Source organism: Marinobacter salexigens (assembly GCF_002806945.1).
In the GTDB taxonomy this organism is placed as follows: Bacteria; Pseudomonadota; Gammaproteobacteria; order Pseudomonadales; family Oleiphilaceae; genus Marinobacter; species Marinobacter salexigens.
On the sequence record NZ_NIHC01000004.1, the window covers coordinates 1 to 230,686 of the forward strand.

Here is a 230,686-nt window from a genome sequence, read left to right on the forward strand (position 1 = left end):
AAACGGGCAAAAAACGAACAAGTAGAGGGGCTGAGCGTGCCTAAATTGCCTTTGAATAGCTTTTTTCGAGCTAATAAAGTTATTCAGCGAGAAATCAGGCATTAATCAGACCCTCCCTAACACAACTCTACTTAATTCTTGGTTGTTATGAAAATCATCTACCTCCACCAATACTTCAATACACCCAAAATGTCCGGTGGTACCCGCTCCTACGAAATGGCCCGCCGCATGGTGGCCGCTGGGCATGAAGTCCACATGGTTACCAGCTACCGGGAGTCTGAGGCCCCTAAAAAGGGCTGGTTTCAAACCGACGAAGCCGGCATTCAGGTGTATTGGTATCCTGTGCCATATTCCAACCACATGGGCTTTTTTCAGCGCGTGAAAGCGTTTTTTGCCTTTGCTTTGGCTGCGAGGAAGAAAGCGGTAGAGCTCGATGGAGATCTTATCTTTGCCACGAGCACACCACTGACCATCGCATTACCGGCTGTGCCTGCCTCCCGTAAGAAAAAAATCCCGCTGATATTTGAAGTTCGGGACTTGTGGCCAGAGATGCCGGTCGCTGTAGGCGCGTTAAAGAACCCACTGCTTCGGTTCGTGGCCCATAAGCTGGAACATTGGGCCTACCATAATTCGCAGGCCGTTATTGCGCTGTCGCCTGGTATGAAAGAAGGTGTGGTGCGTACAGGGTTCCCTGCAGATCGAGTGGCCGTGATTCCCAACAGTAGTGATAATACCGAGTTTCAGTTTGATGCCGAGGCCGCTTCCCGTTTTCGTGCAGCGCGCGAATGGCTGGGTGACAAGCCATTGTTGGTTTATACTGGCACCTTTGGGCCAACGAACGGCGTAGGCTATATGGTACCCATTGCCCAAGAGTTGCTAGCCAGCAACTCAGATATTCGTATTCTGTTGGTGGGGGACGGCGCTGAAAAGGCAAAGATCAAAAAGCAAGCAAAACAGGCTGGCGTTTTTGGCGAGAACTTCTTCATCGAAGAGAAACTGCCAAAAAGGGAAATTCCCGCTTTGCTTAGCGCGGCAACTATGGCGTCAGCCCTTTTTATTGACCTGCCGGAAATGCGACCGAATTCAGCTAATAAGTTTTTCGATGCATTGGCCTCGGGTACGCCGATCATGCTCAACTATGGTGGCTGGATGCATGATTTGGTAATAGCCAACGGCTGCGGACTCTCTATGTGGCAGCAATCACCTGAGAACGTGGCTGCTGAGTTGGATGTAAAAATGCACGATTCGGATTGGCTGGAAGAAGCAGGTAGAGCCGCACGACAGTTGGCTGAAAAGAGTTTCGATCGTGATAAGTTGGCGGATCAATTGATGAATGTCCTCCAAGCAGTGAAGGATCGGCAGCCGGACAAGGCAGTGGAAATTGCTCCAGGTGATTATAGCTGAAACTGGGGGCGAAAGACTTCTGCCAATTAAGGAAGTCATACGTCATGGATTTCCTCGAATCCCCGACCATCAAATGGTACGCAACCCAAGGCTGCGCGGTCTGGATCAGCACCCCCGGTATGATAAAGTACCACCTAATGTGGGAAGCTGGTCCTGTAGCTTACCCACGTTTGCGAGCATTCTGGTTCGTTATGACTTGTGCAGGTTTGTGTCGTCACAAACCTGCGACACTTCCCCAACTGACATCGATCCACTTATTCGATTGAGCTCTGCATGCTAAAACGTATTTTCGACATATTTGCGGCCACTTTCGGCCTGCTACTTCTTTCCCCCGTTATCCTTATCGTTGCCTGGCAAGTCCGCAGAAAACTGGGTTCTCCCGTAATCTTCCAACAAACTCGTCCTGGCCTCCACGGCAAGCCCTTCGAGATGATCAAGTTCCGCACCATGCTAGATGCCTACGATGAAAACGGCAAGCCGCTGCCGGATTCCGAGCGCATTACGCCCTTTGGCCGGTTTCTACGTTCCACCAGTCTGGATGAGTTGCCAGGGCTGTGGAATGTGTTGAAGGGAGATATGAGTGTGGTGGGGCCTCGGCCTTTGTTGATGGAGTACATGGACTATTACACCGAGGAAGAGGCTCAGCGGCATACTGTTAGGCCTGGGGTTACGGGGTTGGCGCAGGTTAGCGGGCGCAACGCTACCACGTGGGACGACCGGCTCGCATACGATGTTCAGTACGTAAAAACGCAAACGCTATGGCTGGATATCAAGATTATTTTCAAAACCATTTACCAGGTGTTCAAACGTGAAGGCGTGGTAGTGGTGCCCTCTGAGTTGTATCAAAAGTTGAGTGACGAACGGCGGGCGCAGAAATGATTGCAAAGCCTAATTTACCTTCACCGTTTTACAGACTCGATACTTTATCCGACCGGTGGGGCATCGATCTATGGGTAAAACGAGATGATTTGATCCCCCAGTGGATGGGCGGCAATAAGGTTCGTAAGAACTTTGCTATTTTGAGTGCAGCCTGCAAGGGCGACACCGTTCCCGATGTCTTGATAACCAGCGGCGGAGCGGAATCCAACCACGCCCGCGTTGTTGCGATGATGGGCGCGCAACTTGGTTGCGAGGTTCATCTTGTTCTGCACGGGAGTGAGCCAGAAGATAAGACTGTGGGGAATTCATTTTTCTATCGCAGTGCCGGAGCTGTTGCGCATTACGTTAATAGCCAGGAGATTGGCCCGACCATTGAGCATTTGAAGCAGGGTTTTGCTGCTATTGGTAAATCGGTGTGTGTAATCCCCGGCGGCGGCCACGCACCGGAGGGTGTAGCGGCATACGCTGATGCCGTGGCAGAACTGCCCGATGCGCCGGATTACATTGTACATGCCTCCGGTACGGGAGGAACTCAGGCCGGTTTGCTGGCTGGGATAGAGCGCCAGGGCTGGAGCACGGCTGTGGTGGGTGTTTCCGTCGCCCGGATGAAGCAGCGCGGTATTGAAGAGATTATGAAATTGCTGCCTGCTGATTTCCCCGAAGATCGGGTTGATTTTCGGGATGAATACCGGTTTGGCGGGTATGAGCAATATAGTCCCGAGTTGATGAGCTTTGTGCAGTCTGTTATTCGGGCGGAGGGTATCCCTCTAGACCTGACTTATACGGGCAAGGCGATGTTTGGCTTGGCCCAGCTTGTGGAGACTGGTGAGATTGCGGCCGGGAGTCGGGTTGTTTTTTGGCATACGGGAGGTCTTTTGAGTTTGACCTCCATGAATTCACAGCGAATTGGGGTTTCTGATGGCAGGTTTTCAACTTAAGGGTAAACGAATGTCCCTACAACTGCTCGAACGGGATCACCTGAAAAAACGTGTGGAGTTTTTGAATGATCCTGAGGTTCAGAGAACTCTGAACTTTGATTACCCGACTTCTTTAGCCAAGACAGAAGCCTGGTTTTCGAAAAACGTGCTTGCTTCTAACCGTGTCGATTTCGCGTTTACCCGAAACGAAGATACTGCAGTGATCGGCTTTGGTGGCTTTATCAACATCAATGCAAAGGCTCGTAAAGCTGAACTTTATATTTTTGTGGGGGACAAGAACTGCTGGGGTAAAGGGTTTGGTAGGGACGGTTATAAGCTGCTGGTGAACTATGGTTTTGCCCAGCTTGGGTTTGAGCGAATTTACCTTTACCAGTTAGCCGAGAATGAGCGTGCAGTGAAGGCCACATCGGCGCTTGGCTGGACAACGGAAGGTTTTTTGCGAAAAGATATCTGGTCCCATGGCGAGTTGAAGGACCAGTATGTTTTATCAATTCTAAGGGAAGAGTGGGAAGGAAACGGGCTTTACGCTGCTCTCTGATTTTAAGGACTCATGATGTTAAACGTACTTCTCACCTGCGCCGGCAGGCGCCACTACCTTGCCACTTATTTCAAACAAGCCCTTGGCCAGTCTGGTCGCGTTGTGGGCACGGATATGGATTTATCTGCGCCTGCCTTGCAGGCCTGTGATGTTGCGCACCAGGTTCCTGAAGTGTTTGATCCGGGCTATCTTGACGCACTCAAGAAGGTGATTATGGAAGAAAACATTCATCTGGTTTTCTCCCTGAATGATCTGGAAATTGGGCTGCTGGCAGAAAGCCGTACCGCGCTAGAGCAGGAAACCGGAGCGATGTTTTATGTGCCGCCCGTGCCAACTCTGGAAGTGTGTGCGGACAAATGGCGTACCTTTGAGTTCGTCCGCGAAATTGGTGTAGCGGCACCCGAAACCTTTTTGACTGTGGCTGGTGCTCTTGATGCGTTGGAACTTGGCCGAGTTCAGTTTCCGCTGATTGTCAAACCGCGCTGGGGCAGTGCCTCTATCGGCCTGTACGTGGTCGAAACCCGGGGCGATCTGGAAACCGGTTTTGAAGCCTGCCGGAAGGCAGTGGCGAAAAGTGCACTGTCTTCTCTGGGGGCTGAGGAGTCGGTGATTATTCAGGAGGTCATTCAGGGGCCGGAATACGGCGTGGATATCCTTTATGGCCAGCAAGGGAGTTTCATTGGATTCACCGTCAAACGGAAGCTTGCCATGCGTGCAGGTGAAACTGATAAGGCGGTAACCGTGGCCCCTGAGCCATTCGAGGAGATGGTCTCTAAAATTGCAAAAGCTTTGCCGCACCGGGGAAATATGGACTGTGATTTCCTGGAGCGGGATGGCAAGTTCTACCTGCTGGAGTTCAACCCGAGATTCGGCGGAGGCTATCCTTTTACCCACCTGGCTGGTGCTAACCACGTACAGATGCTGCTCGATGATTTTCAGGGCAAGGCGCTGGGTGAGTATGGTTATGCTGTAGGCAAGGGGTTTGCCAAGTGCGATACGTTGGTTGAGGTTCCAGTAAGTCTCTAGCTTTTCCCCTAAGCCCCCCTTTACACATGTCCTATTCAGAAACATTTATTTAACTACATATTCAGGGTAAACATGCTGAACGGACCGTTTTCCCCATGGCCTTCTTTTTCTGAGGAAGAGGCCAATGCAGTACGTGATGTACTTCTCTCTAACAAGGTAAATTACTGGACAGGGCAGGAGTGCCGGGAATTTGAGAAGGAGTTTGCTGAGTTTGCAGAATCTAAATACGCCATTGCTCTCGCCAACGGTACCGTGGCGCTGGACTTGGCGTTGAAGGCGTTGGGTATTGGCGAAGGCGATGAGGTGGTGGTTACGCCGCGCACCTTTTTGGCCTCGGCGTCCAGCATTGTGACCGCCGGAGCGGTGCCGGTGTTTGCGGAGGTGGATGCGGGTTCCCAGAACATTACCCCGGAAACCGTGCGCAAGGTGATCACCCCTCGCACCCGGGCGATTTTATGCGTGCACCTGGCCGGCTGGCCCTGCGACATGGACGGCTTTATGGAGCTGGCGGACGAGTTCGGGCTGTACGTGATTGAAGACTGCGCCCAGGCCCACGGTACCCGGTATAAAGGGCGTTCGGTGGGGGCGATTGGTCATGTGGGGTGCTGGTCGTTCTGCCAAGACAAGATCATGACCACCGGCGGGGAGGGTGGCATGGTGACCACCAATGACAAAGCCCTGTGGTCGAAGATGTGGTCGTTTAAAGACCACGGCAAAAGCTGGGAGGCGGTCTACGAGCGCCAGCACGCCCCCGGCTTCCGCTGGTTGCATGAGAGCTTTGGGACCAACTGGCGGATGACCGAGATGCAGGCGGTGATTGGCCGCATACAACTCAAACGCATGCAGAGCTGGACAAATGCACGCCAGAAGAACGCCAGTGCAATCTGGCAAACTGCATCGAAGTTGCCCGGTTTGCGCGTTCCAGAAATTCCTGCGGATGTGGAGCATGGCGCATACAAGTGCTATGTGTTTGTTGAGCCTTCGCAGCTGAGAGAGGGCTGGGACAGGGACCGGATTCAGAATGAAATTGTTGAGGCGGGTGTGCCTTGTTTCTCGGGCTCTTGTTCCGAGGTCTATCTGGAAAAGGCGTTTGATAATACCGGCTGGCGGCCGGAGGAAAGGTTGCCTGTCGCCCGGGAGCTTGGGGAGACCAGCCTGATGTTTTTGGTACACCCTACGCTTACCGAACAGGAAATCCAGAAAACCTGTGACGTTTTAGCTGATGTGATGACACGGGCCGCTCAATAAACCGATCTCAGGAGTTTTGCATGAAAATCGCCATCGCCGGCACCGGTTATGTAGGCCTTTCGAACGCCATGCTGCTGGCCCAGCATAACGAGGTAGTAGCCCTGGACATTGATTCAGAGAAAGTAGACTTGCTGAACGATCGCCAGAGTCCGATTGTCGATGCAGAAATCTCCGACTTCCTGGCCAATAAAGACCTGAACTTCACCGCCACGCTGAACAAGGAGCAGGCGTTCCAGGGTGCAGATTACGTGGTGATTGCCACGCCCACCGATTACGATCCTAAGACCAACTATTTCAACACGAACACTGTGGAATCGGTTATTCAGGATGTGATGGCGATAAACCCTGGTGCAGTGATGATCATCAAATCCACTGTGCCGGTGGGCTATACTCGTGAGCTGTGCGAGCGTTTTGAGACAAACAATATTATTTTCTCGCCTGAGTTTTTGCGTGAAGGCAAGGCGCTGCACGACAACCTGTATCCGTCTCGCATTATTGTGGGTGAGCGCTCGGAGCGGGCGGAAGTATTTGCCGGGCTACTGAAGCAGGGCGCCGTGAAACAAGACGTGCCGGTGTTGTTTACGGACAGCACCGAAGCTGAGGCCATTAAGCTGTTCTCCAACACCTACCTAGCCATGCGCGTGGCCTACTTCAATGAACTGGACACCTACGCTGCCCGCCACGGGCTGAATACCCGACAGATCATCGACGGCGTAGGCCTGGATCCCCGTATTGGTGACCACTACAACAATCCCTCGTTCGGCTATGGTGGCTATTGTTTGCCCAAAGATACCAAACAATTGTTGGCCAACTACGAGGAGGTCCCCAACAACCTTATCAGAGCCGTAGTAGATGCCAACCGCACCCGCAAGGACTTTATTGCTGATGACATCCTGGCACGCAAACCGCAGGTGGTGGGCGTATACCGCCTGGTGATGAAATCCGGCTCCGACAACTTCCGTGCTTCGGCTATTCAGGGCATTATGAAGCGCATTAAGGCCAAGGGTATTGAGGTGATTGTTTACGAGCCGGAGTTGGCCGAGGATGAGTTCTTCCATTCCCGCGTTATTCGCGATTTGGATGCATTTAAGCAGGAAGCGGATGTGATAGTGGCCAACCGCCGGAGTGAGAGGTTGGCTGATGTAGAAGAGAAGGTTTATACCCGCGACTTGTTTGGTAGTGATTGAGGGGCAGGCAGGATTCGGTCGCGAGTGTCAGACCCCTTTGGTCTAAACTATTACTCCAAGGACGGAGGTGTTAATGCCGGTAGTATTCAGATACCGAGGTTTTAAGTTCTTTTTCTACTCCAACGAGGGAGATCCACCGGAGGCTGTTCATATTCATGTGCGTGCAGGTGGAGCAGAAGCCAAGTTCTGGCTGTCTCCTGAGGTATCGCTTGCAAGAAACGACGGTTTTGATGCCCGTACTATTCGGGTATTGTGGGAAGTGGTGCAGGCAAATCAGAATCTGTTAGAGGAAGCGTGGCATGACTATTTCGCCTGAGAAGGTCTGGTTTGATGAGGATAATCTTTGGGTGCTGTTGTCGGATGGTCGCACAGTGGGTGCGCCGTTGGTTTGGTTTCCCCGTTTATTCAATGCCAATAGTGCAAGCCGTGCAGATTATGAACTGAGCGTTCATGGTATCCACTGGGATGCCCTGGATGAAGATATTAGCGTACAAGGGATACTCGATGGGCTGGGTGATCAAACGCACCCAAAGCGTGAGCGTGTAGCTTAGTGTCTGAGTGATCGGCCTGGCGAGTTTGATAAAACTCATGATTATGGCAATGGCCCGCAGGTAGATGCCTACATCACAAAATATGAAAGGCCTGATGGTGAAGAGGGCGAGATGGACGAACTGTACGTAAAGTTCGCGCTGTTGAACGAATGCCTGGTTATCAGCGTGGCTTCTTTTCACCTGCCTCGGTTCGGTTAATGAGAGGTTTTAGCGATGAATGGTTGTAAATTGTGTGGTTCTGAGCGTGTTGGTGCATTAAGTGATGCGCAGCAGATTCGCTATAAATCCTTTCGATTAGAAGTTGATTTGGCATACTCGGTATGCAAAGCCTGCGGCCGCGAGTTTGTGGCGACAGAGCAGATTCGAAAAAATGATCAGGCGATTCTGGCTGCGAAGCGCCACGCCGATGGCCTTCTGTCGCCAAAGGAAATTCGTCGAGCCCGGGAAGTGCTTGGCCTAACCCAGCATAAAGCTGCAGAGTTGTTTGGTGGTGGCCGAAATGCTTTTTCAAAATATGAGCGTGGTGAGATTGCACAAAGTGGAGCCAGGCAGGTTAACCCGCGATAAGAATTTTGACTCCGGCATATCCTTGCAGCAAATTCGCCAGCAGAACAAGTTAGCTGTTACAGCGGATATTCTTGGTACAGAAGAAGATGTGGAAGAAAAGAGCGGCTTGCTGCGCGCGCTTGTGACCGTTGGGCTAAGGTTTGTGTCCGCTTCTGATGAGGGCGAGGAAGAAAGCGACGGTGCTGTCGCTGTCCATGCAGAAGTTGAAGCAACATTTTGTGCAGTTTATCGCTATAGTGAAAAGATGACGGATGACGAGATAGCGGAGTTTTTGCGCTTCAATGCAGTGCATAACGTTTGGCCATTCTGGCGTGAGCATGTTTTGCGGGTAAGTGCCGAAGCAAAACTACCCCGGCCTTCAATTCCACTAATGAAGCCAAAGGACTAGTGCCGGTGCGGGTTGGCTGCCTAGGCGATGCTGGCCCAGCACAATTGAAGTGGTGGCTCTGGATATTGATCCCGACAAGGTCAGCGCTACTGAGCAACCGCAAATACTTCAACGATCTGCCCACCTACGCTGCCCGCTACGGACCAATTGAGCCGTTAAGTTGCTTTTATCGGCTCAAATTTGAGGCTGCAGTGAGCTGATAGATCACTGAGAACGGCTCATCATTTCGAGAGTAGTGATCTTGGTCTATGCCGTAAACCTCTCCCGCCAGGGGCGAGGGCAATTAAAAGCCGCCGAATCTGATTGTTGAAAGCGAAGTGCAACAATGTATAAAATTTTTGACACAGTAAACGAAGCATCACTTTATACCGCGCAGCGCCTCCTCAACCAGGTTCAATCCAACCCATGTGCCAACCTGGGCTTGGCAACGGGCAGCACCATGGAGCCCGTTTATCACCGCCTGGTGGAGTGTTTGCAGAGCGATCCTGTCGACATCTCCCAGCTCACTACGTTTAATCTGGATGAATATATCGGTCTGGATGCAGAGCATGCTCAGAGCTATCGTTATTACATGCACCAATATGTATTTAGCAAGCTGAACATTCCAAAAGAGAAAGTGAATCTTCCGGATGGCATGGCTGCGGATGTAGAGGGGGCCTGCCAGGCTTATTCTGAAGCAATCCGGGCGGCAGGCGGATTGGATTTGCAGCTGTTGGGTATTGGCTCGAATGGCCATATTGGTTTCAATGAGCCTTATACGTGTTTTTCCAGCCGAACCCATGTGATTGAGCTTTCTGAGCAAACCCGGCTGGACAACGGTCGTTTTTTTGTCGATAAGAGGGAAGTGCCTACCCGTGCAATTACTATGGGTATTCGGGATATTCTGGAAGCCAAAGAGATTGTTCTGCTGGCGACCGGTATGAAAAAGGCAACAGTTATGGCGGAGTTATTCCACAGTGGTGTGGATGAGGCTTTGCCTGCCTCGGCGTTGAAGCAGCACCCTAATGTGACGATTGTGCTGGACCGGGAGGCGGCGGCCTTTTTGCCGGGTGAAATTGTGGATTGGGTTGCGGGGTGATGAGGGCCCCCCTCTCCCCCGGCCCCTCTCCCGCAAGGGGAGAGGGGAGTATTCTGTGCTCTCCCGCTAGGGAAGAGGGGGGTGTTCGGTCAGGGTGCTCTCTCGTGAGGGATTTTACGGTTTTGAGGGATCATAAATAGTATGTTTAAGCAGTTCCTGGGATTGCCCCGTTTACAAAAGCGCCTTGTCTCCGTTGCGGTTGATGCTTTAGCGCTTTCCTTTGCCCTGTGGGGATCCTTCGCCTTGCGCCTGGAAGAGAGCCTGTGGTTGCCCAACAAGGGGCAGTTACTGGTCTCCGCTCTTACGGTGGTGTTTACTCTGGGTGTTTTTGTCCGCCTCGGCCTCTACCGTGCCGTTGTCCGTTACATGAGTGACCGGGCGTTTCTCACCATTATCACCGGTGTGGGTATTTCGGCCCTTTTGTTGATCATCCTTGGTTACAGCCTGCAGGTTCAGGTGCCGCGCTCGGTTCCCATAATATACGCAGCTCTGGCTTTCATTTTCGTAGGCGGCAGCCGCATGAGTGTGCGTATGCTGGTGCATCACTCCACCAATCGGGGCAAGGATTGGGTGGCCATTGTGGGGGCGGGCGAAACCGGTGCCCAGTTGGCCAAGGCTTTGCAGGAGGGTACGGAGTACCACCCGGTGGTGTTTATCGGGTTGCTGCCTGCTAACCACAAGGCCTTGATAGCAGGTATACCGGTGTTTTCTCTGGATCATCTGGAGGATGCGGTTCGTATTCATGGGGTAAAGCGTTTGTTGCTGGCCTTGGATGCCGAGAAAAAGGTCGACCGGCGTAAGCTTCTGAAGCGGTTGGAATCCCTCAAACTCCCCGTTCAAACTGTTCCCTCCATGAGTGAATTGGTCGCCGGCCATGCCCGCATCAACGATATCCGTGATCTGGAACTTGAAGACTTGTTGGGGCGGGATCCTGTGCGCCCGGATAACGCCCAGGTAGCGGCAAGCCTGTACAACAAGGTGGTGATGGTAACGGGTGCCGGTGGCTCCATTGGCTCCGAACTGTGCCGGCAGATCATTCACCATCGGCCTCGGGTTTTGGTGTTGTTTGAGCAGTCCGAGTTTTCCCTGTATGCCATTGAGCGCGAGCTACAGGCGATTAACCGTATTGATGGGCTGGATGTTGAAATTCACCCCCTTCTGGGCAGTGTGGTTCACCGCCGCCGTTGTGAAACGGTGATGCGCAGTTTTGGCATTCAAACGGTATACCACGCCGCCGCCTACAAACATGTGCCTTTGGTTGAGCATAATGTGATTGAAGGTGTTCAGAACAATGTGTTCGGCACTTTGCATGCGGCAGAGGCAGCGATTACGGCGGGGGTTGAACGGTTTGTACTGATTTCCACCGACAAAGCGGTTCGCCCCACCAACGTAATGGGTGCCAGCAAGCGTATGGCAGAGCTGGTACTGCAAGGTTTGGCGCAGCGCCAGAGCAAAACGATTTTTTCCATGGTCCGGTTTGGTAATGTGTTGGGGTCTTCCGGCTCTGTGGTGCCTTTGTTCCGCGACCAGATACGCGACGGCGGGCCGATTACGGTGACCCATCAGGATATTATCCGCTACTTCATGACCATCCCGGAAGCCAGCCAGCTGGTGCTACAGGCCGGCAGCATGGGCCAGGGTGGTGAGGTGTTTGTGTTGGATATGGGCGAGCCGGTGAAGATTGCCGACCTCGCCCGAAAGATGATTCACCTGATGGGGCTCGTGGAGAAAACCCCGGACCAGCCTGAGGGTGATATTGAGGTGGTGTTTACTGGGCTGCGCCCCGGTGAAAAACTGTATGAGGAGTTGCTGATTGGCGACGACCCACAGGGTACTTCCCACCCCCGTATTATGATGGCCCGGGAGGTTTCTATGCCCTGGGAGGAGCTGGAAGTGGTGCTCAATAAACTGTCCCGTGCCAGCCAGGATTTTGATTGTCGCTTGATTGTCGACACCTTGAAAAAAGCGCCGACGGGCTTTGCGCCCAATGGTGATGTTGCGGATTTGGTTTGGTGCAATGGCAAGCAGGTTGGGCCGCTTGATGGGGAGAGCAGCACCGGAAAGGTTCACCGGTTGCCGGTTTGATTAGATTCACCCTCTCCGATACGTCGGACCGCCCCAGCCCCTCTCCCGTAAAGGGAGGGGGAGACACAACAAGGACTGTTGACCATGATTAACATAACCCACCACGGCGCCACCTCTGGCGTTACCGGTTCCTGCCACGAGCTTACCCTCAGTTCCGGGCAGGGCGCTTCCGCTGGCATTCTCATCGACTGCGGCCTGTTCCAGGGGCAGGAAAAAGGCGATGGTGCCAGCGCTTCCGATCTCTCCGTTGATTTCCCCATTGATCACATCCGCGCGTTAGTGGTTACCCATGTGCATATCGACCACGTGGGCCGCATTCCTTATTTATTGGCGGCGGGGTTTGAGGGGCCGATTATTTGTTCCGAGCCTTCCGCCATCATGCTGCCGGAAATCCTGGAGGATGCGTTAAAGATTGGTTTCACTCGGGATAGGCAGCTGATTGAGCGGGTGCTTGGGCTGATTCGTTCCCGGCTTGTGCCTGTGCCTTATGGGCAGTGGCATGAGGTGTTTGCAGAGCCCGACAGTTCACTTTCGGTACGATTGCAGCGGGCGGGGCATATTCTGGGTTCGGCCTATGTTGAGTGTGAGGCGGTTGCCGGCGAAGAGCAGGAGCGGATTGTGTTCAGTGGCGATTTGGGCGCACCCCATGCGCCTTTGCTGCAGGAGCCTGCCTCGCCGGAACGGGCGGATCGGCTGGTGATTGAGAGTACCTACGGTGATAAGGATCACGAAAGCCGGGAAACCCGGCGTTATCGCCTGAAGGTCATTCTGGAACGGGCGCTGGCCGATGGCGGTACGGTGTTGATTCCCGCGTTCAGTATTGGTCGCACTCAGGAATTGTTGTACGAAATCGAGGGGCTGATACACGAGTTTGGAACCGACTGTGTAACCGATGGCCTGGCCTGGAGTGATCTGGAAATTGTGGTGGATTCGCCCTTGGCGGCAGAATTTACGAGGATTTATCGCCAGCTAAAACCGTTTTGGAGTGGCGAGGCGGTGGAGTTGCTCCGGCAGGGCCGGCACCCGCTGTCGTTTGAGCAGTTAACGGTGATCAACTCCCACGAGAATCATCTTAACGCGGTGGATTATCTCGCGCGCTCCCTTCGGCCCTGTGTGGTGCTGGCGGGTTCTGGCATGTGTGCCGGGGGCAGGGTGGTTAATTATCTTAAGGCGATGCTTGGCGAAGCCCGAAACGATGTGTTGTTTGTGGGCTATCAGGCGGCGGGTACGCCGGGGCGGGATATTCTTGCGTATGGCCCCCGTGGCGGTTGGGTAGAGTTGGATGGTGAGCGGTTTGATATACGGGCGCGTGTGCACCAGGTGGGTGGTTATTCTGCCCATGCCGGGCAATCGGATTTAATTCGTTTTATTGAAGGCATTCCGGTTAAACCATATGAGGTTCGTATTGTGCATGGTGATGCTTCGGCAAAGCAGGCATTTAAACAGCGCCTTGAGAGCTTGGGTTATTCGGGAATTGTGATACCGGGCTAATAGTTAATTAAACCTATGTGGGGAATTGTTAAAGGCTTTTAAATAAATAATCTTTGCCATGTATAAATCTATGACTTATTATGCCGGAGTGTTTTGGCAAGCCCCTTGAGCGGGCGTTTAGTTTGGCTCAGCTTAAATTCTAGAGCCCACAGAAACTATAAGGTTTTATTTCCATGGCAAAGATTAACGATTATTATCAGAAGAAGCAGCTAATGGAACAGCTTGCAAACGAGATTAACCAGCTGGAACAGGATCAGTCCCTGAAGCGTGAACTGGCCTTTGAAAGCAGCATTCGTGAGCTTATGGAAGAGTACGACAAGACGCCGAAGCACGTGCTGCGGATTTTGGCCGCCATCGACCCTTCTATCGCTGCGGAAAAACCACAGAGCAGCACGGGCACCCGTGCCAAGCGCCCCATGAAAACCTACACCAACCCGCACACGGGTGAAGTGGTTAAAACCCGGGGTGGCAATCACAAGGTACTGAACGAGTGGCGTAAACAACACGGCAAAGAAGCCGTGCAGAGCTGGCAGCAAGACTGATAAGTTCAAGATATAAAAAAAGGGCCGAATGATATGTTCATTCGGCCCTTTTAGTTTGTGCTACTGCTAGCCCGAAACAGGCGGCTCAGGGTTTTCATAAACAACCACGCGATTTCTTCCGCCTTTTTTAGCCGCATAAAGAGCTTCATCTGCCTGCTGCATCCAGGCCATGTGATTTTCCGGGCTGCCGCTTAGTTGCGAGATGCCTACACTTATTGTGTATCTGATCGGTGCCATCGTGGTTTGAACAACACTTTGTTCTATGGCCTCCCTTATACGCTCACATATGATGCGCGCACCTTCGGCGTCGGTTTCCGGCAATATAATTCCGAACTCTTCGCCTCCATATCGGCCAATGCTGTCTGATGATCGCAAACAGTCTCTCGTTGTTTTTGCGGTATGTTTAATTACTTCATCGCCTGCCAAATGGCCATGAGAGTCGTTTACTTTTTTGAAAAAGTCGATATCAAACATGACCAGGCTGGTTATATGACCATAACGACGGAAGCGCTCGAACTCCGCATCCACCAGGTTCTCCCAGGTGCCGCGATTCAGCAGGCCGGTGAGCCGGTCGGTTTTGCTGAGTTTGGCGAGCTGCTCGTTTGCCCGTTCCAGAGCGCGCTTACCAGTGGCGATATCGGTTACGTCGTACACCATGATGCAGATCTTCTCCACCTGCCCGGTACTGCCTGAAAGCGGGCTGATGGTGAGGTTCTGGAACATGTATTCTTCGGTGCCGGTAATGGGGCGGGTGTTGCGGAACTGGAACAGGTAGGGCCGTTGCTCCCAGGAGGTGAAGGCGCGGGTGTTGAGCAGTGTTACGGCATCCACCTTGCGCCTGAGCCAGGCTTCGGGGATGTCGGGGAATAGCTCAAAAAGCACCTGGTTGCGGGTTTTACTGGCGGTAATGCCGCTGTGGTTTTCCATAAAGCCGTTCCAGGCCTGCACACGGAAGTCCAGGTCCAGCACCACCAGGCCAACTTCAACGGATTCCAGCATATCCACCAGCCAGTGAAAGGCTTGGGCTTCAAATTCGTTTATGGCCATGGTTTATTCCACCAGGTATTGGAGACGTTGTTCAAGGAAGGGCACAGAATCTTCCGTGAGCAGCACCAGCATGTCGCAATGGATATTCCTTTCCTCAAGGGTGTAGCTGATCTCAATGCACAGGAGTTGTTCCTGGCGAGCGTTCTGGTGCTCGAGCAAATCTGTGATCTGCCGGTGCTGGCCGAGCACGCTGGGATGGCTGAGGCCGAGTTCCAGATCCAGTTGATCGCCCATGCCTTTGAGAAATGCGCCGAACAGGATGCTCGACATGTCCATCAGCACCTCTACGTTTACGGATTCACCTTCAAGGCTGTCGTAGTGGAGCAGTTCTGCCATTTCCCGAAAGCTGGCATCTGCAAACAGCAGCAAAGCCTCGCCGGCAATGCCTGAGCCGGTGAAACCTTGGCACACGGCGGAATAGGTGTCGCTGTCGTGGGCGGCAGAAATGGCCATATGGAGTTCGGAGTTGGCAATCAGCGCAACTTTCGGGATGGGCTGTTTCACAAAAACTCGCAATAGCCGGGCAAGCAGGTCGGACGAGCGCCCCATGGCGATGTTGGCAACTTCCTGAAGATAGTCGTTCAGAGAGACCGAGATTTCCTGAGCTTGGGTGCCGTCATCCGGGTTAAGCGCGCCATCGCTCAAGGCGGCGCTTTCCAGTTCTCCAGGGCGGTAAAAGCCGTATTCGGTGAGCAGGCTGAGGACAACCCCCAGGTCTGTGGGCTTTTTGATGAAATCGATGGCACCGAGCTTGCGCACCCGCTCCCGGGCTTCTGGCTGTATGTCGCCCGAAACTACGATGGTCATGATGGGTAGATCTTCTGCCCGCACATGCTCCAGCACTTGGTAGCCGTCCATTTCTGGCATGTTGAGATCCAGAAACATCAGGTCGGCCTCGCCTGCGCGCAGCTTTGCCAGGGCTTCCACACCGTCGTTGGCAAACAGGATGGTCTCGGCAAGCCCTGCAGGGAGGGCGCGGGCCATCTGTTTTCTGGCTAGGGCGGAGTCATCGCAGATAAGAATGCGGGTGGTCATTGGTATGGCCAGGAGGTGTTGGATTTCAGGTTGGCAATTATAGCAGTACGCAATGATATGTACACGTAAACGACACCTGTGATCTATTTCAGGATTGATGAAATGTAATGAAGTGTTACTTCTGATTGTGACTGGCCGCACTCCATTGACCCAGTCGCCCAGATATAGTGTCATTTCAGCAACAAGAAGAAAGATGCTAAATGCAAGTATAGGCTGTCTGCGCGCATCGGTAAAATTAAAGCCTGTACGTGGTGCTTATGAATACAAGAGAAACTGATATGAACGTTCGTGCGTGCGGATACGCTGCCTACATAGTGCTTGGTCTCGCCATGTCGAGTTTAGCCCAAGCGGAACTCAAGCCTATGTCAGAAATGGCTATGGGGTATGTGACAGGGCAAGGATTTATGAAGGTGGAGAACCTTTCCGGTCCGAATCATGAGTTCACTCGCATGACTCTGAACATGGATGTGGAAACCCGTGTGAATATGGATGATGCGAAATTCGGAATGATTAATGGAGGCTCGGATTTTGATGCTTCTCATGTTGCTCTCGGCCATATCTCTCGTGATGCGGCAACCGTTCAGTACGACGGCAACACCTACGCATCAGGAGAGGCTGTGCCCTTTGAGGCGTATCAGCCCTACATCGAGTTGGCTGAAACTCCGGACAAAATGCAGCTGTCTGGATTTCGTTTGGGATTTGGACAGGCGCGTGGGTCAGCATCTTCGCTTACCAGAAGTTTCAGTGGCAACATCGGCATGAAACTGACCGATTCCACAGGTGTGGAGCACGATGCCACATTGTTCGATGCTGCCAGCCTTGCAACCGATTACCGGGCAACCCACATTGGTATTAATGATGGCACGGCAGACTGTGCAGCCGGCGTTAACTGCGCACCTTTGAGTCACTTGCAGTCGATTATTGTGGGGGCAGATAACGGGGGCACGACCACTGGTTTTACTAACGATTTCTTTATCGGCTTTCAGAACGAGGGTGTGGACTGGAAGAGCCCCACTGGCACCAATGTGATCCATGCGGGTAAAGGTGTGTTCATTAATCTGCCTACCAATATGAAGGTAGACATGAATGCCTTGATTACTAACGGTGTCGATCGCCTGCAAACCCATCAAACAGATATGGGCACCAGGCTGTTCTGATTACCGCGCCTACAGATGTTCTGGTGCACATGTACTTGAATACCAGCGCTGGGCTAGAATCGGGTGCATTGATCTCACTCTATTCTCTGTTGGAGCCTGGCTTTGATCCGCTCGTTTTATTGGCATGACTACGAAACCTTTGGTGTAGACCCGGTACACGACCGGCCCTCTCAGTTTGCCGGTGTGCGAACCGATGCGGATCTGAATATAATTGAAGACCCGCTGGTTATTTACTGCAAACCTACCGATGATTATTTACCCCATCCGCAAGCCTGCCTGATTACCGGCATTACGCCGCAAAAGGCCATGGAAGAAGGCTTTCCGGAAACCGAATTTATCGGCCAGATAAATGAAGCCTTCAGCCAGCCCGGCACCTGCGTGGTGGGCTACAACAGCCTGCGTTTTGATGACGAAGTTACTCGCCACACCCTTTATCGCAACCTGCGCGACCCCTATGCCCGGGAATGGCAGAACGGCAATTCCCGCTGGGACATTATTGATATGGTGCGGCTAACCTACGCACTACGCCCGGAAGGCATCAACTGGCCCCGCAAGGAAGACGGCAGCCCCAGCTTCAAACTTGAAGAACTCACCGTCGCCAACGGCATAACCCACGAAGCCGCCCACGATGCCATGTCGGATGTAGAAGCAACCTTGGCTGTCGCCAAACTGATTCGGGAAAAGCAGCCGAAGCTGTTTGATTACGTACTGAACAACAAAGACAAACACTCTGCCCGGGCCATGCTGGATACGGCAACCATGAAGCCGGTACTGCACATCTCCGCCAAATACCCGGCTACCCGCGGCTGCTGCGCCATGGTCGCGCCGGTTGCAGATCACCCCAGCAATAAAAACCTGGTGATTGTGTACGATCTGCGGGAAGACCCGAGCGAATTGATCAACGCCACGCCTGAGCAGATACGTGAGCGGGTGTTTACTTCGCAAGCGGAGCTGGGGGAGCAAAAACGCTTCCCGCTAAAAGGCGTGCAGCTGAACAAGTGCCCGGTATTGGCACCCGCGAACATGCTCACCACGCTTTCTCCCGAACGCCTGCAAGAACTCGAACTGGACGGCGACACCCTTCGTGCCAATCTAGCCCTACTGAGAAAAGCCCCGGGATTAGCACAGCGAATTGCAGAAGCCTTCGATCAGCCCCACCAAAGCGACCTGACAGATCCGGATGAACAGCTTTACGCAGGCGGGTTTATATCACCAGTGGATCGCAGTGAACTGAACCGAGTACTGCAAACGCCGCCGGAGTTGTTGGTAGAAGAAACTTTCAATTTTAAAGATGAGCGCCTGCAGGAAATGCTCTTCCGCTACCGTGCCCGGAATTACCCGGATTCACTGACCAGTGAAGAAGCAGAAAGATGGGAACAGTTCCGAACCCAGCGATTGATGGCGCCGAAGAAAGGGTGGTTGTCGCTGGAGGCATTTGGTTTGGAGTTGCAACGGCTGGCGAGCGATCCGGAACTGACGCCGCAGAAGCAGCAGATTTTGGAGGATTTGCATTTGTATGGGGAGTCTTTGATTCCTTATATCTAAACAAAAACGCCCCCTCTTCTGTAATAGACGAGGGGGCGTTTGTTACGCGGCTAAATCAACGCCGCCGCTGGAAGTACACACTCAAATTTTGCCCCATCACACTCTGCACCTCACTCCCCAGCGCCTCGGCCTGAATTTGAGTCTGAACAGGCTTGGTGGCCAAACTATGCCCATCTTCGTCCCGGGCTTTGATCAGCTTCCATTCCACTTCGTTACTCACCATCGCCATCAGGTCTTTCAGCTGAGCTTCATCCTGTGGTTGGAACCAGCGGTCGCGGCAGCCGCCAAGGCTGTAAAAGTCATTTTCCTGAGCAAGCTTCTTCCAAGTCGCATCTTGCCGGTTGGTGAGTACCATGCGGCGGAGCTGGCGTAGGGTAGAGCGGGTTGGTTGCAATCGGTGCTCGGCAATCAGTTTCCTCATCTGCTTGTCGCCGGTTGTTTGCTCGGCGATGGAAGTGTGCAGGTGCACAACGGCACCAGAACCGGCGGCGCTGTTTACGAGAGCAGCCAGAGAAAGTTCTGTCATGGCCGGGGAGGGCAGGCGGCCTACTTCAACCCAGTGCACTTGATGACCATCCGCTACAAATTGCTGGGCGATGGACCAGGGCCAGAACACGATGTTGCTGATCTCGGATTCAGCCGCCATGCGGGTGGCTTTGGCGATGTTGGCAAGAGACTCATCCACAGCGATCACTTCCACATCCGCCAGATAGCTGGCCAGTTCCATAGCCCGCTGACCGGATTGCGCACCGCACACCATGATGCGCAGGGTTTCTGGCAGTTTGTTTGTATCCAATCCCAACTCTGTCGCCATCAGTGATTTCAGGCTGCTTTCGGTGCGGTAAGCCAGTTTTGACCAAGCAGGCCAGGCTTGGGGCACATCGGTTTTATCCAGGCACAGCTCTGCCGCTTTCTCATCAAAGCACTGTTTGATGTCTTCTTCTTCCGCACGGTGGTAGTAGCTGGCGGCAAGAACCGGCTGAAGTGCCAGCGGCCAATCCACCAGATTCCACTGGCCCAATTGAACGGCAAAATCCTGATGAAACAAAGCACCGTACATGGCGCTGATCATTATTGAACCAGTCAAAGCTTCCTGGGATTCACCCATTACAATTTGGGCTTTGAGGCTGTCATTCACCGCAGCAACCAGCCGCTCTTCGTCATCCTCTGCGGCCAGTGCGTAGCCAGTGCGGTCGGCATACTGTGCTATGGCAAGGGTGAGCTGTTGCAGTTCATCGCGCAGCTCAACGGTTTGAGCAACTTCTGCCAGAATGGCGCGGCGCAGCATCACCACCAGTTCTTCCACGGCGGGGTCTGGCATGAGTGTTTTTTGCAGGGCCAGAATCAGCAGTTCGTCTGTGCTGGCGGCATCCAGGAAAATCTCGGCCTGTGGGTTATCCAGATCGTATTGCTGGCGAATGATCGCCCCCACAAAACGCCCGATCTCCTGATGAGGCAAACCCTCCTGCCGAAGCAGAGAAATCGCATCCAGCGCCAGATCACTATCTGCCTTGTGCACCTCAAGATGCTGAGCGCAAGAGAGCATGCCGCTATATACCGAATCCCACTCGGCGCCGGTTTCCAGCAGCTTGCGGTAATGCAGGTAGGCCACATCAAACTGCCCCTGCAACCGCTTGGCATGGGCCACACCACAGAAAGCGGCGGCGGATTGCCGGTCGAAGTCCAAAGCTTGCAGGAAGTGCTGTTCCGCCAGAGCAGGGCGCTCGGTTTTCAAGGCCCAGTAACCCAGGTTGGCGTATTGCTGCGCTTGGCCGGGCTGAACTTGCAGGCTGGCATTAAAGAGGTCGTGGGCGTTTTCAAGCTGCCCGTCGTCCATCTCCACACGCCCCAACAACCCAAGAGCAACGGCGCTGTTTGGCTCAAGCGCAATCACCTCTTCCAGATACACACGGCATTCCTGCCGTGCCTGCAGGCGCTGAATATGGCTTAACCCGCCGCTGTTGGACTCGCCATAAGCAAGATTAGCCTGCAGAAGCAGCCGCGCCGCCTGGGCCTGTTGGGAATGGGATTCCTGAATGTGATGTTTGGCTTGCATGGGATACCTCATCTACCTGCCGCTAAGTTCAAAAATTGCGGCAAAGGCCTGCAGTTTTTGGTTGTTTGCTGTGCTTTGGGAGAGGTGTTGCGAAAGGTGTGCCAGTTTTTTGTAAGTTCCATGGGTCTTGCCGCTCGACTAGCTCGATGTTTGGCTCAATATTTCGAGTGGGGACGTGGCAGCATCTCTGCTATTTTGTACATACAACTGTAAGTACAGGGGTGTGTAATGTGTTTCGAGTAGGATGATTGAAAAGGCCACCAGACGAGAGGTGAAAATGTATGAGCAAAACATCTAAAACAGATTGGAAACGGTTGGTCGAAATGGAAGACGAAGCGATCGACACCAGTGATATTGCAGAGCTGGGTGATGATTTCTTTAAAAAAGCCGAACTTCGGGTGCCAGCAAAACAACCAGTAACCTTGCGGATTGATGAAGACGTGCTGGTGTGGTTCAAGGCGCAGGGAAAGGGGTATCAGACCAGAATTAATAAATTACTGAGGCAGTATATGGAGAGCCAGGTTACAAGGCCGTGATGCTAGGAGCCTTTCATTGCCAACGCTCCCGAACATCCTCCAGCGAGTAGAGTTCTGGCTCGTCTTCAATATCGCGCATAGCTTGTTCAATGCTCATGGCGTTGAAGTCATGCTCTGTCCAGCTGGTTTGCGAGTCTTGATTTTTTTTAGCGTACCGCGCCTCCAGAAAAGCCACAAAATCATGCACTTCCTGTTGCTTTGAAGGAGGTAGTCGGCTGACTCTTTTAATAAGTTCGTCGAGTTGCATCGGCAAAAACCTCAGTTTTCCTTTAAGGTTTACGTTACCACAACCAATGTCTGGTGTTTAGCTGGTTTACTCACACGAAAAGTGCCGCAACACATGAGTATTCGGACCACCAAAGAAGGTTTTTCGAGCGAAGGCCAACTCTGTTACATTGCCCAGCAAATAACCCGCCATGCCACCCCAAAACACCGGAGCCTGAATGCCCGCGCCAATTACCAGCACATACCAAATCAAAATATCGCTCATCGGCGCCCGACCACCCATCTGGCGGCGCTTGCTGATTGATCCAGATACCAACTTTCAGGACCTGCACCGGATGATTCAAGTAGCCATGGGCTGGCAGGGGTATCACTTGCATTTGTTTCAGGTTGGCAACGGCCGTTTGATTGGCGACCCGGCCGAGGACTTCGACGGCATGATGGAATTTCTGGATGAAACCACCGTGCCTGTTTCCAGCGTTCTGAATAAAGAAGGGCAGAAACTGAAGTACGAATACGATTTCGGGGATAGCTGGGAGCACGAAGTAAAGCTTGAAAAGATCCTACCCAACGAACAAGCAGAGGCGCTGCCCAGATGTATACAAGCAGTACGCCAGTGCCCGCCGGAAGATGTTGGCGGCTTGCCTGGGTTCTATGAATTTCTCGACGCTATGGAAGATGCTGCCCACCCGGAACACATAGCCGTTCGGGAGTGGTGCGGCGGTGAACAATTTGACCCTGAGTTTGTAGACCTTGATGGGATTAATGAAATCCTTCTGGAACGAGATGCCTTATTTAATGAAGCCGAGCCGGATTTTCCACCGCAAGCCAGTGACTTCCTAGGCCTCAACCCGAACCAGGTGCATGAGTTACTGCAAAGCCCGCTGAATTGCCCCTCAGTCTTCAAGCCCATATTTGATGCCGAAGCCGTAAACCAAGAACTGGATACCGCCCCGGTAATGCGCATGGCCAAAGCACTGATCCACGATATGGCCGACAAGGGCATACGCCTGACAGGTAAAGGCAACCTCCCACTCAAGCATGTAAAGGCAATGATAGAAGCCGGTGGAGAAGACATTGTATTCCCCATGGCGGGCTTCAGCGCGGCGCGTTCGGAAGAGAATGTTTTGGGCGTGCACCTCACCCGTGTGCTGATGGAGGTTGCCGGTTTCACCAAGAAGGAGAAAGGCCGCCTGCTGCTCAAAAAGTCCGCCGCCAAGCGCATTGAGAAAAAGGGCTGGCTCACCTTTTATATGGACATGCTCTCTGCAGCGCTTTCACAGTTCAACTGGGCCTGGATGGACCACAGTGAAGGCATGGAGGATGTGCAATACATAGGCCCGTTTATCTTCTGGTTGCTCTCAAAAAAAGGCGGCCAGTGGTTGCCGGTGCAGGATTACCTCAGCGATATGCTAAGAGCCTTTCCCCGCTTACCTCTGGCGGCTTACCCGGTTAGCTATGCAAGCGAAGAGCAGCAGGCAAGATGGGCGATGGAATTCAGAATGATACCGCTTTGCCGGATGCTTGGGCTGATAGAGTTGAGCCCGGAATACACGATAATGCGGAAGGAAGATCAGCAGATGATGCGACGGACGGGGTTGTTTGAGGGGGTGTTTGTTAAAGCGTGGGGTCTGCTATGAGTAGCAATGTTATGAAGTACAAAGGGCAGCTAGGCTCTATCGAGCACGATCTGGATCAGGGCGTACTCTACGGGAAGCTTCTGTTTATTAATGATCTGGTGACGTATGAAGCGGAAAGCCTGAGAGGGCTGGAGGCAGAGTTCAGAGTCTCAGTGGATGAATACCTGGCAGATTGTGAACGCATGAGAGTTCCGCCCAATAAGCCTTTTAAGGGGTCGTTCAATATTCGAATCGGCCGGGAACTGCATCAGCAGTTAGCGATGAAAGCGGCGGAAGATGGGCTGGGTTTGAATGAAGCGGTTCATAGAGCTATTGAGACGTTTGTCGCGGCCAGGTAGTGCGAATTTAGTCTTCGCGAACTAACGTTAACCTGGCCTGCTTGAAGGATTTTGAGTTATCAATTATGATAACCTCTGCTAAGGAAGGGCAGTGATATGAAATGGACGATTCAATTTTACGCAGGCGTGGAGAGAGACATTCTTTCAATGCCACCGAAGATACAGGCGCGGATGATCAGACTCTTGGAAATGATTGAAATGCACGGTGCCAATCTTGGGGAGCCACATACCAAACCAATAGGCGCGGGGCTATTCGAAATACGAGCTAAAGCTAAGGAGGGTATAGGGCGAGGGATTTTCTGCTATATGGATAATCAAGCGGTAACTGTTTTGCACGCCTTTGTTAAGAAGGATCAGAAAATTCCGAAAAAGGAATTGAAGTTGGCGCTGGACAGGTTGCGGGAGGTTAAACAATCATGAGTTTGGAAGCACTAAAACGGAAAGCATTGCAGAACGAGACGATCCGTACTGAATATGAAAAGCTGGCGGACGAGTTTGACCTGATGAATCAATTAATCACCATGCGAACCAGTGCAGGCTTAACTCAGGAAGCTCTGGCGAAGCGAATCGGGACTGCAAAAGGTAATATTTCAAGGCTCGAGCGCGGAAAAGGTAACCCGAGTTGGGCGACACTGAAAAAATATGCCAATGCCTGCGGCTTCCAAGTGAAGCTGCAAGCGGTTTCCAGCTCCATGAACTCACCAAGCGCAGTGAACGAATAATTCCATACAGATAAAACGCAAAAAGCCCAACTCGGAGAACCGAATTGGGCTTTTTCGTGCTGGGTTACTAACCCTGCAACAACTGCAGCACCTGCTGCGGCCGTGCGTTGGCCTGAGCCAATACCGAGAGGCCAGCCTGCTGGAGCACCTGGGTGCGAGCCAGTTCGGCGGATTCTGCGGCGAAGTCGGCGTCGCGGATTCGGCTGTTTGAGGCCGAGAGGTTTTCTGAGGTTGTGGCCAGGTTGGCAATGGTGGACTCGAAGCGGTTCTGAATGGCGCCCAGCTCACTCCGGATCGAGTTAACCGAGTTTAGTGCGGTATCAACGCGAAGAATTGCGTCTCCTGCGCCGTAGACAGTATCGATGGCAACGTCGGCCAGACTGTCAGATACAGTGGCCCCTGTGCCGGTGCTGGTCAGTGCTGGAGGGGTGGCGCCAGTCGAAAGTGAAATGGCGCTCAATTCCTGATCAGATTTTATTTCAATTCCGTTCCCGTTTTTACTTGCAACCGCAACGGCGCCATCCAGTTGATTGTTGATGGTTTCGATAACATCGGTAATGCCGGATTCTTCACCGGTAAAGGTGATGGTGTTTAGGGTTCCACCTACTGTTACATTCAGAGAGTCGCCAGTATCAACTCCGTTCGTGCCAGAAAAATCAACACCAAGTGCTGAGGCTGTCGCAATGCTGCCTACATCAATGGCCCGGGAACCTTTGGTCAAGTTAACGCTTATTGTGTCGCCTGTGTTTGCGCCAACCTGAAAAGAGGTAATCCCAAACGTGCCATCAAGAACTTTGAGACCGTTAAAGGAGGTCTGGTTCGAAATTCGGTCAATTTCCTGAATGCGCTGCTGCACTTCTTTGTCCAAATCCTGCCGGTCAGACTCACTGTTGGTGCCGTTGGCGGATTGAACAGAAAGTTCTCGAATTCTTTGTAGGTTAGCCACAACTTGATCCAGCGCACCTTCGGCTGTTTGAGCGAGCGAGATGCCATCGTTCGCATTGCGCTGGGCCATGTTCAGGCCGGAAATTTGAGACTCAAACCGTGTTGAAATGGCTAGGCCAGCGGCATCGTCTTTGGCCGAGTTAATACGCAGGCCAGATGAAAGCCGCTCCAGCGCAGTATTCGCAGCACCTTGAGAGGCGTTCAAATTGCGCTGTGCGTTTAGTGACGCGATATTGGTGTTGATGATCTGAGGCATGTTGCTCTCCCTACCTGAAGCCGCCGGAAGCTCAGCACCTTCATGTAAAGGGGCTTTATACCGGCAAAGATTCGTTTGGTTGCTGTTATATCAATAGGTAAGCCGAATTCATGCCAACTTCCATTTAAGTGTTTAGGATCTTGAAAAATAAAAGATAATTTATTTGATGCCATTCGGCTGTGGAGTAAAGCCGTCAGTCGCTTGGCGCGGATAAGGGCATTGTTTTGCCGTTTTACATTCTATTACAAAGTTTTCTGAAATTTAGCTAAAGGAACCTAGGGAAGCGCCGTTAATCACTATAACAGGGCGGCGTACCCCACTTATTGAGAACGGACGCCAAGCCTCTTCCAGAGAAAACTTAAAGGTTTAGGAGAAGTATTATGGCTCTCGGTATCAACTCAAACATTGCGTCAATCAATGCACAAAATCAACTTGGCAAATCTCAGAGTTTGTCAAACCAGGCATTGGAGCGTTTGTCTTCTGGTTTGCGGATTAACTCGGCTAAAGACGATGCTGCGGGCATGGCGATTTCGACACGTTTTGATGCACAGGTGCGGGGATTAACTGTTGCCCAGCGCAATGCGAACGATGGTATTTCGCTTGCGCAAACAACAGAGGGTGCTCTCAATGAAGTTACAAACAACCTGCAGAGAATTCGGGAGTTGGCGGTTCAAGCCGCAAATGGCACGAACGGTGATGAAGACAAGGCTGCCCTCCAGCAAGAAGTTACCGATCGCATGGCCGAGATTGATCGATTGACCACCGATACAAAGTTTAACGGTATTCAGGTTCTTAATGGTGGAGTGCCTGCAGGTGGTGGTGCTGCTGCAGCGCTCGTTTTTCAGGTCGGCGCTGATAGCGGTCAAACAATATCCATAGACATGACTAGTCATGTGATGGATACGGCTACACTGACCGGTGGCGCGCTTGATATAACCGGTGATAACGCAGCCGTTGGTGCTGAGATCGTCAAAATTGATGAGGCACTGACAAAAGTTAATGATTTTCGAAGTGAGCTTGGTGCGGTACAAAATCGCTTTGAAAGCACAATCGCCAACCTTGGAACATCGATCGAGAATATGAGTGCTGCAAACAGTCGTATCTTGGACGCCGACTTCGCCGCCGAATCCGCAAAAATGGCCAAAGCTAACGTACTACAACAGGCAGGTATTTCGGTTCTGGCTCAGGCTAACGCCCGTCCAAACCAGGTTCTGTCTCTGCTGCAGTAATAGCGGGCAGTTAATACGCATTAATACCAGCCTTTCCAGTGAAGGGCTGGTTTTTGCGCTAACGCGGGGTGAATTATGAATGATGTTAATCTTTACAGCCCGGGTTTGAAGCTGGCGGCTGCAGGCGGCCAGCCAGTAGGTTTGCGGTCGGCTCAGACTGCGAAAGCCGATACCTCCATTGTGAATGTTCAGGCTTCTGAAAAGGCGCAGGTGGTTCGATCTGAAGCCCGCCCGGAAGAGCTTGAGGTAGCGGTGACGAAGCTCAATGATTACGTTCAAACGGTTCAACGCGACTTGCAGTTTGAAGTCGATATGGAGCGTGGACAAACCATTGTTCGAGTTGTCGATAATGAAACCCAGGAAGTTATTCGTCAGATGCCGGATGAGGTTGCTTTGAGATTGGCAGACAATTTGCAGCAAGATGAGCCACTGACGTTGCTCAACCTTGAGGTTTGAAGGTTGTTTTGCTTATCCTGAGTGCATGGGTACTGAGTTTGCAGCTGATTGGAAGCGCCGTCGCACTCGCAAGGGGCGGCGGTGTTTTAGGTTTTAGGCTATAATTTGTACAAATAAATGATAAAAGCGGCAAAGTTTTTCCGTATGCTGCCGATAACCAAGTACACGCAGATAGACATACCACATGTTTAGCCCCTATGGAGGCACACTATGGCATCAATTACTTCACTGGGCGCAGGTTCCGGGATATTCAGTTCTGACCTTGTCGATAAACTGGTTGAAGCCGAGCGCGTGCCAACAGAGAATCGGCTGGACAATAAAGAGCAGTCTGTACAGGCGAAGATTTCCGCTTTCGGAGCGCTGAAAAGTGCCTTGGAGGCAATGCAATCTCCCCTTGAGGGCCTGATGTCCGGGAAGGCTTTTGAAGCTTATGCCTCAAAAATATCGAATGAAGCCGTGGCAGGGGCGACCATTGCGGAGTCTGGAGTATCGCGTGGTTCTTATACTCTGAATGTCTCTCAGTTGGCCCAGCGTCAGTCTCTGGCGTCTACCAGCATGGTGGATAAGGATACCACCGCATACGGCTCTGGCACTTTAACGTTCAATGTGGGTGGCGTCAGCACAGACATAACCATTAATAGCAGCAATAACACGCTTGAAGGTATTGCCAGTGCGATCAATGAGGCAGGCGCAGGCGTTTCGGCAGGAGTAGTCGACACCGGTTCTGGCTACCGTTTGGTGATGACATCAGATGAGAGTGGTACTGATAATGCCATCACGGTAACAACCGCAGGTGATGCCGCGCTGTCGCAATTTGAATTTGATGGTGGTGGTTCCGGTATGAGCCAGACTGTGGCGGCACTTGATGCCAAGCTTGATGTGAACGGTATCGCTATCACGCGATCTTCCAACACGGTTGAGGGCGTAATAGAGGGTGTGACTTTTGATTTAAAATCTGCGGGCACCTCTATAGTCACGATTGCATCCGACCCAGACAAAGTAACTGAGAGCGTTCAGGAATTTGTAGATAAATACAATGCCCTGCAGGACGTTATCAAAAAAGCATCTGGTTATGATGCAGGTGCCGAGCGTGGTGGCGTGTTGACGGGTGACTCTACTATTCGCAGCCTTCAGAATGATTTACGCGCAATGCTTACCGACATCCCTGATGGTTTGCAGAACTCGCCTGTGCGTATGCTGGCTGATATTGGCATCTCCACAAATCCAGACACCGGAAAGCTGGACTTTAGCGCCGATAAGTTTAAAGAACAGTTGTTTGCAAATCCTGATGACGTAACGGCTTTATTTTCGGGTGACAACGGTATTGCCGCCAGAGCCCTGGAGTCGGTTGAGAGTTATGTGCAATCGAGTGGCCGTTTTGACAACCGCACCGAAGGGTTGAGCAAAACCCTCGAAGATATTCAGGATCAGCGCATTCGCCTGGCTGATAAAACGGAATCTTTGCGCGCACGATTGGTCAAGCAGTTTTCTGCGGCTGACTCGTTAATTGCTCAGCTCCAAAGCACCGGTAATTTTGTTAGCCAGCAACTTGAAGCACTTGCGCCACAAAACAATAAGTGATCATTCGAGCGGATTCGGCTGGCACTAAGAGGTTAAATATGAACGGTTTACAAGCTTACCAACGCGTTAATACCCAAACCAGCATTACCGATGCGGATCCACACCGCTTGATTCAGCTTTTATACAACGGTGCCTTGGAGCGCATAAACATGGCCAAAGCCCGCATGCAGGCGAAGGACTATGAAGGCAAGGGCAATCTGATTAGCAAAGCCATTGAAATTATCGGTGGTTTGAGGGGCTTTCTGGATTTTGAGAAAGGCGGCGAACTAGCTGCGCGCCTTGAAGGTTTGTACGACTACATGGAGCGTACCCTTCTGGAAGCCAGCGCCAAGAACGATATGACCAAGCTGGATGAAGTTGCTGATCTGCTGCGCTCTATCAAAGATGGTTGGGATGGTATTCGGGAAGAGGCTGTATCCAAGTCAGCTCAGGTTGGTTGACTTTACCTTCCCCCCTCTCCCCCGGCCCCTCTCCCGCAAGGGGAGAGGGGAGGTACTCCCCAGGTCGAAAGTAGGCGCACCATGCTTACAGGCAGTGCAGTAAAAGCCCCTCGCCCTTGGCGGGAGAGGGGTTGGGGAGAGGGGGAGTGTGCATCAGTCCCAGCGAATATCAATCTCCCGCTTGTTGGCCATGCAGTCCCTCAAATATAAATTTATCAGGGTCTGGTATGGCACTCCGGTTTTGTCGGCCATTTCCTTGAAATAATCCAGCACATCTTCCCCCAGCCTCATGGTTACGGGCTTTTTGAGTTTTGCGGCATAGGGGTTTGGCCGCGATTTCATTTTGGATAGATCGTATTCTGCTTTCATGAGAGGCCACCATGGTAATGAGAACGTTCTGTTGCGGTTGCCTTCCTTGCTGAAATTATCCTGATTACGTTGCCTCCTTTGCGTTCACAATGGCATACAAGTAAAAGTCTGCCGAGAGCGCTTGTGCCCAGCATAAGAAATCTGTCCTCGTGTTCTGAGTTTTCACCATCGAAGAACTGGATGGCGAACTCATCGAAGAAGACGGTTTGCGCCTCATTAAAGCTAACTCCATGCTTTACTTCATTCGACGCGGCTTTGGTGCGATTCCATTCGAATTTGATCATCCATACATTGTATGTACGCGGTGGTAACAGTCAATAGCCAACTCCCCCGCACTCCCGTACAATACGCCTCTTCTTTTCAATACATCCATTCTGTTCAGTCTGGAGCAAAAATATGTCTGATATTAAAAAGGTGGTTCTGGCCTATTCTGGCGGCCTGGATACCTCCGTTATTGTTCGGTGGTTGCAGGATACTTATAACTGTGAGGTGGTAACGTTTACCGCCGACATCGGCCAGGGTGAGGAAGTTGAGCCGGCGCGTGCGAAGGCGGAAGCCTTGGGCGTGAAGGAAATTTACATTGAGGACCTGCGCGAGGAGTTTGTGCGCGATTATGTGTTCCCGATGTTCCGTGCCAACACCGTTTATGAAGGTGAGTACCTGCTGGGTACGTCTATTGCGCGCCCTCTGATTGCCAAGCGTTTGATTGATATTGCTAACCAGACCGGTGCAGATGCTATTTCCCACGGCGCGACCGGTAAGGGCAACGACCAGGTTCGTTTTGAGCTGGGTGCCTATGCGCTGAAGCCGGGTGTTAAGGTTATCGCGCCCTGGCGTGAATGGGATCTGAATTCCCGTGAGAAGCTGCTGAAATACTGCGAAGAGCGCAACATTCAGGTAGACATGAAGCCGGGCAAATCGCCTTACTCCATGGATGCCAACCTGCTGCACATTTCCTATGAAGGCATGAATCTGGAAGATCCTTGGTCAGAAGCTGAGGACGATATGTGGCGCTGGAGTGTGTCTCCGGAAGCTGCGCCAGATAAGCCGACTTACATTGAACTCACGTACCGCAAGGGCGATATTGTTGCCGTTGATGGCGTTGAGATGAAAGCTCACGAAGTGCTGGAGAACCTGAACAAGGTTGCTGGCGCTAACGGTATTGGCCGTTTGGATATTGTTGAGAACCGTTACGTGGGCATGAAGTCCCGCGGTTGCTACGAAACACCGGGCGGTACGATTATGCTGCGTGCGCACCGTGCGATTGAGTCCATCACTCTGGACCGCGAAGTAGCGCACCTTAAAGACAGCCTGATGCCCCGTTACGCGACTGTTATCTATAACGGCTACTGGTGGTCCCCGGAGCGTGAAGCTCTGCAGGCGCTGATCGACCAGACTCAGGAATACGTGAACGGCGTTGTTCGTCTGAAGCTGTACAAGGGCAACGTGGATGTAGTTGGCCGTAAATCTGAAGACTCATTGTTCGATGAGAAAATTGCCACCTTTGAAGAAGACGAAGGCGCATATGACCAGAAAGACGCAGAAGGCTTCATCAAGCTGAATGCGCTGCGCCTGCGGATTGCTGCGGGTAAAGGTCGTAAGCTTTAAAAGCTGACACTGTGCCTGACCAAGGCCGGTGCAGCCTCCCAGAAAACGCCCGTAAATACATCCGTGTAGGGCTCGGTCGCGCCATCCCTGGCGCTCCACGTTTCTGGGAGGCTGTACCGGCCTTGGTCGTTCTAGGTTAGTTGCTGGCCTCTGCTTGCCGAAACTCCCCAGGCGTCATCCCCGCCACCACCTTGAATTTCCGATGAAACGAGGTCGTCTCGCTATACCCCAGCCTCAATGCGATATCCGGAATGCTCAAATCGCTGTTCAGCAAATAATCTTCCGCCATCTTCTGGCGAACTTCATCCAGTAACTTCTGATAAGAAACCCCCTCCTGGCTCAGCTTTCGCTGCAGGGTTCTGCTCGTTATCCCTAAGTTTTCCGCCACCATGTCCTGCCGGGTAATGCCGTGCATCAGTTGCTGCTGAATGCTGTGCTTTACCTGCGATGTCAGGTCGGTATCTGTATCCAGTGAGGCCAACTGGGTGAGGGCATGGGCTTCCAGGGTCTTGCGGAGCATGGGGTCGGGTTGTCGCAGGCGGGTTTCCAGCAGTTCTTTTTTTAGGGTTATGGAATCCTCATCGGCGCCAAACTGCACTGGGCACTTCCAGCGCTCCAGGTAGGCTTGTTCGAGTTCAGCGCCGGGGGATTGTCGCATCAGGCGAACGCCGGTGGGGGAGGCGTTCGCATCGTCTGCCAGCCAGCGGGCATAGTTAATCCAGGAGGCAAACACGTTGTCGATAACCTGCGGCCGCACAATCGGGTGGTTGTAGTTGCAGTTCCAGATGAGTTTGATGGAACGCTGCTCCATGGCAAGAGCAGTGGTGCCCATGTCGCCCACCAGTTTTTCAAAGGGCGCAATGCGAGCCACGGCTTCCCCAAGGGTTACACAGCTCATGGTGATGTAGCCCAGCACGCTGTAGGAACCAGGCTGCACGAAGTCGCCGGTTTCCAGCCCAAGTATGGGATTGTTGGTGAGTTCGCAGAGTAAAAGGATGAACTGCTGAAACTGGTCGCCGTTTATCCGGCCTTCGTCAGAATCCAGAATGGCGGGTTCAAGGCCTGCTTTATTAAATAGTGCGGTGGTGTCTGCACCTATGGATTCGGCGGCGCGCACATACTGGCGCAGGGCAGCAACGGAGGCAGTTCCAAGGTTTGTCATGATTACAGCACGGTTGTTTTTAGGTGTTATCGGGGAAGTATAACGAAACTTGCGCTGAACAAGTTAAACGAATGATTGCGAGGGAGCAAAAAACAAAAAGGCCAGCTAAAGAGCTGGCCTAAAGAGAGAGAACAAACGAAAGTGCCTGAAAAATTCGTTAATTCGGTGGATTCCCATTTGGCGGCGGAGGTACAACACGGCTCCTCCGCCATGGGGGATACTGCTTAAATCCACAATCTTAGAATAGGGCTTTCGCTTTGCTATGTCTGTGCGTGATGTGTGTCACAGTGTTACGGATTGTTGGTCAGTTCAGGCGCTGGCGCCCATCTCGGGAACAGTTTCGGTAAACCGGCGGGTTTCGTAGGCATCCACCAGGCCGTGTACCGACGCCCGCTCCATGTCCTGAATAGAGGGTGTGCCGTTCTGTGCGTCGGCTTTGCAAAGCACCATGCCGGCCTCTACAGAGATGTACCCGGCGGTTGTTTTCAGGGCTTTGTGGTTGATGCCATCGAAAACCCGGCGGAAGGCGGTTGTGGTGCAGTGATCGCTGTTCGGGAAGTAGGCAATCACGGCGAATTGGTTGTCGCCTACGCGGCAGAGAACGTCGATAGGGCGAATCAGGGTGCTGAGCCTTCGGGCAATGCCTACGGAGAGTTCTGTCATCACCGTTGGCGGGTGTTTGCGTTTAAGTTCCTGCCAGTTGCGAATACCGCACAGCACATAGGCCGAGGCGCCTCCGCGGGATTCTGCATGCCGCAGCATTTTAGAGAGCCGGTCGCGGCCGTAACGGTTGTTGCAAAGCCCGGTTTCCATGTCGATGATGCTGCTGGATTCCAGTTCCCGGTTGTTCTCGATAAGCAGTGCGTTCGCCCGCAGCAGGGTGTTCTGGCGATCGGCCATGCGGTCTGCCGCATAAATTCTGGGGATCAGCTGCTTGCTCATGTCAGACTTGTAAATGAAGTCGTCCACGCCGCGGTCAAAGGCAAATGCCAGGGCTTCTACACTCTCCCGGGCGGTCAGGAGAATTACATAAGTGTAGTGATTGGTTTGCTCATCCAGCTGGCGCACCCGATCGGTGAGCTGCAACCCGTCCATTTCCGGCATTAGCCAATCGGCAATCAACACGCTCACCGCGCGCTGTTCCATCAGTTTGAGGGCGGCGGGGGCGTTGTTGGCGATGCGTACGTCGCGATATCCGGCATTTCGCAGGGTTCGGCCAACTACCATACTGCTGAACTTCGCGTCGTCTACTACGAGGATGGGGAGATCCAGGTTTGGCATTGTTACCTACTTAATTTGCAGTCCATTGTCAGATGCGGGGATTTCCGGGGCTTGGTATGCTTGCCCCCTGATTTAAAGCAAAGAGTATACTCGCTACAGCTCCTGGAGAATAACGACCATGCCTTCTTTTGACATAGTTTCCGAAATTGATATGCACGAAGTGACCAATGCGGTGGATAAAGCCAAGAAAGATCTGGGTAACCGCTGGGATTTCAAAAATGTTGATGCCGATCTTGAGATGGACGAAAAAGGTGTAACCGTCAGCGCGGAGCAGGAATTCCAGCTTGAACAGCTGATCGAGATTCTGCGCATGGCGTTTGCCAGCCGAAAAATTGATGCCCGCGCGCTTTCCGAGAGTGGAGAGAGCAAATCCGGCAAGCTGATCAAGCAGCATTTTGTGCTGAAGCAGGGCATTGAGACGGATATGGCGAAAAAGATCGTGAAGATGATCAAGGATGCCAAGCTGAAAGTGCAGGCCAGCATTCAGGGCGATAAGGTTAGAGTGACCGGCAAGAAGCGGGACGATCTGCAAGCCGCAATGGCCTTGTTGCGTGAGGCTGAACTGGACGTGCCTTTGCAGTTTAATAATTTCCGCGACTGATTCGGAGGCTTCACCATTTCAACCGGCACCCGCCTGGATTTGATCCGGGATACGCTACACACCTACACGCGCTGGCAGGTGATTGCTCTTCTGTTTCTCGGCTTTTCCGCCGGGATGCCGTTTTTGCTGGTGTTTTCCACGCTGAATGCCCGCTTGGCGGATGTGGGTGTAGAAACTGCCACCATCGGTTTTTTCAGCTGGCTGGGCATAACCTATTCCATCAAGGTGTTCTGGGCGCCGGTAGTGGATCGTTTGAAGTTACCGGTGTTGGACAGGCTGCTGGGCAAGCGCCGAAGCTGGATATTGTTCGCGCAGGTAGGTATTGCGACTGGTCTGTACCTGATGGCTCATGTGGATGCCATCGCCGTTCCCGAAACCATGGCTTTGTGTGGGCTGCTGGTGGCTTTTTCCTCGGCAACCCAGGATGTGGCCATTGATGCCTATCGCATAGAGATTGCTGAAGAGCGGTTGCAGGCTGCGTTGGCCGCTACTTATATCTTTGGATATCGGCTGGCGTTGCTGGTTGCCGGTGCTGGGGCTCTGTATCTGGCGGAGTTCTGGTCCTGGCAGGTATCTTACGAGGTTATGGCAGCGCTGGTGGGCGTGGGTGCCATTACCGTGCTGGTTATTCGGGAGCCAGCGGTGAACCATTTTTCTGCTGCGCAGGACATTGCCCACAAGATCGAGCAGGAAGCTGCCAAGCGCACTCATCTTGGGCCTCGGGTTGCTCGTTTTGCGGGTTGGTTTTATGCCGCCGTGGCCGGCCCGTTTCTGGATTTCTTTCGCCGTTATAAAGAGCTGTCCATAGCGATTTTGTTGATGGTGGCGGTGTACCGTATTTCTGATATTGCCATGGGCGTGATGGCCAACCCCTTCTACCTGAATTTTATGGGCTTTAGCAAAACCCAGGTGGCAGACGTTACCAAGATTTTCGGGTTTTTCATGACTATTGCGGGCTCACTGGCTGGCGGGGTTCTGGTTGTGCGTTATGGCACCAGAAAGATTCTGCTGGCGGGCGCCATTCTGACGGCCAGCACTAATCTATTGTTTGTGTTTTTGGCGCAGTATCCACCCAATTTGGCCACCCTGGCGGTGGTGGTCAGTGCCGATAATCTCAGTGGCGGTATTGCCAATGTGGCGCTGATTGCCTGGCTTTCCAGTATGACCAGTGCATCGTTCACTGCCACTCAATATGCGCTGTTTAGCTCCCTGATGACACTGCCCGGAAAGTTCCTGGGCGGCTTCTCGGGGATGGTGGTTGCAAGTTTTGGTTATGCGGAGTTCTTCCTCGTAGCCGGTTTGATGGGTATACCTGCCATTCTGCTGGCTATGTTCCTGATTCGACAGGGCGAACGGCTGGATGCGTTGGCGCCGGATCACTCGGGGACTGCCGAGCCGGATGCCCCTCAACCAGCAGGTGGGTAGGCGCTATGGAGCAGCAAGAGGAACCGGGTAAAGATCAGAAAATCTGGCAGGTGGTTATGGCCATCCCGGCGGGCAAAGTTGCCAGCTACGGGCAAGTAGCTCAGATGGCCGGCCTTGGGCGGCAAGCGCGGTATATCGGGCGAGCATTGGGCAAACTGCCGAAAGGCCATTCAGTGCCCTGGTACCGGGTTATCCGCAGTAATGGGCAAATCGCTTTTCCCAAAGATTCCGAGATTTACCGGGAGCAGGTTAGTCGGCTGGAAGCCGAAGGCGTTGAGGTGGTTAATGGCAGGGTGGCTATGCGCCGGTTTGGGTGGCAATAAGGGATTGCAGGTGCCCAAGTATCCTTCGCTGTTCATGGTCAGTGGCTTGGGCAAGTCGCGTAGCCAAGTAAGGCAGTAATTTACTCAGGGCTCTCCGGCACTCATCATAAAGCGCAGAGGCTCTGGAGGCCGTCAGCTCGCAGGCCTGTACTCCAAAGCGTTCCAGCTTTTCCCTGCGCATCCATTTTTTACTGCCAGCAAGTGTTAGTGCCGGGATGTCCTGGCTAATATACACAGTGGTGCAGACGATATCGTAGGCCGGGGCAAGCCTGATGGACGCGGCATTCTCGTAGATCAAGCCAAAGTTTTTCAGGTGGGCATCGCCATTCTGTAGTGCGTTACTGATTACAATCATTTTGAAGAATTGCTCCAGCGACGCTCTTTTGTTCGCGGGGCTTACAAAAATTTTTATGGTTTTTGCGATTTGTTCATAGCTACCCGTGTACTTGTCGTCCCTCTGTTTTGCCTGAAGGACGCACATGTCCTCAAAGCCTAATGCACTGCCATCTTCGTTGAGATCAAACCGCTTCATAATAAAGAGTGATTCGTCATCAGAGAGGTGAAACTCCGGCACCGGAATGCCTGCGTATTTGCAGGCCAGCATGCAGCAATACTCATTCAGGGCAAGGGCCGGGTAGTCTTGCCCCCAGGCCTTTATAATGAAGTCGTCCAGGCGCAACGTGGCTTTGTTCTCAAGCTGGGCCAGCACTTTGGGTTGCACGCCACTGAGCGCTGAGCGTAACGCAAAACGTGAAACCAGCTCTTCGAACAGCCCTGGATTTTTTGAATGCAAGAGCGTATCGAGATGAAGCGGGTTGTTTTCAGATTGATCCTGGCGGTTGTACTCGATACGCCCACGGATTGATGGCGCGAGTAGCTTCAGAAGGCCCAGGTCGTCAGTATCGGTGATTTTTGCAAACTGCTTTTTGATGGTGGAGAGCAGGTAACCTTCGGGCAGATGCATTTCAAAGATTGGGTGGAGGTAACGATGGCTGTACTCCCTTCGGCGCACAGGCATCGTTAGAGACACGAAGTGCTCTGGGGGAGAGTTATCATCATAGCTGAAGACAATATCCGCGGTTTCCTTGAACAGCTTCCCCGTTTGGTGTCCGTCTACACAGACATTCAGCTCACTGTTCATCCCTAAGTTCCTCAAATGTAGGGAAAGGCGATTTATCCCGAATGTTGAGTTCCTTGCCCAGGTAATCCAGAATTTTCATTACTTTTCGTATGCCAATGTCGCCCGAGCGACCATTTTCCAGCGCATTGATGGTGGCCCGGGACATGCCGAGGTGTTCAGCCATTGTTTGCTGAGACACCCCATGTTGCTGGCGCAAAGTTGAGATAGTCTGCCCTAAGGTCTGGTAATCCATATTGCTGCCGTTTGTCTAATATACTTTACAATTTATCGCTTTTCTCTGTTTTGTAAAGTATTTTAGTCATTTTTACAACCGCATAGCACCATCTACTTCAATCATGCGGCCAGACAAGTAGTCATTTTCAAAGATAAACGCCACAGCTGAAGCAATCTCTTCGGGCTTACCCATGCGCTTCAATGGAATGCCGGCGGTCATTTTCTCCAGTGCTTCCGGCTTCATGGAGGCGGTCATTTCAGTTTCGATGAAGCCCGGTGCAATACCCATGCAGCGGATTCCGTGGCGGGCCAGTTCTTTTGCCCAGACTGGCACCAGAGCAGACACGCCGGCTTTTGCCGCAGAATAGTTGCTTTGGCCCATGTTGCCAGCGCGGGAAATGGAGGCGATGTTGATGATGACGCCGTTGCTGCGCGTTTGAATCATCCGGGTGGCGGCTTCTCGGCCACACAGGAAAACGCCCGTGAGGTTAACGTCGATAACGGCCTGCCACTGGGACAGTTCCATGCGTTTGGTGACCTCGCCGTCTTTGGCTTTTACCAACAGGCCGTCTCTCAAAATACCAGCGTTGTTAACAAGGCCGTTCAGTTGGCCAAAGTCTTCTGCAATGGCTGCAAATGTTGTTTCTACCTCGTCTTCGTTTGCTACGTTGCACAGGTAAGTTTTTGCTTCAGCCCCAGCCGCCTTGCAGGCCGCTGCCGCCTCTTCAAGTTTGTCTTGTGTAAGGTCTATCAGCGCCAATTTGGCGCCTTTAGCAGCCAGGTATTCTGCCATGGCGAGGCCAAGGCCTTGGCCGCTGCCGGTAATTGCTATCACGGAATCTTGAAGTTTCATGTTTTGCCCTAAATATAGATAACAGATGTAATCGAAAGGGCTGTGAGTATACCAGACCTTTGAATGCCCAAACCCGCTATACGAGAGCCTGATGCCCATATTTTTGTTTATTTTTATTATCATGCCGATTGCCGAAATGGCGGTGCTTATTCAGGTTGGCAGCGTAATTGGTGTGTTTAATACCATCGGTTTCGTGGTGTTGACTGCCGTGGCAGGCGCCTGGTTACTTCGTCAGCAGGGTCTGGCAACTTTACTGAAGGCTAACCAGCGCCTGAACAGCGGTGAGTTGCCGGCAAAAGAGGTTGCCGAGGGATTAATACTGGCAGTTGGCGGTGTGCTTTTACTCACTCCCGGGTTTATTACCGATACCGTCGGGTTTTTGTGCCTTTTACCGTTTAGCCGGCGTTGGCTGGCGGCTCAGGCTCTGAAGCGTATGGTGGTCTCCGGCAAAAGCGGGGGCTTCTACTTCCGGGCAGGCGGTGGTCAGAATCCGTTCGGGCAGGATCCTTTTGGTGATCGTGAAAACCCCTTTGGTCGCCAACGGCCGTTTGATCGCGACGGTAATGGCGACATTATCGAGGGGGAATACCAGGATGAAACGGAAACCCACCACGACCGCCTGGATAAAAAGTAAAAAATTTACTGGGCGGGTGTTGAAAATCCCGGAGCCGTCCCCAGATAGGTCTCACAAGTTCGCCGCGGGCTGATATCTGCCGAAAAACAGCAGGTTAGAGGCCGGGCAATTTTGTCGGATTGCGTTTGCAGTCCGGCCATAAACAGCAAATGTCATTGCCACATTAATCTGACTAATTGGAGAAACCGAGCAATGAAGATTCGTCCGCTACACGATCGTGTTGTTGTACGCCGTAAGGAAGAAGAAGAGAAAACTGCGGGTGGCATCGTGCTGCCGGGTAACGCTAAAGAGAAGCCGTCTCAGGGCGAAGTTATCGCTGTTGGTAACGGTCGCATTCTGGAGAATGGTGAGACTCGTGCGCTGGCAGTCAAAGCGGGAGATACCGTGGTTTTTGGCCAGTATGCCGGCAACACCGTAAAAATCGACGGTGAAGAGCTGCTCATCATGAGCGAAAGCGATATTTACGGCGTGCTTGAGTGATCGCTGAAGCAATTCGCACGAACAGTCACTAACTCGATTGATTCAACGAATTCGGTTTAACGAACAGGAATAGAAGACATGTCAGCAAAAGAAGTTAAATTCGGTGATAGCGCCCGTAAGCGCATGGTTGCAGGTGTCAACATTCTGGCCGACGCGGTTAGGGTAACTCTGGGTCCCAAGGGCCGTAACGTGGTTCTGGAGAAGTCGTTCGGCGCTCCGGTTATCACCAAAGACGGTGTATCGGTTGCCAAAGAAATCGAACTGAAAGACAAGTTCGAGAACATGGGCGCCCAGATGGTGAAGGAAGTTGCTTCCCAGGCGAATGAAACCGCGGGTGACGGTACCACTACTGCAACCGTACTGGCTCAGTCCATTGTTAATGAAGGCGTTAAGTCTGTAACTGCCGGCATGAACCCGATGGATCTGAAGCGCGGCATCGACAAGGCGACCACGGAAGCGGTTAAAGCGATTCGTGAAATGGCCAAGCCCTGCGACGACGGCCGTAGCATTGCACAGGTAGGTACTATCTCTGCCAACGGCGACGAAACCATTGGCAAGCTGATTGCCGATGCCATGGAAAAAGTCGGTAAAGAAGGCGTAATCACGGTTGAAGAAGGCCGTGGCCTGGACGACGAGCTGGACGTGGTAGAGGGCATGCAGTTCGATCGCGGCTTCCTGTCCCCGTACTTCATCAACAACCAGGACAACATGTCTGTTGAGCTTGATGATCCGTTCCTCCTGCTGGTCGACAAGAAGATCTCCAACATCCGTGAGCTGCTGCCGGTGCTTGAAGCCGTTGCAAAAGCAGGCAAGCCACTGATGATTATTGCTGAAGACATCGAAGGCGAAGCGCTGGCAACTCTGGTTGTGAACAACATGCGCGGTATTGTGAAGGTTGCTGCTGTTAAAGCGCCTGGCTTTGGTGATCGTCGTAAGGAAATGCTGCAGGATATCGCTATTCTGAGCGGCGGCACTGTGATCTCCGAAGAAGTGGGTCTGAGCCTTGAGAACACAACTCTGGACGACCTGGGTACCGCCAAGCGCGTAAACGTCACCAAAGAAAACACCACCATTATTGATGGTGCTGGTGCACAGGCTGATATCGAAGCCCGCGTTGAGCAGGTTCGTAAGCAGATTGAAGACAGCTCTTCAGACTACGACAAAGAGAAGCTCCAGGAGCGTGTGGCCAAGCTGGCTGGCGGCGTTGCCGTTATCAAGGTAGGCGCTGGTTCTGAAGTAGAAATGAAAGAGAAGAAGGCACGTGTTGAAGATGCGCTGCACTCTACTCGCGCTGCCGTTGAAGAAGGCATTGTGCCTGGTGGCGGTGTAACCCTGATCCGCGCTATTGCTGCGCTGGACAAGGTTGATGCCATCAACGAAGAGCAGAAAGCGGGTGTTAACATCCTGCGCCGCGCTATGGAAGCGCCTCTGCGCCAGATCGTATCCAACGCAGGCGGTGAGTCTTCTGTAGTGGTTGCCAAGGTTCGCGATGGCGAAGGTTCCTTTGGCTACAACGCTGCTATTGAAGAGTACGGCGACATGCTGGAAATGGGTATTCTGGATCCAGCCAAGGTGACTCGTTCTGCGCTGCAGGCTGCAGCCTCTATCGCATCTTTGATCATCACCACTGAGGCGATGGTTGCAGACGAGCCAGCAGAAGAAGGCGCTGGCGGCGGAATGCCAGACATGGGCGGAATGGGCGGAATGGGAGGTATGGGCGGCATGATGTAATGCCGGTCATAGCTTGCTGATTCCGACCGCGCTCGAAATTCAGGGGCGCGGCCAGATCTGCACACAAAAACCCCGCGTTGGTTCACACTGACGCGGGGTTTTTGTTTTTTTGTCATGAACTTGACCAGTCCGTTTGTTAGACTCGGCAGCCGGTCAACTGTCTGTGTGCAACCGAATGAGTGACGCTGAACCCAAGCCTTTTCTTCGCCCCGGCAAGCTTTTCCTGCTTGTGCTGCTCGGGCTGCTTGTCTATATCGGTACGCTGGTCGTTTTTGTTCCTGCCGGTTGGGTTTGGCACAAGGCTTCTCCTTATGTTTCTTTGCCGTCGCAGGTGCAAGTGCAGCAGGTAGCTGGCCGAGTCTGGAAGGGCGCCGCAGGTATTGTTGTTGCTGGCTTCCCTTTACGAGTGAGCTGGCAGCTGGATTGGCCTTCTGTTACAGAGCTGAAGCAGCCTGTGCAGATTACTGTAGAGACTTCGCAATCGCAGGTTTCGGGTAATGTAACCATAGGCTGGCCCGCAAATGCACAGCTGAATGCTCGTGGCAACATTGCTGTAGCTGAGTTTGAGGATCTGATTCGGCGCAGCGGTGGCGCAATGATCGAAGGTGATGTGAGTATTGATCGCCTGACACTGGAGTGGGCCGATGACCGCATTGTTCGTGCGGATGGTCTCGGAAGGTGGGCCGGGGGGAGCGTAAGCTGGCCTATGGGCAATCAGACGGGTCAGGCCCGGTTCCCGCCCATGCAGGCTAATATGGACACCACCAATGGCGGTGTGGTCTTGGTGGTCTCTGAGCAGGCGGGCAAGGGCCCGGCAGCGGATGCCAGTATTCTCTGGAATGGCATGATGGAGCTACGGGTGTACAAGCGCATGATAGATCTTGCCGGCCAGCCCTGGCCAGATACCGCCAGTCCTGATGATATTGTGTTTCGGGTAAGGCAGCCGCTGTTGCCGGGAGTTCGCTGATGGCTGTTATGCCTGCACCGGAAACCCAGCACCGGATAGCTAAAGTAGTCGCTAATTTTCTGCTTGTGTGGCTGGTTGTTTATTTGGGGATGACCATAGCGAAGGTTACCTGGCTATATGCATGGCAGGACAAGCCCGTTGTGATATCACCTGCGGGCGGTCATGCAGGCGGGCAGTCTATTGGGCCTTCAGGGGGCTTTTCCATGGCCGGCTATGAGTTTTTTGGTCGACCAGAAACGCCGGGGGAGGTCGCCGAAGCGGTTAGACGTGCGGCGCCGGAAACCGGATTAAGGCTCAGGCTTGAGGGTGTTCTTGTAGGACAGCGCCCGGAAGGCTCAGGTGCTATAGTGGCCGGGAGCAACGGAGAAACGGCATGGTACCGTGTTGGTGATCTGCTGCCGGGTAATGCCGAGCTGGCAGAGGTGGAGCCGGGGCGCATACTGATCCGCCGTGGTGGCCGCTATGAGTCACTGACATTTGAGGAAGATGATGTTTCTGCAATGGTTGCAGAAGTAGCGCAAGTGCCTGCAGAATCATCACCGGAAGCGTTTCTTGAAAGTGCAAAACAGCAGTTGGACAGCGCAGGTGCAGCAGCCCTCAACCCTTACGGACTTAGTCCGGCTGATGATTCCGGTTCGTCAGGCTATGTCTATGACGGCTCCAATGCCATGCTGAATGCCGTCAATCTCAAAGCGGGCGATGTGATTACTGCCATTAACGGGCAGCGCCTGGGTAATGTGGAGCAGGATCGGTCGCTGCTGGAAAGCTGGCGGGGCCAGGCCAGCCTTGATATAGAAGTGGAACGTAACGGGTCAATTCTCACCATCAGTTATGCCATACCTGAGCAGTGGCGCTGACCGGGTTCATCGATACAGGAAGAAATCGCCAGATGTATAACCACAAGACCAACTTTTTGCGGGCCTTGGCTCTGCTTGTTCTTCTCCCGCTGATGTCGGTGGCGCACGGCCAGGATGAAACATGGAGGCTGAATCTCAAAGACGCAGACATACGCGCTTTTGTCACTCAGGTTGCAGACATTACCGGTTACAGTTTTGTGGTGGACCCCCGGGTAAAGGGCAAGGTCACTGTTCTTTCCAGTGCACCGATGAACAAGGATCAAATCTACGACTTGTTTCTTGCGGTGCTCAACGTGCATGGTTTTACGGCCATTCCCGGTGAGGAAGTCATCAAGGTTGTGCAGCAGGTGGACGCGAAGCAGTCCGCTGAAGTGCTGGGGCGTTTTCCGAGTGTTCCCTCAGAGCAACTCATCACCCGTGTTATCCAGATTAACAACGCCAGTGCCCTTGAGCTTGTGCCCATTCTCCGGCCGCTGGTGGCAAAGTATGGCCATCTGGCCGGTGTGGCTGCAGCCAATGCGCTGATTATCAGTGACCATGCCTCCAACATTCAACGCATGGAGCAGATTGTTCGGGAGCTGGACAGCCCCTCGAAGTACGAGGTGGAGGTGATCAAGCTTCAGGAAGCCTGGGTGGGCGATATGGTGGCTCTGTTGCAAGAGCTGGCGCCGGATGAGCTGGGCCGCGGCAATGATAATACCGCAAGAAAGTACAGTGTGACTGCCGATGAGCGCAGTAATCGCCTGATCCTCAGGGGAGATGAATCTTTCCGTGGCAAAATGCGCGGCCTGATCCGCCAGTTGGACCAGCCCTCTGCCAGTGGCGGAGCAACCAAGGTTATTCGCCTCAAGCACGCAGACGCAAAAACCCTTACGGAGTTACTGAAAGGCGTGATGGGTGAGCTCAGCAAAGAAGGGGCAGGTGGGGCCTCCAGTGGTGGTGCCAGCAGTAAGCCCCAGAGTAATTTTGCGGTGTTTGCAGATGAGGGGCTCAATGCACTGGTGGTTCGTGGAGAGCCGTCCCTGATGCAGGAGGCGGAAGAAATTGTTGCTGCGCTGGATGTGCGCCGTGCCCAGGTGCTGATTGAAGCTGCGATTGTGGAGATCAGCGATGAGCTGGGACAGGATCTTGGCGTTCAGATTGCGGTGGGTGATGAATCCCGGGGCTCGACTCCGGTAATGGGAACAAACTTTGGTAACGTGGGACGAAGCCTGGGCGATGTGCTCAACGCAATACTGACGGAGTCCGTCATTTCGCCGGCGGTAGGGGGTGTTACCGTGGGTGCCGGCCAGAGAAATGAAAATGGTGTGAGTTGGGGCGTTCTTTTGCAGGCACTCTCTACCTCTGCAGCGGCCAACCTGCTTTCGACACCGAGCATCATCACCCTGGATAACCAGGAATCGGAAATTATTGTAGGCCAGAATGTTCCCTTCCGGACTGGTCAGTCCACTGTCGCGGGCGACGGCACCACCAACCCCTTTACCACCATTGAGCGCCGCGATATCGGCCTGACCCTCAAGGTGACGCCAACCATCAGTGCCGATGGCCTTGTGAGACTGGTGGTTGAGCAAACCACGGAAAGCGTTGCTGACAGCATTGATAATGCATCGGATATTGTTACAAATAAACGTGAAATCAAGACAACGGTACTGGCAGATGATGGCGAAACCATCGTGCTGGGCGGCCTTACCCGTGATGATTACATGGTCAGCAGGAGCAAGGTTCCCTTGCTGGGCGATATTCCCTATCTGGGCCGCTTGTTTTCATCTGAAAATGAACGCCACGTAAAGCGCAACCTGCTGGTGTTTTTACGCCCGAAGATCATGCTGGGTAAGACCGAGGCGGTTGCTGTTACATCCGATAAGTTTAATAAACTTTGGAAGGTCAATCTGGATATTCGTAAAAAACTGGATCTGCCGGTAGTGACATCAGATCCGGGTGTGAATGTTCTGTTCAATCCTGAGGGTGAGTGATCCGGCTGGCTAAGTACTACGCCGGCCAGCTCACTTCAAACCACCATAGGCGGCATCGGGCAATCCATTTGATCTGCCACTAGCCGCATGAGTTCGTATTCTCTCGCTTCAATCACCCCATCGTAGGTAATGCAGTGCCCGCAGGCGTCGATGACTGCGGGCTTCAGCAGTGGCGAAAGGCCGTTGAGGGCTTTCAGAGCTTCCTGAAGCTCCCGCATGGACACCTTGGGAAGCAATGGGTGCTTTGTGCCGTTGCTGGCAAAGCCGGCCATGGCCTCATGGTACAGGGCTTCCGCATCTGTCTGAGTGTTACCGGTTCCGGCCCGGGCCAAAAGGCTCAGCAATTTTTGCAGTGCGGGCATCACCGTTTTGTAACTGCGGTGGCGCACGGGTATTGCACGGGCAGAATCAACCCCGAGATGCCGGGAAAGAAAGCTGGTCAGTGCCAGCTCAAACAAAGTAACGCGGTTGTCGGCATTCACCAGCACTCTTACACAGCGAATCAGTTCAGCGCGCTCCTCTGGGTCCAGTTTTCTGAGGGCGGGCATAGCCAGTTCCAGAGCCGGGAAGCGGATCGCTTCACCAATCTTCTGAAGTGATGGCAGCAGTTTTGCCAGCAGGTCGTTTTGCGGGCCAAATAAGGCGTGATCGGGAAGTAATCCAAGCCTTGCGGTTTGTTCTTTCGGGTTCAGATCGCTGATAAGCAGCGCATAGCAAAGCTGAATGGCTCCTGCCCGGGTGTAAAGCAAGCCGCGAAAGGTGGCAGGCAGTTGTTGCAGCAGCTTGATAGCGAAGTCTTCCCCTTCAGGGCTGATGGTTCCAACGCGCTCAGACAGCTTTTGCATGTTCACCGGGGCCGCGGCCGACGTGGCCACTGCAGAGCCAGACAGGGATGTTCTTCTGCCAGAGGGACTCCCGTAAAGGTCGTTTGCTGTAGTTTTTATGCCCGATGCACCTGCCGGGGAGTACCCTGAGGTTGCCGAGCGCAAATCAGCGCCGGGCTCAGTATCGCGGAGGCGGCTTTTCAGTCGGGCCATCAGCCCGGGCTGGATGGCGTTAATGCGTTGTTCAATTGGGGGGTGGGAAGCGAGAAGTGAGGCGAACTTCATGCGCGTGGCTTCCCCGAAACACATGTGGTTCATATCACTGGCATGGCCGGTGGTGTCCAGATAGCTGCCCCTGAGCCCAATCTTGAACAGGGCGCCGCCAATTCCGTCCGGGTTGCGGGTAAACTGCACCGAAGAGGCATCGGCAAGATTTTCTCGCTGGCGCGAAACGGCCGCCTGAATGAGGCGCCCAAAAAATACCCCCACGTAGCCGATTACGAACAGTGCCACGCCAATAATACCCATGGCCGCCTGAGCACGCCCATCCCGATTTCGTCCTGTCGTTCGACCGTTGCCGTAAAATGAGGCACGAAGAAGGAAGCCGCCGATTTGCCCAATCATCAGGATGCCTGAAAGCAAAGCGATAAGGCGAACGTTCAGGCGCATGTCACCATTAAAGATATGGCTGAATTCGTGCCCCACAACGCCTTGAAGCTCATCTCTGGTCAGTTGAGTGATTGACCCATGGGTAACCACCATCATGGCAGAGCCGGGCGTGTAGCCCGCCACAAAGGCATTGATGCTTGTCTCGTTGTCCATAATGTAGAGTTCTGGCACGGGTACGCCGCTGGCAATGGCCATTTCCTCCACGATATTGCGCAGTATTCGCTCGTCGCTGTCGCGGGTATCAGGATCAATAGGGCGAGCGCCAACCATTTTGGCTACACGGCTTCCTCCGCCGGCAAGATCCACCCAGCGTATAAGGGAGCCCATGCAGATGAGAAAAATGACAGCCGAAGCGGTAATCAACCCGTGGCTGGAAACCAGCCAGTAATGAAAGGGCTGGCCAGAGGTTTCGCTGCGGGTTACGAAATAACCCACAAGGCAGACCGCCAGGGTGATCAGTACGACCGCTGCGAGGAATAAAAAGACCAGCAGGCTGGTGTTGCGCCGGGCACTGGCCTGGCGCTGGAAAAAACCGCGGTGAGCCATATTTCAGGGCCTCAAAAGGCCACTTTTGGCACCTGGCGGGCCTCTGGCGACTCAAGCTCGAGTTGGGACGTTTCCTTGAAGGCAAACATGCCGGCAATCACGTTGTTTGGGAACTGCTCGCGGAAGATGTTGTAGCTCATTACACCATCGTTATAGGCCTGGCGGGCAAAAGATACGCGGTTTTCGGTGCTGGAAAGCTCTTCCATCAACTGCTGGATGGTTTCGTTGGCTTTCAGGTCCGGATAGTTTTCTGCCACGGCATAAAAGTTGGCGAGGGCTTTGGTGAGTAGGTTTTCAGCGCCGCCAAGACGCTGGATTTTTGTGCCGTCTCCCGGGTCTTTGGCGGCGTCTTTCTGGGCGCTGACGGCGTTGTTTCTGGCTTCCATAACCTGTGTGAGCGTTGATTTCTCGTGGCTCAGGTAGGCTTTGGCGGCTTCGACCAGGTTGGGAATCAGATCGTGCCTGCGCTGGAGTTGCACATCAATCTGCGCAAAGCCATTTTTGAACTGGTTGCGCAAGGACACCAGACGGTTGTAGATAGAAACCAGATAGAATGCCACAACGGCAATAACAATCAGGCCAATGATAGTGGTACCCATAGCAACTCCTGTGAGGTGGTAGTTCAGGCGTTATTTTCGACTGTTTGCTGGTGAAAACCCTGAACAAATGTCTCAAAATCTGCGGTACGCAGTGGTTTGCTGAAGAAGTACCCCTGTGCCAGTTTGCAACCGCGTTGGGTGAGGTAATACTCCTGCTCAGCCGTTTCCACGCCTTCGGCAACAACCGTCAGATTGAGGCTTTTGCCAAGGTCAATGATGGTATTGGTAATTCGGGTGTCTTCTTCGTTAACAAGCAGGTCGCGAATAAACTGCTTGTCAATTTTCAGGTGCTGTACCGGCATTTTCTTCAGGTAGGTAAGGGACGAGTAACCTGTGCCAAAGTCATCCACTGCAATGCTGATGCCTGCCTGGTTCAGGGTGTGCAACTTTGCCACTGCGTCCGATAAGTTTGTCATAAAGCTGGTTTCAGTTACCTCGAGTTCCAGGCGGCCAGCTGGAATATCATGGCGCTGCAGCGTGTCCAGAATATCATCCACAATGCGATCCTGATGCAGCTGCACTGCCGACAGGTTAACGGCAATGCGTAAAGGCAGCCCTTTATCTGCCCACCGTTTGGCCTGCAGGCAGGCTTGTTCAAGAACCCACTGGCCAATCTCAACAATGCTACCGTTGCTTTCTGCCACGGGAATAAAGTAGTCCGGCGGCACCAGACCGCGCACCGGATGCTCCCAGCGGAGGAGCGCTTCAGCGCCGATAACCCTTTTGGTTTCGAGGTTTACCTGGGGTTGGTAAACAAGGTGTAGCTGATTCAAAGCCAGGGCATCGAGCAGATCCTTTTCCAGGTGTTTGCGATCGCGAATCTCCTGATCGATGCTGGCTACGTAAAACTGGAAGTGATCCCGGCCTTTTTGTTTGGCCAGCATCATGGTCTGCTCTGCGCTCTGCAGTAATCTGTCTGGCTGGATGGCATCGGAAGGGTAAAGTGCTATGCCCAGGGTTGCTGTGAGAGCAACGCTCAGGTTTTCCACTACCATGGTTTCATTTACCCCGGCGAGAATAGCTTCGGCGGTATCGGCGGCCTGGAAGCCGTCCTTCAGCCCTTTCTCAACAATAACAAACTGGTCGCCGCCAAGGCGTGCGACTGTGAAGCGTGATCCATTGAGCGTGTTGACGAGCCTGTCTGCGATGGTTTGGAGGGTAAAGTCCCCTGCGCGAAAGCCGCATTGATCGTTGATAGACTTGAAGTCATCGATGCCGCAAACGATGACAGCCAACATCCGGTTGTTGCGTTTTGATTCGTCTATATCGGTCTGTAGGCGCTCCATGAAACTGTCACGGCTCAGGAGGCCGGTAAGCTGGTCATAGCGAGCAAGCCGGTTGACTCTGTCTTCGGCTTCGCGGTGGCGCTTCTGGCTTTCACCAATGGCGACAAGCAGGGTGTTGGTAGCGCTTACCCAGAGGCCGAGTTCATCATTTTCATGGCCTGCCGGTGTTGCAACCAGGCGGTCGTCCGGGAGCTCAGGATTAACTTGTTTTACGGAGCGCACAATGCGCAACAGTGGGCGAGTGAGCAGCATGTAGAAGACAAAGTACAGCACCATGCCAAGAATGACGGCCGTGGCCACTACTGACGTTAGGGTAACCATGGCGCGGCTTAGCCACATGTGGGCTGCTGGAACTGTGTCGTAGTGGACAACGAAATATCCGTAAACGGTGCTGGAATCGCCATTGCGGGTCAGTTCTGTACGGAACCGGCGCTCTTTGCCAAAAATAAAATTAATCAATGGGCTGAAAGCGCTCTCAACCATAGGGCGCGTGCTGCTACTCAAGGGCTCTTTATTGGTGTGAAGGATCTGGGCCAGGTGTACGTCGTCCCGGGCAAACAGGCCATCAATCACCTGGTCTGCCAGGCTGGCATCTATGCTGAAAACTGCCTGAGTGGCCGCATCTTTGACCATGGCAATGGTTTGCTTGGCCTGATTGTCGAGGTTCTCAGACACGCGCCGTGCATCCAGCGCCACCTGAATGGCACTGACAATCACACCACTGACTAACGCGACGGCAAGGATCCACCGAAGAATTCGGTAACCCAGGCGATTTTCTACCTTAAACGATTTCTGCATTCAGGTCCGTCTTTAGCCTGGTTTACAGGCGCCCGTATACTTGTTAGCCGCTGCATGTCGGCGGCTTGGAAGATATTGCCCCGACGTTACAGATTATGAATCAGGTTAAATTACTCTGTAAGAATTATCGGCAATTATTTCTGATACTTCAGAATATAAGCGTTTCAATTTGTAAGTTAGGAGCAATCTTTATGCAAAAACGCCCGCAGAAAGCGGGCGTTTTATGATTCAGCCGCTGCCGACTGAATCCGGAAATCTGGCTGTGTTGATTACGCCAGGTTTTCGTTAACGAAATCCCAGTTAACCAGTTTCCAGAATGCTTCCAGATAGTTCGGGCGCGAGTTACGATAATCAATGTAGTACGCATGCTCCCAAACATCCACAGTCAGCACAGGTTTGTCTGCGCCAGTCAGTGGTGTTTCTGCATTGCTGGTGTTGGCAATAGCAACGCTGCCGTCAGCCTTCTTGACCAGCCACGTCCAGCCAGAACCGAAGTTTTTGGCGGCGTTGTCGTTAAATTCTTTCTTGAAGTTTTCGAACGAGCCAAACGCTTTCTCGATAGCTTCTTTAGCTGCGCCGGTTGGTTCGCCGCCGCCATTCGGGCTCAGGCAGTGCCAGTAGAAGGTGTGGTTCCACACCTGGGCTGCGTTGTTGAACAGACCGCCACTGGCGCTTTTGATGATCTCTTCGAGTGATTTGTTGGCGTTGTCAGTACCTTCAACCAGTCCGTTAAGGTTGGTTACATAGGTGTTGTGGTGCTTGCCGTAATGGTACTCGAGGGTTTCAGCAGAGATGTGTGGTTCCAGTGCGTTCTTTTCGTAAGGTAGTGCGGGAAGTTCAAATGCCATGAGATCGTTCTCCCTGGTTCTCTCTGTTTATAGTGAATGTCACGGCTCTAATATAGGGTCGATTTGAGCGATATCAACCCCTAAGGCTATTTCAGTCTTTATCGCTGTTGCTTAACGAGCTGCTGAATTCCGGGCTGCCGGGCAAAAACTGCACGCAATTTCTTACCCGCCAAACCAGTTCTGCGTAGCTGTCTGCCAGAACGTTTACGTGGCCAAGCTTTCGGCCTGGCCGTTCGCCTTTATTATAGAGGTGCACATGAGCGTAAGGGAGTTCAAGCAGGCGTTCAATGTTTCCGTGCTCTCCGATGATGTTAATCATGCAGCTAAGGCCGCGGGGCTCAACGCTGCCCAGGGGATGCCCGCCAACGGCGCGGATATGGTTCTCGAACTGGCTGGTCATTGCGCCCTCAATGCTCCAGTGCCCGGAGTTATGAACTCGGGGGGCCATCTCATTGGCCACCAGCCCGTTGGCTGTTTCAAACAACTCTAGCGTGAGTACGCCTACGTACTTCAGTTCGTTCAACAGTGCTTTTATATACAGCTCGGCATCTTCCTGAATGTGTTTTTCCAGTTTCGGCGCAGGGGCAATGGCGTAGCGCAAAATCCCTTCGTGATGAGTGTTTTCTGAAATAGGATAAAAGGCCAGTTGACCATCCTCGCCACGTACCGCAATGATGGAAACTTCGCGGCTGAACTCTACGAACTTTTCGACCATCAGCCGCGGATGCCCAATGCTTTCCCAGGCGGCTTCTGCGTCTTCAGGCGTTTTCAGCACGGCCTGGCCTTTGCCGTCGTAGCCTTCGGTATTGGATTTGGCGACTACCGGGCAGCCCAGGCTTTCCGCAGCGGCTTTCAGGGAGGCGGCACTGTCGGCAACTTTCCATTGTGGTGTGGGGATGCCCAGCTCGCCGAACAGTGTTTTCTCTGCTTCACGGTTTTGGCATACCTGCAGGGCGCGGGGGCAGGGGTGCACCGGCTTTTCTTTTGCCAGCTTTTCGGCAACTTCTACGGGCAGGTGTTCAAATTCGTAGGTTACGCGATCGACCCGAGACAGGAAGTCGTCGAGGTGTTTGCCTTCGCGATCAACGATGACTTCACCCAGGCCGGCACTGGGGTTGCCGGACATGTCATAGAAAACAAAGGTTTTGGCCAGCGGATATCCGGCGAGGGCAAGCATTCTTCCCAGTTGGCCGGCACCTAGTACACCAATTCTCATTTGTATTCTCCTGCCGTTGTCGGGCATTGATCAAAGTTTGGGTGGTTGGCGCGGCAGGGGCGAGGCTTTACAAAACACGCTGTGAATGCGTCCGTGTACGCTTGGCTCCGCCATCCATGGCTCCGCACAGTTTTGTAAAGCCTCGCCCCTGCCGCGCAGTCAGAAATGGCCCGTGGATTCACTGCTCTTGTGGGTCAGGGTTGTCCAGGATTGTTTGGGTCTGTGTTGTTCGGAATTCGTCTACGGCTTTTCGCACGCTTTCATCGAAGGTGCCAATAATTTGTGCGGCCAGTAAACCGGCATTGGTGGCACCAGCGTTGCCGATGGCCAGTGTGCCTACGGCGATGCCGCCGGGCATTTGTACGATGGAGAGCAGCGAATCAAGGCCGCTAAGTGCTTTGGACTGTACGGGGACGCCCAGTACCGGCAAGGATGTTTGCGATGCCACCATGCCGGGCAGGTGGGCTGCTCCGCCGGCGCCTGCAATGATGACTTTCAGGCCGCGGTCGGAGGCGCTTTTGGCGTAGTCGAAAAGCAGATCCGGGGTGCGGTGGGCTGAGACGACTTTGGTTTCGTAGGCCACGCCGAGTTTTTCGAGCATGTTGGCGGCGTGTTCCATGGTGGGCCAGTCGGATTTGGAGCCCATGATAAGTCCTACAAGCGGCTGCATACGCAACTGTCCTGTGATAATTGGAAAGCCGGACATTGTATGTTTTGGCTATCTGCCATGCAAGAAGGGTCTTTGGGTGCATGGCACGGCAGGGGCTTCTTTTCCAGGAACCGCTACAAGCACCCCTGCGGGGTCCGGCCAGCAATCACAGATTGCTGTCGTTCGGCTGCGCATGAAGCTCTGCTTCATAAACGCTTGCTTCACCCATGTGCGCTTGTCTCCGGCCATCCATAGCCTACGACATTCCTGGAAAAGAAGCCCCTGCCGTACCCCGATCCCTGGCGTGGGAACCCAAAATCCATATCTTTTGGCTTCTTCATTTCAACCCTCTCGCAGGTGCATGTATTATCAGGGCTAGTTAAATGAATCGCCCATACCCAGGAGTTGTAATGGAACCCATCCGTCCAGATGACGATGAGCTCAGAGCCGAGCGGCCTATTGGTGCGCCGGAAAAGAAGACACCAGTTCAGAAGAAGCCGAAATCATCCGCCGAGGGTGACGGTGGGAAGTCCAGGCCGCCGAAACCGGGAAAAGGCAACGGTAGTGGCAATGGTGGCGGTACTGGTCGGTCGGGGTTGGCTGTTTTGTGGTTGCTGGTGATTGCGGTGGCTGTTGCTTCGGTGGCGGGGTGGTATTCCCAAAATCAGCGCCTTCAGATTCTGGAAGGGCAGTTGGAGGAGGCAGATTACTGGGCGCGGCAGAGTAAGTTGGCGTTGGCGCGTTTTGAAGGGGATCTTTCTGAGACGGGTGAGACTCTGCAGGAGCGTGGTGCTTCGTTGACTGGGCAGTTGGAGGCTCAGAAGAAGCAGCTGGATGTTGCAGATAGCGAGATTCGAAAGCTTTGGGTGGTCGCTAACGAGCGGAACAAGAATCGTCTGGAAGATCATCAGAAGCGGATTGCTGCTGCAGAAACAGGGCTCACGGAGAGTAAAAAAGCATTAACGGATATGGGGGCCACGGTTGAAAAGGTTCGAGCGTCGCTCAGTGTCGATGTGGCGGCATTGTCCAAACAAACGGAGACCTCTGTTGCTGCTCTTGAGACAGCCAACCGGCAGGCGACGGAGCAGTTGACTGTTTTGAGTAAGCAGCTGGCGGATGTTGATCAGGTGGTTGAGCGCCAAGTACGGCGCTTTGAGCAGGAGCAGAAGCTTGGGATCAGTGGTATAGAAGGGCGTTTGTCAGTTCTGGAAAAGAAGCTGGCGGGTCTTTCAGATAATGATACGGAACGTGCACTCAGGAGTGAGTTGGCCTCAATCAAGAGGGATGTGCAGGTAATTGATTCGTCCCGTGCCCAGCTTACTTCAAGGCTTGTGCGGTTGTCGGATGAGGTTAACCAGCTGCGTAATCAGGTTCAGGGGCAGTAATCGGTTTTTAGTTTGAGGGGAGGGCGTCACACCATATGAGGGCGCCCGGGTTTGTTACAGTTTGTTATCCATCTCTTGCGGTAGCTCTCATTTATCCCGCTTGGCAGTTGTTATGATCAGGCAACTCACCAAAGGATGAAGAGATAACAAAAAATGAAAGCCCCTGTGTCTTTTTCTGAGCCTGCTACCTTGCGTTCGCTTTGCTTCCGTGTGCTGTTGGTTGTATCGGTGTTGTCTGCATCGGGCTGCACGATTTATCAATCCATTGGCAAAAGTACCGGATCGTTTCTGCACCCGGTGTCTGGTCATGATTTTGTGCACATTGATAATGACCTTTGGGATCGCAAGCACGCGGTATTGTATTTTTACCGTACTCACTCGGAATGGGCAGCCGATGAAATTGAAGCGCCCAGTGTTTATGTTGATGACTCCCATTATTTCAATATCCGGAATGATAGCTTTACCTGGTTGGTGGTTAGCCCCGGTGAGCGCCATATTGCCATGCGCAGGCCGCTACTGGGGCTTGAAGGGCTGAATTCGTTCAGCCTTAGCCTGATTGCGGACGCCACGCTTACCGTTGAGCCAGGTGGTATTTACTATCTGCGGTACAACGAGCTGTCTGAGCCCGCGCAGGCTCACCCCGAGCTCGATCCTGAGCACCCACTGGCCCAAGGCGATCTGCAACTGGTGACCCGGGAATACGCTATGCAGGGGCAGGAGATAGTTTCGACCCATTTCCTGAACAGTGATTTTCTGGCGCCCAATCATGCGGCGGTTTCGATTGTTGAATCCAATGAGGATGCGGACTACAAGCGGCGTATTGCGCTGTTGGAAGAAGAGCGTGAATTGGAAATGGAACGACTCGCCCGTGAGGGTCGGTATGAGCCGGCACCCTGGTACTGGCCTTTTGGTGGTGACCCAGAAGTTCCTTTGGAGGCAGACCAAAAAATCCAGCAGTTGGAGCAGGACTACGCCCAACTGGAGCTGGAGCGTGAGCGCCGTGAAGCTGAAAATTCCGATGGGTGGTGGTTTTTCTAGGGTTTAAGGAAAAAGATTTGACACCGCCGAACAAATGCTTAAAATGCGCCTCTCACTTGGTCGAGCAATGAAGTCTGTTTGCGGACAACATCAGCGATTTCAAGTGAGTGCCTTTGAAAGGTGTCATAGTGGGTGGTTAGCTCAGCTGGGAGAGCATCGCCCTTACAAGGCGAGGGTCACTGGTTCGATCCCAGTACCACCCACCACTTTCTTTCAAGGCAAGCATCGAACCCTTGAGTTTGGTGCAGGATTCAGGCTTAATGCCGAATCTATGCGGAGCGGTAGTTCAGTTGGTTAGAATACCGGCCTGTCACGCCGGGGGTCGCGGGTTCGAGTCCCGTCCGCTCCGCCACTCTTTCTGGGTGGTTAGCTCAGCTGGGAGAGCATCGCCCTTACAAGGCGAGGGTCACTGGTTCGATCCCAGTACCACCCACCAGATACTAAAAAGGGCAAGTCCGATGGACTTGCCCTTTTTTTTACTTCCCGATCAGCGATTGACCGCATACGCGCACAACGTTGCCGTTAACACCGCCGGAGGCCGGGCTGCAGTACCATGCAATGGCTTCTGCTACGTCTATTGGCTGACCGCCCTGAGAAAGACTGTTCATGCGCCTACCTGCTTCACGCAGGGTTATTGGCATGGCTGCTGTCATCTGGGTCTCGATAAAACCAGGTGCGACAGCATTAACGGTGATGCCGTTCTTCACTTGTTTCGCCATAGCTTCCACATAACCGATCACGCCGGATTTCGCCGCAGAGTAGTTGGTTTGCCCGAAGTTGCCCGCAATGCCGCTGATAGAAGAGATACAAACAATGCGCCCGCCTTCCCGCAGGAGCTCGCGGTTCATCAGTTCGTCGTTAATATGCTCTTCTGCAGTCAGGTTAACCGCGATGGTCATGTCCCAGAAGTGCTCGGGCATGTTACCCAGTGTTTTGTCCCGGGTGATACCTGCGTTGTGAATCACCAGGTCGATACCGCCAAAGTGTTTTTCGGCAAAGTCCGCGATTTTTTTCGGTGCATCGGCAGCAGTAATGTCACAGGCCAGGGCTTTGCCTTTAATTGCACCGGTTACCTTTTCCAGATCCTCCATGGCAGGCTCAATATCCAGCCCGATTACCGTAGCGCCATCCCGCGACAAGGTTTCTGCAATGGAAGCCCCTATGCCACGTGATGCACCGGTTACCAAAGCCACCTTGCCGGCAAGAGGGGCAACCGGGTTGGTTGTTGGTGCCTTGGCAGCCTTGCCAATACGAACCACTTGGCCAGAAACATAAGCAGATCGAGCAGACAGGAAGAAGCGTAAGCTGGATTCCAATTGTTTTTCTGCATTGGGAGCCATCCAGAGCAGGTTTGCCGTGGCGCCTTTTTTGCCTACCTCTTTACCTACGCTTCGGGTGAACCCTTCCAAAGCCTGTTGCGCGGCTGCCTGAGGTGCTTTTCGACAGGTTGCGGGATTTTGCCCGACGATTACCACCCTGGCGTTTGTACCGAGTTTTTTAATGGTGGGGTGGAAAAAGTCATACAGGGCGCGAAGGTCATCCGGGCCTTTCAGGCCAGTGGCGTCGAAGACCAGAGCTGAGAGTTTTGCATCCGATGCTGATGCCAAATCCAGCGCCTGTGCTTTGTTTCCCGCCTTGGATGAGTCCTCCAGCGATGCTTTGCCGCTGGCATGGTGAAGCGTTGCGGCACTGGCACTCAGAACACCGCCAATGGTTGCTATGGCCTTGCCGCCGTTGCCAGCGCCAACCAATACGTCCCCTTCAATGAAAGGCTGGTCTGCACGTTTGAGGCGCTTCAGTGGAATCGGAGAAGGTAGCCCAAGGGTTTGTGCTGCGGTTTTGCCTACGGGTGTGTTCACGAGCTTTAGATAGATGTCAGACATTGCTTCGTCCTTGCGTTGCTATGATATGTGGAGCATGTTGGTTTACAGAGTAATGAATCTTCCAGCCATGTGATTGACTCAATGCTTGCAGGGCTTTGTCATGCATGCCAATGAGACGGAGGCGGTTAGCGTTAAACTGGCGTTCCTATACTGCCTTATCTTGAGTGTAGGGGCATGAAGAAGGGGCTTCCCAAAACACGCTGTGAATACATCCGTGTACGCTCGGCTCCGCCATCTATGGCTCCGCACGGTTTTGGGAAGCCCCTTCTTCATGCCCTCATATTCTGGAACTAATTTAACGAAAGGATAGCATCATGGCACAAGCCCAGAAGACCAATCAGAAGAAACCCTCAGCTGCAAAAGCCGCAGTAAAGGGCGCCAGTGGCGTTCGTCGCGTTGCAGTTCTCGGCGGCAACCGGGTTCCTTTTGCGCGCTCCAATACGGCTTACAGCAAGATCAGCAACCAGGAACTGCTGACCTCTACCTTGCGTGGTCTGGTAGATCGTTTTGATCTTCAGGGCAAGCGCTTGGGTGAAGTGGTTGCAGGTGCCGTGATGAAGCATTCCCGAGACTTTAACCTGACCCGGGAGGCCGCACTGAGTTGCGGGCTTGCACCGGAAACGCCGGCTTATGATATTCAGCAGGCCTGTGGCACAGGCTTGGAGTCGGCGATTCTTGTGGCCAACAAAATCGCTTTGGGTCAGATTGAGTGTGGTATTGCTGGCGGTACGGATACCACCTCGGATGCGCCTATTGGTGTGGGTGAGGGCCTGCGTGAAATTCTGCTGGACCTGAACCGCGCCAAGACCACCGGTGATCGGCTGAAGGTGCTGAGTCGCTTTCGTCCTGGCCACTTAAAACCGGAAACACCTCAGAATGGCGAGCCTCGTACCGGCATGTCTATGGGTGACCATGCCCAGGTAACGGCCCATGAGTGGGCCATTCCGCGGGATGAACAAGACTTGCTGGCCTGGGAAAGCCATCAGAAGTTGAAGAAGGCTTATGAAGAAGGTTTTTTTGACGATTTGATGACACCACTGGCGGGGCTTGAAAGAGACAATATTCTGCGCCCGGACACCACGTTGGAAAAACTGGCCACGCTTAAGCCCGCGTTTGACCGCGAAAATGGCACCATGACGGCGGCCAATAGCACGGCGCTGACCGACGGTGCAGCTTGTGTGCTTCTGGCCAGCGAAGAATGGGCAAAAGCCAACAATTACGAAGTAAAGGCCTGGCTGACCTTCTCGGAAGTCGCTGCCGTAGATTTCGTGGATAACAGGGAGGGCTTGCTGATGGCGCCAGCCTATGCCGTGCCCCGGCTTCTCGATAAGGCAGGCATCACGCTGCAGGATTTCGACTTCTACGAAATCCACGAAGCCTTTGCCGCTCAGGTGCTTTCAACGCTTAAAGCGTGGGAAGATCCTGCGTTTTGTAAAAACAAGTTAGGCCTCGACAAGCCTTTGGGTAGCATCGACCGCGCTAAGCTGAACGTGAAGGGCAGCAGCCTTGCGACTGGACACCCATTTGCTGCAACGGGTGGCCGTATTGTGGCAACACTGGCTAAATTACTGGAAGAAAAAGGCAGTGGCCGGGGCTTGATCTCAATCTGTGCTGCGGGTGGTCAGGGTGTAACGGCTATTCTCGAGCGATAAATAGCTGAAAAGACAGAATAGTCTTTGACAGGCTCGGTTTAGCGGCGTAGTATGCGCGCCACGGTGATCGAGAGACCACCCACCAGTTTGATGCGGGATGGAGCAGTCTGGTAGCTCGTCGGGCTCATAACCCGAAGGTCGTAGGTTCGAATCCTGCTCCCGCTACCATATTAAAAGGCAAATCAGTAACTTACTGGTTTGTCTTTTTTCGTTTTAATGGTTCGAATTTTCCACCTCATGAATTGATTTCTTCAAGATTCAGCTTATTGGCTGTAATCCGTTCCGCCCCTGTGGCAGTAATCCGCACCGTTTCGCTAAAGCCGATGCCAAACTCTCCCGGTTTACGCAGGCAGATAGGCAAATGAAACACCATGTTTTCTTCCAGAATGGATTCGTTGTCGGCGGCTATGAACATGGAGCCTGCCACCCAGGATGGTGGGAGTGCCGCGCCCACCGGATAACCAAAAACGCCGGAGAAAAAAGCGCGATCGGCGATAGTTGCCAAGGCAGCTTCACCAGCGCGGGCTGCTGAGGCGAAGCTTGAGCCGGCTCGGGCAGCCACCATTACGGCCTCGAGGACTGCAAGGCACACGCTGTGAAACTCGTGGATTTCTGGCGAGGCCTTGCCTGCTACAGCGGTGCGCATCAGGGGCGCGGTGTAGCGCTGCCGAACCGCACCAAACTCAGTGAATACCGCATCGCCACGCACTACCTTGTAACCTGCATGATTGGTGTGAATGATGCCGCTGCGGGCGCCGGTCGTCACGATCGGTTGCATACTCATGAATTCACTGCCAGCACCCAGCATGTAACTGGCACCGGCTTGGGCGATTTCATGGTCGGTTACGCCCGCCTGAATAACGGCAGCGGCGGCATCAAGGCCGGCACAGGTAATGGCAGCGCTTTCTGAAAGATAAGCCATTTCAGCGGGGGATTTGATCAAGCGAACACGATCAACCAGTTGGCCGAAGTCATGAAAGCTGGCTGCGTTCAATTTACTTTTGAGTGTGGAAAGCAGGCCCGGGCGAAGGGAGCCGGCCCACGGGTTGAAACCGATTCGTGGGTTGTGACTACCTGCCGTGCTGCGCACTTGTGCGGCCAACTCGCTGGCTACCGCTTCAGGAGCTTGCCACGGATAGCCGATAACCTTGTCCACGCGGCTCAGATACACGGCGGGGCCGATTTCGATAGCGGGAACAAAAAGCACTGTTCGGCTTGCCGACACCAGCAGTACGCACTGAACCGATACCTCGAAGGTGTTGTATCCCGTCAGGTAGCACAGTTCACCGGCATCGGTCAGAAGCAGCAGGTCTAGCTCGGCATTCGCCATTTCCTGACGCACCAAGGCAAGCCGTGCTTCGTATTCATCTGGCTCGAAAGCCAGTACCGGATCCGGAAACCGGCACTTCAACTTGTCGCGGTAGCTTAGGTAGTCCATAGGCGGTCAGCTTTTTATGGTTGTTAGCTGACCATAGTACCAGCATGCGATATGGGCAATATCCTCTCATGGAGAAGATGCTCCACCCGGCAGAGCGCGGGTGGCAGATAGTAAGGCGTTGATGGGCCGGGCCGCGAAGCTGAATAGCGTTTTGGTGTTTTTTGTCAGAGTTGGTATCTTAGACCATGAGCGCAAACCGGCTATCTTGCAGCAACCATTGAAACAAGCCGGGTCGCGCACAAGGAGCACTATGAGTGATGCTGAGGTCAAAGAGTGGGAACGCCTTGCTTTTGTAGCAGGGCGGGATGGCGTGCCTGCTGCTTTGGCGTTTGCGCACCAAGGCTTCCGACAATATACCGCCGCTATTCGCGAGGCGGAATCGGGCGGAAACCAGTATGGGGCAGCCTACGCAGACAGTTTGAACGCTTCGCTTGCCGTTTATCAGTCTTATATTTCAGATAATGAATAAGGCGCAAACCAGGCGGCAGCGTAACCCCTGAATAGCGCGACTTTTTTGCTTCTGAATCCGGCTCCAGGTTGAGTGAGCAGGTCATGGGCTCTATGGAAGCTGCTCTCGCCAGCGTTTGACTTTGACCTGGCCTTTAATCGCTTCAATTATTTCAACGATCAGCTTAATGAGCGCTTCGTTTCTTTCCTCAACGCTACCTGCCAGTTCAGGCCCTCGTATAAAGGCATTTACTATGTCCCCGATAAACGCATGGTTTGCAGATGATGCCAGGTCTTCCAGTATTTGCTGAATAACGTTGGCAACGATATCGCCCACAGCATCTTCGAGGGTTTCCTGAATGGTTGAGCCCACAATGGGTAAGTATTTCAGCCGGGACAGTTCCATATTTTGCTTCAGTGCATGGTCCACTCTGTCTTCAAGGTAACTTCTAAGTGCAGCCCGATTAGGCACGTAGCCTTCCTTTGCAGCTTGAGCAACCCGTTGGGATATCCACCCGGAAAGCATGTCTCGCCGCGGGTATAGAATGTCGTTCTGGACTTTGTCGAATAGCGGGGAGCCCAGTGTTATTTCATGCTGCACGCCACTCAGTACTTTGGCCACGATGCGGTCGGAAAGCTCTTCCATGAAGGCTTCATAGTAGAAGTTTACGAAGCGATAAATCCCGGTATCGGTAATGTCGATTATTTTGTGTTGGTGCAGGCGGTGCAAAATGGAAATGACCCGCAAAATCCTCAGGAACCGCAAGCTCCCTACAGGAATACAGCCAACCAGATCATACCAGTGGATAAAGGGGTAAAAGTACCAGCGGTCGTATTCACTGGCCTTGATTGCATAGGCCCAGCGCACAAAAAACTCGCTGAGGAAGACCGCAACGAACATGGCATCGTACAAAATGAAATTTTCATGCATCGGGTGGTAGATCGCCTGAAGCCCCGGAAGGTGCTCTTTCAATGCATTCTGGATGGCGATGAAGCTGTAGACAGAATCCCAGACGATGAATGCGAGGTTGACGATGATCAGGCCCAACATGAATAAATCGATAATCAACCAGATAAGCTGGTGGCTGGCCTTCAGGTTCTCGCGATTAACTTTCAGCATTCGCTGGTGTCCGCTCTCTGTGGTGTAATAACGTTGGCACGTATTTCGACAGGTTAGCGTATTTAAACCGGGCCGACGACTTGTCTGGGCGCGGATTAACTTGACCACCCGCGGCGAAACTCTCACGCTTGAGCGATAATCACTTCTGTTGCAACCAACACTGAAAAAGCCGGATGCTATCACTTGATCAATTTTTGAAATCGGGACGGATTCGGCTGCTGGGGCTGCTGCTTGTGTTGTGGCCATCTTTGGGTCTGGCCCAGCAGGTTGAGGTTCGCGTTAAAGGCGACTATCCGGACCTCAAGGAAAACGCCGAAGCCTTTATTGGTGAAGTAGAAGGTCGCAGTGCTGGCAACCTCCGCCACTATGCATCAACGGCTGTCAGCCAGGCGAGCAAGGGTCTGCGAGCGCTGGGTTATTACAGCCCAACTGTGGAATGGCAAGTGGAAGAAGGCGACTCAGAAGAAACGGCGCGCCTGATTGTGGAAATAACCCCCGGTGATCCGGTGCGCATCAAATCCCGCAGGGTTGAAATCCTCGGGGCTGCTGCGACAGATCCAAGTTTTACTGACAACCTGCCTGCGCACCCTGCGGAAGGCGATATCCTGGACCATGGTGAATACACCAGCCTTCGAAATACCCTGCAAACCCGTGCCCGGCGTAGGGGCTACTTTGATGGCAGGCTGGTTACCCGCACTCTGGAGGTGGATCCGGAAGCCCGGGAAGCCAATATTACATTGGTGTTTGAAAGTGGAGAGAGGTATCGGCTGGGAGCGGTTACGTTTGAAGAAGGGCACTGGTTTGAAACCCGCCTGCTGCATCAGTTCGTGACCTTTGAGCCCGGCATTCCCTACCACTCGGATGAAATTGCAAAGCTAAACAGCGACCTGCTGGGTAGTGGTTATTTCTCGGGTGTGGATATTGATGCAGCGCCCTCGAGCGCTGAGGACGGCGTTATCCCGGTGCGTATAAACCTTACCCGGCGTGATAGCCGTTCCATCGCCACCGGCCTTGGGTTTTCCACGGATGTGGGCCCACGCTTCCGGGGCACCTGGCGGGAGCACTGGATCAATCCCATGGGCCACACGCGAGGGGCAGAGACAGAACTGTCCGGGCCCAGGCAAAACGTGAGTGGCTGGTACGAACTGCCGCTGGACCCACCGATGACAGATCTGATCCGTTTTACCACTGGCTACCAGCGTGAAGATATCGAGAATATTGAATCAGAGCTCCTGACATTTGGACAGCAGTGGCAGCATCAACTCGATAATGAGTGGCTGCAGGTGTTGTCTCTGCGCTGGGAAGGCGAGCGCTATAATATTGGCAATGATGAAAAAGGAACCAGTTCCTTGTTGCTTCCGGGCATAGGTTATTCCAAATTGCACGCCAACTCGCCACTGGACCCATCCAGAGGTTACCGTTTGCAGATTAACGTTACGGGCACCCACCAGGCAATGCTTTCCACCGTGGATATCTTGCATGTGAACGCCATTGCCAAGGGCTTGTTTACGCTGGCAGGCAAGCACCGCTTTTTATCACGACTGCAGATTGGGGGTGTGGGCACTAACCGGTTTGAAGATGTGCCGCCTTCTTTGCGTTTCTTTGCGGGCGGTGACCAGAGTGTGCGGGGCTACGCATACCAGAGTCTCTCCCCGGAAAACGAGAACGGTGTTCCGGTTGGGGGGCGTTACACGTTAGTGGGCAGCGCGGAATATCAGTATCAGTTCGCAGACAAGTGGCGTGCGGCATTGTTTGTCGATCATGGTAACGCGATCAATGATCTGTTTGACCCGCTGGTTACGGGTGTAGGCACGGGTATTCGCTGGGTCAGCCCGCTGGGGCCCTTGCGACTGGACATTGCCAAGGGCCTGAACCCTGAGTTTGGTGGCGAGTGGCGGATACACTTCTCTATGGGGCCTGAGTTGTGACAGACGTGCATAAAGGCAGCGAGAAAACCAATAGCGCAAAGCCGCCTCAGCGTAAGCGTGCGCACCGCCTTCGGTTCTGGATACTGTTGCTTCTTGGGTTGTTGGTGCTCCTTCCAATCGTGCTGGTGGCGGCGATTCTGCTGGCACTGCGTTCAGAGGCGGGCACCGCCTGGGTCATTGAGCAGATCCCCGGGCTGGAAGCAGTTAATGACCATGGCTCGCTGTTCGGAACCTGGCAGGCAGATAGGGTCAAGTGGCGCGGTTACGGTGTGGAAGTGGAGGTTGAGAGCCCGCAAATAGATTGGTCGCCCTCTTGCCTTTTTGATCTGCAACTCTGCCTTGAAACCCTTCATCTTGATCGGCTGGACGTGAATGTGCAGCCCTCTGACGATCAGCAGGCGTCCTCGGGCGATATCACTTTGCCGGGTGTTGAATTGCCGCTGGCGTTGCGAATCAAGGATGTGCGGCTGGGCAGGTTCAACTTCAATGGCAACAAGGTTTGGGACACATTTGAACTGGATGCCGGAGGTTCAGGCGCCGATTGGGAGATGGAGCGCGTTTACTACCAGCGCGATGACTACACAGTGGCGGCCTCCGGGCGCCTGACTACTCGTCGGGACTGGCCGGTTAACCTCCAGGTGACTACAAATTTACCTCCGCCCTATGGTCCCGACTGGACGATTGATTTGACGCTTTCCGGCAGCGTGCGGGATCTGACTCTTGCAGGTAATAGCCGCGGTTATCTCAACGCTGCGCTGGAAGGAAAGCTGGAGCCATTGGCCAGCAGCTTGCCTGCGCGTCTGCGGGTTACCTCGCAAGAGTTTCGTGCGGTGGAATCTTTACCCGACACACTAGTGTTGGAAAACTGGAGTGTTGAGTCCAGGGGCAGCTTGAAGAATGGCTTCAAAACACAAGGTAAGGCCAGGTTGCAGGGTTCAGAAGGGCCGGTTGCACTAACACTGGCGGGCCTCGTAACAACGGCGGAAGCCCGAGACATACGGCTGGAGCTTTCTGCAAAAGAGCTGGAAAACACGAATAAGGCGGGTAGTTCGGCCCGAAACGTTATTGTCACCGGCAAAACCCGTTGGCAGGGGGGGCTCAGTGCGGACGCAAGCATAAAGCTACGGGCGTTCCCCTGGTATTCATTGATTGCCGGCCTGGAAGAGCCGCCAGTGATTCTGGAGAAACTGGATGGCAATGCTTCATGGCGTGATGGGAACTACCAGGCCAACCTGACGGCCGAGGTTGATGGCCCTCTGGGCAATACGGAACTGGCTGCGACAGTTGAAGGGGATACTGCTCAAGTGCGGCTGACGAAGCTCACGGCGGAAACCGGCGCGGGCTCTCTCTCCGGTGGTGGCTCCGTACGGTTTTCAGGGCCATTGAGCTGGCAAGCTGCGTTGGAGCTGGAAGATTTTAACCCGGGCTACTGGGTTCCGCTTCTGGAAGCCAGCCTTAGTGGTGCGGTCACCACGGAGGGGCAACTCACCGATGGGGCAATCCCCGCTATGGCGGCCAGCTGGGATCTGAAGGGCGAGTGGCGCGCCAGTCCAACGGCCACAGTGGGCAAGCTTGATACCTCAAGCGGTGACTGGATTGTGCCGGAGCTGAAGCTGGTGGTTGGTGACAACCGGGTAGAGGGCAACGGCCAATGGGGGAAGGCGTTGAAGGCCGAGCTTGATCTGAATCTGCCAGAACCGGAAAAGATTCTGCCGGGGTTAGGCGGGCAGGCTAATGTCCAGCTTACGTTGGCCGGCACACCAGACGCTCCCCATGGCGAACTGGCCGCCAATGCAACTGAACTGCGCTGGCAGGATCTTCTGATTATTGACTCCATGAACCTGGAAGCGAAGCTGGAATCCGGTTTTGATCTCAACGGTGTGCTACAGAGCAAGGGCATCAGCGTCGCCGGCCAGACAATTGAATCTCTAAGCGTTAAAGCGCAAGGCACGCAGGGCGATCACAAAGTTGCCATTGATGCGCAACGGGAAACGGGAAGGCTGCAACTGGACTTTCAGGGCGCGGCCGGGGATGACTGGGCAACCTGGCAGGGTGAACTTGCGCGGGGTGTCGTCGATGTACCCGCGCAGAAGCAGAGCTGGGTGCTCGCGTCACCCACCGAGCTCAACTATGGAGAAAATGGTGGTCTCAGTTTTGCGGCACATTGCTGGCGCTGGAAGGAAAGCTCGGTCTGTGCTGACGACCAGGCCCTGTTGCCAGTGCCTGAAATCTCTTATCGCATAGACAATTTTCCGACCACGGCTCTGGATTCACTCTTACCAGAGAACATGCGCTGGCATTCCAGTATTAATGGAGAAGTTGACTATACCCCCACCGATGCGGGGCCCGATGGCCGAATAGCCCTTGATGCTGGCGAAGGTCGTTTTGAACTATTGCTGGATGGTGAGTGGGAATCCCTCGATTATAAAACGCTGACTACGGAGCTGGAAATCAAGCCTGAGCGCGCCGACCTTTCTGTGCGGCTGTCTGGCCCTGAACTTGGCAATCTTTCGGTAGATATGAAGCTGGATCCGATGGCCGAAGACAAACCAGTTGAAGGCCAGTTTAAACTGGAAGGTTTTGATGTTGCTCTGGCTGGCATGTTTACCAGGCTTGAAGAAATCGCGGGTGAGGTGAACGGCGCGGGTGAGATTTCCGGGCCTTTGATGAAACCCGCAGTGAAGGGCGAGATCACATTGACCAATGGGCGGGTGGTGGACTCGCGCTTGCCTTTGCCCATGGAGGAAGTGATTGTCAGTGTTGAGCTTGAAGGCTATTCCGCCCGAATTGGTGGCCGGATTCGCAGCAACGCTCGTAGTGAGGCCATTATCCGGGGCGAGGTTGACTGGCACGGTGCTCCTGAAGGGCAGATTCGCATTACCGGAGAGAGGTTACCCTTCAGCCTGGAGCCCTACGCTCACTTGGAGGTGGCGCCGGATCTGACCATCGCCTTCCGGGAAAGTACGCTGAGTGTCGAGGGGCGGCTTGAAGTGCCGCGGGGTGATATTGCCATCAGGGGCCTACCGGAACAGGCAGTATCCGTATCGGAAGACGAAGTGATTGTGGGAGCAGAGCAGGAAGAGCCTCTCATCCGCACTTTGAATATGGATGTCACCGTTGTTGTGGGTGATGATCGGGTGAGCTTTATTGCATTCGGAGTAGAAGGCGACCTGGAGGGAACCCTGCGAATCAGCAACGATATGGACACCCGAGGTGCGCTGCAACTTGTTAATGGCCGCTACGAGGCTTATGGACAAGACCTTGACCTTAGGCGAGCACGGCTGCTGTTTGTTGGCAATCTGGTTCAGCCGTATCTGGATATCGAGGCCATCCGTACGGTGGATACCGTAGTGGCAGGGATACGTTTGAGCGGGCCGGTTCAGTCCCCCACAACGGAAGTGTTTTCAAACCCTTCCATGCCGCAAACAGATGCATTGTCCTACGTGATCCTGGGGCGTGCTCCCGGGGCGCAGGGTGATGACGGCCAGATGAGTCGTGCGGCAATTTCATTGGGCCTGACTCAAGTCAACAAGATTACCGGCCAGATTGGAGAGGAGTTCGGGATACGCGAGTTAACCCTGGAAGCTGAGGGCAGTGGTGATCAGACCTCTGTGGTTGCCAGCGGTTATCTCACCGATGAGCTCAGCATTCGCTATGGGGTTGGAGTGTTTGAGCCGATCAGTACAGTGGCACTGCGTTACGAGCTCGGCAGGTACTTTTATCTGGAAGCCGCCAGTGGCTTGGCGGCTTCACTGGATATCTTCTATACCCGGGATTTCTGAGCTTGGCCTGGCCCCGCGTTTGTGTTTGCAGGCGCTTGATCCGGCGCAACTTGCTGTAACCGGGCCAGTTTGAATGATAAAGCCGCCTGAAGAAACTCGCCAAAGATTCGTCGGTGCCCGCCAAGGTAAAGCAGGTATTCAGGGTGCCACTGAAGCCCCATAAGCCATTGGCCCCGGGTACTTTCGATGGCCTGCACAAACAGGTCGTTGTCCACGGCTGTAACCTTCAGGTTTTTACCCAGTAGCTTGATTGCCTGGCTGTGTATGCGGTTGGCACCAATGACCGGCGCACCCATAAGTTGGCCAAGCCGGCTTGTGGCCACAAGGCGAACGGTTTGCATTGGAAACAACAACGGCCGGTGCCGGGTGTTAACTCTCAAGGGGGTGACGTTCTGGCACAGGGACCCACCGTGGAATATGTTGATGAATTGCGCGCCTCTGCAAATACCGAGTACTGGAATTCCGACAAATTCCGCTTGTTCCAGCAGCAAGTGGTCGGTGGTGTCACGCGCCCGGTCATAATGGGCGCTTACCTGGGGCTGCTGGCCATAGTGTTCCGGGTGAACATGGGTGCCGCCAGAAAGCACCAGGCCATCAAGCAGCGAGACATCCACCCGGGCACCCGGGCGGATGTAGTAAGTGTGGGCACCCTTGAGCCGAAGCGCCAGCCCTATCAGGCGTTGGGCAATGCGCTTGCGCGAGGGGCCGCTGATACCTATTGTGAGGCCAGGCAGGCTGTCATCAGGGTTATGCTGTTCAGACATAGCCTTTGCTTTTTAGCCAGTTTGCTGAGGTTTCCTGCCAGCTTGTGGTCAGGTTATGCAGATTGATTTTGCGGCTCTCCCGGAATAAAGCGCGCAACTCCGCCAGATCTTCAGAATGATTTGCCAGTTGTTCTACCACCACCCAGTCATTCCAAACGCTGGAAAAGTGCCACCCGGGGTTGTCGATGTCACAGTCCGGAAGCCGGTAGTGCAGCGTGGGCCTGCTTTTGATGCGAGGGTCTTCCACGTATTGGTCAAGCAGAGGTTTGTCCAGATGGGCAAACAGGGGCAGCAAATCCAGCGCCCGGTTGCGAGTAGGGTTGGATTCAAGGTAATCCACCATCATCTGTCGCTGATTCGGTGCATAGTCGTCTTCAACCAACAGGTCTGTGTACTCGCTACTCCACGGCTCAATGTAGGGTGTAAACTTTCTGCTGATGTCCAGCTGATGATGAGCTTTAAGCCAGTCGTAGAGCACCGCAAATGCCTGGTAGTACCGAACCAGTGTTGCCGGTTTGAGGTCGGGCAGTTCGGGGTTGAGCTGTAAGCCGAAGGCGAAGTAAATAGCTTCCCTGCTGCCCAGTGCACCGGCTTCACGAAGCTTGTCGACGAGAGTTTCGATCTGGTTCAGGTCCGAAAGTGCCATGGGGGGGCTGACGATTTCCAGCGGCACAATCAGCTCCGCCGCTGCGTCTATAACCTCCATTGCTTGCCCGCCAAGTTCTCGAATGATTTCCGGCAACCGTTCGTCTGCCAGGTCCAGATCTTTAATGGGGTCTGAGTCCAGCTCGATAATAAAGTTGCCCAGGGGTGTTTCAAGTTTGCTCACATAGCGGGACTGAGGCGCCGCCTCGCCGCCAAGCAACTCAGCTGCCAGATTTACGAGCTGCTGATACCCCAGGCCCGATAGTTCGATTTCCACGCCCACCCGCCGTTCATTGCCATCGACGGTTTTGGTGATAGTTGGCATTCTCAGAGGAATAGCTTGGCTCATAAGGGGCCCTGTTGCAGATGATGGTTTTAATAACCCTAACATACTACCGGAACATGGACAGTGAAGGGTTTTCAAGAAAACAGGTCGCTTGGCTTTACACTGGATAAAACACTGTATATAGTCAATTCACTGTATAAAAAAACAGGATGGTTGGTTCACTGTATACACCATCAGATTTCAGACCCGGCATGCATAAGACACAAGAGCCGCATGCAGAAAGTGGAGCAGCGAAACGATGAAGCTGACAGCAAGACAGGCCCAGGTACTGGACATTATTCGGCGATCTGTGGATGAAACCGGTTACCCACCTACACGTGCAGAAATTGCCACAGAGATGGGGTTTCGTTCGGCAAATGCTGCGGAAGAACACTTGCGGGCCCTGGCCCGAAAAGGAGCCATTGAGATGGTCCCGGGTGCCAGCCGTGGCATCCGACTGCCAGAAGTTGCTGAAGACCCCGGGTTGCCGGTTATTGGCCAGGTGGCTGCGGGCAGTCCCATCCTCGCGCAAGAGCATGTTGAAGACCATTGCACGCTGAAGCCGGAGTTCTTCTCACCTTCTGCTGATTATCTGCTTCGTGTCAGGGGTATGAGTATGAAGGATATTGGCATTCTCGATGGCGATCTGCTTGCTGTGCACAGCACCCAGGATGTGCATAACGGCCAGGTGGTCGTTGCCAGAGTGGGCGATGAAGTGACGGTCAAGCGTTTCAGGAAAGAAGGTTCGAAGGTTTATCTGATTGCTGAGAATGAAGAGTTCGCCCCGATAGAAATCGATCTGAAAGAGCAGGATCTGTTTATTGAGGGGCTGGGTGTAGGTGTTATTCGACGTTCTGATCTGCACTGATCGGGCTGGTGTAACCACAGACGCATTGAAGGGCGGGTGAATTATGGAACAGCTAAGCTTTAACCAGAACAGGGCGTGGCAGCAGAGCGTTATGCCGTGCCCACAGCCAGAGTACGCAACCCGAAAACAGCGCACAGTCATTCGGGCGCGGCACAAGCCCGGGGTGGCAGATTCCACGCCGGCCGGAAATGTGACGGAAATCATCCTGCCAGCGGGGCAGGTAGAAAACTTCCAACTGCTACTGCCGATGCTGACGCAGCTCAACCAAGAGAAACGCTGGCTGGCGTGGATCGACCCGCCCCAGGCGCTGGTAAGTAAGTGGCAGAAAATGCACGGCATTGTTGCCGGTGAATTGCTGGTTCTGCGCTCCACCGCTGAGTACCCTGCACGCCAACTCGCAGAGATAGCTCTCAGTGCCGGGACTTGTCACGCGGTGGTTATATGGGCAGGGAAACTGGGTAAAACAGCCTTTGCTTCCCTGCAAAAGGCGGCGGCGGAAGGGAACAGCCACGGTTTAGTGCTGAGGCAGCGTTGAGCGGCGCTTTAGTGCAGAGTGTATGCGGGCTGAGCGTCTGAAACGTCCAGCTCGTCATCCTCCCAGTCAATATCGTGAGACATGGTTCCCGCGGTTTCTATTCCGGCGGCAATCATTGCTTTGGCCACAGACATATCGCGATCGCCCATCATTTCACGCGCCTCATCCGAAAACGAAATCTTAACCAGTGGTGCGTTGTCGTCGTCAATGCGCCGCAGGGCATAATCGCCATTGCTCAGTTGTACTATCTCGAAAAACGATGGTGACATTTCAATAACCTTTTAATGATGAGAACCGGAAGCTGCGAATTTGAGTGGGCTACCACTCACCGTGTTGCTCTTCCAGGTTGTCGGTAAACTGTTTTATGGCTTCCAGAGTCTTTCTCAGTGATTGGACTGAACGGTCTGGCCCGGCTTCTGCCGATACGGCAATTATGTTTTCTGAACTCACCGTTTTACGTGCCGCTGGAGGCCTGTTCTGAGCTGTCTCTAGCTGGTCAAGGTGGTTCCACCAGCTTTCGCTCTCCCTTTCAAGGGTTGTAAGCGACACAATCTCCGGGGCCTGATCGCCAATCATGCTGCTGAGGTCTGCCAGGGACAAAGGCCCTTCGGGGCGCTTTTGGTATAGCCTGGCTATCATCACAAGCAAAAGCTGTCTTGCTCTAAGAAGAAGCTCGATAGAGCCCTGGGTCGATGCTTCCTGCTGTAGTGTTTGCGCCGTAAGCGCACTCCCTTTCTTGGGAGTCAGGGTCGTTGCATCAAGTAAAGTGCTGGCAAGAAACAGTTTTTGCGAAACCAGCGAATACCATTGAGAAGCCATTGGGCGCCCGCTTTGATTAATCCGACATTCTACCATTTTAGTTTGCAGATTTCTTTATCACGCTTCGCGCTTGGGCTTAAGTGACAAGAAAACACATTTAATCACTTGAAACGGGCGTTTGAATTTGGGAAAAAGCACGCACGATTTTGGGTTGTTGGATTGTTTCGGAGGAATATGGAATGCGCAGCCAAGTGTTCGCATGTATGGCATTGCTGTTGTTCGGGTATACCGGGCAGGCTCTATCGGCGGTGTCGCCAGCAGAGGCGCAACGGCTTAAGCAGGATCTGACGCCAGTTGGGGCGGAGCGCGGGGCGAATGCTTCCGGGAGCATCCCGGAGTGGGCAGGTGGATTACTTCATGTGCCTGAAAACTGGCGTGAAGGGCAGGTTGAAATTGATCCCTTCCCCCAGGACGATCCTATGTTCGTGATTACTGCAGACAATATGCATTTGTACAAAGACAAGCTCGCAGAAGGCTCCCTTGAAATGTTGAGCCAATACGGCCCAAACTTCTTTATGCCGGTTTATCAGACTCGTCGAACGGCAGCATTCCCCGAGCATGTCTATGACAAGTTCTATGAGAATGCTTTGAGCGCCGAGTTGCTGGATAACGGCAACGGTGTCCGAAAGACCATCATGACCAGTCCATTCCCGATTCCCAAAAGCGGCCTGGAAGTCATGTGGAATCACATTCTTCGCTATCGCGGTGACGAGGTCTCCTTCCGAAGTGCATCTGCAACACCTCAAGTGGATGGCTCTTTCAATCCGGTGGTAAACCAATACGATTACTACTTTCCTTACAGCAAGGAAGGCACCGAGCTTGCGGATGTCGATAACAAGATTTTCTACCTGAGGACCGACACGATTTCACCTTCCACTCTGGCTGGAACCATCACTCTGGTGCATGAAACTCTGGACCAGGTACGCTCGCCACGGCTGGCGTGGCGTTATGATGCCGGATCCCGCCGCCTGAGGCGTTCACCGAACCTGGCGTACGAGACGGACTTGCCGAACTCGTCATCGCTGCGCTCGGTCGATCAGAAGGATATGTATAATGGCGCCCCGAACCAGTACGATTGGGAGCTAAAGGGCAAGCGAGAACTGTTTGTTCCCTATAACGCCTATAAACTGCACGATGAGTCTGTGCGCCCGGGTGATGTTATCCGCGCAGGCCACATTAATCAGGAACTGACCCGCTACGAGCTTCACAGGGTGTGGGTTGTGGAAGCAACTCGCCGAACTGGTATCAAACACATCTACCATCGCCGCGTATTCTATGTGGATGAGGACAGTTGGCAGATCCTGATATCCGAAGAATACGACGAGGCTGGCAATTTGTGGCGTGTGTCCGAAGCCCATAACATCAGCTATTACCAGACGCCGGTGTTCTGGACTACTATGGAAATGACGTATGATCTTGAAGCGCGGCGTTATTACATTGATGGCCTGAACGACAAGTATCCGGCCTATAATTTTAACCCCGGGTTCCGTGGCAGCGAATTTACAGCCTCATCTGCTCGGCGTGCCGCTCGCCGCTGAAACTGCTGGAGCTGGCAGAGTTGCCAGCTCTTGTCGGTAGCTTTCCCGGGTCGCCCGTTTTCTACACCTAAAAGCAGGAGAACAGATTATGGCCGACCCTGAAAACCACTCTTCTCCCGAGCTCCAGGTTCATCTGGATAACCTCGACCAACTGATGACAGAACTCGGTCGCGCACTTGCCGATCAGGACTGGGATGCTTTGGTGCGCCTTAATGAGCAAGTAAAGCCCGGAATAGAGCCACTGATGGTCTCGCTGGAAGCCGGGCAGGTGGATCCGGAGCTGGTGCGTACCCGGTTGGAAGAACTCCGGCAGTTTGTGGACGCAGCGGGTGAAGTGGCCGAGAAGGCCAAGGCTGAAGCCCAGCAAGCCCTGAAAGGGGTGAATCAAAACCGCAGTGCAGCCAAGGCCTATCAGAAGGTTTCATCAACGCAACGGAAATAGCGTCATAAAATTGACTCTTTCACGGTTACAGTCTTAAATACCGCACATATTCCCCAAAGAGATTCTTGTGAATGTCCAAAAACAACAAGGTGCTGGTGCTGAGTGAGGACGAGTCGAGGCGCCGGGATCTGGCGACCATTCTGGAGTTCATCGGCGAAGAGCAGGTAATCACAGGCAACGATGCTTTGGCGCTCGTCGAATCCGCAGGCGAAGAAAGTCTGGCGGGTATTTCGGTCGCTGTGATAAACGGCGAAGACCCGAACATCGTCAGTGCTATTGAGACGGTCTGCAAAGCGGTACCGGGTGCTCCTTTTCTGATGGTGGGGGACCCTGCGCTCAAGGGGTTGGCTGAAGAACATGCCGCCCGCATTATTGCTCGCATGGAATGGCCCCTTAATTACACCAAGTTTGTTGATTCGCTGTACCGTGCGCAAATTTTCACTGATCAGTTTCGACGCTCCAAAGAGCGCGGTGAGCAGCGTGGCCTGCAACTGTTTCGTAGCCTGGTGGGCACCAGTCGCAAGATACAGCAGGTGCGTCAGCTCATGGAGCAGGTGGCAGATAAAGATGTGAGTGTGCTGATCACCGGGCCATCCGGAACCGGTAAGGAAGTTGTGGCCAGAAACCTGCATTATCATTCGTCACGTCGCGACAAGCCGTTTGTGCCCGTAAATTGTGGGGCCATTCCGGCAGAGTTGTTGGAGAGTGAGCTTTTTGGCCATGAAAAAGGAGCGTTTACCGGCGCCATTACAGCCCGCGTCGGGCGTTTCGAGATGGCTGAAGGCGGCACTTTGTTTCTGGATGAGATTGGGGATATGCCCCTTAACATGCAGGTGAAGATCCTGCGGGTATTGCAGGAGCGAACCTTTGAACGGGTGGGCAGCAACCGAACGGTATCTGCGGATGTTCGTGTTATTGCAGCTACCCATAAGCACCTTGAGGACATGATCGAATCTGGCGAGTTCCGGGAAGATCTGTATTATCGGCTGAACGTCTTCCCCATTGAGGTGCCCTCACTGCGGGACCGGGTAGAGGATATTCCACTGCTGATAAATGAGCTGATTTCTCGAATGGAGAAAGAAAAGCGAGGCTCTTTACGGATGAACTCGGCGGCGATTATGAGCCTCTGCCGGCACGACTGGCCGGGCAACGTTCGGGAGTTGGCGAATCTGGTGGAGCGGTTGGCCATTATGCACCCGTATTCGGTGATCGGGGTGCAGGAGTTGCCAAAGAAGTTCCGTTATGTAGACGATTTTGATGAGAATCGGCCAATTGAGGATTCGGGGATGCCTTCTGGTATTCCGGGATTAGTCGGGCTGGATGCGCCGGCGTTGTTGCCGGTGAATGGTATTGATCTGAAGGATTATTTGTCGAACCTTGAGAAGCAACTGATTCAGCAGGCGTTGGATGAAGCGGGTGGGGTGGTTGCCCGGGCGGCTGAGAAGCTCAGGGTTCGGCGGACGACTTTGGTTGAGAAGGTTCGGAAGTATGGGCTTCGGGAGGAGGAGGCCGAGGGGTCCTGAGTTGCCTGCTTTTCTCTTGTGACAATAAGACGTCAAAGGTTTTCGGCCTTTGGCGTTTTCTCGTTTTTGGGTGACGTAAACCCGTCGCTCACCTTTCTTTGGTTTATTTAATGCTCTGATTTATAAAGAAAAATCCTAGTTGGCACGAAGCTCGCTTTGTAACCTGCAAACGAATCATCCGAAGGGTGTGGCCCGGTGTGACGGGTTTATCGGGAGTCAGGTTATGAGTCAGGCACAGTTTGTCATTCAGTCGGTGGAGCATGAGGCTCAGGCCAATGCGGCGGCGGATGCTAACGATAAGGTCAGGGCATTATTTCCGCAGCAGGATGATGAGGCGGTGGGTTCTGCGCTGGAGATGTTTAACCAGATGTCGCGGCAGATTACCGATTCCTATCGCACGCTGGAGTCGCGGGTTAATCAGTTGTCTGGGGAGTTGAGCCAGGAGTCTCTGCAGCGTCAGCAGGAGTTGGAGGAGAAGGAGCAGTTGGCGGATCGGCTTTCTACTCTTTTGAAAGCGCTGCCGGCTGGTGTGGTGGTTCTGGATAGCCAGGGTGTGGTGTCTCAGAGTAATCCGGCGGCGGCTGCGTTGTTGGGTGAGCCTTTGGAAGGTGAGCGCTGGGTGGATGTGATTCGCCGTTGTTTTTCGCCGCGCCGGGATGATGGTCATGAGGTGTCGTTGAAAGACGGTCGCCGTGTGAGCATTGAAATCCGTACTATGGAAAATCAGCCTGGGCAGTTGATTCTGTTGACCGATCTTACTGAAACTCGTCATTTGCAATCGCAGCTTGCTCACGCTCAACGATTGTCTGCTATGGGCAAGATGGTGGCGTCGCTAGCACATCAGATTCGCACGCCTTTGTCTGCGGCTATTCTCTACGGTGGCCATTTAACGGAAGAAGATCTGGATGAGGAGATGCGCCAGCGTTGCGCTTCCCGCCTTATGTCCCGGCTTACCCATTTGGAGCAGCAGGTTCGGGATATGTTGATTTTTGCCCGAGGCGAAACCCGGTTGGCGGAGGAGTTGTCTGCGACAACGCTGATTACGGCCCTGGAATCCGCCCTGGACGGAATTAAACCTGCATCCGGTTCTGATGTGATGTTGAGAAACGAGGTACCAGCGGATTGCCGGCTGATGTGTAACCGGGATGCGCTGGTCGGTGCGTGTACCAATTTGGTGAACAACAGCCTTGAGGCAGGTGCAACCGCCGTTGCCGTTCAGGTTGCTTTGGACGCGGGCGAGTTGCTGATCCGGGTTTTGGATAATGGCCCAGGCTTCGCAAAAGCGGAAGCCGGCAGGCTTGCGGAGGCTTTCTACACAACGAAATCCCACGGCACCGGGCTTGGCCTGGCGGTTGTGCAGGCGGTTGTGAAGGCGCACCAGGGGCAGTTCTCTATTGATTCGCCAGAGCAGGGCGGTGCTATTGCGACTCTGCGTCTGCCGCTTTTGCGTAATTCTTCCCATAACTTTTCTCGTAAGACCGTTTAATCGGAGGCAACCATGGCCAAGGCCCAGATACTGATTGTTGAAGATGACCGCGATCTGCGTGAGGCGCTGGTCACCACGTTGGAGCTTGCAAGGTTTCGTGTTCGTGAGGCCTCTGATGCTCACGAAGCGTTGGCGCGCTTAGCCGAGGCGCCGGTCGATATGGTAGTCAGTGATGTAAACATGCCCGGGCTTTCCGGTCATGAGTTGCTGGGCGAGGTTCAGCGGCTTTACCCAGGCTTGCCAATGATGCTGATTACCGCCTACGGCCAGATCAGCCATGCAGTGTCTGCCATGCAATCCGGTGCAGTGGATTATTTGGTCAAACCTTTCGAGCCCAAGGTGCTGGTTGATGCCGTTTCCAAAGTGGTGGGTGGCAGCCGCCAGAAGTCTGGCGACGAGCCGGTAGCTGAAGACCCGGCCAGTAAGCGGATCTTCCAGCTGGCAGCTAAAGTGGCGGGCAGTGATTCGACGGTGATGATTTCCGGAGAAAGCGGGACTGGTAAAGAGGTTCTGGCCCGATACATTCACCAGCAGTCGCCCCGCGCGGATCAGCCTTTTGTGGCCATTAACTGCGCGGCTATCCCCGAGAACATGCTTGAAGCGATCCTGTTTGGCCATGAGAAAGGCGCGTTTACCGGCGCGATTGCGTCTGCGCCGGGCAAGTTCGAGCAGGCTAATGGCGGAACGATTTTACTGGATGAAGTGTCAGAGATGGACCCGGCACTGCAATCCAAGCTGCTTCGTGTGTTACAGGAGCGGGAAGTGGAGCGGGTCGGTGGGCGTAAGACGATCTCTCTGGATGTTCGAGTGATTGCGACCACCAACCGGGATCTTGCGGATTTTGTGCGGGAAGGCCGGTTCCGGGAAGATCTGTACTACCGGCTGAGTGTATTCCCCATGCACTGGCAACCATTGCGGGAGCGTCCTCTGGATATCCTGCCTATGGCGACGTCTTTGCTGAAGAAACACTGCCGCAAGATGAAACTGACCGGGATCAGTTTTGCTGCCGATGCCCGTAGCGCGCTGGTGCAACACAGCTGGCCAGGCAACGTGCGGGAGCTGGACAATGCTATCCAACGCTCTTTGGTTTTACATCAGGGCAATGTTATCCGGGCAGACGATTTGTGCCTGGATATCGGGGCCACTGGGCGTTTCGATGGCCATGGTGCTGCGGCTGCCATCGCACCGGCTGCTCCGGCAGTAGCAGAGTCTTTCCCGCAGCACCCGGGCCAGCCCGGCTCAGCCGCTCCGGATTCGGCGTTTCATGAAGCCGACCGTTCGGAACCGGCATCGGTTGAGGCCGGATCTCTGGGCGATGATCTGCGCCAGCAAGAGTTCCGTATTATTATCCAGACGCTCAGAAGCGAGCGCGGTCGCCGCAACAAGGCGGCGGAGCAGTTGGGCATCAGTCCGAGAACCTTGAGGTACAAATTGGCGCAAATGCGTGAGGCCGGGATCGACCTGGATGCTGAGCTGGCCACGGCTTGATTTCGCCCAAGTGCCCGAGGGCACGCAGATTCTAAAGCAGTTTCGCAGTATCCCTTCATTCGGCACCCTTAATGGGTGCCTCTTTTTTGGGGCCGCGCACCGGCCAATATCCCGGCTGATCAATTTCGCATCAGTTCCACCGGGGCCCCATATCATGGCAGGGCTGGGTGCCTTTCCTTGCTGTGTTAACAGTTTTATCCACAGATATTGTGAGTAACTATAACCCTGTCAAAACTCCGTCGTTGATATATCCTGGTTCTTGGTTGTTTGTTATAACTTGTTGTAAATTAATAGAAATCTAATTCTGGCCTGAGCATTGCTTGGTCTTGATCAATACCGTTAGATCAGCAAGCCGCCCCCTGTCAGGGCGGTGCCAGGAGAAAGTTATGGTTCAGCGTGCCGACATCAACAGTGTTCTTTCCGATATCCGCGCACTGCGTTCGCAAATGAATCAGAATCAGCGTGTTGAGCAGGATCAGTCGGTACGCGGCCGCATTGATGGCCCGCGCCAGGTTGATCAAGCCCAGGAGACAAGCAGCTTCGGTAACATGCTGAGCAAGGCTGTGAATAACGTCAACGAAGTTCAGCAGGATGCCAGTGCTCTGCGCACCGCCTACGATATGGGCGACCCCAATGTGGACATTACCCGCGTGATGATTGCCGCCCAGAAATCTACAGTGTCCTTCGAAGCTTTAACCCAGGTGCGTAACCGGGTGGTCAGAGCTTACGAAGACATCATGAATATGCCGATCTGATAACGGAGCACAGACATGGCCAGCGTTCCCGCAGAATCAATCCCGAATATGCCCGCCACTCAGGATGTCGGTGGCTCCGAAAGCAACAGCGATTTGTTTCTGGGCTTTAACCGCCTGAACCTTTTGCGTCAGGTTGGGCTGATGGTAGGGCTTGCCGCCAGTGTTGCCTTGGGTGTTGCGGTTGTGCTTTGGGCTCAGGAGCCGAATTATCAGCCAGTGGTGGGGGACTTGTCTGCATACAACCCTCAGGACGTTACCACCATTCTTGACAGCAATGGCATTGATTACAAAATGGATACGCGCACCGGTGCTTTGCTGGTGCCCTCCGATCAGGTTTATACGGCCCGGCTTAAACTGGCTGCCGAGGGTGTAACCGACCAAAAAACCATGGGTTACGAACTGCTGGACCAGGATCGCGGCCTGGGTACGTCCCAGTTCATGGAAACGGTCAGCTACCGACGTGGCCTTGAGGGCGAACTGGCGCGCACCATCAGTAGTATGCGTGGTGTGCGTGCAGCGAGGGTTCACCTGGCCATACCGGAGCGTTCCGTGTTTGTGCGGGATGCCCGTGATCCTACTGCGTCAGTGTTTCTGGAGGTTTTTGCAGGCCGCCGGCCCGAGCAGGAACAGATTGCAGCGATTGTGAATCTGGTCGCTGGCAGTATTCCCATGATGAACAAGGATCATGTCACCGTTGTTGACCAGAACGGCAACCTGTTGACCGGCAAGGCAGATCGTGGTGATGGCGAGCGAATGCAGGACCAGTACGAATACACCTCGCGGTTGGAAGAACGCCTTACGCGCCGCGTAGCTTCACTGATTGCCCCTATTGTCGGTGAAGGCCGATACCGTGCTGAAGTGTCTGCAGATCTGGATTTTTCTTCAGTTGAGCAGGCAGAGGAACTGTTTAACCCTGAACAACAGGCGGTTCGCAGCGAGCGCGATCTCACAGAACAGCGCGTTGCCGGTTTTAACGGCGGTGTGCCTGGGGCGCTGTCGAACCAGCCTCCCGCCAACGCCACAGTGCCTGAACAGGTCAATGCACAAGCGGTCGACACAGAAGGTGCAGCGCCAGCGCAACCCGTGAACGTGCGCACGGAGTCCACCCGCAACTACGAAATGGATCGTACGGTCAGTTACACCCGGCAGGAGCTTGGGCGTGTAAGGCGAGTGACGGTTGCACTGGCTGTTGATGATATGAAAGTGGTTAATCCGGATACGGGCGCCGTAACCTACGAAGCCTGGCCCGAGCAAGAGCTGCAGCGCCTGAGCATGCTGGTGCGGGATGCGGTAGGTTATTCTGCCGCTCGTGGTGACAGTGTTACCGTGATGAATACAGCGTTTGCCCCGGAAGAAGCTTTCGAGTTTGAAACCCCCGGATTTTGGGAGCAACCCTGGTTTTGGGATCTGATGAAGCAGGTGTTGGCTGGCCTGGTGATTCTTGTACTGGTGCTTGGCCTGCTGCGGCCCACACTGAAAAGCCTGTCTGGCAGTGGTCAGCGTGGCCGGGGAGATGGGTCTGACGATGATGGTTATGATGACGCAGGTGGGAATGATGCTTTGCGCCAGGCAATCTCATCTCAGGACGACCTCCTTTTGCCGGGCGCCACAGACAGCTATGATAGGCAACTGAATGCTCTTAAAGGCCTGATTGCCGAAGACCCGGCCAGGGTTTCCCAGGTGATGCGCCAGTGGGTGAATGTTGATGACTGATCAATCCGGAAGGTCAGGTGCTGATGCACCGCAAGCGCCTCAGCGGAAAATTCCGCGGGTAGAGCAGGCGGCGATCCTGCTGATGTCTCTTGGTGAGGCAGATGCCGCCGAAGTGCTCAAGCACATGGGCCCGAAAGAGGTTCAGCGGGTAGGTGTTGCCATGGCCCAGATGAAGGATGTCAGCAAGGGCGATGTCACCTATGTACTGAACCAGTTTGTGGATGCCGTAGGTGGTCAGACCGGGCTGGGCGTGGGCAATGATGACTACATCCGTGCCATGCTTACCCAGGCACTGGGCGACGACAAGGCCGCGAGCCTGATCGACCGCATTCTTATCGGTGGCAATACCACCGGTCTGGATACGCTCAAATGGATGGAGCCACGAGCCGTTGGCGATATTATCCGTTACGAGCACCCGCAAATTCAGGCCATTGTTATCTCGTATCTGGATCCTGATCAGGCAGCAGAGATTCTGGCAACGCTGGATGAAAAGGTACGCCTCGACGTTATGATGCGGGTGGCTTCGCTGGAGAGCATCCAGCCCCAGGCCCTGCAAGAACTTAACGATATTCTGGAAAAACAGTTCTCCGGAGGTTCGGCGGCCCAGACCAGTCGCATAGGTGGTATAAAGCGCGCGGCGGATATTATGAACTTTATGGATCGCAGCATTGAAGGCAGTCTGCTGGACTCCATCAAGGACATGGACCCGGATCTCGCCACCACCATCGAAGATCTCATGTTTGTGTTTGATAACCTCAAGGATATTGACGACCGGGGAATTCAGGCGCTGCTGCGTGAAGTATCTTCGGAAGTGTTGGTTGTTGCGCTGAAAGGTGCCGACGAGGCAGTGCAAGAGAAAATCTTCAAGAACATGTCGAAGCGTGCTGCTGAGCTGTTACAGGACGACCTGGAAGCGAAAGGCCCGGTGCGGGTGAGCGAAGTGGAATCCGCCCAGAAAGACATTATTACCATTGCCCGTCGCATGGCTGAAGCGGGAGAAATCACGCTCGGTGGTGCCGGTGAAGAAATGATGTGATGAAAGACTCCCCCAGTGATCGCCCCAAGGATCTCAGTCGCATCCCCAAAGAGGAGCTGACGGCCTATGAGCGGTGGGAACTCCCACTGCTGGACGCCAGTGGCAACGAGATTGTCCGGGTAGAAGAGCGTAACGTCAAACCGCTCACTGCCGGAGACATCGCTGAAATTCGACAGGCCGCTCATGATGATGGCTTTAATGAAGGCCGGGAACAAGGCCTTAAAGACGGGCACGCTGAGGGTTTCGAGCAGGGTCGCAAGGAGGGCATAGAGAGTGGGCTGGCGGAGGGGAAAAAACGTGGCCAAAGCGAAGGTTACGATGAAACCCGCTCGGAAGTCAGCGCGAGCCTTGAACGCCTTGAACAGATGCTGGGCGAGCTGCTGTTGCCCATCACCCGGCACCAGGATGACATTGAAACCTCGCTGCTGAACCTCACCATGGTGCTTGCCCGGGCCGTTGTCTACCGTGAACTGAAGATTGACTCCTCCCAGATTCGGCAGGTGGTGCGGCGGGCTATGGAAGCGCTGCCTTCAACGGCTGAAAATATTCGAATTTATGTTCATCCGGATGATTGCAGTGCTGTGCGGGAAGTAGCCGAACGCTTTGAGGCAGCGGCCGCGGTTGTGGAAGACGACAAGGTTTTGCCTGGCGGCTGTCGGGTTGAGACCCTTAACAGCCATGTTGATTTTACCGTTGAAAAGCGCTTCCAGCGTGCCGTTCAGGCGATGCTGGAGCAGCAGACCGACGATCGCGAAAATGGCGAACCTGAAGAGCTGGGCGCTATGATGGACGACCTGACAGATTTCCAGCGGGATGTGCTGAGTTCACCGGGGCAAATTCGGGACCAGGTGCCTGCTGATGACAGTCCTGCCCATGACGGCGCTACTGACGATAAACCCATCGAAGGCGGGCGTGATGACATCCTCCCTGGCTGATCGCCTGGATCGGTATCAGGCTTATCTCCGCACTGACCCGGAGCCCGAGCTTTCAGGCCGTTTGACACGCATGGTGGGGTTGACACTGGAATGCGTGGGTTGCCCGATGGTGATGGGCGACCGCTGCGTGATCAAAGGAGAGGGTGGAAGTACCGTAGAGGCTGAAGTGGTGGGGTTTGAGGATGAAAAAGTCTACCTGATGCCACTGACCGCCATTGAGGGGCTTAAACCAGGCGCCAGGGTGGTTCGGCTGTCTGCGGCCAGTCGTGTTCCTGTTGGACCCCTTATGTTAGGCCGCGTGGTAGATGGCAGTGGCGAACCTCTTGATGGTAAAGGGCCACTGCAAGCTGAAGCTCGGGTTCCCCTTACCGGCGACATTATTAATCCTCTCAACCGTGCGCCTGTCCGGCAGTCCATGGATGTGGGCATTCGGGCGATCAACTCCCTGTTGACCGTTGGACAAGGGCAGCGCCTGGGCCTGTTTGCCGGCAGCGGTGTTGGTAAAAGTATGTTGCTGGGCATGATGACCCGGTTCACAGACGCCGACATTACGGTGGTTGGTTTGATTGGTGAGCGGGGCAGGGAGGTTAAAGAATTCATTGAAGATATTCTGGGCGAGGAAGGCCTGGCCAGATCGGTTGTAGTTGCCTCCCCGGCGGACGATTCGCCGCTCATGCGTTTACGTGCAGCCATGCTCACCACCCGCATTGCAGAATATTATCGGGATAAAGGGAAGCGTGTACTTTTGTTGATGGATTCCCTCACCCGTTACGCCCAGGCCCAGCGGGAAATTGCGCTGGCGGTTGGAGAACCACCGGCAACCAAGGGTTATCCTCCTTCTGTATTTGCCAAGCTGCCGCAACTGGTGGAGCGCACCGGTAATGGGCTGCCGGGAGGCGGCTCCATTACCGCATTTTATACGGTATTGACCGAAGGCGACGACCAGCAGGACCCCATTGCAGATGCCGCCCGAGCGATCCTGGATGGGCACATAGTGCTCTCTCGCCGGCTTGCCGAAGAAGGTCACTATCCCGCCATCGACGTTGAAGCGTCCATCAGCCGGGTTATGCCCCAGGTGACAGACACCGCGCATTTTGCGCGGGCCCAGAGATTCAAACAGGTATACTCACGTTATCAGCAAGCACGCGATTTGATCAGCGTTGGTGCTTATGTGAAGGGCTCCGACCCGGAGACCGATTTCGCGATTACTCACATCGGTAATATGCGCCAGTTCCTGCAGCAGGACCTTAACGAGCGTGCCTCCCTGCCTGATAGCATTGAGGGCTTGTTGGCGGTGGTTCCGGAGCGGCGCTCTCCGGAACGCCTGAAATCCGCCGCGCCAGACCCTGCAGCCAGTGGCAATAGGCGAGGTGCCGGCTGATGGCGCGATCCCGGCGGTTGGCAGTGGTGCTGGCCCTTGAAGAACGCAAGGAAAAAGAAGCGCTGGAGCGGATGGGCGAGGCCCGTGAGCTGGCAGAGCAGCACAGGGAGCAGGTGGAAAAACTGAATCGCTACCAGGAGGAGTATCGCGACCAGATCCGCAAGAGCCAGCAAGGTGTGGTTAAGGTGAATCAGTTACAAGCATGGCAGGCATTTATTACGCAGCTTGATCAGGTTATCCTGCAGCAGCAAAAACAGCTTGCACAAGCTGAGACGGTTTTTGAAGCGCGCCGGCAGGAATGGTTGCAAGCCTGGGAGCGTCGGCGAGGCATGGAGAACTACATTGAAACTTGCCGTCAACAAGAATTCAGAGAGCAGGATCTCCAGGAGCAGAAGCTTGCGGATGAAGCCGCAGGCCGCGCCTTCGCACGCCGCCATCGCTAATGTTTGTGCTGAATCAATCATCACTCCATGCAAACTGGCAGTGCTGGACTACCCTTGTACAAGTACGGGGCACTTTAACAGCAGCTGTCAGATGATTTAGTGAATACCACCGGAGGTTTTGCGGATGCCAATACAGACCCACCGCAGTCAGGATGGACGATCGCTGGTTATCAAAATAGAAGGGCGCTTTGATTTCAGCACCCACCAGGCGTTTCGTGATGCCTACGAGCATGGTGGGAAAGATATCAAGGGCTATATTGTGGATCTGTCAGACGCAACCTATCTTGATAGCTCTGCACTGGGAATGCTGCTTCTGCTTCGAGACCATGCAGGTGGAGACAATGCCAATATAGCCATTGAAAACTGCAATAATGATGTTCGCAAGATTTTGACCATTTCCAACTTTGAGCAGCTGTTCACTATTCGGTGATCCCCGGGATCACTGGAAACTGTCATGGACGACCCTGCTGAAACCGCCCGCCTCAAAATTCTTGTTGCTGATGACAGCGACAGTGACCGCCTGATACTGAAGTCTTTGCTGAAGCGCCTTGGTTACAGCGTAGTCGGTGCCGCCAATGGCCGTGATGCAGTGGCCCTTTTTCAGTCAGAAGTGCCGGATATTGTTTTGTTGGATGCCTTGATGCCGACAATGGATGGCATGGAGGCCGCGCGGCAGATCAAAAGCCTTGCGGGCGAACGGCTGGTGCCACTGATATTTGTTACATCCCTCACCGAGCCCGAAGACCTGGCAGGTTGTCTTGAGGCGGGAGGAGACGGATTTCTCAGTAAGCCCTACAACCCGGTGATGATCAAAGCCAAAATACAGGCATTTAACCGGATGCGACTGATGCACCAGGCGTTGTCAGATCAGCGAGACCTGATGCATGAACGCAACCGGCAGCTCCAGGAGGAGCAACACATAGCCAGGCGGGTGTTCGATAATGTTGCCCACACCGGTTGCCTGGGAGCTCCTAATATTCGTTACCATGCCTCCCCTTTATCCATATTCAGTGGCGACGTTCTGTTCGCCTCACCTCGCCCCGCCGGGGGAATGTTGGTGTTTGCAGGGGATTTTACCGGCCATGGCCTGCCGGCCGCAGTGGGTGCCATGCCTGTGGCGGAGTCCTTTTATGGAATGGTAGCCAAAGGCTTTGATGGTTCCGATATCCTCAGGGAAATTAACCAGAAACTGGTGCGCATACTGCCAAAGGATATGTTTTGCTGCGGCATTATGGTGGAGGCCGATTTTGCGCAGAATCAGCTAAAGATCTGGAATGGCGGCCTGCCTGACACTTGGCTACTGCGATCGCCAACGGAGCAGTACACTTTGCCTTCACGGCATTTGCCGCTGGGCATTTTGAGTGCAGATCAGTTCAATGCTGACATGCAATCCATCAGGTCGCAGCCGGGTGATCGCTTGTTGTTGATGACGGATGGCGTGCTGGAATGTACTGACAGCAAGGGTCAGCTCTTTGGTGAGCAGGGCGTTCTCCATGCGGTTGAGAGCGTTGGCGGCGATGCGCACCCGTTTGATGTGCTCATGAGTGAAATACAGCAATTTACCGGTCAGCAACAGTTTGGTGATGACCTGACGCTCTGCTGCCTGGAAATGGTTGATGAAGCCGGCCAGGCTGCTTTGCCAGATGCGGGAGAGCTGTCTGCTCTGGCCGGGCCAACCCAGTGGCAATGCGTGTATGAAATTCGTGACAGTACGTTGGCGGAGTTTAACCCTCTGCCGCTATTACTGCATATCTGCATGGAGGTGCCAGGATTGCGGCGTAAAAGTGGGGAAATTTATACCCTGCTGTCAGAGCTGTACAATAATGCGTTAGAACACGGGATACTTAGGCTTACCTCAGAGTGGAAATATACCCCGGAGGGGTTTGACCGGTACTATTCCGAGCGCGCGACGCGCCTGAGTGAAGTAGATGGGCATTATATCAAATTCAGTTTTCATCACGAGCGGATGCCTTCGGGCGGATGCCTGCGGGTTGTCTGTGAAGACAGCGGGCGGGGATTCGATTTTCAGAATCATCCGGTTCTGCAAGCCACAGAGATGGCGCAGAGTGGTCCCCGCTACGGCGGCCGGGGCTTGGCATTGTTAAAACGGCTGGCAAAATCCATCCATTTTCATAACAAAGGAAACCAGATAGAAGTTGCCTATGAATGGTTTTATTAATATCAACGTTTAACAGGAACAAGGGAGTTGGTCATGGTTGATAAACCACACCTTGATGAAGAGGCTCTGGCAGAGCTTCAGAACGTAATGGAAGATGAGTTCGAAACACTGATTCACACTTACCTTAGCGATTCGAGAGAGCGTATTGAAAGCCTGAAGGCGGCGTTGAACGATGAGGATGCAGACGCTGTCGCCAAGACGGCTCATAGCTTCAAAGGCAGCTGTATCAACATAGGGGCTCCGCGTCTTGGCGTTCTGTGTCGTGAGGTAGAAAAAGCAGGAATAGAGGATCGTTTGGGGGATGCGCAGCCTGTATTGGGTTCCATAGAAGAGGAATTTCAGCGGGTAGCGAAAGCCCTTCATGCGCTGATGGCAGGGGCGCCAGATAAGCGGGTGAGGTAGTGAGAACATCTGAATGAGCAGCCTGGCATTGCTTTTGCAGCTATTTGAATCAGCGCCTGATAACCCGCATTGAAGCGGGTTATCAGGCACCCAGGGTTCAAAAGCGGCAAGAGGTTGCCATGAAACAGATGGTTCTTCCCCAGACTCCCGCGCCAGGGATGCAGAACGATGCCGGCGCTTCAAAAACCGGGCCGGGTCGCGACAGTGGTACCGGCGAAACCCGTTATGAATCTGTCTCTCGTGCGGAGCAGAAACGTCTCGATCGTCAAAAGTCCGAGCGCAAGGATCTGTCAGAGAACGCGCGGAAAGATGACCCAAAAAACGCTGAAGCAGCAAACAGTGTGCACCAGGTAAGCAAGGGTGATTCCAGCCAGAACCAAGTAAAGAGCACTGGCAAACTGGTTGACAAAGGTACCGGCGAGAGCCTGGGCACAGCGCCCGAAATGGAAGCAACTACTGCGCTGACCTTTGCCGAGCTGCAAGCACTATTGCCTCCCGCAGCTGCAGTGCCAGGTAACGCGGTAGGGTCATCCGCGAACAACTCAACGCTTATACCGGGCAGCGAACTGTTCGCAGGGCTTGCTGAAGGTAAGCCGGGGCAGCTCGCGCCCGGCAGTAATGGCAGCCCGGTTGCTGGCCTGCAACTGCCCGATGCCCTGGTTCCCGTAAGGGCCGAAAAAGCTGTGGCTATGGACCCGGCGAGCTTGCTGACCGGCGCCCGTTTGGAATCCGCTATGGAGCTGGTTTCCCAGCAAAATGCCAGCAACACTGCTGGAAAGCTGGCAGCAGAAGTACAGGCGCCTCTGAGGAGTTACGCAACATCGGTTGATGTACCGGTAAATCACGCAGAGTGGGGCGACAAGCTGGCAGGGAAGCTCAGCTGGCTTACAGCGAAAAACCTGTCAGTGGCTGAGATTCACCTGACTCCGCCCGACATGGGGCCAATGGAAGTACGTGTTCGGGTTCAGAATGATCAGGCCAATATTACCGTGCATGCTGCGAACCCGGTGGTAAGAGAGCAGTTGGAACTTCATTCCCACCGACTCCGAGACATGCTGGGTGAGCAGGGGCTTTCTCTGGCTCAGTTCGATGTTTCTGATAACTCCCGAAACTCATCCGGAGAGCAGGGGGCCGATGAAGGCGGGGCGGAGGGGGCTTCTCCTGGCCCCGGATCAGCACTTTCCGGTTTGGATGGTGGTGATGAAGGGGTGCAAAGCGGTAGCCTGGACTTGAGCTGGAACGGCGCTATTGATGTATTTGCCTGAGAATGGGCGCAGTATCCCGGGTGCCAACCGCCAGCCCCCTTTGCCCATCCCTGTAAGCAAGGCTAAACTGCGGGCTTGAGCGGAGGGCTGGGTGTTCTGGCCTGCTCCTTGCTCTCAAATATACAAACGTTATGAAAACCTCCTTTCATTGACGAATTTCTGGCGAAGGACACTATGGCAGAGAACACCACAACTGATGCAGCACCGGCAAAAAAAGGTAAACTGAAACTGATCATTCTGCTTGTGATTGTGGTGATCCTTGCGATAGCGCTATCTGTTGCAGGAACCTTATGGTTTCTCAATGGCAGCATTCCGGGAATGGGTGAAGACACCGCCACCAGTGAAGACGCAGTGACAGAAGAGGTTTTTACCCCCAGTGTTTACCTGGGCATAGAGAAAGCGCTGGTGACAACGGTTCAGGGTGAGGGGCGCCAGCGTTATGTGCAGGTTTATGTGTCATTTGAGGCAACGGATCCTCAGGCACTGACGGCGGCCAAACTGCATATGCCCCTGATTCGCAGCCAGCTGGTTATGGTGCTTGGCAACAGCAGCTTTACCGAGCTGCAAACACCAGAAGGCCGGCAAAATCTTGCGGGCAATATGCTGGACACGGTGAATCAGGTTCTGGAGCAGGAGGGCGAGCCGACCGTCAGCCGGGTGTTGTTTCGGAACTTTGTAGTGCAATAGATAGAGCTTATAACAGCGCCCACGTGGGTAAGGCTTTTCAGCGACAGGACAAGGTATGCAGGATTTACTGTCACAGGATGAAATTGATGCGCTTCTTCACGGCGTAGATGAAGGTGACATCGATACCTATGAAGAAAGCGACGAAAGTGGCGTAAAGTCTTACGACCTTTCCAGTCAGGATCGTATTGTCCGGGGCCGGATGCCAACGCTGGAAATGATTAACGAGCGCTTTGCCCGGTATACCCGCATCAGCCTGTTTAATCTCCTGCGCCGAAATGCAGATGTTTCCACCGGCGGCGTGCAGATCATGAAATTTGGCGAGTACATACATACCCTTTATGTACCCACCAGCCTGAATCTCTGCAAGGTTCGCCCGTTGCGGGGAACCTCCCTGTTTGTTCTGGATGCAAGGCTGGTGTTCAAGCTGGTTGATAACTTTTTCGGGGGTGAGGGGCGACACGCCAAGATCGAGGGCCGGGAGTTCACACCCACTGAAAACCGCATTGTTCAGATGACGCTCAACCAGATTTTCAAAGACATGCAGGAAGCCTGGCAAGCGGTTGTCAAAGTCAATTTTGAATACCTCAGCTCAGAGGTAAACCCCGCCATGGCAAATATTGTCAGCCCGAGTGAGGTGGTGGTGGTCAGCACTTTCCACATAGAGCTTGATGGCGGCGGCGGCGAGCTACACTTTGCTTTGCCCTATTCAATGATCGAGCCTATCAGGGATGTACTTGATTCCGGTGTGCAAAGTGATGTTGATGACATAGACGAGCGTTGGGTTAGCGCCCTGCAGGAAGACATCAAAGAAGTGGTCGTTCCGATAAATACCACTGTGTGCAGGCGCCGGATATCCCTGAGAGAGATCGCCAAACTCAAGGCGGGCGATATTATACCGATGGAGGTGCCCGACTATCTGACCGTTACCGCAAATGGTATCCCTGTTTATAAGGCAACCATGGGAACCCGGGACGGTAAGCTGGCGCTGAGAATCCACGAGCGGGCGGTGCGCCCGAAGGTAAAAAAACAATCGAAGGTAAGACGCAATGGCTGAAGATAAAAAAGAAGGTCAGGAGCTGAGCGAAGACGAGAAGCTGGCAGCCGAATGGGAAGCTGCCATGGAAGAGTCTGGCGATGAGGTGGCTGAAGACTCCCGCGATGATGAGTGGGCTCAGGCCATGGAAGAAGCAGGAGAAACGGGTGGCAGTGCCGACAGTGGCGTACGTACTGCACCCATGGAAGAGTTTAATGAAGGGGGCTCGGCGACCCCGGGTGGAGGCACACCACCGGATCTGGATGTGATTCTGGATATCCCCGTCAGCATTTCCATGGAAGTGGGGAATACTCAGATACCCATCCGCAATCTTTTGCAGTTGAACCAGGGCTCGGTAATTGAGTTGGACCGACTTGCCGGTGAACCACTGGATGTGCTGGTTAACGGCACACTCATTGCTCATGGTGAAGTGGTTATGGTCAACGAAAAGTTCGGTATTCGCCTGACCGACGTGATCAGCCCGGGCGAACGTATCAAGCGGCTGCAAAAATAGTATGCGAACAACATCGGCGTTCTTGTCGCTGCTTTTGTTAACCGGCTCTGCCCTTGCAGAAGAGTCCGCTAAAGCCACACAGAGCACCGCGGGAAAAGCAGTGGGCAACGCACCGGACACCTTGGGCACCTTGCTCAGCCTCGGTGCCGGCCTGCTGGCAGTTATAGCCATTATTTATGGTTGCGCCTGGATTATTCGCCGAATGAACGGGATGACGGGCATGAACAACAGCGCCATCAAGGTTGTGTCTGTGATGGCCATTGGTGCTCGTGAACGCATCGCTTTAATAGAAGTGGGCGGCCAGCAGATTTTGTTGGGTATTACCCCATCGGCGATACGAACCTTGCAGGTTTTTGAGGAGCCGGTGGTGGAAGCCGGAAAGGCAAACTCCGGAGACTTTGCCAAGCGCCTTCAGGGCATGATGGGTAAATCCTGGACGGCTCCGGGTAAGGAATGACTAGCCCTATGATGGTGGCCAAACTCAAACGACACATTCCGCTTTTTATTGTGCTCGCAGGCCTGTTTTGGGCACCTTCAGCGCTCGCGGACTTACCCGGGATTCCTGCCTTCACGGTTCAGCCAGGTGAGGGGGAGGGCACCCAGGAATACACGGTAACCCTGCAGATTTTAGCGCTGATGACCGCGCTGACCTTCTTGCCTGCCATGCTGATGATGATGACATCCTTCACCCGCATCATCGTAGTGTTTGCAATTCTACGCCAGGCCCTGGGCCTGCAGGCGACACCTTCGAACCAGATACTGCTTGGTTTGGCGCTGTTTCTCAGTATTTTCATCATGAAACCGGTGCTTGAAGAGGCCAACCGCGTGGGATTGCAGCCGTATCTGCAGGAAGAAGTGACCTCCCTGGAAGCAGTGGAGCTAGCCAGCAAGCCCTTCAAGAATTTCATGCTGGGACAAACCCGGGAAGATGACCTTGCGCTGTTCATGCGCATTGCAGACGTTCAGTACGATACCGCTCAGGATGTCTCCTTTTGGATACTGATGCCGGCATTTGTGACCAGCGAGCTGAAAACAGCCTTCCAGATAGGGTTTATACTGTTTATTCCGTTTCTGATTCTCGACATGGTCGTCGCCAGTGTTTTGATGGCCATGGGGATGATGATGTTGTCACCCATTATCATCTCGCTGCCGTTCAAGATTATGTTGTTTGTGCTGGTGGACGGCTGGGCCCTGATCATGGGCACTCTCGCGGCAAGCTACGGGATATAGGCCAGTTATGAGACGCAGGAGAGATACATGACTCCGGAAACCGTTATCGACATACTACGCGAAGCCCTGTGGATGATTGTGCTTTTTGCTTCCGTCATTATCGGGCCGGGGCTGGTGATTGGCCTGGTTGTGAGTACCTTTCAGGCTGCTACCCAGATTAACGAACAAACCCTGAGTTTCCTTCCGCGCCTGTTGGTAACCCTCATTGTAATCATTGTTATGGGCCCCTGGTTACTGACCAAACTACTGGACCATGCTCACCGGCTGATCTCCAGCATTCCTTTTCTGATTGGTTGATCCATGACTCCCATGGAACTCAATGCAGACATGCTCGGCCAGTGGGTTGGGCAGCATCTCTGGCCACTGTTCCGCTTGGCCAGCTTTCTGATGGTTATACCTATCTTCGGCACCCAGTTGGTTCCCGCCAGAGTGCGTTTGGGGCTTGCGTTGTTAATGACTATTTTGATCGTGCCGATGATTCCGGACGTTCCAAGGGTCGATGCCTTGAGCGCCGATGCGGTTGTTATCACCCTGCAGCAGATCCTGATTGGCGTGGGCATGGGCTTTGCGCTGACCGCACTTTGGCAACTGTTCGTGATCGCCGGCCAGATGATCGCCATGCAAATGGGCCTGGGCTTCGCCTCCATGGTTGACCCCGCCAATGGCATCAACGTGCCGGTGCTTTCACAGATCTACACCATTACCGTTACCCTGCTGTTTCTGGCCATGAACGGTCACCTGGTGGCGTTTGAGGTATTCATAGAAAGCTTCCGCACCATGCCGATAGGTATGGAAGGCCTTGGCCAGGTGGGTGTCTGGGAGCTGGCTCACAGGATAAGCTGGATGTTCACCTCAGCCATGTTGCTGGCGCTTCCCGCTGTAACTGCTGTGCTCATCGTCAGCATCTCCTTCGGCGTAATGACCCGGGCTGCGCCCCAGATGAACATATTTGCCCTGGGCTTCCCGATTGGCCTGATTTTTGGATTGTTTGCCATATGGGTGCTGCACGCCAATTTTCTGCCACACTTCCAGGAATACACCGAGCAGACCTTTGAATTTATGCGAGGCCTTCAAGGGCAACCCTAATTGGTAAGCCAAGAGTTCTGATATGGCTGAAGAAAACGACAACAGTCAGGAGAAAACCGAAGAGGCCACCCCCCGAAGGCTCGAAAAAGCCCGGGAGGATGGCCAGACTGCCCGATCCAAAGAGCTGGCCACCATGGCCGTGCTGATTGCCGGCGCTGGTGGTTTGTTGATGTTCGGAACCCATTTGGGTGCTTCTCTGGAGGCCATTTTTCGCGACGCCTTCACCCTGGAGCGCTCGGCGATATTTGACACCCGGCACATGAGCCTCCAATTGATGGCCTCTGCCAAAGAAGCCGCTTGGGCGCTTTCCCCGATCCTGGTGCTCCTGCTCATCGCTGCCGTCGCGGGTTCCATCGGCATTGGCGGCTTGCTGTTCAGCGGCAAGGCCATAGCCCCCAAGCTCAACCGCATGGACCCCATCAAGGGTTTGGGCCGTATGTTTTCCATGCGCTCCCTGATCGAGCTGGTCAAAGCCATCGCCAAAGTGGGTCTGGTGATGGCCTTGGCGCTGCTGATACTGAACATCCGCACAGAAGATTTGCTCTCTATCGCCAACGAGCCGGCGGTGCCCGCCATGGAGCATGTTCTCTGGACTTTGGGTTGGAGCTTCTTCCTGCTCTCCTGCGCCACCATCATCATTGCCATGATCGACGTGCCTTTCCAGATTTTCGATCATCAGAAAAAACTGCGGATGACCAAGCAGGAAGTAAAAGACGAATACAAGGATTCAGAGGGCAAACCGGAGGTTAAGGGCAAAATCCGCCAACTCCAGCGCGAAATGGCCCAGCGCCGCATGATGCAGGATGTGCCCACGGCCGACGTGGTCATCACCAACCCGACGCACTACGCTGTGGCGCTAAAATACGATCCGGATTCCATGGGCGCACCCATGGTTGTGGCCAAAGGTAATGACCAGACCGCCTTCAAGATCATGGAAATCGCCCGCGAGCACAAGGTTGAAGTGCTCCGCACTCCGCCGTTAACCCGTGCGGTGTACCACAACAGTGACATTGGCGAAGAAATCCCCGATGGTCTTTACATGGCCATAGCCCAGGTTCTGGCTTATGTGTTCCAGCTCCGACAGTTCCGCAAGGGGCGTGGGCCCAAGCCGGGGATGCCTGATTTTCCGATTCCTTCTGATATGCGGCGGGATATATAGCCGGCTGACTTTGGAGTTGGCCTGTTAGCTTGGGCTCCTAGCCTGCGGGGTTTGGGGGGGAAGAGTGGTGGTGGGTGGCCTTTCCAGGACACGCGACGAGCCCATCCCTGGGCGCTTGACGGTGGCCGTCCTTGGCCACCGACAGTCCTGGAAAGGCCACCCACCACCACTCTGGCAAACTTTACGATATCGCTAGGAAGAACTTCCCAGCTCTTGAGACAACCGTGTGTCTGTTACTGATGTATTCTGCCGTGGTGCGAAACACCACCTATGATTCCAGCAAGCATTCAATCATCTTTATGGTTTTAAACTGTCGCGATACCAGCATTGTTCGATAGCTGCCATGTGGGGCCCCTCCCAAAAATGCCGGTGGCCAAGGACGGCCACCGACAAGCGCCCATGGATGGGCTCGTAGCGGTTTTTGGGAGGGGCCCCACATGGCAGCTTGCACCAGCCCTAAAAGGCTAGGGACAGACTTAAAGGTCTCGTAGTGATTATTGGAAGCAGCCCCGCATGGCAGCAAACACCAAAACTCGCAAGCTACTAAAAAGGAGGGCACGTACAAGAAGGAGGAAGAGCCACCAGTGCCCGAAGGCACCAGTGGGACAACAATTAACGCTGAGGTCAGTCGCCTTTGTGCTCGTAAATCGCCTTACCCCATGCTTCACGGCTACCCGGAAGAATCAGGTTCAGGATGATCGCAGCTACCGCACACAGGGCGATACCCTCAAGGTGACCGAGAACCATGCCGCCGATGCCAAACACCAGGGTTACGCCAACGATAACCAGATTCCGCGCTTGGGATAGATCAACTTGATGGCGGATGAGGGTGCTCATACCAACCACAGCAATGGAACCGAACAGCAAACACAGAATGCCGCCCATTACCGGTACCGGAATCGTCTGAAGGGCCGCGCCGAATTTGCCTACGAACGCCAACACAATCGCCGTGCACGCCGCCCACCACATCACCTTCGGGTTGAAGTTACGGGTCAGCATTACCGCGCCGGTTACTTCAGAATAGGTGGTGTTGGGCGGTCCGCCCAATAACGAAGCAGCACTGGTGGCCAAACCGTCGCCCAGCAAAGTGCGGTGCAGCCCGGGCTTTTCGAGGTAGTTTTTGCGGGTCACGTTACCGATCGCCAGAATGTCGCCAATGTGCTCAATGGCAGGGGCAATGGCAACCGGAATCATGAACATAATGGCGCCCCAGCTGAACGCTGGCGCCACAAAGTTGGGGACCGCAAGCCAGGGTGCTTGCTGGATGGGTGTGGTATCAACAACGCCAGCGAAAGCAGACAGCACATACCCGACAATCACACCAAACATAATCGGAATCAGACGGAAGATACCCTTGGCCCAGACTGACGCAATAATGGTCACCGTCAGCGAAATCATGGCAATCCACAGGGCGGTAGTCTCAGGTATTAATTGAACCGCGCCATCACCCGTGCGGCCGGAGGCCATGTGTACAGCCACAGGTGCCAGCCCCAGACCGATCACCATAATCACCGGGCCAATCACTACGGGAGGCAGCAAACGAGTAACAAAGCCAGTGCCGCGCAGTTTTATTGCACCGCTGAGAATAATGTAGAGAATGCCCGCCGCCATCAACCCGCCCAGGGTCTCTTCAAGGCCGAACTTGCTCTTGGAAGCGATAACCGGTGCGATGAAAGCGAAAGATGACGCCAGGAAGATCGGAATCTGACCGCCAGTCACAACATGGAAAATCAGTGTGCCCAGGCCGGCGGTGAAGAGTGCAACATTTGGGTCAAGGCCAGTTATCAGCGGCATCAGCACCAAGGCACCGAAGGCCACCAGCAGCATCTGGGAGCCGGCGATGGCCTGCTTCCAGGTGGAGTCTGTGGAGTGGTCTTGCATGATCAGCTGTCCTTTTGCTTGGTGCCGAAGATCTTGTCGCCGGCATCGCCAAGCCCGGGCAGGATGTAGCCTTTCTCGTTCAGGCATTCGTCCACAGAGGCCGTGTAGATAGACACATCCGGGTGGGCGTCGAGAACCTTTTTAATGCCCTCAGGGGCTGCCACCAACACCAGTGCACGGATTTCCGTGCTTCCTGCCTTTTTCAGCACGTCGATGGTTGAGATCATGGAGCCGCCAGTAGCGACCATGGGGTCCACTATCAGCGCCATACGTTGGTCGAGCTCACCAACAAGTTTTTCCAGATACGTGTTGGACTCAAGGGTCTCTTCATTACGAATTTGGCCTACCACGCTGACCCGCGCCACAGGGATCAGGCTCAGAACACCGTCAAGCATACCCAGACCGGCACGCAGAATAGGGACAATAGTGATTTTCTTGCCGTGAATTTGCTCCACATTCACTGGCCCGGCCCAGCCTTCAATGGTTTTCTCTTTCAGGCTGAAATCCTTGGTCGCTTCGTAGGTGAGAAGGGCGCCGACCTCCTGTGCCAGTTCACGAAAATTTTTAGTGCTGATGTCGGCCCGACGCATAAGGCCGAGTTTGTGTTGGATCAGGGGGTGTTTTACCTCGTGGACTGGCATGGCTCACCTGTTTTCTGGGTCTGGGTTGAAGGGGTAAATGTCGCAATATAAGTGGCGCAAGGATACCGCATCTTACAAGGTGAGTCAGGCACCTGATTGCAGCTTCCGAAGGAAAAACCGGGCAGGCTGGTATGGATCTTGCGGTAACAGGGTAAAAGCCACTTTGGCGTCAGAAACTCGACCCTGAAAACGCCTTCAGAAACAGTAAATCGGAGATGCTTCGGGCATGGACAGAACTTTAGTCCTCAATAACGTCAAATCCCTGACGCAGGGCAACCTCGGCGTACCCGTTATGTTGATGGGGCTGCTGGGCATGATGATACTGCCCATGCCCGCGTTTTTGCTGGACGTTTTCTTCACGTTCAACATAACCCTTTCTATTGTCATTCTGCTTGTGTGTGTTTACGCGCTGCGCCCCATGGAGTTTGCATCATTCCCAACGGTGTTGCTGGTTGCAACCCTGTTACGCCTGGCGCTGAACGTGGCGTCCACCCGGATTGTTCTGCTGCAAGGCCACGAAGGCGGCGATGCGGCGGGTAAGGTTATTGAATCCTTCGGTGCTGTGCTGATTGGTGGCAACTACGCGGTGGGTCTCGTGGTGTTCGCCATTCTTATGATTATCAACTTCCTGGTGGTTACCAAAGGTGCGGGCCGGGTTTCGGAGGTGAGCGCACGCTTTACCCTGGATGCCATGCCCGGCAAACAGATGGCCATTGATGCGGACTTGAACGCAGGGCTTGTTAATCAGGACGAAGCAAAACACCGTCGTGAAGAGATCGCCCAAGAGGCGGATTTTTACGGTTCCATGGACGGTGCGTCCAAGTTCGTAAAAGGTGATGCCGTTGCAGGCCTGTTGATCCTGGCCATCAACATTATTGGCGGTGTTGCCATCGGCATGATTCAACATGGCCTGGATTTTGGTCTTGCCATGGAGCGCTACGCGTTGCTCACTATTGGTGACGGCCTGGTTGCCCAGATACCGTCACTGCTGCTTTCCACCTCCGCGGCCATCATGGTTACCCGGGTCACTTCAAGCCAGGATATGGGCGGGCAAATTCTTCAGCAAATGTTCAGTGCACCCAAAGCCCTGGCCATTGCCGCCGGTATTCTGATTTTGCTGGGGTTGATTCCCGGCATGCCCCATGTGGCTTTCCTTGGTCTCGGCAGTCTTGCAGCTGCAAGTGCCTGGTATGTGTGGAAGAAAGATCGGCAAACCGTTGAAGAGGGAGGAGTGTTTCCCGGTCGGGGAGGCGCGGGTGTTGTGCCTGGCGCTGGCGGGCGAGATTTACCTTTGGCGGGCGATGCCGGTGGTGACCAGGGTCGGCAGCTGCCCGCGCCGGGAGAATCCCGGGAGCTGGGTTGGGACGATGTGGCAACGGTGGATATCGTTGGTCTGGAAGTGGGGTACCGCCTGATACCTCTGGTTGATAAGACTCAGGGTGGTGAATTGCTGAGCCGTATAAAAGGCGTGCGTAAAAAGCTGTCCCAGGACCTGGGCTTCCTTATGCCTTCTGTTCACATTCGCGACAACCTGGACCTGATGCCGAATGTCTATCGCATCACCTTGATGGGGGTCACCATCGCAGAGGCGGAAATCCATCCGGATCGGGAGCTGGCGATAGATCCTGGCCAGGTGTTCGGAAAAATCGAGGGTATAGAGGGCAAAGATCCGGCGTTTGGGCTGGATGCCAGCTGGATTGAGCCGGAAAAGAAAGATCAGGCCCAGACGCTCGGATATACCGTGGTGGATGCCAGCACGGTAGTGGCTACCCACCTGAACCAGGTACTGCAAAAGCATGCTCACGAACTGCTGGGGCATGAAGAGGCTCAGCAGTGGCTCGATCAGCTGGAGAAAGCCTCGCCCAAGCTGGCGGAAGAGTTGGTGCCGACCACAGTGACGATCAGCCTCCTGTTGAAGGTATTGCAGAACCTGCTTAAAGAGGAGGTGCCCATTCGGGATATGCGCTCCATTGCCGAGTCTATGGTCAACCTGCACCCCAAGAGTCAGGACCCCAAATTACTGACCACTGTAGCGCGTCAGTCTTTGCGCAGGATGATTATTCAGAGCATTTGCGGGAACGACGAGGAGATTCCGGTTATCACCCTGGACCCTGACTTGGAACAGTTGTTGCTTAAGTCTGTTCAGCAGAGTCAACAATCTGGCGGCCTGGAAGATATAGGCATGGTTCTGGAACCGAATATGGTGGAAAAGCTGCAGCGCTCATTGCAAGACAGCGTGCAGCGGCAGGAGATGCTGGGTAAACCCGCCATTCTTCTGGTATCCGGGCCTTTGCGGCCAGTACTCGCAAAGTTTGCCAGTTACGGTGTTGAGCGGCTACACGTGCTCTCCTACCAGGAAATACCGGATAACAAGCAGATTACGATCGTGGCGTCTGTTGGCCAATAGGCTGGCGGATGAAAGAACGGGCAGCGCAGATAGCGTGCTGCCGGTGGAGGATGCAATATCATGAAAGTAAAACGTTTTTTTGCCAAGAGCATGGCCGAGGCGCTGAAGCAGGTCAGTGAGCAGATGGGGCCAGATGCTGTCATCCTTTCCAATCGCCGGGTTGAAGGCGGCGTAGAGATCGTCACGGCTCTGGACTATGACGAAAACGTGGCGCGCCAGAGCCTTGGCGATCAGGCCAGCGAGGCCACCAACGGAGCTCGCCTTGCAGAGATGCAAGCGGAGCGCCATCGCCGGCTGGAAGAGGAGTTGAGTCGCTCCCGCTCCCGCATTCGCGACGTTCGGGAAAGCCGTGCCGCGCTTGGCCAAGGCTATGCTGAAGCGTCATTTGCCGAGTTGCACGGGGCTGCCAGTGACGAGTTTTCAGAGGAGCCGTCTCAAAATACCCATAATACAAACTATTCTGATGAGCTCGCGCGCATGCGTGCGGAAATCAGTTCGTTGCGGGACCTTATGAGTGGCCGGCCTGGTGAGCCGGAAAAGCACGGCGTCAACGCGGTTCAGCAGAGGCTGGCAGAGCGCTTGCAGGAGTTTGGCGTAAGCTCGGATCTGGCCGGTTCGCTCTCCCGTCGTCACAAGGGCGGCAAGCTGGAGGATGGATGGAAGCAATCCCTGAAAATGCTTGTTGCGGGTGTGCGCACCCCGGATCAGGAGTGGCTCGACGAAGGTGGCGTATACGCGCTGGTGGGGCCGACAGGTTCTGGCAAAACAACCACCATCGGCAAGCTTGCCGCTCGTTATGTGCTGAAGCATGGCGCTGATTCGATCGCATTGGTTACGACAGACCGGTACCGGGTAGCCGCCCATGAACAGCTTTTCGTATTTGGCCGTATACTGAACGTGCCGGTGCGAGTAGTGGATGAAAGCAATACGCTTGATGATATTCTTGATGAGCTGTCGGACCGGCATCTGGTGCTCATAGATACGGCGGGGCTGACCAGTTCGGATAAAGGGTATCAGCAGCAGTTGGCAGAACTGGCCCGCAGCCATCACAACATTCGCACACACCTGGTTGTTTCGGCAACCAGCCAGCCGCGCATTATGAAATCCGTCTGGCATTGCTATAAGATGGCAGGTCTTACAGGCTGCGTGATGACCAAAATTGACGAAGCTCTGACTCTGGGAGAGTCCTTGGGTTTTGTGATGGAAACCGGCTTGCCGGTGGCCTATTACACGGATGGGCAGAAAATCCCGGGGGACCTGCATCATGCTGAAGCGGTTCTGCTTGTGCGTTTGGCCGTCGAGCGCCTGAAAATGCTGCAGGAGCAAGCGGCAGCAGAGAAAGTGCCTGGCAAAGAGCACCCGCGTGAAATTGCATGAGGCTCTGAAGTTCTGAGTTGTATCCGGCTATGAACTATATCCGGTTAATCCTGGCGAGAGATTATAAACAGTATGAGCAAAGCACATCCGGTACAGGTGATAGCGGTTTCCGGCGGCAAGGGCGGGGTTGGCAAGAGTAATATTTCCGTCAACCTTGGCATTGCACTGGCACAGAAAGGCAGGCGTGTGGTGCTGCTTGATGCCGATCTCGGCCTGGGAAATCTTGATGTGCTACTCGGGGTAACGGCCAGCAATACATTGCAGGACGTGTTGGCTGGGGAGTGTGACCTCAGAGACGTTCTGGTGAACGGTCCCGGCGGGATTAAAATTGTTCCGGCATCTTCCGGAACCCAGCACATGACTCAGCTTAGCCCAATGGAACACGCAGGCCTGATCAACGCGTTCAGTGAATTGGGCGATCAGATCGACGTGCTTATTGTTGATACAGCTGCCGGGATTTCGGAGTCCGTTGTGAGTTTTTTACGGGCTTCCCAGGAGCTGCTGCTGGTAGTCTGCGATGAGCCTACCTCCATAACGGACGCCTACGCCCTGATCAAGCTCATGAACCGTGATTATGGAACCAGTCGCTTTCGTATTCTTGCCAATCAGGTGAGCAGCGAGCAGGAAGGCCGCCATTTGTTTGAAAAACTGACACGGGTTACTGAGCGCTTCCTCGATGTGGCACTACAATATGTTGGTATGGTGCCTTACGACGAAGCCGTGAAGAAGGCAGTTCAGCGCCAGAGGGCTGTGCTGGATGCTTATCCACGGGCCAAGGCCTCGCTTGCGATCAAGGCGCTGGCTGATAAGGTCGAAAGCTGGCCCTTGCCTTCATCTCCCCGCGGACACCTGGAGTTTTTTGTGGAGCGGCTCGTCGAAGTCTGAAACCGATCCAGCAAAATAATACCGGATGCATGACATTGGCGAAAAAACTGGGAATCTACCATCAGGCTGGTGTGAACAGTCCCTCAGAGCTCATAGAGACTCACGCACCCCTGGTCAAGAAAATTGCACTTCATCTTTTGGCGCGGCTACCAGCTTCGGTACAGCTCGACGACCTTATGCAGGCGGGCATGATCGGGTTGCTGGAAGCTGCGCAACGCTACAGCGCAACCAAAGGCGCAGCTTTTGAAACCTATGCCGGAATACGCATCCGCGGCTCCATGGTGGATGAAATTCGCAAAGGCGACTGGGTGCCGCGCTCTGTTCACCGCAACTCCCGGCGGATTGCGCAGGCCATCAAGGCTGTGGAAGACCGGCTGGGTCGGGAAGCCCAGGATGCAGAGGTAGCTGAAGAGCTCGGAATGGAACTTTCCGAGTATCATGCCACCTTGGCGGATTCCAATAGTGGGCGTCTTTTTAGTCTCGATGAGCTCAATGAATCCGGGGAGCTGCCGATAGATGAAACAGAGACCCATGATAATCCGCTGGATGATCTCACGTCGGTTTCGTTCCGGAGTCAGCTGGCGGCCGAGATTGAGGAGTTACCGGAGCGGGAAAAGCTTGTGCTGAGCTTGTATTACACGGAAGAACTGAACCTCAAGGAAATCGGCGCTGTGTTGGGCGTCAGCGAAAGCAGAGTCAGCCAGATACACAGCCAGGCAGCCTTGCGGTTGCGTGGCAGGCTTTCTGATTGGCGCCTTGAGGACAATAGTTAGATGTTACATGGTTAAATCAGCGGCCTGCTACACTTTTTAATGCAAAGGTCAAAACGAATTCCGGGTCTTGATAACTGGAGGTCCCTTTGGACAAGAACATGAAAATTCTCATTGTGGATGACTTCTCCACAATGCGGCGGATCATCAAAAACCTGCTCCGTGATCTGGGCTTCACCAATACCGATGAAGCGGATGACGGCAACACCGCTTTGCCCATGCTCAGAAGCGGCAAGTATGACTTTCTCGTGACTGACTGGAACATGCCCGGAATGTCCGGCTTTGATTTGCTCAAAACGGTGCGGGCTGATGAAAACCTGAAAACCCTTCCTGTATTGATGGTTACTGCAGAAGCCAAGCGCGATCAAATTGTGGCGGCAGCTCAGGCTGGTGTTAATGGGTACGTTGTGAAGCCCTTCACTGCCGCTGTTCTCAAGGAAAAAATTGAGAAGATTTTTGAGCGAATTCAGTAATCGGAAATTGGATGGGTCGTATGAGCGATAACAGAAAGATCCACCGGGATCTTGAGCCAGAAGTGACCGAAAAGCTCCGGCACCAGACAGCAGAACTCTCCCAGTGTGTTGAGAGCGGCGATTATGCCGGCGCCATGACCCTGATTAATGAATTGAGCGAAGTCAGGGATCAGAGTCTGTATCGTGAAGTTGGTCGGCTGACACGTACGCTCCATGAGGCAATCAGCAACTTCCAGATAGACCCGCGCAGCCCGGAGCAGAAAGAAGTTTTGTCCTTGATGACAGATGCTTCCGACAGGTTGGCGTATGTTGTCCAGATGACCGGGCAGGCGGCCAACCGCACTATGGATCTGGTCGAGGAAAGCATGCCAATTGCCAGTTCAGTGCGGGGCGAAGCCACCGCACTGAGGGATGAATGGCAGCGATTGCGCCGCCGCGAAATGCAGCCGGCTGAGTTTCGCGACCTGTATGGCCGAATAGATGCTTTTTTTCTGAGCCTTACCAAAGATACAGACACCATTTACAACAACCTCTCCGAGATTTTGCTGGCGCAGGATTTTCAGGATCTGACCGGCCAGGTGATTCAGCGAGTGACTGCTTTGGTGAAAGAAGTGGAGGAGCAGATGCTGAGCCTGGTGGTTATGGCCAGCCATGTTGATCAGCTCACAGGCACCGTGCATCAGATTGAAAACCAGGATGTCTCGGCCGAGCAGGGCGTGGGGCCTCAGGTAAACGCAGAAGAGCGCGAAGATGTAGTCTCGGGACAAAACGACGTAGACGATTTGTTGTCCAGTCTCGGTTTCTGAATATGAAGAGGTTAATCCATGGCGTTTGATGCCGATGATGAGATCCTGCAGGACTTCCTGGTAGAGGCCGGGGAGATACTCGAGAAACTGTCGGAACAGCTTGTTGATCTTGAGCAAAACCCTGATGACAGCGATCTGCTTAACGCTATTTTCCGTGGATTTCATACTGTAAAAGGCGGTGCAGGCTTCCTTCAGTTGGACGCACTGGTTAACTGCTGTCACTCTGCCGAGAACGTGTTCGATATCCTGCGCAACCATAAGCGCGCAGTCGATTCTGAGCTAATGGACGTTGTGCTGGAAGCTCTGGATCACGTGAACTCTATGTTTGAGCAAGTGCGTAATCGGGAAGAGCTTACCCCTGCACCCGACGAACTGATTGCTGCCCTGGACGCCCTGGCATTGCCCCAGACTCCTGCGGAACAAGCGGTTGAAATGCCCGCAACCTCCGAGCCCGCCGCCGGCGACCAGGATGGGGGCGATATTACCGACGAAGAATTTGAACAGTTGCTGGATGCGCTGCACGGCGATGCGCCGGTTTCCGGTGCCGGCGATAGCCCGGGGTATCATCAGTCTGCCGATAGTAAGGACGCTGTGGGTGGTGGAAGTGGTGATGAAATTACTGATGATGAGTTTGAAGCCTTGCTTGACGAGCTTCATGGTAAAGGCAAATTTGCTGTACAGGCTGATGCCGTTGCCGCTGATGCAGTCAGCCCTGCAGCGGGCAATAATGGTGAGCTGATCACCGACGACGAATTTGAAAGCTTGCTCGATGAGTTGCATGGCAAGGGAGGGAGCCCGACCACTGCAGGCGGTTCCGGTAAAGGATCGAAGACGCCGCAACCGGGCAAACCTGAACCCGCGAAAGTGATTCCCGGGAAAGCACCTGAAGCAAAGCCTGTGGCCAAAGAACCTGCTAATAGAACGGCTCCTCCCAGGGACGCAGCCCCGGTAGCAGAAACCACAGTGCGTGTTGATACCAAACGCCTTGATGACATCATGAATATGGTGGGCGAGTTGGTGTTGGTGCGAAACCGTCTCCAGAGACTGGGCTTTGAGAGTGAAGACGAGCACATGCACAAGGCAGTATCCAGCCTTGATGTGGTGACTACCGATCTTCAGTCGGCAGTTATGCAAACCCGTATGCAGCCCATCAAAAAGGTATTTGGTCGCTTCCCGAGGGTTGTTCGTGATCTGGCCCGGGGCATGAAAAAAGAAGTTAACCTGGTCATGCATGGTGAGGATACAGATCTCGACAAGAATCTGGTTGAAGCCTTGTCGGATCCACTCGTTCACCTTGTGCGTAACTCTGTAGATCATGGTGTAGAAGCGCCGGAGGTTCGTGAAAAAGCCGGCAAGCCGCGCCAGGGGACAGTGACGCTCTCTGCCGAACAGGAAGGGGATCATATACTCCTGTCCATTGATGACGATGGCGCCGGTATGGATCCGGAAGTTCTGCGCCGGAAAGCGGTGGAAAAGGGTATTTACGACCAGGATGCAGCCGACCGCCTTACCGACTCAGAGTGCTTTAACCTGATTTTTGCCGCGGGGTTCTCTACCAAGGAGCAGATTTCTGACGTCTCCGGTCGTGGCGTCGGTATGGATGTGGTGAAAACCAAAATTAATCAGCTCAATGGCCAGCTCAGTGTGGTTTCGGCTCTCGGTAAAGGCTCTCGTATTATTATCAAGGTGCCCCTGACTCTGGCCATTATGCCAACCCTGATGATCAAGCTTGCCGACCAGTCCTTTGCCTTGCCGTTAGTGAACGTGGTGGAGATTTTCCACCTTGATCTTACCCGCACAAACATTGTGGACGGTCGGGAATGTATTGTTGTGCGGGATAACGTGTACCCACTCTTCCATGTAAAGCGTTGGTTGGTAAAGGGGGAGGAGGGTGTCACTCGCCCCGAAAACGGGCATGTTGTGATTGTCGCCATGGGTACCCAAAAGGTTGGCTTTGTGGTCGACCAACTGGTTGGTCAGGAAGAAGTGGTCATCAAACCGCTTGGGCGGGGATTGCAGGGAACGCCGGGAATGGCGGGTGCCACGATTACCGGTGATGGCCGCATAGCGCTCATTATTGATGTTCCCAGCTTGCTGCAGCATTACAGCTGAGGTCTTTGCTGAACCAATCGAAGGCACTGCGGGAAACAGTAACTCAGGTAGGAGAAACGGATGACAGTTTCTGTCCTGGTCGTTGACGACTCAGGGTTCTTCCGCAAGCGGCTGACGCAGATCTTGACCTCGTCGGGCCAGATCCGTGTGGTGGGTGTGGCTGCCAACGGGCAAGAAGGCGTTGAACTTGCACAGTCCTTGCGCCCGGATGTCATTACCATGGACTACGAAATGCCGATTATGGACGGTATTTCGGCTGTGCGTGAGATTATGAAGAAACACCCGATACCGGTGCTGATGTTTTCTTCGCTCACATACGAAGGTGCCCGGGTAACACTGGATGCACTGGAAGCGGGAGCCGTGGATTTTTTACCCAAAAACTTTGAAGAAATCGCGCGGGATGGCAGCCAGCTGCAAAAAATCCTGATTGATCGTGTACTTGACGTTGCTCGCAGTCGGACGCAGCCTCCTTCGCCACCATCTGTACATCGGTCAGCTTCTTCTGCTTCTGCGCAAATGGCTCCGGCCAAACCTTCTGTGACAGCCCGGCCAATGGCCGCTAGCCGCCAGACTAATCAGCCACTGCCGGAAGACTCGTCCAAGCGCTCACCACGAAAAATCCCGGCACAGCGTTATGCCGTTGTGGGCATAGGTACCTCTACAGGCGGGCCTGTGGCACTCCAGCGAGTGCTGGCAGCCTTGCCCGCCAGTTTTCCTTCGCCCATTGTGCTGGTGCAACACATGCCAGCGAGCTTTACGCCGGCGTTTGCCGAACGCCTCAACAGGCTTTGCAAAATTGAAGTCCGACAAGCAGAGGATGGCGACATACTGCATGCTGGCCTGGCGTTGCTTGCTCCAGGTGGCAAACAAATGATGATTGAAAACCGTGGCGGCCAACCCCGCGTTCGTATATTGCCAGGGGACGAACGCCTGAATTACCGGCCTTCTGTAGATATTACTTTTGGATCGGTTGCCCGTTCATTTCCCGGTAAGGCCCTTGGTGTAATCCTGACCGGCATGGGATCGGACGGTAAAGAAGGGTGCCGGATGTTGAAGCAGAGTGGCTCGCCTATCTGGTCTCAGGATGAGCAATCGTCAGTCATCTATGGAATGCCCATGGCTGTTGCAAAAGCAGGCCTGAGTGATGAGATTCTGCCGCTGGATAAAATTGGGCCAAGGCTCATTGAGGGTGTCTGCTGATGGACATACTCAGCCTGCTCGGCGTTGTTCTGGCCTTTGCCGCTATTCTTGGGGGTAATCTTCTTGAAGGCGGAGCTCTGAACTCCCTCTTCAATGGCCCAGCGGCCATCATCGTTATTGGTGGCACCCTTGCTGCCACCATCCTGCAGACCTCCTGGCCGGTCCTGAAACGGGCTACTGTTCAGGCGCGCTGGGTGTTTGTTCCCCCCTATATCAGTATTGAAGACGGTATTGGCAAAGTGATTGACTGGAGCGTCAAAGCCCGCAAACAAGGGTTGCTCGGGCTTGAAGGTTTGGCGGAAAAGGAACCCGAAAGCTTTGCCCGTAAAGGTCTGCAGTTACTGGTTGATGGCGCAGAAACAGAAACCATTCGCAGCATTATGGAAATTGATCTGGATTGCCGTGAGCAGAGAAATCTGGAGTCGGCCCGGGTGTTTGAAGCCATGGGTGGATACTCGCCAACGATCGGCATCATCGGTGCCGTCATGGGGCTGATACAGGTAATGACCAACCTCGAAGACCCGGCATCACTCGGCAGCGGGATAGCTACCGCTTTTGTGGCAACCATCTATGGTGTGGCTCTGGCCAACCTGTTGTTTTTTCCTGTTGCAAACAAGCTGCGTGGGCTGGTCAGGGAACGCACAAGATACGAAGATATGTTGATCGATGGCATCATCGCCATTGCGGAGGGTGAGAACCCTAAATCCATTGAATTGCGGCTGCGGGGCTTCCTGCAGTAGCAAACCCGGTTCCTATTATGCGGCGTCGCAGGCCACCCCAGGACGATTTGCACAATAAAGAGCGTTGGCTGATTTCCTATGCGGATTTCATAACACTGCTCTTTGCTTTCTTTGTGGTGATGTATTCAGTCTCTTCGGTAAACGAGGGCAAGTACAAAGTGCTTTCGGAGAGTCTTACGGGCGTTTTCAATGCACCTCAGCGATCCTTTCAGCCCTTAGAAATTGGCGATCAGCCCCCACGTCCGGAAGTTCAGCCCTCGGAGGATGTGATTCCCCCTGTTGTAACAGAGGCGCCCAGAAATTCAGAGCAGGGCACCCAGGCGCGCACTGACGCTTTGCGCACAATGGCAGATCAACTGGCCATGGAGTTTGACGAACTGATCGGTCGCGGGGTGGTTACGCTTGAAACCAACGACCGCTGGCTTTCGCTTAATCTGCCAGACAGCCTGCTGTTTGGCAGTGGCGATGCGGAGCCCCACTATGATGCGTTTGGCGTGATAGACAAAGTAGCGCGGGTTCTCAGGAATCGGGACAACGCAGTAAAGGTTGAAGGCTTCACCGACAATCAGCCCATTCGTACAGCGCTATTCCCTTCAAACTGGGAGTTGTCGGCGGCACGGGCGGCAGCGGTTGTGCGTATGCTGGGCATGGAAGGGATTGAGCCGGAACGATTGGCAGCGGTCGGTTACGGTGAGCATCAGCCTCTCGCTCGCAACGATACGGAAGAAGGCCGCCGCCGTAACCGGCGTGTTGTATTGCTTATCTCCCGCGATGCCAGTGTTCGGGGCGTTATGCGGTAGAACATGTTCAGTCGCCACCGGCCTGGCACGGTTTCTGTATTGCCTTCATCAATCAATCATTCAGGCGGCAAGCTGCTGCCGGTGTACAACCCGTTCAAGTTGCGTGAAAACTGGCCGATAAACCGGAGTGTAACGGGTTTTCGTTAGTCGCAACAAAGTCGGTTTCGGAGTCAAAACGTGCGAATCTGGGCAGTAGCCAATCAGAAGGGCGGTGTAGGTAAAACCACCTCGGTGGTCGCTTTGGGCGGCCTTCTGGCGGAGCGTGGGAAGCGCGTGCTGGTGGTAGATCTTGACCCCCATGGTTCTTTGACCAGTTGGTTCGGCTACGACCCGGATACCCTTGCACACAGTGTTTTTGATCTGTTTCAGCACCAGGGCAAGATACCTGAAGGGTTGCCAGCTCAGCTTATTGTAGAAACCAGTTGCCCCGGGCTGGTTCTGTTACCGGCCAGTTCGGCTCTGGCTACGCTGGAACGACGAATGGTGGGTGCTGAGGGCATGGGGCTTATTGTTTCCCGGGCACTTGCCCAGTTGTGGGACGATTTTGACTATGTTCTTCTGGATAATACGCCCTCGTTGGGTGTGCTGATGGTCAATGCGCTGGCGGCAGCACAGCACCTTGTTATTCCGGTACAAACCGAGTTCCTTGCCATCAAAGGCCTTGAGCGGATGCTGCACACGCTGCAGATGATCATGCGTTCCCAAAAGAATCAGTTGCCCTATACCATCGTACCGACCATGTTCGATCGGCGTACCCAGGCTTCGGTTAAAAGTCTGAACCTGCTGCGTAAAACCTACCAGGAAAACCTTTGGAGGTTTGCAGTGCCCGTTGATACAAAATTCCGCGATGCGAGCCAGGCCGGTATTGTTCCGTCGAAACTGGAAGCGCAAACTCATGGCGTTCGGGCTTATCGACACCTGCTGGATGATTTGCTGGCAAAAACCGGTGTTCAGCAGGAGCGTCAGCATGGCTGACGGGAAATTGACAAAGCTGGCGGATCCGGCCAGTGCAATTGCCAGTTATCTGGATGAATTGCTGCATACGGCAACGAACACTGCCCGGCACGAAGAGTTGGCTGAGTCAAAACCCGCCATAGAGACGGAGCCTAAGCCAGTTCCGGTCAAAAAACGGGTGTTGAAAACCAGGCCAGCGCCAGTTCTGGCTCCAGCACCTCTGGTGGCACCTCGATCAGCGCAGAAACTGGAATCTGCCCCAGTGGAGGCTTCAACGCCAAAGCATACGGAAAAACCAGTGCCAGGGAATGAAGGTCCCGTGGCGCGCCCGGACTGGTCACAGCGCCCGTTTGAGTGTCTGATTTTTACCGTGGCAGGTTTGCAGCTTGCGGTTCCGTTGGTTCTGCTGGGGGCCATATATCAGATTGAAGAGAGCATTCGGCCGATTCCTGGTAGCCCCCGCTGGTACATGGGCATCCGTATGGGAGCCCATCAGAATCTGAGAGTTGTGGATACAGCTGAGTGGATAATGGCCGGGCGGGTTCCGCCTGATGCCCGGGATAACTACCGGTTTGTTATTCGCCTTGATAACAGCGAATGGGGGCTGGCGTGCGATGATGTGGCCCAATCCTTCACTCTTAGCCCGGATGATGTGCGCTGGCGCACGGCCCGCAGCAAGCGGCCCTGGCTGGCGGGAACAGTCATTGAGCAGATGTGTGCTCTGGTTGATGTGCGTACCATGGCCGATTTGTTGGTGCGGGCTGAGCGGGAACAGTATCTCGACCTGAGTTGACCGGAAAACCCGGTTACGCAATGAAACCATGCCAGACTGGCACGGTTTGTGCCCTTAATTATAGTATTGGGCGCTGATGATGTTTTTTTGACGATCAGGTTGCCCGCCCGGGCAGCCGAACAGGAGACACAGGTTATGGCATCCCCGAGCGGACCACAGAATCAGGCCCAGGACGATCAGGTATTGCAGTACGTGACCTTCCGGCTGGATAACGAGACATACGGTCTCGACGTTATGCAGATCCAGGAAGTGCTGAGGCACACGGAGATCGCGCCAGTGCCGGGCGCTCCGGATTACGTGCTCGGTATCATCAACCTGCGGGGCAACGTGGTGACGGTTATCGACACCCGTCGTCGCTTCGGGCTGGCGGATGCAGATATTACAGACGCCACCCGAATTGTAGTGATGGAGTCTGCCGACCAGGTAATGGGAATATTGGTGGATTCTGTAGCCGAGGTTGTGTACCTGAAAGCCAGTGAAATTGAGACTGCACCCAATGTGGGTAATGATGAAAGTGCCAGATTTATCCAGGGTGTGTGTAACAAAGATGGTGAACTGATCATATTGGTCGAGTTCGACAAAATGCTGTCAGACCACGAATGGGCTGAGATCGCAGGGCTGTAAACCGGCGCCGTACCGGCCAGGCCTGATGATGGATGCCTCACGTGGATAATAACCGGAGACGTCCATCATGTTTGCTGAAATTCCTTCTTATGTGCCCTGGGCGCTGACCACCGTAGCGCTTTCACTGGTTTTTGCGCAGTGCGTTATGCTCGGGCGCCAGAACAGGCAGCTTAAAGCCACACTCAAGGAGCGCTGCGATAGCCTCGGCCGGGAGTTGCATGCCACTGCCAGCGGCAGTATGGGGGTGGGGCAGCGCCTTGTCGCCTGCGAACGGCAGCTGCATGAGCTACGCACAACCCTAGATGAGATGCGCCAGAATGATCCCCTGCGCATCTCTTACGATGAGGCCTCACGGTTGGTTGATCTTGGGGCTGATATAGACGATCTTATGAACACTTGCGGAATATCCCGTCCCGAGGCCGAGCTTGTATCAGCACTGAGAAAGCGCGAGGCGGCCTGAAACCACGCTGCTACGGACTTTAATGGATGAAGAAAGTCTACCCAAGGGCCCTGGAGGCCCTTCTTGCCGTATCCCGTAATGATTTTGTTACCGGCTCGGACCTGATTCCTTCCATAACCGGGCATTCTATCCCCCGGGAAGAAACCGTTGCCCACATCCTGTCTATCATGCCGGAGATTGCGCCCACGGACAGTGTGATGCATGTGGGCGGTGGCTCTGGCTACCTCGCTGCTGTGTTATCCCATCTTGCTCACCGCGTTATCTACATTGAAAAAAACCCGAACGTTGCCGAAGCAGCCAGAGAGCGGTTTTTCAAGCTGGGCAAGAATAATGTGGATGTTCTGGCACAGTCTGCCGAGAGCGTACTGGATCTCGACCAGCTCTGTGAACTCGTGTTGTGCACGACCTTTCTGGCCGATAACAACACGTTAAAGCAGTACCTCTGTGAAGGCGGCAATCTCATTTGCCTTGAAGGCAAGGCCGGCCCAGTGCCAAGTATGGCCATGTATGTGAAACGCGCCGATAAGCTCGAGCGGGTCCGCACTTTGGGGTGGGTGGATTTTAACCGTAACTCGGAACAAATTCTTATCGACCTGGGTATGGTTGATGAGCGGGTGCTGGCGAAGGCTAAAACTACGGCAGCGACAGAGAATTGCCGTGTGCTGGATGTTCTGCGCCGAACTCTGAACATTGAGGAAACCGAGCTTTATCGCTCTTTGGCACAGCAGCGAGGGATGATATTTGCTGATGCCGATGAGCTTTTGCCTGAATTGAAGGATGCATTGTTCAGGCGTTTTTCCCGCACCTTCCTTGACCTGTCCCGGATTATTCCGGTGGCGCAGGCAAACGGCAAGGTAACCTTTGTTACGGATGACCCGGATGCCCGCACCGACCAGCTGGAGCGTATGAGCCCCAACCACACCATTGAGTGCTGGCTGGTTACGCCTACGGATTTCAGGAGAATCTGGTCAGCGCTGGATTTGTCGGCCAAAGGCAACCGGTTCGCTGCTGATCAGGCCGTGTTGTCTGCCACCGGCTCAGGCAGTGGTCGCAAGCGAGATAACTCCCTGGGCCAGGAAACCGGAACCGATCATGTCAGCCCTTATCTGGTGTCTGTGTATGAGGCGATTCTGCTGGACGCAGTCAGCGAAAAAGCCAGTGACATTCACATTGAACAGTATGATGAACGAGTCAGGATTCGTTTGCGGGTAGACGGCGACTTGAGGGATCTGGGCCAGTACCAGATTACCCCCCGTGAACTCCGAGGCGTCATAAACGTTATCAAATTGCGGGCTGAGCTCAATATTGCCGAACGCAGGTTGCCCCAGGGTGGGCGTTCCCGCTTGCAGCTGGGGGATATTGCCTACGATCTTCGGGTGCAGACCCAGCCATCGCTGCATGGAGAGCATGCGGTTATCCGCTTGTTACCCCAGACCGGCCGCGCCATGACCATTGCGGAGCTGGGCATGTCGCCAATGATTGGCTCCCATTACGAGCGTTTGCTGGATAACCCCGCCGGCCTGGTTCTGGTTGTTGGTCCTACAGGTTCGGGTAAGTCCACAACGCTTTATGCGGGCTTGCAGACCCTGGCAGACGATGGCCGCCGTAAGGTGATCACGGTGGAGGATCCCATTGAATACTCCATCGATAACGTCCAGCAAACACCGGTACGAAGCGACATTGGTTTTAATTTTGCCGATGCCATGCGGGCGTTTGTGCGCCAGGATCCCGACATCATCATGGTGGGTGAGATCCGCGATAAAGAAACTGCTCTGGAAGCTATTCGCGCTTCCCAGACTGGCCACGTGGTGCTTTCAACGCTGCACAGTAATGATGCGGTGGACTCCTTGCAGCGCTTGTACGATTTGGGCATTCACCCGAACTCCATAGCCGGTGAACTGTTGGCCGTTATTGCTCAGCGCCTTGCCAAACGAATTTGCAAACACTGCCGCAGGCCAGCAACACCCGACCCGGTTATTCTTGAGGAAGTCTTTCCCAGCGGCGCACCGGATGATTTCCGTTGTTTTGAAGGTGCAGGCTGTGATAAGTGCGGCGGCCGTGGCACCCGGGGCAGGGTGGCTATTGTGGAATATATGGAAGTGGATTCGGATATACGTAATGCCATATCCAGCCAGCCCCCTATCGGCGAACTGCGCTGGCGGGCACTGGATTCGGGCCTGGTAACCATGCGTGACAGCGCACTGGATCATGTTATCGAGGGTGTTATTCCCATGTCTGAATTGCCACGCATATTGCCCCAGGAGCGTATGGCGCCGGAAGTCCGTGGTGGCCGCAGGAGTTCGCTATGAGTGCAGGCAATCAGCAGAATAAAGCCGCGCAACGGGTGCCGGCGGAAGTTGTTTTTCACGATGAGCTGGAACGGATAGCGGCCATGGATCTTGGGCCCATACCGCAGGGTTGGCGTATGTCCCCCAGGGCCGTTGAGAAATTTGTGCTGGGCGATGAGAGTCTGGGCATTGAATGCAAGTTTGTGGCGGATCGCGCCATGGTGACCCGCATTATCATTTCCCTGTGTACTAATCGGGGCTGCTTGCTGGTTGGCGAACCGGGTACGGCCAAGTCCTGGCTTTCCGAGCTGCTCACCGCTGCCATTTCCGGCGACTCCACCCTGGCGTTGCAGGGCGGTGCTGTGACTCAGGTTGGGCAGCTTCTGTATGGCTGGAACGAGGCCGTTCTTGCCAGCAAAGGCCCTTGCGTCGAAGCATTGGTTCCGAGCCCGCTGATGCGTGGCATGATGGAAGGTCGCCTGGTGCGATTTGAGGAAATCGCCCGCTGCCCTCAGCCCCTGCAGGATGCGCTGCTGTCGGTTTTGTCTGATCGGATTGTGGTCATTCCGGAAATTCCGGGAGACGACGGAGTGGTACTGGCCCGGGAAGGTTTTAACCTGGTGGCTACATCCAACAGCGTTGATGCTGGCGTTAACGAAATGAGTGCTGCCCTCAAGCGTCGCCTGGATTTCGAGGAAATCCGGCCGATCAGGAATCTGCCGGATGAAATAGGCGTTGTTCTGCGAGAAGTGAGCAAAGCCAACAAACGTGCCAGTATCGAGGTAGATCTGGATCGGGCTGTTATTGAGGTATTGGTCACCATGTTTCACGAGTTGCGCAATGGCCAGACCATGGATGGCCGAAGCACAGATCGCCTGGCGGGGGCCGCGCTTTCAACCGCTGAGGCGGTGTCGGTTGCCCATGCTGCAAGCCTGAATGCCTGGTACTACGGTGGTGGCAGTATGACGGTTGAGCATTTGATGCATCACATCATCGGCTCTGCGCTCAAGGATCATCCGGACGACCGCCGACGCCTCAAACACTATTTCGAGACTGCCATTGCACCTCGCAAGGGCGATACCTGGGCTCAGGTGTGGGCGCTGCGTTCACTCATCCACTGAGGCCGCAGGATTATCCCGGCCGGCGTCTTCGGGCGTCCGGCCGCGTATGTGGAAGGCAAAGGCAAGAATTTCTGCAATAACCCGATAGAGGTTTTCCGGTATTTCGTCGTTCAGGGACAGACGCGCGAGAATGCTGGCCAGCTCCCGGTTTTCATACAAGGGCACATTGTGCTCTCTGGCAATGCGGATAATTTCATCAGCCAGTTCGTAAGTGCCCGTGGCGGTGATCGTCGGGGCTTTTTCGCCGTCGTATTTCAGGGCAACGGCGGCGCTGGATGTCTGGTCTTTCTTCTGCTTTTTCATGCTCGGGTATCCACCAGTCTGTGTTCCAGCTTGGTAACCGGATAAGAAGGGCTGCCCCGCCGGCACTCAAGGTCGGTCACTTCCAGCCCCAGGTCCACCAGGCTGCGCCTCAGTAGCGGCAACTCTTCGTTTACCTGCTTTAACGTATCCTGTTTTTCTGCCCACACCCGGGCGCTGACTTCCTGTTGGCGCAGAGACACTTCAAAGTTCAGCGCCCCGGCCAGTTCCAGGTCAATGGCAAGGTTCAGGCGCCATTCGCTGATAGCTGCCGGTTTCTCGTCTCGGCTCTTGGCCGTGGATTCTTCCTTGTACTGTTCCAAACGCAGCTGTGCCAGTTTGGGCTCGTTTTGCGGCGTTACCCAGGGTAAGTCCATCAACATGGTAGAGGTGGGGGCAGGCGTATCACCGCCGCCTCTCGCCGTCAGTATCTGGCTGTGTAACTGGTTGACCGTAATCCGGTTCAGCATGCCTGCTAACATTCGCAAAGTCTGGCCCACAGAGGTGGGTTCGGGGTTAACGGCCGGTGCCGTTGCCTGGGGGAATTGCAGCGGGGCCTGAGCCAGGCTGGGGCTTGCAAGTGGCGTTAGGCGGTTGAACAAGGTTGCTGCATCGCCATCTTGCTCTGCCAGCAGGCTGGTAATGACTCGCCCTATGGCAAGCTTGAGATCGGGCAGCACGGGTGAGGGTGCCTGGGTGAGACGGGATTCGGCAAACAACCCGCTTTCGGCTACCCATTGCCGGATTTGTTGCACGGTATTGTTCTGAGTGCCGGCACCAGGGGCAAGGGTATTGCTTGCAGGAAGCCTTGCCAGCAGGGATTCGAGAGCCTGACGCGCCGCTTCCGGTAGGGGCTGCAGGCTGCGAGCGGTGGGTAATTGTCCGGGCGTCAGTTCGGGAACCATGCCCCGGTTCAGCGCTGTCATCAGTTTTGTCAGGCCGCTGTCCAGGCTTTGTTGCCAAGGCATGCGTTGCGCCAGGGCCCGGGTGATGGCGGCTTCCGGTGTCGCCGCCAGCTTGCCCATCAGTTGCAGTTCGTTACCGGCCCGCATTACTTTTACCCAATCCCCGGGCGTCAGCTCCGTGGCACCAATGGCGGCATTCACCTGTAAGGGTTTCCCGCGCACATCCAGCAATAGTTCGGCACTGCCCTGACGGTTGATGACTTCTGCCACCCGGGCCAGTATGGCTTCCCGGTTTGCGAGCTGAAGCTGGTCCAGTTGCTGGCGAGCAGACAACGCAACCGTCTCACGGCTCGGCGGCGCGGCGCCATTGCTCTGCGACGGCTTGGGCGTAACCGGTGCCGGTAGGGTGGGGGGGTGTTGGCCGCTGGGTAGTTTCATCGCTGCTGACTTGATACCAGACAAGAGTAATCTGCAAACGCTTTCGTTATAATACGCCGCGCCGGCAGCTATTGTCGTGAATACACCCGATGCATGTACGCATCGTCCTGATTACGGGGCCCTGATGTCCGAGCCGTTACCCTTGACTCCCGAGCCATTGCTACAGGCAGTTAACCTGCAGTGTGAGCGGGACAAGCGGATACTTTTCCGTGAGTTATCGTTTTCCATACTGCCCGGTACGGTAACCCGTGTCGAGGGGCCAAACGGCTCCGGCAAAACGACGCTGCTAAGAATCCTGGCCGGCCTGAACGATGCGTGGACAGGCGAGCTTAAGTGGTGTGGATCTCCGCTGGCAGATCAGCGGGAAGCATTTTTACGGAACATGCTCTATCTCGGGCATCGACCGGGTATCAAACCCCTGCTTACTCCTATGGAAAACCTTCGGGCCTTGATGGCGGGTCGCCGGCCAGTGTCTGATGCGGCGTTATGTCAGGCTTTGCAGGGTACCGGCCTCGCTGGCTATGAAAACGTACCTTGCCGAAATTTGTCTGCCGGCCAGCAACGCAGGGTTGCACTGGCTCGGCTGTTGATTGCGGATGAACCCCTTTGGTTACTTGATGAAGTGTTTACCGCCATTGATGTAGACGGTGTGGCAGCTCTTGAGGCGCTTCTGCAACAGCGGGCTGCCGAAGGTGGCGCCGTGCTGGTTACCACTCACCATGACCTGGCGTTGCCGGGCATGCACAGGCTTGTACTCGGCGCGGGAGGCATAGCTGATGAACGCTGAAGCCCGTCCGACAGTCCGGTTTGCCAGCAGCAATGTGGGTGCTTTGGCTGCCATGAAAGGTGTGTTTGCCCGGGATATGAAGGTGGCGTTCCGGCAACGTCAGGATCTGCTCAACCCGCTGCTGTTTTTTATTATGGTGGTTTCCCTGTTTCCCCTGGGTGTCAGCCCGGAAGTCTCATTCCTGAGGGAGGCTGGCGCCGGTATACTATGGGTGGCGGCGTTGCTTTCTGTGTTGCTGTCATTGGATCACCTGTTTCGCCATGATTTTGACGATGGCACGCTGGAACAACTTGTGCTCCAGCCACAGCCCCTGTTTCTGCTGGTTCTGGCAAAAACTACGGCGCACTGGATGCTGACAGGCTTGCCTTTGGTCATTTTGACTCCGGTTCTTGGTGTAATGGTGCATCTCGACGGGAACTCTATCGCTGTTTTGTGTCTAACGCTGCTGATCGGTACACCGGTGCTGAGTTTGATTGGTGCCATAGGTGCAGCATTAACGTTAGGATTGCGATCGGCAGGCGTGCTCTTGTCTCTGCTGATCATTCCACTGTACATTCCGGTGCTGATATTCGGCACAGGCACGGTTGCGGCGGCGGGGGATGGCGCTGCGGTGGGAGCCTATCTGGCGTTGATGGGGGCTTTCCTGATGTTAGCGCTGACGCTGGCGCCATTTGCAGCAGCAGCAGCGCTTAAAATCAGCTTGTCGAATGGATAAAACAAGGTAAACGGTAGGACGGTGACCATCTGATGTGGCAATTTTTTCACAAACTGGGTTCCCCAAAATGGTTTTTCGGGATCTCCGCCCGGTTCATGCCCTGGCTGCTGGCAGGCGGTATACTGCTGCTTATGGCTGGCGTAGTCTGGGGCTTGGCGTTTGCGCCAAAGGATTATCTGCAGGGCAATAGTTACCGGATCATATTTATCCATGTGCCAACAGCGTTTATGGCGCAGTCTGTCTACATCATGATGGCCTCTGCAGCTGTTGTAACGCTGGTATGGCGCATGAAACTGGCGGATGTATTCGTTAAAGCTGTAGCACCCGTAGGCCTGGTACTGACATTTTTGGCTCTTTTTACTGGCGCAGTGTGGGGCAAGCCAACCTGGGGCACCTGGTGGATTTGGGATGCCCGGCTCACGTCCATGTTGATTCTGCTGTTTCTCTATGGCGGCGTCATCGCACTGGATCGCGCTATCAATGACGAAAAATCTGCAGCCCGCGCGGTTGCCGTGCTGGTGCTGGTCGGGGTAGTAAATATCCCCATTATCAAATACTCCGTGGACTGGTGGAATACACTGCATCAGCCCGCGACGTTCAAACTCACAGAAAAACCATCCATGCCGGCGGAAATGTGGGTGCCGTTGTTGCTGTCAGTGCTGGGCCTGTACCTGATTTTTGGCTGGCTTGCCTGCGTGCGCATGCAGACAGAGATCTTGTGCCGGGAGCAGCGCACCCGCTGGGTAAAAGAATTCGTAATGAAAGGAAGGGTCTGAACCATGGCATTTGATTCCTTTTCTGCCTTTATCGCGATGGAAGGTCACGGCCCATACGTTTGGGCCTGTTACGCTGTTTTTTTCGTGCTGATGGTTGTGATGATGGCTGGCTCGGTGCGGAGCAGGGCTGCAATAATTGAATCCTGTCGCCGTGGTTATGAGTTTCAGGCCGACAAGGGTAAAGTGGCCTCGGCTCCGGCATCCTCTGCGTCCTTCGCGCGCGTAAACGTTTCTCAAGACTGACTGACAGGTATGTAAATGCATCCGATCCGTAAAAAGCGGCTGACCGTTGTTCTGTTTTTACTGGCAGGGCTCTCGATTGCGGTAGGGCTGACAACCTACGCGCTACGACAGAATATCAATCTGTTTTATGACCCTAGCCAGATTTCTGCGGGTGAGGCACCGGTTGATGTGCGAATACGCGCTGGCGGTATGGTGCAGGAAGGCTCGGTATTACGGGATCCTGACACTCTGAAAGTCGAGTTTCTGGTAACCGACTACAGTGCTTCTGTGCCGATTGAGTACGTGGGCATCCTGCCCGACCTGTTTGCAGAGGGGCAGGGCATTGTCGCCATGGGCAGGCTCAACAGTGAGGGGCGCTTTGTGGCAGACCAGGTTCTGGCCAAACACGATGAAAACTACATGCCCCCGGAGGTAGCCGGTGCTCTGGAAAAAGCATCAAGTGCTGAGGGCAAGCCGATGCCTGTCAATGCCAAACCGGCAACCTACTAAACACATTACAACCAACAGCCTGATTCCTGGAGAGCTTTGATGTACCCCGAACTCGGACAGCTTTCACTGATACTCGCGCTAATGCTGGCGGTGCTTCTTTCGGTTGTACCCCTGGTTGGCTCACTTACCGGCCGTGACAACCTCCAGGCGTTTGCCAGGCCCTTGACCACAGGCATGTTTGTGTTTGTCGGCCTGGCGTTTGCGGTGCTGACCCATGCGTTTCTGACAGATGATTTCTCCGTGGCGTATGTGGCCAACAACAGCAACAGTATGCTGCCTTGGTACTACAAGTTCAGTGCGGTGTGGGGTGGCCACGAAGGTTCACTGCTGCTGTGGATACTGATGCTCACCGGTTGGACCATGGCCGTTGCCATCTTCAGTCGCCGTTTGCCTGCCGTTATGATTTCCCAGGTGTTGTCAGTGCTTGGCATGGTCAGCGTTGGTTTTATGCTGTTCATTGTTATGACATCAAATCCCTTTGACCGTCTGTTGCCCAATGTGCCGGCTGATGGTGCGGATTTGAACCCGCTGTTGCAGGATTTTGGCCTGATTGTTCACCCGCCCATGCTGTATATGGGCTACGTTGGTTTCGCGGTAGCTTTTGCATTTGCCATTGCGGCATTGATCAACGGTCGTCTGGATGCTGCGTGGGCCAGATGGTCGCGGCCCTGGACCACTGTTGCCTGGGCCTTTCTTTCTGTCGGTATTGCCCTTGGCAGCTGGTGGGCCTACTACGAGCTCGGTTGGGGTGGCTGGTGGTTCTGGGATCCCGTAGAAAACGCCTCCCTGTTGCCATGGCTTGCGGGTACTGCCTTGATGCATTCTCTGGCGGTGACAGAAAAGCGCGGAGTTTTCAAAAGCTGGACGGTGTTGCTGGCGATCGTTACCTTTTCCCTGAGTCTTCTTGGTGCCTTCCTGGTGCGCTCGGGCGTGCTTACCTCGGTTCATGCCTTCGCATCTGACCCCGAACGCGGCAAGTTTCTTCTGGCGCTGCTGGCGTTGACGGTTCTGGCCAGTTTGATGCTGTATGCATTTCGGGCGCCCGTGGTTCACGTGCGTTCCCGCTACGGTTCCCTTTCGCGGGAGATCTTCCTGCTGTTGAATAACGTGCTACTGGTTTCGGCAACACTGTTGGTTGCTGTGGGCACTCTTTACCCGCTGGTTCTGGATTTCTTTGAGCTGGGCAAAATATCTATCGGCGAACCTTTCTTTAATCTCACCTTTAGCCCGCTTGCGATCGCTACGGGGCTGCTGCTCGGCGCGGGCACCTTTTCCCGCTGGAAGAAAACGGACGGTGGTTGGCTGGCGCGAAAGCTGCTGTGGCCGTTGGCGGTCAGCATACTGCTGAGCACAGCCGTTATGGTGATCTATGGAGGATTCAAGCCTTGGGCGTTCCTTGGTGTGTTCACAGCCGCTTGGGTGACCGTAACAACATTCTGGGATTTGTGGGATAAGTCCTCGTCGAAAAAGGGCCGGGTACATGGCCTTAAGCGTCAGTCCCGCAGTTACTACGGAATGGTGCTTGGCCATCTCGGCCTGGCACTCACCATGGCAGGCGCCACGGTTGTGTCGAACTATGGCATAGAACGCGATGTGCGCATGGTGCCGGGTGATGTAGCAGAGGTTGGTGATTACCAGTTCCGTTTTGTGGATATAGGCGAGCGTCGGGGCAGGAATTTTACCGCCCAGTACGGAACTTTTGAGGTATTGCGGGATGGCAAGCATGTTGCTGAGCTACATCCTGAAAAGCGGCAGTACGCTGTGGGCATGAGCGTTATGACAGAAGCAGATATTGATGCCGGTTTGTTCCGGGATATCTTTGTTGCTGTAGGTGAGCGCATTTCGGATAACGCCTGGGCGATTCGTCTGCAATACAAGCCGCTTATTCGCTGGCTCTGGCTTGGTGCCTTGTTTATGGCCGCCGGTGGTTTCCTGGCTATTTCTGATCGCCGTTACCGGATTCGTGACCGGGCAACTGAGGGCTCGAAGTCCTCACCTCAACCGTCGTCAACACAGACTGACCCCCGGAGCACGGCCGGAGCGGTTTCATGAAGCGTTTTTTGTTGTTCTTGCCTTTGCTGGTGGCCATCGTAGTGGGTGCATTTCTGTTTGCCGGCATCGGCAAAGATCCCACCAAACTGGATTCTGCTCTGGTCGGCAAGCCGGTTCCGGTATTTAGCCTTAAAGGCCTGAAGGAACCTGAGGCAACCTATGATGAGAGTCTGTTTCAGGGCGAGATCACCTTGCTGAACGTTTGGGGCACTTGGTGCCCCGCTTGTCGGGATGAGCATGGCGATCTTATGTGGTTGGCCCAGGAAAAGAACGTGACGATCATTGGGTTGAACTATAAGGATAACCGCGATGACGCTTTGGTCTGGCTGGACCGGCTAGGCGACCCGTACAGCGAGGTGATCTTTGATCCAAAGGGGACATTGGGTTTTGATCTGGGTGTTTATGGCGCGCCAGAAACCTTTGTTATTGATGCCTCCGGCATTGTCCGATATCGCCATGTGGGCGTGGTTAACGTTGAGGTATGGGAACAGATCCTGTTGCCAGTGATTAATGACGCGCGGGAGAACGGCTGATGCTCCGGATTGTGTGTTTGTTGCTGGCAATGGTAGCAACCAGCGTTACCTATGCAGATGTGTCTGCTGTGTATGGCTTTGACAACCGCAGTGAAGAACAGCGTTATCAGAACCTTATTGCGGAGCTGCGTTGCCCGAAGTGCCAGAACCAGAACATTGCGGATTCAAACTCGCCCATTTCCAAGGACATGAGAAACGTGGTTTATCAAATGATGCTGGACGGAGCCAGCAACGAGGAAATTGTTGATTCTCTGGTGGGCCGCTTTGGTGAGTTCGTAAAGTACAAGCCCGATCTGGATCGGCGCACCTTCGTGCTATGGGCCACACCCGCAATTGCGGTTCTGGGCGGCCTGCTGGTGGTTGTTGGAATTGTTGTACGTTCGCGACGAACCGGAACAGCCGCGCCAGCACTCAGCGCTGAAGAACAGGCCCGGATTGATCAAATGCTCGCGGAGCAAGCGCGTAACGGCAACGACTGACGCGCACTTACGGCTAATGCCTGGCTTCGTAGCTATATGCACCGCTTTATTCATTTTGAACCTGTGATGATATCTCCATGACTCAAACTTTCTGGATTGCCGCAACGGTACTGATCATTCTTGCCTTGGGGTTTGTACTCTACCCTGTAATGTTTCACCGTCGGGATACCCGGCAGCAGACGGATCTCCGAAACCAGAATTTGATGGCATATCGCAGCCGCATGGCAGAATTAAAAAAAGAGCACCAAGCCGGAATTATTGACGAAGAGACCTACCAGCAACTGCGGGACGAACTTGCCGGCGCCATGCTGGACGACGTTCCCGAGAATGAAGCTCCGGAAAAAACCGTTCCCGGCCGTAAGGCTGCCATGGCGGTGGGCCTGGTATCGATACTCCTGGTACCTGCTGCGACCGTTATGCTGTATGAAGAGTGGGGCGCCATGGATAGCGTTGAAGCATTCGCTGCCATGCAGGAACTGGGTGGTACAGACGCAGCCCGTGCAGCCGAGATGAACAAGCTGACAGGGCAATTACGTGCGCGGTTGGAGTCCAGCCCTGATAACCCGGATGGCTGGGCTATGCTGGGCCAGACCTACATGCGTTTGCAACGATACGAAGATGCAGCCTGGGCATTCCGAAAACTGGCTGACAGCGTAAAGAATGATGACGGATCCCGGGCAGTTGCTCTCGGGCTGTCAGCACAGGCACAGTTTTTCCGCAGTCAGGGTGCCATGACCAATGAGGTAACCTCTGCAATTGAAGAAGCGATGTCATTGGATCCTGATGAGGTTAACGCGCTTGGCTTGCTGGGTATTCATGCGTTCAGTCAGGACAACTACCGCAAAGCTATCGGCTACTGGGAGCGGATTCAGGAAGTGGCACCAAACCATCCTCAGCTGGCCTCAATTCAAGGTGGAATAGCAGAAGCATACGCGCGGCTCGGTGAGCAGCCGCCCGCAGAAGCACCCGCCTTCGCAGCTCCCGATGATCGTGCGGAGGGCGTGGGTGTAACTGTGCGAGTGACGCTCGATGAGGCACTCAAGCAGGATATTCCTGAAGACACCACACTGTTTATTTTTGCCCGTGCGGCCAACATCCAAAGTGGACCGCCTTTGGCCGCTGTAAGGCTCATAGCGGGGGCTTTGCCCATTGAGGTCCGTTTGGATGATAGCCACGCGATGGCGCCGCAAGCGGTGATATCGGGCGTAGAAAGCGTTATTGTAACGGCGCGCCTGACGCTTTCCGGCAATATTCAGGCGCAACCGGGTGACTGGCAGGGCAGCACTGATTCACCGATCGAGGTGTCCAAAGATGAGGGGTCGCCAGTGGCCGTGGTGATTGATCAGGTGCTGACTAACAATTGATCAGGCGTCGCCAGACCTGCCTCTACACTGAAAGAGTGTCGGGGTAGAGAGGCGGCAAAACCTCTTTTGTAAACGATTTGTCTACCTGCTCCCTGGCCTTCGTGAGGGTCTGGGTTAAGCGTTTACCCTCCCATTGTTCACTGCTTACCCCTCCACCGGAATGCTTTCGGCTGAACAGGTGTGCTTGTAAGGCACTGAGTTCCTTTTCCAGGTCGGGTGCCGGAGCGACGCGAAAAACCTCTAAAGCGGAGCGGAAGTTGTGGCCCGGCCAGCGCAGGTTCGCCCAATGTACGAACAGGCCCAGTGTGGCAGCCTGACCTTCTTTTGCAGCGCTAAGCAACCGCTCAAATGCCAAGCGCTCACTCCAGTTCTCGGCAGAATCAGAGTGAGTAGGGGAAGCCGATTCATTCGCCACTTTGCGGGTCCGCCACCAGGCAAGCATCGTCAGTACCCATATCCCGGCCAATACAAGGCTGGTCCATTTCCAGAACTCGCTTCCAGCTGTTGTACCTGTGCTACCCGAATCTACTTTGGTGTTGCTTTCGGCTGGCGTGCTCTGGCTATCTGTTGGGCCTGCGACGGGCGCAGTTGCGCCGCCTGATGCAGCCACATTGAGAGTTTGCGCCGGGATGAGGGCCACTTTTTCACTGTCGGACTCTGTATCCCACCAGGGAATCCTGATCGCAGGGAGGGTTAGCTTCCCAGCATGTACCGGCACCAGTGCGCGGGTCTGTGTAAGGGTGGATGTGAGACCCTTGGGCCCTGAGCTGGTGTCCCGCTGAGGCTCTTCCGGATAACTGCGAAGCCCATCTGGCACGGCATCTGGTAAAGGTGGTAAGGCTTCTGAGGGCAGCCCGATTGCCTGCAGGCTGAGTGTGCGAGTGATATTGTCGCCGGTTTTCAGGTTAAGGATGGGTGGCATACCGGCTTCAGCCAGAGTGAGGCTGGTGGCCGGTAACCAGGTTGAACCACTGAAATCTGCTGGCACATCTTTGATTGGAACTTCAAACAAGGAGGCGCTGTCCCGCAGGAATCTGAGTGAGCCGTCTGGATTTCTGGCCTGGCCTTCAAACCGAATCGCGGGCAGGTTGAGCACGCCAGGTTTTTGCGGGAATACAGCGTAACGCCGCTCGACGACCCGGTAGCGCACGCCATCCCGATCACGGGAAAACTCACGCTGTTTACCCAGTGTTTCGATAATCGCATTGGGGTGTTGCGGATCAGATAATTCACCACGTATAAGGTTGCCGCGGAAGAACAGCCTCACTGTCAGGATCATTTGCTCCTGAACATAAACTTCGGCTTTGTCTGCTGTCAGTTCAATAAAACTGTCCCGGTTCGTGCCCGCCTCGTCTGGAGGGTTGCCGCCGACAACTTCAATGGTCACTGGCTTGGATACAGAATCCTTGAAAGTCAAAGCAGGAATGGTGAGCTTTCCGGTGGATTTAGGTGCTAATTGATAGGTCCAGGTGATTTCCCCCACCATATCGCTGTTAATGGTACGGATGTTGTAGCGCTGGTTGCGGGCGAGTATGTCGAAGTCTGCCTCCACCTGTTCTATGTCAGGCGAAGGCAGGTTCGATAAATCGAAATCGAACAGATTACTCAGGCTGATGTCGATTTCGGTGTTGCCCTTAACGGTAAGCGTCAATACCTCGCCCTCGTAAAGTCGGGTTCTGTCTGGCTCCACCGAGAGCTCGCTGGCGTGTGCTGATAGCCCGATAGCCATCAAAAGAGCCATAAAAACCGTCAGCCAGATTGTGGGTATGATCGGCTGTTTTACCATGGTGTATCACCTTCATCAGATGGTGTCTGGCGTTCCTGATACTGTTGCAGGAATTTTCTCTGTAGAAGCCCGCCCGGATTGTCTGGTACCCGTCGCAAGGACTGCTCTTGGCTCTGGGTCAGAGGTGTTTCGGATACCGGCGCGGGTGCCTGAGTTTCTTGATCTCCAGGCTCTGCCTCCATGGCTTGAGCGCCTGCCTCGTTGCTTTCAGACTCATCGGCTGGATTTTGCTGGTCGGGCTCTTCCGTTTTGCCGTTCTGTTGCTGATCGCCGTTTTGCGTCTGGTCAGAGTTTTCGTCGGAGCTTTGGCTCTGCTCCTCGCTTTGGTTGTCACCGGCTGAATCGGAGGGGTTTTCCTGTTGCTGGTCGCCTTGGTCGTTTGAGTCCGAGGAGTTCTGATCGCCCTGATCCTGATTGGATTGTTCCTTCTGCTGCTGTTTGAGCAGGTCTTCAACCAGCTTGCGGTTAAAGTGGGCGTCTTCCATCTCCGGGCTGCTGTCCAGAGCGCTGTCATAGGCCTCAAGCGCTTCCTGCAGCTTACCGGCACGGGCAAGGGCGTTGCCACGGTTGTAATCTGCAAGAGCGGTATCTGCCCGGGAGAAGGCTTTGGCGGCGTCCTCGTAACGTTCTGCTTTGTAGAGCGCCGACCCCAGCCATTCCGGGGACTTCAATATCTCTGCTGCCGCACCCGGGTCGTCCTTGATCAGTTGCGCCGCTCGTTGGTCTTCCCGTTGCCAAAAGCTGCCCCAATCAAGAGCAGCAGCGGGCTGTGGTATGGCTGGCAAAAAAAGAAGCGCCATGGCGGTAAAGGCTCCCCGGCGCCAGCCTAGTAATAGTAACGGCAAAGCCAGCCATAACAGCCAGTAACCATCGTCTTGCCAGCGGTTGATCGTTAGTCCTGTGTCATTGTCCTGCCACTCGTCGGACTCCACAGGGCGAAGCTTCAGGGCGGTTATGTCTTTGTCATCCAGGGTCAGTTCATGGCTGGTACCACCGCTGCTTCGAGCCAGCTTCGCGAGCACGTCGGGGTCGGTGCGGGTTATCACAATCTTGCCGTTGTCCCGTATAAAACCCCGGCGGGCAAGTGGAATCGGGCCACCATTGCGGGTACCTGCTGCCAGAGTGCTGAGGGTATACCCGGTGCCTTTTAGTGAATTACGGATAGTCTCTTGATAGCGCTCTGGAACACCATCGGTAATCAACAGAATGCGGCCCTGACCTGGTGCGCCTTGCTCCAGAAGCGCCCGCGCTCTGGCAACTGCCAGGTCGGCGCGGTTGCCCTGAGCCGGCATGATAATCGGATCAAGTACGCTGAGCATGCCGGTGAGCGTGTTGCTGTCGTCCGTGAGGGGGGTAACAACGTGTGCATCGCCCGAGTAGACAACCAGTCCGGTAAGGCTACCTTCCCGAACCGCAAGAATATCGCGGATTTTGCGCTTTGCCCGGGTAAGTCGATCGGGTTCCAGATCCGTCGCCAGCATGGATAAGGACAGATCGAGCGCGATCACCAGGCTGTCCCCCGGCTTTTTTAGAGGTGTTGGGGCTTCGCGCCACGCAGGCCCTGCAAGAGCCACTGCCAGGAGAACGATTGCGCTGATGGCGGGTACAAGTCTCGATCCGCGCTTGTTTGTTGTGCCGCCATAACGCCGGATGACCGGCGATAAAAACTGTTCTGGAATGAAGCCAGACCAGCCGCTATCCCCGGAACTCTTGCGCTTCAGCGCCAGGTAAAGCACCGGCACCACTAGCAATAGAAGAAGCCAGAGCGGGCGCATAAAATGGAAATCAGCCATCACCCACACTCCTGCCTGTGATCTGTCTAGCCCGGCCAAACTTGCCTGCGCTGCGCCTGAATACAAACAGGCCAAGCCAAAGAGCGACAGCCAAACCCGCAGGCCAGAAGAACAGATCGGTTACCGGGCGGTAGGTTTTGCCCTCCAGCTCAATGGGCTCAAGTTGGTTGATGGTTTCGTAAATCAGTTCCAGCTCTGGCAGGCTGCGGGCTCGAAAATACTCACCGCCAGTCTGTTGGGCCATTCGTATCAGCAGGTTTTCGTCGAGATCTCTGGAAGGATTCACCCGGCGAGAGCCAAGCAGGCCGCGGCGGATCATGGAGTCGGCACCTATGCCGATGGTGTATAGGCGAACCCCGGCAGCGGCGGCAATTTCTGTCGCTTTATCGGGAGTAATTTGCCCCGCGGTGTTGGCACCATCGGTAAGTAGCACCACGACCCGTTGTTGCTGGGGGCGCTCTCGCAAGCGCTTGGTGGCGAGGCCGACTGCATCGCCAATGGCGGTTGCGCGCCCGGCCATGCCAATGCCTGATTCCTGCAAAAGCGTTTCGAGGGTTTTCAGATCGAAGGTCAAAGGCGCCTGAACATAGGGCTCGGTGCCGAACAGTATCAGGCCCAGCCTGTCACCTTCCCGGTGAGCAATAAAGTCATTCAGTACTCTTTTAACGGCCTGTAATCGATTAATACTGCGGCCCTGAATGATCATGTCCTGCTCTTCCATGCTGGGTGAAATGTCTACCACCAACATCAGATCGCGCCCTGATACGGGCATTTGCACTTGTTCACCGACATGTTGTGGCCTTGCCAGCGCCAGCACCAGCAGGGCCCAGGCCAATATAAGCAAAAGACTTTGCCAGGGTGGCACGCTATTGCCCTGGCGAGTCACTCCGGGTAAATCCGAGAGCCAGTGCCCAACCGGGAAAACCGGAGCATCCACAGGGTGTGCGGCGGGTTTTTTCCATTGTAAAAGCAGAGGCACCAGAATCAGCAGTAGTACCCAGGGGTAGCTGAGGCTCAGCATTTTTGCGCCTCCAGCCAGATACGGGCGAATTCCAGGGCCTGGGCCGGTTCGGTTGTCGGTTCCGGTTGCCAGGCGCTGTTTATCAAGGCGTCGACAATGGGGCGATGTGCGATTCGGCCATCGGGGAGGTGGCGTATCAAACACTCGGCCCATTGCTCACCGGTTTGGGCTTCAGGAATTTCCTCTGGGTAACGTATCCGTGCCACTCGTTTAAGCAGTGTATTGAGTTGCGTGAACCACTGGGGGTCTTTAACGGCCGAGCGCTCAAGAATGGCCAGCTCGGCTTTTGCAAGCCGCAGCCAACGATTTCGACGGTGGCGACGAAGAGCAACCCAGGTCAAAGCTGTGACAGCAACAATCAGGATAAAGCCAAGAATCCACCAGCCAAACGCAGGGGGCCAGAAGCCCCCGGTTTGTGGCAGGTGAATATCTCGCAGCTGGCTGAGGGGGGCGTCGGGCATCATCCGATACGCCCCCCGGGCCCGAGAATGGGTTTAAGGCTCAAAGCTGGTGCTTTCCGGGTTGAAATGTTTGTTGCCCTCACACCGGACAATCGGAAGCATTCTTCAAGCCTGGCTTCGTGCTGAGTCGTTTTGTCATGCCAGGCCTGCTGAAAACTGTTGTTGGATGCATCAAACCAGATTGGCCCATCGATTCCGGCGATGGCAAAGCGCCCGCTTTGCGGTAATTCTTGCTCCAATGGATCCACTACCCGCAACGCGCTGACACTGTTATGGCGTGCCAAGGCGCCCAACAGCGCTGGGGTATTTTCGGAGATGCCGAGAAAATCGCTGAGTACGAAGATCCGGCTGCCAGTGTGGGCAACGCGCCTGGCCTCAGTCAGTGCGGTGTCCAGGGTGATCTCTGATGCGGAGTTCTCTAGTGAGGTTCGCTGATGGTTGGCGAGGGTGTCCAACAACTGCAGAACGGACTTCTTTCGCCGCGCCGGGCGCTGTACGTTCAAGGTGTTACCGTTAAATACGATACCGCCAACCTGGTCACCTGCCAAAAGCGCAAGCCAGGCAAGGATGGCCGCAAGTTGGGCACAGCGAACCTGCTTGAAAGCACCAGTACTGCCAAAGAAGAGCGTAGGGCCCAGATCGCACAGTAGCAGTACCGGGCGTTCACGTTCTTCTTCGTAAAGTTTGGTGTGAGGCGCCTGGCGCCGCGCTGTTACCCGCCAGTCGATACTGCGGATGTCGTCTCCTGGCTGGTAAAGCCGTACCTCCGCAAAGGCCATGCCGCGTCCACGCTGTGCAGAGCGCTGGAGTCCGGCCTGCCGCGCTCGTGCCTGCTGTGCCGAGGGTAACTTCAGTGCCCGAGCATCCGCCTGCAGGCGAATAAGTGCCTGCAAGCTGGCGCGGGTTGTTTCATCACTGGCGCGTAGATCCATGGCCAGCCTCAGGCGCTCACAGGTACACGGTCAACCAGGCGCTGTATTACTGTATCGGCGGTTATGCCTTCTGCTTCAGCCTCGAAGGTCAGCAGTATCCTGTGTCTGAGCACATCAAAAGCCACAGCGCGAATATCATCTGGTGTTACATAATCTCTGCCGTTGAGCCACGCAATGGCACGGGAGCACCGGTCGAGCGCAATAGTGCCGCGTGGGCTAGCTCCAAAGGCTGTCCAGCGTGCGAGTTCCGGGTCCAGGCTGCCCGGGTCTCTGGTTGCCAGAACCAAGGCAAGCAGGTATTGCTCAACTGATTCGGCCATAAATATATCGGCAGCCTCAGCACGGGCTTCGAAAACCTGATCGGCGGTCAGTCGAATCTCAGCTTCTGGCTGGCCTTGCCTGTAATCATTTCTGGCCAGATGCAGAATGGCCTGCTCTGCCTGAGCGGAAGGGTACCCGATCACCACATGCATCAAGAAGCGGTCAAGCTGGGCTTCTGGCAACGGGTATGTTCCTTCCTGCTCAATAGGGTTCTGAGTCGCCATCACCATAAACAGGCGATCCAGCGGGAAGGTGCGCATGCCCACGCTGACCTGGCGTTCACCCATAGCTTCAAGCAGAGCGGACTGAACTTTGGCTGGAGCCCGGTTGATCTCATCCGCCAGGACCAGGTTGTGGAAAATCGGCCCTTGCTGGAACTCGAAAAGCCCGGTTTCTGCCCGGTATATCTCGCTGCCGGTAACGTCGGATGGCAGTAAGTCCGGGGTAAATTGAATGCGATGGAAATCCCCGGTCAGGTGATCTGCCAGGGCCTTTATGGCGGTGGTTTTGGCAAGCCCTGGAGCACCCTCAACCAGAAGATGACCGTCCGCAAGTAATGCAGTGAGCAGGCGATCAACCAGTTTTTCCTGCCCAATAATCCTTTTGGCTAGCTGTACCCTTAGTTCACCGAACGTATGCTGTAACGACATGGAAATTGATTGCTCTCGTGCGTAAGTAGTTGCCGCAGTTTTGGTGTCTGGCCGGCAAAAATCAAGGGTTTGACTATGCTTATCTCACGATATCCCTATTACGTTTATTTCACACACTTTGAGGTCGCCCATGAATGCGCTGACAGTGGCTAGCAAAGATCAGTTTTTTGAGCTTTTGACTGAAGAATTCTCCAAGAAGCTTGCCAAGGCCGAAGCCAAGAAAATCAGCGAATTTGCAAAGCAGCATTACGCCCATATTCCACTGGATGAACTTCTTGGCCGGCGCCTGTCTGATACCTACGGCGCGGCAATGGCTGCCTGGCAGTTTATGCAAAAGCGCAGTGCAGACGAAACGTCTGTCGCTGTCTTTAATCCGGATCTGGAAAGTGACGGCTGGCAATCTACCCACACGGTTGTGTTTATTCTGCATCCGAACATTCCCTTCCTGATTGATTCCCTGCGTATTGCCATTAACCAGAGGGAAATTGCAACACACTCCATTCAGCATTCCATTTTGCACCTGGAGCGGGACAATGCAGGCCAGCTTAAAGACTTGCTTGCGGTCAAGAAAAGCGAAGCGGCTTCTGCTTACGAAGCCTTTATTGTTCTCGAAATTGCCAGACACAGTAAGCCGGAAGATTTGAAAGAGCTTGAGGAACTGCTGCAAACCGTCCTGCACGAGGTTCGTATTGCAGTGTCGGATTTCCCGGTTGTCACCGATAAGGTCAAGCAGATCATTAAAGAGCTGGATAACACCTCAGCAGGGGTGAACAGCGCGCAAAAGGAAGAGGCGCAAGCGTTCCTGACATGGCTGGTGAATGATCACTTTACGTTTCTTGGCTACGACGAGTATGACTTTGCCAAGGATAAATCCGGTATGGTTGTTCGCCGGGTTGAGAAGTCCGAACTGGGAATACTTCGTGTAAACAATGAGCGGCCAGAGATGGTTCGTCTTGACAAGCTGCCTCAGCGTACGCGCCATGAAATGACGCGTGCGGATGATATTTTTATTTTCGCAAAGTCTGCCCAGCGTTCGCGGGTTCACCGCCCTGCCTATCCGGATTATATCGCGGTTAAAAAGTTCAACAAAAAAGGTGAGGTAGTTGGCGAACGCCGATTTCTGGGCCTGTATACGTCTCGCGCATACAATGAGCGGCCGGATGAAATACCGCTGCTCAGACGCAAATTCCAGAATGTCATGAAGCGCTCAGGGTTCCTGAGAGAAGATTACGCAGGTAAAGAACTGGAACAGATTCTTACGCTCTACCCCCGTGACGAGCTGTTCCAGATTGCCGAGGATGAGCTTCTGGATGTGGCAAAGAATATCTTGTACATACAGGAGCGCCACCGTATTGAGCTGTTCATGCGTGAAGATATTTACGGTCAGTTTGTTACCTGTCTGGCATTTTTTCCGAGAGACATATACGACACCGAGCTCCGCTTGAAGGTAGAGCGGGTGCTGCTAGACGAGCTGGGCGCTGAAGATATCGAGTTTGTGACGCACTTTTCCGAGTCTGTACTGGCTCGAGTGCAGTTCACTATCCGTGTTCCTCAGGTTGAAAATCGCAAATTGCCGTTTGCTGAAATCCGGGAGAAAGTCATCGAACTTGCCCAGTCCTGGCGCGACGGGCTCTCCAGTGCCCTCAGCGAAACCTTTGGAGAAGAGAAGGGTAACGAGCTCCAACGCCTGTGGGCGAGTGGTTTCCCGGCGAGCTACACCGAGATGTTCTCGCCACGGCGAGCGGCCATTGATCTGGAGCACATCTCGGCAGCCTCTAACCGCAGCGACCTGACCATGAGCTTATACCGGGCGCTGGAGGAAAACGAAAGTACGCTGCATTTCAAGCTGTTTTATCCCGACCAGTCCCTGCCACTTTCAGATGTTATGCCTATTTTTGATAATCTGGGCTTCCGCGTTCTGGGCGAGCATCCGTTTGAGGTAACAGACCGGAACAATAAAACCGTATGGATTCATGATTTCACTCTCTATGCCCATGGCGGCGAGGTTGTTGATATTCATAGGGTAAGGCCGATCTTCGAGGAGCTGTTTCACCGTGTGTGGTTCGGCGAAGCGGAAAACGATGCCTTCAATCGTATGCTCGTAACCTCTTATATGAGCTGGCGGGAAATTGCATTACTACGCACCTATGCCCGCTACATGCGCCAGATCCGCTTCTCTAACAGCCAGACCTTTATCTCCAACACCCTGGTGAACCATGTGGAGCTCACCCGGATATTGCTGGAATACTTTGAGGTGCGTTTCAATCCGGATCGCTTCAAGAGCGAGGCCAAGTGCCAGGCTGCCCAGCAGAAATTGGAGATTGAGTTCAATGCTGGCCTGGAAGAGGTGGATAATCTGAGTGAAGACCGTGTGCTCCGCCTTTATCTGATGCTGATGCAGGCCACGCTTCGCACCAACTACTACCAGCTGGACGAAGCCGGCCAGCCCAAGCCTTATATCAGTGTGAAGTTTGACCCTTCCGGAATCCCGGACATGCCACTGCCGCTGCCTGTATACGAAATATTTGTGTACTCGCCACGAGTGGAGGGCGTGCATTTGCGCGGGGGCAAGGTCGCCCGGGGCGGTTTGCGTTGGTCGGATCGTTTTGAGGACTATCGCACCGAGGTTCTGGGCCTGGTAAAAGCCCAGCAAGTAAAGAATGCAGTGATCGTTCCTGTGGGTGCCAAAGGCGGCTTTGTTGCCAAGCGCCTGCCGGATTCCTCTGATCGCGAAGCGTTCCAGGCTGAAGGCGTTGCAGCCTACAAAACGTTTATCCGAGGTTTGCTCGATATTACTGACAACCTGGTAGACGCAAAAATACAGCCACCAGAGCGCGTGGTTCGCCACGATTCGGACGACCACTACCTGGTTGTAGCAGCCGATAAGGGTACAGCTACATTCTCTGATATTGCCAATGGGTTGGCGGCAGAATATAACTTCTGGATGGGCGATGCCTTTGCCTCCGGCGGCAGCAATGGCTATGACCATAAGAAAATGGGTATTACTGCCCGGGGTGCCTGGGTGTCTGTTGAGCGCCACTTCCGCGAGTTGGGCATAAACCCGGCGGAGGATGAGTTTACTGCCATTGGCATTGGCGACATGGCTGGGGATGTGTTCGGCAACGGCATGCTGAACTCAGAGAAAACCCGCCTGGTGGCAGCATTTAACCATATGCATATTTTTGTCGATCCCTCGCCTGACGCCGCCAAGAGCTACAAAGAACGTAAGCGGCTGTTCGAGAAACCCCGCTCAGCCTGGACGGATTACGATCCTAAACTGATCTCCAAAGGCGGTGGGGTGTTCAATCGCAATGCGAAATCCATAGCGATAAGCCCGGAAATCAAGGAGCTACTGGACATAAGTTCTGATCGCGTGCCCCCGAATATGTTGATTTCACACATCCTGAAAGCTCGTGTCGATTTGCTTTGGGTTGGTGGCATCGGCACCTACATTAAGGGCAGCAGCGAATCCCACAGCGATGTTGGCGATAAAGGTAACGATGGGGTTCGCATCAACGGTGGAGAGGTACGCTGCAAAATTATAGGTGAGGGCGGTAACCTGGGGATGACCCAGTTGGGTCGTATTGATTATGCCCTGGCCGGCGGGCGGTTGAATACAGACTTTATTGATAACTCCGGTGGTGTTGATTGTTCAGACCACGAAGTGAACATGAAGATTCTGCTCAACCGTGCAGTTGCCTTGGGTGATCTCACGTTCAAGCAGCGCAACGTAATGCTGGAAGAAATGACAGACGACGTGGCTGCGCTCGTTCTCAAGAACAACTATCGGCAGACTCAGGCCATCAGTATTGCCAACGAGGATAGCGCTCCACGCCTTGAGGAATACCGTAGGCTGATGAACACTTTCGAAAGCGAAGGGAAGCTAAACCGGAGCCTTGAGTTCTTGCCGGATGACGACACTCTGTCAGAGCGTAAGCTGAACAATAAAGGGCTGACCCGGCCTGAGTTGTCGATCCTTATCGCCTATGTGAAGGGCGACCTGAAACAGGCTCTTATCGACAGCGATTTGCCGGACAACCCACTGCTTGCCCGTGAAATGTACAAAGTGTTCCCCCGGGACATGACTCAGAACTTCTCTAAGGAGCTCGGTGAGCATCAGCTGCGACGGGAAATTATTGCCACGCAGGTTGCTAACGATATGGTCAACCACATGGGAATTACCTTTGTGGAACGGTTGAACCAGTCCACCGGAGCGGACGCTGCATCCATCGCGTTAGCCTGGCTGATCACCCGGGATGTGTTCCGGATTGATAACTGGTGGGACAAGATTGAACATCTCGACTATCACATTCCTGCGCAGCTGCAGATGGAGTTGATGCAAGGGCTTATGCGGCTGATGCGCCAGTCAGTGCGCTGGTTGTTACGTAATCGCCGGGCGGAGTTGAACATTCAGAGTCATATGGAGCGCTTTGCGGATGCTGTATGGGCTATTACGTCCAATCTGTCGGAATATCTGGGTGAGCAGGCAAGAGCCGGATGGGAAGAGCGTAACCAGGCGTTGATTGGTGCCGGTGTGCCTGCGGAACTGGCATCTGTGCTATCCGGCACTGGTTACCTGTATTCATCCCTTGGCATTATTGAGGCTCAGGAAGTTACCGGCATGCCTCTTAAAACGGTTGCCAATCTCTATTACGAGCTGGGTGACAGGCTGGACGTGACCTGGTTCGCCACGGCTATTACCAGTCTCAAACCGGGATCTCACTGGCAGGCGCTGGCGAGAGAAAGCTTCCGGGAGGATCTGGATTGGCAACTGCGTGCCGTGACCACCGGTGTTCTGAATATGGCCGGAAACCCAAAAGATGTGCCTGCCAGTGTAGATGCCTGGATGCAGCGGCATGAGGCCTTGATCGACCGCTGGCAAGCCATGTTGGTAGAGCTTAAGGGAGTGAGGGAGCCGGAATACGCCATGTTTTCCGTAGCGCTGCGGGAACTTCTGGATCTGGCGCAAAGCACCTTGCATCAATCCGGTAGTGAGAGCTAGCTCGATCAAGCCGGGATGATTCCGGCAAACCGAGTATTGCGTTGAAGCCGTGATTCCCGTTCAATCGTGACCGGGAATCACGAATCGGAGTTTGCTCATGGGTCAACTTGACCACTTGCTAGAAAAAAACCGTGCCTGGGCTAAAGGCATCAAGAAAGAAGATCCTCAGTTTTTCAACCGCCTCTCGAATCAGCAGGCGCCTGAATACTTGTGGATTGGCTGTGCTGATAGCCGGGTTCCAGCCAACCAGATAGTTGATATGCTGCCCGGTGAGCTTTTCGTGCACCGGAACGTCGCTAATGTAGTGGTCCACACGGATTTCAACTGCCTGTCTGTTCTCCAGTTCGCTATAGACGTTCTCAAGGTCAAGCATGTTCTTGTGGTTGGCCATTATGGCTGCGGGGGCGTGAAAGCGGCTCTGCGCAATGAGGCGTTTGGCTTGATCAGCAACTGGCTGAGGCACGTGCAGGATGTGCGCGATCATCACCAACCTATACTCGCTGCCTGCGACAGTGAGCTGGACCAGATTGACCGCTTGTGTGAATTGAATGTGATAGAACAGGTGGGGCATGTGTGTCAGAACCACATTGTGCAAAAAGCCTGGAAGCGTGGCCAAAGGCTAAACGTCCACGGCTTCGTTTACGATTTGTCAGACGGCATACTCCGGGACATGGGGCTGTCGGTCTCTGGCGCTGCAAGTTGGGAGCAAATCAAGCAGAATAGTCTGAATGAGCTGACACTGCGGCCTGTTCGCTCTGGCCGGCAGAAAAGTATCTAGTCCTCACTGCAAAGCGATCTTTCTCCAATCCAAACAGGTTTTATCTGGCCAATTCATGCAGAGTGTATCTGGTTCCGCTTTACCCAACTCCCATCAGGCACTGCTCAAAAATCAGCACCTGTTATCCGGCTCCCTGGCTATATTGGGTGTTACATCGGCACAGCTATTGCTCGAGCTACCCTGCGGCGGGCTTGCCATGAGCGAACACGCGGGTGTTTTCGCAGCGCTGAAGCGCCATGAAAGCTGGAACGCTTGCTTTGGCTATGACGATCCGGCGCTTGCTGAAAACCGCTATGACAGTATTGTGGTTTTTTTACCCAAAGCCCGTGCTGAGCTGGAAATGCGCATCGCTCTTGCGCGCTCCCTGGCGTCGGACAATGCGCGGCTAATACTGATTGGTGAAAAAAAAGAAGGCATTGGCGGCGGCGCCAAGCAGCTCAAAGCGGTTGCACCCCAGGCATCAAAGGTAGACAGCGCGCGCCATTGCCAAGTGTGGAGTGCAGAGTCGATCGAGCCGGCTCCCGTATTCCAGATTCAGGACTGGCTGGGCTGGAGCAGGGTCGAGTGCTCGGGCGTGTCTATCGAAGTTGCCGGGCTGCCTGGAATTTTCAGCCAGGATGGCTTGGACAAGGGCACCCAGATGCTGCTGGATACTCTGGCGGAGCAACCGGTCGAGGCTGAGCGTATGCTCGACTTCGCCTGTGGTGCTGGCGTTATTGGGGCTTGGATTCAAGCCTGGAGTGTGGCGCGGGAAACGGCTGTAGTTAGCGTCGATGGTATAGATGTCCAGTCCCAAGCGGTTATCTGTGCAAAGGAAACTTATACACGCAACAATGCCGTCGGTACTATTTTTGCCTCTGACGGCCTGGCCGGCATTGAGGGCCTTTGGCCCGGAATTGTCAGCAACCCTCCCTTTCATACGGGTGTAAAAACCGATACCTCCATGACAGAGCAGTTCCTTCGGGGTGTGAGGGGACATTTACAGCCAGGTGGCGAATTACGATTGGTAGCAAACAGCTTTCTGCCATACGAGGCGTTGATCAAGCGGCACATAGGCCGCGTTGAGCGCCTGCGCGAAGATGGGCGTTTCACGGTTTACCGTGCTTTTCGGGAATTATAATAAAAAAGCCCCTGGGGTGAGGGGCAAAAGGTTTGCGTCCGGCAATAACGGAGCTAACCGAGAATGTGTTTAAGAGCGGTCCGCCTGACCAAGAACCGTCCTGAAGAGAATGAATCCGAGAATAGGCTTATTTTCTAGAGTAATCAGCCTAAAATGGCGTGTTCAACTCGAATCATCTCTGGATGCCTGATATGACAAGTGCTGTGCTGGATTTACCTGGTGGAAGCCTGACCCTTATTCGCCCCGGCACGGATGATCCAAGCCTGCGTGCGTGGAGCGCCGCCGACGAGTTGCTACTTCAGGAAGCGTATAGCCATTTGTCGGCCAAGCCGGATTCCCGGGTTTTGATCGTTGATGACCAATACGGAGCCTTGACGCTGGGTTTGTCGTGCTTTGCACCGGATGCAGTAGCCGATAGCGCTCAGCTTGGTCCTGCATTGGCGTTGAATGCTGCATTCAACCCCCAATGCCCGACACCAACGCAGGTCTTCAGCTGGTTGCAGCCTCCTGTTGGCGCCTATGATCTGATACTTCTGAAAATTCCCCGTGAGGCTGATTATCTGGCCTGGTTGCTGCGCTGGGGCAACGGAGCGCTCAGACAAAACGGCCTGATCCTTGCCGCCGGTATGATTAAGCATCTGCCAGCTCGTAGTGTGGATGTTTTTGCCAAGGCGGTGGAGGTTCAAAGCGCAGGTCGGGCGGTAAAGAAGGCTCGCTTGATTACCTGTAGCCGCGGGGAGGCATCGCTGGATGGCTGGCCCGGAAACTGGAAAGGTTATGAGTTGGAAAATAGCGGTATGCGCGTTAATGCCATGCCTGCGGTATTCGCTCGGGAAAAACTGGACATAGGTACCCGACTGTTGCTGCCCCACATAAAGCCCGCTCTTCAATCTTGCTGCCCCGGCGCCCGTGTGCTGGATCTCGCGTGTGGGAACGGTGTTCTCGGGCTGAGCGCATTGGCGGTGCGTGCAGATGTCGAAGTGACGTTCAGTGATGTGTCCAGCCAGGCAGTTTTAAGCGCCCGTAGCAATGTTCAAGCTGCTTTTTCGCACGCCAAGGCCTTGTTTCTGCATGCTGATGGCGTTGCCAGGGAGGGTGGCCCGTTCGAACGTATTCTGTTGAACCCGCCGTTTCATGAAGGTGGTGTGGTGGGTGATCACATTGCTTTGAGGTTGTTTGAACAGGCGGCACAGAATCTGTCTGAATCCGGTCGCTTGCTCATGGTGGGCAACCGGCATCTGGGGTACCACAAAAGCCTGCGGCGCTTCTTCCCTGAAGTGCGCCAGCTGGATGCCAACCCCAAGTTCGTAGTCTTCGAGGCCTGGCGCTGATCAACCCCGGGCTTTACAGGGCAGCCGGGCGGTCGTAGCCAAGGCGTGCCAATGTATCCACAATGGTTTGCGTCTGGCTGTCGATTTCGATGTTGACCCTCATGCCTTCTTCTATTGCACCAAAGGTCGTGGCCCGCAAGGTTTCAGGGATCAGGTGCACGTTAAACCGGTTTCCAGCGACTTCGCCAATGGTCAGGCTGGCACCGTTAATGGCAATGTAGCCTTTCGGGAAAATGTACCTGGACCATTCCTGCGGAACCTCGAACCAGATAGTCACGTTGTTTGTCGGGCGCAGAATCTCCACGACATTTGCAGTTGTATGTATGTGCCCGGAGAGCAAGTGGCCGCCAATCTCATCTCCGATTCTCGCCGCTCTTTCAAAATTAACCGGATTCCCTGGCACCAGATCGCCGAGAGTTGTGAGCTTGAGAGTTTCCTGCATGGCATCAAAAAACAGCGTGTTACCTGCCTGCTTCGTAACGGTCAGGCAGGTGCCGTTGATAGCCACGGAGGCGCCTATAGCAACGCCCTCTGCGCTGTTATCTGGCAGGCGGATAGCGAAGGTGCTTAGCCCGGTTGCTGCGGTAACCTCTTCCACAACAGCAATACCCTGAACAATACCTGTAAACATAAACAGACCTCATTGGCGAGCGGAGTGCGGCATAGGGAGGGAAGGATAACGACCGGGGTTGTCGTTGCCAAGTACAGGCGTATCTGACTTTCAGAAGGGTGTGCGCTATGGATGGCTCAAGATATACCGAGCATTGTCGATATCCATATAGAGGCCCTGCAAAAACAGAGGCCCTTTAACGCATTGGGTGGACTTTCATGGCTCAGAACCAAACCGCTGCACAGGCACAAACGGGAATGTCTCAAGGGGCTGTCTTAAGGCCCGGGCGTGCGGCTGATCCTGTGCCGGAGAGCGCTGTTGCAGATGCAGGCCGGGCTGATCCGCAAGCTTTGGCAGCAGTTAGCGATGGTAGTGAAACAAAGATGACGACCGACAGCCTTTCAGAAAGCGGGGCTCCGATAGAAACAAATTCGGGCGAAAGTGCGGAGAGCCAAGGAGCCGCGGAGCCAGTGCTGGCAGAGTCCCGTCAACGTAAGTTACGGTTGATGCTGCGCCAGTGTGATCGCGTGCTGTTAATGGATTTCGAACTGTTGGCTATGGCGGATTGGCCAGACAATTTTAGTGTGGCGACAGCGCGCAGGAGCCGGGATCTATGGGTTTTCAGCGCACTGGTCGCTGCCGTTGTGTTTCTGAGCGGGCTTACAGGCTTCGTACCTGCCTGGCTAGCTGGCGGCGGGTTTGGTGCCTTTGTTGTTATTCTGCTACTTGGTGTTCCAGGTGTTCGTCGCGTTTATACATCCAGGCCCTCCTATCTGGATTTGTTGCTTAAGCGCCAGCGCTTGTTACGTGATGCACGCAAGCACGTGGACCACCTTGAGGGTAAAGAGGGGCTTATATGGCAGTGCGCCCGTATGGCAGACTTTAATCCTGCCTTGAAAAATACCCGCTTCAGTAGCCTGCTGCGTTTGTCGGAGCAGAAGGCGCTGCCCAAAGCCTTGTCTCGGCGTGAGCATCTCAGGTTGTATCTGATTTATCTTCTTGAGGCAGAAAAAGCGTATAGCCGGGTCCAGACCGCTTTTTTTGAAGGAAACCAGCAGGCCATTGATGAAGGCTGGCAGGAAGCAGTGGCAATGCCTGGGGACAGAACTTGACATAAATGTGCTTCAAACGTATGTTTCAAACAGACGTTTGCTCAGAGGCACTGAAAATAAAATGGCCCAGTCGGATACTGTTGATCGAATTCTTGATGCCGCAGAAGAGTTGTTTGCTGAACGTGGTTTTTCAGAGACCTCGTTGCGCATGATTACCAGCAAGGCAAAAGTAAATCTGGCCGCTGTAAATTATCATTTCGGTTCCAAGAATGCGCTGATTCATGCGGTTTTCGGGCGCTTCCTTACGCCTTTCTCAGTGACCCTTGAAACCGCATTCGACGAGCTTGAGGCACGTTGTGAAGGCGGCCCCCCTACCTTGAATCAGACACTTTGGGCGCTTACGGAGAGCGCTGTGCGTATGCCTCAGCGCAATGAGAGAGGAATTTCGATCTTCATGCGATTGCTTGGGCTGGCATACACTCAGTCGCAAGGGCATTTGCGCAAATTCCTGGAGCAGGAATACAGTGAACCCTTCAGCCGTTTCATGCGCCTTCTGAAAGAAGCTACGCCGCAGTTATCTGCAGTAGATCGCTATTGGCGCATTCAATTTATGCTGGGCGCAACGGCCTTTACCATGTCCAGCAGCGACGCTTTGCAAGACATTTTACGTAATAAGCTGGGTGTGGATACCACCGTTCAGGAAATCGCTGCGCGCCTGGTGCCTTTTCTTGCCGCTGGCATGCAAGCTCAGGATACCGTGCTGGCTCCCCCTGCTGAAAACAAGTTCCCGGTTGCCTGAGTTGTACTCTCTCAGTTAGGCTTCCCTCTGAATTTTAAAGGGAGTCGAAACCATTGTGAGCTACCGCAACCGCAGTGCCTGCTCGATTGATGTCCACCTGGGTAATCAAACTCTGGCGTTGGTCGATGAAAGCGGTGGTGTCATTTCCCGGTACTCGGTTTCTACTGCACTCAATGGAGCAGGGGAGCAGGATGGTAGTGGTTGCACCCCAAGGGGAAAGCACTACATTCGAGCCATGATTGGTGCCGGCTTACCTTCCAATACAGTTTTTCGTGCCCGCCGTCCTACTGGCGAAGTCTACAGCGACGAACTGGCAGCCAGTAATCCTGACCGAGACTGGATACTAACCCGAATTCTATGGCTGTGCGGACTGGAGTCTGGCAAAAATCGTGGTCCGGGCATTGATACCTTTCGCCGTTTTATATACATACATGGTACGCCCGACACGGAGCCCATGGGGTTAGCTCTCTCTCACGGGTGTGTGCGTATGCGCAATGCTGATGTCATTGAATTGTTTGATTATGCCCACGCGGGTATGCCGGTTACTATCCGCTGAAACCAGATTAACAAGACTGATTAGAGGGTTCCGATGATCGGAGAAATGATGTCTACGCTTAATGGCTGGATCGCGAACTTTGGTGTCCTGTCTGAGGCATGGCGCGTGAGCATTGTGGTTTTTGCGCTGGTGCTTGGCACTGCCACGGTGGCCTACCTTGCCAGCCATATCATTGGAGCTCTGGAGAACAAGTTCTCCAAAACCAATAACATCTGGGATGATGCCCTGTTGCACGCCACACGTGCACCGGTAGTGGCGTTTGTGTGGCTGCAAGGGATCTACTGGGCTGCAGAAGTAGCTCATTACTACTCGTCGGCAGAGGTCTTCAAAGCTAACGGGATACTGCTGCAAGTCGGCTTCATTTTCATCTTTGTCTGGGCACTGCTCAGAATGATCAAGCAACTGGAGAACATTGTCGTCTCTCCGGTAAAGATGAAAAAACCGATGGATTACACCACGGTTAACGCGATCAGCAAGTTGTCCAGAGCTGTTGTGATCATCACGGCCGTACTGATCAGCCTGCAGTCGTTGGGTTATAGCCTGTCAGGGGTGCTTGCCTTTGGTGGCGTGGGCGGTATTGCTGTGGGCTTTGCGGCTAAGGATCTACTGGCTAACTTCTTCGGGGGCTTTATCGTCCATCTGGACCGGCCGTTCAAGGTTGGTGACTGGATACGCTCTCCTGACCGCAAAATTGAGGGGACCGTAGAGCACATCGGGTGGAGGGTTACGACGATCCGCACGTTTGATAAGCGCCCGTTGTATGTACCCAATGCGACGTTTACAACCATTGCCGTAGAAAACCCCTCGCGAATGACCAATCGGCGTATCTCCGAGACCATCGGGATTCGTTATGCGGATGTCAGTCAGATGGAAGCTATAGTTGCGGATATTCGTTCAATGTTTGAAAAGCATGAAGACATTGATAGTAAGCAGACGTTGATTGTTAACTTTTTGGCTTTTAGTCATTCGTCATTGGATATCATGGTGTATGCCTTCACTAAAACCACGCAATGGGTTCGATTTCACGAAGTCAAGCAAGATGTGCTGCTGAAAATCAGCGATATTATTGAAGGCTATGGTGGCCAGGTCGCCTTCCCGACGCAAACCATACATTTTGGTGATGAAGCCCGGCTTCCCGAGAAAGACAGGGAGCGTGATGCGCAAGCTGAAGGTGAGGACGCCAAGGCTGAAAACAGCGATAAACAGGCCGATGCGCGGCGCGCACCCCATAACCAGAACCCTGGCAAGCGCGATCGCAGCCGCCGCCAGGATACTCAGGCCGGTGATGAGGGTGAGCAATCCCTGGGCGATGGAGAGGGTGACTGATGTCTGATACTGGCGGCGCAGTTGGTATTATCGGGGGAACCGGCCTTACCACTCTTTCCGGCCTGAAGGTTACAGGTACGCGAAATGTGGAAACGCCTTGGGGGGCGCCTTCGTCTGAGTTGACGGATGGGCTCCTTGATGGCCAGCCCGTGGTGTTTCTTTCCCGTCATGGCAACCCCCACAGAATTCCGCCCCACCAGGTAAATTACCGGGCCAATATCAAGGCGCTCTATGATGCTGGTGTGCGTACGGTCGTAGGTGTAAATGCGGTTGGTGGCATACACCGGGATATGGGGCCGGCGTGTGTTGTTATTCCTGACCAGATTATTGATTACACCTGGGGCAGGGCCGGGACCTTTTTTGAGGGTGACCTGGAGCAGGTAACTCATATTGACTTCACCTGGCCATACGATAAAGAAGCCCGGGGCATAATGATGCAAGCGGCAAAAGCACATGGAGTGCCATTTGCCGGATTTGGTGTTTACGGTGCAACCCAGGGCCCAAGGCTGGAAACCGCAGCCGAAATACGGCGCATGGAGCGGGATGGCTGTGATCTGGTGGGTATGACCGGCATGCCGGAAGCGGCATTGGCGGCTGAGCTGGGTATGCGCTACGTGTGCCTGGGCCTGGTGGTTAATTGGGCGGCAGGGAAGTCAGACCACATTATTACCATGGATGAAATTGAAGCGGCCATTGATCAAGGTATGTCGGGTGTCAGACGCATTCTTGAGGTATCGATGGCCGGCTTGGGCGGGCTTAAGGTGTTGCCTCAATCTTCTTGAAGAACACCAGAACGCCGATGGTGGGGGAGTCCAGAAAGTGGATCTCTTCACTTCGCATTCTGCGGGTCTCACGGATCCAGGTGAGTAGCTCAAGCGGCACTTCCGGCTGAAGCTCCAGCTCGGGGCTTGTGGCCATGGCAGCAATACCCGTTTCGTCAGTCAGGTTGTCCGTGTTCTCGGGTTCGTTGGTATTCATGGCACTGCTTTCGGCCTCGGCTCCGGTTGTCGGAACGGCGATTTTCCCTTCCTGCCAGTGATTCAGGTGAACCCCAACGTGCAGGTAGCGCTGCCTGTCGATGGTGATATGACCTTCAATGGCTCGCTGGCCGGCCTGTTCCAGCCAATCTCCTATTTCAACCCGTAGCGGCTGACCTTTGTAATCTGGCGGGAAGGCTTGGTACCACCCTGTGGACATGAGCACGCGATAATGCCCACTTCTTTCCAGTCGGTTTGCGGCATTGCCCAGGTGAAGCTGGTTGCGGTTTACGAGTTTCAGGGTGGAGCTGGCGGCGCCGCCCGCAGCCACGCTGTAAAGGGTCTCACTGGTGTCCACCGGTGCGTCCACTTGGCGTGTGGCCATGCGCTCATTTACTGCACTGGGGTCGATGATGCGTTCCAGGATCACAAACTCCGCCCGGTAATAGTCGTTTGGCGTTTGCTGTGCATGACTCACCAAAGCAGTGGTTGCCAGAACGGCCGTCAGTAGTGTGCGTGTCAGAAGCCGACACAGGCGATTACCTTCAGTCTGCAAAAGAGTGCTCCAGTTTTGTTCAGGCCCGTGTTTTCAGGCGATAGTCAGGCAGTGGCCGCGCGTTTTTCGGGCACAAGTTCGCCCAGCATCGCGGAAATGCCGTCGAGTTTACCACTGGTTGAGGTGTCCTTCAGCCGAAAACGGAAGCTGTTGGCACCTTCAAGGCGATAGGCGTCTGGCGCGGATTGCATTTTCTTAATCAGCACCAGCGGGTCTACCGGGGTGGAATTGCCGAACTCAAGGCGGGCCCACTCCTTTCCGGCGTCTACTTTCACTATGCCCAGCGCTTCCGCCTGAAGCCGAAGTTCTGTTTGTCGCATCAGGTTTTTTGCCGGTTCCGGTAACAATCCGAAGCGGTCGATCATCTCAACCTGAAGTTCTTTTAATCCGTTGCGGTCGCTCACACTGGCAATGCGCTTGTAGAGCATGAGCCGGTTATGAACATCGGGTAGGTAATCTTCCGGAATCAGTGCCGGTATGCGCAGGTTCATTTCCGTGCCATGGCTCAGGGGCAGTTCGGCATTGGGTGTGCGGCCTTCGCGAATGGCTTTTACGGCTTCGTCCAGCAGTTGCATGTACAGGGTGAAGCCGATGCTTTCTATCTGGCCACTTTGTTCGTCTCCAAGCAGTTCGCCCGCTCCGCGAATCTCAAGGTCGTGGGTTGCCAGCATAAAGCCGGCGCCAAGGTCTTGCGCCTCAGATATGGCTTCCAGTCGCTTTTTGGCATCCGCGGATATGGCTTTTGGTGGCGGAGTCAGCAGGTATGCATAGGCTTGATGGTGAGAACGGCCAACCCGGCCCCGGAGCTGGTGCAATTGCGCCAGGCCGAACTTGTCTGCACGTTCGATAATAATGGTGTTGGCACTGGGAATATCGATGCCGGTTTCGATAATGGTGGTGCATACCAGCACGTTGAAGCGCTTGTGGTAGAAGTCCGACATGATGGCTTCGAGCTGCCGCTCCCGCATCTGACCGTGGGCCACCCCTACGCGGGCTTCTGGAACCAGCTTGCGCAAGTCTTCGGCAGTTCTTTCGATGCTGGCCACATCGTTATGCAGAACGTACACCTGGCCGCCCCGCAGAACTTCTCGCAGGATGGCTTCCTTCACCATGGCGTCGTCCCGCTGGCGCACAAAGGTTTTCACCGACAGCCGCCGCGCTGGCGGAGTGGCAATGATCGACAGGTCCCGCAAGTGCCCCATGGCCATGTTCAGGGTTCTGGGGATGGGCGTTGCTGTCAGGTTCAGCATATCCACTTCGGCGCGCAGGGCTTTGAGTTTTTCTTTCTGCCCCACCCCGAACCGGTGTTCTTCATCAATAATCACCAGCCCGAGGTTCTTGAACTGTATGTCGCCTTGAAGCAGTTTGTGGGTGCCGATAACAATGTCGGCTTTCCCGCTCTCAATGGCTTCCATGGCTTTGTTGGTCTGGCTTGTGCTGCGAAAACGGCTCAACAGCTCCACGTTGACCGGCGTGTCTGAAAAACGGTCCCGGAATGAATCGTAGTGCTGCTGGGCCAGCAGGGTTGTGGGTACCAATACCGCCACCTGCTTACCAGACCAGGTAGCCATGAAGGCGGCACGCATGGCGACTTCTGTTTTGCCAAAGCCCACATCACCGCACACTAGCCTGTCCATGGGTTTCTCGCTGGTCATGTCTTCGAAAACGGCTTCGATAGCCATTTGCTGGTCCGGTGTTTCCTCAAAGGGAAAGCCTGCCGCAAAGGCGCGGTAGGCTTCCTTCGGGTCTTCAAAGGCAAAGCCTTTGCGGGCTTCGCGGCGGGCGTATACGTCCAGAAGTTCGGCGGCAGTATCGCGGATCTTTTCCAGGGCTTTTTGTTTGGCCGTGCTCCAGCGTTCGGTACCTAGCTTGTGGAGTGGGGCGTGTTCTGTGTCCGCTCCGGCATAGCGGGAAATCAAATGCAGGCTGGATACCGGCACATACAGCTTCGAGCCGCCGGCGTATTCGAGCATCAGGAATTCGCTTGATTCCCCTTCCACTGTAATGGTTTCCAGGCCAAGGTAGCGGCCAACCCCATGGTCTATGTGAACAACAGGAGAGCCAGTGCGCAATTCAGACAGGTCGCGGTAGCCTTCATCATTCACTTCTGTGGGCTTGTCACGGCGACGGCGTTGTAACACACGCTCGCCGAACAATGCCGTTTCGGTGACCAGTGCCACATGGTGTTCTGGCAGGACCAGCCCTTGCTCCATCGGCGCCACGGTAATACCCAGGGAGGATTTCTCATCGGCCAAAAATTCCTGCCAGTTTTCATAGCCTTGCAGGCGAAGCTGGTGTTCTCCCAGGTTTTCAATCAAGGCTTCGCGACGCCCGGAGGATTCAGCGCAAATCAGCACCCGCCCGGCAAAGTCTTTGATAAAGCGCTTCAAGCGACCAGCAGGGTCTGCAGCTCTCGCACTCATGGCGATATCCGGCAGTGCTTCGCTGCTGCAGTTTACGGCGCCGCTGCCTTTTGCCGTTTCCGGGGTCATGGTTACCCGTGGGAAGGCTTTAAGGTGTCCGAACAGTTCATCCTGCAGCAAAAACAGATTGGCGGGCGGAAGGATCGGGCGGTGCCGGTCGTGGCGGCGCTCTTCGTAGCGATTTCGGGTTTCCGAGTCAAAGTGGCTGACGGCTTCGTTCAGGCCTTCAGCGGTAAACACCTGTGTGGTGGTTGGCAGGTAATCGAACAGGGTAGCTGTTTGGTCAAAAAACAGCGGCAGATAGTATTCGATGCCCGGCGGTGTGATGCCGTTGCTCACATCCTGATAGACGGGGGACTCTTTGTCTGCATTCGGGAACTGTTCAAACCAGCGTCCGCGGAAGGCAGAGCGCGCTTCTTTATGCCACGGGAATTCATAGGCGGGCAGAAGCTCGATGCACTCAATCCGGTCGATGGAGCGTTGGGTTTCCGGATCGAAGGTGCGCAGCGTTTCGACTTCGTTATCAAACAGATCAATCCGGTAGGGCAGGTTGGAACCCATGGGGAATATGTCGAGAATGGAGCCTCGAACGGCATACTCGCCATGTTCGTAAACGTTTTCAGCATGGCGGTAGCCTGCAGTGGCCAGTTGAAGGCGCCAGTTATCCAGATCCAGCGACTGTCCGGTTTCCAGTAACAGTGTGTTGCCCTGAAGATAGTTAACGGGTGGCAGTCGGTGCATAAGGGTGCGAGCCGGCACTACAATAAGCCCATGTTCAGTGCCCGGCAGGCGGTGCAAAGTGCGAATACGTTGTGAGGTTATGTCCTGATGTGGAGAAAACAGATCGTAGGGCAGGGTTTCCCAGTCAGGTAAAGAGAGTAACTCCAGCCCGTCATCAGTAATGGTGGCTCCATCTTCTTCAGGCGGAAGACCAAGAAAGAAGCGCAGGGACTGTTCCAGGCGAAGAGCTTCAGCAGTGCTGCGGGTGATCACCAGGGTAAGCCCTTTGTGTGCTTTCGCGCTCTCACAAATGGCCAGGGCACTGCTGCTGCCATGCAGTTGTCCCCAGGTACGATGATCCGCCGGCTTTTCAGGAAATGGTGGCGCAATCAGTGTTTGCGGCGAAGCGGAGGTCGGGGCACCTTGATTCATGGGCAGTCATGTTCTCCTGCAGAGGGGGTTAGCGAGCCTGTGGGCGGCTATTCTAACGCCGGTAGATGTCAGTGTCATGGCGGTAAGTCTAAGAGGTCCGTGCCAGTTCGTATTTGCCGTTAGCCTGTTTAAGTTGGATAATGCCCAACCTGAATTCTTCCACGTGTGAAACAGGGGTCCCTACCGTGAGCCACGAACAGACTAACCAGTGCCTATCCAACTGGATGGACAGAGAATCCATAGCGGAGGCCATGATTCCGCTGATCGGTCGTCTTTACCGGAAAAACAACGTTGTTACCTCGGTGTATGGCCGAGCCGTTATCAACCAGTCAGTTATCGATATTATTCGCGCTCACCGCTATGTGCGCCAGGTAGAAGGTGGTGAGCTGTCTGTTCACGACACCTTGCCGCTCTTGCAAGCCATGGACCAGATGGAGCTTGGGCGTGCGCATGTCGACATCGGCAAACTGGCAGTAAAATTTAAAGAGCAGGGCGGTGATCTGACCGAATTTCTGAAAAATGAAATCGGATCAGTGGTTGGCCAGTATTCTTCACAATCGGAAGAAGATGCCAGCAACGGCACGAAAGATGTCGTTCTCTATGGTTTTGGTCGCATTGGTCGGCTGCTCGCCCGAATTCTGATTGAAAAGGCCGGTGGTGGTAACAACCTGCGCCTGAGAGCAATTGTTGTGCGTCATGGTGGCGCCGACAGTGATCTCGAGAAGCGTGCCAGCCTGCTGCGCCGCGATTCGGTTCACGGGCCATTTGATGGCACCATTCGCATCGATGAGGATGAATCTGCTCTGATTGCCAACGGCAACTACATCAAAGTGATTTATTCTGACGGCCCGGATAAAGTGGATTACACCCAATACGGCATCAACAACGCTATCGTTATCGATAATACGGGTAAGTGGCGTGATGAAGAGGGCCTTGGTTTACACCTCAAGTCCAAAGGTGTGAGCCGTGTGATTCTGACCGCGCCGGGCAAAGGCGATATCAAGAATATCGTATACGGTATTAATAACGACTGGATAACTGACGAAGACAAAATCCTGTCAGCAGCCTCCTGTACCACCAACGCCATCACACCTGTGCTCAAAGCCATTTACGACGAATACGGCATTGAAGATGGCCACGTTGAGACGGTTCACTCCTACACCAACGACCAGAACCTGATCGATAACTACCACAAAGGCAGTCGCCGCGGCCGCAGTGCTGCGCTGAACATGGTAATTACCGAGACAGGGGCGGCAAAAGCTGTGTCAAAAGCGCTCCCTGAGCTGAAAGGCAAGCTCACCGGCAACGCAATCCGCGTTCCGACCCCGAACGTTTCCATGGCGATTTTGAACCTCAATCTGAAAAAAGAGGTGGATGTAGAGAGCGTTAACGATTACCTGCGCGAGATGGCTTTGCACTCGGAACTGCAAAAGCAGATCGACTTTGTGAACTCTCCGGAAGTGGTCTCAACAGATTTTGTTGGCTCGCGACATGCCGGTATTGTTGATGCCCAGGCCACGATTGCCGGAGGTAAGCGCCTGATTTTGTATGTTTGGTACGACAACGAATTTGGCTACAGTGCCCAAGTGATTCGGGTAGTCAATCAAATGGCGGGTATCAACTACCCCGTTTTCCCGAAGCGCTCACGCGACTGATGGAAGGCGCCTGAAACAACGTTCGTAGCTCCAGAAACCCGGTGTCGAAAGTCGCCGGGTTTTTTGTTTTTCATGGCTGTGCGCTGCGGGATTACGATCCAGTACAAACCAGCTCTCGTTTCAGGTGGAAATAGCTTGTCTTAAACTCTATAATTGGCGCGAATTTGGGTATGTCTGGCTCCCTGTTTCTCAACGTTTTCTGGGCCGCCGGTGTCAGGCAATACGAATCCATAGAATAGTTTCTGATGATTGGATGAGGCTAATGATTAAGATCAAAAAAGGCCTGGATCTTCCCATCAGCGGCGCTCCTGAACAGACCATCACAGACGGTAAGCCAGTTCGCCATGTGGCGCTGATTGGCTTCGACTACACCGGCATGAAGCCGACGATGGCTGTTAAAGAAGGGGATCGTGTCAAGCGCGGTACGCTGCTGTTCACGGATAAGAAGACCGAAGGCGTTCGTTATACATCACCCGCTGCGGGCGTGGTGAAAGAACTCAATCGCGGTGAGCGACGGGTATTCCAGTCAATTGTCATCGAGATCGATGGCGACGAGACTGAAACATTTGCCAGCTACAGTGCTTCGGATCTTGCGAGCCTTGAGCGACAGCAAGTGGTTGACAATCTGGTGGAGTCCGGATTGTGGACAGCGTTCAAAACGCGCCCCTACAGCAAAGTGCCTGCAATCGACAGCGCTCCTCACTCTATTTTTGTTTCCGTTATGGATACCAACCCACTGGCTGCAGATCCCACTGTGGTGATCGCTGAAAATGCGGCAGCCTTTGAAAACGGCCTGACGATATTGGGTCGGCTCACTTCAGGTAAGGTATTTGTGACTGGCCGGCCCGGTTCGGGCGTGTCGGTTCCCAAGGCGGATAATATCGACGTTCAGCAGTTTGACGGCATGCACCCCGCCGGGAACGTTGGTACCCATATCCACCACCTTGATCCGGTTTCCGCAACCAAGACTGTCTGGGCAGTTAATTATCAGGATGTGATCGATATAGGGCTCCTGTTCACCACCGGCGAACTCAACGTTAGCCGCATTGTTGCGCTTGGTGGCCCCAAGGCCCTGAAGCCGCGTTTGGTGCGTACCCGTCTCGGCGCCAGTCTGGCAGAACTTCTTGATGGCGAAGTAGCCACAGACTGTGATGTTCGCCCGATTTCCGGTTCCGTGTTCGGTGGTCGCCGCGGTGAAGGCCCTTGTGCTTACCTGGGTCGCTTTGCAAACCAGGTATCGATACTGGAAGAGGGCAACAAGCGATACTTCATGGGGTGGCTGACCCCGGGTCTCAACAAGTTCTCTGTTCTGAATATCTACCTCTCCAAGCTGTTTGGTGGAAAGAAGTTCGACTTCACCACCACCACCAACGGCAGTGAGCGTGCCATGGTGCCAGTGGGTGCCTACGAGAAGGTGATGCCTCTGGATATCCTGCCAACCCAGTTGCTGCGAGCACTGATTGTAGGGGACACCGAAATGGCTCAGAAGCTCGGCGCTCTGGAACTGGAAGAAGAAGATCTGGCGCTGTGCACCTTTGTGTGCCCGGGTAAATATGAATACGGTCCGATTCTCCGTGAGAACCTGACCCGAATCGAGATCGAGGGCTAACACGATGGCTATCAGACAGTTTCTCGATGGAATCGAGCATCATTTTGAGCAGGGCGGGAAGTACGAGCGCTGGTATGCATTGTACGAAGCTGCCGATACTATTTTCTACACGCCTAGCTCGGTAACCTCTACAACCTCGCATGTGCGCGACGGGGTAGATCTTAAGCGCATCATGATCACCGTTTGGTTGTGTGCGTTCCCGGCGATGTTCTTTGGTATGTGGAATATTGGCTTTCAAGCCAACAACTTCCTGGCGTCGAATCCGGACGCCCTGATTGGTGACGGCGGGTTGCGCACTGCCTTCATTCAGGCTCTTGCAGTAACCGGAGCGGGTGCTGGTATCTGGGACAACTTCGTTTACGGGATGGCTTACTTCATCCCTGTTTATGCGGTTACCTTTATAGTTGGCGGCATATGGGAAGTCCTGTTCGCCACCGTACGTCGGCATGAAGTGAACGAAGGCTTCTTTGTAAGCTCTATCCTGTTCGCATTGATTTGCCCGCCAACCATACCTTTGTGGCAGGTTGCACTGGGTATTACCTTCGGTGTGGTGATCGGTAAGGAAGTGTTCGGTGGTACCGGCAAAAACTTCCTGAACCCGGCGCTGACAGGGCGCGCATTCCTGTACTTTGCCTATCCGGCGCAGATCTCGGGCGACACAGTATGGACTGCTGTTGACGGGTTCAGCGGCGCAACTGCTTTGAGCTGGGCAGCGAGTGGTGGCCTTGAGGCCCTGGAAAGCAACATTGGCTGGATGAACGCTTTCATGGGCTCCATTCAGGGTTCCATGGGTGAAACCTCCACAGTGGCTGTGCTTATCGGTGGCCTGGTTCTGGTGGGCATGCGGATTGCCAGCTACCGAATTGTCGGCGGTGTGCTGATCGGCATGATTGGTACGGCTGTCCTCATGAACGTTATCGGCTCCGAAACCAACCCCATGTTCTCAGTTCCGGCCCATTGGCACCTTGTTATGGGTGGCTTCGCTTTCGGCATGATGTTCATGGCAACCGACCCGGTTTCAGCAGCAATGACTAACACTGGTCGCTGGTGCTTCGGTATTCTGGTAGGTGTTATGACGATTCTGATTCGGGTTGTTAACCCGGCGTTCCCGGAAGGCATCATGCTGGCGATTCTGTTCGCTAACCTTTTTGCCCCGCTCATGGATCACTACGTGGTTCAGGCAAACGTTAAACGGAGGCTCGCTCGTGGCTAAGGCTAAAGAAACTGTCTCCAGAACGCTGCTTGTTGCTCTGGTACTGAGTATCGTGTTCTCCGTAGTGGTTTCAACCGCTGCGGTAGTGCTTCGCCCGGCCCAGATCAAGAATCAGAATCTGGACATCAAAACCAACATTCTGGCGGCGGCAGGTATGCTGCCGAACGGAGCCGGCGCTGATGAAATCGAGAGCGTTTTTTCCCGGTTTGATGTGCGCTTGGTAGATCTGGATACCGGTGACTATGTAGAACCGTCTTTCGTGGATGTAAACGATCCCATGAAATACGACATGTACAAAGCCGCCTCAGACCCCAAGATGTCTTCCAAGATTCCGTCATCTGACGACAAGGCTGGTATCAAACGCCGTCCTAACATTGCCAAGGTTTACACCTTGAGCGAAAACGGTGAGATGACGCGTGTGGTACTGCCGGTTCATGGTTATGGTCTCTGGTCGACGCTGTATGGCTTTGTGTCTCTTGAGGGTGACCTGAATACGATCGAAGGCCTTGGCTTCTATGCCCACGCAGAAACACCGGGCTTGGGTGGTGAAGTGGATAACCCACGCTGGAAATCACAGTGGGTTGGCAAAGAGCTTTACGATCAGGATAAAACAGAGCCTCAGATTCGCCTGGTTAAAGGTGGGGTGGGCGCCAATACACCTGACAAGCAGCACAAGGTTGACGCACTTTCTGGCGCAACCCTGACCAGTCGCGGTGTGCAACATCTGGTCAACTACTGGCTGGGTGAGCGGGGTTACGCACCGTTCCTCAAGAAACTTCGTGAAGGGGAGGTCTGATCATGTCTGAAATGTCCGCCAAGCAGGTTCTTTTCGAACCGATATTCAGCAACAACCCGATCGGGCTGCAGATCCTTGGTATCTGTTCTGCGCTGGCTGTAACCACCAGCATGAACGTCACCATTGTTATGTGCCTGTCAGTTATTGCGGTTACCGCATTTTCCAACCTGGCTGTATCGCTGGTTCGAACCCAGATCCCGGGCAGCATCCGGATCATCGTACAGATGACCATTATTGCTTCTCTGGTTATTGTGGTTGACCAGATACTGAAAGCTTATGCCTATGAAATCAGTAAGCAGCTCTCGGTATTCGTTGGTTTGATCATCACCAACTGCATTGTTATGGGGCGTGCCGAAGGCTTCGCCATGAAGAACGGCCCCTGGCTGAGCTTCGTAGACGGTGTAGGCAACGGCGTGGGCTACTCGGTAATGCTGCTGTTCGTAGCGTTTTTCCGCGAGCTGCTGGGCGCGGGTTCCCTGTTCGGTGTAACCCTGTTATCGCCGGTTAACGAGGGTGGCTGGTACATCACCAACGGCCTGCTTCTGCTGCCGCCAAGCGCTTTCTTCATTATTGGTCTGGCTATCTGGGGTTTGCGTACCTGGATGCCTGAGCAGGTAGAAGAAGAGGACTACAAAATGTCCCGCCATACCCATAAGGAGGCCTTCTGATGGAGCATTATATCAGCCTGCTTCTCAAGGCAATTTTCATTGAGAACATGGCACTCGCGTTCTTCCTGGGGATGTGCACGTTCCTCGCTATTTCCAAGAAGATAGAAGCTGCGACGGGTCTTGGCATTGCCGTTGTTGTGGTTCTCACGCTGACCGTGCCGGTCAACAACTTGATCTACAACAACATACTGCGGGAAGGCGCTCTGGCCTGGGCCGGTTTGCCTGATGTAGATCTGAGCTTCCTCGGCCTGATTACCTACATAGGTGTTATCGCTGCCATTGTTCAAATCATGGAAATGATTCTGGACAAATATATTCCAGCACTTTACTCCGCACTGGGCGTGTTTTTGCCCCTGATTACTGTGAACTGCGCGATTCTTGGTGCGGCACTGTTCATGGTGGAGCGGGATTACACCTTCGGTGAAAGTGTGGTTTATGGCTTTGGTGCTGGTGTGGGTTGGGCTTTGGCGATCGTTGCTCTGGCAGGTATCCGTGAAAAGCTGAAGTACAGTGACGTTCCAGACGGGCTCCGTGGCCTGGGTATCACCTTCATTACCGTTGGTTTGATGTCCCTTGGCTTTATGTCCTTCTCAGGGATTTCCCTGTAATTCACCCGGTGATTCGGTTTAACGAAAAGGCGAGACCATGTATACAGAAATAATACTCGGCGTGGTCATGTTCACCGTTATCGTTCTGGCGCTTGTCGCGATCATCCTCGCGGCGAGATCCAAACTGGTAAGCACCGGTGAAGTGACCATCGAAATCAATGATGACCCGGAACACACCGTGAAAACGGAAGCCGGCGACAAACTGCTGGGCACCCTGGCTGGCAGCGGCATTTTCCTGTCTTCTGCCTGCGGCGGCGGCGGCACCTGCGCACAGTGCAAGTGCAAGGTGCTTGAGGGTGGCGGCGCCATGCTGGCGACGGAGAAGACACACTTCACGAACCGTGAAGAGAAGGAAGGCTGGCGCTTGTCGTGCCAGGTACCGGTCAAGCAGGATATGAAGATTGAGGTGCCGGAAGAGTTCTTCGGCGTTAAGAAGTGGGAATGTGAGGTTGTCTCCAACCACAACGTGGCCACCTTTATCAAAGAACTGGTACTCAAGTTGCCGGAAGGCGAGGAAGTGGACTTCCGCGCTGGCGGTTATGTGCAATTGGAGTGCGGTCCTTTCGAAATCGACTTCAAGGATTTCGATATCGAGGAAGAGTTCCATGGCGACTGGGACAAGCACGATATCTGGCGCTACAAAACGATCAACAAAGAAGAGACCGTGCGCGCCTATTCCATGGCAAACTATCCGGAAGAGAAGGGTGTTCTCAAGTTCAATATCCGGATCGCGACTCCTCCTCCTGGTACTGACCATAACCCGGGCATCATGTCCAGCTATGTGTTCAAGCTGAAGCCAGGCGACAAGGTTACGGTGATGGGGCCGTTTGGTGAGTTTTTTGCCAAGAAAACCGAAGCCGAAATGGTGTTCATTGGTGGTGGTGCGGGCATGGCGCCCATGCGCTCCCACATCTTCGATCAGCTCAAGCGTTTGAACTCCAAGCGCAAGATCAGCTTCTGGTACGGTGCCCGGAGTGTCCGCGAGATGTTTTACGTGGAAGACTTCGACATGCTTGCCGAAGAGAATGACAACTTCGAATGGCATGTTGCTCTCTCCGACGCACAGCCTGAAGACAATTGGGAAGGCCCTACGGGCTTCATCCACAACGTGCTCTACGAAAACTATCTGAAGGATCATCCTGCTCCGGAAGATTGTGAGTACTATATGTGCGGGCCCCCAATCATGAACGCATCCGTAATCAAGATGCTGAAGGATATGGGCGTTGAAGAAGAGAACATCATGCTGGATGACTTCGGGGGTTAAACCTTTTATATGACATCCAGTATCTTTGAACCCGCCCGGGCGGCCTTTGCCAGCATCTTTATGATGCTGGTACTGGTGGCCCTGGCGGGTTGCTCATTTCAGCCGGATGAAGAAATCTGGGAAATATCCGGGCCTGTATTTGGTACCAGTTACCATATCAGTGTTGTCTTGGCGGAAGATCACCAGAGACTTGAGGCGCTGGCGCAAGGTATCGACGAAGCGCTTGACGGTGTGGATGCGTCCATGTCGACCTGGAGGGACGACTCTGAACTGTCCAGGCTGAACAGCCTTGAAGATCAATCGGATTGGATACCAGTATCCGACCCACTATACGAAGTGCTGTCCCGATCTGCAGAGATTTCGCGGTTGACTGAGGGAGCCTTCGATATAACCATTGGGCCAGTGGTCAATCTCTGGGGTTTCGGGCCGGATGCCCGTCCTGTAGAAGTTCCTTCTGACGAAGAGCTTGCCCGCGCCCTCGCTTCAACAGGTTTTGAGAATCTCTCACTTCAGGCAGATCCGCCCGCTGTAAAAGCTTCTTTGCCCCAGTATATTGACCTTTCAGCAATCGCCAAAGGCTACGGAGTAGATGTTGTTGCCCGCTACCTTGATAGTGAAGGTATCAAGGCCTATCTCGTAGAAATAGGAGGTGAGGTGCGTACTCAGGGGCAAAAGCCTGACGGCAGTGTTTGGCGGTTAGCCATCGAGCAACCTGCAGAGGGTGAAGAGCACTCCGTAAACCGAATCGTTACTTTACCGTCGAAGGCGATGGCCACTTCCGGCGACTATCGTAACTATTACGAATCGGAAGGGCGTCGTTTATCCCATACAATAGACCCTGAAACTGGACAGCCGATTTCGCACCATCTGGCTTCTGTTACGGTAATTGCTGAAGACAGCATGACAGCGGATGCACTGGCTACTGGTTTTACAGTGATGGGTTATGAGCGGGCGAATGCGCTCGCAACGCGGGAGAATATTCCTGCCTATTTTATTATTCGGACGGCAAACGGGTTCGAGTCGCATCAGACTCCGGCGTTTTCGTCCTACGTTACTCAGTAGGAGGCGGGCAACATGGGTATCTTTCTTCTGGTTTTGTTGATTGTGGTTTTGCTGGTTGCCGGCATGTCGGTTGGCGTCATTTTCGGGCGTAAGCCAATCAGTGGTACCTGTGGTGGTATTGGTGCTCTTGGCATCAGCTCCTCGTGTGACATTTGCGGTGGCAATACTCAGAAATGTGAGGAAGAAAATCAGCGTGTGGCTTCAGAAGCCGTAGCAGTCGACGATCTGGCTTACGATGCTTCCAAGCCAGGTATAAAACAGTAAACGCTGGCAAATTATTGAATAATTACGACTACTTTTCACGACGTAGATAAGGAGTTACTGCGCGAATGGCAGAACATCATTACGACGTCGTCGTTATCGGTGCCGGGCCTTCAGGTGAAGGTGCGGCAATGAATGCGACGAAGCATGGCAAGCGTGTTGCTATCGTTGAAGACAAGCCCACAGTGGGAGGCAACTGCACCCATTGGGGCACGATTCCTTCCAAGGCTTTGCGTCACTCAGTCAAACAGATCATTACCTTTAATACCAACCAGATGTTCCGGGACATCGGAGAGCCCCGCTGGTTCTCGTTTCCCCGAGTGTTACAGAGCGCACAGAAGGTTATTGGTAAGCAGGTAAAACTGAGAACCCAGTTCTATTCCCGCAACCGGGTAGACCTGATCAACGGGCGCGCTTCATTTCTGGACAAGAACCGGCTGGAAGTTCGCGGGAACAAATCTGTTGAGATTCTGCATTTCAAACAGGCTGTTATTGCGACGGGCTCACGCCCATATTTACCACCTGATCTGGACTTCCGTCACCATAGAATTTACAACTCAGACACCATACTCAACCTCTCGCACACACCCCGCACGCTGATTATTTACGGTGCCGGGGTTATCGGTTCTGAATACGCATCTATCTTTTCGGGCCTGGGTGTGAAGGTGGATTTGATCAACCCGGGCAGCCGTTTGCTGTCATTTCTGGATGATGAAATCTCGGATGCTCTGAGTTACCACCTGCGTAATAACGGTGTTCTGGTGCGCCATAACGAGGAGTACTCCTCAGTGGACGGTGATGACCATGGCGTGGTTCTATCACTGGAATCCGGCAAGAAAATCCGTGCAGATGCGTTTCTCTGGTGTAATGGCCGAAGTGGTAATACAGATGGCCTGGGGCTTGAAAACGTGGGCTTGACGCCGAACAGCCGGGGTCAGGTGGCCGTAGATGAGCACTACCGCACTGAGGTGGAGAATATCTATGCTGCCGGGGACGTAATCGGATGGCCAAGCCTGGCCAGTGCCGCTTATGACCAGGGCCGCTCAGCATCTTCGGACATAGTGCAGGACGACTACTTCCGGTTTGTGACGGATGTGCCCACGGGCATTTATACGATTCCGGAGATCAGTTCCGTGGGTAAAACCGAGCGTGAGCTGACGGAAGCCAAGGTGCCTTACGAGGTGGGCCAGGCGTTCTTCAAGGATCTTGCCCGGGCTCAGATTACCGGCGAAGCGGTGGGTATGCTGAAAATCCTGTTTCACCGTGAAACCCGGCAGATCCTGGGCATTCACTGCTTCGGTGACCAAGCAGCTGAAATCGTCCACATCGGCCAGGCGATCATGAACCAGGAGGGTGAGGCTAACTCACTGAACTACTTCATTAACACAACTTTCAACTACCCGACCATGGCGGAAGCCTATCGCGTCGCAGCGTTGAATGGCCTGAACCGGATATTCTGACCGGTTCAGGGTTAGCCGGCGGGTAACCCCTCATTGCCTGCCGGTAATTCGTTGCGTTCAGGCAGCGATAGCGAGGCCTGTGCACGGTTATCAAAAAACATGCGCGTGCTTGTCGGGTAGTCTGTTATAACGCTGTCCACCCCCATGGCTTCAAGCCGAAGCATGTCCTGGATGCGGTTTACTGTCCAGCAGGACACATGCATTTCCTTGCGTCGTGCATTTTCCACCAATTCTGGCGAACACAGCTTCCAGTTGATGCACAGGTAGTCGCAGCCAAGGCGCGTGGCCAGGCCAAGGGGCCTTGGAAAGCGACGCTCTGTAACCAGCCCGGTGCGAATGCGTTTGTTTCTTCTGCGTATTTCCTTCAAAAACCAGGTGTCCGCTGACGTAATCGCTGCTGTTTGGTAGAGATTCCGGTGTTGGATAATTTCCGTTAGCCGGTTGCAAAGGACGTTCAGCCTGGCGCGGCTATCGGTTTTTACCTCCAGCTGTAAATGCTCAAGGTCGTCGAATGTTTCCAGCAAGTCTTCAAGAGAGGGAATCCCAGCCCTCTCCGGCCACGGGCTGGTGTTTCTTCGGGCGTCCATAGCGGCAAGCTCTGCGGCTGTGTATTGGGCAACCTCGCCTTTCTGGTCGGTAGTTCGGTCAATCGTAAGATCGTGCACCAGCACTGGCTTGCCATCTTTTGATAGCACAATGTCGAGCTCAAAATGCCTCACACCCTGCCTGTGAGCATGCCTGAATCCGGGCAGGGTGTTTTCCGGGGCTTCACCTTTTGCCCCCCGATGTCCGTAGACGATCATGCCGGCGTTTCACCTTTAAGACGTTGGTAAATGGCCTGGCGCTTTTTCCAGGTGTCGTGGCACAACTGTATATCTTCGAGGTAGGCCGGCAGTTCGTTCATAAGCAATGCCTGGGGCCCGTCTACCAAAGCTTTTTCCGGCTTTGGATGGAAGTCCACCAGCACCATGTTGGCTCCTGCGATCACTCCTTGTGCGGTCGCGTGCATTACGTCCAGGATACCGTCCGGGGATTTTTCCCGTGTGCCAACAGAGTGGGACGGGTCCACGCAGACCGGCATACGCGTAAGCCTCTTAACCGCTGGCACATGGGCAAAATCCACCATGTTGCGGTGCGGCTGGCCGGCTTCGGTTTTCATACCACGCAAACAGAAAATAACGTTTGCGTTGCCTTCACTGGCCAGATATTCCGCCGCATTCAGGGATTCGTTCAGAGTAATGCCGAACCCCCGCTTGAGCAGAACCGGATAGGTGCTCTGCCGGCCAATGGCTTTCAGTAGTTCAAAGTTCTGAGTATTGCGGGTGCCTACCTGAAGCATAACGCCGGTTGGGCGGCCAAGTTTTTCGAGGCAGTTGTCTATCTCATCAATATGACTTTCATGGGTAATCTCCATGGCAACCACTTTGATGCCGTGTTTGCCGGCTTTTTCAAACACCCAGGGCAGGCAGCCCTTGCCATGTCCCTGGAATGAATAGGGGTTAGTGCGGGGCTTGTAGGCGCCCATGCGGGTACAGACCTGGCCGTTCTCTTCCAGCGCTTTCAGCATCATTTCAACATGTTCTGGAATATCAACAGCGCAAAGACCGGCGAAAATATTGAGGTTGGATTGATTGAAATCGACACCGTTATAGCTGAAACCGGTTTGACGGTTATCATCCCGGTGGCGCCCCAGAATCCGGTAATCGTCGGATATTCGAACCGCCCGCTCAACAGCCGGCAGGGCTTCGATATCCTCTTTATCCAGGGGCTTGGTGTCCCCCAGCAGGTATATTTCAGTCAGCCGCTGGCTGACTCCCTGAATCTCATGTACCCGAACAGACACGCCCGGGAGGTGCTCCAGATAATGCATGGTCTGGAGATAGGCTTCACTATCCAAAGGGGTGTTAGGGTGAAGAATGGCTAGCATGCGGTCTCCTTTTTGTTCGGCAGATTAAGAGCGTGCGCTCTCTGCCTTGTGCCGTGCCTGCATGAACTCCCGGTGGTTAAGGTGGAGCAAGTCGGCGATACGGCGAATAAGGTGTTCTTCGTATTTATCGATGCGGTCATCCGCCAGCGCAACCTGCCAGATGTTCTCCAGCAGTATTTGTTTTGCGTCCTGGTCCAGCGCCTCGTTAATCTGCCCGGTAAACTCATAAAGTGAGGTGGCGTCCTCAGCATGGTTCAGAGCAGTGTTCAGGATGTCTTCCGCTTCTTCCCGTGTTAGTTGGTGAGTTTTTATGGCGCAATCAATGATCGCCTGCAGTTCTCGTTCATCCTGCTCGCTATCCACCCGTGAAAGCTGCACCATCAAAGCGGTTGCAGCGATCGCAAGCTGGTGCTCATCGGGTTTATGATGCTCCGTTTTCGGCACACTAAACAGCTTTTTAAGGCTTTCAATCATAATTTGCCACAATTATTCTGGTGTATTAAAACCACACTGGGATTGCCTTGGAAGTGCATTGGGTCAGGCCGCTTCAGAGGCCAGTTGGCGCACCCGGTTTTCCAGCTCAATCTGGTCGATGGCAAAACGGCGAATGCCGTCTGCCAGCTTTTCGGTAGCCATGGCGTCTTCATTGGACTCCCAGCGAAAGCGCTTCTCATCCAGAAAGCCAAAGCCGTCGGTTGAGCTGGCCCCGGTGGCTGATAGCCTCTGTTCCAGGCTTCCCTGATCATCTTGTAGCTCCTGCAACAATGCAGGGCTTATTGTCAGTCGGTCGCAGCCGGCCAGCATTTCGATTTCTCCAATATTACGGAAGCTGGCACCCATAACCACGGTATTGAAGCCATTTGCCTTATAATAGTTGTAGATTCGCGTGACCGAGAGCACTCCAGGGTCTTCGGCAGCAGGGAAGTGGTCGCGACCACTGTTGGCGAGGTGCCAGTCCAGTATGCGCCCAACGAATGGCGAAATCAGGAAGGCGCCGGCCTGTGCACAGGCAACCGCCTGAACAAACGAGAACAGCAACGTAAGGTTGCAACGAATGCCTTCTTGCTCAAGTATCTCTGCAGCGCGGATTCCTTCCCAGGTAGCTGCTACCTTGATAAGAACCCGGCTTGTATCCACTCCCTGCTGATCATAAAGCGCTATAAGTCTACGGGCTCGCTTGAGCGTGGCTTCGGTGTCAAATGATAAACGTGCATCAACTTCTGTAGAAACCACACCCGGTATAAGGTTGAGTATTTCCTGGCCTGCCAGAACGGCGAGCATGTCGGTGGCCAGGGTTAACTGCTCGGCATCTGAACTCGCTTGCTTGCGAGCCATGGTCACGGCCTTTTCCAGCATGGGGCGGTAAGCATTGGAGGCAGCTGCTTTCAGTAACAACGAGGGGTTTGTTGTGGCATCCTCGGGGCGCCATTGGGCGATAGCATCAATATCACCTGTATCTGCCACTACCGTGGTCATGGTTTTCAGTTGGTCAAGCTTGTTGGTCATTCGTAACGTCGTCCCGATTGATGTTTTTGTAGGCACATCCAAATCCCGGATGCGGGGTAATGCTTCTACAATAACGGGCTGCAAAGGCAGGAACAAGACAGCAAAAGGTAAGGTTGCGGTAATAGAACCTTAAGAATTCGATCAGGCGCGGATTGCGGTTTCCGTTGGCACTGGCTGCTGCGACTCTGGAACCTTCTCCAGTGCGGCCTGAATCACCTCCAGGCCTGCACCAGACTTATGGGCGTTTTCGCTGATGTATCGGCGGAATTGGCGACCACCGGGCATGCCATGAAAAAGCCCAAGAAAATGTCGGGACATATGGCCAAGGAATACACCGCGCTTCAGTTCACTCTCAATAAACGGGTACATGGCTCTGAGTACATCGTGGCGCGACCTTGCAGGGGGCTCAGCGCCAAAGAATGCTGAATCCACGCCTGCCAGAAGCCAGGGGTTGTGGTAAGCCTCCCGGCCGAGCATTACGCCGTCTGTATATTTCAGGTGTTCATGGCATTCTTCGAAGGTCTTTATGCCGCCGTTGATAATGATCTCAAGGTGCGGATATTTTTGCTTCAGTTGGTATGCCCAATCGTATTTCAGCGGCGGAACATCCCGGTTTTCCTTCGGACTGAGCCCTTCGAGAATCGCAATGCGGGCATGAACAATGAAAGTGCGGCATCCGGCAGCGGAGACTTTGTCTACAAATTCACACAGGTCTTCCCAGGATTCGCGGCCGTTAATGCCTATACGGTGTTTAACTGTAACCGGAAGGCGAGTTGCTTCAATCATTGCCCTGACGGCTTCTGCCACCTTATCAGGTTGCGCCATCAGGCAGGCGCCAATCATATTGTTCTGAACCCGGTCGCTGGGGCAGCCAACGTTAAGGTTTACCTCGCTGAAGCCAAAATCTTCCGCAAGCCGCGCACAATGGGCGAGATCCTTCGCATTACTGCCGCCAAGCTGCAGGGACAAAGGGTACTCCGCAGGATCATGGCGCAAAAACCGTTCAGTATCCCCGTGGATCAGCGCACCGGTGGTGACCATTTCGGTGTAGAGCAGGGTGTGCTGGCTGAGCAGACGGGCAAGGTACCTGTAATGCGGGGTGGTCCAATCCATCATCGGCGCGACGCAAAAGCGCCGGGATGGCTCAAGCCCAGTGTTTGCAGGGGTTGAGGGGTGGTTTTGGAGGTTTTCTGAAGCTGCGTTTTTGATCATTTATTGCTCAATTCTGCCCGTTTTTAGGGTCTCGGTGCTACAAGAGTGCTACAGACTCGGGCTTGTAGCACCCAAATCTGGCCCCGTGTTTGGCCAACCTTCAAAGCAAAGCTCGTGGCCTGAACGATACGTTCAAACGGGCTATTCGAATTGCCGATTCTATCAGGAAAACTATTTAGCCGGTGTATTGGGTTGGTATTGCCCTATGAGTAATAGCCGATGTGGGGCTCAAGCGTGAGGTAAAATTCTGTATCAGGAGAGCCGAATATTTGATCGACCGATAGCTCGAAGTCTTTGTTGAGTTCTGGTGGAGCAAGTTTCGAATTTGAGATACCTGAAAACTTTTAAACTTGCGGATAATGAAGGCGACTAAATCGAGCGATGGCCCGAATTGGCATAGGTATCAGGCATTACTCTGACGTCAGGGTGCAGAGTTCCGACACTGTCATACGCAGTTCCAGCCGGTCGACGGGTTTGGACAGGTAAGCATTGAAGCGTTCGGTGCTGTTTTCTTCTCGTCGTGGATTGCTGTTGAGGGTACCTGAGAGTAGTACCACTGGCAGATTTGGCCATTGGGAGCGTGCGGCTAGGAGTACGTCTTCGCCAGAGGCACCCGGTAAGCGGTAGTCAGTACTAATGATCGAAGGTACGCCATTAGGGTTTGCGGCGGCTTCTACGCATGCCTCAGCAGTTGTGAAGAGTTTTACCTCAAAGCCCATATCAGAGAACTCCTCATCCAGTGCGTCGCGAATTGCTTGAGAGTCATCCACAATCCAGGCTATCTGGCCCTGGGCGTCAAATTTAGGCAATAAATCCTGTACCGCTGCAAGAGATGTCGCAGCAAGTTGCTCATCGCCGGCTATATAGGGAATTGTGCAAGTAGCTGTAGTGCCTTTGCCTGGCTCACTTTCTAGCTCAAGGGTGCCGCCAAGTTTTTCTGTGAGCTCAAAGCAGATTGCCAAGCCAAGGCCGGCGCCTGGGTTGCTTTCTGAGCTTTGGTAAAAGGGGGTGTAGATATTTTTGAGAACGTCGGCTGGTATTCCCCGCCCGGTATCGCTTACACGGAAGATCAGTGATTGTTCCTGGCCTGAAGTGTTTGCAACTGCAATAGACAGAGAAAAACTGCCTTCGCTGGTGTATTTCGAGGCATTGTCCAGAAGGTTGAGCAAAATGCGCTGTAGCTGCTTGTTGCTGCAGCGTATGACCGTTGGCAGGTCTGTTTCAATCTTGAGCTGAAACTGGTTATTTTGATTGCCGGCGATAATGTGGGCGTGATTGACCAGGTTGTCGATAAACGCCAGAAGATAGATATCTTGAAGCGCATCATCATCTGCCGATACGTCATGGGCGTAGTCGACCAGCCCATCGATCAGGTCTTTCATGTAGAGCGCCCGGTCCTGGATGACCTTCGTTGCTTTTTCGGCAGCCACCACTCCACCCGCCTGGAGCTGGGCATAACCCAGAATGGCGGTTAATGGCGATCTTAAATCGTGGGTGACTTGCCCCAGGAAATTCACCTTTGCCGTGCTGGCCTTTTTGGCAGTTTCAAGAGCGGTGTTTAACTCTTCTGTGCGGCTTGCGACTGCTCGTTCCAAGGTGCGCAGGTACTCGGACTCTTGTTCTTTTAGCGTTTTCTCAGCAGTGCTCAGCCGGTTTTTTTGCTGCCAATTGAATGTCAGTATTAAAGCAACTGCGACCATGATTTCGATAGAAATTCGTGTAAATGTAGAGGCAGTGGTGTAGTCAAAGTTGAAGATATACTTTAACAGCGCGAGCGTGGTGGTGGTCCAATAAATGGACAGCAGTAGCAAAAGCAGTAGCTTTGCTGGCTCTGAACGCGACGCGCGTAAAACAGGCGCTACCAGAAACAGCCAGGCTGCGAGGTACGCAATCATAATCACAGTGCCCAGTTGCCGGATAGCAACACCATCGAGTACAAAAGTGAGGCTGGCAATGATGGGCATTGAGAGGGCGGTCAGGATGAGAAACCTACGCCAGAAGCGATGTTTGTTAAAGCCCAGCAGGAAAACTGATGCCGCTAAGAACAATTGTGATGTGAATACTGCTGTAGAAACTCTCAGATTTATCGAGTAGTTTTGGAGAAACGTCAGCAAATAATTGCTGAAAAAACCGTCTTTTTCAGCTTCCACAATAAATCCGGATAACAACCATAAACCGGTCAACAAAAAACCAGCGTTGAACTGGAGTATCAGAACCACCAGTAGAGTGAGAATGCCTGCAAACAGTGCGGCCTGGAATATCCGGTTTTGATTGATGCTCTGTGAATAAGAGACTGGCTCCCAGCTTTTTACGCTGACAAAGGGAAGGCTGTCACTATAAATCTTAATAAACAGTTGTTGGGTTTCGCCTGCGTTGAGCTGCACCGGAATTATGGTTTTACCATTTTTTACAGCGCGATCCTGTAAAGAAATGGCAAGCCCTGTGGCCTTCTGCCAGAGAGTTTTTTGAGTGTTTGGGTCAAGAAAGTACGCGTCTACCCGGTTCATTCTCCATGGCTCTAATACCAGCCAGCGTATGAGCGGGTGTTCACTACTGTTGTGTAACGAAGCCTTTAGCCAGATTGTACTGTGTTGACGAGGGGCGGCCAGGTTGTCGTTGTCGGGCTGAATCCAGTCGGTGTGTATCAGAGCGTCGCTGAGGCTTTGAACATTACTGAGCCTGGGAATTGCCAGCATCGCACCTATAAGCTCTTTACTATCCGCTGTGCTTGCCAGATCTATAACCGGGCTTTGGCTGGGCGCAGTGTTTGCCAGTGCCGCGGATGATAGAACAAAAAATAGCGAGGCGATAATTGTAGTAAGCGTGTTTATTCGGCGGTTATAATTCAAAAAATAACTTCCCTGAAGTCAGCTGTGCTGCTGTCGAAATTCTCTGGGTGTTAGCCCGAACCGGTCTTTGAATGCGGTGGCAAAGTTTCCGCTATCCGTAAACCCAACCTGAAGTGAAATGTCTTTCACGGGCAGGTTTGTGCGTTGCAGTAACCCCCGGGCCTCCTTCATGCGTTCTTCCCTAAGATACTCGTACACCGTCACGCCGGCGCAGGCCTTGAATGCTGTATTCAAGTGCTTGCTGTTGGTTCCTGTCAGTTTTTCCAGCTCTTTCATTGTGGGCGTTTCAGACAATGATTTCAGCAGGTGCGTGCGTGTGGAGTGAAACACAATGACATCCCGGTTACTGACCGAAGCTGTTTCGGGTTTGCCTTCCCCCCTGCTGGCTGGTGCAGGAGGCTTCTGCCTCAGATGTATGGCCAGCCGCAGTTTTACCTCGTTAAAGTCAAAGGGTTTGTTGATGTAGTCAACAGCACCCGCAAGTAGCCCTCTGACTCGGTGCTCTGGCGAGGTCATGCCGGAGATAAAAATTACGGGGATGTGGTTTGTGCGCGGGTCCTGCGTGATTATTTTGCAGGCGTCCTGGCCTGTGCAGCGAGGCATCTCCGAATCCATCAGAATCAGGTCGGGTTGCAGAGCACGGGCTTTTTCGATGCCGTCCAAGCCATCCATCGCATAGAATAATCTACAGCCGTGCCGTTGAAGATAGGCGGTAAGTAGCATGCGGTCTGCTTCTTCATCGTCGACAACCAGAATTCGTCTATCTTCAAGCGTCTCCATCTTCATCCTTCTGAATGACTGCCGCCCGGCTCCGCGGAGGCTTTTATATGTGTCTACCTATCTTTAGGTAGACACAGTATGTAGTGCACTGCTTCTGCAATCAACAAGTCTACAACATGCACGCTGGCTGGCTTGGAGTGCTTTTGACTCAGGGCGATTGCTGGTAAAAGTTTTACCTGCGAGCACAGGTTTTGGCCTCCAATCACAAGTTCTCTCCATCCTGGGGGGTAGGCTTGGGTAACGCAGATTTTATAACTCGCAGCTTTGAGTTGGGTGCTGTCAGGCTCGGGTGTGCTCCAAGCTTTCTACCATGCTCGCCTCTGTCCAGCGTCTGCAAACCCCAAGAAAAGCCAGCGTAATAATTCATTCGTTTCAGGTCTGTGGCCTGTACCGGTTGCCTTGAGGACATTATGGCCAGAACTCCCTCTCTCGCGAAATTAGCCCTTGCAGTTTCTTTGAGTTATTCCGCAACCGTTGCAGCAGCAACAGTGCAACAAGATGATCTTTTGAGTGTTGTGAGAGAAACGCTTGACACCAATCCTGAGTTGCAGATTCGTCTGAACGCCTTTCAGGCTTCTACTCACGACCAACGGGAAGCCTTCGGTGGATACTTGCCTTCGTTGGATTTGAATGGCTCTGTTGGTATGGGGGATCGTGAATTTGATGGTCGGGGCAGCTTTAGCCGCAATTATGCTGAAGTATCGCTCACGCAAATGCTGTTTGACGGGTTTCGGGTGCGCAATGCCGTAGCCAGGGCCGAACACAGTAGTCGAGCCCGTTATTACGAGCTGCTGGATGAGGCTGAAACCAAGGCGCTTGAGGCCTCTGAGGTTTACCTGAGTGTTCTCAGGCACCGGGAACTGGTTGCCCTGGCGCAGCAAAACGTGGCCAACCACCAGCGGGTGCAGCGCCATGTTAGTGAACGCGCCGCCCAAGGTGTCAGTAACCGGGCCGACTTGAAGCAGATAGATGGGCGTTTGTCTCTTGCCCGTTCCAATTTGATGACCGAGATTGCCAACCTGCAGAGCGTAACCGCGCGTTTTCAGCGCCTGGTTGGGCGCTTTCCGGCTGAGGAGTTAAGCCCCTTTGAAGTGCAAGCAGAGCGGGTGCCAGAGGATTTGTGGCAGGTTCTCACAACAGTGTATGCCAACAACCCGGCATTGTTTGCTGCTTTTGAGGAAATTCAGGCATCCGAGGCTTCCTATGGCGAGGCCAAGTCGGGCCGTTATCCCACACTCGAACTGGGCGCCCGCCATGGTGTTTATAAAAACAACAACAGTTTTGACAGGCGCACAGACCCCGATTCGTACGGCGGCGACACGGTTATCGAATTGCGTGCGCGCTACAACCTGTACCGCGGTGGCAGTGACCGGGCGGCAGAACGTGCGGCGGACCGCCGGATAAGCCTGGCAGAGAGCATGCGGGATAAAACCTGCGTTGATTTGCGCCAGACAGCAACCATTGCCCACGGCGATGTGCTTAACTTGCAGGTTAAGTTGGACTCCCTCGAAGCCCACCGCGAGAAAGCGGAAGGGGTGCTTGGCGCTTATCGTGAACAATTTGACATAGGGCGTCGCTCTTTACTGGATGTGCTGGATTCTGAAAACGAGTTTTTCCAGGCCGAACGTGCCTACATCAACGGCACCTATGATCTGGAAATTAATCGCCTGCAAACCCTTCATAGTATGGGGCGCCTGCTAGGTACTCTGAATGTAACCAGCCAGGAGCTGCCAGATCTGGGGGATATCAATCGCTCTGTGAATCCGGGCTCCAGCCGCTACTGCACACTCCCCAATGAGGGCGACAGAAGCTTTGACCGTTACCTTGAAACAGCAGAGACCGAAGAAGTTCTGAGCTTCGGCAGCGACACCCTGTTTGACATTGGCAGTGCCGAGTTCAAACCCGAGGCTATGGCCCGCCTGCAGCAATTCGCGCGCCGTTTGTTGGAGCGCGACACGGTTAAATCCATCAACATTGTTGGACACACCGACAGTTCGGGTAGCGATGCGTTGAACCGCGAGCTGTCTCTGGCCCGTGCCATAGCGGTGCGTGATGCACTCATCGACAGCGGCGTTGATGAAACGGTGATGCTGGTTTCGGGCGCAGGTTCTTATCAGCCCAATGCAACCAACGACACAGCTGAGGGCAGGGCCCTGAATCGTCGTGTTGAGGTGCGCGTTACCCATACCAGAAGGTGAGTTTAAAAAGCTCTTATGGACCAGACAAATGATCCCTTAAGCGCTTGCCTGTTATGGCTTGCGGCTGAAAATGGCACCATGACCAGCCACGATGCGCTGGTCGCCGGGCTGCCATTGGTGGACGGTCGTTTGTCGCCTTCGGTATTTGCCCGCGCAGCGGAGCGGGTCGATATGAAGGTTAAGCTGGTGCGCCAACCTTTGGAGCGTCTGAACAGCCTGCTGCTTCCTTGCGTTGTGTTGCTTGAGGGCAATCGCGCTTGCCTGTTGGAAAACATTGATCTCCAGGCGCAGGCGGCGCAGGTGCGATTGCCCGATGTGGATATGGAGATCGAGCAACTGGAGCTTGCCAGCCTCAAGGAGAGCTACACCGGTATTGCGTTGTACTGTCGCCCGGATTTCCGTCTGGATCAGCGCAAAACCGGGGCAGGCTCTGCGGTTGATAAGGGCCACTGGTTCTGGAGTGTGATCAAGGCAAACCGGCCGGTGTACCGGGACATCCTGATTGCCGCCTTCTTTATCAACCTGTTCGCCCTGACCATGCCCCTGTTCGTAATGAATGTGTACGACAGGGTGGTGCCCAACCACGCCACGGATACCCTTTGGGTACTGGCCCTTGGTGCCCTGTTTATAATCTGTGCCGATCTTGCGTTGCGTTTGCTGCGCAGCTGGTTTGTTGAGCTGGCCGCAAGCCGTGCCGATATCACCTTGTCTGCCCGCATTATGGAGCGCATTCTGGGTACCCGGCTTGAACATGCGCCGCAATCGGTGGGCTCATTTGCAGCCAATGTGCAATCGTTTGAATCCGTGCGCTCGTTCATTGGCTCCATGACGGTAACCGCGCTCATCGACCTGCCATTCTTCCTGCTGTTCGTTGTCATCATCGCCCTGATCTCCCCGGTGATGGTGATTCCTGTGCTGATCGGCGCGACCATCATTATTCTGTACGCGCTCTCGGTGCAGGCAACTATGCACCAGCTATCAGAAACCATGAGCCAGGCCAGTGCCCAGCGTAACTCCGGCCTGGTGGAAAGCCTGGTAGCCGCACCCACGCTGAAAAGCTTCAACGCCAGCAGCCGTATGCAAAGCGCCTGGGAACAATCCACCCGGTTTTTGTCTGGCTGTTCTGGTAAACAGCGCATGCTTGGCATGTCGGTAGGGGCTGGGGCTTCCTGGATTCAGCAGGTGGTGTCGGTGGCGATGATTATCACCGGTGTGTATCTGGTGATTAACGGTGATATGAGCCAGGGCGGGCTGATTGCGGCTTATATGCTGTCGTCCCGTGCCATGGCGCCGGTGTCACAAACCGCTTCGCTGCTTACCCAGTATCATCAGGCAGCTACCGCCATGATCGCCGTTGAACAGATCATGGATGCCGAGCAGGATCGCGAGCCGGACAAGCAGCTGATCAGCCGGGGCAAATTGCGCGGTGAAATCGAGTTTCGTGATGTGTCTTTCCAGTATCCGGGTGAGGACCGGGATGCCTTGAAAGGCGTTTCTCTGCACATTCGGGCTGGCGAGCGTGTGGGTATTCTGGGCCGTGTAGGCTCAGGCAAGAGCACTCTGGAAAAGCTCATACTCGGCTTGTACCGCCCAACCTCTGGCACCCTGCTGGTGGATGGCGTGAATATCGGCCAGATCGACCCCGCCGAACTACGCCGCAACATTGGCTACATCCCGCAAGACGTTCAGTTACTCAGCGGCACTGTGTACGACAACGTTACCCTGGGCATAGAGCACCCCAACAACGAACGCCTTTTGCAGGCCATCAACGTATCCGGCTTGAAAGGCCTGGTGGGTGACCATGCCGATGGCTTGTCGATGCAGGTAGGGGAGGCCGGCAATCGCTTGTCTGGCGGGCAGCGCCAGACCATCGCCGTGGCCCGCGCGGTCATGGCAGACAGCAGTATTCTCTTGCTGGATGAGCCCACCAGCGCCATGGATAGCACGCTGGAGAACCACGTCAGCAAAGGTCTTAACCAGTTTGGCCAGGGCAAAACTGTATTGCTGATAACCCACCGCACCAGTTTGCTGGATTTGGTGGATCGCCTGATTGTTATGGATGCCGGGAAAATCGTCGCGGATGGCCCCAAGCAAACGGTGCTTCAGGCCCTTCAGCAGGGCAGCATTCAGCGGGGGGCGCAATGAGCAACGACCCGAAGATTGCTGAGAAAGCGGAACAGAAAGCGCTGGAACAACAGGCGTTTGAGCGCTTGAGCAAGGCAGATGCCGTTGGTGCTCGGGGAAAAGGCTTTATTGATCGCCTGTTCCGGCCTTTTTTCTCGGCGTTTCGCAGCAATTCCCGGCATTGGCCTGCAGACGCAGATCAGGCCATGGAACTGCAAAGCACCCTTCGCGCCCGTAGCCTGCTGTATGGCATAGCCTTGACGTTTATTGGTTTGATTATCTGGGCCGCGTTTGCACCCATAGATGAAGTCACCCGGGGTGAGGGCAAGGTGATCCCGTCTCGACAACTCCAGATTATTCAGTCTGCAGATGGCGGTGTGATTGAAGAAGTATTTGTAGATGAAGGCGCCAAAGTCAGCAAAGGCGACCTGCTGGTTCGCATAGACCCAACCCGCTTTGTGGCCAGTTATCAGGAAGGCAGTGTGCGGGCGTTTGCACTGGCCGCCAAAGTGAAGCGGCTGCAGGCGCTGATCCAAAGCGAGCCGTTAGAACTGAATTACAGCGAAGCCGTAACACCGGTGCAGGAACAGGTGTTGCAGCAGGAAGAAGGCTATTACAAGGCCATCCTGAAAGAGCTGGATGAGCGCTTGGCGGTTGCCCGGGAACAGGTTGCCCAACGGCAACAGGAACTGAGCGAAGCCCAGGCGCGGGCATCTGCATCAGAGCAATCCTATCGCATGTCCACGCGGGAGTTGCAGGCCACGGAACCCCTGCTGGCTTCTGGCGCTGTGTCAGAGATAGAAATACTGCGATTACAGCGGGATCAGGCCGCTGCCGATGGTGAGCGTCAGCAGGCTGCTGCCCGTGTGCGACAGGCAAAAGCCAGCATTCAGGAAGCCGAATCCAGGTTGCTGGAGGTTGAGTCTTCCATGCGCAACCAATGGCGTGCCGAGCTCAGTGAGGCCAGTTCGCAGCTAAACAGCTTGAACAAGAGCGTTGCCGGGTTGGCAGACAAAGTAAAACTCTCGGAAATTTGCTCGCCAGTCAATGGAACCGTGCAGAGAGTGCTGCTGAATACCATCGGTGGCGTTGTTCAGCCCGGGAACGCAGTGGTTGAAATTGTTCCCAGCGACGATCGCCTGTTGGTTGAAGCCAAAATCGCGCCAAAAGACATCGCCTTCCTGCGCCCAGGCTTGCCAGCAACCATCAAACTGCATGCTTACGACTTTGCCATCTATGGCGGAATTTCCGCGACCATCGAACACATCAGTGCCGACACCATAACGGATGATCGCGACAACACGTTTTATCTTGTGCGCGCCATAACCACGGCAAAAGACTCGGCGCAGCATTTATCTGTGATCCCGGGCATGACCGCACAACTTGACATCATGACCGGCAAAAAGACCATTTTGTCTTACATACTGAAACCATTATTGCGTGCCAAAGCCAACGCTTTGAGCGAACGCTGAAGTAACTTTATTTTGAGGTCCTTATGACTACTCTGGCAATTGTTGTAACCCTGGTCGGACAAGCTTGGGCTGAAAACGCCAACGGTGAGCGCCGTGCATTGGAAGTAGGTGATCAGCTGGCAGTTGATGAAACCCTGATCATGGCAGAAGGTGCCCGGATTGATCTGGACTTTGGCGACAACCAGCAATTGACCTTCCTGGGCGAGCAGCAAGTGACTGCCGAAGCAAGAGGGGAGCTCATCGATCAAGGTGAAAGCCTTGATGCTCTTGAATCCGGTGAGCAGCCGGAACCCGTTACGCCTGTGGAATCAGGTGGGGGCAGCGCATCTGAGGGCCATGGTTTTGTTCAGCTGGTGCGCATAGGCGAAATAATAGAAGCGGATGGCTACACGCCGGTCACCGTTGCGCAAATTCAAGAGGTTCTACGCCCGTTCGGATTGGCTTTGCCACAGCAGGATTTTGTGAGGGGAACGGAGCGGGACGGCACTCGGTACGATGAGCAAGGCTACCCCGAGACAGGCTCCAAACTCGCAAAGCTGAGCATCTCCATTGATGTGATTACCGGCGATGACATAGTGGACGCCACGGAAGCGGGACAGTCTATTACGCTGACAGGCACCGTGGGCGGCGGCGTATCGGCCGGGGATACCGTTACCGTAACCGTAAATGGCCAGAATTACAGCACCACAGTGAATGCCGATGGTAAAACCTGGCAAGTGGATGTTCCCGGGAGTGAGCTGGCAAAAGACAACCGGGTTCAGGCGACGGTTAACAGTGTTGAGCCCAACGGAACGCCGGTCTCTGAAAGTGCAGAGCGCCCCTACCTGGCCGATGACAAAACGCCAAGCGTTAAGGTTGAGCTTGAGCAAGGCTCAGGCGACAACGGCCAGTACAGCCAAGCCGACACCAGTGACGGTAAAGTTCAAGGTACTATCACCTTTGACCCGAACACAACAGCCCCCGGCGATAAGGTAACCGTAACCGATAAAGACGGTAACCCGGTTACGGATGCCAATGGTGCCCCCGTTGACGACTATGAACTCAGCCAGAGCGATATCGATAACGGTATAAAGGTAGATGTATCCGTAGCCATTAACCAAACCTACGTTGAGATGAACGCGATAGTTACCGACCCTGCAGGTAACAGCAGCACAGGTTTTGACCGAAACCCGAAAGACAATACCACGCCAAAGGCCGAGGTAGAGCTTGAGCCTGGCTCCGGCCCAAATGGCGAGTACAACGACGACGATATCAGCGATGGCAAGGTTACCGGCACGGTGACCTTTGATCCTGACACCTCGGTTGGCGATACGGTAAAAATCACCGATAAGGACGGTAACGTCATTATCGAACGCCCAGTAACGCAAGACGATATCGATAATGGAATTACTGTTGATATCCCTGTGGCGGATGGTCAGACCAACGTAGAGATGAACGTTGAGGTTACTGATCCTGCGGGCAATACCAGCTCTACGGATGACAGCAAACCAGTCGATAACCTTACACCGGGCGTAGCCGTTGAACTCGAGCCAGGCTCGGGCACCAACGGTAAATACGATGCCGGTGATTTCAGTAGCGGTAAAATTGAAGGGGAGATTACGTTCGACCCGAGCACTACATCCCCGGGCGACAAAATAACGGCCACCGATAAAGACGGTAACCCGATACTGGACAGCAACGGCGACCCAATCACCGATTACGAGATCACCCAAGGTGACATCGATAACGGCATCACTGTTGAGGTGCCTGTAGGTCCAGGCGATACCGACGTTGAGCTAAATGTTGATATTACCGATCCTGCTGGCAACACCAGCACAGGTTCCGACAGCAACCCTGCCGATGGTGTTGTCGTTACCGCAGAGCTGGCCGTTAGTGCAACGAGTGTGGATGAGGGCACCGCAACAGATTTGCAGTACAGCGTCACTCTCAAAGATACTAATGGTGACCCGGTTGTAGCCAATAACGACATTACGGTAAACACGACTGTTGGCACCATTACCATCAGCGCGGGCAACTCTGCAGGCACACTGGATATACCCGTACAAGGCGACGATGTTTACCTGGATGGTGAAACAATCACTGGCCAAATCACCAACATCGTCGAAAACGGCTTGAGCGGAACTGCAATATTTGAAAACCTCACCTTCGACAATACGCCAGTACAAACGACCGTTAACGACACCCTTGATACTGTCACTGCCAAGCTGACTGTCAGTGAAACCGCTGTCGATGAAGGCGAAGTCAATAACCTGATCTACACCGCCACGCTGAAAGATGCGGCCAATAATGCGGTGACCGCCAATAACGATGTGACGGTAACCACCTCGCTCGGCACCATTACCATCAAGGCCGGCGACAGCTTTGGTGTGTTGGTTGTGCCGGTGCAGGGTGACGATGTTTATATCGATAGTGAGCCGGTCAGTAACAAAATTACTGCTGTTGTTGAAGGCAATGCAGGGACATCTGGCGCATTTGAAGATTTAGCATTCGATAATACGCCGGTGCAAACCGTCGTCAGCGATACCACTGATACCACCACAGCTACATTAAGCTCTGCAGGTAGCGGTGATGAAGATAATGGCGCGATCACTTACACCATTAGCTTGGATAATGCCCCGCAAGACGCACAGACCTTCGATCTGGTGTTAAGCAATGGCCAAGCCGAAACCATTACCGTGGCGGCGGGCGCCAAAACGGGTTCTGTAACCTTTGGGTGGGGTTCGGGCCTGGTGGCAGGCGCGGTTCAGATGTCTGGCTACCCGGATTCTGATGTGCACCTGGAGCCTGACGATGTTCTAACCGTCGACAGCATTATTGCCAGTGGCACCGGTGGCAATTTCGAAGATTTGGTAGTTGTTGATAACAGTAGCGGCCTGACGATTTCCGATTCCATCGACACCACCACAGCTACGCTGACCTCAGCTGGCAGCGGTGACGAAGACAATGGTTCTGTTACATACGCGGTGAGCTTGGATCACGCCACCGAAGGTGATCAGGACTTCACTGTTGCATTGAGTAATGGCCAGAATGCAACCATTCAGGTGACGGCAGGTGCAACCTCGGGTTCGGTTACCTTGGGGTGGGGCACAGGCTTGACCGGCACGGCTATTGCGTTAAGCGGCTACCCGAGTCCGGATGTTTATCTGAAACCGGATTTTGTGCTGGCTGTTGACAGTGTTACTGCAAGCGGCACCGGTGGCAACTTCGAAAGCCTGGTTGTTGTTGATAACAGCACCGATCTGACGATTGCAGACACCATCGATACCACCACGGCCACATTGACCTCAGTTGGTGGTGGTGATGAAGATAACGGCTCAATAACCTACACCGTCGACTTGAGTAATGCTCCACAAGCTGACCAGTTGTTCAGCCTTACCCTCAGCAACGGCCAAACGGCAAACATTTCAGTAGCAGCAGGCAGTACATCAGGAACTATCACATTTGGCTGGGGTACAGGCGTAGCGGCGGGTGCTCAACCGCTGGCGGGCTATCCTGATAGTGATGCTCACCTTGAGCCCGATTTTGATCTGACAGTTACAGATTTTGCAGCCCTGGGTAATAGCGGCAACTTCGAAGACCTGGCAGTTGTAGATAACAGCACCGACCTGACAATTACCGATTCCATCGACATCACAACCGCCGTATTAACCTCTGTTGGTAATGGTGATGAAGACAACGGAGCGATCACTTACTCCGTTAATCTGGATAACCCAGCGCAAGCTGCCCAGGACTTCACCATCAATTTAAGTAATGGCCAAACTGAAACTATTACTGTTGCGGCAGGCGCGACCACAGGCTCTGTAACCTTTGGTTGGGGTTCGGGGTTGAGCGGCTCAGCAATTGCTTTGACTGGCTACCCCGACTCTGATGTCTACATAGAGCCGGATTTTGTATTAGGTGTTGATAGCATTACTGCAAGCGGCAACGGCGGAAATTTTGAAGATCTGACTGTTGTTGATAATAGCACTGACCTGACGATTGCAGACACCATCGATACCACCACGGTTACTTTGGATGACGTCACCGTTAACGAAGGCGCTGACATAATCATTAGCGCCACGGTTGGCCATGCGCCGCAGAATACTGACCTGGTACTGACGCTGGATAATGGCCAGACCATCACCATTGCGGTGGGTGACACCACGGGCAGCGTGACCTTCGCCAATCCAAAAGGCGACACGCCTTATGTGGATAGCGTGACGCAGGAATATGAAATTACCGGTAGCACGGGCGGTAATTACGAAAACCTGGACACCTCCGATAAAGCGATTGTGACGGTCGAAGATACCCAAGACACCACCACCGTCACGCTGACGGACAGCACTCTCGATGAAGGCGCAAATATCACCATCACCGCCGAAGTCGATAACGCCCCGCAAGATACAGATTTAGTGCTGACGCTGAGCAATGGTGAACAAATCACCATCGCGGCAGGTACTACCAGCGGCAGCGTGACTTTCACCAACCCGAACGGTGAAGATGTATACCAAGATGGCGAGACGCTGGAATACGACATTATTGCCAGCAGTGGTGGTAACTATGAAAACTTAGATACCACGGCCAAATCGACTATCACCGTAGAAGACACCACAGGCACCGTTACTGCCAAGCTGTCTGTCAGTAAAACAGAAATAAATGAAGGTGACGCAGCTGATTTGGTTTACACGGTGACGTTGGAAGATAGCAACGGTAATCCGGTGACTACGAATAACAGCATCACGGTTAACACCACGCTGGGCGACATCGTTATTGGTGCTGGCAACACTCATGGTGCTATCAATGTGCCAGTTCAAGCGGATGATGCGTACGTTAATGCCGGAACGGTAGAAAATGAAATAACCGGTATTATCGAAACCAATTCTGGTCAGCCAGGAAGTTTTGAGAAGTTAGAGGCAGATACCACAGCCGTTACCACTAGGGTGAATGATGTCACCACACCGACGACCATTACTTTAAGTGACATCACCGGTTTTGAAGGTGAAACCCACACCATGACCGCAACCGTTGATCATGCAGTAACGGAAAACGATCTGGTTGTCACCCTCAGTAACGGCGAAGCTATTACGATTGCCGTGGGCCAAACGTCTGGTACCTCTGATCCGTTCCTTATTCAAACCGATGATGTGTATGTGGATGCAGGATCCTATACCGTTTCGATTGATAGCACGGCTGGTGGTAACTATGAGCAACTGATTAAAACAGCCACATCAACGGTGACAGTGAATGACACCATCGACCCCGTTTACGCCATCATCGAGGTCAACCACAATGCTGTTTTGGAAGGTGGAGAACTTGAGTATACGGTCAGTCTGGTAGACAGCAATAACAACCCGGTCACCGTAGCGACAGGGAAAACGGTTGAGGTAGGCTTGCATTGGACAGGAACGGCAACTGCCGCCGATGTGGACAACTTGCCTGGCTCTGTTTCTATTAATGCTGGCGCTTCAGACACTACCTTCACTGTTAAGACTGTAACCGACAGCTTGCCAGAGCTGAGTGAGCAGCTGACAGTAGTAATCGACAGTGTTACTGATAACAACGGCACCGATAAAGGCTTCGAAGACCTGCAAATTGGTCATCAGGATAACAGCGCCACAGTTACTATCTTCGACAACCCAAGCATTAGTGCCACCGATATCACTGTTTATGAAAAAGGCTTAACGGATGGCAGCAGCGCGGGCGATGGCACAGTAACGCGAACCGGCACCATGTTGGTTAGTGCGCCAACAGGCCTCGACAGCATTACTATTGGTGGTGAAACTATAACGTTCAACCAGTTAGAAAATGGACATACCATTTCGGTTGCGGGCGGTAACCTAACCATCAATAGCTTCACCCCAACCGCGCAAAGCAATGGCAACGATGCCCAGTGGGAAATTGAATACAGCTACACCTTAACTGGCAGGCAGGCCCACACAACCCAGGGCACTGACGATGTAACACTTGACCTGGCTTTAAGTGTGGTTGCTACCGATCCGACCGACAGTAATCTGACAATTACCGAATCTGGTAATAACCTGGTTGTTACTGTTGTTGACGATATTCCCACCATTGAACTTTCAGGTGACACGCCAGGCACTATCACGGTGCAAGAAGCGGATATTGATAGTAATGCAGCCACTGCAACCGCTGATTTTTCTACTGCCTTTGAAGATGCTGTTTATGGTGCTGATGGCGATGCTGGCACAGGGTATGAGCTTGTTATTAACAGTCCTGCTACAGGCCTTAAAGACCTAGATGGCAATGATGTTAAATTAAGCCTCAACGGGAGTGTGATTGAAGGCAAGGTAGGCACCAATGTCTTGTTCACAATCGAAGTCGATCAAGACGGCAAAGTAACACTAACGCAACATGCGCCTTTACTACACGGCGAAACCCACACGTCTACTGATGTGCAATTAGCCATTAATAAAGCGGCTATTAGCCTAAAAGCCACGGCTACCGACGGCGATGGCGATACTGCTCCTGTCGCATTGGAAAATATCGGCGACCGTTTTGTGTTCCAAGATGACGGCCCAGCGCTGAAAGACGGCAAAGTAGACCAAGATGGTTTTGTTATTGGCAATGAGATTGTCGATGAAAAATACCTGCCATCTGGTAGTGACTCAGATAACGTTAGCCTGACTGTTACTAACGACTTGCCGATTGACTTCGGAGCCGATGGTGCTATTTCTGCTGACGGAACAGTTGGGCTTAAATTTTCAAATACAGATATTTTGGAAGCACTGGGCCTGACATCTGGCACCAAGGCGTTGGCGTATGAAATTAGCGGAGATGGTCATACCATCACAGCTAAAACTGATGTGCCAGCCCCGGATAGCAAACCCAACTTTACCATCACCCTAAGCGTGGATGGTACCGGGAAACCAAGCTACGAGTTCACTTTGCAAGGCCCGCTGGACCACACGCTGAATGCTGATGGCGAAACAGCCGATAACATAGTTCTGCCCTTTGAAATTACCGCCACCGATGGTGACGGCGACTCGGTTGGCCTGAAATTCAACGTAGAAGTTGTTGATGATACGCCCGATATAGCTGATCGTGAGCTGGATGTAAATGAAGACGGTTCCGTTGGCTTTAGTAACGCGGATATTAATACCAGTACAGTTAGCATACAGGCTGCAACTCAACAGGCAGATGATCCTGAAGGCAAAGCAGTCTGGGATCTTACTGGTGGACATGGACAAGTCCTGGTGGGCAATGATGGCACCATTACCTACAAGCCGAACGAAGATTACCGTGGAGAAGATAGCTATACCTATACCGTCACTACAGATGGTGGTACCTACGACCGAACGGTGAATATTACCGTTAAACCCGTGGCTGATAAGCCGTTATTTGCTGATGAAAATGGAAACTATCCAGACAATACCGCGATAGATCCCGATGGTTCGCTAAACACTGGCACCTACGACTATAGCGTGCAAACGGATGAGGATGTATCTGTAGGCTTGCAGCTGCATGTGCCAAAGGTGAAGGATGGTGGCAGTGCTGCAACATCAGACCCTGCTGAGCTATTAGGCGCTATTACTCTTGGCTTCAAAGATCTGGCCGCAGATTATACGCCTGAGCTACAACTACAACTGGCGAATGGCACAGTTTTATCACCTGACGCCAGCGGCGGATTTCAGTTTGTTATTGTCGATAATGAAACAGACAAAAATCCACTGGACTGGCACTTGAAAAAAGGTTTGCCCGCAGAAGGCAACGGTGTCCACTACCTGACCGAAGCTCAGTACGAAGGATTACAGGTGCAACCACCTGCTGAGCGCCATGAAAACTTCAAAACTGAAGTATCGGTTGCTAGTTATGAGGTGGATGCTCAAGGTGAACAGCTAGCGGGCGTTAACGGTGCAACCAGCACGCAAACGGTCGACGTTATTTTGAAAGCTGTTACTGACCCAATAGAGCTAAAAGTTGACACCGATAAGGATGCGCACAGCTATGAAATGGATGAAGACACTACGTTTAATCTGAAAGACGAGCTAACGGTTAACTATCCGGATAATTATGTGGATGGTCGTCAAGGTGACGGTGTGGTTGGCGGGGATCTTGATGGCAGTGAAACGCGCTGGTTTGAAATTACCGGCTTGCCGAAAGATACAGTCGTTAATGGCACCACAGTAACTGGCCCAAGCCATGTGATAAGCATTGAGGCGCCGGGTTTAAGCACTACCGATAACGGATTGCCTGATATTAATATCACCCCACCGAAAGACTTCAGTGGCGATATGGCTGGCATTACCGTCACTCTAAAAGCGCAAGATAAAGACACGGATGCCGGAGATAGCGACGGTCTAGTTGAAGAAGACAGTATTACACTTGAGCTGCAAGTAAATCCAGTGGCAGGCGACGTGGAGATAAAAGGCACAGAAGGCCTTGAGGATCAGGCGATTGCCTTCCTCGAAAACGTCAAGGTTACTGATGACAGCACAGCGTCAGGAACACTGGGTGAAGTGATTACGGAAGTGTCTTTCACTGTACCAACAGGCTGGACAGCAGATGGCGCAGGTAATTGGTCGAACACCGACGGCCAGACATGGACGATGGAACCATCAACAAGTGCTGGCTGGACAGGTGTTTGGGATGGCAACAAGTACACCATCACCTTTGATGACACTGACCCGACCACTGGCCTCTCTAAAGAAGCACGTGAAGATATCCTCAAAGAGTTCACCGTCACACCCCCTGCGCACAGCAGTAAGGACATTGGCCTAGAGGTTGAGGTCACCAGTGTTGATCACAGTGTAATTGATGGTGGTTTATCCAGTGATCCTGCCATTAAGGAAGGAACACTAACTGTTGTGGTTAAGCCTGTTGCCGAAGACGTGGATACAAACTCGGACGGTGCTGATGGTAAAGACGTCACCATGGGCGGTGACCACGTGTACCAAACCTCAGGCGAAGAAGATGGATGGCTTGTTCTGGGTGACGAAACATCAACAGGCTTCAAGCTCAGCAATAACTGGTCTAACGAAGATGGCAAGTGGGTAGATGATGGTTCGGGTAACTGGTCAGAAGACACCACTTATGGCCGCAGCGAAGACACTTTTGCACTGTTAACGCCGTTTAAAACAGAGAACAACTCTGCGAAGGCAGATGCAAATACAGCCGGTGAACTCGAAGGCAGCGTCTTTACTTACAGTGATGGCACAACAACCTTTACCCTGCCTTTCGCCGGCGATGCAGTAAAAATCCCCATGCAGTATCTCGACAGCGTTCAGTTCAAGGGGCCAGCAGACTGGGCGGGTGTGGTTAAAATCAAAGTTGAAGCGCACACCACCGATTATGATGAGGATGATGACAGTATTACTGATGAAGCCACCTCTGGTGAAGCCTGGCTGACAAACCTGATCATCGAGCCCCGTGCCGATCAGGTCACCCTCAAAGTCGATGCAATCATTAAAACGGATGAAGACGTCCCTGTAGACCTCAATATCATTCCGACCAGCAGCGATCCTAGTGAGACCTTTGATGTCACTATTAAAGGTATTCCTAAGGGTGCGAAAATCGAGTATGACGGAACAGAGTACGAAGCCGGGAGCTCAGTGGGTGAATACGATTCTTCAGACGAAGAGGCGGAAGGACTTTTCAAGGTTACTGAAGGCAGTGATGTTAGTTACATTCTGGTGATTAAAGACTTCGATACAGACAAACAGCCAACGCTAACGCCACCAAAAGACAGCAACGTCACTATTAGCCTTGATATCACCGCACAGTCCGTGGATACCCTAGATTACATCGATAGTAGCGGTGCCCCGCAGACGATTACGAATAAGGATCCAAGCAAGAGCCACACCCTGACAACAGAGGTTCAGGTACAAGGTGTGCCTGATAAGCCACTACTGACGTTGGTGCAAGATAAGGTATATATAGAGGATGCAGATAATCAAGATTCAGGACAGCTGAAAGTCACTCTCAGTGATTTAATCACCGAGCTTAAATCCGGCGAAACCGGCGTTGATGGTGCGGTGCCTGATGTTTCAGAAACCGTAACCTTACGTATCAGCGGACTGCCTGAAGGCTTCAGCTTGGAAAAAGCTGGCCCTGCATTAGGGGGCAGTGGTGAGGGTCGTGTCTGGGTAATCACAAAAGCTGATCTCGAAAAAACTGGCGAATATGCAGTTCAAATCACTGTACCAAAGCACCACAGCGGCACGGTTAAACTTACTGCACAGCCGGTGGTGACTGAAAACGACAACCCGTCAGAGATATTCTTTGCTCCGCAAAACGTCAGTTTCGACATTACCCCGGTGCCAGAGGCAACTCTGTCGATCAGCTCAAGCCTCACAGAGGACACCATTGGTGAGCTCGAGCTCATGCCAGTGGGGGATGATTCGGACGAGTACATCAGTGCTGTGCGCATTGCTGAAGATGCTGTCAATACCGCAGGCGTTACCCTTTACGATGCCAATGACAACCCGCTGACCGCCAGCGGTGGCTTCTATACGGTCAACAACACAGGCACCACAGGTGCGCCAGTGGTTAAGGTGAAAGGCCCAGCCAACTACAGTGGCAATGACGAAATAAAGTTGGATATCCAGTATCAAGTCATTGACCCTGTGACATCAGGTAGCGGCTCTGCTGTTACTTCAGGCTGGCAAACACAGGAGCACACCCTTAACTTTGCCCCTGTGACTGACGAGATTGTCTTGTCGTTGGGTGACATAGATGGTGGTACTACTGCGGGTGAGGTAACAACTGCAGAGAAGGATTCCACTGTAACCGTTGGCCTGAAAATTACGCAAAAACCTGATGTGAATGCTGATAACAAATCTGACACCGATAGCTCGGAGAAGTTTACGCATGTGGTTATTTCAGGTGTACCCGGTGGTGTAAGTGTCAAGGGTGCTGTAGAAACAGCAAAAGGCGAGTGGCTGTTAACCGTTGGTGACTTACCGTTTAACACCGCCGAGTTGACACATGCCCTGGAGTTCCTAGTCAGTGGTTATGCGGACACTTTCGAGCAAGCAATCACCATCACCACTTACACTCAGGATACCGGTGCAGATTTCATCGAAAAAGACAGCCTGTCTTGGACGCTTAAGTACGTAAGCAGTACTGGACCTGATGCAGTAGACTTGCCTGAGCTGGTACTGGAAGCAGTGAATAACTCACAAACAGAGGATGAGCCGTTTGCGTTAGGTGATGTTGTCACAGGCACTCTTACCACTCCAGCAGGGACTACTGATAACCAGTTTGAGATGACCGTTGCGATACGTACCACGCCAGACGATGAAACAGATTTTTCTGGTATGACACGCACCTTGGTTACGGAGAATGGCCAGCCAGTCGCACTCTGGACTAAAACTGTTAGCGGTGTCACAAAAGCAGATGCGCAAACGCAGTTAGACGACCTGTTGGGCTCAATTACAGTGACGCCTCCACAGGACGCCAACTCGAATAACCTCGCTGGCGGCACTTTGGACTTGGATGTTAACGTTGCTGTTCACGCCGATGGCGTCAGCCGTGATTCTCAAGCCATGCCACAGCTACCAATAACACCGGTTACTGACGAACTGGTTATAACCGTCAGTGAAAATGTGGTGGACGAAGGCGAGAATATCAGCCTCGACATCGGCCTGAGTAGTAAAGACGGCGCCGATGGTACGCTTGGCGCACCTGATGCTGGCTGGACAGTGGTGGGCGACATAGTGTTTATCCACATCGCTGATGGCCTGAACGGTGAGTTGTATGTTGATGGTACTGAAAGCTTAGGCTCAGAAACTGCCCCAGCAGGAGTACCGACAGGGCTCCCAGGTGGTAAGTACTACGAAGTCTCTGTAATTGATTTAGACAAGCTGGAATTCAGGCCTGATAAGACTAATCATCCTTTCCAAACAGGCTCGCTAGGCGTCACCGTCTGGGTTGAGCACATCGAGAATAACGATGTTGCAGGCTCGAAAGTATCCACAGGTACCGGTTCGTTAACCATCGTTCAGTCCAACAGTGGTTATGAGGCGACTATTACCGCTGAAGGCCCAGAAGCACAAGTCAGTGGCGATAAAGCGAATGCGATTGAGCTGGGTTTCGGTGCTGATGCAGGCTTGGTTGATGCAAATGAGGAGGTCAGCTCAGCGTATATCAGTGGCCTGCCTTCTGGCTTCACTGTGTACATGGGTGCGGATGCTACAAACTCCACCATGGCCAATAACGCCGGTGAAGAGACCTGGGCTATTCCTGTCACAGGTGGTGTGCTGCCAGCATACATCGCTATTCTACCGCCTGCCCACTGGAGTGGTAGCTTAACCGGAGTTAATCTCACCGTACTCAGTGGGCATGAGGGGCTGGCGCCAGCACCAACAGTGTTACCCATTAAGTTTGAGGTTACACCGGTTGCCAGTGGCATTACCCTTGACCCCACCCCCAGCTTTGGTGATGCCGGCGACAAGGTTGCGCTAAACCTCAACGCCAGCATGAAAGATCCATCGACAGCCACAGGTGCAGTGGGTGATGAATACACCGAACTGACTGAGCTAAGCCTGACGGGTTTCCCGGATGGTCAAAAGGTGCTGTTCTTTATTGGTGATGCTGAGGAACCGTTGGATGAGCCTCAGGCTACGTTCGATGGCGATGCATGGACAATCAATGGCTTAAGCCAAAGCGATCTGCAGAATCTTAAGTTTTTGCATGCCCAAGGAAGCGGCAATATCACCGTGAAAGGCAGAACCTACGAGGTAGATGCTGACGGCAACCCATACCAAGAAGGTGGGAACACGAAATACTCTGATTGGTCTGTAGATAAGACAGCCGAAATCAATATCTCGCCCACTGTGCCCACCTCAGGTGATGACCATTTCTTGTGGGGTGGCGAAGCCATTAATGGCTTCGGTGGTGAGGATACCGTTCAGCTGCGCTTTGGTGATGATCTTGGTTCAGATGACTTCAGTAAACTTAAAAATATTGAAATTATTGACATGAAGGACTCCGGAGCCAACAAGGTGGGAGAGGCTGCAGGCCTTAGTATTCAGGATGTGTTGGATATGACCGATGAGAATAATGTGCTGAAAATCGACGGAGACAGCGATGACTCAGTGTTCCTGAAGAGCAGCGAATGGGCGGCTGATGACACGGGTACAGATGGATATGTCACTTATACCAACTCCGTCAACAGCGCCACGTTGGATATTTCAGAGCAGATTACGAAGATAATCATGGTGGAGTAGGTGATGTGATGCCTACTTCGTCACTGCAGATGGGATTCCTGGTGGAATTAGAAGGCCCTTGTAAAGGGCCTTAGGAATGTGCATTTTCGATTTGAAGCGGTTCAGAAAATTAACTCAAGCCCAGCGTACCACGTACGCCCGGCGGCCGGCTCAAAGTACCGGTCGTTGCTGGCATTGATTCGGACATTTGCGAAGTGATTCTTGTCGCCCAGATTGCGAACCCCCGCAAAGCCCTTCAAAAGAAGATTTCTACCGGTATAGAGTGTGTTTCCGCCCCGCAGGTTTACCAGCCAGTAATCGTCGACGTTTACCTCATTGGCGTCGTCAGCGACCATGTCTCCGATATAACGAGCCTCCAGTGCGGCAAAGGTGCCACCCAAGCCTTGCCATGTCAGTCGGTTGGACCAGACTTGCTCAGGCATGCCCGGTAATCGGTTGCCGTCGTAACGGACGCCTCCTGTAAGGTAATCATCAAACGTGTAGCTGGCCAGAGTGAGTGCGGTTTCTACGCGCCAGCTCGGTGAAAAAAGCCAGCCCGCCGCAGCTTCGAAACCTTTGCGCGTTGTATCTCCAGCATTGCGGTAGAAGGTCCTGTCATCAGGCCCCGGTAACTCATAAGGGATTAACTCATCACGAACATTTACCCAGAACAGCGCGAGGTCGTAATCAATGCCGTTGTTCAGTTCGCCGCGCAGCCCCAGTTCATGATTAAGAGATTTTTGCGGTTCGATTTCCGGATTAAGTCCACCCACCCCAGACGGGTTGGCAAACTCCGAGAACGTCGGCGTTTCGAAGGCGGTACTGATATTGGCGTATAACTGATGAGTTTCCAGATAACGATAGCTCAAGCCCGCCGAGCCGCTCCATTCCCTGAAGGTACGATCGCCACTTTGGTCTCCATCGACGGAAAAATCATCATCGACCTTGAGGTGAATCCGATCGAAACGACCGCCCACGGACAGGGTGATTTGATCGGTAAGGCTCAGATCGCCTTGCGCAAACGCACCCAGGCTGTTTGCCGTTTGCAGTTCATCTGCGGTCAGTCCTTGCAGATCACCGCCGAAACTCATTTCACGGCGGATGCGGTCATCCCGTTGCTCGCGGGCTTCAACTCCAGCGACATAGCGGAACGGAAGCCCTGAGAGCTCAAGAGACTGACGGTAATCGGCGCTTGCGCCAAAATAATCCCGATCGTAATCGATGCGGCTGTCACCGGGGTAGGGCAGCTGCTGCTCGAAGTTCCGGCGCAGGTAGAACGTTTTGGCCCGGAACTCACCCGGCCCGGCAGACAGGTCCTGATATTGCAGGCCAAGCACTTGCTGATCGACGGTTTGCCCTGTGCCGTACTCTTCTGTAAAGCGCCCAGCCTGGGGCCTGTCGGCTTCCACCTGCTCAGCGGTAAGCGCACCTGGATCTTCGGACCGAGGGTTCTGTAGCAGGCTGATAATGGCAGTCAGTGAACGATCGCTGCCCAGCTCCCGGCGTAGCTTGGTATTGAGCAGGTATTTTTCGACCTTGGCATTGTCGCGATAGCCTTCATAGTTAAGCGCAGAAGCACTTATGCTGTGTGACCAAGGGCCGTTGGTCTGGCTGTTTTTTACTGAGACCTTGCCAAAACTATCGCTTCCACCGGTGACGCGAACCGATGTTTCATCGGGCTTACGGCGCCCGTCTGAAGTGGTTACGCTGATAACGCCACCCGCTGCATTACCATACAAAACCGAGGCAGGCCCGCGGATAACCTCGATACGCTCGGCGCTGTCCAGGTCGATAGCGTCCAGCTGGGCCTGACCATCTGGCAGCGTGTAAGGAATACCATCCACGACAACCATAATGCCACGAACCCCGAAGGGTGCCCGCGCTCCAAATCCACGAATGGCTATGCGCTCACCCTGGGCGTAGTTCTCCTGGTTTTGCACAAAAATGCCCGGAACCTGGCCCAGAGTCTCATCCAGTTTCAATCTTGGCTGACCTTTTTGAATAGCGCTCTGCTGAATGACCGACATGGCAGCCGGTGTTTCATAGAGTTCACGCTCCATCACTGGCGCTGTCACCACGATGTCGGCGCCAGGTTGCCCATGGGCGGTCAGTGTGAATGGGAGGGTTACGAGACCACTCAAAAAGAGAAATGTAGATTTATAGTTATTCATAGCTCTCATCTTGGGATGGGTGGTATTTAACGCTACCCCCCCGGCTTCGAGCGCCAGGGGGGATAGGATCTTTTTCTAGAGGGCCATGAAAACCGACTTGGTTTCCAGATACGAATCAAGGGATTGCTTGCCCATATCGCGGCCAACGCCTGAGAGTTTGTAGCCTCCGAATGGCACGTTTGAATCAAGCATGTTGTGTCCATTTACCCAGACAGTGCCTGCTTTCAATCTCGGGATTAAGCGTTGGACCTGAGAGAGATCGTTTGACCAGATACTGGCCGCCAGACCATAGCGACTGTCGTTGGCGCGCTCCACAACATCGTCAACATCATCAAAGGGAATAGCCACCAGTACCGGGCCAAAAATCTCCTCTCTGGCGATCACCAGGCTGTCATCCTCGCTGGCGAAGATGGTGGGCTTGACGTAATACCCTTTGCGGTCTGCCCTCTCGCCTCCGGTTACCAGGCGTGCACCTTCCTGGCAGCCTGTCTCAATGTAGTGGCAGACCCTGTCCAGCTGTACCTGGGATACAAGAGGCCCCATTTGCGCGGCCGGGTCCAGGCCTGGGCCCATGGGTATGGCCTCAGCCAACTCCGCGAGTCGATTGACGACAGTATCAAAAATGCTTCGGTGCACGTACAGGCGCGAGCCTGCGCTGCACGTCTGCCCATGATTGAAAAAGATCGCGACTGCAGCACCTTGCGCTGCTTTCTCGGGATCACAATCTTCCAGGACAATCATTGGCGACTTTCCGCCCAGCTCCAGAGTTACACGGGCCATGTTATCCATGGCTGCGCGGCCGATGAGCTGCCCCACTTGGGTTGACCCTGTAAAGCTGATTTTGTTTATGTCGGGGTGTGTTATCAAAGCCGAGCCCGTGCTCTGACCATCACCTGTAACGATGTTGACCACACCGTCGGGGAAGTTAGCCTCCGCAATCAGCTCGCCTAAATACAGTGCAGAAAGAGACGTTTGCTCTGCAGGCTTCAAAACAACTGTACAGCCGGCTGCCAGTGCTGGTGCCAGCTTCCAGCAGGCCATCAGAAATGGAAAGTTCCACGGAATGATTGCAGCTACAACACCAACGGGCTCACGTCGGGTGTATGCAAAAAAGTCAGCTTCGGGCGGGGCGAAAGGCATGGACACGTCCAGAGTGGAACCTTCGATTTTGGTTGCCCAGCCTGCCATATACCGGAAAAACTCCAACCCCAGGCCTATATCAACCGCCTGAGCAATGGCTGCAGACTTACCATTGTCGATAGCCTCCAGCTCTGCAATTATTCGGGCATCCCGCTCAATCAGGTCGGCAAGCTTCAGCAGCAAATTCTGACGGCCCGAAGGTCTCATTTTGCCCCAAGCGCCTTGTTCCAGCGCAGCTTTCGCGCAACCAACCGCCTTGTTTACATCGTCTGAATGTGCAGAAGGTATGCTTCCTATCACCGTTTCTTCGGCCGGGTTTACTACCTGCATACGCTTGTTTTTCAGGGCATCAACCCATTGCCCGTCAATCAGCATGCGGTGGTTTTGGCGATCCAGGAACGCTTGCGTCTTCTGCTCTATACCAGCAGGTTCATGTGTCATCTTGTTCATTGTTATTTCCTCAGCTCACTGGCTTTTAGGGCGAATAGCGTCAGCGGTACCCTGAATAAAGGCCTTTATTTTTTCGACATCGCTTTCGCTCAGCATGCCGGTAAAATCTGGCATGCCTCTGGAGACAAATGGGCCGTTAAATAAAAAGGTGTCCAGATTTTCAATCACTGCGCTCTTGGAGTAACCCAGGTTGGGGATATTGCCGCCCTTATCTACGCCGGGAACACCGTGGCAAAATACACAGTTACTGACGTAAAGCCCGGTGCCTTCCTCAACGAGTTCCGGATCGTACTTGACGCCCGACACCAATGAGTTCAATTGATACTTTGTGAACTCTGGCATTTCGGCAGTAGCGTTCAGTGCAAAGGTATAGACGGTGCCGGGAGTCTTCAGGTCAGAGCCTCGCTGGGACTTTCCGTAAACCCCGCCCCAGCCTGCTGCAATCGACACGTATTGCGTGCCATCAACTTCATAAGTGACCGGAGCTGCAATAACGCCGGTGCCCATGGGTGATTCCCAAAGCTGCTTGCCTGTCTTTGCATCAAACGCCATAAAGCGTGCATCTGCCGTTCCCTGGAATACGAGGTTGCCCGCTGTAGAAAGCGTACCGCCATTCCACGGGGATACGTGCTCGTAACGCCAAGCTTCCTGCTGTTTAACCGGGTCCCAAGCGGTGAGGCGACCAAAGGGTCTGCTGGAAGGAGGTGCTACGTTTAGTTTGTAAGCAGTATTCCAACCAACTCCACTCATTGGTTGTCCCAGCTCATTACTGTCTATATCTGTCCAGTTCGGGTCTTCTACTAACGTTATAGGAATGTGCTGAGTTGGAAAGTAGGCGAGCCCAGTTTGCGAGTTAAAAGACATTGAATGCCAATTGTGACCGCCAAATGGACCTGGCTTGATATCGAATGGCTCCTCCATGGTTCGCGCCGCGGGAATTTCAATCGGCCGCCCATTGCTGTCGTATCCTTCAGCCCAGTTCACATCGACAAAATTTTCGGCGGAAAGGAATTCTCCGGTGGCGCGGTCAATAACAAAGAAGAAACCGTTTTTGGGAGCCTGCATAATAACTTTGCGCAGCTCACCATCGATTTCGATATCACTGAGAATCATGTCCTGTGTTGACGTGTAATCCCAGTTGTCGCCGGGCGTCGCCTGGTAATGCCACACGTATTCCCCAGTATCGGGGTTAAGAGCAACGATAGATGCCAGGTAAAGATTGTCCCCACCCTCTGGGCTGCGCTTCTTGTGTGACCACGGAGATCCGTTGCCCGTGCCGATATACATGAGGTTCAGGTCTGGATCAAAAACCATAGAGCTCCAGACAGTGCCACCTCCGCCGGCTTCCCAGTACTTTCCGCTTGGGTCCCAGGTTTTTGCTGCTTTGGCCATGGCCTCGTTTTCAAACGGCTCGTTCGGGTTTCCTGGTACGGTAAACCAACGCCATTTTTGCTCACCGGTTTTTGCATCGTACGCTGTGATGTAGCCTCTTACACCAAGGTCTGCGCCACCATTCCCTATAATCACATTGCCGTTAAAAACGCGGGGTGCACCGGTAATCGTGTAACTCATTTCGCTGTTGGTCAGTGTGTTTTTTTCCCAGACTTTCTGCCCGGTTTTTGCGTTGATGGCGATCAGTCGCCCATCGAAGGAAGCAACGTAGACATTGCCTTCATGCAGCGCAACGCCCCGGTTAACAACATCACAGCAGCCCTTGGAACCTGTTTCAGGTGGTACTTCAGGATCGTAAGTCCACAGCTTCTTGCCGGTTTTCGCATCAAGTGCATGTACGACGCTCCAGGACGCGGTGACATACATCACGCCATCTACAATCAAAGGAGTGGCTTCGACACCACGGCTTGATTCAAGGTTGTAGGACCAGGCGAGCCCGAGCTTGTTGACGTTACGAGACGAAACCTGAGAAAGAGGGCTAAAGCGGGTTTCTGCGTGATCAAAGCCATGGGTAGGCCAGTCTTTTCCTGTTTTGGCGTTTTCCTTTATGTAACGCTCGTTGACCTGGTCAACACGATTGGCTGCAATCGCATCAGCACCCGCAAAGCCAAGGCATGCAATCAGTGCTGCGGGGATTGCTCGCTGCTTGATACCAATTCCTGAGTGGCTTTTTATCAATGTCATTTTAAGGTCCTTTCATTGTTATTGCTGTTTTTGCCCGTTTAAAAAGCTTTTAGAATGCGTAAGTTAATACGGTGCTGTTCTTTGAATCCGTTTTTTACAGAAAGATCTGTCCCATAATTCGCCAGCAACTGTAAAGACGGGGTTGCGAACCAGGCCGTTCCGAGAGTCATTTTGGTGTAGGACATCTCATTATCCTGGTCGATACCGTCTACCTTTGTTTCACCTCCAAGAGTATGCGATACGCCAGCCCGAAGATCCCATTGAGAGTTCATGTGATAGCGGAGATATCCCTGGAATTGATAGGACGGATCCTGTTTCAGAGTTGCGTTACTGGCTCCAAATTTGTCGTTTTCTCCGTAAAACGTAACGTCTCCGGCAAGGTCCAAAGAGATGCTGGGCGTAAGTCCGGTGATAAAGCCTGCTTGCAATGCATACTTCCAGCGATTCTCTCCAAGGTTCAAGGCGTCTTTTTTGTCATAACTTCCTGTAGGCGCGAAGACAAACGGTGTGATGCCAAAATAGGTATTACTTTCCGGCTCATTCACAAGCCACACAGTGGCCGCTAATGTCAGGTCTCCAATGCCGCTGGCATCCCCAAGCCCCGATGTGTCGTCCTTGCCTTCCAGCTTGCCTACAGGTAGAAGGAATTGAGGGTCTACGATATAACCGGCAATTTCTGTGAAGTGCACGCCACGAAGAATTCCGATGTGTGAGTCCAGCCCTGCGTTAATCGGCGCTTTATTACCGTCGGAATAGAGCGAGTCGCGTGTAGCGAATTGATAGTAGCCCATTGCCAGGTTGGTGCCGGCTGGGAGCGCCGTGTAATCGCCCGCATCTACGTCGACAGCCATTGCAGAGCCTGAAGCCAGTAATAGTGTGGCAAAGACAGCTGGAGCAGTGCTCAGGCCTCGCTGTCTGGAGAGAGGTAAATTTCTTTTTTGATAGTCTAGTATAGATGGCATAGTGCAGATTCCTTATTGGTTTTGTTGGTATCGCACGTGTATATAAGCAGAGCGCATGCCAGATTTTCGTTGTTTTAATAGTTATTGAAAAACAAAGGCTTACGAGTTTTTTTAAAAGTGGGGAAGCGGCTCTCGTTGAGAAGCTGGATCGTTTTGATACACCCATTTCAGCCAGACGGATAATAACAATACAGTTTGATGGGGGCGGTTATGCAGGCACATCGTTTCGATCCGGACATTCGGGTTCAGCAAGCGCGTGAATTATTTGATGAAGGGCGCGACGTGCCTTCGCAGTGGGTGCGGGATGAAGTGATGAGGTCCTGGCTCCGTTCCAGAGAGTATGGCCTGTCTCCCGTCGATCAGGTTCTGTCTAACGCCATGTCCCGTAGCGAATTGCCTCATATCCGCGATCGCCATCAAGAACTGATGAGATACGCTGAGCCGGAGATGCACCGTTTGTTCCGTTCTCTGGGATCCGCAGGCTGGGTGTTGGCTTGTCTGGAGCGGGGAGGGCGGAGTATCCGTTACCTGGGTAATGACAGTCCCCATTATAAAGTTCTGGGCTCCGCTCTGAGTGCTGGTGTGGACGTTTCAGAAGGCGCAGCGGGCACGAATGGTCCGGGGTGTGCGTTGCTGGAGCACCGGCCGACCGTTGTATGTGGGAATGAACATTTTTTGCATGAGCTGCGATGGCTTTCTTGCGTCGCTGTACCCATTTTCGACCCGTCAGGAAAGCTGATCGGTGCTTTGAACGCGTCCAAACCCTACGATGGCCGTCCGGTCGGAGTTCTTGAATCCGTTGCATTGACAACCAGAGCTGTTGAAAACCGCATGGTTGACGATCTATCCGGGGCGTTGGTTCTGGCGATACATTTTCGTCCGGAGCTGACCGATTCCGCAATGCGTGGGTTGATACATTTCTGTGAGGATGGCGAAGTGCTGGGTGCCAACCCTTCTGCCCGACAGATGCTGGATCTCGACGGTCTCGAACAGAGCCTGGGTGGCGTGTGTTTCACCGACCTGTTTTCCTGTCATCCTGATGAAGTAAGGCGCTCGCAACACCACCCGATCGAGGTGGAGTGTCATAATGGTTCTCGACTCTATCTGCGCGCGGAGTCCCGAGGTCTTGCACCTGTTGCTGCCACTGCAATCCCCGAAACCAAACAGCCTTCTTTACTTCCGCCTTTCTTTGCAGACGCCACGATGACGCCTCTTTTTGAGAAAGCAGGCCGTGCTTTTCAGCATGGTGTTCCGATACTCATCAATGGAGAAACCGGAACAGGCAAGGAAGTTCTTGCCCGCTGGTTACACGCAACAGGGCCCACTGCAAAAGGTGCCTTTGTTGCCGTCAATTGCTCCGCCATTCCCGCAGGGCTTATTGAATCCGAATTGTTTGGCTATGCCGAAGGCGCCTTTACCGGAGCGCGCAGAGGAGGCGCTAAAGGAAAGTTTGAAGAAGCCAGCGGAGGCACACTGTTCCTTGACGAAATCGGCGATATGCCCGTGGAATTTCAGGCACGCTTGCTGCGTGTACTGCAAGAGCGAACCGTGGTTCGGCTCGGGGAAGAAAGAGCTCGCCCCGTCTCCTTTTCTTTGATTTGTGCCACGCACCGGAACCTGAATGAGCTGATGGAAAAGGGCGACTTTCGTGACGATCTTTACTATCGGGTCAACGGTCTGAGAGTGCTCCTGCCGGCTCTGCGAGAGCGTGCCGATCTTGATGCGATGATCGATCATTTGTTGGTTCTGGCCACGAAGCCTGAGGCGCCACCGGTATTGACGCATCAGGCCCGGAGTTTGCTGAAGAACCACCCCTGGAAAGGTAACATCCGCGAGCTGCAGCAGGCTCTGAACCTCGGAAAGGCGCTTTCAAGCGAGGGTGTTATCGACGTGGATCATTTACCCGATGAGATCAAAGCCAACAGCCTTCCGGCCGAGGCGAGTGCCGCCAACGCAGGAATGCTGGCTGCTGCAGAGCGTGAAGCTGTGCTGGCTGCGCTTGAAAAACACAATAATAATGTCAGTGCTTCAGCGCGTGAACTGGGTATAACGCGGGCCACCCTCTATCGGAAAATAAAACGGTTTGGCCTTTGAGGCTACGGGTGCACCGGCGCGCCCTTTTCCAGATTCGCCACCCCAAACGGAATATGCACCATAGGAATATCCCCGGCATCAGATTCCAGGTGCGACCGCTGGTCATCAAAGAACATGTGGGGCTTGAGCACGTTCAAAATACGGTCTTTCTTCATGCCACCCAGGAAGAAAACCTCATTGGCGTCCACGCCCCAGTGTTCCAGCGTCGTAATCACCCGCTCATGGGAAGGGGCGTTGCGGGCGGTCACAATGGCTGTGCGCAACACTCGCTTGTAATCCGGATCATCCGTTAATGCCTGATCTTCCAGTTTTTGCAGGTGTGAAAGCTTGCGGAACAGATCTGCAAGTGGGCCTGGGCTGTGGGGGATCTGGGAGCGAGAGGTTTCATGTTCCTGAAAGTCCTCCAGCGAGCCGGCTTTGTATACTCGCTCGGAAGCGTCATCCGCAATCACACCGTCAAAATCGAAGGCAATGCGTAACTCCGTATCGCCCTTGTCATCCACCACTTTGCTTGGCAGTACCGTGCCAGCCGCGTAGCCGTAGTCGATTGCTTGGGATACATCGCTGGCATTGGCCGACAGGAATAAGGCGGCATTAAATGCCGGAATGTAGGCGTAGGGTGATTTGCCCTCCAGAAACGCAGCCCGGGTAATATCCAGTCCGTGGTGATGAATGGAGTGGAATACTCGCTTGCCTGTAATCACCGAGTTCCGCGAGAGCAATACCACCTCCACGGGGCACTGCTCTGGGAACTTCTGGTTAATGCTCAAAAATCGTCTCACGAAAGGAAAGGCAACGCCCTTGCGGAGAGGTTTGTCCAGATTGGCTTCCTGATGCTTCCGATAAGTCTTTTCCCCCTGTTCTCGAAACACACGGTCAGACTTTGCCAGATCGAAAAGGGCGCTTGAGGACACTGCGATCACAAGTTTGTCTTCGATGGGGTAGGGCATGGTTAGCGCGTTCCTTTTCGGAAAATGTCAGGATTCAGTCTTCACATTACACTCATAAACCGGCAACAGCGGCGCAAACACCTTCTCCCACAGCGTCTCATACCGTTTTCTATGCCAGCCAATATGGCCAATGCGCTTCTGGTTGATCTCTTCCGGCGTTACCCGAATGTGTTGTTGCGGCGCATTGGTAAAAAAATCGTGCAGCATTCTCACGTTAGTAGGCGACATCATCTCGTCATCGGAAAACTCAATGGCGGTAATGGGTGTGCGCACACTGGCAAACCGCTCACGTAGCCAGTCTCCCTCATCACCTACGGCGTATTCTTCTTTCAGGCACCAGCGACGCCACTGCATGATGACCCCTTCGGGCATATCACACATAAGTTTCAGGCGGTTGCCGGGGAAATAGCCGGCAATGGGCACAACCGCGGGCACAAGAACGTACCAGAGGAACCAGGCAATGCGCTTGGTGGGTGGTGAATTGTGCCACCAGGTACCTGTACCGCAGCCAACGGTAATCACCTGGTCAATATCTGGGTTATGCCCCATAAAGCCAATCATGTGGCCGCCCACGCTGTGGCCTATCCAGATGAGTTTCAAATCGTTATATTGTTGTTTAACGAAGCCCAGAATGGCTGGGCAGTCATATTTACCCCAGCTTAGTATGTCACTTTTACTGTCCTTTACACGGCCGTTCACAGAAAGCCCCATGCCCTCATAATCAAACGTCAGGGCATGGAAGCCTTGGGTGTTCAGCCAACGGGCAAAGTCGTCGTACAGGTATTGGGCCACGCCAGTTGCTGGTGCAAGTATGCAAATGCCCCGCACCTCGGTGCTGTCGGTCTTGAATAGCCGGGCTGTGAGGTTGTGGCCGGCGTCGGTAGCAATACTGTGGGTTTGGGGCTGGTTCATTTACTGCGTCTCTTGGACTCATTGTTAAGAAGTTGGTCGCAATAGTGCTGAAACAGGAGCTTGCTGGCAAATTCTCTTTTGTATTCATACCGGGTACGCGAGTGGTGGCAGCTATGCTAAGGGAGGTAACGGCGCGCTTCCGGTGATAGGCTTTAGTGTTTGCAGGCTATTGGTTCGGGAGTTTTAACATGATTCGAAAACGCACAACGCCATTGGAAGACTGCGGCCAAAGCCCGGGCAGTTGCTCTGCCGACCTGCGCGCAAGGATTTTAAGTAATGCGCCTTATTTTCGTGGCTTGCAGCCACAGGCCATTGATGCGGTGAACGACCTGTTTCGCAGTACTGATTACCCGGCTGGGGTTTCACTTTATCATGAAGGCGACCCGGCGGAGATGCTTTATCTGGTTGCTCACGGCAAGGTAAAGCTGGTTCAGCACAGCGCTTCGGGAAATGAGGTTTTACTGGACTTGCTGAGCCAGGGCGAGCCTTTTGGTGGGCTGGCCACACTGGGCCAGCGCCGCTATCCGCAAACAGCGGTGGCTCATACAGATTGTTGCGTGCTCACCATAACAACAGGGGACTTCCGGCATCTTATTCGCACTTATCCCGAGGTGGCACTCAGCGCCCTGGATGGTGTGGCACGAGATCTTGAAGCGGCTCACGATGTTATACGGTCACTCAGTACGCTACCGGTAGAGGCGCGTATTGCGCAAGTGCTGACCAATCTGGCCGGCCGGCTGGGTGAGGCCGATGAGCAGGGCGTTCTGATTCAGTCACCGCTCTCACAGCAGGATCTGGCGGCCATGGTTGCGACAACCCCGGCAACAGTAAGCCGCACTATTTCCAGCCTGCGCCGCCGGGGATACCTTGACACCGGGCGCCAGTGGATACGTCTTCGCGACCCGGATGGTCTCGAAAAACTGATTGAAAACGCCGGTTTTACTGATTGAGCCTGGAAGAATTCCCCATATTTAACAAATAGTTGGAGTTACTTGTTCCAGCACATATAAAGCCCCGCCAATATCATTCATCCTGTATGCATCAATCATGAAAAGGCAGGAGAATGATCATGAAAATCATCTTACGTAGTGACGAGCTGAACTGTCCATCCTGTGTTCCCAAAATCGAGAAAGCCTTGGGGCAGGTTACAGGTGTCAACCATGCCAAGGTGCATTTCTCCACTGGACGTATCGAGGTGGAGTACGACGCAGAACAGGTAAAGACCGACCAGTTGGTATCAGCGGTACAGAATGTTGGTTACGAGGCTCGCGTCAGCGCATTTTAACTTGCAGTCATGGGCAAACCCGGTGTTTGCCCATGACTCTGTGTTGAGGTAATGAATCATGAAGTTTATTAACAAATTGCGCCGCTGGTGGCATTCACCGGCCAGCCGGCGCGGTACGGTGGTGCTGGTGTCTGGCGTAGCGGGCATTGGCGGTGTTGCCAGTAACTTTCTTGGTGGCCCGGCCGGCCTGACCAGTTTTCTTTGGTTGTTTGCTGCTGCGGTAGCAGGCACTGAGATCGCGTTGCGGGCGTTTGCTGCGTTGCGCGCCCGTATTATCAGTATTGAATTGCTGGTAACCATTGCCGCTGTCGGCGCCCTGTTCATTGGCGAATACTGGGAATCGGCCGCAGTCACCTTCCTGTTTGTGTTGGGGGGCTACCTGGAGGCGCGAACCCTCTCGCGTACACGCTCAGCGCTTAAAGATCTGCTGGCGCTGGCACCTACCGAGGTGACGGTTCTCCGTGAAGGTGCAGAGGTTACCTTGGCGCCCCACGAGGTTATAAAGGGCGATACGGTTCTCGTTCGCCCCGGTGGGCGGCTTGGAGTGGATGGTGTCATCCTCAGCGGGCAGGCAGCGATCGACGAAAGTGCCATTACCGGTGAACCAATACCCGCCGAGAAGCAAAAGGGCGACACTGTGTTTGCCGGTACGGTAAGCCACGACGGCTACCTTGAAGTACGCGCTGAAGGGGTGGGTGCAGATACAACTCTGGCCAGGATTATCCAGCGTGTGGAAGAGGCGCAGGAAGCCAAGGCGCCAACCCAGCGCATGATCGAACGTTTTGCCAGCTGGTATACGCCTGCAATTATTGTAATGGCCATTGGTGCCTATCTGGTAACACAGAATATTGCCCTGGCGCTGACGCTGCTGGTGATTGCTTGCCCGGGAGCCCTTGTTATATCCACACCCATCTCGGTGATTGCAGGCATTGGCCGAGCGGCCCGAGGCGGCATTCTTATCAAGGGTGGTGAGTATCTGGAAACAGCCGGACGTATTCGCGCTGTGGCTTTCGATAAAACCGGTACGCTTACGGAAGGGCGCCCGGAAGTGCTCACGGTGACACCTTTGTCGGGCATTCCGGCTCTGCCGACCATGGTAGAGGAAGCCTCGCCTCGTACCCGCTTGTTGCATTGGGCGGCGCTGGCGGAGAGTGGGTCTGAGCATCCGCTGGGAAGAGCGGTTGAGCGTGCTTTGCCGGAGGACTATGTTGGCCCCCGTGTGGATGAGTTTGAAACCGCGCCGGGCGGCGGTATCAGTGCACAGTGGCAGGACCAGCGTGTAGAGATCGGCAGCCCGGTCTGGCTGGAAAACCGTGTGGATGAGTGGCCGGAAGTTGCGCGAGTCGCATTGGATGAAATTCGCGAACGGGGTGAAACAGTCGCTGCTGTATCCGTTAACGGAGTGCTTGTTGGCTTGCTCGGTTTTGCTGACCGGTTGCGCCCTGAGGCGGCTGCCGCCTTGCAAAGTCTACGTGACAGTGGCGTGAAACGCCTGGTGATGCTTACCGGTGACCACCTGGCCAGTGCACAGCGTATCGCCCGTGAAGTAGGGATTGATGAAGTACAAGCCGGCTTGTTACCGGAGCAAAAGCTTGAGGCTATCCAGAAGATCCAGCAGGAAACCGGCCCGACAGCCATGGTCGGCGACGGTATCAACGATGCCCCGGCATTGGCCACCGCTGATATTGGTGTTGCCATGGGTGTTGCAGGAACCGACGTGGCCATCGAAAGTGCAGACATTGCGCTGATGGCAGATGATTTAGGCAAGATTGCAGAAGCAATAGGACTGGCGCGAGCCACCCTGAACAACATTCGCCAGAATGTCGTTATTGCGCTGCTGACTGTATTTGGTTTGTTGGCAGGTGTGTTTGCCAACGAAGTTCACATGGCAGGAGGCATGTTCATCCATCAGATCTCGGTATTGGTGGTAGTCATCAATGGTATGCGTTTGATGCGGGCGCGCCCTGTAAAGAAGCGGCACCCTGCAACCGCTGCGCAACAGCGTGTTCAGGCAGCCTAACAAGAGCAATGCCGGGGAAGATCTACCTTCTCCGGCATTTTTTCGTTGCTAAAATGGTGTCTGTCGCATGCACTGGTAATCCAGCAGCGAACGATCCAATATGGTGTTAGAAAAGATAACTATAATACGAGCTACCATCATAAGGAGGCTTTTATATGGCGACCCTTAACCAAGTACGTCACGATCATGCCAATATGGCGCGGTTGCTTCATGTGCTTTTGCTCAGGCATGAATCCCTTACCCAGGGCGATCGCCCGGATTTCCATCTCATACGCGAGGTTGTGGATTACATTATCGATTATATGAACGGCTTTGTTACGCCCCTTGAGCGCTTATACAGCGAGCATCAGGTGGCGAAGAAATTCAAGGAAGGGGAGGTGGGCCAAAAGCTGGCTGATGACTATCAGGCCCTGCGGGACCGGCTAAACCTGCTTTCCGAAAATATCGATATGATTCTGCTGGATGCGGTAGTGCCCATGGATCGCTTTGCTGATGATCTCAAAGCCTATCTCGATGCCCACCTGGCCTACTTGAAAGCTGAGCGTGAATTGCTGTTCCCGTTCTTCCGTGAACAGCTGAGCGAGGAAGAGCAAAAGAGTCTGCTCAAAATGCTGCCGGAAGGCGCTCAAGCCAATCTGGCCCACCTCAAAGAGGATTATCCCGAACTATATGAGGAATTTAAGTCAGCCCCCTCTCCATTTGCCTGAGCAGGTTAGTGTAGCGAGCCAGGGCTAACCTGGCCGCTGATTCCCCTTTTCCCTGAATCTCTCCTTATTCAGCTGCGGATAAATGACTCCGAATCAGTTCAGCCAACTGTTTGACCGGCTCTGAAGGCCTGCCCGATGGCCGATGCAAGGCAATCTCAACGGATTGCAGCGTTGGCATGCCGCTGCGTTCGTCTAATACTCTCAGTTGTGGTGTAAGCATGTTTCGGGTGATAACGGCAACCGCCAACCCGGCAGCGACCACCGGCATAAGCCCGGTCATGGATTGGCTGGAGTAGGCCATTCGCCAGTCCCGCCCGGCATTTGCCAGAGCTTGCTCCGCTACATCACGAAAAACATCGGCTCCCGGTGAATAGAATGCCAGAGGAATGGGATCGGCGAGAGACGGTTGGGCATGGGCACCTACGGCCCATAGCAAGGGCTCGCGAAGGATAACCTCGCCGCCCGGAGAGCGCGCCTGGCGCGTTACTATGGCCAGATCCATATCTCCGGCCTGTACGTGTTTTACCAATTCGACGCTTGAACGGCAGGTAACCTGTAACTGCACGGCTGGAAACCGCCGGTTAAACTGAGACAGAACCGAGGTCAGCAGGAAGGCGTAGTCTTCCGGAATACCAAGGTTCAGCTCCCCCGAAACCTGGCGCTGCTGCACATCATCCAGGGCTTCGTTGTTGAGTTCCAGCATCTTTCTGGCGTAACCCACCAGTTTCTGGCCCTCTGCGGTAAATCTTATGCGTCGCCCATCCCGTTCGTGCAGTGGCACGCCAATCGCTGCTTCCAGTCGGTTTAATTGCATGCTCACAGTGGATTGGGTGTAGGCCAGCCTGTCCGCTGCAGCCGTCACTGTGCCCGTGTCTGCAATGGTCACGAGCGTGAGAAGCATGTTCAGGTCCAGTATCCGGTTTCTCAATGCATCAATTCCCGTGATGTGACCTATCAAAACTAATTGATTTTGTGATGAGTGGATATTGTATAGCCTGTCAGTGTCGAATCCAATTCATCAACCTCAACAGGAGACACGACGGTGCAACTAATCCCAAACCCTTCCCGCCCGCTTTACGTCAGTATCATTGCCGCCCTTTTTGCCGTTGTGCTCTGGGCTGGCGCGCCCTTGCTGGTTGACCTGGCCAGCTCGGTTCCGCCTTTTCAGCTGACGGCTATTGCTCTGATCAGTGGCGCCGTAGTGGCATTGCCCACGAGCCTTCGAGGGCGCCACACTCGCAGTGTGCAGAAGGTTCAAGCTCCGCTTTCCCTGCGATGGAAAATTGCAATATATGGCTTGCTGCCGGCTTTGATACTCGGTGCTATTGCTGGGTATTTGACGGGAGTTGGCATGGCTCCGACTGCAGAAGCGGCATTGATCACTTACACCTGGCCAATCATGTTCATTGTGATCAGTCAGTGGCTTTTTTATCGGCGCATACCTCTGCCAGTCATGCTTGGGGCGCTCATTGCCTTTTCGGGTGCCGCGCTGCTGCTTTCCCCGGGAGCCGGAACTGAAGGCTTTTCCCGGTACGTGCTCGGATACGGGTTGGCGCTGATGGCGGCTTGTTGCTGGGCGCTGTACTCGTGGGTTTGCCAGGCAGCGCCCGTTGCGGTTGCGCCAATTATGCCCAGGCTTTTCCTGTTGGCGGCTCTGGGCGCCGCCATTGCGGATGTTCTCACCGGTGCTGCTTTTGGACTGCCATCAAGCCTGGCTCTTGTTGCGGGCATTGGCCTCGGGGTAGGGCCTTATGGGCTTGCTATGGTGGCCTGGGATGTTGCGCTTCGTAGCGGGCCGGCAGCGCTGGTTGGCAGCCTTGCCTATGGTGTGCCTGTGTTGGCCGCGGCATTTTTGGTGATTGCCGGGGTTGCAGCGCCGGATTGGCGGTTACCGCTTGCTGCGCTGCTGGTGGTTGTCGGCTCGGTCGTGGCGACTATTAAGCGCAACGAGGCCTGCTCTGAGTTGCTGGCTGAAACCTGATAGACACTGTGAATGGATGGCTCTGTACTGCAAGGGCTTCAGAACTGGCAAATAACTGAGCCTGATGACGAACACAGGCTCGGTTATTTGCTCATGAATGCTCGTCACCACTTCCCACCGGTATCGTCTGGGTGTTTTTGATTTCCCGCAGGGCAAAGTTGGAATTAACCTGCGCGATGCCTTGCAGGGTAAAGATCTTTTCGTTCAGGAAACGATCGTAGCTGACCATATCCGGGACGACGACCCGCAAAACGAAATCGGCACTTCCGGTAACCGCGAAACACTGAAGCACTTCCGGATAGCTGCTCACCTGCCGCTCAATATCTGCAGTACTGTCAATGGTGTGCCTTTGGAGTGACAGGTTTACCAGCACGCACAGCCCTTGGCCAATGCGCTCCGGTGCCAGGTGCGCGCTGTAACCTTTGATGACACCGTTTTCCTCAAGCGCTCTTACACGTCTCCAGCAGGCTGCAGGTGATAGCCCGACCTGTTCCGCGAGATGCTGGTTACTGATTCTGCCGTCCTGTTGCAGAATCGCCAGGATGCGTTGGTCAAGTTTATCCAGTTCCACCTGTTTCATTTGGTAACACCCGATTTTCTGCAAAGAATCTTTGGCTGTATTGTGATTTATCAAAGAATCTTGTGCAAACGATAAAAACCCTTTCGAAATACGCAAGCACCTTTTGCGAACTTCCCTCTAGAATTTTGGTCATAAAATCGACAAGAAAGGAGGGCGCCATGTCCACCGACATCTCTCAACCCGATCTCTCTCAAGTCAAAGAGCCCCAACTCGACAATTACAAACTTGAGGATCGCTACCTGCGAGGCTCGGGGCGGGTGTTCCTTACCGGCACCCAGGCGCTGGTTCGAATTCCATTGATGCAGGCTGCTCTGGATCGGAAACACGGGCTCAATACCGCTGGTATGGTTAGTGGCTACCGGGGCTCGCCTTTGGGCGCCTATGACCTGGCACTGTGGCAGGCGAAGCCTCTGCTTGATAAAAACCGCATCGATTTCGTGCCTGCAATCAACGAAGATCTTGCTGCGACCATTATGCTGGGCACCCAGCAGGTAGAAACCGACGACGACCGCCAGGTGGATGGCGTGTTCGGGATCTGGTATGGCAAAGGCCCGGGCGTCGACCGTGCCGGCGATGCGCTGAAGCACGGCACCACCTACGGCAGTTCCCCCCACGGTGGTGTGCTGGTGGTTGCGGGGGATGACCACGGCTGTGTGTCGTCCTCAATGCCGCATCAGTCGGATGTGGCGTTCATGAGCTTTTTCATGCCCACGATCAACCCGGCCAACATTGCCGAGTATCTGGGTTTTGGCCTCTGGGGCATTGCTTTATCCCGTTACAGCGGCTGCTGGGTGGGCTTTAAAGCGGTTTCTGAAACTGTGGAGAGTGCTGCCTCGGTTGAGCTGCCGCCGTTACCGGAGTTTGTAACCCCGGACGATTACACGCCGCCTGAAAGCGGACTGCATTATCGCTGGCCAGATCTGCCTGGCCCCCAGCTGGAAACCCGCATCGAGCATAAACTGGCGGCAGTGCAGGCCTTTGCCCGTGCTAACCCCATTGATCGCTGCCTGTTCAACAATGCCAGCGCGCGCTTCGGTATTGTGACCACTGGCAAAGGGCATCTGGATCTGCTGGAAGCGCTTGATCTTCTGGGCATTGATGAAGACCGCGCCCGTGAGATGGGGCTGGATATCTACAAAGTGGGGCTGGTGTGGCCGATTGAGCGCCGGGGCATGCTCAACTTTGTCCATAGCAAGGAAGAAGTGCTGGTTATCGAGGAAAAGCGGGGCATCATCGAGAGCCAGATTAAGGAGGCCATGTCCGAGCCGGATCGCCCCGGCGAGGTTCTGATTACCGGTAAGCAGGATGAGCTGGGCCGGCCGTTGATTCCCTATGTCGGCGAGTTAAGCCCCAAGCTGGTTGCCGGCTTTTTGGCCGCCCGCCTTGGCCGCTTCTTCGGGGAGGATTACAACGAACGCCTGATGGCCATTAATAGCATGAGTAACGCCCAGGATCCGGGTGGCGTTAAGCGCCTGCCGTATTTCTGTTCGGGTTGCCCTCACAACACCTCCACCAAAGTGCCCGAGGGCAGTAAAGCGCTGGCGGGGATCGGTTGTCATTTCATGGCGTCCTGGATGGGTCGTAATACCGAATCCCTGATCCAGATGGGCGGTGAAGGGGTTAACTGGATCGGCAAGAGCCGGTACACCGGCAACCCCCATATATTCCAGAACCTGGGCGAGGGTACGTATTTCCATTCCGGCTCCATGGCCATTCGCCAGGCGGTTGCGGCCGGTATCAATATTACCTACAAGATCCTGTTCAATGACGCGGTGGCCATGACCGGCGGCCAGCCCGTGGATGGCCAGATTACCGTGCCGATGATTGCCCAGCAGGTTGCAGCCGAGGGCGTGCGCCGGGTTGTGGTGCTCAGTGATGAGCCGGAAAAGTACGATGGCCACAAGAAATTGTTCCCGGAAGACGTAACCTTCCACGACCGCGCAGAGCTGGATAAGTTGCAGAGAGAGCTGCGGGATATTCCGGGATGCACGGTGCTGATTTACGACCAGACCTGTGCCGCCGAGAAGCGCCGCCGGCGCAAGCGTAACCTTTACCCGGATCCCGCCAAGCGGGCGTTTATTAACCATCACGTGTGTGAAGGGTGCGGCGACTGTTCTGTGCAGTCGAACTGCCTTTCCGTGGTGCCACGCCAGACCGAGCTGGGTCGCAAGCGCAAGATTGATCAGTCCTCCTGCAACAAGGATTTCTCTTGTGTTAACGGCTTCTGTCCGAGCTTTGTCACCATTGAAGGCGGACAGCTGCGCAAATCCCGGGGTATGGATACCGGTTCTGTGCTTACGGGCAAGCTCACGGATATTCCGGAACCCGCTCTGCCAGAACTCACAGGCTCATACGATGTGTTAGTGGGCGGCGTTGGTGGCACAGGCGTCGTAACCGTGGGTCAGTTAATTACCATGGCTGCGCACCTTGAGGCTAAAGGCACGTCGGTGCTGGATTTCACCGGTTTTGCCCAGAAGGGCGGTACGGTGCTCAGTTACGTTCGCATGGCGCCGTCTCCGGACAAACTGCACCAGGTTCGTATCAGTAACGGCCAGGCCGATGCGGTGATTGCCTGTGACCTGGTGGTTGCATCTTCCCAGAAGGCGCTAGGTGTGCTGCGCCCGGATCACACCAGGGTCGTGGCCAACGAAGCCGAATTACCTACCGGGGATTATGTGCTTTTCCGTGATGCGGATATGCAATCGGAGAAACGTCTGAACCTGATTCAGGACACGGTGGGTGATGAGAATTTCGCACGGCTGGATGCCAACGGTATAGCCGAGAAACTGATGGGTGATACAGTGTTCTCCAACGTGATGATGCTGGGCTTTGCTTGGCAGCGCGGGTTGTTGCCCCTGTCGCAGGCTGCGCTGATGAAAGCCATTGAGTTGAATGGTGTGGCAGTTGAGCGTAACAAGGAGGCCTTTGGCTGGGGCCGCGTGGCTGCAACCGACGTGAAGGTGATCACCGACTTGCTGAATACCGGCGAGGCGAGAGTAGACGAGGTGAAAGCCGAACCGAGCCTTGATGAGTTGATCAGCATTCGCCACAAACATCTGGTGGGCTACCAGAGCCGTCGCTGGGCCAATCGCTATACAGATTTGGTTAAACGAGTGCGTAAAGCAGAGGACAGTCTGGGCGAGAATAACCATTTACTGACTCGCGCTGTGGCGCAGCAGTTATACCGGTTTATGGCGTTCAAGGATGAATACGAAGTGGCTCGTCTGTTCGCAGAAACCGACTTTATGAAGGAGGTGAACAACACCTTCGAGGGCGACTTCAAGGTGCACTTCCATCTCGCGCCGCCAATCATGAACCGGGGTACGGATGCCCAGGGGCGGCCCAAAAAACGCCAGTTTGGCCCCTGGATGTTCCGTGTATTCAAACTGCTGGCAAAGTTCCGGGTGCTGCGTGGCACGCCTGTCGATCCGTTCAGCTATTCCGCCGACCGGAAAATGGACCGCGCCCAGCTTAAAGATTATCAGCAATTGGTGGAGCGGATTGTCAGCGAGTTGAATGCCAGCAACTACGACACCTTCCTGCAACTGGCAGAGCTGGCCAGCGAGGTGCGGGGCTACGGCCCGGTGCGCGAGCAGGCGGCAGAAGCTGTTCAGGATAAACAGTTACAGCTGATCAAAGCTCTGGATACAGGCCGGCCGACGCTGATTCGAACCAGCCAGGCAAACAACAAGGAGGCAGATCATGTGTGAGACGATGAAGCCTTGCAGATAGAAACGGGCTGAAAGGCAAGGCTTATGCAGCACTGGTTACCGGGGATGCTGGCTCGTATCCCACGAGATAAACGCCCATCTAAAGCCCTCTCCGCCACGATGAGCACGCTCAAGGTCTGAGTGATACCAGTCCGACAAACGCTCTTTTTCTTGGGTGGTTAGAGGGCCCAGAGACAACTCCGCTTTTGTCACAAAATCATCAATATTGGCCGTTCCTGCAAGGCGCCCCTTGGCCTCAATATAGTCGAGGCGGGGGTGGCGCCCCATCTGGTAAAGAATATTTAGAATGAAGATATAATCTGGTTTTGGCAGAACGTCTCTGCCCATGGCCTGGAGCATGCCGCGATCGATAAAACTACCGCCTGCCAGGTTGGTCAGGCAGACCCGTTTGCGCGCCGTGCGGTCGAGCTTTTGCAGGGCATCGGCCATGTCCATTACAGCTGTTGAACGGGAGGCGATCACCAGGTCGCACTGGGGAATGTCATCCCAATTGTCCTCCCAGGCGCGCTGTATTGTGCGGGTATTGCTCAGGTTCAGTGCGTGAGCATTCTCCTGAAAGGCTCGCAGCATTCCGGCACTGTAATCCACGCCAGTAACCTGTTTCATTTGGGGCGCCAGTGCCAGCCCAATGGTTCCTGTGCCGCACCCCATGTCCAACAGCGAGTCGCAACCGCTCAGGTCTGTGCGGTCAATAAATGCCTGGCTGTAGGGGCTGTCGATAGATGTTTTTGGCGTTTTTGCTGCTTTCGCATCCCATGCGCTGGGTGGCTTTTCTTTGCCCCCGGCCTGTGTCATCTGGTTGCGGTATAACTGCCCGAAATCAATGTCGGTGATGGTCATGGAGTATGAATTTCCTGGCTTATGGATGCAGATACTGTAACTGTTTCAGTTATATCAACCAATGTACGGTAGGATTCCTATAAAACCGGTTAACGGGTCAGGAGATAGCCCGCGATGCGCATTGCATGGAAACCACTTGGGTGGGGATTGTTGGCGGTATTGGTTGTTTCCATACCGGCCGCCATTCTGGCTGCCCGACATCTCTGGAGCAACCTGCTGCAAGAGAACGGAATAGAGGCACTGGAGTGGCAGGAGTTGGGCCTATCATTCAGTGGCGTGTCTGTGGGCGAGCTGAAACTGGTTCAGTCGGTTCCTGAGCGAGACCTTGCGTTGCAAGGGCGGGACCTGTCACTGAACTGGCGCTGGCCGGAATGGGGGAGTGGCTGGCAGCCTGAGTTAACCATTTTGAAAGCCGGGCACCTGAAGCTGGATTTGTATACGAAATCGGCTATGCCGTCAGAAACAAAGCCGGAAAAATCACAGCAGGGCCAGTGGCAAGCAGCGTGGCTGGCCTGGTTGCCTTCGGAAATCAGCGTTCAACAATTCGAGGCAAAACTTCCGTGTGAGTCAGGTCGCTGCCCATTATCAGGAAGCCTGAAGATAACCAGCACGCAATCGGGCAGGGTTTCTGAGGCCAACTCTTCTGCTCTCGCGTTTGCCACGGCAAGTGGCCGGTTGCCTGTAACAGCGAAAGTGCAGCTTGCCCATGAAGGCCACCAGCTTGATGTGTTGGCAATTCTGGATAATTCCGGGCTCGATACGCTGAATTTTACGGCAAATGTGTCGATCGATGAAAAGCGTTACCTGTCTGTGTCCTCTGATTACATTGCCCCGGCAGCCAATGGTTTGGCGTCCTGGCAGGGCTCTGTTGAGGTGCCGGACCTGCCCCGGGCGGACTGGTTACTGGCCTGGCTGCACACTTGGCAAAGCCTTCCCCTGGAACAGTGGCCGGATCAGCCGGATACGGGCTCTGCCACCGTTAACTGGAAGTTGCAGGGCCCTGAGGGCAAACGCTTTTTGGCCGCTGCCACCGGGGCCGTTGAGGTTCATGCACTATTGCCGCAACCCTGGCCTGCGCCCGGGGTTGGAAGTATTAGTGGTAAGGCTGAAGTTTCCTTGAAGGCGGATAAGGGCGTTTGGCAGCCGGAAACCCTGCTGGCAGACCTGAAACTGAGCCACCCAGCCCCCTGGGTAAAAAAAGTACCGGAACAGCTGCGCCCCGAGCTTCTCGAACTGTCCGTTCGGCCTGCAAAGGCGGTAGCTTCAACTTCTCCCGCACCTCCTTCCAGCGAGACAGGTTCGGAGCGCGGTCGGCTGCCATTGCAGGTGGAAGTCACCAGCTGGGGCGGTGCAAACCTTGCCATAAGCTCGCATTTAGCAGTATCCACTGGCGCCCCCTGGTGGGTGCAACTGGGGAGTACGCAACTCACCGCCACGCTGCCAGAGCTACAGGTGGCCGATTGGCGACTGACCAGGCCCAGGCTAGAGGCCTCATTGACCGGATGGTTGGACACCAGCGCAGCGGCGTTGAAATTCGGCAAGACTGCCTTGCTGCAGACCGACACACTTGAGCCGCTCCCGGGAGGCTCCGCGTTGGCGGGGGCTTTGATCAAAGGGGTGAGTGTGGATTTTTCCGGGGCCACCTTGAACGCCGAGTACTCGGCAGAGAAGGGTGGGATGGATCGGTTAGCACTGGCTGGCCCGCTGGGAATCAAAGCCAAACAGATTCGACACCCCCAGGTGCAGCCGCAACCCTGGCAGTTCAATGGCGGGCTATCTGCCAATATGGATCGAACGGACGTTGAGGGAGTGCTCAAGGCCAAAACCGGAACATCCATGAACCTGGATCTGAAATTCCCCTACCAGGGGCTTTTGTCCCTTGAAGCTAACATGCGGGTGAGCGGCGAAAGTGAAGCTGAAGCCCTGTCTCGTATATTTACCCAATGGCCAGAGGTGTTGCTGATATCTGGAGGTAATGTCAGCGCCAATGCCATCTACGAGCAACCGCAAAACGGCACAAAGCGTCTGGCGGGAAAGCTGGTGTTCGCAGACTGGAGTGGCACATACGATCGTACAGCCTGGAGCCGGATGAATGGTTCTGCGGAGTTCCTGCTAAAGAACGAGCGCATCCGGGTAGCAACACCGGAACTGACGATAGAGGAAGTGAATCCGGGTTTGCCGGTTGGGCCAGTGAGGTTGGCAGGGCGCTACGAAGCACCGTTGGGGCAGCTGGCAGCAGGGCTGTTGACTCTGGAACAGGCGAACTCGAACGCCTTGGGTGGCGAAATCAAAATTCATCCCGGCAGCTGGGACTTGGCCCAGGCGCCGGTACAGGTTCCTGTGGAGCTTAACCAGCTCAGCCTCGCCCGCCTTTTGCAGCTTTACCCCACCGAAGGGCTGGCCGGCACAGGCATTCTCAGTGGAACTGTGCCTATGTTGTTCGATCCTGCTACCGGTATACGGGTTGAACGAGGCCGTATTGATGCGCTAGAACCGGGGGGAAGGTTGCAGTTGACGGCAGAGCGGCTGAAGGCACTTGCCCGCCAAAGCGAGTCCATGAAACTGGTGGCCAAGGCCCTTGAGGATTTTCGTTACTCGGTTCTGGACAGTGGTATCGATTATGATAAGGACGGTACTTTGATATTAACGCTGCATCTTCAGGGCAATAGTCCGGGGGTTGGCAATGGCCAGCCGGTGGTGCTGAATATCAATCTGGAGGAGAATATTCCTGCGCTGCTCAGGAGTCTGCAATTAAGTGGCAGGGTCAGCGAGGCGGTCACTGAAAGAGTCAAAAATTTACTTAAGAAGCGCGAACGCGATTCAGATGACGACCTGATAGAGTAAAGGGCAACAGAGGAGCACACCGATATGACGCAATTTGGTTCAAGGGTTTCCCGGCGTGTATTCGCCCTGTTTGCGGGCCTGCTTACAAGCAGCTTATTGCTGGGTTGTACCCCAACCGTGCAAGTGGCCGCGCCCAAGGAGCCCATTACTGTGAATTTGAACGTAAAAATTCAACATGAAATATACGTGAAGGTCGATAAGGACGTGGACGAATTGTTCAGTGAAAAGGGCCTGTTCTGATTGCCTTGGTGTTTTGTGGAAAAAACGAATGAGTAAGGAGTTAGCCATGACAGTATTTGCCCGATTCAGCGCCCTGGTTTTAGCGGTTTTCCTTGCTTTACCAGCAATGGCCATGAGTTTGGATGAAGCAAAAAATGCTCTGGAGTCTGCAAAAAGCCAGGGTCTTGTGGGTGAGACCCCAACGGGTTATCTGGCAGCCGTAGGTTCCGACCAGAAGGCAAAGGGGATTGTGAGTGCAATCAATAATGCCCGACGGGAAGCGTATAAACAGATTGCCGAAAAGCACGGCATAGCGGTAACAAAAGTCGAAACAGTGGCAGGCCAGAAAGCGGTTGATAAAACACCCCCGGGGCAGTATATCCTGGTGGGTGAGCGCTGGATAAAGAAGTAGAGCCTATCGGCTTCAGTGTCATTGCCGGGCTCCGTGAGGCGGCTCTGAAATGCTGATATAAACGTAATAGAATGCGGATGGTAAATTCCCATAGGCTACTGTCCGGTGATGTATTAACAGATCAACGCTGAAAACCATTCTGAGATGGCCGGCTGACGATGCCGGCCAAAACTTTGTAGCGGTTTGTGTATCCCTCACATTCTGCTTTGTTGTCTACTCAATGCTGCTGGTGACGGTTCCGGTATACAGCCTGGAGCTCGGCGCTTCTCCATTAATGCTGGGTGTTGTCCTCAGCTCTCAGTACCTGCTTCCATTCTTATTGGCTATACCGCTGGGTGGCTTGGTTACGCGCCACGGTGGGAGGGTCACATTGGTGATCGGAGCGCTGGTAATGGTTGCAGGACTACTCCTTATGCAGGCTGTACCCGGCTACTACGGGCTGATAGGTGGCCAGCTATTAATCGGGCTGGCACATCTGCAGATGGTGCTTTCTGCTCAAACGATTATTTCCTCACTGGCCACCGGACCAAAGCTTGAAGGCTATTTTGGCTGGTATTCCACGTGGTTGTCTGGCGGGCAGGTGATAGGCCCTTTAATTGCCGGGGGCTGGATTCAGTGGGCTGGAGGTGTTGGTAACCTGTTTTTGGTGATGGCGGGGATTGCATTGCTTGGTGGGCTGTCGGGCCTTGCCCTGACAGGCGATGCCACTCGGGGCGTGCGGGTTACTCGCAAGCTAACCGGTTTTCGTGCGCAAGCTTTGTTGGCCCGCAGCAATACCGGCGTTCAGGTATCAATCGCCATTACCGTGGCCGGTATGTTTACCCTGGGCGTATTCGGCAGCTATCTGCCCGTCTACCTTGATAGCCTGCAAATGGGTGCGGTGATGATTGGCGTACTGGTAAGCATCAGGGCGGGGGTTTCTATGGTGATACGGCCGTTCATTCCGAGGATTATCTTTGCTGCAGGCGGCCGCGGCAGAGCAACCACGCTGGCCCTCGCTGTTGTCACAGTGGGCTTGGCATGCTTGGGTTTCGCCACCAGTGCGCCGGCCATTGCTGTTTTGGCACTGCTTGTGGGGTTAGGTGGAGGTCTCACGCAACCGCTTTCAATGGTGGTTCTGGCCGAAAGTGTTGGGCCAGAACAGCGATCTGGCGCCTTGGGTATGCGTTTGATGGTTAATCGGGCCGTTCATTTTGTAGCACCCCTGCTATTTGGGGCAGTACTTGGTATGAGTGGCTTTGGATTGTCGTTTGGGCTCTCGGGGTTATTAGTTGCCTTGGTTGCTGTATATCTGGTGCGGTTGCAAGCACGCGAGCCGCGTGGCGATAATATAACCAATCGATCTTAATGTTTTGGCGGCGCCTGCCGTTAACCCTTACACATAAGTCCTTGCAGGAGGTTAAGGTTATGGTAGCACCAATCATTGGACGCGGGCCGGATGTGACCGGTCGAGTGAACACAAGCACCACCGAAGCCAGACCCGCCAACCGGGTAAGCGCTGAAGCGCGCGTTGAAAAGCAGGGTGCCATTCGCACGCCAGCGGATGCCATCAACGTGATGCGTACTCGTATGGAGCAAAGGTTGCAGGAAGCGATGGGGGGCGGCCAGAGCAAAGCCGTATCCGGAGCGGATAAATATGCAGCGCAAGCCCAGCCACCTTCTGCTTCTGATGTGGCCAGCGTGATTCTCGGGTTTGTGCAGAATCGTTTACAGGCTGAAGCTGATGCCGGTGCCGATGTGGAGAAACTGGCGGATTTGATGTCCCAAGCCAGAGCGGGAATCGAGAAAGGTTATGCCGAAGCCAGAGAGCAAATCGTGGCCTTGGGCATGATGAACGAGACTCTCGACGCGGAAATTGATGAAGGGTTCAATCTGATTCAGGATGGCCTTCTGAATTTGGAAAAGCTGTTTTTAGGCAAAGAACCCGAGGTGGATAATCCCACAGAAGCTGGTTAACCATTCCCCGGCTGTTTTGAACCTTCTTTCGCTTTCTGGGCTTTATTCAGCATTGCAGAAGACTCCTCGTTTTTGCCTTGCCTGGATAAGGCTTCAGCCAGATTATTCCAGCCCGCACTAATATCAGGAAATCTCTCAGTCATGGTGCGGTAATATTTTTCTGCTTCTGCCCACTGGTTCTGTTGGTAGGCCAGATTCCCCAAGCCAAGTAATGCGGCGGGTTGATTCGGCCAGGCTTTTGCTGCTGCTTTGTACGCTGATTTTGCAGCGTCTGACTGCTGGGTTGTTTCCAGGTCGTGGGCTGCCATCAAAAAGGCAAGAGGTTCCGCCGTTGCCGGTATCTGGTCGGGTGGCAGAATCACCCGCGCCCATCGTTCCGAGCGATCCCAGGTTGCCATAAACGCGCTTGCGGGCAGGTGGTAGTTTTTTTCTGTGCCCGAGTGCAATATCAGTGCTTCTTTCTGGCTGTCGTAACCAATCGCCACGGCAAAGTGCCATTGTGGCCACCAGTCAAAACGCAGGTTCTGCAATACCAAAACCGGATTGCCGGCCTTTAGCTCCTGCAGAACGGCGTTCAGCTTTGGTTCAAGAGGGTAAACCAGCATGCCATATTGCCGGGCCGCTGCCACCATCTCTACCTGCAAGGCGCCTTTGCGCTCCGGCAGGTAAACCTTGCCGACCAACTCATCAGGCGTCGCCGTGACATCCTGGGCGTTCAGCATCATTGCCAGGGATGCTGGGCCGCACTGATATTGCTCCTGGGGATGAAAGGGAACTTCAGTAACTGTGGTTGCTTCATAGTTGGCAGGCCATTTTGGTTGGCTGGCGCAGCCTGAGAGAATAACTCCCAGGAGCGCCACCAAATAAAGCCGGGCCGGACTCAGCTGTACAGACGTCATGGCCGTAGCGCTTAGCGAATGCAGTTAATAAACGGGAAGATATCCGTTGCGCACAACATGTCTGTGATAATGAAAACCAGCAGGAACAGCACAATGATGCCCACCACGCCTTCTCCCGTGGGTGCTTCTGCAAGCTGCTGTTTGAAATCTGCCAGCTCGGACGGTGTGAGGCTTTGTATTCTGTCTCGCACTTCCTGTTCACCAACGCCCATGCGCGCCAGTGTGGTTTTTACGTCCTCTCGTTCAAGCATGCCCATTAATGCTTCACGGTCGATGTCCGCCCGTTGCTCAGTCAGCAGTTCGCCGGTGCCGACAATATTGGCAGAGGCAGGAATGGCCCACATGGAACTCAATACCATAACCAGGGCCATGATGGCTGAAATGGACTGGGTGTAGGATCTGATTGCGTGCATTAGGCTGCTCCCGTTTGCTACTTGTTCATGTTCGTTTTTGTGGATCAGTCAGACACAAGTGTAAACATTCGCGGGCCATTTGCCTTTAAAGTCAGATTAATATGCGTTAACCCCCCGGTTCAGACCTGCTGGCGGACAAGCATGGCCTTGATGCGTCCGATCTGCTTCATGGGGTTGAGGCCCTTAGGGCAATACGCCGTGCAGTTGCCAATACCCCGGCAGCGGAACACGCTGAACGGGTCTTCCAGTTTTGCCAGGCGTTCTGCGGTTGCAGTATCCCGGGAGTCGAGCAAAAAACGGTGGGCTTGCAGCAAACCTGCCGGCCCCACATATTTTTCGGGGTTCCACCACCAGGATGGGCAGGCCGATGAGCAGCAGGCGCACAGGATGCATTCATACAAACCATCCAGTTTTGCGCGATCTTCCAGGCTTTGCAGCCGTTCGATGGCTGGTCGGGGTGAGTCGTTGATCAACCAGGGCTGGATACTTTTGTACTGTTTGAAGAACAGGGTCTGATCTACCACCAGATCACGAATAACCGGCATGCCGGGCAGGGGGCGGATTGCCAGCTTGCCAGACTTGCCGAGAGCATCCGATACTCGGGTGATGCAACCCAGCCCGTTGCGGCCATTAATGTTCAGGCCATCTGAACCGCATACACCCTCGCGGCAGGAGCGGCGGAAGGCGAGTGTGGGATCAATGGTTTTCAGGTACTCAAGAACGTCCAGCACCATTCGTTTGCGAAAACTGGAATCCACTTCCACATCCTGCATATAGGGGGTGTTGTCGGTTTCCGGATTGTAGCGATAGAGCTGAACGGTAAAGTTTGTCATTGTTCTGTCCCCTCGTTGAATCCCCGTCACAGAATACCGACTGTGTGGAGCATGTCTGCCCTCTCAGGGAATAGGTTCAGGGAAACTTCTAGCAGTGGTTGCGCACTTCTTCCTGATGATTTGTCAATTTGCACGCCTTGAAAATGATTTGAATCATGCGTCTTTTTGTGCCGGTTGTTCCGGTAAGCTCTTACAAAGCATAATTCGGTCTTTGAATCCTCTTGAATACTTTGCCGGAGAGAAAAAACAACAATGATTACACCTGCAAATACAGCGGATAACCGCAAAATCGCCAAAGCCCGGTTGCCCCGCATGATGTTTGATTACTTTGATGGCGGTGCCTTTTCCGAGCAAACTCTCAGAGATAACACAGGGGATTTTCAGACTCTTCACTTTCGTCAGCGGGTTATGCGGGATGTGTCCAGCGCTTCTGCAGCCACTGAGATACTTGGTGAGAAGGCCTCGTTGCCATTGGCACTGGCGCCGGTTGGGCTTGCCGGAATGCTTGCGCGCCGGGGCGAAGTTCAGGCGGCCCGCGCCGCAAAGAAAGCGGGTCTGCCTTTTTGCCTGAGTACTGTGTCCATTTGCTCGCTGGAAGAAGTTGCCAGCGCAACCCGTTCGGCTAACTGGTTTCAGCTTTATGTCCTGAAAGACCGGGGCTATTCGGCAGCTTTGCTAGATCGTGCGCACAAAGCCGGTTACTCCACTTTGGTGTTTACCGTCGATCTTCCCAAGCTGGGCATACGCTATCGGGATGTGCGCAACGGCATGAACGGCGGCCTCTCGCCTTGGGGCAAAATGCAAAAGCTGTCCGATTTGCTCTCCCATCCGCTTTGGCTGTGGGATGTGGCTATCAAAGGAAAACCCCTTACGTTCGGCAACCTCTCCGATGCGGTGCCTTCAGGCCGGAACCCCGAGGACTTTAAAGCCTGGGTTGACCAGCAGTTTGATGCGTCTGTTACCTGGAAGGATTTGGAGTGGGTTCGACAGCACTGGCCCGGAAAGCTCGTTATCAAGGGGGTTATGGATCCCGACGATGCCCGTTCGGCAGTCGATGTGGGTGCCGATGGTATTGTTGTTTCTAATCATGGTGGGCGACAGTTGGATGGTGCACCTTCGACGATCTCTGCATTGCCGGCCATTGTGGAAGCCGTGGCCGGGAAAACCGGGATTTTGATGGATGGTGGGGTACAGTCGGGCCAGGACATTGTGCGCGCGCTGTGTCTTGGTGCTGACGCTTGTTTGGTGGGCCGTGCATGGGCCTATGCGCTGGCAGCTGGTGGTGAGGCAGCGGTTTCTCGAATGCTTGAGAACTTCCGCTATGAGGTGGAGCTGACCCTTTCACTGCTGGGCAAAACATCGATAGAGCAGCTGAATCCGGACGATCTTGTCTGACCGGCCTGTTTCTTCTGAATCCAAAACCGGAGGCTTAAAGATGGAGATTCGAATCAAGAGGGCTTACGAGGGTGCCGCGCGCTCTGATGGTCCACGCATTCTGGTAGACAGGATCTGGCCCCGCGGTGTCGCCAAGGAAGATGCAGCACTCGAAACCTGGCTGAAAGGGCTGGCGCCTTCTACCGAGCTGCGAAAGTGGTTTGGGCACGATCCGGAGAAGTGGCAAGAGTTTCGCCAGCGGTATCTGAAGGAGCTGAAGAAAACAGAGGCTGCTGATGACCTGAAAGAACTGCAGGCGATTCTGCAAGAGCACAAGCGCATCACGCTGGTGTTTGCCGCAAAGGACACAGATCACAACAACGCTGCAGCCCTTCGCGACTTTCTCAAGAATGGCGACTTATAGCTGATCAAGTGCCTGTTCGAGATCGGCTATCAAATCCTGGGCATCTTCGAGCCCGACCGACAGCCGTAGCATGCTGTCGGTTATGCCGCGGCGTTCCCGTTCCTCCTGACTGATCCCGTGATGGCTTGTAGCGCAGGGCTGTGAAACCAGGCTTTCCACGCCTCCCAGGCTGGTGGCCAGCAGGAAAACCTGCAAGTTGTCAGCAACTTTGACGGCCTGTTCACGGCCCCCGTCAATCTCCAGCGTCAATACACCGCCGAATCCATCCATTTGCTGCCTGGCCAGGTTGTGGCCAGGGAAATCGGGCAACCCTGGGTAAAGCACGCGTTTGATGGCTGCGTGGCCTTCCATCGCTTGGGCAACCGCCATGGCGTTATCGTTGTGTTGCTTTACCCGCAAGGGCAGTGTTCTCAGGCTGCGAGAAAGTAAGGCGGCGGTTTCCGGCGCTAAAATCTGGCCAAGATTTTTGCGCCACAGGGCGATGGGCTTAACCCGCTCCGTAGAACCCATAACAGCACCCGCAGTGATATCACTGTGCCCTCCCAGAAACATACTGGCGCTGTGCAGGCTCAAGTCTGCACCCAAGGCGAGCGGCTGTTGGTTCACCGGAGAAGCAAAGGTATTGTCTACTGCCAGAAGGGCGTTCTTGCCGTGGGCTTGCTGCGCCAGTTGCCGGATGTCCAGTACGCTTAAAGTCGGATTGGCTGGTGATTCGCAGTACACCAACATGCCAGGTTTGTTCAAGGCACGGGCAAGCAGGTCAGGTTCATGTTTCAGCAGAAAGGTAACGGGAATACCCAAGGGCCGCAGGTGCTGTGTCAGCAGCTCCTGTGTGCCACCGTATAGGTCTCCAACGCAGACAATACCGTTGCGGCCATGGGCAAACAGAGATGCAGAGATGGCGGCCATACCGGATGCGAAGGCCAGTGCGTCTTCGGCATTCTCAAGGCCTGCCAGGCCTTGTTCCAGTTCCTGAATAGACGGGTTGCTGCCCCAGCGGGTATACAAGTTACCGGGCGTGTTACCTCCAATGACCTTGCGCAGGGAAGCGGTGTCCTGAAAGCGGTAGGTGGTGGTGTTGTATATGGGGGAATATGGGCTGCCAAAGCTATCCTTATGGCGGCGATTATGGATGATTCTGGTCGCTTTACCCGGCTCTGAATCGGTACGCATGGGCCCTCCGTTGAGCGGACTGAAGTGTTTACAAGAGTGTGGCTGCCTATCAGGAAATAGTCTGGCAGGCATGGCTTGTGCTGACTACTGTAACCGATGATCGTGGGCATGTTGCCTTGCCCGAACAACTGTTTCAGGACGGGTTACTGGTCATCTGATATGCTCCGCTGCTTGCCTGTTCATAGTGGGCGATCGATATCTATTTTGGATTTTTGAGGTTGGAGTATTCAGTATGCCAGTTATGGTTCAGGCGCTTGTACCTGTATTTGCGCTGATTGTTCTAGGGCACCTGTTCAGACGCTGGGCATTTCCTTCGATTGAGTTTTGGCCCCAGGCGGAGCGCTTCACCTATTACGTTCTTTTCCCTGCCATGCTGGTTTTCAAGTTGGGGCAAGCTCGCTTGCCGGTTTCAGCTTACGGCGATACCGCCTTACTTATCACCTCCATGCTGCTTGCGATGACTGTGGCTTTAGTGGTTGTGCAGTTTTTCTGGCGTTGGAATGGGCCGGTTTTTTCCTCTGTGTATCAAGGGGCTATCCGGTTTAACTCTTACGTTGCACTGGCAGCAGGGGGCATGCTGCTTGGTGATGATGGGCTGTCTCTCACCGCAATTGCGGTTGCCGTTATGGTGCCCTTGATAAATTTGCTGTGCATTCTCATGTTTTCGCTGATGACAACGGATGGCCCGGCCCGGTTGGGACCGGTGGTGCGAGCAATCGCCTCAAACCCGCTAATTATAGGGTCGGTTCTTGGCGTTATCTGGAGCTTTTTCGAGATCGACTTTCACCCGCTCCTCGCAGGCACGCTTGAGCCATTGAGCAATCTGGCGTTGCCCATGGGGCTGATGACCGTGGGCGCAGGGCTTCAACTCAAAGCCCTGCGAGGCGCCTCTGTGCCTTTTGTGGTGTCGTCTGTATTGAAATTGTTGCTGTTTCCGCTCATGGCGGCAGGGCTTGCGTTTGCGCTGGGTCTTGAGGGCACATTGGTTCAGGTGGCGATCTTGCTGGCCACTCTGCCAACGGCGACATCGGCCTATATTCTGGCCAGGCAGTTAGGCGGTGACGCACCTTTGATGGCTGGTATCATCAGCGGCCAAACCCTTCTGGCTATGATATCCATTCCCTTAATGCTCAGCATTCTCTGGTAGGCATGTGAGCAGGGCATCGGCAATGCTTTGCTGGAAGGCTGTATAACCTTCTGCGTTGGCATCAATATCCATGGCCAGTGGGTCCCATGTGCTGATCGTCACATCCAGCCCTTCAGTAATGGAGTGCCACCAGCGGCGGTTGAATTGTGGTTCTGTCAGTAGACAGGGGTGATTCGCCCCGCGAAGTTTGTTTTGCACTGCTGCAATGTGCCGGGCTCCTGGCGATAGTTCGGGGTTGAGTGTCAACACGCCCTCGATGTTCAAGCCATAGTGCTCTGCAAACCGGGTGAGCGCACTGTGATAGGCAAACAGACTAACGCTCTGCATAGGCTCTAACTGTTTCCTGATCAGCGCTTCTTTGGCCGAAATCGAGGCCCGGAAGGTTTCCAGGTTCTGATCCAGGGCTGGCTTGTCTGCACCATTCAGTTGCGCCAGGGAGTCTCTGATGGTTTCAGCCATGGCAAGTGCCATGTGCGGGTCTACCCAGATGTGTGGATCCTCCCCGTCTTCATGATCGTGTGCGTGGTCATGATCGCTGTGGCTTTCGGCCTGGTGATCCTGTTCACTTTCCGCATCTCGCTGCATAAGTGCGACGGACCGCTCGCCAAAGTCTCTGCCCGTCAGAATACGGCTCAGAAAGGTCTCCATTTGGGGCCCCACCCAGAAAATCACATCGGCGTCTTCCAGCATCCGGCGTTTCGAGGGTGTCATGGAGTAGTTATGGGGGCTCGATCCCGGCGGCACCAGAGTGGTTACATGCATGTCTTCCGTAGCAATTGCGCGGACCAGAAGCTCCAGCGGTTTTATGGACGCGAGTATGCGAGTGTCGGCAAGCGTGTTGCTGCCATAAAACAGGGCGCTGATCATCAATGTTACTGCAAATGCCAGTTTTGGGGTGCGCATGGTAGGTCTGAATCCCGATGTTAGGTGGTGATGTTATAATATAACACTCAAGTACGTCTGATCGCAAAATCTTGTTTTGCCTCACGGGGCCGGTGCAATGATACGATTTGTAATCATGCGAAATAACGCCCGGGCCGGTATAATGCCGGGTTAATTAAACGGCCACCGATTTTCAGGAAGGTTCCATGACAGTACGCACCCGAATTGCCCCGTCGCCCACAGGTGATCCACACGTTGGTACCGCTTATGTGGCTCTGTTTAACTTGTGCTTTGCCCGTCAGCATGGTGGCAAGTTTATCCTGCGTATTGAGGATACCGACCAGGCACGAAGCACGGCAGAGTCTGAGCAGGATATTCTAAAAGCGCTGCGCTGGCTTGGCCTCAACTGGGACGAAGGTCCCGATGTGGGCGGCCCTCATGGCCCTTATCGCCAGTCTGAGCGCAAGCACTCCTATGCCCAGTATGCTGAAGACCTGGTGACGGCTGGTCACGCATTCTATTGCTTCCGTACACCAGAAGAGCTGGACGTCATCCGTGAGGAGCGGAAAGCAAAGGGTTTGAATCCTGGCATTAAGGGCAATCTAGAGCTTTCGCAAGAAGAGGTAAAGCGGCGGCTGGATGCGGGTGAATCCTACGTTATCCGCATGAAAGTGCCCGATGAGGGTATTTGCGAAATTGATGACATGCTCCGTGGCACCATTGAAATCGATTGGGCCCAGGTGGATTGCCAGATCCTGCTCAAATCTGATGGCATGCCCACTTATCATCTCGCCAACGTAGTTGATGACCACCTGATGGAAATCACCCACGTGCTGCGTGGTGAGGAGTGGATCAACTCTGCTCCCAAACACCAGTTGCTGTATGATTATTTCGGCTGGGATATGCCAGTGCTTTGCCATCTGCCGCTGCTGCGCAACCCGGACAAAAGCAAGCTGTCGAAGCGTAAGAATCCCACCAGTATCAATTTTTACGAGCGCATGGGCTTCTTACCGGAAGCTGTGACCAATTACCTTGGTCGTATGGGTTGGTCGATGCCGGATGAGCGGGAAAAGTTCACGCTTGATGAGATGATCGGGAATTTTGATATTCAGCGGGTCTCTTTAGGCGGCCCGGTGTTTGATGTGGAAAAGTTGCGTTGGCTCAATGGTCAGTGGCTGCGCGACGAGCTCACGGAAGATCAGTTTGTCGAGCGCATGAGTCAATGGTGGTTCAACAAAGATTCACTCAAGGCATTGGTGCCCCATATCCAGGGCAGGGCAGAAGTGTTCTCCGATGTGGCGCCCATGGCTCAGTTTATGTTCTCCGGCATGCTCGACTTGAAGCCTGAAGACTTTGCCCACAACAAACTGGAAGAAGCTCAGATCAAGCGGGTGCTGCAGTTCACTCTGTGGAAACTGGAAGCTCAGCGCCACTGGGGCAAAGACACTATCTTTGCCGATATTAAATTCCTGGCGAAAGCCATGGATCTGAAAATGGGCGATTTCATGTTTTCTGTTTTTGTGGCTATTGCCGGCACTCCAAACTCCTGGTCGGTTATGGACTCCATGGATATGCTCGGTCCCGACATGACTCGTGCACGTTTGCGTAAGGCTCTTGAGGTGCTTGGTGGTTTCTCGAAAAAAGAAACCAAGAAAGTAGAGAAAGAATACGCGGCGTTGGGTGCTTAATGAGCAGTTTGGCTAAGAAATGAGCGTGATGAACAGGGAAGTTCAGAAAAGTTGAAAAAAGTTGGGCGAAAGGTTGACGACCATGGGGCGGATCCTTAATATACGCATCCGTTGGGGCCATAGCTCAGCTGGGAGAGCGCAACACTGGCAGTGTTGAGGTCGACGGTTCGATCCCGTCTGGCTCCACCAATTTTCTAGTCCCCTTCGTCTAGTGGCCTAGGACTCCGCCCTTTCACGGCGGCAACAGGGGTTCGAACCCCCTAGGGGACGCCAATACGGCTTTTCGGTTTAGTCCACCGGATAGCCATCAAAAAAACCGCCTTCGGGCGGTTTTTTTGTGCCTGAAGAAAAGTGAAGTCCAGCTGTGTGCCACGAACCGTGAGCAGGGTGCCGCCTCCCAAAACACGCCGTGAACCCATCCGTGGGGGCTTGGTGTTGCCATCCCTGGCAACACACAGTTTTGGGAGGCGGCACCCTTCTCACTTGACTGTAGAGTGGCCTGCTTTCAAGGCTTCTGGTATTAGCGGGAGGCTATGGCGCCTTTACCAACACCTTCATAGGCTTTAACGAGAATCGTGTCAGATGGATGCTGTGCCTTGAGTTCATCGGCGATGTGTGTGGCGATGAATTCAACCGTCGTATCGGTGTCCATCATGTAAACCCGCTTTTCGGGGAGGGTCAGGGAGAATTCGCCCTGGTTGGCCTCGTACTCGAAGGTGATGTAAGCCACGCCATTTTCTTCAACATGGCGTCGTACTACATCTTCTTCAGAGCCCACATAAATATCCTGCCATAACTCGGCCCAGGAGTGTTCCAGCTCTTCATCGCGCTTTCCATTGCGGTCAATGCGAATCGGTGATCGGTGGCCGTGAGCTATTCGCTGGCAATTGCCGAGGTGTTTTTTCAGGCCATGAACGTAATGATAGTGCGCGCCATCGATCACCTCTTCCCGCAGGTTGATCTGTACAGAGCTCACATTGCCCGGTAGAACTGCCAGGAGTTCACGCTCAAGCAGAGCCGCCACTGCGGATGGTGTAACCCGGTCTGAAGAGAGCCATACAACGGCTTCGTCGGGAGAGCGGTGAATAATGTGGCTACCGTCGGAAAGGTTCCAGGTAAAAGTGTCGGGCGTGTCCTGGTGCCATGAAAAACCGTCGTAGCCCCGGGGTATTACCAGCCGGTGGTCCACGCGCTCATCTATGATGCGCTTGATGGTGCGCTTCACGTTGCTGAAATCAAATACCATGCCTTGGTCATCAAGCTCGCCTCCCAGCACAACGTCGGTAATCCAGCTTTCCCCTACCAATCCGCGGGCGGGATCCAGGTAAGCAAAATCAATAACGGTGAGGTTGTCTACAAACAGGTGGTTCATTAAAGGTCCGGGCGGGTATAGTTGAATGTTGGTGGGATTCTATCAAAAATCACCGGGGTGAGTGTTTTATCGGGTTGTGGCCGTGCGGTTCTTCTCGTCAGCCTTGCCAATATAACGTCTCTATCAGGAGCGATATCATAACTGCCTCTCGTCGTGACATCGATCAGGATTTTCCGGCACTTGTTCTCGCTGCAGGCGCTTCCAGCCGCTTTGGGCGTCCTAAGGCTCTGTTGAACCTGAGTGGGCAGGTTGGGTGTAGCCTTACTTTGCTGGACAATGCCATAGGGCAAGGCAAATTGCTCAGCTGTGATGTGCGGGTTGTGTGTGGTGCCTGGTATCCGCTGATTCGTTTTCGTTGTCGCTTGCAGCCTTCCCGCTGGGTGCATGTGGCTGACTGGCATCAGGGCATGGCGGCCTCATTGGTGGCGGGTATTCGTGGCCTAGGGCCTCAGGTGAAGGGCGTGTTTGTATTGGTTGCGGACCAGCCGCTGCTGAACAGAGAGGCTCTCAGAGCTTTTGGCGACACCGCGAGAGGTTTTCCAGAGCTGCCGGCAGCGGCAAACTATGGAAGGCGCCCGGGTGTACCTGCTTATTTGCCACGCTGGCTGTGGCCCGAGGTGCTGGCACTGGAGGGTGATCGGGGGGCAGGGCGATTACTGGAAGAGGTGAGTGCGACCCGGTTTGATATTCCGGGTGTCCATGATGACATAGACACCCCGGAAGATTGGAAAAGAGTTCGCGAAGTGCTTAGCCGAACAGGCCTGCAAGCCAGGCAATTCCGAGGCTGAAGACCCCAAGACTAACCGCCAGCCCAACAGTGTATATTCTGGAGGAGGCAGAGCGCTGTTGAGCTACAAACAGGTCGATGGTGCGCTGGGCGATATCTTCAGCTGTTTCACGGGAAATCTCGTGTGCTTGCTGTATGGCTTCGGATTGCAGCGTTTGCCAGAACTCAGTGTCGATAGTCTGTACGCTGGTAATATGATCTTTGAGCTCGGCCATATGATTGCCGGTAAAGCCTGAGTTGCGTGAGAGCTCTTTTTTGAGGTCGGCAAGTTCCCGGCCCAGGCTGAGGTTTACCTCAGCGGCAACATCATCGCGCAGGTGTTGTGTGCGCTCTTCTACCATTTCGCTCATGGCATTCAGTCGCTCTTCAATCAGATTGTCCTGCTTTTCACGGGAGTCATTCAGGGCACGATTGAGTTGATCGAACTGCTCGTCGAACAATGAGCTGAGCAACTCATGAAGGCGGTTGTTGACCTGGCTTTGTGCTGAAGAGCGTGAGATCTGCTCTATCAGGTCGCTTGTGAGAGGTACGGTGCTGGCTGCCTTATTGCCATTGGTGGCAGGCTCAGGGCTGTCCATTTCCGGTTCGGAAAGCGGTGGTGCGGGCAGCGTTCCGTCTTTTACGTCGCTGGCCAGTTGGTCTAGCACCAGGCCAAGGCCGTCAGGATGGGTTGGTTTCGTCAGGATATTGTAAACCCCGAAATTTCTCGCTTCTTTGGTGAAAGACGATGACTTTTGGGACGTACACATAATAATGGGAATGCTGGCGGTTTCCGGATTGCTCTTGATCGCTTTAGTGGCTTCAACGCCATTCATTCCGGGCATCAGGTGGTCCATAAAGATGACGTCCGGGTGTTCATTGCTGTCAAGAAAATCCAGGGCTTCTTCAGCAGAACCTGCCATTTTGACATTCATTTCGCGACTTTCCAGCAGTTTGCTCAGCGCAAACCTGGCTACCTTGGAGTCGTCCACCAGAAGAGCATTCTTGATCGTCATCCTTACTACCTCAAGCTGTTGCTTCTATCGCGTTGGTTATCGGGCTGGTTTTACTGTTATAGCTACCAGCCTTCGAGTTTCGGGCACTGTGTTGCCCTGTAGCTTTTGTCCCGATAACACACGCCGGGCTCTGTGGTGCGGGCAGTGAAGATTTCACCTGCGGCAGTGGTCAGACGAACCTGTCCATAGGGTTCACCGTGGCGGAAGCTCGCCTCAATTGAGCTGCCATTCGGGTTGCGCAACAAGCCGGTACCGTGGAATTTTCCTTCAATATACTCGCCTTCGTACTTCTTGCCATTAGCAAAAACTTCCGAGCCGCGGCCATGGAAACTGCCATTGGAAAAATCACCTTCATAGTGGCGGCCATCGGGATACGTGAGGGTGCCGCGCCCGTGAAAGTCGCTGTTACGGAAGCCTCCCACATACAACATGCCGTCGGCCGTTGTCAGAGAGCCATGGCCGTTCAGGCGCCCCTGTGACCACTCTCCGGTCAGGATGTCACCATTGGCAAGCGTTAGCGTGCCCTGACCGTGGAACGCATCAGCCGTAAACTGACCCGTGTAGCGGGAGCCATCTGCATCGCGCCATTCGCCTTCGCCAGAGCGCTTGCCTTTGTCCCAGTCGCCCTCATAGCGGGTGCCGTCCGGATACCAGGCAGTGCCGGAGCCATGAAAGGCGCCATCTGCAAACTGACCTTCATATTTCAGGCCATCGTTGTCTTCATAGGTTCCGTCGCCGGTTTTTATGCCGCCTCTCCAGGTGCCATTTTGGTAATTAACGGTGGTATAGGCTTCCAGTTTACCTACGAGGGTCAGCTCGCTGCCAGCGTCGAGGGCGATGCTTTGCTGCCAGGAGCGGAACCCGGATTTGCTGATCGTAATATCGTATTTGCCCGGGGCCAGCTCAAGGTCCAGGCGTGTTGCGCCGTAATCTTTGCCGTTGATTTCTACCCGGTCGCCTGCCACATTCGAGCGCAGTGTAAGTGCACCTGTTGTCGGGGGCGGAGGCAGCTCCGGTTCGGCCTCGGGTGTATTTTCCACCATAGCCGCTGGCGGCTCTGCAGAAGCCAGCATTACTGGTTCTTGTACAGACGCGGGTACAGGCGCTTCAGCAACTGTTTGTTTATTTTCCGGTGCGACCGGCTGGTTGGCTGGCTTGAGTGGCAATTCGCTTTGTAAGGTTTGCTTTGATGCATAAGCGAAGGATAATTCGCTACGAACGGAAGCAAAGCCGGCTGTTACCAGAAGCATAAGAGCCAAGGCATTCAAAAACAAAAGTGGTCTGAAATCGACCATGGCGAAACCTCTTGATCCTGCATTCTACAAATTCGCTAGCAAGTTCATCTTACCCAGCGAGAGGGGAGTTATGTAACAGAAAGTGACTGAACTTGGCGAGAATGCTGGCCAAATCACACTTTGGCCGGAAGCTGTTCATGGTTGAGCTGCTCCCAGGCCCTCATGTAGACATCGGCCTCATATTCATAGGGGGACTTGAAGGGGGTCAGAACAAAATCAAACACCAGGAAGAAGAAGCCAACGGATGCCCAGGCAGTGATCAAGGTGCTGAGTGTCGTGGCCTGTACTTCCGGGTTGGAATTCACAAAATCCTGCAACAGCGGGATCAAGTCTGACGCCATTACAACGGGGTTGAAACTGGACAGCACCAACGGTATCCAAAAAGCCATGAAGACGGGAAAAAAGCCGAATGACCAGAGCAGGCGGCGCGCCAGGTAAATAACTACCTCGCGCCAGAAGCGTTGTCGTACCTCCGGGGATTTACGGATGCGCTTGATATACTCACGCCTCTCTGTCCAGTAGGCGGCGACTTCGGGAGCCTGGATGGCTTTTTCAGGGCCTGACGTTGTGCTCATGGATCTGGTAGCTGCCTTTATTGCGGGGTGACGGATACATGATGATTGATACTACGTGTTACCCTGTCATTCTCCAATTGTTTAACGACAGGATAGTTTGAATGGCTGCAGTGATCGATAACGCAATCCACCCGGCTTTTGAGAAGCTTCGCAGTCACCGGATTGATACGCTTAATCTTGATGTTGAAGAGTATCGTCATAGAAAAACCGGTGCCCGCCATCTCCATCTCGCGGCGGATAACGACGAAAACGTATTTTTTGTGGCGCTAAGAACCTTCCCGATGGATTCTACCGGCGTTGCCCACATTCTTGAACACACGGCATTGTGTGGTAGTGAGCGCTATCCCGTTCGTGATCCGTTTTTCATGATGATTCGCCGTTCGCTGAACACGTTCATGAACGCGTTCACCAGCAGCGACTGGACAGCTTATCCTTTTGCAAGTATGAACCGAAAGGATTTCGATAACCTGCTGTCTGTTTACCTGGATTCGGTGTTTTTCTCCAAGCTGGATCCGCTGGATTTTGCTCAGGAAGGGCATCGGCTTGAATTCGACAAGCCGGATGACCCAAGTACCGATCTGGTCTATCGGGGCGTTGTCTACAATGAAATGAAAGGTGCGATGAGTTCGCCCACCTCTCAGCTCTGGCAGAACCTGAGCAGTCATTTGTTCCCGACCACTACCTACCATTACAACAGTGGTGGTGAACCGGATCATATCGTTGATCTCAGTTACGACGACCTGATCCGCTTCTACAAGCACCATTACCATCCCAGCAACGCAATTTTTGCCACCTACGGCAATATCCCGGCTCATGAGCACCATGAGCGGTTTGAAGAGCTGGCTTTGAAGCGTTTCGACAAGCTGGATATCGAACTGCCGGTGCGTGACGAAAAGCGCATGTATGCGCCGGTTCGTGTAGAACAGGCATACGGTGTGGCCGAGGGAGAAGAGACGACTGATAAAACCCATATTGTTATGGGCTGGTTGCTGGGACACAGTTTTGATTTGCAGGAAAATCTCGAAGGGCAGCTTTTGTCTGCGGTGCTGTTGGAAAACAGTGCATCGCCGTTGATGCGAGCGCTGGAAACAACCGACATTGGCCAGGCTCCGTCGCCCATGTGCGGGTTGGAAGATTCCAATCGGGAAATGACCTTTGTTTGCGGTATTGAGGGTAGCGAACCGGAGAAGCAAAAAGATCTGGAAGCGCTGGTCGAGGCCACGCTTCAGAAAGTGGTTGAAGACGGCGTCAGTGAGGATCGTCTGGAAGCGATTCTTCATCAGCTGGAATTGCATCAGCGTGAAATTGCCGGGGACAGTTTCCCTTATGGTCTTCAGCTCATTATGAGCGCCATAGCCCCGATGGTTCACGGTGGCGACCCCGTTGAACTACTGGATCTGGAGCCGGTTCTGGCCACACTGCGCGAGAAAATTCGTGATCCGCAGTATGTCCCGGGCCTGATTCGCAGCAAGTTGCTGGAAAACCCCCACAGGGTCACTCTCACTCTGAGGCCGGACGACAAACTGGATACGCGCCGTCAGAAAGCTATTCAGGAAGCCCTTGCACAACGCAAGGCAGAGCTCACCAGTGAGGAGGTCGCGCAGATTGTGGAGCGCGCCAAAGCGTTGGAAGAGCGGCAGATGCGCAAGGACGATGACTCTATCCTCCCGAAAGTGGATCTGACTGATGTACCGCTGCAAATGCCTGAACCGGAAGCCCGTTTTGATGGGGATATCTCCGCAACTGTCTTCGCGCGTGGAACCAACGGGCTGATTTACCAGCAGATTGTGTTGCCGCTGCCTGATCTGACTGAGGAGGAACTGTTGCTCCTGCCGTATTACGGCGCACTGATTTCAGAAGTTGGGTGTGGTGGGCTGGATTACCTTCAGATGCAGGACCGGATTTCAGCTGAGTCTGGTGGTATTGGCGCCTCGTTCACCGCCAAAGGCCGTGTTGATGATGTACAGAATCTTTCCGGCCACATAATTTTCAGCGGTAAGGCTTTGGCCCGCAATCGAACGGCATTGACGAAGTTACTCCGTGACGTATACACCAGTGCCCGATTTGATGAAAAGGATCGTATTCAGGAAATTATTGCCCAGATTCGTGCACGTAGGGAGCAGGCAGTCACCGGCAATGGCCATGCACTGGCTATGGGAGCTGCATCCCAGGGGTTGAGCCCTGGCGCCTGGCTGACTTTCCGCCTTGGTGGTTTAGCGGGAATTCGTGGAACCAAAGAACTGGATCAGTCTCTGAAGGATCCGGCAGCACTTGATGCCTTCTGTCTGAGACTGACAAGCTTGCACGACAAGATTCGCCAGCAGGCTCGCCAGTTCCTGGTCATAGGAGAGGAAGAGCAACTTCCTGCATTACTTGACGATCTCAAGTCCTGCTGGCAAGGCGATGAGGGTGCAGAGTCTTCACACTGGAGTATGGACCCTGTGAACTTCGCAACCCGCGAAGCCTGGTTAACTTCCACTCAGGTCAACTTTTGCGCGCGTGCCTACAGCACAGTACCGATCGAACATCCGGATGCCGCTCCACTCACTGTGCTGGGTGGCTTTTTGCGCAATGGTTATTTGCACAGGGCTATCCGGGAGAAGGGTGGCGCCTATGGTGGTGGAGCCTCCCAGGATAGTGTGAATGGTACTTTCCGCTTCTTCTCATACCGGGATCCGCGCCTGGCTGAAACCCTTGAGGATTTCGATAAGGCACTGGTGTGGCTTCAGGAAACTGACCATGATTACCAGGAGTTGGAAGAGTCCATTCTCGGGGTGATTAGCCAACTGGACCGGCCGCGCTCTCCTGCAGGTGCTGCACGTCATGCGTTCCACAACAAGCTGTTCGGACGCAGTGCTGAGCAGCAGGCACGATTCCGGGAGCGTGTATTGTCAGTCACTCTTGAAGATTTAAAGCGTGTTGCGGCAAACTGGCTGGTGCCTGAGAAGGCAAGCACAGCAGTAGTAACTGGCCCGGAAAACCGCGCCCTTGCTGAAGGGTTGGGGCTGGCTATTCAGGAGCTATAAGGTGAGGTGCAGGCTGGTCGCTAGCGGCCAGCCTGCACTTTTTTGCCGGTTTTATATCAGCGGTTCCGCTTCAGCCCGGTAGTAGCCATGATGCGCGTTGAAATTTCTTCAACGGAGTAGGCCGTGGTATTCAGGAAGGGAATGCGTTCCCTCCGGTACATCAGCTCGATTTCTTCAATTTCGTGCATGCACTGTTGAATGGACGAATATCTTGAATTGGGCCTCCGTTCATTACGGATGGTTGCCAATCTCTCTGGTTCAATTGTCAGTCCAAAAATCTTTTCCTTATGAGGCCGCAGGGCTTTGGGCATCTGTTGATCTGACAAATCATCTTCAGTTATTGGGTAATTTGCTGCTTTTACGCCGTATTGCAGCGCCAGGTACAGGCAGGTGGGCGTTTTCCCGCTACGGGATGCACCAACAAGGATCAGGTCTGCATCATCGTAATGCCGCGTGCGTGCGCCATCATCGTTGTCCAGCGCGAAGTTCACAGCGTCGATGCGGCGTTCGTAGACACCCTCGTTATTGATCGCATGGGATTTGCCCACGGAGTAGGAGGACGAAGACTGCAGCTCACTCTCCAACGGTTTCAGGAAGGTGCCGAAAATATCCACCATGAAACCCTGGGCGTCCGAGATAACTTCGCGAATGGAGCTGTCCAGAATTGTATCAAAGACCAGAGGGCGGGCGCCGTCGACTTCTGCTGCGTTGTTTATCCGCTTGACCATGTCCCGGGCTTTTTCAACATCGTCTATGTAAGGTACGGTAATCCTCTCAAAATCAATTTTATCGAATTGGGCGAGGAGGCTGTGGCCGAGGGCTTCGGCAGTAATGCCAGTGCCGTCTGAAATGAAGAAGGCTGTACGTTTCATGATGTCTTTCCGGGTTTGTTTCAGGAGGATTGTCAGGGCGCTTGTGCCAGGGTAACACTGGAAAGTTACGTGTACTTTCTCTGAGGCTCCCTAGGTAAATTCCGATGGTTACAGTATCATACACGGCAAGTTGGAGACTCCGCAGTGGTTATTGTCTGCATTTAACACTTGCTGCCGCTGGCCTGGTTTTATTCTTTTGTACATAGATTCAAGGGAGACACGCTTTGGAAGATTACATAATCTGGTTTGACCACCTGGGAATGTCCGATGTTGACCGGGTAGGTGGGAAAAACGCCTCCCTCGGTGAAATGATCAGTAATCTCGCCAATGCCGGTGTAACCGTTCCCGGCGGTTTTGCCACCACTGCACACGCCTATCGTGAGTTTCTGGCCAAAGATGGTTTGAAGGATAAAATCGATAAACTGCTCGATGCTCTTGATGTAAATGATGTTAATGAGCTTGCCCGTGTAGGTGCGAAAATTCGGCAGTGGATTATCGACACGCCTTTCCCGGACGCGTTGGAAGTTGCCCTCAAGGAAGCTTACGCCCAAATGCTGAATGGCAATGAC

General features: G+C 53.9%; 198 protein-coding genes and 6 tRNA genes (1 of these 204 cut by a window edge). 140 read left to right on the forward strand and 64 right to left on the reverse strand.

From position 1 onward, the window contains the following. Positions 1-147 precede the first annotated feature (147 nt). The 15 genes from CDH47_RS07965 (at position 148) to CDH47_RS08035 (ending at position 13,922) form a co-directional block, all read left to right on the forward strand. Positions 148-1,404: a glycosyltransferase family 4 protein gene (locus CDH47_RS07965; RefSeq protein WP_100639358.1), complete on the forward strand. Its 1,257-nt coding sequence runs from the start codon at positions 148-150 to the stop codon at positions 1,402-1,404. 273 nt (positions 1,405-1,677) lie between these two features. Beyond that, entirely contained in the window at positions 1,678-2,283 is a 606-nt protein-coding gene (locus CDH47_RS07970; protein ID WP_100639359.1) for a sugar transferase, read from the forward strand. Beyond that, entirely contained in the window at positions 2,280-3,221 is a 942-nt protein-coding gene (locus tag CDH47_RS07975; RefSeq protein WP_100639360.1) for a 1-aminocyclopropane-1-carboxylate deaminase/D-cysteine desulfhydrase, read from the forward strand. Before CDH47_RS07970 ends, CDH47_RS07975 begins: the two co-directional genes overlap by 4 nt. A 10-nt stretch (positions 3,222-3,231) precedes the next feature. Beyond that, positions 3,232-3,759 carry a GNAT family N-acetyltransferase gene (locus tag CDH47_RS07980; RefSeq protein ID WP_161494483.1) on the forward strand — a complete coding sequence of 176 codons (528 nt, stop codon included), beginning with the start codon at positions 3,232-3,234 and terminating at the stop codon, positions 3,757-3,759. A gap of 15 nt (positions 3,760-3,774) precedes the next feature. After that, positions 3,775-4,785 carry an ATP-grasp domain-containing protein gene (locus CDH47_RS07985; protein ID WP_161494484.1) on the forward strand — a complete coding sequence of 337 codons (1,011 nt, stop codon included), beginning with the start codon at positions 3,775-3,777 and terminating at the stop codon, positions 4,783-4,785. A gap of 72 nt (positions 4,786-4,857) precedes the next feature. Then, entirely contained in the window at positions 4,858-6,033 is a 1,176-nt protein-coding gene (locus tag CDH47_RS07990) for a DegT/DnrJ/EryC1/StrS family aminotransferase (RefSeq protein WP_100639363.1), read from the forward strand. A gap of 20 nt (positions 6,034-6,053) precedes the next feature. Further along, positions 6,054-7,220 (forward strand): nucleotide sugar dehydrogenase, encoded by a 1,167-nt coding sequence (locus CDH47_RS07995; protein WP_100639364.1) that lies wholly within the window; start codon positions 6,054-6,056, stop codon positions 7,218-7,220. A 73-nt stretch (positions 7,221-7,293) separates the two neighbouring features. Further along, complete coding sequence (locus tag CDH47_RS08000) at positions 7,294-7,536, forward strand: DUF4160 domain-containing protein (RefSeq protein ID WP_100639365.1); 243 nt, start codon at positions 7,294-7,296, stop codon at positions 7,534-7,536. Further along, positions 7,520-7,771 carry a DUF2442 domain-containing protein gene (locus CDH47_RS08005; RefSeq protein WP_100639366.1) on the forward strand — a complete coding sequence of 84 codons (252 nt, stop codon included), beginning with the start codon at positions 7,520-7,522 and terminating at the stop codon, positions 7,769-7,771. Before CDH47_RS08000 ends, CDH47_RS08005 begins: the two co-directional genes overlap by 17 nt. Before the next feature lie 213 nt (positions 7,772-7,984). Beyond that, positions 7,985-8,338, forward strand: a complete 354-nt coding sequence (locus CDH47_RS08010) for a type II toxin-antitoxin system MqsA family antitoxin (protein WP_100639367.1) — start codon at positions 7,985-7,987, stop codon at positions 8,336-8,338. After that, complete coding sequence (locus tag CDH47_RS08015; protein ID WP_153045474.1) at positions 8,262-8,726, forward strand: hypothetical protein; 465 nt, start codon at positions 8,262-8,264, stop codon at positions 8,724-8,726. Before CDH47_RS08010 ends, CDH47_RS08015 begins: the two co-directional genes overlap by 77 nt. 325 nt (positions 8,727-9,051) lie before the next feature. Then, entirely contained in the window at positions 9,052-9,804 is a 753-nt protein-coding gene (gene nagB / locus CDH47_RS08020) for a glucosamine-6-phosphate deaminase (RefSeq protein ID WP_100639369.1), read from the forward strand. Between the two features lie 141 nt (positions 9,805-9,945). Next, positions 9,946-11,889 (forward strand): polysaccharide biosynthesis protein, encoded by a 1,944-nt coding sequence (locus CDH47_RS08025; RefSeq protein WP_100639370.1) that lies wholly within the window; start codon positions 9,946-9,948, stop codon positions 11,887-11,889. Between the two features lie 84 nt (positions 11,890-11,973). Further along, on the forward strand, positions 11,974-13,380 hold the full coding sequence (locus CDH47_RS08030; RefSeq protein ID WP_100639371.1) for an MBL fold metallo-hydrolase RNA specificity domain-containing protein: 1,407 nt from the start codon (positions 11,974-11,976) through the stop codon (positions 13,378-13,380). 173 nt (positions 13,381-13,553) lie between these two features. Further along, positions 13,554-13,922, forward strand: a complete 369-nt coding sequence (locus CDH47_RS08035; RefSeq protein ID WP_100639372.1) for a histone-like nucleoid-structuring protein, MvaT/MvaU family — start codon at positions 13,554-13,556, stop codon at positions 13,920-13,922. A gap of 66 nt (positions 13,923-13,988) precedes the next feature. Here CDH47_RS08035 and CDH47_RS08040 read toward each other — a convergent pair whose 3' ends face one another. Further along, complete coding sequence (locus CDH47_RS08040; protein ID WP_100639373.1) at positions 13,989-14,969, reverse strand: GGDEF domain-containing protein; 981 nt, start codon at positions 14,967-14,969, stop codon at positions 13,989-13,991. A gap of 3 nt (positions 14,970-14,972) precedes the next feature. After that, on the reverse strand, positions 14,973-16,004 hold the full coding sequence (locus CDH47_RS08045; protein ID WP_100639374.1) for a response regulator: 1,032 nt from the start codon (positions 16,002-16,004) through the stop codon (positions 14,973-14,975). A 278-nt stretch (positions 16,005-16,282) separates the two neighbouring features. On the opposite strand from CDH47_RS08045, the gene CDH47_RS08050 reads away from it, so the two are divergent. Both CDH47_RS08050 and sbcB read left to right on the forward strand, forming a co-directional pair. Next, a complete protein-coding gene (locus CDH47_RS08050) occupies positions 16,283-17,161 on the forward strand; it encodes a hypothetical protein (protein WP_100639375.1) in 879 nt (292 codons plus the stop codon). 102 nt (positions 17,162-17,263) lie between these two features. After that, positions 17,264-18,706, forward strand: coding sequence for an exodeoxyribonuclease I (sbcB, locus tag CDH47_RS08055; protein ID WP_100639376.1), 1,443 nt, complete (start codon positions 17,264-17,266; stop codon positions 18,704-18,706). Positions 18,707-18,761: 55 nt separating this feature from the next. Here sbcB and CDH47_RS08060 read toward each other — a convergent pair whose 3' ends face one another. Continuing rightward, positions 18,762-20,762: a hypothetical protein gene (locus tag CDH47_RS08060; protein WP_100639377.1), complete on the reverse strand. Its 2,001-nt coding sequence runs from the start codon at positions 20,760-20,762 to the stop codon at positions 18,762-18,764. Positions 20,763-21,043: 281 nt separating this feature from the next. Between CDH47_RS08060 and CDH47_RS08065 the strand changes: the two genes are divergently transcribed. Next, positions 21,044-21,298: a BrnA antitoxin family protein gene (locus CDH47_RS08065; RefSeq protein ID WP_100639378.1), complete on the forward strand. Its 255-nt coding sequence runs from the start codon at positions 21,044-21,046 to the stop codon at positions 21,296-21,298. Between the two features lie 13 nt (positions 21,299-21,311). Here the strand turns inward: CDH47_RS08065 and CDH47_RS08070 are convergent, their stop codons facing one another. Next, complete coding sequence (locus tag CDH47_RS08070) at positions 21,312-21,545, reverse strand: DUF2281 domain-containing protein (RefSeq protein WP_100639379.1); 234 nt, start codon at positions 21,543-21,545, stop codon at positions 21,312-21,314. Between the two features lie 196 nt (positions 21,546-21,741). Here CDH47_RS08070 and CDH47_RS08075 point away from each other — a divergent pair, with 196 nt between their 5' ends. The 4 genes from CDH47_RS08075 (at position 21,742) to CDH47_RS08090 (ending at position 24,220) form a co-directional block, all read left to right on the forward strand. Beyond that, positions 21,742-23,160, forward strand: a complete 1,419-nt coding sequence (locus tag CDH47_RS08075) for a plasmid pRiA4b ORF-3 family protein (protein WP_100639380.1) — start codon at positions 21,742-21,744, stop codon at positions 23,158-23,160. Then, entirely contained in the window at positions 23,157-23,498 is a 342-nt protein-coding gene (locus CDH47_RS08080; protein WP_100639381.1) for a type II toxin-antitoxin system HicB family antitoxin, read from the forward strand. Before CDH47_RS08075 ends, CDH47_RS08080 begins: the two co-directional genes overlap by 4 nt. Positions 23,499-23,594: 96 nt before the next feature. Continuing rightward, a complete protein-coding gene (locus tag CDH47_RS08085) occupies positions 23,595-23,918 on the forward strand; it encodes a type II toxin-antitoxin system RelE/ParE family toxin (RefSeq protein WP_100639382.1) in 324 nt (107 codons plus the stop codon). Then, positions 23,915-24,220 (forward strand): helix-turn-helix domain-containing protein, encoded by a 306-nt coding sequence (locus CDH47_RS08090; RefSeq protein ID WP_100639383.1) that lies wholly within the window; start codon positions 23,915-23,917, stop codon positions 24,218-24,220. The genes CDH47_RS08085 and CDH47_RS08090 overlap by 4 nt, the downstream gene beginning before the upstream one ends. Before the next feature lie 67 nt (positions 24,221-24,287). Here the strand turns inward: CDH47_RS08090 and CDH47_RS08095 are convergent, their stop codons facing one another. Then, positions 24,288-25,421 (reverse strand): flagellin, encoded by a 1,134-nt coding sequence (locus CDH47_RS08095; RefSeq protein ID WP_100639384.1) that lies wholly within the window; start codon positions 25,419-25,421, stop codon positions 24,288-24,290. A 380-nt stretch (positions 25,422-25,801) separates the two neighbouring features. Here CDH47_RS08095 and CDH47_RS08100 point away from each other — a divergent pair, with 380 nt between their 5' ends. From CDH47_RS08100 to fliS, 4 genes are all read left to right on the forward strand, one after another. Then, positions 25,802-26,650 carry a flagellin N-terminal helical domain-containing protein gene (locus CDH47_RS08100; RefSeq protein WP_100639385.1) on the forward strand — a complete coding sequence of 283 codons (849 nt, stop codon included), beginning with the start codon at positions 25,802-25,804 and terminating at the stop codon, positions 26,648-26,650. A gap of 75 nt (positions 26,651-26,725) precedes the next feature. After that, positions 26,726-27,106 carry a flagellar protein FlaG gene (locus CDH47_RS08105; protein ID WP_100639386.1) on the forward strand — a complete coding sequence of 127 codons (381 nt, stop codon included), beginning with the start codon at positions 26,726-26,728 and terminating at the stop codon, positions 27,104-27,106. 210 nt (positions 27,107-27,316) lie between these two features. After that, a complete protein-coding gene (gene fliD / locus CDH47_RS08110) occupies positions 27,317-28,687 on the forward strand; it encodes a flagellar filament capping protein FliD (RefSeq protein WP_100639387.1) in 1,371 nt (456 codons plus the stop codon). 38 nt (positions 28,688-28,725) lie between these two features. Continuing rightward, entirely contained in the window at positions 28,726-29,127 is a 402-nt protein-coding gene (fliS, locus tag CDH47_RS08115) for a flagellar export chaperone FliS (RefSeq protein ID WP_100639388.1), read from the forward strand. 153 nt (positions 29,128-29,280) lie between these two features. On the opposite strand, the gene CDH47_RS08120 is transcribed toward fliS, so the two are convergent. Next, the gene (locus CDH47_RS08120; RefSeq protein ID WP_100639389.1) at positions 29,281-29,496 is read right to left on the reverse strand and encodes a BrnA antitoxin family protein; all 216 of its coding nucleotides are present in this window, start codon (positions 29,494-29,496) and stop codon (positions 29,281-29,283) included. Further along, positions 29,493-29,780, reverse strand: coding sequence for a BrnT family toxin (locus CDH47_RS08125; RefSeq protein WP_100639390.1), 288 nt, complete (start codon positions 29,778-29,780; stop codon positions 29,493-29,495). The genes CDH47_RS08120 and CDH47_RS08125 overlap by 4 nt, the downstream gene beginning before the upstream one ends. A gap of 112 nt (positions 29,781-29,892) precedes the next feature. On the opposite strand from CDH47_RS08125, the gene CDH47_RS08130 reads away from it, so the two are divergent. Then, positions 29,893-31,104: an argininosuccinate synthase gene (locus CDH47_RS08130; protein WP_100639391.1), complete on the forward strand. Its 1,212-nt coding sequence runs from the start codon at positions 29,893-29,895 to the stop codon at positions 31,102-31,104. A 136-nt stretch (positions 31,105-31,240) separates the two neighbouring features. Here the strand turns inward: CDH47_RS08130 and CDH47_RS08135 are convergent, their stop codons facing one another. Further along, complete coding sequence (locus CDH47_RS08135; protein WP_100639392.1) at positions 31,241-32,266, reverse strand: AraC family transcriptional regulator; 1,026 nt, start codon at positions 32,264-32,266, stop codon at positions 31,241-31,243. A gap of 309 nt (positions 32,267-32,575) precedes the next feature. Beyond that, a complete protein-coding gene (locus CDH47_RS08140) occupies positions 32,576-33,547 on the reverse strand; it encodes a GGDEF domain-containing response regulator (RefSeq protein WP_100639393.1) in 972 nt (323 codons plus the stop codon). A 118-nt stretch (positions 33,548-33,665) separates the two neighbouring features. Here CDH47_RS08140 and CDH47_RS08145 point away from each other — a divergent pair, with 118 nt between their 5' ends. From CDH47_RS08145 to CDH47_RS08155, 3 genes are read left to right on the forward strand one after another with little or no spacing between them, the layout of a single operon-like run. Further along, positions 33,666-34,148 carry a YajQ family cyclic di-GMP-binding protein gene (locus CDH47_RS08145; RefSeq protein WP_100639394.1) on the forward strand — a complete coding sequence of 161 codons (483 nt, stop codon included), beginning with the start codon at positions 33,666-33,668 and terminating at the stop codon, positions 34,146-34,148. Between the two features lie 39 nt (positions 34,149-34,187). Beyond that, positions 34,188-35,573 (forward strand): AmpG family muropeptide MFS transporter, encoded by a 1,386-nt coding sequence (locus tag CDH47_RS08150; protein ID WP_420843672.1) that lies wholly within the window; start codon positions 34,188-34,190, stop codon positions 35,571-35,573. A 5-nt stretch (positions 35,574-35,578) separates the two neighbouring features. Continuing rightward, positions 35,579-35,896, forward strand: a complete 318-nt coding sequence (locus tag CDH47_RS08155; protein WP_100639395.1) for an MGMT family protein — start codon at positions 35,579-35,581, stop codon at positions 35,894-35,896. Here the strand turns inward: CDH47_RS08155 and CDH47_RS08160 are convergent. The 3 genes from CDH47_RS08160 to CDH47_RS08170 all read right to left on the reverse strand — a co-directional run bounded on the left by CDH47_RS08160 (position 35,871) and on the right by CDH47_RS08170 (position 38,103). Beyond that, complete coding sequence (locus tag CDH47_RS08160) at positions 35,871-37,037, reverse strand: type II toxin-antitoxin system HipA family toxin (protein WP_100639396.1); 1,167 nt, start codon at positions 37,035-37,037, stop codon at positions 35,871-35,873. The genes CDH47_RS08155 and CDH47_RS08160 overlap by 26 nt on opposite strands. Continuing rightward, a complete protein-coding gene (locus tag CDH47_RS08165) occupies positions 37,027-37,269 on the reverse strand; it encodes a helix-turn-helix transcriptional regulator (RefSeq protein WP_100639397.1) in 243 nt (80 codons plus the stop codon). Before CDH47_RS08165 ends, CDH47_RS08160 begins: the two co-directional genes overlap by 11 nt. Before the next feature lie 72 nt (positions 37,270-37,341). Further along, a complete protein-coding gene (locus tag CDH47_RS08170) occupies positions 37,342-38,103 on the reverse strand; it encodes an SDR family oxidoreductase (RefSeq protein WP_100639398.1) in 762 nt (253 codons plus the stop codon). A 91-nt stretch (positions 38,104-38,194) separates the two neighbouring features. On the opposite strand from CDH47_RS08170, the gene CDH47_RS08175 reads away from it, so the two are divergent. The 6 genes from CDH47_RS08175 to gspD all read left to right on the forward strand — a co-directional run bounded on the left by CDH47_RS08175 (position 38,195) and on the right by gspD (position 44,745). Then, positions 38,195-38,737 (forward strand): FxsA family protein, encoded by a 543-nt coding sequence (locus CDH47_RS08175; protein ID WP_100639399.1) that lies wholly within the window; start codon positions 38,195-38,197, stop codon positions 38,735-38,737. Positions 38,738-38,929: 192 nt separating this feature from the next. Next, positions 38,930-39,217 (forward strand): co-chaperone GroES, encoded by a 288-nt coding sequence (gene groES / locus CDH47_RS08180; protein WP_100639400.1) that lies wholly within the window; start codon positions 38,930-38,932, stop codon positions 39,215-39,217. 78 nt (positions 39,218-39,295) lie between these two features. Continuing rightward, positions 39,296-40,948, forward strand: a complete 1,653-nt coding sequence (gene groL / locus CDH47_RS08185; protein ID WP_100639401.1) for a chaperonin GroEL — start codon at positions 39,296-39,298, stop codon at positions 40,946-40,948. A gap of 175 nt (positions 40,949-41,123) precedes the next feature. Further along, on the forward strand, positions 41,124-41,915 hold the full coding sequence (gene gspN / locus CDH47_RS08190; protein WP_100639402.1) for a type II secretion system protein N: 792 nt from the start codon (positions 41,124-41,126) through the stop codon (positions 41,913-41,915). Continuing rightward, on the forward strand, positions 41,915-42,772 hold the full coding sequence (locus tag CDH47_RS08195; protein WP_100639403.1) for a type II secretion system protein N: 858 nt from the start codon (positions 41,915-41,917) through the stop codon (positions 42,770-42,772). The genes gspN and CDH47_RS08195 overlap by 1 nt, the downstream gene beginning before the upstream one ends. A 32-nt stretch (positions 42,773-42,804) precedes the next feature. Beyond that, positions 42,805-44,745: a type II secretion system secretin GspD gene (gene gspD, locus CDH47_RS08200; RefSeq protein WP_100639404.1), complete on the forward strand. Its 1,941-nt coding sequence runs from the start codon at positions 42,805-42,807 to the stop codon at positions 44,743-44,745. Between the two features lie 35 nt (positions 44,746-44,780). Here the strand turns inward: gspD and CDH47_RS08205 are convergent, their stop codons facing one another. The 6 genes from CDH47_RS08205 to purE all read right to left on the reverse strand — a co-directional run bounded on the left by CDH47_RS08205 (position 44,781) and on the right by purE (position 52,201). Further along, positions 44,781-46,784 carry a M48 family metalloprotease gene (locus tag CDH47_RS08205; RefSeq protein WP_100639405.1) on the reverse strand — a complete coding sequence of 668 codons (2,004 nt, stop codon included), beginning with the start codon at positions 46,782-46,784 and terminating at the stop codon, positions 44,781-44,783. 11 nt (positions 46,785-46,795) lie between these two features. Then, a complete protein-coding gene (locus CDH47_RS08210) occupies positions 46,796-47,383 on the reverse strand; it encodes a LemA family protein (RefSeq protein ID WP_100639406.1) in 588 nt (195 codons plus the stop codon). Positions 47,384-47,406: 23 nt separating this feature from the next. Then, the gene (locus CDH47_RS08215) at positions 47,407-49,467 is read right to left on the reverse strand and encodes a putative bifunctional diguanylate cyclase/phosphodiesterase (RefSeq protein WP_100639407.1); all 2,061 of its coding nucleotides are present in this window, start codon (positions 49,465-49,467) and stop codon (positions 47,407-47,409) included. A 269-nt stretch (positions 49,468-49,736) separates the two neighbouring features. Next, positions 49,737-50,315, reverse strand: a complete 579-nt coding sequence (gene sodB, locus CDH47_RS08220) for a superoxide dismutase [Fe] (RefSeq protein ID WP_100639408.1) — start codon at positions 50,313-50,315, stop codon at positions 49,737-49,739. A 91-nt stretch (positions 50,316-50,406) separates the two neighbouring features. Next, positions 50,407-51,531 (reverse strand): 5-(carboxyamino)imidazole ribonucleotide synthase, encoded by a 1,125-nt coding sequence (locus tag CDH47_RS08225; RefSeq protein ID WP_100639409.1) that lies wholly within the window; start codon positions 51,529-51,531, stop codon positions 50,407-50,409. A 178-nt stretch (positions 51,532-51,709) separates the two neighbouring features. Then, positions 51,710-52,201 carry a 5-(carboxyamino)imidazole ribonucleotide mutase gene (gene purE / locus CDH47_RS08230; RefSeq protein ID WP_100639410.1) on the reverse strand — a complete coding sequence of 164 codons (492 nt, stop codon included), beginning with the start codon at positions 52,199-52,201 and terminating at the stop codon, positions 51,710-51,712. A 389-nt stretch (positions 52,202-52,590) separates the two neighbouring features. On the opposite strand from purE, the gene CDH47_RS08235 reads away from it, so the two are divergent. The 5 genes from CDH47_RS08235 to CDH47_RS08255 all read left to right on the forward strand — a co-directional run bounded on the left by CDH47_RS08235 (position 52,591) and on the right by CDH47_RS08255 (position 55,039). Continuing rightward, a complete protein-coding gene (locus CDH47_RS08235) occupies positions 52,591-53,565 on the forward strand; it encodes a hypothetical protein (RefSeq protein ID WP_100639411.1) in 975 nt (324 codons plus the stop codon). A 153-nt stretch (positions 53,566-53,718) separates the two neighbouring features. Next, entirely contained in the window at positions 53,719-54,603 is an 885-nt protein-coding gene (locus CDH47_RS08240) for a DUF2846 domain-containing protein (RefSeq protein WP_100639412.1), read from the forward strand. Positions 54,604-54,733: 130 nt separating this feature from the next. Next, positions 54,734-54,809: transfer RNA gene (locus CDH47_RS08245), tRNA-Val, on the forward strand. A gap of 69 nt (positions 54,810-54,878) precedes the next feature. Further along, a tRNA-Asp gene (locus CDH47_RS08250) sits at positions 54,879-54,955 on the forward strand. 8 nt (positions 54,956-54,963) lie between these two features. Then, positions 54,964-55,039 (forward strand) — tRNA-Val (locus CDH47_RS08255). 40 nt (positions 55,040-55,079) lie between these two features. Here the strand turns inward: CDH47_RS08255 and CDH47_RS08260 are convergent. Further along, positions 55,080-56,486 carry a 3-oxoacyl-ACP reductase gene (locus CDH47_RS08260; protein WP_100639413.1) on the reverse strand — a complete coding sequence of 469 codons (1,407 nt, stop codon included), beginning with the start codon at positions 56,484-56,486 and terminating at the stop codon, positions 55,080-55,082. A gap of 314 nt (positions 56,487-56,800) precedes the next feature. On the opposite strand from CDH47_RS08260, the gene CDH47_RS08265 reads away from it, so the two are divergent. Continuing rightward, positions 56,801-58,138, forward strand: a complete 1,338-nt coding sequence (locus tag CDH47_RS08265; protein WP_100639414.1) for an acetyl-CoA C-acetyltransferase — start codon at positions 56,801-56,803, stop codon at positions 58,136-58,138. Positions 58,139-58,229: 91 nt separating this feature from the next. Further along, positions 58,230-58,306 (forward strand) — tRNA-Met (locus CDH47_RS08270). Positions 58,307-58,373: 67 nt separating this feature from the next. On the opposite strand, the gene CDH47_RS08275 is transcribed toward CDH47_RS08270, so the two are convergent. Then, positions 58,374-59,576 carry a M24 family metallopeptidase gene (locus CDH47_RS08275; protein ID WP_100639415.1) on the reverse strand — a complete coding sequence of 401 codons (1,203 nt, stop codon included), beginning with the start codon at positions 59,574-59,576 and terminating at the stop codon, positions 58,374-58,376. Positions 59,577-59,826: 250 nt separating this feature from the next. Here CDH47_RS08275 and CDH47_RS08280 point away from each other — a divergent pair, with 250 nt between their 5' ends. Then, entirely contained in the window at positions 59,827-60,045 is a 219-nt protein-coding gene (locus tag CDH47_RS08280) for a hypothetical protein (RefSeq protein ID WP_100639416.1), read from the forward strand. 90 nt (positions 60,046-60,135) lie between these two features. On the opposite strand, the gene CDH47_RS08285 is transcribed toward CDH47_RS08280, so the two are convergent. Then, positions 60,136-61,143 (reverse strand): hypothetical protein, encoded by a 1,008-nt coding sequence (locus tag CDH47_RS08285; RefSeq protein WP_100639417.1) that lies wholly within the window; start codon positions 61,141-61,143, stop codon positions 60,136-60,138. A 233-nt stretch (positions 61,144-61,376) separates the two neighbouring features. On the opposite strand from CDH47_RS08285, the gene CDH47_RS08290 reads away from it, so the two are divergent. Together CDH47_RS08290 and CDH47_RS08295 are read left to right on the forward strand one after the other, a co-directional pair. Further along, complete coding sequence (locus CDH47_RS08290; RefSeq protein WP_476738576.1) at positions 61,377-63,071, forward strand: autotransporter assembly complex protein TamA; 1,695 nt, start codon at positions 61,377-61,379, stop codon at positions 63,069-63,071. After that, positions 63,068-66,853, forward strand: a complete 3,786-nt coding sequence (locus tag CDH47_RS08295; protein ID WP_239985661.1) for a translocation/assembly module TamB domain-containing protein — start codon at positions 63,068-63,070, stop codon at positions 66,851-66,853. Before CDH47_RS08290 ends, CDH47_RS08295 begins: the two co-directional genes overlap by 4 nt. Here CDH47_RS08295 and CDH47_RS08300 read toward each other — a convergent pair. Further along, a complete protein-coding gene (locus CDH47_RS08300) occupies positions 66,835-67,617 on the reverse strand; it encodes a gamma-glutamyl-gamma-aminobutyrate hydrolase family protein (protein WP_100639419.1) in 783 nt (260 codons plus the stop codon). The two genes, CDH47_RS08295 and CDH47_RS08300, sit on opposite strands and share 19 nt — an antisense overlap. After that, on the reverse strand, positions 67,610-68,611 hold the full coding sequence (locus CDH47_RS08305) for an amidoligase family protein (protein WP_100639420.1): 1,002 nt from the start codon (positions 68,609-68,611) through the stop codon (positions 67,610-67,612). Before CDH47_RS08305 ends, CDH47_RS08300 begins: the two co-directional genes overlap by 8 nt. Positions 68,612-68,846: 235 nt before the next feature. On the opposite strand from CDH47_RS08305, the gene lexA reads away from it, so the two are divergent. Next, positions 68,847-69,455 (forward strand): transcriptional repressor LexA, encoded by a 609-nt coding sequence (gene lexA, locus CDH47_RS08310; RefSeq protein WP_100639421.1) that lies wholly within the window; start codon positions 68,847-68,849, stop codon positions 69,453-69,455. 43 nt (positions 69,456-69,498) lie between these two features. After that, positions 69,499-69,990, forward strand: a complete 492-nt coding sequence (locus CDH47_RS08315) for a cell division inhibitor SulA (protein WP_100639422.1) — start codon at positions 69,499-69,501, stop codon at positions 69,988-69,990. An 8-nt stretch (positions 69,991-69,998) separates the two neighbouring features. On the opposite strand, the gene CDH47_RS08320 is transcribed toward CDH47_RS08315, so the two are convergent. After that, entirely contained in the window at positions 69,999-70,259 is a 261-nt protein-coding gene (locus tag CDH47_RS08320; RefSeq protein WP_100639423.1) for a hypothetical protein, read from the reverse strand. A 49-nt stretch (positions 70,260-70,308) separates the two neighbouring features. After that, positions 70,309-70,809 carry a DUF6586 family protein gene (locus CDH47_RS08325; protein ID WP_100639424.1) on the reverse strand — a complete coding sequence of 167 codons (501 nt, stop codon included), beginning with the start codon at positions 70,807-70,809 and terminating at the stop codon, positions 70,309-70,311. 179 nt (positions 70,810-70,988) lie between these two features. On the opposite strand from CDH47_RS08325, the gene CDH47_RS08330 reads away from it, so the two are divergent. The 23 genes from CDH47_RS08330 (at position 70,989) to flhB (ending at position 93,104) form a co-directional block, all read left to right on the forward strand. Next, positions 70,989-72,347, forward strand: a complete 1,359-nt coding sequence (locus tag CDH47_RS08330; RefSeq protein WP_100639425.1) for a DUF1329 domain-containing protein — start codon at positions 70,989-70,991, stop codon at positions 72,345-72,347. A gap of 88 nt (positions 72,348-72,435) precedes the next feature. Next, on the forward strand, positions 72,436-72,789 hold the full coding sequence (gene fliT / locus CDH47_RS08335) for a flagellar protein FliT (RefSeq protein WP_100639426.1): 354 nt from the start codon (positions 72,436-72,438) through the stop codon (positions 72,787-72,789). Between the two features lie 71 nt (positions 72,790-72,860). Continuing rightward, complete coding sequence (locus CDH47_RS08340; RefSeq protein ID WP_100639427.1) at positions 72,861-74,312, forward strand: sigma-54 dependent transcriptional regulator; 1,452 nt, start codon at positions 72,861-72,863, stop codon at positions 74,310-74,312. Positions 74,313-74,535: 223 nt separating this feature from the next. Further along, positions 74,536-75,798 carry a sensor histidine kinase gene (locus tag CDH47_RS08345; RefSeq protein ID WP_100639428.1) on the forward strand — a complete coding sequence of 421 codons (1,263 nt, stop codon included), beginning with the start codon at positions 74,536-74,538 and terminating at the stop codon, positions 75,796-75,798. A 12-nt stretch (positions 75,799-75,810) separates the two neighbouring features. After that, a complete protein-coding gene (locus tag CDH47_RS08350) occupies positions 75,811-77,286 on the forward strand; it encodes a sigma-54-dependent transcriptional regulator (protein WP_100639429.1) in 1,476 nt (491 codons plus the stop codon). Positions 77,287-77,672: 386 nt separating this feature from the next. Further along, a complete protein-coding gene (gene fliE / locus CDH47_RS08355) occupies positions 77,673-78,041 on the forward strand; it encodes a flagellar hook-basal body complex protein FliE (RefSeq protein ID WP_100639430.1) in 369 nt (122 codons plus the stop codon). Between the two features lie 15 nt (positions 78,042-78,056). Beyond that, positions 78,057-79,754: a flagellar basal-body MS-ring/collar protein FliF gene (fliF, locus tag CDH47_RS08360; RefSeq protein ID WP_100639431.1), complete on the forward strand. Its 1,698-nt coding sequence runs from the start codon at positions 78,057-78,059 to the stop codon at positions 79,752-79,754. Further along, positions 79,747-80,790, forward strand: a complete 1,044-nt coding sequence (gene fliG / locus CDH47_RS08365; RefSeq protein WP_100639769.1) for a flagellar motor switch protein FliG — start codon at positions 79,747-79,749, stop codon at positions 80,788-80,790. The genes fliF and fliG overlap by 8 nt, the downstream gene beginning before the upstream one ends. Next, positions 80,790-81,725 carry a flagellar assembly protein FliH gene (locus CDH47_RS08370; RefSeq protein WP_100639432.1) on the forward strand — a complete coding sequence of 312 codons (936 nt, stop codon included), beginning with the start codon at positions 80,790-80,792 and terminating at the stop codon, positions 81,723-81,725. The genes fliG and CDH47_RS08370 overlap by 1 nt, the downstream gene beginning before the upstream one ends. Continuing rightward, entirely contained in the window at positions 81,706-83,106 is a 1,401-nt protein-coding gene (gene fliI / locus CDH47_RS08375) for a flagellar protein export ATPase FliI (protein WP_100639433.1), read from the forward strand. Before CDH47_RS08370 ends, fliI begins: the two co-directional genes overlap by 20 nt. Next, positions 83,106-83,549 (forward strand): flagellar export protein FliJ, encoded by a 444-nt coding sequence (gene fliJ / locus CDH47_RS08380; RefSeq protein WP_100639434.1) that lies wholly within the window; start codon positions 83,106-83,108, stop codon positions 83,547-83,549. Before fliI ends, fliJ begins: the two co-directional genes overlap by 1 nt. A 124-nt stretch (positions 83,550-83,673) precedes the next feature. Then, positions 83,674-83,979: an STAS domain-containing protein gene (locus tag CDH47_RS08385; protein WP_100639435.1), complete on the forward strand. Its 306-nt coding sequence runs from the start codon at positions 83,674-83,676 to the stop codon at positions 83,977-83,979. Positions 83,980-84,003: 24 nt separating this feature from the next. Further along, positions 84,004-85,728: a SpoIIE family protein phosphatase gene (locus CDH47_RS08390; protein ID WP_100639436.1), complete on the forward strand. Its 1,725-nt coding sequence runs from the start codon at positions 84,004-84,006 to the stop codon at positions 85,726-85,728. Between the two features lie 33 nt (positions 85,729-85,761). Further along, on the forward strand, positions 85,762-86,130 hold the full coding sequence (locus CDH47_RS08395; protein WP_100639437.1) for an Hpt domain-containing protein: 369 nt from the start codon (positions 85,762-85,764) through the stop codon (positions 86,128-86,130). A 119-nt stretch (positions 86,131-86,249) separates the two neighbouring features. After that, positions 86,250-87,395 (forward strand): flagellar hook-length control protein FliK, encoded by a 1,146-nt coding sequence (locus CDH47_RS08400; RefSeq protein WP_100639770.1) that lies wholly within the window; start codon positions 86,250-86,252, stop codon positions 87,393-87,395. A gap of 174 nt (positions 87,396-87,569) precedes the next feature. Further along, the gene (locus tag CDH47_RS08405; protein ID WP_100639438.1) at positions 87,570-88,082 is read left to right on the forward strand and encodes a flagellar basal body-associated FliL family protein; all 513 of its coding nucleotides are present in this window, start codon (positions 87,570-87,572) and stop codon (positions 88,080-88,082) included. Positions 88,083-88,137: 55 nt separating this feature from the next. Beyond that, the gene (gene fliM, locus CDH47_RS08410; protein WP_100639439.1) at positions 88,138-89,136 is read left to right on the forward strand and encodes a flagellar motor switch protein FliM; all 999 of its coding nucleotides are present in this window, start codon (positions 88,138-88,140) and stop codon (positions 89,134-89,136) included. Beyond that, positions 89,129-89,629, forward strand: coding sequence for a flagellar motor switch protein FliN (fliN, locus tag CDH47_RS08415; RefSeq protein ID WP_100639440.1), 501 nt, complete (start codon positions 89,129-89,131; stop codon positions 89,627-89,629). The genes fliM and fliN overlap by 8 nt, the downstream gene beginning before the upstream one ends. A 1-nt stretch (position 89,630) precedes the next feature. Then, positions 89,631-90,086 (forward strand): flagellar biosynthetic protein FliO, encoded by a 456-nt coding sequence (fliO, locus tag CDH47_RS08420; RefSeq protein WP_100639441.1) that lies wholly within the window; start codon positions 89,631-89,633, stop codon positions 90,084-90,086. 8 nt (positions 90,087-90,094) lie between these two features. Beyond that, positions 90,095-90,859, forward strand: coding sequence for a flagellar type III secretion system pore protein FliP (fliP, locus tag CDH47_RS08425; RefSeq protein ID WP_100639442.1), 765 nt, complete (start codon positions 90,095-90,097; stop codon positions 90,857-90,859). A gap of 27 nt (positions 90,860-90,886) precedes the next feature. Beyond that, entirely contained in the window at positions 90,887-91,156 is a 270-nt protein-coding gene (fliQ, locus tag CDH47_RS08430) for a flagellar biosynthesis protein FliQ (RefSeq protein WP_100639443.1), read from the forward strand. Positions 91,157-91,159: 3 nt separating this feature from the next. After that, entirely contained in the window at positions 91,160-91,945 is a 786-nt protein-coding gene (gene fliR / locus CDH47_RS08435) for a flagellar biosynthetic protein FliR (protein WP_100639444.1), read from the forward strand. Positions 91,946-91,967: 22 nt separating this feature from the next. Further along, positions 91,968-93,104, forward strand: a complete 1,137-nt coding sequence (gene flhB, locus CDH47_RS08440; protein WP_100639445.1) for a flagellar biosynthesis protein FlhB — start codon at positions 91,968-91,970, stop codon at positions 93,102-93,104. 624 nt (positions 93,105-93,728) lie between these two features. Here flhB and CDH47_RS08445 read toward each other — a convergent pair. Continuing rightward, positions 93,729-94,985 (reverse strand): uracil-xanthine permease family protein, encoded by a 1,257-nt coding sequence (locus CDH47_RS08445; protein WP_100639446.1) that lies wholly within the window; start codon positions 94,983-94,985, stop codon positions 93,729-93,731. Positions 94,986-94,987: 2 nt separating this feature from the next. Further along, a complete protein-coding gene (gene upp / locus CDH47_RS08450; RefSeq protein ID WP_100639447.1) occupies positions 94,988-95,626 on the reverse strand; it encodes a uracil phosphoribosyltransferase in 639 nt (212 codons plus the stop codon). A 226-nt stretch (positions 95,627-95,852) separates the two neighbouring features. Here upp and flhA point away from each other — a divergent pair, with 226 nt between their 5' ends. The 16 genes from flhA to CDH47_RS08530 all read left to right on the forward strand — a co-directional run bounded on the left by flhA (position 95,853) and on the right by CDH47_RS08530 (position 113,436). After that, on the forward strand, positions 95,853-98,033 hold the full coding sequence (flhA, locus tag CDH47_RS08455; protein ID WP_100639448.1) for a flagellar biosynthesis protein FlhA: 2,181 nt from the start codon (positions 95,853-95,855) through the stop codon (positions 98,031-98,033). A gap of 60 nt (positions 98,034-98,093) precedes the next feature. After that, positions 98,094-99,410, forward strand: coding sequence for a flagellar biosynthesis GTPase FlhF (gene flhF / locus CDH47_RS08460; RefSeq protein ID WP_100639449.1), 1,317 nt, complete (start codon positions 98,094-98,096; stop codon positions 99,408-99,410). Positions 99,411-99,482: 72 nt separating this feature from the next. Next, complete coding sequence (locus tag CDH47_RS08465; RefSeq protein WP_100639450.1) at positions 99,483-100,295, forward strand: MinD/ParA family protein; 813 nt, start codon at positions 99,483-99,485, stop codon at positions 100,293-100,295. Between the two features lie 29 nt (positions 100,296-100,324). Continuing rightward, a complete protein-coding gene (locus tag CDH47_RS08470; protein ID WP_100639451.1) occupies positions 100,325-101,068 on the forward strand; it encodes an RNA polymerase sigma factor FliA in 744 nt (247 codons plus the stop codon). An 86-nt stretch (positions 101,069-101,154) separates the two neighbouring features. Continuing rightward, positions 101,155-101,538, forward strand: a complete 384-nt coding sequence (gene cheY, locus CDH47_RS08475; protein WP_100639452.1) for a chemotaxis response regulator CheY — start codon at positions 101,155-101,157, stop codon at positions 101,536-101,538. 20 nt (positions 101,539-101,558) lie between these two features. After that, positions 101,559-102,344: a protein phosphatase CheZ gene (locus tag CDH47_RS08480; protein WP_100639771.1), complete on the forward strand. Its 786-nt coding sequence runs from the start codon at positions 101,559-101,561 to the stop codon at positions 102,342-102,344. 18 nt (positions 102,345-102,362) lie between these two features. After that, a complete protein-coding gene (locus CDH47_RS08485; protein WP_100639453.1) occupies positions 102,363-104,456 on the forward strand; it encodes a chemotaxis protein CheA in 2,094 nt (697 codons plus the stop codon). Positions 104,457-104,516: 60 nt separating this feature from the next. Next, a complete protein-coding gene (locus tag CDH47_RS08490) occupies positions 104,517-105,656 on the forward strand; it encodes a protein-glutamate methylesterase/protein-glutamine glutaminase (protein ID WP_100639454.1) in 1,140 nt (379 codons plus the stop codon). After that, entirely contained in the window at positions 105,656-106,396 is a 741-nt protein-coding gene (locus CDH47_RS08495) for a flagellar motor protein (protein ID WP_100639455.1), read from the forward strand. The genes CDH47_RS08490 and CDH47_RS08495 overlap by 1 nt, the downstream gene beginning before the upstream one ends. A gap of 17 nt (positions 106,397-106,413) precedes the next feature. After that, the gene (gene motD / locus CDH47_RS08500; protein WP_100639456.1) at positions 106,414-107,196 is read left to right on the forward strand and encodes a flagellar motor protein MotD; all 783 of its coding nucleotides are present in this window, start codon (positions 106,414-106,416) and stop codon (positions 107,194-107,196) included. A 177-nt stretch (positions 107,197-107,373) separates the two neighbouring features. After that, on the forward strand, positions 107,374-108,171 hold the full coding sequence (locus tag CDH47_RS08505) for a ParA family protein (RefSeq protein ID WP_100639457.1): 798 nt from the start codon (positions 107,374-107,376) through the stop codon (positions 108,169-108,171). Then, positions 108,164-108,943 carry a chemotaxis protein CheW gene (locus CDH47_RS08510; RefSeq protein WP_100639458.1) on the forward strand — a complete coding sequence of 260 codons (780 nt, stop codon included), beginning with the start codon at positions 108,164-108,166 and terminating at the stop codon, positions 108,941-108,943. Before CDH47_RS08505 ends, CDH47_RS08510 begins: the two co-directional genes overlap by 8 nt. 135 nt (positions 108,944-109,078) lie before the next feature. Then, positions 109,079-109,567, forward strand: coding sequence for a chemotaxis protein CheW (locus tag CDH47_RS08515; RefSeq protein ID WP_100639459.1), 489 nt, complete (start codon positions 109,079-109,081; stop codon positions 109,565-109,567). Between the two features lie 67 nt (positions 109,568-109,634). Then, the gene (locus CDH47_RS08520; protein WP_100639460.1) at positions 109,635-110,027 is read left to right on the forward strand and encodes a DUF2802 domain-containing protein; all 393 of its coding nucleotides are present in this window, start codon (positions 109,635-109,637) and stop codon (positions 110,025-110,027) included. A 26-nt stretch (positions 110,028-110,053) separates the two neighbouring features. Further along, positions 110,054-112,336 (forward strand): ATPase, T2SS/T4P/T4SS family, encoded by a 2,283-nt coding sequence (locus CDH47_RS08525; protein WP_100639461.1) that lies wholly within the window; start codon positions 110,054-110,056, stop codon positions 112,334-112,336. Next, the gene (locus tag CDH47_RS08530) at positions 112,333-113,436 is read left to right on the forward strand and encodes an ATP-binding protein (RefSeq protein WP_100639462.1); all 1,104 of its coding nucleotides are present in this window, start codon (positions 112,333-112,335) and stop codon (positions 113,434-113,436) included. Before CDH47_RS08525 ends, CDH47_RS08530 begins: the two co-directional genes overlap by 4 nt. Here CDH47_RS08530 and CDH47_RS08535 read toward each other — a convergent pair. After that, positions 113,422-113,739, reverse strand: coding sequence for an EscU/YscU/HrcU family type III secretion system export apparatus switch protein (locus CDH47_RS08535; RefSeq protein ID WP_100639463.1), 318 nt, complete (start codon positions 113,737-113,739; stop codon positions 113,422-113,424). The two genes, CDH47_RS08530 and CDH47_RS08535, sit on opposite strands and share 15 nt — an antisense overlap. Then, positions 113,736-115,079 carry a flagellar hook-length control protein FliK gene (gene fliK, locus CDH47_RS08540; RefSeq protein ID WP_100639464.1) on the reverse strand — a complete coding sequence of 448 codons (1,344 nt, stop codon included), beginning with the start codon at positions 115,077-115,079 and terminating at the stop codon, positions 113,736-113,738. The genes CDH47_RS08535 and fliK overlap by 4 nt, the downstream gene beginning before the upstream one ends. Positions 115,080-115,203: 124 nt before the next feature. Between fliK and ccmA the strand changes: the two genes are divergently transcribed. From ccmA to ccmI, 9 genes are all read left to right on the forward strand, one after another. Next, positions 115,204-115,866 (forward strand): cytochrome c biogenesis heme-transporting ATPase CcmA, encoded by a 663-nt coding sequence (gene ccmA / locus CDH47_RS08545; protein WP_100639465.1) that lies wholly within the window; start codon positions 115,204-115,206, stop codon positions 115,864-115,866. Then, entirely contained in the window at positions 115,856-116,581 is a 726-nt protein-coding gene (gene ccmB / locus CDH47_RS08550; protein WP_100639466.1) for a heme exporter protein CcmB, read from the forward strand. The genes ccmA and ccmB overlap by 11 nt, the downstream gene beginning before the upstream one ends. A 32-nt stretch (positions 116,582-116,613) precedes the next feature. Continuing rightward, complete coding sequence (gene ccmC / locus CDH47_RS08555; RefSeq protein ID WP_100639467.1) at positions 116,614-117,357, forward strand: heme ABC transporter permease CcmC; 744 nt, start codon at positions 116,614-116,616, stop codon at positions 117,355-117,357. Between the two features lie 3 nt (positions 117,358-117,360). After that, a complete protein-coding gene (gene ccmD / locus CDH47_RS08560; RefSeq protein WP_100639468.1) occupies positions 117,361-117,600 on the forward strand; it encodes a heme exporter protein CcmD in 240 nt (79 codons plus the stop codon). A 15-nt stretch (positions 117,601-117,615) separates the two neighbouring features. Next, positions 117,616-118,089 carry a cytochrome c maturation protein CcmE gene (gene ccmE / locus CDH47_RS08565; protein WP_100639469.1) on the forward strand — a complete coding sequence of 158 codons (474 nt, stop codon included), beginning with the start codon at positions 117,616-117,618 and terminating at the stop codon, positions 118,087-118,089. A gap of 39 nt (positions 118,090-118,128) precedes the next feature. Further along, positions 118,129-120,141, forward strand: coding sequence for a heme lyase CcmF/NrfE family subunit (locus CDH47_RS08570; RefSeq protein WP_100639470.1), 2,013 nt, complete (start codon positions 118,129-118,131; stop codon positions 120,139-120,141). Then, positions 120,138-120,674 (forward strand): DsbE family thiol:disulfide interchange protein, encoded by a 537-nt coding sequence (locus CDH47_RS08575; protein WP_100639471.1) that lies wholly within the window; start codon positions 120,138-120,140, stop codon positions 120,672-120,674. The genes CDH47_RS08570 and CDH47_RS08575 overlap by 4 nt, the downstream gene beginning before the upstream one ends. Then, a complete protein-coding gene (locus CDH47_RS08580) occupies positions 120,674-121,153 on the forward strand; it encodes a cytochrome c-type biogenesis protein (RefSeq protein ID WP_100639472.1) in 480 nt (159 codons plus the stop codon). Before CDH47_RS08575 ends, CDH47_RS08580 begins: the two co-directional genes overlap by 1 nt. A gap of 77 nt (positions 121,154-121,230) precedes the next feature. Then, positions 121,231-122,517 (forward strand): c-type cytochrome biogenesis protein CcmI, encoded by a 1,287-nt coding sequence (gene ccmI / locus CDH47_RS08585; RefSeq protein ID WP_100639473.1) that lies wholly within the window; start codon positions 121,231-121,233, stop codon positions 122,515-122,517. Between the two features lie 22 nt (positions 122,518-122,539). On the opposite strand, the gene CDH47_RS08590 is transcribed toward ccmI, so the two are convergent. Genes CDH47_RS08590 through CDH47_RS08615 form a run of 6 tightly spaced genes read right to left on the reverse strand, consistent with a single transcriptional unit; the run spans position 122,540 to position 129,481 of the window. Beyond that, on the reverse strand, positions 122,540-124,303 hold the full coding sequence (locus CDH47_RS08590) for a BatD family protein (RefSeq protein WP_100639474.1): 1,764 nt from the start codon (positions 124,301-124,303) through the stop codon (positions 122,540-122,542). Continuing rightward, on the reverse strand, positions 124,297-126,096 hold the full coding sequence (locus tag CDH47_RS08595) for a VWA domain-containing protein (protein WP_193601616.1): 1,800 nt from the start codon (positions 126,094-126,096) through the stop codon (positions 124,297-124,299). The genes CDH47_RS08590 and CDH47_RS08595 overlap by 7 nt, the downstream gene beginning before the upstream one ends. Then, positions 126,089-127,117 (reverse strand): vWA domain-containing protein, encoded by a 1,029-nt coding sequence (locus CDH47_RS08600; RefSeq protein ID WP_100639476.1) that lies wholly within the window; start codon positions 127,115-127,117, stop codon positions 126,089-126,091. The genes CDH47_RS08595 and CDH47_RS08600 overlap by 8 nt, the downstream gene beginning before the upstream one ends. Then, positions 127,111-127,581 carry a DUF4381 domain-containing protein gene (locus tag CDH47_RS08605; RefSeq protein ID WP_100639477.1) on the reverse strand — a complete coding sequence of 157 codons (471 nt, stop codon included), beginning with the start codon at positions 127,579-127,581 and terminating at the stop codon, positions 127,111-127,113. Before CDH47_RS08605 ends, CDH47_RS08600 begins: the two co-directional genes overlap by 7 nt. Continuing rightward, positions 127,578-128,510: a DUF58 domain-containing protein gene (locus tag CDH47_RS08610; RefSeq protein ID WP_100639478.1), complete on the reverse strand. Its 933-nt coding sequence runs from the start codon at positions 128,508-128,510 to the stop codon at positions 127,578-127,580. The genes CDH47_RS08605 and CDH47_RS08610 overlap by 4 nt, the downstream gene beginning before the upstream one ends. An 8-nt stretch (positions 128,511-128,518) precedes the next feature. Next, positions 128,519-129,481, reverse strand: coding sequence for an AAA family ATPase (locus CDH47_RS08615; RefSeq protein ID WP_100639479.1), 963 nt, complete (start codon positions 129,479-129,481; stop codon positions 128,519-128,521). Positions 129,482-129,611: 130 nt separating this feature from the next. Here CDH47_RS08615 and CDH47_RS08620 point away from each other — a divergent pair, with 130 nt between their 5' ends. The 4 genes from CDH47_RS08620 (at position 129,612) to CDH47_RS08635 (ending at position 137,712) form a co-directional block, all read left to right on the forward strand. Then, positions 129,612-134,483, forward strand: coding sequence for an NAD-glutamate dehydrogenase (locus CDH47_RS08620; RefSeq protein ID WP_100639480.1), 4,872 nt, complete (start codon positions 129,612-129,614; stop codon positions 134,481-134,483). A gap of 97 nt (positions 134,484-134,580) precedes the next feature. Next, a complete protein-coding gene (can, locus tag CDH47_RS08625; protein WP_100639481.1) occupies positions 134,581-135,261 on the forward strand; it encodes a carbonate dehydratase in 681 nt (226 codons plus the stop codon). A 55-nt stretch (positions 135,262-135,316) separates the two neighbouring features. Beyond that, positions 135,317-136,381: a class I SAM-dependent methyltransferase gene (locus CDH47_RS08630; protein WP_100639482.1), complete on the forward strand. Its 1,065-nt coding sequence runs from the start codon at positions 135,317-135,319 to the stop codon at positions 136,379-136,381. 191 nt (positions 136,382-136,572) lie between these two features. Next, a complete protein-coding gene (locus CDH47_RS08635) occupies positions 136,573-137,712 on the forward strand; it encodes a class I SAM-dependent methyltransferase (RefSeq protein ID WP_100639483.1) in 1,140 nt (379 codons plus the stop codon). 13 nt (positions 137,713-137,725) lie between these two features. Here CDH47_RS08635 and CDH47_RS08640 read toward each other — a convergent pair whose 3' ends face one another. Continuing rightward, the gene (locus CDH47_RS08640) at positions 137,726-138,343 is read right to left on the reverse strand and encodes a riboflavin synthase subunit alpha (protein WP_100639484.1); all 618 of its coding nucleotides are present in this window, start codon (positions 138,341-138,343) and stop codon (positions 137,726-137,728) included. A gap of 197 nt (positions 138,344-138,540) precedes the next feature. On the opposite strand from CDH47_RS08640, the gene CDH47_RS08645 reads away from it, so the two are divergent. The 5 genes from CDH47_RS08645 to CDH47_RS08665 all read left to right on the forward strand — a co-directional run bounded on the left by CDH47_RS08645 (position 138,541) and on the right by CDH47_RS08665 (position 142,837). Beyond that, the gene (locus CDH47_RS08645; protein WP_100639485.1) at positions 138,541-139,434 is read left to right on the forward strand and encodes a hypothetical protein; all 894 of its coding nucleotides are present in this window, start codon (positions 138,541-138,543) and stop codon (positions 139,432-139,434) included. 61 nt (positions 139,435-139,495) lie between these two features. Beyond that, positions 139,496-140,173: a TetR/AcrR family transcriptional regulator gene (locus tag CDH47_RS08650; RefSeq protein WP_100639486.1), complete on the forward strand. Its 678-nt coding sequence runs from the start codon at positions 139,496-139,498 to the stop codon at positions 140,171-140,173. 97 nt (positions 140,174-140,270) lie between these two features. After that, the gene (locus CDH47_RS08655) at positions 140,271-140,729 is read left to right on the forward strand and encodes a L,D-transpeptidase family protein (protein ID WP_239985700.1); all 459 of its coding nucleotides are present in this window, start codon (positions 140,271-140,273) and stop codon (positions 140,727-140,729) included. Between the two features lie 33 nt (positions 140,730-140,762). After that, on the forward strand, positions 140,763-142,055 hold the full coding sequence (locus CDH47_RS08660) for a mechanosensitive ion channel family protein (RefSeq protein WP_100639488.1): 1,293 nt from the start codon (positions 140,763-140,765) through the stop codon (positions 142,053-142,055). Further along, a complete protein-coding gene (locus CDH47_RS08665) occupies positions 142,055-142,837 on the forward strand; it encodes an S-methyl-5'-thioinosine phosphorylase (protein ID WP_100639489.1) in 783 nt (260 codons plus the stop codon). The genes CDH47_RS08660 and CDH47_RS08665 overlap by 1 nt, the downstream gene beginning before the upstream one ends. Here CDH47_RS08665 and CDH47_RS08670 read toward each other — a convergent pair. Both CDH47_RS08670 and mfd read right to left on the reverse strand, forming a co-directional pair. Next, positions 142,812-143,588: a CsiV family protein gene (locus tag CDH47_RS08670; RefSeq protein WP_100639490.1), complete on the reverse strand. Its 777-nt coding sequence runs from the start codon at positions 143,586-143,588 to the stop codon at positions 142,812-142,814. The genes CDH47_RS08665 and CDH47_RS08670 overlap by 26 nt on opposite strands. A 44-nt stretch (positions 143,589-143,632) precedes the next feature. Continuing rightward, positions 143,633-147,163 carry a transcription-repair coupling factor gene (mfd, locus tag CDH47_RS08675; RefSeq protein ID WP_100639491.1) on the reverse strand — a complete coding sequence of 1,177 codons (3,531 nt, stop codon included), beginning with the start codon at positions 147,161-147,163 and terminating at the stop codon, positions 143,633-143,635. 224 nt (positions 147,164-147,387) lie between these two features. Here mfd and CDH47_RS08680 point away from each other — a divergent pair, with 224 nt between their 5' ends. From CDH47_RS08680 to sthA, 10 genes are all read left to right on the forward strand, one after another. Further along, a complete protein-coding gene (locus tag CDH47_RS08680; RefSeq protein WP_420843677.1) occupies positions 147,388-148,818 on the forward strand; it encodes a glyceraldehyde-3-phosphate dehydrogenase in 1,431 nt (476 codons plus the stop codon). Between the two features lie 262 nt (positions 148,819-149,080). After that, complete coding sequence (locus tag CDH47_RS08685; RefSeq protein ID WP_100639493.1) at positions 149,081-150,427, forward strand: Na(+)-translocating NADH-quinone reductase subunit A; 1,347 nt, start codon at positions 149,081-149,083, stop codon at positions 150,425-150,427. Between the two features lie 4 nt (positions 150,428-150,431). After that, a complete protein-coding gene (locus tag CDH47_RS08690) occupies positions 150,432-151,640 on the forward strand; it encodes an NADH:ubiquinone reductase (Na(+)-transporting) subunit B (protein WP_100639494.1) in 1,209 nt (402 codons plus the stop codon). Further along, positions 151,633-152,436, forward strand: coding sequence for a Na(+)-translocating NADH-quinone reductase subunit C (locus CDH47_RS08695; protein ID WP_100639495.1), 804 nt, complete (start codon positions 151,633-151,635; stop codon positions 152,434-152,436). The genes CDH47_RS08690 and CDH47_RS08695 overlap by 8 nt, the downstream gene beginning before the upstream one ends. A 2-nt stretch (positions 152,437-152,438) precedes the next feature. Continuing rightward, positions 152,439-153,104, forward strand: a complete 666-nt coding sequence (locus CDH47_RS08700) for an NADH:ubiquinone reductase (Na(+)-transporting) subunit D (RefSeq protein WP_100639496.1) — start codon at positions 152,439-152,441, stop codon at positions 153,102-153,104. Then, entirely contained in the window at positions 153,104-153,712 is a 609-nt protein-coding gene (gene nqrE, locus CDH47_RS08705; RefSeq protein WP_100639497.1) for an NADH:ubiquinone reductase (Na(+)-transporting) subunit E, read from the forward strand. The genes CDH47_RS08700 and nqrE overlap by 1 nt, the downstream gene beginning before the upstream one ends. Before the next feature lie 37 nt (positions 153,713-153,749). After that, positions 153,750-154,976, forward strand: a complete 1,227-nt coding sequence (nqrF, locus tag CDH47_RS08710) for an NADH:ubiquinone reductase (Na(+)-transporting) subunit F (RefSeq protein WP_100639498.1) — start codon at positions 153,750-153,752, stop codon at positions 154,974-154,976. 9 nt (positions 154,977-154,985) lie between these two features. Next, positions 154,986-156,038, forward strand: coding sequence for an FAD:protein FMN transferase (locus CDH47_RS08715; protein ID WP_100639499.1), 1,053 nt, complete (start codon positions 154,986-154,988; stop codon positions 156,036-156,038). 12 nt (positions 156,039-156,050) lie between these two features. Further along, positions 156,051-156,302, forward strand: coding sequence for a (Na+)-NQR maturation NqrM (nqrM, locus tag CDH47_RS08720; RefSeq protein WP_100639500.1), 252 nt, complete (start codon positions 156,051-156,053; stop codon positions 156,300-156,302). 65 nt (positions 156,303-156,367) lie between these two features. Next, complete coding sequence (gene sthA, locus CDH47_RS08725) at positions 156,368-157,759, forward strand: Si-specific NAD(P)(+) transhydrogenase (protein WP_100639501.1); 1,392 nt, start codon at positions 156,368-156,370, stop codon at positions 157,757-157,759. A gap of 11 nt (positions 157,760-157,770) precedes the next feature. Here the strand turns inward: sthA and CDH47_RS08730 are convergent, their stop codons facing one another. The 7 genes from CDH47_RS08730 to CDH47_RS08760 all read right to left on the reverse strand — a co-directional run bounded on the left by CDH47_RS08730 (position 157,771) and on the right by CDH47_RS08760 (position 166,033). Next, on the reverse strand, positions 157,771-158,562 hold the full coding sequence (locus CDH47_RS08730) for a glycerophosphodiester phosphodiesterase (RefSeq protein ID WP_100639502.1): 792 nt from the start codon (positions 158,560-158,562) through the stop codon (positions 157,771-157,773). Then, a complete protein-coding gene (locus CDH47_RS08735) occupies positions 158,559-159,686 on the reverse strand; it encodes a 3-deoxy-7-phosphoheptulonate synthase (protein ID WP_100639503.1) in 1,128 nt (375 codons plus the stop codon). Before CDH47_RS08735 ends, CDH47_RS08730 begins: the two co-directional genes overlap by 4 nt. A 24-nt stretch (positions 159,687-159,710) precedes the next feature. Continuing rightward, on the reverse strand, positions 159,711-160,160 hold the full coding sequence (locus CDH47_RS08740; RefSeq protein ID WP_100639504.1) for a tellurite resistance TerB family protein: 450 nt from the start codon (positions 160,158-160,160) through the stop codon (positions 159,711-159,713). Positions 160,161-160,223: 63 nt separating this feature from the next. Further along, positions 160,224-161,192 carry a transaldolase gene (gene tal, locus CDH47_RS08745; protein WP_100639505.1) on the reverse strand — a complete coding sequence of 323 codons (969 nt, stop codon included), beginning with the start codon at positions 161,190-161,192 and terminating at the stop codon, positions 160,224-160,226. Between the two features lie 141 nt (positions 161,193-161,333). Next, positions 161,334-162,404, reverse strand: coding sequence for a tRNA dihydrouridine(20/20a) synthase DusA (dusA, locus tag CDH47_RS08750; protein WP_100639506.1), 1,071 nt, complete (start codon positions 162,402-162,404; stop codon positions 161,334-161,336). Positions 162,405-162,814: 410 nt separating this feature from the next. Further along, positions 162,815-165,253, reverse strand: coding sequence for a hybrid sensor histidine kinase/response regulator (locus tag CDH47_RS08755; protein ID WP_100639507.1), 2,439 nt, complete (start codon positions 165,251-165,253; stop codon positions 162,815-162,817). Positions 165,254-165,271: 18 nt separating this feature from the next. Next, entirely contained in the window at positions 165,272-166,033 is a 762-nt protein-coding gene (locus CDH47_RS08760) for a response regulator (protein WP_205077555.1), read from the reverse strand. Between the two features lie 410 nt (positions 166,034-166,443). Here CDH47_RS08760 and CDH47_RS08765 point away from each other — a divergent pair, with 410 nt between their 5' ends. Genes CDH47_RS08765 through CDH47_RS08780 form a run of 4 tightly spaced genes read left to right on the forward strand, consistent with a single transcriptional unit; the run spans position 166,444 to position 184,993 of the window. Beyond that, positions 166,444-168,231, forward strand: a complete 1,788-nt coding sequence (locus CDH47_RS08765) for a TolC family outer membrane protein (protein ID WP_100639509.1) — start codon at positions 166,444-166,446, stop codon at positions 168,229-168,231. A 15-nt stretch (positions 168,232-168,246) separates the two neighbouring features. Continuing rightward, on the forward strand, positions 168,247-170,376 hold the full coding sequence (locus tag CDH47_RS08770) for a type I secretion system permease/ATPase (RefSeq protein WP_100639510.1): 2,130 nt from the start codon (positions 168,247-168,249) through the stop codon (positions 170,374-170,376). Next, positions 170,373-171,827 carry an HlyD family type I secretion periplasmic adaptor subunit gene (locus tag CDH47_RS08775; protein WP_193601618.1) on the forward strand — a complete coding sequence of 485 codons (1,455 nt, stop codon included), beginning with the start codon at positions 170,373-170,375 and terminating at the stop codon, positions 171,825-171,827. The genes CDH47_RS08770 and CDH47_RS08775 overlap by 4 nt, the downstream gene beginning before the upstream one ends. 23 nt (positions 171,828-171,850) lie before the next feature. Continuing rightward, positions 171,851-184,993: an immunoglobulin-like domain-containing protein gene (locus tag CDH47_RS08780; protein WP_100639511.1), complete on the forward strand. Its 13,143-nt coding sequence runs from the start codon at positions 171,851-171,853 to the stop codon at positions 184,991-184,993. A 101-nt stretch (positions 184,994-185,094) separates the two neighbouring features. Here CDH47_RS08780 and CDH47_RS08785 read toward each other — a convergent pair whose 3' ends face one another. The 4 genes from CDH47_RS08785 to CDH47_RS08800 form a co-directional block, all read right to left on the reverse strand. After that, positions 185,095-187,143 (reverse strand): TonB-dependent receptor family protein, encoded by a 2,049-nt coding sequence (locus CDH47_RS08785; protein WP_100639512.1) that lies wholly within the window; start codon positions 187,141-187,143, stop codon positions 185,095-185,097. Between the two features lie 75 nt (positions 187,144-187,218). Continuing rightward, a complete protein-coding gene (locus CDH47_RS08790; protein WP_239985705.1) occupies positions 187,219-188,724 on the reverse strand; it encodes an aldehyde dehydrogenase family protein in 1,506 nt (501 codons plus the stop codon). Between the two features lie 24 nt (positions 188,725-188,748). Further along, on the reverse strand, positions 188,749-190,869 hold the full coding sequence (locus CDH47_RS08795; protein WP_100639514.1) for a PQQ-dependent dehydrogenase, methanol/ethanol family: 2,121 nt from the start codon (positions 190,867-190,869) through the stop codon (positions 188,749-188,751). 38 nt (positions 190,870-190,907) lie between these two features. Next, positions 190,908-191,720, reverse strand: coding sequence for a transporter (locus CDH47_RS08800; RefSeq protein ID WP_205077556.1), 813 nt, complete (start codon positions 191,718-191,720; stop codon positions 190,908-190,910). A 321-nt stretch (positions 191,721-192,041) separates the two neighbouring features. Between CDH47_RS08800 and CDH47_RS08805 the strand changes: the two genes are divergently transcribed. Continuing rightward, a complete protein-coding gene (locus tag CDH47_RS08805) occupies positions 192,042-193,925 on the forward strand; it encodes a sigma-54-dependent Fis family transcriptional regulator (protein WP_100639773.1) in 1,884 nt (627 codons plus the stop codon). A 2-nt stretch (positions 193,926-193,927) separates the two neighbouring features. Here CDH47_RS08805 and CDH47_RS08810 read toward each other — a convergent pair whose 3' ends face one another. Together CDH47_RS08810 and CDH47_RS08815 are read right to left on the reverse strand one after the other, a co-directional pair. Then, complete coding sequence (locus tag CDH47_RS08810; protein ID WP_100639516.1) at positions 193,928-194,875, reverse strand: 5'-nucleotidase; 948 nt, start codon at positions 194,873-194,875, stop codon at positions 193,928-193,930. 27 nt (positions 194,876-194,902) lie between these two features. After that, complete coding sequence (locus CDH47_RS08815) at positions 194,903-195,787, reverse strand: alpha/beta hydrolase family protein (RefSeq protein ID WP_100639517.1); 885 nt, start codon at positions 195,785-195,787, stop codon at positions 194,903-194,905. A 188-nt stretch (positions 195,788-195,975) separates the two neighbouring features. Here CDH47_RS08815 and CDH47_RS08820 point away from each other — a divergent pair, with 188 nt between their 5' ends. The 4 genes from CDH47_RS08820 to CDH47_RS08835 all read left to right on the forward strand — a co-directional run bounded on the left by CDH47_RS08820 (position 195,976) and on the right by CDH47_RS08835 (position 199,799). After that, on the forward strand, positions 195,976-196,737 hold the full coding sequence (locus CDH47_RS08820; protein WP_100639518.1) for a Crp/Fnr family transcriptional regulator: 762 nt from the start codon (positions 195,976-195,978) through the stop codon (positions 196,735-196,737). A 119-nt stretch (positions 196,738-196,856) separates the two neighbouring features. Continuing rightward, positions 196,857-197,072 carry a heavy-metal-associated domain-containing protein gene (locus CDH47_RS08825; protein WP_100639519.1) on the forward strand — a complete coding sequence of 72 codons (216 nt, stop codon included), beginning with the start codon at positions 196,857-196,859 and terminating at the stop codon, positions 197,070-197,072. 58 nt (positions 197,073-197,130) lie between these two features. Next, positions 197,131-199,092 (forward strand): heavy metal translocating P-type ATPase, encoded by a 1,962-nt coding sequence (locus CDH47_RS08830; RefSeq protein ID WP_100639520.1) that lies wholly within the window; start codon positions 197,131-197,133, stop codon positions 199,090-199,092. A gap of 155 nt (positions 199,093-199,247) precedes the next feature. Then, positions 199,248-199,799 (forward strand): hemerythrin domain-containing protein, encoded by a 552-nt coding sequence (locus tag CDH47_RS08835; protein ID WP_100639521.1) that lies wholly within the window; start codon positions 199,248-199,250, stop codon positions 199,797-199,799. Positions 199,800-199,863: 64 nt separating this feature from the next. On the opposite strand, the gene CDH47_RS08840 is transcribed toward CDH47_RS08835, so the two are convergent. Further along, positions 199,864-200,700, reverse strand: a complete 837-nt coding sequence (locus tag CDH47_RS08840; RefSeq protein ID WP_239985663.1) for a LysR substrate-binding domain-containing protein — start codon at positions 200,698-200,700, stop codon at positions 199,864-199,866. Between the two features lie 141 nt (positions 200,701-200,841). Here CDH47_RS08840 and CDH47_RS08845 point away from each other — a divergent pair, with 141 nt between their 5' ends. Beyond that, positions 200,842-201,780 (forward strand): DMT family transporter, encoded by a 939-nt coding sequence (locus CDH47_RS08845; protein ID WP_100639523.1) that lies wholly within the window; start codon positions 200,842-200,844, stop codon positions 201,778-201,780. Between the two features lie 91 nt (positions 201,781-201,871). Here the strand turns inward: CDH47_RS08845 and CDH47_RS08850 are convergent, their stop codons facing one another. Beyond that, on the reverse strand, positions 201,872-202,360 hold the full coding sequence (locus CDH47_RS08850) for an Lrp/AsnC family transcriptional regulator (protein ID WP_100639524.1): 489 nt from the start codon (positions 202,358-202,360) through the stop codon (positions 201,872-201,874). Positions 202,361-202,518: 158 nt separating this feature from the next. Here CDH47_RS08850 and CDH47_RS08855 point away from each other — a divergent pair, with 158 nt between their 5' ends. Then, a complete protein-coding gene (locus tag CDH47_RS08855; protein WP_100639525.1) occupies positions 202,519-206,070 on the forward strand; it encodes an indolepyruvate ferredoxin oxidoreductase family protein in 3,552 nt (1,183 codons plus the stop codon). Positions 206,071-206,127: 57 nt separating this feature from the next. On the opposite strand, the gene CDH47_RS08860 is transcribed toward CDH47_RS08855, so the two are convergent. Further along, entirely contained in the window at positions 206,128-206,931 is an 804-nt protein-coding gene (locus tag CDH47_RS08860; protein WP_100639526.1) for a methyltransferase domain-containing protein, read from the reverse strand. A 114-nt stretch (positions 206,932-207,045) separates the two neighbouring features. Between CDH47_RS08860 and CDH47_RS08865 the strand changes: the two genes are divergently transcribed. The 5 genes from CDH47_RS08865 (at position 207,046) to CDH47_RS08885 (ending at position 212,362) form a co-directional block, all read left to right on the forward strand. Then, the gene (locus CDH47_RS08865; protein ID WP_100639527.1) at positions 207,046-209,775 is read left to right on the forward strand and encodes an intermembrane phospholipid transport YdbH family protein; all 2,730 of its coding nucleotides are present in this window, start codon (positions 207,046-207,048) and stop codon (positions 209,773-209,775) included. 24 nt (positions 209,776-209,799) lie between these two features. Then, positions 209,800-210,015, forward strand: coding sequence for a YnbE family lipoprotein (locus CDH47_RS08870; protein ID WP_100639528.1), 216 nt, complete (start codon positions 209,800-209,802; stop codon positions 210,013-210,015). Positions 210,016-210,043: 28 nt separating this feature from the next. Next, positions 210,044-210,406, forward strand: coding sequence for a YdbL family probable chaperone protein (locus CDH47_RS08875; RefSeq protein ID WP_420843673.1), 363 nt, complete (start codon positions 210,044-210,046; stop codon positions 210,404-210,406). 139 nt (positions 210,407-210,545) lie between these two features. Next, entirely contained in the window at positions 210,546-211,754 is a 1,209-nt protein-coding gene (locus CDH47_RS08880) for an MFS transporter (RefSeq protein ID WP_275667850.1), read from the forward strand. 59 nt (positions 211,755-211,813) lie between these two features. Then, positions 211,814-212,362, forward strand: coding sequence for a DUF5610 domain-containing protein (locus tag CDH47_RS08885; RefSeq protein ID WP_100639531.1), 549 nt, complete (start codon positions 211,814-211,816; stop codon positions 212,360-212,362). Here the strand turns inward: CDH47_RS08885 and CDH47_RS08890 are convergent. The 3 genes from CDH47_RS08890 to CDH47_RS08900 form a co-directional block, all read right to left on the reverse strand. Next, complete coding sequence (locus CDH47_RS08890; protein WP_100639532.1) at positions 212,359-213,261, reverse strand: PA2778 family cysteine peptidase; 903 nt, start codon at positions 213,259-213,261, stop codon at positions 212,359-212,361. The two genes, CDH47_RS08885 and CDH47_RS08890, sit on opposite strands and share 4 nt — an antisense overlap. A gap of 11 nt (positions 213,262-213,272) precedes the next feature. Next, a complete protein-coding gene (locus CDH47_RS08895; RefSeq protein WP_100639533.1) occupies positions 213,273-213,674 on the reverse strand; it encodes a PA2779 family protein in 402 nt (133 codons plus the stop codon). 119 nt (positions 213,675-213,793) lie between these two features. Beyond that, positions 213,794-214,507 carry a succinate dehydrogenase iron-sulfur subunit gene (locus CDH47_RS08900; RefSeq protein WP_100639534.1) on the reverse strand — a complete coding sequence of 238 codons (714 nt, stop codon included), beginning with the start codon at positions 214,505-214,507 and terminating at the stop codon, positions 213,794-213,796. 252 nt (positions 214,508-214,759) lie between these two features. Between CDH47_RS08900 and CDH47_RS08905 the strand changes: the two genes are divergently transcribed. Together CDH47_RS08905 and CDH47_RS08910 are read left to right on the forward strand one after the other, a co-directional pair. After that, a complete protein-coding gene (locus tag CDH47_RS08905; RefSeq protein ID WP_100639535.1) occupies positions 214,760-215,902 on the forward strand; it encodes an L-lactate dehydrogenase in 1,143 nt (380 codons plus the stop codon). Between the two features lie 40 nt (positions 215,903-215,942). Continuing rightward, complete coding sequence (locus CDH47_RS08910) at positions 215,943-216,305, forward strand: DUF488 domain-containing protein (RefSeq protein WP_100639536.1); 363 nt, start codon at positions 215,943-215,945, stop codon at positions 216,303-216,305. Here the strand turns inward: CDH47_RS08910 and CDH47_RS08915 are convergent. After that, entirely contained in the window at positions 216,300-217,478 is a 1,179-nt protein-coding gene (locus tag CDH47_RS08915; protein WP_100639537.1) for a trans-sulfuration enzyme family protein, read from the reverse strand. The two genes, CDH47_RS08910 and CDH47_RS08915, sit on opposite strands and share 6 nt — an antisense overlap. A gap of 232 nt (positions 217,479-217,710) precedes the next feature. Between CDH47_RS08915 and CDH47_RS08920 the strand changes: the two genes are divergently transcribed. Continuing rightward, positions 217,711-218,625: an AEC family transporter gene (locus tag CDH47_RS08920; protein WP_100639538.1), complete on the forward strand. Its 915-nt coding sequence runs from the start codon at positions 217,711-217,713 to the stop codon at positions 218,623-218,625. Here CDH47_RS08920 and CDH47_RS08925 read toward each other — a convergent pair. Beyond that, entirely contained in the window at positions 218,602-219,528 is a 927-nt protein-coding gene (locus tag CDH47_RS08925) for a zinc ABC transporter substrate-binding protein (protein ID WP_100639539.1), read from the reverse strand. The two genes, CDH47_RS08920 and CDH47_RS08925, sit on opposite strands and share 24 nt — an antisense overlap. A gap of 185 nt (positions 219,529-219,713) precedes the next feature. Here CDH47_RS08925 and gltX point away from each other — a divergent pair, with 185 nt between their 5' ends. From gltX to CDH47_RS08940, 3 genes are all read left to right on the forward strand, one after another. Beyond that, positions 219,714-221,195 carry a glutamate--tRNA ligase gene (gltX, locus tag CDH47_RS08930; protein WP_100639540.1) on the forward strand — a complete coding sequence of 494 codons (1,482 nt, stop codon included), beginning with the start codon at positions 219,714-219,716 and terminating at the stop codon, positions 221,193-221,195. 113 nt (positions 221,196-221,308) lie between these two features. Beyond that, positions 221,309-221,384, forward strand: a tRNA-Ala gene (locus CDH47_RS08935). Between the two features lie 8 nt (positions 221,385-221,392). Further along, a tRNA-Glu gene (locus CDH47_RS08940) sits at positions 221,393-221,468 on the forward strand. Between the two features lie 247 nt (positions 221,469-221,715). Here the strand turns inward: CDH47_RS08940 and CDH47_RS08945 are convergent. Then, complete coding sequence (locus CDH47_RS08945) at positions 221,716-222,567, reverse strand: 6-carboxytetrahydropterin synthase (protein ID WP_100639541.1); 852 nt, start codon at positions 222,565-222,567, stop codon at positions 221,716-221,718. A 74-nt stretch (positions 222,568-222,641) separates the two neighbouring features. On the opposite strand from CDH47_RS08945, the gene CDH47_RS08950 reads away from it, so the two are divergent. Further along, positions 222,642-223,355: a nucleotidyltransferase family protein gene (locus CDH47_RS08950; RefSeq protein WP_275667848.1), complete on the forward strand. Its 714-nt coding sequence runs from the start codon at positions 222,642-222,644 to the stop codon at positions 223,353-223,355. On the opposite strand, the gene CDH47_RS08955 is transcribed toward CDH47_RS08950, so the two are convergent. From CDH47_RS08955 to CDH47_RS08965, 3 genes are all read right to left on the reverse strand, one after another. Continuing rightward, positions 223,315-224,349 (reverse strand): response regulator, encoded by a 1,035-nt coding sequence (locus CDH47_RS08955; protein ID WP_100639542.1) that lies wholly within the window; start codon positions 224,347-224,349, stop codon positions 223,315-223,317. The two genes, CDH47_RS08950 and CDH47_RS08955, sit on opposite strands and share 41 nt — an antisense overlap. Before the next feature lie 62 nt (positions 224,350-224,411). Next, on the reverse strand, positions 224,412-225,644 hold the full coding sequence (locus CDH47_RS08960) for an MORN repeat-containing protein (protein ID WP_100639543.1): 1,233 nt from the start codon (positions 225,642-225,644) through the stop codon (positions 224,412-224,414). Positions 225,645-225,757: 113 nt separating this feature from the next. Next, positions 225,758-226,219, reverse strand: a complete 462-nt coding sequence (locus tag CDH47_RS08965) for a hypothetical protein (RefSeq protein WP_100639544.1) — start codon at positions 226,217-226,219, stop codon at positions 225,758-225,760. A gap of 101 nt (positions 226,220-226,320) precedes the next feature. Here CDH47_RS08965 and CDH47_RS08970 point away from each other — a divergent pair, with 101 nt between their 5' ends. Next, entirely contained in the window at positions 226,321-229,245 is a 2,925-nt protein-coding gene (locus CDH47_RS08970; RefSeq protein ID WP_100639545.1) for an insulinase family protein, read from the forward strand. A 56-nt stretch (positions 229,246-229,301) separates the two neighbouring features. On the opposite strand, the gene ppsR is transcribed toward CDH47_RS08970, so the two are convergent. After that, positions 229,302-230,117 carry a posphoenolpyruvate synthetase regulatory kinase/phosphorylase PpsR gene (gene ppsR / locus CDH47_RS08975; RefSeq protein WP_100639546.1) on the reverse strand — a complete coding sequence of 272 codons (816 nt, stop codon included), beginning with the start codon at positions 230,115-230,117 and terminating at the stop codon, positions 229,302-229,304. Between the two features lie 224 nt (positions 230,118-230,341). On the opposite strand from ppsR, the gene ppsA reads away from it, so the two are divergent. After that, positions 230,342-230,686: the 5' end (the start) of a phosphoenolpyruvate synthase gene (gene ppsA / locus CDH47_RS08980; RefSeq protein ID WP_100639547.1), read on the forward strand. Its footprint extends 2,028 nt past the window's final position; the window shows 345 of its 2,373 coding nt (coding positions 1-345); the start codon lies at positions 230,342-230,344; its stop codon lies beyond the right edge, outside the window.

Excerpts from the sequence above, each read along its gene's own strand:
- CDH47_RS08045 (WP_100639374.1), bottom strand. The coding sequence starts at position 16,004 with ATGACCACCCGCATTCTTATCTGCGATGACTCCGCCCTAGCCAGAAAA.
- CDH47_RS08175 (WP_100639399.1), top strand. The coding sequence starts at position 38,195 with ATGCCCATATTTTTGTTTATTTTTATTATCATGCCGATTGCCGAAATG.
- CDH47_RS08825 (WP_100639519.1), top strand. The coding sequence starts at position 196,857 with ATGAAAATCATCTTACGTAGTGACGAGCTGAACTGTCCATCCTGTGTT.
- CDH47_RS08690 (WP_100639494.1), top strand. The coding sequence starts at position 150,432 with ATGGCTATCAGACAGTTTCTCGATGGAATCGAGCATCATTTTGAGCAG.
- CDH47_RS08490 (WP_100639454.1), top strand. The coding sequence starts at position 104,517 with ATGACAGTTTCTGTCCTGGTCGTTGACGACTCAGGGTTCTTCCGCAAG.
- lexA (WP_100639421.1), top strand. The coding sequence starts at position 68,847 with ATGAAGCTGACAGCAAGACAGGCCCAGGTACTGGACATTATTCGGCGA.
- CDH47_RS08700 (WP_100639496.1), top strand. The coding sequence starts at position 152,439 with ATGTCTGAAATGTCCGCCAAGCAGGTTCTTTTCGAACCGATATTCAGC.
- fliF (WP_100639431.1), top strand. The coding sequence starts at position 78,057 with ATGGCCAGCGTTCCCGCAGAATCAATCCCGAATATGCCCGCCACTCAG.
- CDH47_RS08205 (WP_100639405.1), bottom strand. The coding sequence starts at position 46,784 with ATGGCTCACCGCGGTTTTTTCCAGCGCCAGGCCAGTGCCCGGCGCAAC.
- CDH47_RS08645 (WP_100639485.1), top strand. The coding sequence starts at position 138,541 with ATGGCTCAGAACCAAACCGCTGCACAGGCACAAACGGGAATGTCTCAA.
- CDH47_RS08815 (WP_100639517.1), bottom strand. The coding sequence starts at position 195,787 with ATGAACCAGCCCCAAACCCACAGTATTGCTACCGACGCCGGCCACAAC.
- fliD (WP_100639387.1), top strand. The coding sequence starts at position 27,317 with ATGGCATCAATTACTTCACTGGGCGCAGGTTCCGGGATATTCAGTTCT.
- CDH47_RS08125 (WP_100639390.1), bottom strand. The coding sequence starts at position 29,780 with ATGATCAAATTCGAATGGAATCGCACCAAAGCCGCGTCGAATGAAGTA.
- CDH47_RS08860 (WP_100639526.1), bottom strand. The coding sequence starts at position 206,931 with ATGACCATCACCGACATTGATTTCGGGCAGTTATACCGCAACCAGATG.
- CDH47_RS08875 (WP_420843673.1), top strand. The coding sequence starts at position 210,044 with ATGAGTAAGGAGTTAGCCATGACAGTATTTGCCCGATTCAGCGCCCTG.
- CDH47_RS08285 (WP_100639417.1), bottom strand. The coding sequence starts at position 61,143 with ATGCTGAAAGTTAATCGCGAGAACCTGAAGGCCAGCCACCAGCTTATC.
- CDH47_RS08095 (WP_100639384.1), bottom strand. The coding sequence starts at position 25,421 with ATGCCTCAGATCATCAACACCAATATCGCGTCACTAAACGCACAGCGC.
- CDH47_RS08165 (WP_100639397.1), bottom strand. The coding sequence starts at position 37,269 with ATGGATTACCAGACCTTAGGGCAGACTATCTCAACTTTGCGCCAGCAA.
- CDH47_RS08890 (WP_100639532.1), bottom strand. The coding sequence starts at position 213,261 with ATGACGTCTGTACAGCTGAGTCCGGCCCGGCTTTATTTGGTGGCGCTC.
- CDH47_RS08100 (WP_100639385.1), top strand. The coding sequence starts at position 25,802 with ATGGCTCTCGGTATCAACTCAAACATTGCGTCAATCAATGCACAAAAT.
- CDH47_RS08965 (WP_100639544.1), bottom strand. The coding sequence starts at position 226,219 with ATGAGCACAACGTCAGGCCCTGAAAAAGCCATCCAGGCTCCCGAAGTC.
- CDH47_RS08665 (WP_100639489.1), top strand. The coding sequence starts at position 142,055 with ATGTCTGATACTGGCGGCGCAGTTGGTATTATCGGGGGAACCGGCCTT.
- CDH47_RS08900 (WP_100639534.1), bottom strand. The coding sequence starts at position 214,507 with ATGACAAACTTTACCGTTCAGCTCTATCGCTACAATCCGGAAACCGAC.
- CDH47_RS08130 (WP_100639391.1), top strand. The coding sequence starts at position 29,893 with ATGTCTGATATTAAAAAGGTGGTTCTGGCCTATTCTGGCGGCCTGGAT.
- nqrE (WP_100639497.1), top strand. The coding sequence starts at position 153,104 with ATGGAGCATTATATCAGCCTGCTTCTCAAGGCAATTTTCATTGAGAAC.
- CDH47_RS08575 (WP_100639471.1), top strand. The coding sequence starts at position 120,138 with ATGAAGCGTTTTTTGTTGTTCTTGCCTTTGCTGGTGGCCATCGTAGTG.
- CDH47_RS08065 (WP_100639378.1), top strand. The coding sequence starts at position 21,044 with ATGAGCAAAACATCTAAAACAGATTGGAAACGGTTGGTCGAAATGGAA.
- CDH47_RS08035 (WP_100639372.1), top strand. The coding sequence starts at position 13,554 with ATGGCAAAGATTAACGATTATTATCAGAAGAAGCAGCTAATGGAACAG.
- CDH47_RS08305 (WP_100639420.1), bottom strand. The coding sequence starts at position 68,611 with ATGAGCCAAGCTATTCCTCTGAGAATGCCAACTATCACCAAAACCGTC.
- CDH47_RS08080 (WP_100639381.1), top strand. The coding sequence starts at position 23,157 with ATGAGTAGCAATGTTATGAAGTACAAAGGGCAGCTAGGCTCTATCGAG.
- purE (WP_100639410.1), bottom strand. The coding sequence starts at position 52,201 with ATGCAGCCGCTTGTAGGACTTATCATGGGCTCCAAATCCGACTGGCCC.
- CDH47_RS08225 (WP_100639409.1), bottom strand. The coding sequence starts at position 51,531 with ATGAGAATTGGTGTACTAGGTGCCGGCCAACTGGGAAGAATGCTTGCC.
- CDH47_RS08050 (WP_100639375.1), top strand. The coding sequence starts at position 16,283 with ATGAACGTTCGTGCGTGCGGATACGCTGCCTACATAGTGCTTGGTCTC.
- ppsR (WP_100639546.1), bottom strand. The coding sequence starts at position 230,117 with ATGAAACGTACAGCCTTCTTCATTTCAGACGGCACTGGCATTACTGCC.
- nagB (WP_100639369.1), top strand. The coding sequence starts at position 9,052 with ATGTATAAAATTTTTGACACAGTAAACGAAGCATCACTTTATACCGCG.
- CDH47_RS08260 (WP_100639413.1), bottom strand. The coding sequence starts at position 56,486 with ATGTCTGACATCTATCTAAAGCTCGTGAACACACCCGTAGGCAAAACC.
- CDH47_RS08320 (WP_100639423.1), bottom strand. The coding sequence starts at position 70,259 with ATGTCACCATCGTTTTTCGAGATAGTACAACTGAGCAATGGCGATTAT.
- ccmB (WP_100639466.1), top strand. The coding sequence starts at position 115,856 with ATGAACGCTGAAGCCCGTCCGACAGTCCGGTTTGCCAGCAGCAATGTG.
- groES (WP_100639400.1), top strand. The coding sequence starts at position 38,930 with ATGAAGATTCGTCCGCTACACGATCGTGTTGTTGTACGCCGTAAGGAA.
- sthA (WP_100639501.1), top strand. The coding sequence starts at position 156,368 with ATGGCAGAACATCATTACGACGTCGTCGTTATCGGTGCCGGGCCTTCA.
- CDH47_RS08800 (WP_205077556.1), bottom strand. The coding sequence starts at position 191,720 with ATGGCTGTCGACGTAGATGCGGGCGATTACACGGCGCTCCCAGCCGGC.
- fliK (WP_100639464.1), bottom strand. The coding sequence starts at position 115,079 with ATGAAACTACCCAGCGGCCAACACCCCCCCACCCTACCGGCACCGGTT.
- CDH47_RS08385 (WP_100639435.1), top strand. The coding sequence starts at position 83,674 with ATGCCAATACAGACCCACCGCAGTCAGGATGGACGATCGCTGGTTATC.
- CDH47_RS08770 (WP_100639510.1), top strand. The coding sequence starts at position 168,247 with ATGGACCAGACAAATGATCCCTTAAGCGCTTGCCTGTTATGGCTTGCG.
- CDH47_RS08395 (WP_100639437.1), top strand. The coding sequence starts at position 85,762 with ATGGTTGATAAACCACACCTTGATGAAGAGGCTCTGGCAGAGCTTCAG.
- CDH47_RS08215 (WP_100639407.1), bottom strand. The coding sequence starts at position 49,467 with ATGCAGAAATCGTTTAAGGTAGAAAATCGCCTGGGTTACCGAATTCTT.
- dusA (WP_100639506.1), bottom strand. The coding sequence starts at position 162,404 with ATGATCAAAAACGCAGCTTCAGAAAACCTCCAAAACCACCCCTCAACC.
- CDH47_RS08630 (WP_100639482.1), top strand. The coding sequence starts at position 135,317 with ATGCAGAGTGTATCTGGTTCCGCTTTACCCAACTCCCATCAGGCACTG.
- CDH47_RS08405 (WP_100639438.1), top strand. The coding sequence starts at position 87,570 with ATGGCAGAGAACACCACAACTGATGCAGCACCGGCAAAAAAAGGTAAA.
- CDH47_RS08280 (WP_100639416.1), top strand. The coding sequence starts at position 59,827 with ATGAGTGATGCTGAGGTCAAAGAGTGGGAACGCCTTGCTTTTGTAGCA.
- fliJ (WP_100639434.1), top strand. The coding sequence starts at position 83,106 with ATGGCGCGATCCCGGCGGTTGGCAGTGGTGCTGGCCCTTGAAGAACGC.
- CDH47_RS08170 (WP_100639398.1), bottom strand. The coding sequence starts at position 38,103 with ATGAAACTTCAAGATTCCGTGATAGCAATTACCGGCAGCGGCCAAGGC.
- fliG (WP_100639769.1), top strand. The coding sequence starts at position 79,747 with ATGACTGATCAATCCGGAAGGTCAGGTGCTGATGCACCGCAAGCGCCT.
- CDH47_RS08470 (WP_100639451.1), top strand. The coding sequence starts at position 100,325 with ATGACATTGGCGAAAAAACTGGGAATCTACCATCAGGCTGGTGTGAAC.
- nqrF (WP_100639498.1), top strand. The coding sequence starts at position 153,750 with ATGTATACAGAAATAATACTCGGCGTGGTCATGTTCACCGTTATCGTT.
- flhB (WP_100639445.1), top strand. The coding sequence starts at position 91,968 with ATGGCTGAAGAAAACGACAACAGTCAGGAGAAAACCGAAGAGGCCACC.
- CDH47_RS08345 (WP_100639428.1), top strand. The coding sequence starts at position 74,536 with ATGAGTCAGGCACAGTTTGTCATTCAGTCGGTGGAGCATGAGGCTCAG.
- groL (WP_100639401.1), top strand. The coding sequence starts at position 39,296 with ATGTCAGCAAAAGAAGTTAAATTCGGTGATAGCGCCCGTAAGCGCATG.
- CDH47_RS08955 (WP_100639542.1), bottom strand. The coding sequence starts at position 224,349 with ATGACGATCAAGAATGCTCTTCTGGTGGACGACTCCAAGGTAGCCAGG.
- CDH47_RS08870 (WP_100639528.1), top strand. The coding sequence starts at position 209,800 with ATGACGCAATTTGGTTCAAGGGTTTCCCGGCGTGTATTCGCCCTGTTT.
- CDH47_RS08730 (WP_100639502.1), bottom strand. The coding sequence starts at position 158,562 with ATGATCGTCTACGGACATCGGGGGGCAAAAGGTGAAGCCCCGGAAAAC.
- CDH47_RS08605 (WP_100639477.1), bottom strand. The coding sequence starts at position 127,581 with ATGATGCCCGACGCCCCCCTCAGCCAGCTGCGAGATATTCACCTGCCA.
- CDH47_RS08515 (WP_100639459.1), top strand. The coding sequence starts at position 109,079 with ATGGCATCCCCGAGCGGACCACAGAATCAGGCCCAGGACGATCAGGTA.
- CDH47_RS08485 (WP_100639453.1), top strand. The coding sequence starts at position 102,363 with ATGGCGTTTGATGCCGATGATGAGATCCTGCAGGACTTCCTGGTAGAG.
- CDH47_RS08025 (WP_100639370.1), top strand. The coding sequence starts at position 9,946 with ATGTTTAAGCAGTTCCTGGGATTGCCCCGTTTACAAAAGCGCCTTGTC.
- CDH47_RS08830 (WP_100639520.1), top strand. The coding sequence starts at position 197,131 with ATGAAGTTTATTAACAAATTGCGCCGCTGGTGGCATTCACCGGCCAGC.
- ccmC (WP_100639467.1), top strand. The coding sequence starts at position 116,614 with ATGTGGCAATTTTTTCACAAACTGGGTTCCCCAAAATGGTTTTTCGGG.
- CDH47_RS08920 (WP_100639538.1), top strand. The coding sequence starts at position 217,711 with ATGCCAGTTATGGTTCAGGCGCTTGTACCTGTATTTGCGCTGATTGTT.
- fliM (WP_100639439.1), top strand. The coding sequence starts at position 88,138 with ATGCAGGATTTACTGTCACAGGATGAAATTGATGCGCTTCTTCACGGC.
- CDH47_RS08590 (WP_100639474.1), bottom strand. The coding sequence starts at position 124,303 with ATGGTAAAACAGCCGATCATACCCACAATCTGGCTGACGGTTTTTATG.
- CDH47_RS08895 (WP_100639533.1), bottom strand. The coding sequence starts at position 213,674 with ATGCACGCAATCAGATCCTACACCCAGTCCATTTCAGCCATCATGGCC.
- CDH47_RS07965 (WP_100639358.1), top strand. The coding sequence starts at position 148 with ATGAAAATCATCTACCTCCACCAATACTTCAATACACCCAAAATGTCC.
- CDH47_RS08620 (WP_100639480.1), top strand. The coding sequence starts at position 129,612 with ATGAATGCGCTGACAGTGGCTAGCAAAGATCAGTTTTTTGAGCTTTTG.
- CDH47_RS08760 (WP_205077555.1), bottom strand. The coding sequence starts at position 166,033 with ATGGAGACGCTTGAAGATAGACGAATTCTGGTTGTCGACGATGAAGAA.
- ccmE (WP_100639469.1), top strand. The coding sequence starts at position 117,616 with ATGCATCCGATCCGTAAAAAGCGGCTGACCGTTGTTCTGTTTTTACTG.
- sodB (WP_100639408.1), bottom strand. The coding sequence starts at position 50,315 with ATGGCATTTGAACTTCCCGCACTACCTTACGAAAAGAACGCACTGGAA.
- CDH47_RS08030 (WP_100639371.1), top strand. The coding sequence starts at position 11,974 with ATGATTAACATAACCCACCACGGCGCCACCTCTGGCGTTACCGGTTCC.
- CDH47_RS08915 (WP_100639537.1), bottom strand. The coding sequence starts at position 217,478 with ATGCGTACCGATTCAGAGCCGGGTAAAGCGACCAGAATCATCCATAAT.
- CDH47_RS08640 (WP_100639484.1), bottom strand. The coding sequence starts at position 138,343 with ATGTTTACAGGTATTGTTCAGGGTATTGCTGTTGTGGAAGAGGTTACC.
- CDH47_RS08945 (WP_100639541.1), bottom strand. The coding sequence starts at position 222,567 with ATGAACCACCTGTTTGTAGACAACCTCACCGTTATTGATTTTGCTTAC.
- flhA (WP_100639448.1), top strand. The coding sequence starts at position 95,853 with ATGGACAGAACTTTAGTCCTCAATAACGTCAAATCCCTGACGCAGGGC.
- CDH47_RS08775 (WP_193601618.1), top strand. The coding sequence starts at position 170,373 with ATGAGCAACGACCCGAAGATTGCTGAGAAAGCGGAACAGAAAGCGCTG.
- CDH47_RS08855 (WP_100639525.1), top strand. The coding sequence starts at position 202,519 with ATGTCCACCGACATCTCTCAACCCGATCTCTCTCAAGTCAAAGAGCCC.
- nqrM (WP_100639500.1), top strand. The coding sequence starts at position 156,051 with ATGGGTATCTTTCTTCTGGTTTTGTTGATTGTGGTTTTGCTGGTTGCC.
- motD (WP_100639456.1), top strand. The coding sequence starts at position 106,414 with ATGCGGCGTCGCAGGCCACCCCAGGACGATTTGCACAATAAAGAGCGT.
- CDH47_RS08835 (WP_100639521.1), top strand. The coding sequence starts at position 199,248 with ATGGCGACCCTTAACCAAGTACGTCACGATCATGCCAATATGGCGCGG.
- CDH47_RS08910 (WP_100639536.1), top strand. The coding sequence starts at position 215,943 with ATGGAGATTCGAATCAAGAGGGCTTACGAGGGTGCCGCGCGCTCTGAT.
- CDH47_RS08510 (WP_100639458.1), top strand. The coding sequence starts at position 108,164 with ATGGCTGACGGGAAATTGACAAAGCTGGCGGATCCGGCCAGTGCAATT.
- CDH47_RS08850 (WP_100639524.1), bottom strand. The coding sequence starts at position 202,360 with ATGAAACAGGTGGAACTGGATAAACTTGACCAACGCATCCTGGCGATT.
- CDH47_RS08265 (WP_100639414.1), top strand. The coding sequence starts at position 56,801 with ATGGCACAAGCCCAGAAGACCAATCAGAAGAAACCCTCAGCTGCAAAA.
- ccmI (WP_100639473.1), top strand. The coding sequence starts at position 121,231 with ATGACTCAAACTTTCTGGATTGCCGCAACGGTACTGATCATTCTTGCC.
- CDH47_RS08615 (WP_100639479.1), bottom strand. The coding sequence starts at position 129,481 with ATGTCGTTACAGCATACGTTCGGTGAACTAAGGGTACAGCTAGCCAAA.
- CDH47_RS08135 (WP_100639392.1), bottom strand. The coding sequence starts at position 32,266 with ATGACAAACCTTGGAACTGCCTCCGTTGCTGCCCTGCGCCAGTATGTG.
- CDH47_RS08235 (WP_100639411.1), top strand. The coding sequence starts at position 52,591 with ATGGAACCCATCCGTCCAGATGACGATGAGCTCAGAGCCGAGCGGCCT.
- upp (WP_100639447.1), bottom strand. The coding sequence starts at position 95,626 with ATGCCAGTCCACGAGGTAAAACACCCCCTGATCCAACACAAACTCGGC.
- CDH47_RS08325 (WP_100639424.1), bottom strand. The coding sequence starts at position 70,809 with ATGGCTTCTCAATGGTATTCGCTGGTTTCGCAAAAACTGTTTCTTGCC.
- CDH47_RS08905 (WP_100639535.1), top strand. The coding sequence starts at position 214,760 with ATGATTACACCTGCAAATACAGCGGATAACCGCAAAATCGCCAAAGCC.
- CDH47_RS08715 (WP_100639499.1), top strand. The coding sequence starts at position 154,986 with ATGACATCCAGTATCTTTGAACCCGCCCGGGCGGCCTTTGCCAGCATC.
- fliE (WP_100639430.1), top strand. The coding sequence starts at position 77,673 with ATGGTTCAGCGTGCCGACATCAACAGTGTTCTTTCCGATATCCGCGCA.
- CDH47_RS07995 (WP_100639364.1), top strand. The coding sequence starts at position 6,054 with ATGAAAATCGCCATCGCCGGCACCGGTTATGTAGGCCTTTCGAACGCC.
- CDH47_RS08070 (WP_100639379.1), bottom strand. The coding sequence starts at position 21,545 with ATGCAACTCGACGAACTTATTAAAAGAGTCAGCCGACTACCTCCTTCA.
- CDH47_RS08780 (WP_100639511.1), top strand. The coding sequence starts at position 171,851 with ATGACTACTCTGGCAATTGTTGTAACCCTGGTCGGACAAGCTTGGGCT.
- CDH47_RS08210 (WP_100639406.1), bottom strand. The coding sequence starts at position 47,383 with ATGGGTACCACTATCATTGGCCTGATTGTTATTGCCGTTGTGGCATTC.
- CDH47_RS08740 (WP_100639504.1), bottom strand. The coding sequence starts at position 160,160 with ATGATTGAAAGCCTTAAAAAGCTGTTTAGTGTGCCGAAAACGGAGCAT.
- gltX (WP_100639540.1), top strand. The coding sequence starts at position 219,714 with ATGACAGTACGCACCCGAATTGCCCCGTCGCCCACAGGTGATCCACAC.
- CDH47_RS08005 (WP_100639366.1), top strand. The coding sequence starts at position 7,520 with ATGACTATTTCGCCTGAGAAGGTCTGGTTTGATGAGGATAATCTTTGG.
- CDH47_RS08060 (WP_100639377.1), bottom strand. The coding sequence starts at position 20,762 with ATGCAAGCCAAACATCACATTCAGGAATCCCATTCCCAACAGGCCCAG.
- CDH47_RS08120 (WP_100639389.1), bottom strand. The coding sequence starts at position 29,496 with ATGAAAGCAGAATACGATCTATCCAAAATGAAATCGCGGCCAAACCCC.
- can (WP_100639481.1), top strand. The coding sequence starts at position 134,581 with ATGGGTCAACTTGACCACTTGCTAGAAAAAAACCGTGCCTGGGCTAAA.
- CDH47_RS08275 (WP_100639415.1), bottom strand. The coding sequence starts at position 59,576 with ATGGACTACCTAAGCTACCGCGACAAGTTGAAGTGCCGGTTTCCGGAT.
- fliS (WP_100639388.1), top strand. The coding sequence starts at position 28,726 with ATGAACGGTTTACAAGCTTACCAACGCGTTAATACCCAAACCAGCATT.
- CDH47_RS08495 (WP_100639455.1), top strand. The coding sequence starts at position 105,656 with ATGGACATACTCAGCCTGCTCGGCGTTGTTCTGGCCTTTGCCGCTATT.
- CDH47_RS08600 (WP_100639476.1), bottom strand. The coding sequence starts at position 127,117 with ATGCTGAGCCTCAGCTACCCCTGGGTACTACTGCTGATTCTGGTGCCT.
- fliQ (WP_100639443.1), top strand. The coding sequence starts at position 90,887 with ATGACTCCGGAAACCGTTATCGACATACTACGCGAAGCCCTGTGGATG.
- CDH47_RS08530 (WP_100639462.1), top strand. The coding sequence starts at position 112,333 with ATGAGTGCAGGCAATCAGCAGAATAAAGCCGCGCAACGGGTGCCGGCG.
- CDH47_RS07985 (WP_161494484.1), top strand. The coding sequence starts at position 3,775 with ATGTTAAACGTACTTCTCACCTGCGCCGGCAGGCGCCACTACCTTGCC.
- CDH47_RS07970 (WP_100639359.1), top strand. The coding sequence starts at position 1,678 with ATGCTAAAACGTATTTTCGACATATTTGCGGCCACTTTCGGCCTGCTA.
- CDH47_RS08000 (WP_100639365.1), top strand. The coding sequence starts at position 7,294 with ATGCCGGTAGTATTCAGATACCGAGGTTTTAAGTTCTTTTTCTACTCC.
- CDH47_RS08160 (WP_100639396.1), bottom strand. The coding sequence starts at position 37,037 with ATGAACAGTGAGCTGAATGTCTGTGTAGACGGACACCAAACGGGGAAG.
- CDH47_RS08660 (WP_100639488.1), top strand. The coding sequence starts at position 140,763 with ATGATCGGAGAAATGATGTCTACGCTTAATGGCTGGATCGCGAACTTT.
- CDH47_RS08820 (WP_100639518.1), top strand. The coding sequence starts at position 195,976 with ATGATTCGAAAACGCACAACGCCATTGGAAGACTGCGGCCAAAGCCCG.
- CDH47_RS08680 (WP_420843677.1), top strand. The coding sequence starts at position 147,388 with ATGGACAGAGAATCCATAGCGGAGGCCATGATTCCGCTGATCGGTCGT.
- CDH47_RS07980 (WP_161494483.1), top strand. The coding sequence starts at position 3,232 with ATGTCCCTACAACTGCTCGAACGGGATCACCTGAAAAAACGTGTGGAG.
- CDH47_RS08810 (WP_100639516.1), bottom strand. The coding sequence starts at position 194,875 with ATGCCCTACCCCATCGAAGACAAACTTGTGATCGCAGTGTCCTCAAGC.
- CDH47_RS08785 (WP_100639512.1), bottom strand. The coding sequence starts at position 187,143 with ATGAATAACTATAAATCTACATTTCTCTTTTTGAGTGGTCTCGTAACC.
- fliN (WP_100639440.1), top strand. The coding sequence starts at position 89,129 with ATGGCTGAAGATAAAAAAGAAGGTCAGGAGCTGAGCGAAGACGAGAAG.
- CDH47_RS08960 (WP_100639543.1), bottom strand. The coding sequence starts at position 225,644 with ATGGTCGATTTCAGACCACTTTTGTTTTTGAATGCCTTGGCTCTTATG.
- CDH47_RS08840 (WP_239985663.1), bottom strand. The coding sequence starts at position 200,700 with ATGCTTCTCACGCTCGTGACCATTGCAGACACGGGCACAGTGACGGCT.
- fliO (WP_100639441.1), top strand. The coding sequence starts at position 89,631 with ATGCGAACAACATCGGCGTTCTTGTCGCTGCTTTTGTTAACCGGCTCT.
- CDH47_RS08805 (WP_100639773.1), top strand. The coding sequence starts at position 192,042 with ATGCAGGCACATCGTTTCGATCCGGACATTCGGGTTCAGCAAGCGCGT.
- CDH47_RS08765 (WP_100639509.1), top strand. The coding sequence starts at position 166,444 with ATGGCCAGAACTCCCTCTCTCGCGAAATTAGCCCTTGCAGTTTCTTTG.
- CDH47_RS08580 (WP_100639472.1), top strand. The coding sequence starts at position 120,674 with ATGCTCCGGATTGTGTGTTTGTTGCTGGCAATGGTAGCAACCAGCGTT.
- CDH47_RS08040 (WP_100639373.1), bottom strand. The coding sequence starts at position 14,969 with ATGGCCATAAACGAATTTGAAGCCCAAGCCTTTCACTGGCTGGTGGAT.
- gspD (WP_100639404.1), top strand. The coding sequence starts at position 42,805 with ATGTATAACCACAAGACCAACTTTTTGCGGGCCTTGGCTCTGCTTGTT.
- CDH47_RS08140 (WP_100639393.1), bottom strand. The coding sequence starts at position 33,547 with ATGCCAAACCTGGATCTCCCCATCCTCGTAGTAGACGACGCGAAGTTC.
- flhF (WP_100639449.1), top strand. The coding sequence starts at position 98,094 with ATGAAAGTAAAACGTTTTTTTGCCAAGAGCATGGCCGAGGCGCTGAAG.
- CDH47_RS08330 (WP_100639425.1), top strand. The coding sequence starts at position 70,989 with ATGCGCAGCCAAGTGTTCGCATGTATGGCATTGCTGTTGTTCGGGTAT.
- CDH47_RS08350 (WP_100639429.1), top strand. The coding sequence starts at position 75,811 with ATGGCCAAGGCCCAGATACTGATTGTTGAAGATGACCGCGATCTGCGT.
- CDH47_RS08195 (WP_100639403.1), top strand. The coding sequence starts at position 41,915 with ATGGCTGTTATGCCTGCACCGGAAACCCAGCACCGGATAGCTAAAGTA.
- CDH47_RS08595 (WP_193601616.1), bottom strand. The coding sequence starts at position 126,096 with ATGGCTGATTTCCATTTTATGCGCCCGCTCTGGCTTCTTCTATTGCTA.
- CDH47_RS08465 (WP_100639450.1), top strand. The coding sequence starts at position 99,483 with ATGAGCAAAGCACATCCGGTACAGGTGATAGCGGTTTCCGGCGGCAAG.
- CDH47_RS08340 (WP_100639427.1), top strand. The coding sequence starts at position 72,861 with ATGTCCAAAAACAACAAGGTGCTGGTGCTGAGTGAGGACGAGTCGAGG.
- ccmD (WP_100639468.1), top strand. The coding sequence starts at position 117,361 with ATGGCATTTGATTCCTTTTCTGCCTTTATCGCGATGGAAGGTCACGGC.
- CDH47_RS08400 (WP_100639770.1), top strand. The coding sequence starts at position 86,250 with ATGAAACAGATGGTTCTTCCCCAGACTCCCGCGCCAGGGATGCAGAAC.
- CDH47_RS08925 (WP_100639539.1), bottom strand. The coding sequence starts at position 219,528 with ATGCGCACCCCAAAACTGGCATTTGCAGTAACATTGATGATCAGCGCC.
- ccmA (WP_100639465.1), top strand. The coding sequence starts at position 115,204 with ATGTCCGAGCCGTTACCCTTGACTCCCGAGCCATTGCTACAGGCAGTT.
- CDH47_RS08790 (WP_239985705.1), bottom strand. The coding sequence starts at position 188,724 with ATGACACATGAACCTGCTGGTATAGAGCAGAAGACGCAAGCGTTCCTG.
- CDH47_RS08315 (WP_100639422.1), top strand. The coding sequence starts at position 69,499 with ATGGAACAGCTAAGCTTTAACCAGAACAGGGCGTGGCAGCAGAGCGTT.
- CDH47_RS08155 (WP_100639395.1), top strand. The coding sequence starts at position 35,579 with ATGGAGCAGCAAGAGGAACCGGGTAAAGATCAGAAAATCTGGCAGGTG.
- CDH47_RS08445 (WP_100639446.1), bottom strand. The coding sequence starts at position 94,985 with ATGCAAGACCACTCCACAGACTCCACCTGGAAGCAGGCCATCGCCGGC.
- CDH47_RS08105 (WP_100639386.1), top strand. The coding sequence starts at position 26,726 with ATGAATGATGTTAATCTTTACAGCCCGGGTTTGAAGCTGGCGGCTGCA.
- fliP (WP_100639442.1), top strand. The coding sequence starts at position 90,095 with ATGATGGTGGCCAAACTCAAACGACACATTCCGCTTTTTATTGTGCTC.
- CDH47_RS08535 (WP_100639463.1), bottom strand. The coding sequence starts at position 113,739 with ATGAAAAAGCAGAAGAAAGACCAGACATCCAGCGCCGCCGTTGCCCTG.
- fliT (WP_100639426.1), top strand. The coding sequence starts at position 72,436 with ATGGCCGACCCTGAAAACCACTCTTCTCCCGAGCTCCAGGTTCATCTG.
- CDH47_RS08480 (WP_100639771.1), top strand. The coding sequence starts at position 101,559 with ATGAGCGATAACAGAAAGATCCACCGGGATCTTGAGCCAGAAGTGACC.
- CDH47_RS08685 (WP_100639493.1), top strand. The coding sequence starts at position 149,081 with ATGATTAAGATCAAAAAAGGCCTGGATCTTCCCATCAGCGGCGCTCCT.
- CDH47_RS07990 (WP_100639363.1), top strand. The coding sequence starts at position 4,858 with ATGCTGAACGGACCGTTTTCCCCATGGCCTTCTTTTTCTGAGGAAGAG.
- CDH47_RS08090 (WP_100639383.1), top strand. The coding sequence starts at position 23,915 with ATGAGTTTGGAAGCACTAAAACGGAAAGCATTGCAGAACGAGACGATC.
- CDH47_RS08885 (WP_100639531.1), top strand. The coding sequence starts at position 211,814 with ATGGTAGCACCAATCATTGGACGCGGGCCGGATGTGACCGGTCGAGTG.
- fliI (WP_100639433.1), top strand. The coding sequence starts at position 81,706 with ATGACATCCTCCCTGGCTGATCGCCTGGATCGGTATCAGGCTTATCTC.
- CDH47_RS08635 (WP_100639483.1), top strand. The coding sequence starts at position 136,573 with ATGACAAGTGCTGTGCTGGATTTACCTGGTGGAAGCCTGACCCTTATT.
- CDH47_RS08970 (WP_100639545.1), top strand. The coding sequence starts at position 226,321 with ATGGCTGCAGTGATCGATAACGCAATCCACCCGGCTTTTGAGAAGCTT.
- CDH47_RS08390 (WP_100639436.1), top strand. The coding sequence starts at position 84,004 with ATGGACGACCCTGCTGAAACCGCCCGCCTCAAAATTCTTGTTGCTGAT.
- CDH47_RS08735 (WP_100639503.1), bottom strand. The coding sequence starts at position 159,686 with ATGCTAGCCATTCTTCACCCTAACACCCCTTTGGATAGTGAAGCCTAT.
- fliR (WP_100639444.1), top strand. The coding sequence starts at position 91,160 with ATGACTCCCATGGAACTCAATGCAGACATGCTCGGCCAGTGGGTTGGG.
- CDH47_RS08650 (WP_100639486.1), top strand. The coding sequence starts at position 139,496 with ATGGCCCAGTCGGATACTGTTGATCGAATTCTTGATGCCGCAGAAGAG.
- CDH47_RS07975 (WP_100639360.1), top strand. The coding sequence starts at position 2,280 with ATGATTGCAAAGCCTAATTTACCTTCACCGTTTTACAGACTCGATACT.
- CDH47_RS08075 (WP_100639380.1), top strand. The coding sequence starts at position 21,742 with ATGCCCGCGCCAATTACCAGCACATACCAAATCAAAATATCGCTCATC.
- CDH47_RS08865 (WP_100639527.1), top strand. The coding sequence starts at position 207,046 with ATGCGCATTGCATGGAAACCACTTGGGTGGGGATTGTTGGCGGTATTG.
- CDH47_RS08145 (WP_100639394.1), top strand. The coding sequence starts at position 33,666 with ATGCCTTCTTTTGACATAGTTTCCGAAATTGATATGCACGAAGTGACC.
- CDH47_RS08610 (WP_100639478.1), bottom strand. The coding sequence starts at position 128,510 with ATGGATCTACGCGCCAGTGATGAAACAACCCGCGCCAGCTTGCAGGCA.
- CDH47_RS08525 (WP_100639461.1), top strand. The coding sequence starts at position 110,054 with ATGAAGAAAGTCTACCCAAGGGCCCTGGAGGCCCTTCTTGCCGTATCC.
- gspN (WP_100639402.1), top strand. The coding sequence starts at position 41,124 with ATGAGTGACGCTGAACCCAAGCCTTTTCTTCGCCCCGGCAAGCTTTTC.
- CDH47_RS08795 (WP_100639514.1), bottom strand. The coding sequence starts at position 190,869 with ATGACATTGATAAAAAGCCACTCAGGAATTGGTATCAAGCAGCGAGCA.
- CDH47_RS08570 (WP_100639470.1), top strand. The coding sequence starts at position 118,129 with ATGTACCCCGAACTCGGACAGCTTTCACTGATACTCGCGCTAATGCTG.
- tal (WP_100639505.1), bottom strand. The coding sequence starts at position 161,192 with ATGACCAACAAGCTTGACCAACTGAAAACCATGACCACGGTAGTGGCA.
- CDH47_RS08520 (WP_100639460.1), top strand. The coding sequence starts at position 109,635 with ATGTTTGCTGAAATTCCTTCTTATGTGCCCTGGGCGCTGACCACCGTA.
- CDH47_RS08010 (WP_100639367.1), top strand. The coding sequence starts at position 7,985 with ATGAATGGTTGTAAATTGTGTGGTTCTGAGCGTGTTGGTGCATTAAGT.
- CDH47_RS08370 (WP_100639432.1), top strand. The coding sequence starts at position 80,790 with ATGAAAGACTCCCCCAGTGATCGCCCCAAGGATCTCAGTCGCATCCCC.
- CDH47_RS08300 (WP_100639419.1), bottom strand. The coding sequence starts at position 67,617 with ATGTCTGAACAGCATAACCCTGATGACAGCCTGCCTGGCCTCACAATA.
- mfd (WP_100639491.1), bottom strand. The coding sequence starts at position 147,163 with ATGAATCAAGGTGCCCCGACCTCCGCTTCGCCGCAAACACTGATTGCG.
- CDH47_RS08085 (WP_100639382.1), top strand. The coding sequence starts at position 23,595 with ATGAAATGGACGATTCAATTTTACGCAGGCGTGGAGAGAGACATTCTT.
- CDH47_RS08240 (WP_100639412.1), top strand. The coding sequence starts at position 53,719 with ATGAAAGCCCCTGTGTCTTTTTCTGAGCCTGCTACCTTGCGTTCGCTT.